222 protein-coding genes and 2 pseudogenes are annotated in these 227,515 nt (G+C 60.1%); 121 read left to right on the plus strand and 103 right to left on the minus strand.

The genetic code is table 11. From position 1 onward, the window contains the following. The first annotated feature begins 165 nt into the window (after positions 1-165). From HCZ23_RS13725 to HCZ23_RS13740, 4 genes are all read left to right on the plus strand, one after another. A complete protein-coding gene (locus HCZ23_RS13725; RefSeq protein ID WP_167602312.1) occupies positions 166-375 on the plus strand; it encodes a hypothetical protein in 210 nt (69 codons plus the stop codon). Beyond that, on the plus strand, positions 329-1,042 hold the full coding sequence (locus HCZ23_RS13730; RefSeq protein ID WP_167602313.1) for a LuxR family transcriptional regulator: 714 nt from the start codon (positions 329-331) through the stop codon (positions 1,040-1,042). Before HCZ23_RS13725 ends, HCZ23_RS13730 begins: the two co-directional genes overlap by 47 nt. Before the next feature lie 170 nt (positions 1,043-1,212). Next, positions 1,213-1,851, plus strand: a complete 639-nt coding sequence (locus HCZ23_RS13735) for an acyl-homoserine-lactone synthase (protein ID WP_167602314.1) — start codon at positions 1,213-1,215, stop codon at positions 1,849-1,851. 57 nt (positions 1,852-1,908) lie between these two features. After that, the gene (locus HCZ23_RS13740; RefSeq protein WP_167602315.1) at positions 1,909-3,465 is read left to right on the plus strand and encodes an ATP-dependent RecD-like DNA helicase; all 1,557 of its coding nucleotides are present in this window, start codon (positions 1,909-1,911) and stop codon (positions 3,463-3,465) included. 1 nt (position 3,466) lies between these two features. Here HCZ23_RS13740 and HCZ23_RS13745 read toward each other — a convergent pair whose 3' ends face one another. The 10 genes from HCZ23_RS13745 to HCZ23_RS13790 all read right to left on the minus strand — a co-directional run bounded on the left by HCZ23_RS13745 (position 3,467) and on the right by HCZ23_RS13790 (position 12,130). After that, positions 3,467-4,213 (minus strand): TIGR02186 family protein, encoded by a 747-nt coding sequence (locus tag HCZ23_RS13745; protein ID WP_167602316.1) that lies wholly within the window; start codon positions 4,211-4,213, stop codon positions 3,467-3,469. Continuing rightward, positions 4,213-5,121, minus strand: coding sequence for a sulfite exporter TauE/SafE family protein (locus HCZ23_RS13750; protein ID WP_167602317.1), 909 nt, complete (start codon positions 5,119-5,121; stop codon positions 4,213-4,215). The genes HCZ23_RS13745 and HCZ23_RS13750 overlap by 1 nt, the downstream gene beginning before the upstream one ends. Before the next feature lie 128 nt (positions 5,122-5,249). Next, positions 5,250-6,212 (minus strand): ABC transporter permease, encoded by a 963-nt coding sequence (locus tag HCZ23_RS13755; protein WP_167602318.1) that lies wholly within the window; start codon positions 6,210-6,212, stop codon positions 5,250-5,252. A gap of 3 nt (positions 6,213-6,215) precedes the next feature. Then, complete coding sequence (locus HCZ23_RS13760; RefSeq protein ID WP_167602319.1) at positions 6,216-7,319, minus strand: ABC transporter permease; 1,104 nt, start codon at positions 7,317-7,319, stop codon at positions 6,216-6,218. Further along, on the minus strand, positions 7,316-8,902 hold the full coding sequence (locus tag HCZ23_RS13765; protein ID WP_167602320.1) for an ABC transporter ATP-binding protein: 1,587 nt from the start codon (positions 8,900-8,902) through the stop codon (positions 7,316-7,318). The genes HCZ23_RS13760 and HCZ23_RS13765 overlap by 4 nt, the downstream gene beginning before the upstream one ends. 12 nt (positions 8,903-8,914) lie before the next feature. After that, entirely contained in the window at positions 8,915-9,904 is a 990-nt protein-coding gene (locus HCZ23_RS13770; RefSeq protein WP_167602321.1) for a BMP family protein, read from the minus strand. Between the two features lie 224 nt (positions 9,905-10,128). Then, a complete protein-coding gene (locus HCZ23_RS13775; RefSeq protein WP_167602322.1) occupies positions 10,129-10,539 on the minus strand; it encodes a GNAT family N-acetyltransferase in 411 nt (136 codons plus the stop codon). 21 nt (positions 10,540-10,560) lie between these two features. Further along, a complete protein-coding gene (locus HCZ23_RS13780) occupies positions 10,561-11,127 on the minus strand; it encodes a NifU family protein (protein WP_167602323.1) in 567 nt (188 codons plus the stop codon). Between the two features lie 83 nt (positions 11,128-11,210). Beyond that, on the minus strand, positions 11,211-11,675 hold the full coding sequence (locus HCZ23_RS13785) for a DUF2267 domain-containing protein (protein ID WP_167602324.1): 465 nt from the start codon (positions 11,673-11,675) through the stop codon (positions 11,211-11,213). After that, positions 11,675-12,130, minus strand: coding sequence for a universal stress protein (locus tag HCZ23_RS13790; protein ID WP_167602325.1), 456 nt, complete (start codon positions 12,128-12,130; stop codon positions 11,675-11,677). The genes HCZ23_RS13785 and HCZ23_RS13790 overlap by 1 nt, the downstream gene beginning before the upstream one ends. 407 nt (positions 12,131-12,537) lie before the next feature. On the opposite strand from HCZ23_RS13790, the gene HCZ23_RS13795 reads away from it, so the two are divergent. Beyond that, positions 12,538-13,122, plus strand: a complete 585-nt coding sequence (locus HCZ23_RS13795; RefSeq protein WP_167602555.1) for a L,D-transpeptidase — start codon at positions 12,538-12,540, stop codon at positions 13,120-13,122. 73 nt (positions 13,123-13,195) lie between these two features. Here the strand turns inward: HCZ23_RS13795 and trpS are convergent, their stop codons facing one another. After that, a complete protein-coding gene (gene trpS / locus HCZ23_RS13800; protein WP_167602326.1) occupies positions 13,196-14,212 on the minus strand; it encodes a tryptophan--tRNA ligase in 1,017 nt (338 codons plus the stop codon). Between the two features lie 78 nt (positions 14,213-14,290). Here trpS and HCZ23_RS13805 point away from each other — a divergent pair, with 78 nt between their 5' ends. Then, positions 14,291-14,989 (plus strand): rhomboid family intramembrane serine protease, encoded by a 699-nt coding sequence (locus HCZ23_RS13805; RefSeq protein WP_167602327.1) that lies wholly within the window; start codon positions 14,291-14,293, stop codon positions 14,987-14,989. 146 nt (positions 14,990-15,135) lie between these two features. On the opposite strand, the gene murJ is transcribed toward HCZ23_RS13805, so the two are convergent. From murJ to HCZ23_RS13820, 3 genes are read right to left on the minus strand one after another with little or no spacing between them, the layout of a single operon-like run. Beyond that, positions 15,136-16,677 carry a murein biosynthesis integral membrane protein MurJ gene (murJ, locus tag HCZ23_RS13810; protein WP_167602328.1) on the minus strand — a complete coding sequence of 514 codons (1,542 nt, stop codon included), beginning with the start codon at positions 16,675-16,677 and terminating at the stop codon, positions 15,136-15,138. Next, the gene (locus HCZ23_RS13815) at positions 16,674-19,496 is read right to left on the minus strand and encodes a [protein-PII] uridylyltransferase (RefSeq protein WP_167602329.1); all 2,823 of its coding nucleotides are present in this window, start codon (positions 19,494-19,496) and stop codon (positions 16,674-16,676) included. Before HCZ23_RS13815 ends, murJ begins: the two co-directional genes overlap by 4 nt. Continuing rightward, the gene (locus tag HCZ23_RS13820) at positions 19,456-20,634 is read right to left on the minus strand and encodes a penicillin-binding protein activator (protein WP_167602330.1); all 1,179 of its coding nucleotides are present in this window, start codon (positions 20,632-20,634) and stop codon (positions 19,456-19,458) included. The genes HCZ23_RS13815 and HCZ23_RS13820 overlap by 41 nt, the downstream gene beginning before the upstream one ends. Before the next feature lie 116 nt (positions 20,635-20,750). Here HCZ23_RS13820 and rsmI point away from each other — a divergent pair, with 116 nt between their 5' ends. The 4 genes from rsmI to HCZ23_RS13840 all read left to right on the plus strand — a co-directional run bounded on the left by rsmI (position 20,751) and on the right by HCZ23_RS13840 (position 24,198). Beyond that, positions 20,751-21,608, plus strand: a complete 858-nt coding sequence (gene rsmI / locus HCZ23_RS13825; protein ID WP_167602331.1) for a 16S rRNA (cytidine(1402)-2'-O)-methyltransferase — start codon at positions 20,751-20,753, stop codon at positions 21,606-21,608. 19 nt (positions 21,609-21,627) lie between these two features. Then, positions 21,628-22,002, plus strand: coding sequence for a YraN family protein (locus HCZ23_RS13830; protein WP_167602332.1), 375 nt, complete (start codon positions 21,628-21,630; stop codon positions 22,000-22,002). Between the two features lie 373 nt (positions 22,003-22,375). Then, a complete protein-coding gene (gene gshB / locus HCZ23_RS13835; RefSeq protein WP_167602556.1) occupies positions 22,376-23,311 on the plus strand; it encodes a glutathione synthase in 936 nt (311 codons plus the stop codon). Then, the gene (locus tag HCZ23_RS13840) at positions 23,308-24,198 is read left to right on the plus strand and encodes an alpha/beta hydrolase (protein WP_167602333.1); all 891 of its coding nucleotides are present in this window, start codon (positions 23,308-23,310) and stop codon (positions 24,196-24,198) included. Before gshB ends, HCZ23_RS13840 begins: the two co-directional genes overlap by 4 nt. On the opposite strand, the gene HCZ23_RS13845 is transcribed toward HCZ23_RS13840, so the two are convergent. The 4 genes from HCZ23_RS13845 to cobU form a co-directional block, all read right to left on the minus strand. After that, the gene (locus HCZ23_RS13845) at positions 24,191-25,702 is read right to left on the minus strand and encodes a YifB family Mg chelatase-like AAA ATPase (protein WP_167602334.1); all 1,512 of its coding nucleotides are present in this window, start codon (positions 25,700-25,702) and stop codon (positions 24,191-24,193) included. The two genes, HCZ23_RS13840 and HCZ23_RS13845, sit on opposite strands and share 8 nt — an antisense overlap. Before the next feature lie 203 nt (positions 25,703-25,905). Further along, positions 25,906-26,592, minus strand: a complete 687-nt coding sequence (locus HCZ23_RS13850) for a glutathione S-transferase (protein WP_167602335.1) — start codon at positions 26,590-26,592, stop codon at positions 25,906-25,908. 76 nt (positions 26,593-26,668) lie between these two features. Beyond that, positions 26,669-27,238, minus strand: a complete 570-nt coding sequence (locus tag HCZ23_RS13855) for a histidine phosphatase family protein (RefSeq protein ID WP_167602336.1) — start codon at positions 27,236-27,238, stop codon at positions 26,669-26,671. Beyond that, positions 27,235-27,768 (minus strand): bifunctional adenosylcobinamide kinase/adenosylcobinamide-phosphate guanylyltransferase, encoded by a 534-nt coding sequence (gene cobU, locus HCZ23_RS13860; protein ID WP_167602337.1) that lies wholly within the window; start codon positions 27,766-27,768, stop codon positions 27,235-27,237. The genes HCZ23_RS13855 and cobU overlap by 4 nt, the downstream gene beginning before the upstream one ends. Before the next feature lie 152 nt (positions 27,769-27,920). Here cobU and HCZ23_RS13865 point away from each other — a divergent pair, with 152 nt between their 5' ends. The 6 genes from HCZ23_RS13865 (at position 27,921) to HCZ23_RS13890 (ending at position 34,494) form a co-directional block, all read left to right on the plus strand. Further along, positions 27,921-28,802 (plus strand): RNA polymerase factor sigma-32, encoded by an 882-nt coding sequence (locus HCZ23_RS13865; RefSeq protein WP_167602338.1) that lies wholly within the window; start codon positions 27,921-27,923, stop codon positions 28,800-28,802. Beyond that, complete coding sequence (locus HCZ23_RS13870; protein ID WP_167602339.1) at positions 28,799-29,602, plus strand: ChaN family lipoprotein; 804 nt, start codon at positions 28,799-28,801, stop codon at positions 29,600-29,602. The genes HCZ23_RS13865 and HCZ23_RS13870 overlap by 4 nt, the downstream gene beginning before the upstream one ends. Before the next feature lie 91 nt (positions 29,603-29,693). Continuing rightward, complete coding sequence (gene coaBC / locus HCZ23_RS13875) at positions 29,694-30,893, plus strand: bifunctional phosphopantothenoylcysteine decarboxylase/phosphopantothenate--cysteine ligase CoaBC (RefSeq protein ID WP_167602340.1); 1,200 nt, start codon at positions 29,694-29,696, stop codon at positions 30,891-30,893. 22 nt (positions 30,894-30,915) lie between these two features. After that, positions 30,916-31,383, plus strand: a complete 468-nt coding sequence (gene dut / locus HCZ23_RS13880; protein ID WP_167602341.1) for a dUTP diphosphatase — start codon at positions 30,916-30,918, stop codon at positions 31,381-31,383. Next, a complete protein-coding gene (locus HCZ23_RS13885) occupies positions 31,380-32,417 on the plus strand; it encodes a HesA/MoeB/ThiF family protein (RefSeq protein ID WP_167602342.1) in 1,038 nt (345 codons plus the stop codon). Before dut ends, HCZ23_RS13885 begins: the two co-directional genes overlap by 4 nt. 52 nt (positions 32,418-32,469) lie before the next feature. Beyond that, the gene (locus tag HCZ23_RS13890) at positions 32,470-34,494 is read left to right on the plus strand and encodes a M3 family metallopeptidase (protein WP_167602343.1); all 2,025 of its coding nucleotides are present in this window, start codon (positions 32,470-32,472) and stop codon (positions 34,492-34,494) included. Positions 34,495-34,536: 42 nt separating this feature from the next. Here the strand turns inward: HCZ23_RS13890 and HCZ23_RS13895 are convergent, their stop codons facing one another. The 3 genes from HCZ23_RS13895 to HCZ23_RS13905 form a co-directional block, all read right to left on the minus strand. Further along, positions 34,537-35,415, minus strand: coding sequence for a cation diffusion facilitator family transporter (locus tag HCZ23_RS13895; RefSeq protein WP_167602344.1), 879 nt, complete (start codon positions 35,413-35,415; stop codon positions 34,537-34,539). Positions 35,416-35,497: 82 nt separating this feature from the next. After that, positions 35,498-36,484 carry a hypothetical protein gene (locus HCZ23_RS13900; protein ID WP_167602345.1) on the minus strand — a complete coding sequence of 329 codons (987 nt, stop codon included), beginning with the start codon at positions 36,482-36,484 and terminating at the stop codon, positions 35,498-35,500. A gap of 6 nt (positions 36,485-36,490) precedes the next feature. Further along, complete coding sequence (locus HCZ23_RS13905; RefSeq protein ID WP_167602346.1) at positions 36,491-37,036, minus strand: SH3 domain-containing protein; 546 nt, start codon at positions 37,034-37,036, stop codon at positions 36,491-36,493. Positions 37,037-37,238: 202 nt separating this feature from the next. Here HCZ23_RS13905 and HCZ23_RS13910 point away from each other — a divergent pair, with 202 nt between their 5' ends. Further along, positions 37,239-38,225 carry a D-glycerate dehydrogenase gene (locus HCZ23_RS13910; protein ID WP_167602347.1) on the plus strand — a complete coding sequence of 329 codons (987 nt, stop codon included), beginning with the start codon at positions 37,239-37,241 and terminating at the stop codon, positions 38,223-38,225. A 15-nt stretch (positions 38,226-38,240) separates the two neighbouring features. Here the strand turns inward: HCZ23_RS13910 and HCZ23_RS13915 are convergent, their stop codons facing one another. Beyond that, positions 38,241-38,729, minus strand: coding sequence for a hypothetical protein (locus tag HCZ23_RS13915; RefSeq protein ID WP_217703211.1), 489 nt, complete (start codon positions 38,727-38,729; stop codon positions 38,241-38,243). Between the two features lie 412 nt (positions 38,730-39,141). Here HCZ23_RS13915 and HCZ23_RS13920 point away from each other — a divergent pair, with 412 nt between their 5' ends. Then, the gene (locus tag HCZ23_RS13920) at positions 39,142-39,339 is read left to right on the plus strand and encodes a CsbD family protein (RefSeq protein WP_167602349.1); all 198 of its coding nucleotides are present in this window, start codon (positions 39,142-39,144) and stop codon (positions 39,337-39,339) included. Positions 39,340-39,342: 3 nt separating this feature from the next. Continuing rightward, positions 39,343-39,855, plus strand: coding sequence for a pyridoxamine 5'-phosphate oxidase family protein (locus HCZ23_RS13925; RefSeq protein ID WP_167602350.1), 513 nt, complete (start codon positions 39,343-39,345; stop codon positions 39,853-39,855). Positions 39,856-39,907: 52 nt separating this feature from the next. On the opposite strand, the gene HCZ23_RS13930 is transcribed toward HCZ23_RS13925, so the two are convergent. From HCZ23_RS13930 to panC, 3 genes are all read right to left on the minus strand, one after another. Then, a complete protein-coding gene (locus HCZ23_RS13930; RefSeq protein ID WP_167602351.1) occupies positions 39,908-40,825 on the minus strand; it encodes a pirin family protein in 918 nt (305 codons plus the stop codon). A gap of 334 nt (positions 40,826-41,159) precedes the next feature. After that, complete coding sequence (gene panB, locus HCZ23_RS13935) at positions 41,160-41,981, minus strand: 3-methyl-2-oxobutanoate hydroxymethyltransferase (protein WP_167602352.1); 822 nt, start codon at positions 41,979-41,981, stop codon at positions 41,160-41,162. Positions 41,982-41,993: 12 nt separating this feature from the next. After that, positions 41,994-42,842, minus strand: a complete 849-nt coding sequence (panC, locus tag HCZ23_RS13940) for a pantoate--beta-alanine ligase (protein ID WP_167602353.1) — start codon at positions 42,840-42,842, stop codon at positions 41,994-41,996. Positions 42,843-43,056: 214 nt separating this feature from the next. On the opposite strand from panC, the gene HCZ23_RS13945 reads away from it, so the two are divergent. Further along, positions 43,057-43,515, plus strand: a complete 459-nt coding sequence (locus HCZ23_RS13945; RefSeq protein ID WP_167602354.1) for a hypothetical protein — start codon at positions 43,057-43,059, stop codon at positions 43,513-43,515. Positions 43,516-43,625: 110 nt separating this feature from the next. Here HCZ23_RS13945 and HCZ23_RS13950 read toward each other — a convergent pair whose 3' ends face one another. The 9 genes from HCZ23_RS13950 to xdhA form a co-directional block, all read right to left on the minus strand. Continuing rightward, positions 43,626-43,976, minus strand: coding sequence for a carboxymuconolactone decarboxylase family protein (locus tag HCZ23_RS13950; RefSeq protein WP_167602355.1), 351 nt, complete (start codon positions 43,974-43,976; stop codon positions 43,626-43,628). Between the two features lie 169 nt (positions 43,977-44,145). Beyond that, positions 44,146-45,228 carry a BMP family ABC transporter substrate-binding protein gene (locus HCZ23_RS13955; protein ID WP_167602356.1) on the minus strand — a complete coding sequence of 361 codons (1,083 nt, stop codon included), beginning with the start codon at positions 45,226-45,228 and terminating at the stop codon, positions 44,146-44,148. A gap of 39 nt (positions 45,229-45,267) precedes the next feature. Continuing rightward, positions 45,268-46,194 (minus strand): ABC transporter permease, encoded by a 927-nt coding sequence (locus HCZ23_RS13960; protein WP_167602357.1) that lies wholly within the window; start codon positions 46,192-46,194, stop codon positions 45,268-45,270. Then, positions 46,194-46,508, minus strand: coding sequence for a DUF2834 domain-containing protein (locus tag HCZ23_RS13965; protein ID WP_167602358.1), 315 nt, complete (start codon positions 46,506-46,508; stop codon positions 46,194-46,196). The genes HCZ23_RS13960 and HCZ23_RS13965 overlap by 1 nt, the downstream gene beginning before the upstream one ends. Then, a complete protein-coding gene (locus HCZ23_RS13970) occupies positions 46,508-47,593 on the minus strand; it encodes an ABC transporter permease (protein ID WP_167602359.1) in 1,086 nt (361 codons plus the stop codon). The genes HCZ23_RS13965 and HCZ23_RS13970 overlap by 1 nt, the downstream gene beginning before the upstream one ends. Continuing rightward, on the minus strand, positions 47,590-49,104 hold the full coding sequence (locus HCZ23_RS13975) for an ABC transporter ATP-binding protein (RefSeq protein ID WP_167602360.1): 1,515 nt from the start codon (positions 49,102-49,104) through the stop codon (positions 47,590-47,592). Before HCZ23_RS13975 ends, HCZ23_RS13970 begins: the two co-directional genes overlap by 4 nt. Next, a complete protein-coding gene (xdhC, locus tag HCZ23_RS13980; RefSeq protein ID WP_167602361.1) occupies positions 49,101-50,036 on the minus strand; it encodes a xanthine dehydrogenase accessory protein XdhC in 936 nt (311 codons plus the stop codon). Before xdhC ends, HCZ23_RS13975 begins: the two co-directional genes overlap by 4 nt. Beyond that, positions 50,033-52,435: a xanthine dehydrogenase molybdopterin binding subunit gene (xdhB, locus tag HCZ23_RS13985; protein ID WP_167602362.1), complete on the minus strand. Its 2,403-nt coding sequence runs from the start codon at positions 52,433-52,435 to the stop codon at positions 50,033-50,035. The genes xdhC and xdhB overlap by 4 nt, the downstream gene beginning before the upstream one ends. Beyond that, a complete protein-coding gene (xdhA, locus tag HCZ23_RS13990; protein WP_167602363.1) occupies positions 52,435-53,796 on the minus strand; it encodes a xanthine dehydrogenase small subunit in 1,362 nt (453 codons plus the stop codon). The genes xdhB and xdhA overlap by 1 nt, the downstream gene beginning before the upstream one ends. A 247-nt stretch (positions 53,797-54,043) precedes the next feature. Between xdhA and dnaE the strand changes: the two genes are divergently transcribed. After that, the gene (gene dnaE, locus HCZ23_RS13995; RefSeq protein ID WP_167602364.1) at positions 54,044-57,562 is read left to right on the plus strand and encodes a DNA polymerase III subunit alpha; all 3,519 of its coding nucleotides are present in this window, start codon (positions 54,044-54,046) and stop codon (positions 57,560-57,562) included. Next, entirely contained in the window at positions 57,562-58,542 is a 981-nt protein-coding gene (locus HCZ23_RS14000) for a hypothetical protein (protein ID WP_167602365.1), read from the plus strand. The genes dnaE and HCZ23_RS14000 overlap by 1 nt, the downstream gene beginning before the upstream one ends. A 17-nt stretch (positions 58,543-58,559) precedes the next feature. Here HCZ23_RS14000 and HCZ23_RS14005 read toward each other — a convergent pair whose 3' ends face one another. Next, complete coding sequence (locus tag HCZ23_RS14005; RefSeq protein WP_167602366.1) at positions 58,560-58,772, minus strand: SlyX family protein; 213 nt, start codon at positions 58,770-58,772, stop codon at positions 58,560-58,562. Positions 58,773-58,907: 135 nt separating this feature from the next. Between HCZ23_RS14005 and hisS the strand changes: the two genes are divergently transcribed. The 4 genes from hisS (at position 58,908) to HCZ23_RS14025 (ending at position 62,768) form a co-directional block, all read left to right on the plus strand. After that, complete coding sequence (hisS, locus tag HCZ23_RS14010) at positions 58,908-60,524, plus strand: histidine--tRNA ligase (protein WP_167602367.1); 1,617 nt, start codon at positions 58,908-58,910, stop codon at positions 60,522-60,524. Beyond that, positions 60,524-61,621, plus strand: coding sequence for an ATP phosphoribosyltransferase regulatory subunit (locus HCZ23_RS14015; RefSeq protein ID WP_167602368.1), 1,098 nt, complete (start codon positions 60,524-60,526; stop codon positions 61,619-61,621). Before hisS ends, HCZ23_RS14015 begins: the two co-directional genes overlap by 1 nt. Beyond that, positions 61,621-62,319 (plus strand): ATP phosphoribosyltransferase, encoded by a 699-nt coding sequence (hisG, locus tag HCZ23_RS14020; RefSeq protein ID WP_167602369.1) that lies wholly within the window; start codon positions 61,621-61,623, stop codon positions 62,317-62,319. Before HCZ23_RS14015 ends, hisG begins: the two co-directional genes overlap by 1 nt. A 68-nt stretch (positions 62,320-62,387) precedes the next feature. After that, positions 62,388-62,768 carry an NUDIX domain-containing protein gene (locus tag HCZ23_RS14025; RefSeq protein WP_254870321.1) on the plus strand — a complete coding sequence of 127 codons (381 nt, stop codon included), beginning with the start codon at positions 62,388-62,390 and terminating at the stop codon, positions 62,766-62,768. A 29-nt stretch (positions 62,769-62,797) separates the two neighbouring features. On the opposite strand, the gene HCZ23_RS14030 is transcribed toward HCZ23_RS14025, so the two are convergent. Beyond that, positions 62,798-63,217, minus strand: coding sequence for a DUF1489 family protein (locus tag HCZ23_RS14030; protein ID WP_167602371.1), 420 nt, complete (start codon positions 63,215-63,217; stop codon positions 62,798-62,800). Between the two features lie 140 nt (positions 63,218-63,357). Between HCZ23_RS14030 and HCZ23_RS14035 the strand changes: the two genes are divergently transcribed. Beyond that, positions 63,358-65,622 carry an adenosylcobalamin-dependent ribonucleoside-diphosphate reductase gene (locus tag HCZ23_RS14035; protein ID WP_167602372.1) on the plus strand — a complete coding sequence of 755 codons (2,265 nt, stop codon included), beginning with the start codon at positions 63,358-63,360 and terminating at the stop codon, positions 65,620-65,622. A gap of 168 nt (positions 65,623-65,790) precedes the next feature. Here HCZ23_RS14035 and HCZ23_RS14040 read toward each other — a convergent pair whose 3' ends face one another. Beyond that, the gene (locus HCZ23_RS14040) at positions 65,791-67,674 is read right to left on the minus strand and encodes a TniQ family protein (RefSeq protein ID WP_368487355.1); all 1,884 of its coding nucleotides are present in this window, start codon (positions 67,672-67,674) and stop codon (positions 65,791-65,793) included. A 68-nt stretch (positions 67,675-67,742) separates the two neighbouring features. On the opposite strand from HCZ23_RS14040, the gene HCZ23_RS14045 reads away from it, so the two are divergent. Next, positions 67,743-67,949, plus strand: a complete 207-nt coding sequence (locus HCZ23_RS14045) for a hypothetical protein (protein ID WP_167602374.1) — start codon at positions 67,743-67,745, stop codon at positions 67,947-67,949. Between the two features lie 672 nt (positions 67,950-68,621). Here HCZ23_RS14045 and HCZ23_RS14050 read toward each other — a convergent pair. The 7 genes and pseudogenes from HCZ23_RS14050 to HCZ23_RS14080 all read right to left on the minus strand — a co-directional run. After that, positions 68,622-69,584: pseudogene (locus HCZ23_RS14050) on the minus strand (IS256 family transposase); the annotation flags it as partial. Then, positions 69,514-70,137 (minus strand): ImuA family protein, encoded by a 624-nt coding sequence (locus HCZ23_RS14055; protein ID WP_254870322.1) that lies wholly within the window; start codon positions 70,135-70,137, stop codon positions 69,514-69,516. The gene HCZ23_RS14055 and the pseudogene HCZ23_RS14050, both read right to left, overlap by 71 nt. Before the next feature lie 484 nt (positions 70,138-70,621). Continuing rightward, complete coding sequence (locus HCZ23_RS14060) at positions 70,622-71,617, minus strand: ABC transporter ATP-binding protein (RefSeq protein WP_167602375.1); 996 nt, start codon at positions 71,615-71,617, stop codon at positions 70,622-70,624. After that, positions 71,614-72,585 (minus strand): oligopeptide/dipeptide ABC transporter ATP-binding protein, encoded by a 972-nt coding sequence (locus tag HCZ23_RS14065; RefSeq protein ID WP_167602376.1) that lies wholly within the window; start codon positions 72,583-72,585, stop codon positions 71,614-71,616. The genes HCZ23_RS14060 and HCZ23_RS14065 overlap by 4 nt, the downstream gene beginning before the upstream one ends. A 1-nt stretch (position 72,586) precedes the next feature. Then, on the minus strand, positions 72,587-73,492 hold the full coding sequence (locus HCZ23_RS14070) for an ABC transporter permease (protein ID WP_254870329.1): 906 nt from the start codon (positions 73,490-73,492) through the stop codon (positions 72,587-72,589). 25 nt (positions 73,493-73,517) lie between these two features. Then, positions 73,518-74,441, minus strand: a complete 924-nt coding sequence (oppB, locus tag HCZ23_RS14075) for an oligopeptide ABC transporter permease OppB (RefSeq protein WP_167602378.1) — start codon at positions 74,439-74,441, stop codon at positions 73,518-73,520. Between the two features lie 69 nt (positions 74,442-74,510). Beyond that, positions 74,511-76,121: a peptide ABC transporter substrate-binding protein gene (locus tag HCZ23_RS14080; protein ID WP_167602379.1), complete on the minus strand. Its 1,611-nt coding sequence runs from the start codon at positions 76,119-76,121 to the stop codon at positions 74,511-74,513. Between the two features lie 395 nt (positions 76,122-76,516). Between HCZ23_RS14080 and HCZ23_RS14085 the strand changes: the two genes are divergently transcribed. Beyond that, positions 76,517-77,962, plus strand: a complete 1,446-nt coding sequence (locus tag HCZ23_RS14085; protein ID WP_167602380.1) for an aldehyde dehydrogenase — start codon at positions 76,517-76,519, stop codon at positions 77,960-77,962. Positions 77,963-77,998: 36 nt separating this feature from the next. Here the strand turns inward: HCZ23_RS14085 and HCZ23_RS14090 are convergent, their stop codons facing one another. Further along, positions 77,999-78,517, minus strand: coding sequence for a redoxin domain-containing protein (locus HCZ23_RS14090; protein WP_167602381.1), 519 nt, complete (start codon positions 78,515-78,517; stop codon positions 77,999-78,001). 398 nt (positions 78,518-78,915) lie between these two features. Between HCZ23_RS14090 and HCZ23_RS14095 the strand changes: the two genes are divergently transcribed. The 10 genes from HCZ23_RS14095 to HCZ23_RS14140 are packed head-to-tail and all read left to right on the plus strand — an operon-like array spanning position 78,916 to position 86,508. Beyond that, entirely contained in the window at positions 78,916-79,263 is a 348-nt protein-coding gene (locus HCZ23_RS14095) for a 2Fe-2S iron-sulfur cluster-binding protein (RefSeq protein ID WP_167602382.1), read from the plus strand. A 52-nt stretch (positions 79,264-79,315) separates the two neighbouring features. Beyond that, complete coding sequence (locus HCZ23_RS14100; RefSeq protein WP_167602383.1) at positions 79,316-80,236, plus strand: catechol 2,3-dioxygenase; 921 nt, start codon at positions 79,316-79,318, stop codon at positions 80,234-80,236. Position 80,237: 1 nt separating this feature from the next. Then, entirely contained in the window at positions 80,238-80,675 is a 438-nt protein-coding gene (locus tag HCZ23_RS14105) for a heme-binding protein (RefSeq protein WP_167602384.1), read from the plus strand. Positions 80,676-80,697: 22 nt separating this feature from the next. Beyond that, on the plus strand, positions 80,698-82,167 hold the full coding sequence (locus HCZ23_RS14110) for a 2-hydroxymuconic semialdehyde dehydrogenase (RefSeq protein WP_167602385.1): 1,470 nt from the start codon (positions 80,698-80,700) through the stop codon (positions 82,165-82,167). Between the two features lie 26 nt (positions 82,168-82,193). Next, positions 82,194-82,988, plus strand: coding sequence for a 2-keto-4-pentenoate hydratase (locus tag HCZ23_RS14115; RefSeq protein WP_167602386.1), 795 nt, complete (start codon positions 82,194-82,196; stop codon positions 82,986-82,988). A 4-nt stretch (positions 82,989-82,992) separates the two neighbouring features. Then, positions 82,993-83,937 carry an acetaldehyde dehydrogenase (acetylating) gene (locus tag HCZ23_RS14120; RefSeq protein ID WP_167602387.1) on the plus strand — a complete coding sequence of 315 codons (945 nt, stop codon included), beginning with the start codon at positions 82,993-82,995 and terminating at the stop codon, positions 83,935-83,937. A 1-nt stretch (position 83,938) separates the two neighbouring features. Beyond that, a complete protein-coding gene (dmpG, locus tag HCZ23_RS14125; RefSeq protein ID WP_167602388.1) occupies positions 83,939-84,958 on the plus strand; it encodes a 4-hydroxy-2-oxovalerate aldolase in 1,020 nt (339 codons plus the stop codon). After that, positions 84,955-85,722, plus strand: coding sequence for a 2-keto-4-pentenoate hydratase (locus HCZ23_RS14130; RefSeq protein WP_167602389.1), 768 nt, complete (start codon positions 84,955-84,957; stop codon positions 85,720-85,722). The genes dmpG and HCZ23_RS14130 overlap by 4 nt, the downstream gene beginning before the upstream one ends. A gap of 3 nt (positions 85,723-85,725) precedes the next feature. Further along, positions 85,726-85,917, plus strand: a complete 192-nt coding sequence (locus HCZ23_RS14135) for a 2-hydroxymuconate tautomerase (protein WP_167602390.1) — start codon at positions 85,726-85,728, stop codon at positions 85,915-85,917. 9 nt (positions 85,918-85,926) lie between these two features. Beyond that, entirely contained in the window at positions 85,927-86,508 is a 582-nt protein-coding gene (locus HCZ23_RS14140; RefSeq protein ID WP_167602391.1) for an antibiotic biosynthesis monooxygenase, read from the plus strand. A gap of 3 nt (positions 86,509-86,511) precedes the next feature. On the opposite strand, the gene HCZ23_RS14145 is transcribed toward HCZ23_RS14140, so the two are convergent. After that, on the minus strand, positions 86,512-87,225 hold the full coding sequence (locus HCZ23_RS14145; protein WP_167602392.1) for a GntR family transcriptional regulator: 714 nt from the start codon (positions 87,223-87,225) through the stop codon (positions 86,512-86,514). 207 nt (positions 87,226-87,432) lie between these two features. Between HCZ23_RS14145 and HCZ23_RS14150 the strand changes: the two genes are divergently transcribed. Genes HCZ23_RS14150 through HCZ23_RS14160 form a run of 3 tightly spaced genes read left to right on the plus strand, consistent with a single transcriptional unit; the run spans position 87,433 to position 90,320 of the window. Beyond that, positions 87,433-88,461 (plus strand): TRAP transporter substrate-binding protein, encoded by a 1,029-nt coding sequence (locus tag HCZ23_RS14150; RefSeq protein WP_167602393.1) that lies wholly within the window; start codon positions 87,433-87,435, stop codon positions 88,459-88,461. Further along, a complete protein-coding gene (locus HCZ23_RS14155; RefSeq protein ID WP_167602394.1) occupies positions 88,445-89,002 on the plus strand; it encodes a TRAP transporter small permease in 558 nt (185 codons plus the stop codon). Before HCZ23_RS14150 ends, HCZ23_RS14155 begins: the two co-directional genes overlap by 17 nt. 19 nt (positions 89,003-89,021) lie before the next feature. Continuing rightward, on the plus strand, positions 89,022-90,320 hold the full coding sequence (locus tag HCZ23_RS14160) for a TRAP transporter large permease (RefSeq protein WP_167602395.1): 1,299 nt from the start codon (positions 89,022-89,024) through the stop codon (positions 90,318-90,320). A 9-nt stretch (positions 90,321-90,329) separates the two neighbouring features. Here HCZ23_RS14160 and HCZ23_RS14165 read toward each other — a convergent pair whose 3' ends face one another. The 4 genes from HCZ23_RS14165 to HCZ23_RS14180 are packed head-to-tail and all read right to left on the minus strand — an operon-like array spanning position 90,330 to position 94,119. Beyond that, the gene (locus HCZ23_RS14165; protein ID WP_167602396.1) at positions 90,330-91,130 is read right to left on the minus strand and encodes a heme ABC transporter ATP-binding protein; all 801 of its coding nucleotides are present in this window, start codon (positions 91,128-91,130) and stop codon (positions 90,330-90,332) included. 1 nt (position 91,131) lies between these two features. After that, positions 91,132-92,211, minus strand: coding sequence for an iron ABC transporter permease (locus HCZ23_RS14170; RefSeq protein WP_167602397.1), 1,080 nt, complete (start codon positions 92,209-92,211; stop codon positions 91,132-91,134). Between the two features lie 3 nt (positions 92,212-92,214). Further along, positions 92,215-93,075: a hemin ABC transporter substrate-binding protein gene (locus tag HCZ23_RS14175; protein WP_167602398.1), complete on the minus strand. Its 861-nt coding sequence runs from the start codon at positions 93,073-93,075 to the stop codon at positions 92,215-92,217. Continuing rightward, complete coding sequence (locus HCZ23_RS14180) at positions 93,076-94,119, minus strand: hemin-degrading factor (RefSeq protein ID WP_167602399.1); 1,044 nt, start codon at positions 94,117-94,119, stop codon at positions 93,076-93,078. It abuts the gene before it with no gap. Positions 94,120-94,487: 368 nt separating this feature from the next. Here HCZ23_RS14180 and HCZ23_RS14185 point away from each other — a divergent pair, with 368 nt between their 5' ends. From HCZ23_RS14185 to HCZ23_RS14215, 7 genes are all read left to right on the plus strand, one after another. After that, on the plus strand, positions 94,488-94,967 hold the full coding sequence (locus HCZ23_RS14185; RefSeq protein ID WP_167602400.1) for an aminoacyl-tRNA deacylase: 480 nt from the start codon (positions 94,488-94,490) through the stop codon (positions 94,965-94,967). 142 nt (positions 94,968-95,109) lie between these two features. Continuing rightward, positions 95,110-96,171 carry a Hint domain-containing protein gene (locus tag HCZ23_RS14190; protein WP_167602401.1) on the plus strand — a complete coding sequence of 354 codons (1,062 nt, stop codon included), beginning with the start codon at positions 95,110-95,112 and terminating at the stop codon, positions 96,169-96,171. A gap of 194 nt (positions 96,172-96,365) precedes the next feature. Beyond that, complete coding sequence (gene rpsD, locus HCZ23_RS14195; protein WP_167602402.1) at positions 96,366-96,986, plus strand: 30S ribosomal protein S4; 621 nt, start codon at positions 96,366-96,368, stop codon at positions 96,984-96,986. A gap of 140 nt (positions 96,987-97,126) precedes the next feature. Further along, positions 97,127-98,158 (plus strand): endonuclease/exonuclease/phosphatase family protein, encoded by a 1,032-nt coding sequence (locus HCZ23_RS14200; RefSeq protein ID WP_167602403.1) that lies wholly within the window; start codon positions 97,127-97,129, stop codon positions 98,156-98,158. A 145-nt stretch (positions 98,159-98,303) separates the two neighbouring features. After that, positions 98,304-99,398 (plus strand): histidinol-phosphate transaminase, encoded by a 1,095-nt coding sequence (gene hisC / locus HCZ23_RS14205; protein ID WP_167602404.1) that lies wholly within the window; start codon positions 98,304-98,306, stop codon positions 99,396-99,398. A gap of 13 nt (positions 99,399-99,411) precedes the next feature. Next, positions 99,412-100,326, plus strand: coding sequence for a prephenate/arogenate dehydrogenase family protein (locus HCZ23_RS14210; protein WP_167602405.1), 915 nt, complete (start codon positions 99,412-99,414; stop codon positions 100,324-100,326). 125 nt (positions 100,327-100,451) lie between these two features. Beyond that, positions 100,452-101,075, plus strand: coding sequence for an extensin family protein (locus HCZ23_RS14215; protein ID WP_368487356.1), 624 nt, complete (start codon positions 100,452-100,454; stop codon positions 101,073-101,075). A gap of 152 nt (positions 101,076-101,227) precedes the next feature. Here the strand turns inward: HCZ23_RS14215 and HCZ23_RS14220 are convergent, their stop codons facing one another. Continuing rightward, complete coding sequence (locus HCZ23_RS14220) at positions 101,228-102,229, minus strand: DUF2125 domain-containing protein (RefSeq protein WP_167602407.1); 1,002 nt, start codon at positions 102,227-102,229, stop codon at positions 101,228-101,230. Positions 102,230-102,320: 91 nt separating this feature from the next. On the opposite strand from HCZ23_RS14220, the gene HCZ23_RS14225 reads away from it, so the two are divergent. From HCZ23_RS14225 to HCZ23_RS14235, 3 genes are all read left to right on the plus strand, one after another. Continuing rightward, a complete protein-coding gene (locus HCZ23_RS14225; RefSeq protein ID WP_167602408.1) occupies positions 102,321-102,881 on the plus strand; it encodes a gamma-glutamylcyclotransferase in 561 nt (186 codons plus the stop codon). A 189-nt stretch (positions 102,882-103,070) separates the two neighbouring features. Continuing rightward, the gene (locus HCZ23_RS14230) at positions 103,071-104,270 is read left to right on the plus strand and encodes a biopolymer transporter ExbB (RefSeq protein ID WP_167602409.1); all 1,200 of its coding nucleotides are present in this window, start codon (positions 103,071-103,073) and stop codon (positions 104,268-104,270) included. Between the two features lies 1 nt (position 104,271). After that, the gene (locus HCZ23_RS14235) at positions 104,272-105,894 is read left to right on the plus strand and encodes a peptidoglycan -binding protein (RefSeq protein WP_167602410.1); all 1,623 of its coding nucleotides are present in this window, start codon (positions 104,272-104,274) and stop codon (positions 105,892-105,894) included. 3 nt (positions 105,895-105,897) lie between these two features. On the opposite strand, the gene HCZ23_RS14240 is transcribed toward HCZ23_RS14235, so the two are convergent. The 3 genes from HCZ23_RS14240 to gloB all read right to left on the minus strand — a co-directional run bounded on the left by HCZ23_RS14240 (position 105,898) and on the right by gloB (position 110,302). Next, on the minus strand, positions 105,898-106,878 hold the full coding sequence (locus HCZ23_RS14240) for a M23 family metallopeptidase (protein ID WP_167602411.1): 981 nt from the start codon (positions 106,876-106,878) through the stop codon (positions 105,898-105,900). Between the two features lie 72 nt (positions 106,879-106,950). Continuing rightward, a complete protein-coding gene (gene clpA / locus HCZ23_RS14245) occupies positions 106,951-109,284 on the minus strand; it encodes an ATP-dependent Clp protease ATP-binding subunit ClpA (protein ID WP_167602412.1) in 2,334 nt (777 codons plus the stop codon). Between the two features lie 253 nt (positions 109,285-109,537). Beyond that, positions 109,538-110,302, minus strand: a complete 765-nt coding sequence (gene gloB, locus HCZ23_RS14250) for a hydroxyacylglutathione hydrolase (RefSeq protein WP_167602413.1) — start codon at positions 110,300-110,302, stop codon at positions 109,538-109,540. A gap of 63 nt (positions 110,303-110,365) precedes the next feature. On the opposite strand from gloB, the gene HCZ23_RS14255 reads away from it, so the two are divergent. Next, complete coding sequence (locus HCZ23_RS14255; protein WP_167602414.1) at positions 110,366-111,115, plus strand: class I SAM-dependent methyltransferase; 750 nt, start codon at positions 110,366-110,368, stop codon at positions 111,113-111,115. Positions 111,116-111,153: 38 nt separating this feature from the next. On the opposite strand, the gene HCZ23_RS14260 is transcribed toward HCZ23_RS14255, so the two are convergent. Then, entirely contained in the window at positions 111,154-112,374 is a 1,221-nt protein-coding gene (locus HCZ23_RS14260; protein ID WP_167602415.1) for a hypothetical protein, read from the minus strand. Positions 112,375-113,029: 655 nt separating this feature from the next. On the opposite strand from HCZ23_RS14260, the gene HCZ23_RS14265 reads away from it, so the two are divergent. The 9 genes from HCZ23_RS14265 (at position 113,030) to HCZ23_RS14305 (ending at position 119,816) form a co-directional block, all read left to right on the plus strand. Continuing rightward, positions 113,030-113,590 carry a F0F1 ATP synthase subunit delta gene (locus HCZ23_RS14265; RefSeq protein ID WP_167602416.1) on the plus strand — a complete coding sequence of 187 codons (561 nt, stop codon included), beginning with the start codon at positions 113,030-113,032 and terminating at the stop codon, positions 113,588-113,590. Continuing rightward, a complete protein-coding gene (gene atpA, locus HCZ23_RS14270) occupies positions 113,590-115,128 on the plus strand; it encodes a F0F1 ATP synthase subunit alpha (protein WP_167602417.1) in 1,539 nt (512 codons plus the stop codon). The genes HCZ23_RS14265 and atpA overlap by 1 nt, the downstream gene beginning before the upstream one ends. 18 nt (positions 115,129-115,146) lie before the next feature. Beyond that, on the plus strand, positions 115,147-116,019 hold the full coding sequence (locus tag HCZ23_RS14275; RefSeq protein ID WP_167602418.1) for a F0F1 ATP synthase subunit gamma: 873 nt from the start codon (positions 115,147-115,149) through the stop codon (positions 116,017-116,019). Between the two features lie 18 nt (positions 116,020-116,037). Then, positions 116,038-117,462: a F0F1 ATP synthase subunit beta gene (gene atpD / locus HCZ23_RS14280; RefSeq protein ID WP_167602419.1), complete on the plus strand. Its 1,425-nt coding sequence runs from the start codon at positions 116,038-116,040 to the stop codon at positions 117,460-117,462. Positions 117,463-117,486: 24 nt separating this feature from the next. Next, on the plus strand, positions 117,487-117,894 hold the full coding sequence (gene atpC / locus HCZ23_RS14285) for an ATP synthase F1 subunit epsilon (RefSeq protein WP_226554093.1): 408 nt from the start codon (positions 117,487-117,489) through the stop codon (positions 117,892-117,894). A 71-nt stretch (positions 117,895-117,965) separates the two neighbouring features. Beyond that, positions 117,966-118,322, plus strand: a complete 357-nt coding sequence (locus tag HCZ23_RS14290; protein WP_217703213.1) for a hypothetical protein — start codon at positions 117,966-117,968, stop codon at positions 118,320-118,322. A gap of 78 nt (positions 118,323-118,400) precedes the next feature. Next, positions 118,401-118,862 (plus strand): hypothetical protein, encoded by a 462-nt coding sequence (locus HCZ23_RS14295; RefSeq protein WP_167602421.1) that lies wholly within the window; start codon positions 118,401-118,403, stop codon positions 118,860-118,862. An 84-nt stretch (positions 118,863-118,946) separates the two neighbouring features. Further along, complete coding sequence (locus HCZ23_RS14300; protein WP_167602422.1) at positions 118,947-119,294, plus strand: H-type lectin domain-containing protein; 348 nt, start codon at positions 118,947-118,949, stop codon at positions 119,292-119,294. 30 nt (positions 119,295-119,324) lie between these two features. Next, positions 119,325-119,816, plus strand: coding sequence for a hypothetical protein (locus tag HCZ23_RS14305; protein ID WP_167602423.1), 492 nt, complete (start codon positions 119,325-119,327; stop codon positions 119,814-119,816). A gap of 84 nt (positions 119,817-119,900) precedes the next feature. Here the strand turns inward: HCZ23_RS14305 and HCZ23_RS14310 are convergent, their stop codons facing one another. Further along, positions 119,901-120,917, minus strand: coding sequence for a ribose-phosphate pyrophosphokinase (locus HCZ23_RS14310; RefSeq protein WP_167602424.1), 1,017 nt, complete (start codon positions 120,915-120,917; stop codon positions 119,901-119,903). 125 nt (positions 120,918-121,042) lie between these two features. Here HCZ23_RS14310 and HCZ23_RS14315 point away from each other — a divergent pair, with 125 nt between their 5' ends. Further along, on the plus strand, positions 121,043-121,642 hold the full coding sequence (locus HCZ23_RS14315; RefSeq protein ID WP_167602425.1) for a 2-hydroxychromene-2-carboxylate isomerase: 600 nt from the start codon (positions 121,043-121,045) through the stop codon (positions 121,640-121,642). A gap of 135 nt (positions 121,643-121,777) precedes the next feature. On the opposite strand, the gene HCZ23_RS14320 is transcribed toward HCZ23_RS14315, so the two are convergent. The 5 genes from HCZ23_RS14320 to HCZ23_RS14340 form a co-directional block, all read right to left on the minus strand. After that, positions 121,778-122,812, minus strand: coding sequence for a low specificity L-threonine aldolase (locus tag HCZ23_RS14320; protein WP_167602426.1), 1,035 nt, complete (start codon positions 122,810-122,812; stop codon positions 121,778-121,780). After that, positions 122,812-123,261 carry a YcgN family cysteine cluster protein gene (locus HCZ23_RS14325; RefSeq protein ID WP_167602427.1) on the minus strand — a complete coding sequence of 150 codons (450 nt, stop codon included), beginning with the start codon at positions 123,259-123,261 and terminating at the stop codon, positions 122,812-122,814. The genes HCZ23_RS14320 and HCZ23_RS14325 overlap by 1 nt, the downstream gene beginning before the upstream one ends. Then, entirely contained in the window at positions 123,258-124,184 is a 927-nt protein-coding gene (locus tag HCZ23_RS14330) for a bifunctional riboflavin kinase/FAD synthetase (protein ID WP_167602428.1), read from the minus strand. The genes HCZ23_RS14325 and HCZ23_RS14330 overlap by 4 nt, the downstream gene beginning before the upstream one ends. A 32-nt stretch (positions 124,185-124,216) precedes the next feature. Further along, positions 124,217-124,660, minus strand: coding sequence for a MaoC family dehydratase (locus tag HCZ23_RS14335; RefSeq protein WP_167602429.1), 444 nt, complete (start codon positions 124,658-124,660; stop codon positions 124,217-124,219). A gap of 192 nt (positions 124,661-124,852) precedes the next feature. Beyond that, complete coding sequence (locus HCZ23_RS14340; protein ID WP_167602430.1) at positions 124,853-125,728, minus strand: TIGR01459 family HAD-type hydrolase; 876 nt, start codon at positions 125,726-125,728, stop codon at positions 124,853-124,855. A 127-nt stretch (positions 125,729-125,855) separates the two neighbouring features. Here HCZ23_RS14340 and HCZ23_RS14345 point away from each other — a divergent pair, with 127 nt between their 5' ends. Next, positions 125,856-126,287: a rhodanese-like domain-containing protein gene (locus tag HCZ23_RS14345; protein ID WP_167602431.1), complete on the plus strand. Its 432-nt coding sequence runs from the start codon at positions 125,856-125,858 to the stop codon at positions 126,285-126,287. On the opposite strand, the gene HCZ23_RS14350 is transcribed toward HCZ23_RS14345, so the two are convergent. Then, a complete protein-coding gene (locus tag HCZ23_RS14350) occupies positions 126,288-127,352 on the minus strand; it encodes a YeeE/YedE family protein (protein ID WP_167602432.1) in 1,065 nt (354 codons plus the stop codon). Positions 127,353-127,558: 206 nt separating this feature from the next. Here HCZ23_RS14350 and HCZ23_RS14355 point away from each other — a divergent pair, with 206 nt between their 5' ends. The 9 genes from HCZ23_RS14355 to HCZ23_RS14395 all read left to right on the plus strand — a co-directional run bounded on the left by HCZ23_RS14355 (position 127,559) and on the right by HCZ23_RS14395 (position 134,829). Beyond that, complete coding sequence (locus HCZ23_RS14355) at positions 127,559-128,812, plus strand: MFS transporter (protein WP_167602433.1); 1,254 nt, start codon at positions 127,559-127,561, stop codon at positions 128,810-128,812. A 71-nt stretch (positions 128,813-128,883) separates the two neighbouring features. Beyond that, positions 128,884-129,585 carry a peptide-methionine (S)-S-oxide reductase MsrA gene (gene msrA / locus HCZ23_RS14360; RefSeq protein WP_167602558.1) on the plus strand — a complete coding sequence of 234 codons (702 nt, stop codon included), beginning with the start codon at positions 128,884-128,886 and terminating at the stop codon, positions 129,583-129,585. Positions 129,586-129,672: 87 nt separating this feature from the next. After that, on the plus strand, positions 129,673-130,545 hold the full coding sequence (locus HCZ23_RS14365; RefSeq protein ID WP_167602434.1) for a 50S ribosomal protein L11 methyltransferase: 873 nt from the start codon (positions 129,673-129,675) through the stop codon (positions 130,543-130,545). 104 nt (positions 130,546-130,649) lie between these two features. Then, the gene (locus tag HCZ23_RS14370; protein ID WP_167602435.1) at positions 130,650-130,997 is read left to right on the plus strand and encodes a hypothetical protein; all 348 of its coding nucleotides are present in this window, start codon (positions 130,650-130,652) and stop codon (positions 130,995-130,997) included. Positions 130,998-131,394: 397 nt separating this feature from the next. Then, positions 131,395-131,904 (plus strand): crossover junction endodeoxyribonuclease RuvC, encoded by a 510-nt coding sequence (ruvC, locus tag HCZ23_RS14375; RefSeq protein ID WP_066705966.1) that lies wholly within the window; start codon positions 131,395-131,397, stop codon positions 131,902-131,904. Then, on the plus strand, positions 131,901-132,581 hold the full coding sequence (gene ruvA / locus HCZ23_RS14380) for a Holliday junction branch migration protein RuvA (RefSeq protein ID WP_167602436.1): 681 nt from the start codon (positions 131,901-131,903) through the stop codon (positions 132,579-132,581). The genes ruvC and ruvA overlap by 4 nt, the downstream gene beginning before the upstream one ends. A 3-nt stretch (positions 132,582-132,584) precedes the next feature. Next, positions 132,585-133,613 (plus strand): Holliday junction branch migration DNA helicase RuvB, encoded by a 1,029-nt coding sequence (gene ruvB, locus HCZ23_RS14385; protein WP_167602437.1) that lies wholly within the window; start codon positions 132,585-132,587, stop codon positions 133,611-133,613. Between the two features lie 4 nt (positions 133,614-133,617). Continuing rightward, positions 133,618-133,938 (plus strand): MazG nucleotide pyrophosphohydrolase domain-containing protein, encoded by a 321-nt coding sequence (locus HCZ23_RS14390; protein WP_167602438.1) that lies wholly within the window; start codon positions 133,618-133,620, stop codon positions 133,936-133,938. A 96-nt stretch (positions 133,939-134,034) separates the two neighbouring features. Next, positions 134,035-134,829 (plus strand): hypothetical protein, encoded by a 795-nt coding sequence (locus HCZ23_RS14395; protein WP_167602439.1) that lies wholly within the window; start codon positions 134,035-134,037, stop codon positions 134,827-134,829. A gap of 29 nt (positions 134,830-134,858) precedes the next feature. Here HCZ23_RS14395 and aroQ read toward each other — a convergent pair whose 3' ends face one another. Then, complete coding sequence (gene aroQ, locus HCZ23_RS14400; RefSeq protein ID WP_167602440.1) at positions 134,859-135,296, minus strand: type II 3-dehydroquinate dehydratase; 438 nt, start codon at positions 135,294-135,296, stop codon at positions 134,859-134,861. A gap of 107 nt (positions 135,297-135,403) precedes the next feature. Between aroQ and HCZ23_RS14405 the strand changes: the two genes are divergently transcribed. The 13 genes from HCZ23_RS14405 (at position 135,404) to HCZ23_RS14465 (ending at position 146,523) form a co-directional block, all read left to right on the plus strand. Then, on the plus strand, positions 135,404-136,033 hold the full coding sequence (locus HCZ23_RS14405; protein ID WP_167602441.1) for a hypothetical protein: 630 nt from the start codon (positions 135,404-135,406) through the stop codon (positions 136,031-136,033). Continuing rightward, positions 136,030-136,572, plus strand: coding sequence for an RNA 2',3'-cyclic phosphodiesterase (thpR, locus tag HCZ23_RS14410; protein ID WP_167602442.1), 543 nt, complete (start codon positions 136,030-136,032; stop codon positions 136,570-136,572). The genes HCZ23_RS14405 and thpR overlap by 4 nt, the downstream gene beginning before the upstream one ends. Positions 136,573-136,599: 27 nt before the next feature. Then, positions 136,600-136,989 carry a tol-pal system-associated acyl-CoA thioesterase gene (gene ybgC, locus HCZ23_RS14415; RefSeq protein WP_167602443.1) on the plus strand — a complete coding sequence of 130 codons (390 nt, stop codon included), beginning with the start codon at positions 136,600-136,602 and terminating at the stop codon, positions 136,987-136,989. A gap of 146 nt (positions 136,990-137,135) precedes the next feature. Further along, on the plus strand, positions 137,136-137,831 hold the full coding sequence (tolQ, locus tag HCZ23_RS14420) for a protein TolQ (RefSeq protein WP_167602444.1): 696 nt from the start codon (positions 137,136-137,138) through the stop codon (positions 137,829-137,831). Position 137,832: 1 nt separating this feature from the next. Further along, complete coding sequence (gene tolR, locus HCZ23_RS14425) at positions 137,833-138,303, plus strand: protein TolR (RefSeq protein WP_167602445.1); 471 nt, start codon at positions 137,833-137,835, stop codon at positions 138,301-138,303. A gap of 36 nt (positions 138,304-138,339) precedes the next feature. Continuing rightward, positions 138,340-139,500, plus strand: a complete 1,161-nt coding sequence (locus HCZ23_RS14430) for an energy transducer TonB (protein WP_167602446.1) — start codon at positions 138,340-138,342, stop codon at positions 139,498-139,500. Continuing rightward, positions 139,497-140,831, plus strand: a complete 1,335-nt coding sequence (tolB, locus tag HCZ23_RS14435; RefSeq protein WP_167602447.1) for a Tol-Pal system beta propeller repeat protein TolB — start codon at positions 139,497-139,499, stop codon at positions 140,829-140,831. Before HCZ23_RS14430 ends, tolB begins: the two co-directional genes overlap by 4 nt. A 97-nt stretch (positions 140,832-140,928) precedes the next feature. Next, positions 140,929-141,459, plus strand: coding sequence for a peptidoglycan-associated lipoprotein Pal (pal, locus tag HCZ23_RS14440; RefSeq protein WP_167602448.1), 531 nt, complete (start codon positions 140,929-140,931; stop codon positions 141,457-141,459). Positions 141,460-141,471: 12 nt separating this feature from the next. Continuing rightward, positions 141,472-142,308: a tol-pal system protein YbgF gene (gene ybgF / locus HCZ23_RS14445; RefSeq protein WP_167602449.1), complete on the plus strand. Its 837-nt coding sequence runs from the start codon at positions 141,472-141,474 to the stop codon at positions 142,306-142,308. 10 nt (positions 142,309-142,318) lie between these two features. Beyond that, positions 142,319-143,578, plus strand: a complete 1,260-nt coding sequence (gene tilS, locus HCZ23_RS14450) for a tRNA lysidine(34) synthetase TilS (RefSeq protein ID WP_167602450.1) — start codon at positions 142,319-142,321, stop codon at positions 143,576-143,578. 92 nt (positions 143,579-143,670) lie between these two features. Continuing rightward, positions 143,671-145,590 (plus strand): ATP-dependent zinc metalloprotease FtsH, encoded by a 1,920-nt coding sequence (gene ftsH, locus HCZ23_RS14455; protein WP_167602559.1) that lies wholly within the window; start codon positions 143,671-143,673, stop codon positions 145,588-145,590. A 65-nt stretch (positions 145,591-145,655) separates the two neighbouring features. Then, positions 145,656-146,195 carry a hypothetical protein gene (locus HCZ23_RS14460; protein ID WP_167602451.1) on the plus strand — a complete coding sequence of 180 codons (540 nt, stop codon included), beginning with the start codon at positions 145,656-145,658 and terminating at the stop codon, positions 146,193-146,195. Between the two features lie 25 nt (positions 146,196-146,220). Beyond that, on the plus strand, positions 146,221-146,523 hold the full coding sequence (locus tag HCZ23_RS14465; protein ID WP_167602452.1) for a chorismate mutase: 303 nt from the start codon (positions 146,221-146,223) through the stop codon (positions 146,521-146,523). Positions 146,524-146,600: 77 nt separating this feature from the next. On the opposite strand, the gene HCZ23_RS14470 is transcribed toward HCZ23_RS14465, so the two are convergent. Beyond that, a complete protein-coding gene (locus tag HCZ23_RS14470; RefSeq protein WP_167602453.1) occupies positions 146,601-147,914 on the minus strand; it encodes an ATPase in 1,314 nt (437 codons plus the stop codon). A 270-nt stretch (positions 147,915-148,184) separates the two neighbouring features. Here HCZ23_RS14470 and HCZ23_RS14475 point away from each other — a divergent pair, with 270 nt between their 5' ends. Further along, the gene (locus HCZ23_RS14475) at positions 148,185-149,819 is read left to right on the plus strand and encodes a hypothetical protein (RefSeq protein WP_167602454.1); all 1,635 of its coding nucleotides are present in this window, start codon (positions 148,185-148,187) and stop codon (positions 149,817-149,819) included. 59 nt (positions 149,820-149,878) lie between these two features. Here the strand turns inward: HCZ23_RS14475 and HCZ23_RS14480 are convergent, their stop codons facing one another. The 12 genes from HCZ23_RS14480 to HCZ23_RS14535 form a co-directional block, all read right to left on the minus strand. Further along, a complete protein-coding gene (locus HCZ23_RS14480) occupies positions 149,879-150,379 on the minus strand; it encodes an A24 family peptidase (RefSeq protein WP_167602455.1) in 501 nt (166 codons plus the stop codon). An 8-nt stretch (positions 150,380-150,387) separates the two neighbouring features. Beyond that, a complete protein-coding gene (locus HCZ23_RS14485; RefSeq protein ID WP_167602456.1) occupies positions 150,388-151,263 on the minus strand; it encodes a lipopolysaccharide assembly protein LapB in 876 nt (291 codons plus the stop codon). 147 nt (positions 151,264-151,410) lie between these two features. Next, entirely contained in the window at positions 151,411-152,001 is a 591-nt protein-coding gene (locus HCZ23_RS14490; protein WP_254870323.1) for a tetratricopeptide repeat protein, read from the minus strand. A 45-nt stretch (positions 152,002-152,046) separates the two neighbouring features. Further along, positions 152,047-153,033, minus strand: a complete 987-nt coding sequence (locus HCZ23_RS14495) for a type II secretion system F family protein (protein ID WP_167602457.1) — start codon at positions 153,031-153,033, stop codon at positions 152,047-152,049. A 19-nt stretch (positions 153,034-153,052) separates the two neighbouring features. Then, positions 153,053-154,024: a type II secretion system F family protein gene (locus tag HCZ23_RS14500; protein ID WP_175580910.1), complete on the minus strand. Its 972-nt coding sequence runs from the start codon at positions 154,022-154,024 to the stop codon at positions 153,053-153,055. A 15-nt stretch (positions 154,025-154,039) separates the two neighbouring features. After that, positions 154,040-155,494, minus strand: a complete 1,455-nt coding sequence (locus HCZ23_RS14505) for a CpaF family protein (protein WP_167602458.1) — start codon at positions 155,492-155,494, stop codon at positions 154,040-154,042. 37 nt (positions 155,495-155,531) lie between these two features. Then, on the minus strand, positions 155,532-156,785 hold the full coding sequence (locus HCZ23_RS14510; RefSeq protein WP_167602459.1) for an AAA family ATPase: 1,254 nt from the start codon (positions 156,783-156,785) through the stop codon (positions 155,532-155,534). Positions 156,786-157,060: 275 nt separating this feature from the next. Beyond that, entirely contained in the window at positions 157,061-157,726 is a 666-nt protein-coding gene (locus HCZ23_RS14515) for an OmpA family protein (RefSeq protein ID WP_167602460.1), read from the minus strand. Between the two features lie 4 nt (positions 157,727-157,730). After that, positions 157,731-159,119 carry a type II and III secretion system protein family protein gene (locus HCZ23_RS14520; protein WP_167602461.1) on the minus strand — a complete coding sequence of 463 codons (1,389 nt, stop codon included), beginning with the start codon at positions 159,117-159,119 and terminating at the stop codon, positions 157,731-157,733. A 281-nt stretch (positions 159,120-159,400) separates the two neighbouring features. Beyond that, positions 159,401-160,243: a Flp pilus assembly protein CpaB gene (gene cpaB, locus HCZ23_RS14525; protein ID WP_167602462.1), complete on the minus strand. Its 843-nt coding sequence runs from the start codon at positions 160,241-160,243 to the stop codon at positions 159,401-159,403. A 304-nt stretch (positions 160,244-160,547) separates the two neighbouring features. Then, positions 160,548-160,739, minus strand: coding sequence for a Flp family type IVb pilin (locus tag HCZ23_RS14530; protein ID WP_167602463.1), 192 nt, complete (start codon positions 160,737-160,739; stop codon positions 160,548-160,550). A gap of 31 nt (positions 160,740-160,770) precedes the next feature. Continuing rightward, complete coding sequence (locus tag HCZ23_RS14535; RefSeq protein WP_167602463.1) at positions 160,771-160,962, minus strand: Flp family type IVb pilin; 192 nt, start codon at positions 160,960-160,962, stop codon at positions 160,771-160,773. Between the two features lie 437 nt (positions 160,963-161,399). On the opposite strand from HCZ23_RS14535, the gene HCZ23_RS14540 reads away from it, so the two are divergent. Beyond that, entirely contained in the window at positions 161,400-162,239 is an 840-nt protein-coding gene (locus tag HCZ23_RS14540; RefSeq protein WP_368487357.1) for a lytic transglycosylase domain-containing protein, read from the plus strand. A gap of 48 nt (positions 162,240-162,287) precedes the next feature. Here the strand turns inward: HCZ23_RS14540 and HCZ23_RS14545 are convergent, their stop codons facing one another. From HCZ23_RS14545 to HCZ23_RS14570, 6 genes are all read right to left on the minus strand, one after another. After that, complete coding sequence (locus HCZ23_RS14545) at positions 162,288-163,034, minus strand: SDR family oxidoreductase (RefSeq protein WP_167602465.1); 747 nt, start codon at positions 163,032-163,034, stop codon at positions 162,288-162,290. A 1-nt stretch (position 163,035) separates the two neighbouring features. After that, positions 163,036-164,355, minus strand: a complete 1,320-nt coding sequence (locus HCZ23_RS14550) for an FAD-binding oxidoreductase (protein WP_167602466.1) — start codon at positions 164,353-164,355, stop codon at positions 163,036-163,038. Between the two features lie 195 nt (positions 164,356-164,550). Then, complete coding sequence (locus HCZ23_RS14555; RefSeq protein ID WP_167602467.1) at positions 164,551-165,195, minus strand: CoA transferase subunit B; 645 nt, start codon at positions 165,193-165,195, stop codon at positions 164,551-164,553. Positions 165,196-165,230: 35 nt separating this feature from the next. Next, positions 165,231-166,055 (minus strand): hypothetical protein, encoded by an 825-nt coding sequence (locus HCZ23_RS14560; RefSeq protein WP_167602468.1) that lies wholly within the window; start codon positions 166,053-166,055, stop codon positions 165,231-165,233. Further along, positions 166,052-167,104: a GSCFA domain-containing protein gene (locus HCZ23_RS14565; protein WP_167602469.1), complete on the minus strand. Its 1,053-nt coding sequence runs from the start codon at positions 167,102-167,104 to the stop codon at positions 166,052-166,054. Before HCZ23_RS14565 ends, HCZ23_RS14560 begins: the two co-directional genes overlap by 4 nt. 13 nt (positions 167,105-167,117) lie before the next feature. Then, entirely contained in the window at positions 167,118-167,822 is a 705-nt protein-coding gene (locus HCZ23_RS14570) for a CoA transferase subunit A (RefSeq protein WP_167602470.1), read from the minus strand. A gap of 217 nt (positions 167,823-168,039) precedes the next feature. On the opposite strand from HCZ23_RS14570, the gene HCZ23_RS14575 reads away from it, so the two are divergent. Next, positions 168,040-168,939, plus strand: a complete 900-nt coding sequence (locus HCZ23_RS14575) for an MBL fold metallo-hydrolase (protein ID WP_167602471.1) — start codon at positions 168,040-168,042, stop codon at positions 168,937-168,939. A 45-nt stretch (positions 168,940-168,984) separates the two neighbouring features. On the opposite strand, the gene topA is transcribed toward HCZ23_RS14575, so the two are convergent. Beyond that, positions 168,985-171,624, minus strand: coding sequence for a type I DNA topoisomerase (gene topA, locus HCZ23_RS14580; protein ID WP_167602472.1), 2,640 nt, complete (start codon positions 171,622-171,624; stop codon positions 168,985-168,987). A gap of 139 nt (positions 171,625-171,763) precedes the next feature. Between topA and HCZ23_RS14585 the strand changes: the two genes are divergently transcribed. Further along, positions 171,764-172,243 (plus strand): hypothetical protein, encoded by a 480-nt coding sequence (locus HCZ23_RS14585; RefSeq protein WP_167602473.1) that lies wholly within the window; start codon positions 171,764-171,766, stop codon positions 172,241-172,243. Between the two features lie 9 nt (positions 172,244-172,252). On the opposite strand, the gene dprA is transcribed toward HCZ23_RS14585, so the two are convergent. Beyond that, entirely contained in the window at positions 172,253-173,437 is a 1,185-nt protein-coding gene (dprA, locus tag HCZ23_RS14590; RefSeq protein WP_167602474.1) for a DNA-processing protein DprA, read from the minus strand. A gap of 226 nt (positions 173,438-173,663) precedes the next feature. After that, positions 173,664-175,085: a metalloprotease TldD gene (gene tldD / locus HCZ23_RS14595; RefSeq protein WP_167602475.1), complete on the minus strand. Its 1,422-nt coding sequence runs from the start codon at positions 175,083-175,085 to the stop codon at positions 173,664-173,666. Between the two features lie 227 nt (positions 175,086-175,312). On the opposite strand from tldD, the gene coxB reads away from it, so the two are divergent. The 11 genes from coxB (at position 175,313) to HCZ23_RS14650 (ending at position 185,231) form a co-directional block, all read left to right on the plus strand. Further along, positions 175,313-176,206 carry a cytochrome c oxidase subunit II gene (gene coxB, locus HCZ23_RS14600; RefSeq protein ID WP_254870324.1) on the plus strand — a complete coding sequence of 298 codons (894 nt, stop codon included), beginning with the start codon at positions 175,313-175,315 and terminating at the stop codon, positions 176,204-176,206. A 119-nt stretch (positions 176,207-176,325) separates the two neighbouring features. Further along, the gene (gene cyoE, locus HCZ23_RS14605; protein WP_167602477.1) at positions 176,326-177,264 is read left to right on the plus strand and encodes a heme o synthase; all 939 of its coding nucleotides are present in this window, start codon (positions 176,326-176,328) and stop codon (positions 177,262-177,264) included. A gap of 25 nt (positions 177,265-177,289) precedes the next feature. Beyond that, positions 177,290-177,427, plus strand: a complete 138-nt coding sequence (locus tag HCZ23_RS14610) for a hypothetical protein (protein WP_167602259.1) — start codon at positions 177,290-177,292, stop codon at positions 177,425-177,427. Beyond that, positions 177,427-178,008, plus strand: coding sequence for a cytochrome c oxidase assembly protein (locus HCZ23_RS14615; protein WP_167602478.1), 582 nt, complete (start codon positions 177,427-177,429; stop codon positions 178,006-178,008). The genes HCZ23_RS14610 and HCZ23_RS14615 overlap by 1 nt, the downstream gene beginning before the upstream one ends. A gap of 36 nt (positions 178,009-178,044) precedes the next feature. After that, the gene (locus HCZ23_RS14620; RefSeq protein ID WP_167602479.1) at positions 178,045-178,848 is read left to right on the plus strand and encodes a cytochrome c oxidase subunit 3; all 804 of its coding nucleotides are present in this window, start codon (positions 178,045-178,047) and stop codon (positions 178,846-178,848) included. A gap of 68 nt (positions 178,849-178,916) precedes the next feature. Next, positions 178,917-179,585, plus strand: a complete 669-nt coding sequence (locus tag HCZ23_RS14625; protein ID WP_167602480.1) for an SURF1 family protein — start codon at positions 178,917-178,919, stop codon at positions 179,583-179,585. Positions 179,586-179,597: 12 nt separating this feature from the next. Then, positions 179,598-180,980, plus strand: a complete 1,383-nt coding sequence (thrC, locus tag HCZ23_RS14630; protein WP_167602481.1) for a threonine synthase — start codon at positions 179,598-179,600, stop codon at positions 180,978-180,980. Further along, positions 180,977-182,236 carry a pitrilysin family protein gene (locus tag HCZ23_RS14635; protein ID WP_167602482.1) on the plus strand — a complete coding sequence of 420 codons (1,260 nt, stop codon included), beginning with the start codon at positions 180,977-180,979 and terminating at the stop codon, positions 182,234-182,236. The genes thrC and HCZ23_RS14635 overlap by 4 nt, the downstream gene beginning before the upstream one ends. Next, positions 182,236-182,826, plus strand: a complete 591-nt coding sequence (locus HCZ23_RS14640) for a GNAT family N-acetyltransferase (protein WP_167602483.1) — start codon at positions 182,236-182,238, stop codon at positions 182,824-182,826. The genes HCZ23_RS14635 and HCZ23_RS14640 overlap by 1 nt, the downstream gene beginning before the upstream one ends. 150 nt (positions 182,827-182,976) lie before the next feature. Beyond that, positions 182,977-183,765, plus strand: a complete 789-nt coding sequence (locus HCZ23_RS14645; RefSeq protein ID WP_167602484.1) for an MBL fold metallo-hydrolase — start codon at positions 182,977-182,979, stop codon at positions 183,763-183,765. Between the two features lie 44 nt (positions 183,766-183,809). Then, complete coding sequence (locus HCZ23_RS14650; RefSeq protein WP_167602485.1) at positions 183,810-185,231, plus strand: FAD-binding oxidoreductase; 1,422 nt, start codon at positions 183,810-183,812, stop codon at positions 185,229-185,231. A gap of 290 nt (positions 185,232-185,521) precedes the next feature. Here HCZ23_RS14650 and HCZ23_RS14655 read toward each other — a convergent pair whose 3' ends face one another. From HCZ23_RS14655 to HCZ23_RS14665, 3 genes are read right to left on the minus strand one after another with little or no spacing between them, the layout of a single operon-like run. Next, positions 185,522-186,052, minus strand: a complete 531-nt coding sequence (locus tag HCZ23_RS14655; RefSeq protein ID WP_167602486.1) for an adenine phosphoribosyltransferase — start codon at positions 186,050-186,052, stop codon at positions 185,522-185,524. 28 nt (positions 186,053-186,080) lie between these two features. Further along, a complete protein-coding gene (locus HCZ23_RS14660; RefSeq protein WP_167602487.1) occupies positions 186,081-186,707 on the minus strand; it encodes a LysE family translocator in 627 nt (208 codons plus the stop codon). Between the two features lie 3 nt (positions 186,708-186,710). Then, positions 186,711-187,595, minus strand: coding sequence for an S-methyl-5'-thioadenosine phosphorylase (locus HCZ23_RS14665; protein WP_167602488.1), 885 nt, complete (start codon positions 187,593-187,595; stop codon positions 186,711-186,713). A gap of 121 nt (positions 187,596-187,716) precedes the next feature. Between HCZ23_RS14665 and HCZ23_RS14670 the strand changes: the two genes are divergently transcribed. The 3 genes from HCZ23_RS14670 (at position 187,717) to HCZ23_RS14680 (ending at position 191,254) form a co-directional block, all read left to right on the plus strand. Beyond that, positions 187,717-188,898, plus strand: a complete 1,182-nt coding sequence (locus HCZ23_RS14670; protein WP_368487358.1) for an aminodeoxychorismate synthase component I — start codon at positions 187,717-187,719, stop codon at positions 188,896-188,898. Then, positions 188,895-189,524 (plus strand): aminotransferase class IV family protein, encoded by a 630-nt coding sequence (locus HCZ23_RS14675; protein ID WP_167602489.1) that lies wholly within the window; start codon positions 188,895-188,897, stop codon positions 189,522-189,524. The genes HCZ23_RS14670 and HCZ23_RS14675 overlap by 4 nt, the downstream gene beginning before the upstream one ends. A gap of 119 nt (positions 189,525-189,643) precedes the next feature. Further along, positions 189,644-191,254 carry a SulP family inorganic anion transporter gene (locus HCZ23_RS14680; protein WP_167602490.1) on the plus strand — a complete coding sequence of 537 codons (1,611 nt, stop codon included), beginning with the start codon at positions 189,644-189,646 and terminating at the stop codon, positions 191,252-191,254. A gap of 104 nt (positions 191,255-191,358) precedes the next feature. On the opposite strand, the gene HCZ23_RS14685 is transcribed toward HCZ23_RS14680, so the two are convergent. Then, positions 191,359-192,135 carry a transglutaminase family protein gene (locus HCZ23_RS14685; protein WP_167602491.1) on the minus strand — a complete coding sequence of 259 codons (777 nt, stop codon included), beginning with the start codon at positions 192,133-192,135 and terminating at the stop codon, positions 191,359-191,361. Positions 192,136-192,320: 185 nt separating this feature from the next. After that, complete coding sequence (locus tag HCZ23_RS14690; protein ID WP_167602492.1) at positions 192,321-192,905, minus strand: flavin reductase family protein; 585 nt, start codon at positions 192,903-192,905, stop codon at positions 192,321-192,323. Positions 192,906-193,009: 104 nt separating this feature from the next. On the opposite strand from HCZ23_RS14690, the gene HCZ23_RS14695 reads away from it, so the two are divergent. Together HCZ23_RS14695 and HCZ23_RS14700 are read left to right on the plus strand one after the other, a co-directional pair. Continuing rightward, complete coding sequence (locus tag HCZ23_RS14695; protein ID WP_167602493.1) at positions 193,010-193,501, plus strand: GNAT family N-acetyltransferase; 492 nt, start codon at positions 193,010-193,012, stop codon at positions 193,499-193,501. Between the two features lie 15 nt (positions 193,502-193,516). After that, positions 193,517-194,284, plus strand: a complete 768-nt coding sequence (locus HCZ23_RS14700) for an EcsC family protein (protein WP_167602494.1) — start codon at positions 193,517-193,519, stop codon at positions 194,282-194,284. Positions 194,285-194,378: 94 nt separating this feature from the next. Here HCZ23_RS14700 and ptsP read toward each other — a convergent pair whose 3' ends face one another. The 7 genes and pseudogenes from ptsP to HCZ23_RS14735 all read right to left on the minus strand — a co-directional run bounded on the left by ptsP (position 194,379) and on the right by HCZ23_RS14735 (position 201,898). After that, the gene (gene ptsP / locus HCZ23_RS14705; RefSeq protein WP_167602495.1) at positions 194,379-196,631 is read right to left on the minus strand and encodes a phosphoenolpyruvate--protein phosphotransferase; all 2,253 of its coding nucleotides are present in this window, start codon (positions 196,629-196,631) and stop codon (positions 194,379-194,381) included. Between the two features lie 180 nt (positions 196,632-196,811). Next, positions 196,812-197,083, minus strand: a pseudogene (locus HCZ23_RS18150) (DUF4260 family protein). A gap of 163 nt (positions 197,084-197,246) precedes the next feature. After that, positions 197,247-198,482 carry an aspartate kinase gene (locus HCZ23_RS14715; protein WP_167602496.1) on the minus strand — a complete coding sequence of 412 codons (1,236 nt, stop codon included), beginning with the start codon at positions 198,480-198,482 and terminating at the stop codon, positions 197,247-197,249. Positions 198,483-198,718: 236 nt separating this feature from the next. Further along, positions 198,719-199,366 carry an SDR family NAD(P)-dependent oxidoreductase gene (locus tag HCZ23_RS14720; RefSeq protein WP_167602497.1) on the minus strand — a complete coding sequence of 216 codons (648 nt, stop codon included), beginning with the start codon at positions 199,364-199,366 and terminating at the stop codon, positions 198,719-198,721. A gap of 24 nt (positions 199,367-199,390) precedes the next feature. After that, positions 199,391-199,876 (minus strand): DUF1178 family protein, encoded by a 486-nt coding sequence (locus HCZ23_RS14725; protein WP_167602498.1) that lies wholly within the window; start codon positions 199,874-199,876, stop codon positions 199,391-199,393. A 70-nt stretch (positions 199,877-199,946) separates the two neighbouring features. Then, positions 199,947-200,426 carry an NUDIX hydrolase gene (locus HCZ23_RS14730; RefSeq protein ID WP_167602499.1) on the minus strand — a complete coding sequence of 160 codons (480 nt, stop codon included), beginning with the start codon at positions 200,424-200,426 and terminating at the stop codon, positions 199,947-199,949. Positions 200,427-200,599: 173 nt separating this feature from the next. Next, positions 200,600-201,898, minus strand: a complete 1,299-nt coding sequence (locus HCZ23_RS14735; protein ID WP_167602500.1) for a 3-deoxy-D-manno-octulosonic acid transferase — start codon at positions 201,896-201,898, stop codon at positions 200,600-200,602. A 193-nt stretch (positions 201,899-202,091) separates the two neighbouring features. Between HCZ23_RS14735 and HCZ23_RS14740 the strand changes: the two genes are divergently transcribed. Beyond that, the gene (locus tag HCZ23_RS14740; protein WP_167602501.1) at positions 202,092-203,144 is read left to right on the plus strand and encodes a cytochrome-c peroxidase; all 1,053 of its coding nucleotides are present in this window, start codon (positions 202,092-202,094) and stop codon (positions 203,142-203,144) included. Between the two features lie 72 nt (positions 203,145-203,216). Here the strand turns inward: HCZ23_RS14740 and HCZ23_RS14745 are convergent, their stop codons facing one another. Together HCZ23_RS14745 and HCZ23_RS14750 are read right to left on the minus strand one after the other, a co-directional pair. After that, positions 203,217-203,441: a hypothetical protein gene (locus HCZ23_RS14745; protein ID WP_167602502.1), complete on the minus strand. Its 225-nt coding sequence runs from the start codon at positions 203,439-203,441 to the stop codon at positions 203,217-203,219. A 152-nt stretch (positions 203,442-203,593) separates the two neighbouring features. Further along, positions 203,594-204,175: a hypothetical protein gene (locus tag HCZ23_RS14750; RefSeq protein ID WP_167602503.1), complete on the minus strand. Its 582-nt coding sequence runs from the start codon at positions 204,173-204,175 to the stop codon at positions 203,594-203,596. Positions 204,176-204,448: 273 nt separating this feature from the next. Here HCZ23_RS14750 and HCZ23_RS14755 point away from each other — a divergent pair, with 273 nt between their 5' ends. From HCZ23_RS14755 to HCZ23_RS14785, 7 genes are all read left to right on the plus strand, one after another. Next, positions 204,449-206,305, plus strand: coding sequence for a tetratricopeptide repeat protein (locus tag HCZ23_RS14755; protein ID WP_167602504.1), 1,857 nt, complete (start codon positions 204,449-204,451; stop codon positions 206,303-206,305). A gap of 187 nt (positions 206,306-206,492) precedes the next feature. Next, the gene (gene katG / locus HCZ23_RS14760) at positions 206,493-208,667 is read left to right on the plus strand and encodes a catalase/peroxidase HPI (protein ID WP_167602505.1); all 2,175 of its coding nucleotides are present in this window, start codon (positions 206,493-206,495) and stop codon (positions 208,665-208,667) included. A gap of 386 nt (positions 208,668-209,053) precedes the next feature. Next, on the plus strand, positions 209,054-209,923 hold the full coding sequence (locus tag HCZ23_RS14765; RefSeq protein WP_167602506.1) for a hypothetical protein: 870 nt from the start codon (positions 209,054-209,056) through the stop codon (positions 209,921-209,923). A gap of 152 nt (positions 209,924-210,075) precedes the next feature. Next, positions 210,076-210,405: a plasmid mobilization relaxosome protein MobC gene (gene mobC, locus HCZ23_RS18245; protein WP_167602507.1), complete on the plus strand. Its 330-nt coding sequence runs from the start codon at positions 210,076-210,078 to the stop codon at positions 210,403-210,405. Continuing rightward, on the plus strand, positions 210,399-211,943 hold the full coding sequence (locus HCZ23_RS14775; RefSeq protein WP_167602508.1) for a relaxase/mobilization nuclease domain-containing protein: 1,545 nt from the start codon (positions 210,399-210,401) through the stop codon (positions 211,941-211,943). The genes mobC and HCZ23_RS14775 overlap by 7 nt, the downstream gene beginning before the upstream one ends. A gap of 241 nt (positions 211,944-212,184) precedes the next feature. Beyond that, positions 212,185-212,589: a hypothetical protein gene (locus tag HCZ23_RS14780; protein WP_167602509.1), complete on the plus strand. Its 405-nt coding sequence runs from the start codon at positions 212,185-212,187 to the stop codon at positions 212,587-212,589. Beyond that, the gene (locus HCZ23_RS14785; protein ID WP_167602510.1) at positions 212,589-213,641 is read left to right on the plus strand and encodes a type IV secretion system protein; all 1,053 of its coding nucleotides are present in this window, start codon (positions 212,589-212,591) and stop codon (positions 213,639-213,641) included. The genes HCZ23_RS14780 and HCZ23_RS14785 overlap by 1 nt, the downstream gene beginning before the upstream one ends. 92 nt (positions 213,642-213,733) lie before the next feature. Here the strand turns inward: HCZ23_RS14785 and HCZ23_RS14790 are convergent, their stop codons facing one another. Next, entirely contained in the window at positions 213,734-214,333 is a 600-nt protein-coding gene (locus tag HCZ23_RS14790) for a hypothetical protein (protein ID WP_167602511.1), read from the minus strand. 1,402 nt (positions 214,334-215,735) lie between these two features. Here HCZ23_RS14790 and HCZ23_RS14795 point away from each other — a divergent pair. Genes HCZ23_RS14795 through HCZ23_RS14810 form a run of 4 tightly spaced genes read left to right on the plus strand, consistent with a single transcriptional unit; the run spans position 215,736 to position 218,126 of the window. Further along, the gene (locus tag HCZ23_RS14795) at positions 215,736-215,903 is read left to right on the plus strand and encodes a hypothetical protein (protein WP_167602512.1); all 168 of its coding nucleotides are present in this window, start codon (positions 215,736-215,738) and stop codon (positions 215,901-215,903) included. A gap of 45 nt (positions 215,904-215,948) precedes the next feature. Further along, complete coding sequence (locus HCZ23_RS14800) at positions 215,949-216,254, plus strand: helix-turn-helix transcriptional regulator (RefSeq protein WP_037240913.1); 306 nt, start codon at positions 215,949-215,951, stop codon at positions 216,252-216,254. Next, entirely contained in the window at positions 216,251-217,141 is an 891-nt protein-coding gene (locus HCZ23_RS14805) for a reverse transcriptase family protein (protein ID WP_167602513.1), read from the plus strand. Before HCZ23_RS14800 ends, HCZ23_RS14805 begins: the two co-directional genes overlap by 4 nt. A 19-nt stretch (positions 217,142-217,160) precedes the next feature. Beyond that, positions 217,161-218,126, plus strand: a complete 966-nt coding sequence (locus HCZ23_RS14810; protein ID WP_167602514.1) for a toll/interleukin-1 receptor domain-containing protein — start codon at positions 217,161-217,163, stop codon at positions 218,124-218,126. 52 nt (positions 218,127-218,178) lie between these two features. On the opposite strand, the gene HCZ23_RS14815 is transcribed toward HCZ23_RS14810, so the two are convergent. Both HCZ23_RS14815 and HCZ23_RS14820 read right to left on the minus strand, forming a co-directional pair. Next, complete coding sequence (locus HCZ23_RS14815; RefSeq protein ID WP_167602515.1) at positions 218,179-218,652, minus strand: hypothetical protein; 474 nt, start codon at positions 218,650-218,652, stop codon at positions 218,179-218,181. Positions 218,653-219,119: 467 nt separating this feature from the next. Continuing rightward, complete coding sequence (locus HCZ23_RS14820; protein ID WP_167602516.1) at positions 219,120-219,578, minus strand: NUDIX hydrolase; 459 nt, start codon at positions 219,576-219,578, stop codon at positions 219,120-219,122. A 390-nt stretch (positions 219,579-219,968) separates the two neighbouring features. Between HCZ23_RS14820 and HCZ23_RS14825 the strand changes: the two genes are divergently transcribed. The 3 genes from HCZ23_RS14825 (at position 219,969) to HCZ23_RS14835 (ending at position 222,840) form a co-directional block, all read left to right on the plus strand. Continuing rightward, the gene (locus HCZ23_RS14825; protein WP_167602517.1) at positions 219,969-221,018 is read left to right on the plus strand and encodes a hypothetical protein; all 1,050 of its coding nucleotides are present in this window, start codon (positions 219,969-219,971) and stop codon (positions 221,016-221,018) included. Between the two features lie 43 nt (positions 221,019-221,061). Then, positions 221,062-222,081 carry a hypothetical protein gene (locus HCZ23_RS14830; RefSeq protein ID WP_167602518.1) on the plus strand — a complete coding sequence of 340 codons (1,020 nt, stop codon included), beginning with the start codon at positions 221,062-221,064 and terminating at the stop codon, positions 222,079-222,081. Between the two features lie 219 nt (positions 222,082-222,300). Continuing rightward, complete coding sequence (locus HCZ23_RS14835; RefSeq protein WP_167602519.1) at positions 222,301-222,840, plus strand: HEPN domain-containing protein; 540 nt, start codon at positions 222,301-222,303, stop codon at positions 222,838-222,840. Positions 222,841-223,386: 546 nt separating this feature from the next. Here HCZ23_RS14835 and HCZ23_RS14840 read toward each other — a convergent pair. Then, positions 223,387-226,530 (minus strand): RNA-directed DNA polymerase, encoded by a 3,144-nt coding sequence (locus HCZ23_RS14840; protein ID WP_167602520.1) that lies wholly within the window; start codon positions 226,528-226,530, stop codon positions 223,387-223,389. Positions 226,531-227,515: the final 985 nt, after the last annotated feature.

Raw genomic sequence — 227,515 nt, forward strand, 5'->3', positions numbered from 1 at the left:
ATGGGATGCCGCAAGCCTGTGAAAATTAACGGAATATTTTATTTCAGCATATTACGTAAACCTACCTCGCTATTTTTGGGGAGGGTAAAACCGCGAATTTCAGAGTGCGAAAGAGATGTCTAAAGTTGAAATTGCACCCAAGCGACAACCGGAAAGAGGGTTTACATGCGCAACGATTGGATTCTTGATGTACTGACGGATTTGCGGACATTCGCGGATCAGAACGGATTGAAGGCAAGCGCCGAACATTTGGCCGACACCTGTCTGGTGGTTGCGGCCGAGTTGTCGAACAGGCCTTCTGAGGCGTTGTCGGAACAGGCGGGGGTGCATGACGACAGGGTTGCAAGACTTTCTGGAGGATATTCAGCGAGTTGAGAATTTCGAAGAGTTTCAGGACGCAACTGTCAAGCTGCGTGATCTCTTAGGCATTGCACATGTTGTTTACCATTGGGTGAACAGCGTCGGAGAACGATTTGGCGCAGGGACCTATTCATCGGAATGGGTCGATCGCTATCTTGAAAAAGATTACCTGCGCATGGATCCCGTCATCTTTGGCTGTTTCCAAAGGTTTACCCCTGTGTCGTGGAAACAGTTGGACTGGTCGTCCAAGGCGGCCAAAGCCTTTTTCCTCGATGCGCTGGACTATGGTGTCGGAAATCAGGGCTACACGATCCCGATCCGTGGGCCGAACGGGCAGTTCGCCCTGTTTACCCTCAATCACAACACGACAGACGATGCCTGGGACCAGCTGATCGCAAGGAATGAACGCGATCTTGTGGTCGTGGCGCATGAGTTCAACAAGAAAGCCTTGTCCTTCGACACGCAGATCGAAACACAAGTGGCGCCATCGCTGTCGCCCAGGGAGGCCAGCGCCATCACGCATCTCGCCAAAGGCCTGAACCGTGGTCAGGCTGCGGCGGAAATGGGAATTTCCGAACATACGCTGAGGGTTTATATCGAATCCGCGCGTCACAAGCTTGGAGCCATGAACACGACTCACGCTGTGGCGCGGGCGCTGTCGATGGGGCTCATCATCGTCTGAAAGCGACGACTGTTTGCCTGTTCACGCCACGTCCAGTTGCGAAATCTGCCTAAATAATGTGCGCAGAACGGATAGTGAACATTCGCACAGCGCAACGGGCGCAGCTAATAGATGATGGTTAACGTTTCGCCGATAGCGTTCTTCTCAGATGACGGAGACAGGAGCTCAACATGCTGCGCTATATTTACGGAAACGACCTTTGCCACTTCCCCCGCCTGCGCGACACGATGTTTCGTGATCGTGCGGATCAGTTCAAACGCCGCCTCGGATGGGACGTGCATGTGAACGAAGCGGGCGAAGAACGCGACGAATACGATGCGATCAACCCGCTTTATGTGATTTGGGAGAAATCGGACGGCACCCACGGGGGCTCAATGCGGTTTTTGCCCACAACAGGCGACACGATGGTGAACGATCACTTTTCCCACCTCACGGACGGGGTGCGGATCGAAAGCCCGTTCATTTGGGAATGCACCCGCTTTTGTCTGGCCCCCGGTGCGGATCGCCGCGTGACGGCGGCGCTGACGCTGGCGGCGGGGGAGATCATGGAGGAATTTCACCTGAAGCATTTCGTCGGTGTCTTTGACCCACGGATGGAGCGGATCTATTCGCTGATGGGGCTGGTGCCGGATGTGCTTGGTCGTGTCGGCGAGGGGCGTGAGGCCATCGGTGTCGGCCTTTGGGAGATGCATGAGGATGTGTTTGCGCCCACTCTGGAGCGTGCTGGCGTGGATCGCGAGACGTCTAAGCGCTGGTTCCATGACGCGTTCAATCAAAGCTATGTGGAAGAGTTGCAGGCTATCGCCTGACGCTCGACTTGTGCGATGACTCTGGCACATGGTGCGGCGTCCCTGTAGGGTCGCCGCATGACCCAGACCGCGCTTACATTTTCCGAAGATCAGGCCGAAGCCTTCGACGCGATCAGCGCGATGTTGGCGCATGTCGGTGTTGATCTCGAGGACGGCATCATCACGCCGCAAGCCAGCGCAACCAATCAGCTTTGTGCGGTGATCGGCAAGGCAGGATCCGGGAAAACCCTTTTGCTGGCGCAGCTTTACAAGGCGCTGGATGAGGCGGGCGTCGAGATCGTTTCCGGCGATTACGAGAACAAGCGACGCAAAGAGCGGCGCACGCTGGCCATTCTGGCCCCGACGAACAAAGCGGCGTCTGTGCTGCGCAATCGCGGTGTACCCGCGACCACGATCCACCGCATTCTCTACACACCGGTCTATGACCCGGAATACGAGAAAATCGCCGATTGGCTGGCGGGCAATGGCGACCGACCCGATCTCGAAGGGCTTAAGATCGAAGGGCTGACCGAAGACGCGCTCGACAAGGCTTACGCCTTCTACCAAAACAACAAATCCATACCCGGCGCGCTGGCGGCGGCGGGGCTGCGAGGCTCTGATTTCATCACCGGCTGGAAACGGCGCGAAGACCCGCTTGACATCGGATTTGTCGACGAAAGCTCGATGCTCGACAAACGCCAGTTTGAGGATTTGCAGGAGATTTTTCCCACACTCGTGTTGTTCGGCGATCCGGCTCAGTTAGCGCCCGTGAACCAATCCGGCGAGATGGTCTTTGAGACGCTGCCGGAAAAGAAACAGCATATCCTCCATCGCATTCACCGACAGGAAGCGGACAGCCCGATTCTCGATCTCGCCCATGCGCTGGCCGATCCGCAACTGAGTTTCGAGCAGTTCGAGCGGATGATCGAAGAGGCCGCCGCGCGCGACGAACGCGTGGTCTATGCGCAGCGCGTCGAAAGCGATCTGATGGCACGCTCCCCGGTTTTGGTCTGGCGCAACGCGACCCGCATTCGCCTGATCCAGGCGTTTCGGCAGGTGTTTGATGCCCCCACCGATGCGCTCTTGCCCGGCGAGCCATTGATTTGCGACGGCATCGAATTGCCGATGAAACACCGCAAAAAACGCCTCGATCTGGAGGCCCGCGGGCTAATCAAAGGCGCGCAGGTGGTCTACCTCGGGCCGGGGCGCAAACCGGGGTTTTCGCGCCTGCATGTGATGGGGGCGGAGGACCCGAACATCTCGGCGGCCTCGATCGTCAAAATCGAATTTCCTGATGAAGAAGAACCCTTTATCCCCTACGCTGCGCGGATGGGGGCGGCGTTCCTGCATGGCGCGGCTGTGACGATTCACAAGGCGCAGGGCTCGCAATGGGATGATGTTCAGGTCTTTGCCCCCGATCTTTACGCCGCCGCGCGCGCAGGCCGGATGGAGGCGGGGATTCCCCTGTGGAAACGGCTGGCTTATGTGGCAATCACCCGGGCGCAGACGCGGCTCTTGTGGGTGACGCGCGCGCGTTTGGCGAAACCCAGCGGGCCTTTGTCCGTCGCCGATCTGACCGCGAAAGTGGCGGCACCTTTGACGCTGGAAGCCGAGCAGATCGAGAGCGGACTTTAAGTCATCGGCGGATCAGGCGGAACACCTGCGAAGCGCCCCAACCGAAAATCCCGGCAATCGCCAGCGCCATCACCCCGTAGATCAGCGCATTTTGATAAGCCAGATTGTAGAGCCAGCGCTCGATCCCGACCTTTTGCACATTGATCGACGTGCCGTAGCTGTCGATCACTTCACCGTCGCGGATCAGGAAAATCCGCGTCGTATAGGTGCCTTCGACGATGTTTGACGGCAGAGCGATGGAGGTGTCGAACAGCGTGTCCTCGATGAGGGACACCTCGCCCTCACGGGTGCGGTAGAGATCGTCGTTCTCACGCAACCGGATCAGAGCTTCGCGTGCAGGAAGACCGCGCATGCCGGGCAGGATGCGTTTGTCGGCGGTGATCTTCCAAAGGCTGTCGGTCAGCGGCGGCAGGATGTCGTGCAGCGCGCGGGTTGAGGCGACCGTGTAAAACGTCGGCGTGTGACCGATGACTTGTGCCTCGACGTTGATCCAGATGCCGAAACGACGGTCCTTGCGGCGGATGGTTTCGACATGTTCAGGGCCGGAGACCGTGATGATCACATCAAGCGGACTGTTTTCGGGAATCGCGGCCTCGCGCTTGATCGCGCCGAACACGAGGATTTCGGAGCCATCGAAATTGGCATTCACGGAAACCCGCGTCTGGCTCAAAGCGGCGACGACCTGTTCGGCCTGGGCATTCAGAGGCAGGAAGAAAAACGCGAGGAGGGCGATCAGGCGACGCATCATCAAACCCCCAGCGAGTAGAGTTCCTTGGGTGTGATCAAGAGATCGACCCCAAGTTTGAGACAGACCAAGAGGACCAGAAGGGCCAGCATGATGCGGAGTTGCTCGGCCTTGAGGCGCAACCCGATCTGGGTGCCGACCTGGGCGCCGATCACGCCGCCGAAGAGCAACAGGAAAGCCAAAAGCACATCCACCGTGTGGTTCGTGTAGGCGTGCAACATCGTGGTGAACCCGGCGGTGAAAATGATCTGGAACAGCGAGGTGCCGATCACCACCTTGGTGGGCATGCCGAGGATGTAGATCATCGCGGGCACCATGATGAACCCGCCGCCCACGCCCATCACCGCGCCCAACATCCCGACAAACACGCCGACGGCAATGGGCGGAATGGCGGAGATATAAAGACCGGACGCGCGGAATTTCATCTTGAAGGGCAGGGTGTGGACCCAGAGGTGTTTCTTGCGCTCAGGCCGCCCGGCGGGGCGACCGCGGGCGCGTTTGATGGCGCGCAAAGACTCGATCAGCATGAGAAAGCCGATGATGCCGAGGAAGACGACGTAGCAGAGGGTGACGAGGAGATCGACCTGACCCATCGCCTTGAGAATGTTGAAAATCTGGATGCCGATGGCAGAGCCGACAAGGCCGCCGGCCAAAAGCACCATCCCCATTTTCAGATCGACAGTCTTGCGTTTGAGATGCGCGAGCACGCCTGACACAGAGGAGGCGACGATCTGATTGGCGGAGGTGGCGACGGCCACGGCAGGCGGGATGCCGACGAAAAACAGCAAGGGCGTGATCAGGAACCCGCCGCCCACGCCAAACATGCCGGACAGCACACCGACCATGCCGCCAATCCCCAGAAGCGTGAAGGCGTTCACGGAGACTTCTGCAATGGGGAGGAAGATTTGCATGGGCTGTAGCTTTCGCGTGCGTTTCTTTCAGGAATGCAATGATTTGCCAGTGCCGTCAAACATTCTGCCGAAGGCGGCATGAAAAAAGCGGGCGCTGAGGCCCGCTTTCAACATCATTTCAAATCGCCTTAGCGCTCCTTGACGTAGGATTGCCCGCTGGCACGCGGTGGGATCGCCTTGCCAACGAAACCGGCAAGGATGATCACGGTCAAGATGTAGGGCAGGGCCTGCATGAACTGCACCGGGATCACGAAATCACCCAGGGCGATGGATTGGTAGCGGTTGCCGATGGCCTCCAGAAGACCGAACAACAGCGTCGCCCAAAGCGCATACCAAGGCCGCCATTTCGCAAAGATCAGCGCGGCCAGCGCGATATAGCCCCGGCCTGCGGACATATCCTTGACGAAACCCGCAGCCAGAGAGGCCAGATAGGTGCCCGCAAGCCCACAGAGCACGCCAGCGATCACGAGGGCCGCGTAGCGCAGCTTGACCACCGAAATTCCGGCGGTGTCCACGGCGCTGGGGTTTTCGCCCACGGCGCGCAGACGCAGCCCGAAGCGGGACCGGTAGAGCACCCACCAGGACAGCGGCACAGCCAAAAGCGCCAGATAGGTCAGCGCGGTATGGCCGGAAATCAGCTCGTCATAGGCCGGGCCGACCACCGGGATTTTTGCCATGGCGTCGGAGAACGGCAGGTTCCAAGATTCGAAACGCCCGTCGCCCGACAGAGACGGCGTGCGGCCACCCAGTTTGAACCAGCTTTGGCCGATCACCACGGTGAGACCGGCGGCCAGAAAGTTTAGCGCCACACCGGAAATCAGCTGATCGCCTTTGAAGGTGATCGAGGCCAGACCGTGCAACATGGAAAACGCCAGAGACCCGGCGACACCGGCCAAAAGCCCGATCCAGATCGAGCCGGTGACGGCCGCTGCAGCCCCCGCAAGAAAGGCCGCGGCCAGAAGTTTGCCCTCAAGCCCGATATCGACCACGCCCGCGCGTTCGGAAAACAGCCCGGCGAGGCAGGTCAGCAAAAGAGGGGTGGCAAGACGCAGGGCGCTGTCGAGGATCTGGATGATCGTGAGATAGTCCATGTCTTACGCCTCCTTCTTTTTGTTTTTGCCGAGCGCGACAAAGAGTTTTTCGAGCGGCATGCGCACCATGTTGTCGAGCGCGCCGGTGAACATGATCACGAGCGCCTGAATGACGACGACCAGCTCGCGCGGGATCGATTCCCAGAACGACAGTTCGGCACCGCCTTGGTAGAGAAAGCCGAACAACAGCGCGGCCAGAAGGATGCCGATGGGGTGGTTGCGCCCCATGAGCGCCACCGCGATGCCGATGAAACCGGCGCCTTCAACCGCGTTGTCGATCAGGCGCTCGGCCTCGCCCATGACGTTGTTGATCGCCATGAGACCGGCCAGACCGCCAGAGATCAGCATCGCGATGATGACGATGCGCGAGGGGTTGATACCGGCGTATTTTGCCGCCGTTTCCGATTGGCCATAGGCGCGAATTTCATAGCCCAGGCGCGTTTTCCAGATCAGAATCCAGAACAGGAACGTGCAGAGAAGCGCCACGAAGAACGCCATGTTGGCGGGCGCGTTTGGCGAGAAGTTGATGCCGAAAGGGGCCAGAATTTCCGAGAAATTCGGCAGATGTGCCCCCTCAGGGAAGCGAGCACTTTCCGTGAGCATCGAACCGGGCACCTTGAGCACTTTGGTCAAGAGATAGCCCAGCAAGGCCGCACCAATGTAGTTGAACATGATCGTGGTGATCACGATGTGGCTGCCGCGTTTGGCCTGAAGCCATGCGGGGATAAAGGCCCAGGCCGCGCCAAACAAAGCACCGCCGATCATCGCCGCAGGCAGCGCGAGCATCCAATGCGGCCACGGCACAGCGAGACAGACAAGCGTCACGCCCAGCCCGCCCAGCATCGCCTGACCTTCGCCACCAATGTTGAACAAACGCGCGTGATAGGCGACGGCCACGGCGAGGCCCGTGAAGATGAAATTCGTGGCGTAATAGAGCGTATAGCTGATCCCGGAGGTCGAGCCGAAGGCGCCCTGCACCATGGTCTTGATTGCCACCACCGGGTCTTTGCCGATGGCCCAGATCACCAGACCGGAAAAGAAAAACGCCAGAAGGATGGAAATCAAAGGAATGAGGACGGCGTCCGCCCATTTCGGCATCTTGTTCATTGTGCCTTCTCCTCATCTGTAATCCCGGCCATCAACAGGCCAAGCTCGCCCTCGTTGGTCTCAGAAGGCAAACGCTCGCCCATGATCTGACCGTCGAACATGACGACGATCCGGTCCGAGAGCGACATAATCTCGTCAAGCTCCACGGAGACCAAAAGGATCGCCTTGCCCTCATCGCGCAGCGCAACGATCTGTTGGTGGATGAACTCGATCGCGCCAATGTCCACACCGCGCGTCGGCTGGCCGATCAGCAAAAGATCAGGGTTGCGTTCGATCTCACGCGCCAGCACGATTTTCTGCTGGTTGCCGCCGGAGAAGGACTTGGCCTCCAGTTTCGGGTTCGGCGGGCGGACATCGAATTTGTCCATGCTCACCTGCGTCATCGCCTTGATCCCGGCATTGTCCATCAAAAGCGCATTCTTTTGATATTTCGGGTCGTGGTGATAGCCGAACACCATGTTTTCCCAGGCCTGAAACTCAAGGATCAGCCCCTCATCGTGGCGGTCTTCGGGCACATGGGCAATGCCGCGCGCGCGTCGGGTCTGGCCGTTGGAATGCTTGCCGGAGAGATCAATCTCCTGACCGTTCATCAGGATTTTGCCTGTGCCGTTCTGATAGCCGCCCAGCACCTCAAGCAATTCGGTTTGACCGTTGCCCGCGACGCCACAGATGCCAAGGATTTCCCCTTGATGCACCGTCAAATCGATGCCTTTGACACGCCGAACGCCTTGTTCGTCGACGACCTCGAGGTTCTCGATCTTGATCACCGGCGCACCGGGCGTGGCGGGTTTCTTGTCGACGCGCAGCAAGACCTTGCGCCCGACCATCAGCTCGGCGAGCTCTTCGGGGGAGGTCTCCGCGGTCTTCACGGTGGCGGTCATTTCGCCACGGCGCATGACGGAGACGGTGTCGGTGATCTCCATGATTTCACGCAGTTTATGCGTGATCATGATGATGGTTTTGCCCTCTTTCTTCAGCCCTTCCAGAATGCGGAAGAGGTGATCGGCCTCGGCAGGTGTCAAAACGCCGGTGGGCTCGTCGAGGATCAGGATGTCGGCCTGTCGATAGAGCGCCTTGAGAATCTCGACCCGCTGCTGGTGGCCCACGGAGAGGTCTTCGATCAAAGCGTCCGGATCGACGGACAATTCATATTCGTCAGAGAGCTGTTTCAACAGCTTGCGGGCCTTGGCGAGCGAGGGTTTCAAAAGCCCACCGTCTTCAGCGCCCAGAATGACATTTTCCAGAACGGTGAAGTTTTCCACCAGTTTGAAATGCTGGAACACCATGCCGATGCCGGCGGCGATGGCCTCTTGGCTGTCGGTGATGTTCACCTCTTGGCCGTTGATGAGGATCTGGCCCGCGTCCGCCTTGTAGAACCCGTAAAGGATCGACATCAGCGTCGATTTGCCCGCGCCGTTCTCGCCGATGATGCCATGGATCGAGCCCTTGGCGACCGAGATGGAGATGTCTTTATTGGCCTGAACCGGGCCGAAAGCCTTTGAAATCCCGCGCAATTCGATGGCGGGGGCGGAAGCGGTGGGGGCGACAGTCTCCTGCCGCCCCGCCTCGTTCTGAACGCTCATGCGACGCCCGCCTTAGTAAGCCGGGCAGGTTTCGTCGGACATGTAGTCGTGGACCACAACCTCGCCGGAGACGATTTTCGCGGTGGCGTCGTCCATGGCGGCTTTCATCTCGGGCGTGATCAGCGCTTCGTTGTATTCGTCGATGGCGGCGCCCACGCCGTCATTCGCCAGACCCATCACGAAGATGCCGGTTTCCAGATCTTCGCCCTGCATGAAGGCGTCGTAAACGGCGTTGTCGACGCGTTTGACCATGGAGGTCAGGACGTGGCCCGGTTGCAGGTAGTTCTGGTTGCTGTCCACACCGATGGCGAGCATATCCTCATCCGCTGCGGTTTGCAGAACGCCGAGGCCCGTGCCGCCAGCGGCCGCAAACACGACTTCGGAGCCAGCCGCTTTTTGAGCGCGGGTCAATTCGCCGCCCTTCACCGGGTCGTTCCAGGCCGCAGGCGTGGTGCCGGTCATGTTGACGATGACATTGCCCTCGGGCTTCACGGATTTAAAGCCCTGCGCGTAGCCGCAAGCGAATTTCGAGATCAGCGGGATGTCCATGCCGCCGACGAAGGAGACGGTGTCGCCCTCTGCGGCGTAGGCGGCGGCGATGCCGACGAGGTAGGAGCCCTCATGTTCGTTGAACACCACGGAGCGCACGTTCGGCGCGTCGACAACCATGTCGATAATGGCGAATTTGGTGTCCGGGAAATCGGCTGCCACGGTTTCAAGCGCGGTGGCAAAGGAGAAACCGGCCATGATGATCGGGTTGAAACCGTTCTCGGCAAAGCGACGCAGCGCCTGTTCCCGCTGGGCGTCGGATTGCAGTTCGACGTCACGATAGGACCCGCCGGTTTCGGCTTTCCAACGCTCGGCACCGTTGTATGAGCTTTCGTTGAAGGATTTGTCGAACTTGCCACCGAGGTCGAAAATGATCGCCGGATCGGCCAGAGCGGCACCGGAGGTCAGTGCAAGCGCTGCGGCGGCGCCGAGGAACGTGGTTTTCAGGGTCATGAATGGTCTCCCGTTATATACTGGTCTTGGGATCGCCTCTAAGGACGTCACGACGCCTCAGTCGAAACCGTCACATGATGCGACCCATGTAAGCGAGCACAGTCTCGCCTTGGCAGGGATTAGGGCGCGTCCCTGCCGGAGGGTCAATACACATTTTTCCAAATTTGACCAAATGGTCGCCGATACCGGGGAGTTTCCCACAGACGCGACCCTATGACGTTGGGTTACGTATGTTTTATACGCTTTTCCATGACCAGAGCGTCGATCTTGGTTTTGTCCGGGGCGATGTAATAATTCTTGCGCCGACCGGATTCGCTATATCCCTCCGAGAGATAGAGGGAAATCGCCGCCTCGTTGTCGGCGGCCACCTCGAGAAAGGATTTGAGCGCGATCTGGCGATCCGCCTCTTTCTCATAGGCTTTCAATATCTTGCGGCCAAGCCCCTGACCGCGCGCCTCGGGCGCCACGGCGAGGGTCAACAACTCGGCCTCATGCGGGACATAGCGCCCAAGCGCAAAGGACGGGCCATCGCCGGCGACCAGAAACACGCCCTTCATAGACAAAAGCCCCGCAAACTCGGTCGCGGACCAAGGGCGGGGCGTCTCAAAGCTCGCCGCGTGAATCTCGGCGAGCATTTCTGGAACGGTTTTGACCACTTATGCTGCGACCGGGCGCACTTCGAGCACCTCGGGGATGTAGTGACGCAGCAGGTTCTCGATGCCCATTTTCAGGGTCAGCGTGGAGGACGGACAACCGGCACAGGCGCCTTGCATGTGCAGGTAGACGATGCCGCGATCGAACCCGTGGAAGGTGATGTCGCCACCGTCTTGCGCCACAGCGGGACGCACGCGGGTGTCGAGCAACTCTTTGATCTGGGTGACAATCTCGCTGTCGGGGCCGTCATGATCGGCGTGGCCGCCAGAGGTGTCCGCGCCTTGACCGGCCATCACCGGCTCGCCGGATTGGAAATGCTCCATGATCGCGCCCAGAATCGCGGGTTTCACATGATCCCAATCGGTGTCCTCGTCTTTCGTCACGGTGACGAAATCGGAGCCGAAGAACACGCCCGTGACATGGCCGACCTTGAAGATGCGGCTGGCGAGCGGCGAGGCGCTTGCGGCCTCTTGGGTGGTGAAATCGGCGGTGCCCGCGTCCAGAACGGTCTGGCCCGGCAGGAATTTCAAAGTGGCGGGGTTCGGCGTGGATTCGGTCTGGATGAACATGGCGCGTATTCCTTAGTAGACAGGTCGGATATGCGCCTTATGGCGCCGAAAGTCAATATTTAGAACGGTTCTAAAGAATAACGTCAGATGATCTGTTGTTCAAGCTTTGTCTCGGGAATGCCGCGCACTGCCCAAAACGCCACCGCCTCCGGACCGATCGCATCCAGAACACGTTTAAGGTCGCGGTGATTGCAATGCCGCCAAAGCGCATAGGCCGTGGCGTCGATCACATTGAGCGGCGTGATGTTATGGTCCTTGCGCAGGGATTGCGCCTCGCGGATCAATTCGGAGCGCGTGCCAAAGGGCAGTGGGACCGCATCGACACGCCAGTTGTAAACCAGCATGGCGCGCAGCGTCGAGGGCAACACATCGCCAAAGGCAATCACCTGCGGCGGGGTCAGGCGGCGGCGAAAACACTGCAACACGCCATCGACCGCCGTGTAGGTCATGTTGTCGCTCTCCATGATGTGGCCCATACGGCCCTTGGCGTCTTTTAGGAAGGATTTGAACTCCTTCTCCGAATGGCGATAGCTCCATGGCATCGGCATCAGGTCACCGCTTCGAGGCGTTCTTTCGACATTTCGCCCGGTACGAGTGTCATGGGGATCGGCAGGAAACCCGCCTGTTTGGTCATCGCGGAGACAAGCGGGCCGGGGCCGGATTTCTCCGTGCCTGCGCCCAGCACGAGGACACCGATTTCCGGGTCTTCCTTGATCTGGGTGAGAATTTCATGCACGGCCTCGCCTTCACGGATCACCAACTCGGGGTCGATGCCCTGACGGTCGCGCATCCATTTGGCGAAGACCTCGTAATGCGCCACGATCCGGTCGCGGGTCTCTTCGCGCATCAGATCGGCAACCCCGATCCAGTGGTTGAACTCTTCGGGCGGGATGATCGACAGGATGGTGACACCGCCGCCGGAGTTCGAGGCGCGCATGGCGGCAAAGCGCATGGCGTTGAGACATTCGCGGCTGTCATCGAGGATCACGAGAAACTTGCGCATGGGGGCCTCTTTGGTCGTGCTCTTAATAAGCTTAGGGGCAATTTCACGGCGATGATGACCGAGCCGGGCGCCAGACGCAACAGTTGGTAGATGTGATAGCCCCAGAGACAAGATGGAGAAAACCCCCGGCTTCGGGAAGCCGAGGGTTCAATGAGGGTCTGATCCGTCGGGGAAAATGATCAGAGCGTGCGCCTGACACAGGCGCGTGCGAGACGGGATCAGGCGGGGACAGGTCTGATTCTGAATCGCTTGCGTCCCTTGATAGGGTGGATTTGAAACCCTTATGTGACATCCCTGCTGCGGTTTCTCGCCTGTCGCGCGCGTCACCGCTTCGTGATTTGAAGGTGAGCGTGGATTTGGCGTCTCTTGGCGCAAAATCGCAGATGAAAACGCATGAGAGATATCCGATGTCCGAGATGAAACGCCGCCGCTTTCTGGCGCTAAGCCTTGCCACTCCTTTTCTGGCCCGCGCCGCCGCCGCCCAAGAGGCCGGGCTGACCTTGCCGGAGGAGCTGAAATCCACGGGGCCTGCGCGGCAGAATATTTCGAGCTTTCGCCGCATCGACTGGAAGGAGCATTTCGATGAGCTGGGGCAAGGCCGCATTGTCGCCGACACGGTGAGCCGGGCTTTGCATTTCTGGGGCCCGGATGGCACCTACAAACTCTACCCGACCTCCGTGCCGATCTCCGACGAGCTGACCCGGCGCGGCTATACGGAGGTGATCCAGAAGGTGAAGAACCCGACCTGGACGCCGACGCCGTCGATGCGCGAACGTGATCCGAGCCTGCCGGTGACGGTGCCTGCGGGACCGCAGAACCCGCTCGGTGTGCGGGCGCTCTATCTGAGCTGGCAATATTACCGCATCCACGGCACCCACGACACGCGCAAGATCGGGCGGCGGTCGTCGGATGGCTGTATCGGGCTTTATAACGAGCAGATCGTGGACCTTTACGATCGCGTGAGCGTGGGGACGCAGGTTAAGCTGATCTGAGTATTTGGACTGCAATGAAGATGAAAAAGGGCGCCGCGATGGGCGCCCTTTCGTGTTTGTTTGTGGGCCGCGTTCAGCGCACAAAGCCCATGATCTTGAAAGTTTCATCCAAGATCGGCTGAGCGATCTCATTGGCTTTATCGGCGCCTTTCGCCATGATCCGGTCGATCTCCGCCGGGTCGTCCATCAGGCGTTTCATTTCGGTCGAGATCGGCGCCAGCTGCTCGACGGCAAGCTCGGCCAAAGCCGGTTTGAACTTGCCCCAGCCCTGACCGCCATATTCGGCCAGAACCGCTTCGCCGGTCATATTGGCGAGACCGGCGTAGATGTTGACGAGGTTGCGGGCCTCAGGACGGTCGGCAAGGCCTTCCATTTCTTCGGGAAGGACTTCCGGGTCGGTTTTCGACTTTTTGAACTTCTTGGCGATGGTGTCCGCGTCATCGGTCATGTTGACGCGCTCCATGTCGCTTTCACCCGATTTGGACATTTTTTTGGTGCCGTCGCGCAGGTTCATCACCCGCATCGCCGGGCCTTCGATCACAGGGACAGTTTCCGGGAAGAAATCGACCTTGTAATCGTGGTTGAATTTGTTGGCGATGTCGCGGGTCAGTTCGACGTGTTGTTTCTGATCCTCGCCCACGGGCACATGGGTCGCGTGGTACAAAAGAATGTCGGCCGCCATCAGGGACGGGTAGGCGTAGAGGCCAAGCGAGACGTTTTCGGCGTTCTTGCCCGCCTTGTCCTTAAACTGCGTCATGCGGTTCATCCAGCCGACACGGGCGACACAGTTGAACAGCCAGCCAAGCTCGGCATGGGCCGAAACGCGGGATTGGTTGAACAGGATCGATGTGTCGGGATCAATGCCCGCGGCGAGGTAGCCGGCGGCGACTTCACGGGTCGCATGGCGCAGGTCCTCGGGGCTTTGCCAGACGGTGATCGCGTGCATATCCACCACGCAATAGATGGTTTCGAACTCACCGCCCTGCATCCCCACGAAGCGTTTGATCGCCCCGAGGTAGTTGCCGAGAGTGAGCCCGCCCGAAGGCTTGATCCCCGAAAAGACGCGGGGGGTAAAGGCAGGCTTGTCCATCTGGAACTCCGTCACTGGAATAATAGGTGCACATCGCTTACCTAGGCGGGACGAGAGCGTCAAGGAAAGGCCCCAGTAATGTCCGATGATCCCGAGTATTCCCGCCCGGAAGCGCCCTTTAATGCGCTGCCGCCGATGGTGATTGCCATTGCTTTGGTGCTGGGGGGCATTGAATTGGTGTTCCAGATCGGCACGCTTGGGCTGATCGGTGGGCCGGATGCCGTCGGCTGGCGGATCGGTGCGATGGAGACCTACGGCTTTTTCGACTCGATCTTCGAGGCGATGCGGGCGCAGGGCTCCTGGCCTTTCGAACATCTCCGCCGGTTCTTCACCTACGCTTTCGTGCATTATTCGATCACGCACGCGCTGATGGTCATCGTCTTCATCCTGGCGCTGGGCAAGATGGTGGGCGAGACCTTTGGCAATCTGGCGGTTCTGGTGATTTTCATCGTCTCGACTTTGGCCGGGTCTCTGGCGTTCGGATTGATCCTGAATGCCGCAACGCCCCTTTTAGGGGCCTATCCCGCCGCTTACGGGTATATCGGCGCCTATACGTTCATCCTTTGGCTGGGGCTCGGGCAGATGCAGGAAAACCGCATGCGGGCCTTTACCCTCATCGGGTTTTTGATGGGCTTGCAGCTGGTTTACGGGCTGCTGTTCGGCGGCTCTGCCGAATGGGTCGCCGATCTGGCGGGTTTTGTGGCCGGGTTTGTCACCGCAGCTTTGCTGGTGCCCGGCGCCTTCGGTCGGATTTTGATGCGGCTGCGTCAGCGGTAGCTGGCGTTCCTTTTCTTGGCAGCAGATCTCCTTCTGCCCATGCCAAATCTTAACAGGCATTAAGGTTAATCTGATTAACCTTAATGCTGGGTAAAAATGCCGGTTAAAATGAGATCACGGGGGACCTTGTCGGGCAGCGGCAAAACTTATCCGCCCCGACGTACCGAGCCTCTCAATTCGGCCAAACGCACCGCACCGACCAAATGTGCGAAGGTGAAATAGCCGACAATTCCAAGCGCCACCAGCAAAAGCGTCCCCAACCCGCGTGACAGCGCGAACACCGGCGACAAAGCCATTTCACCACCCCAAAGCAGCGCCCCCATCAGGATCGAGGCGATCAGAATACGGGGCACGCGGCGGATCAGGCGCGCATCGGCATGGACGTCTTCGCCCATGCCTTTCTTGCCAAACCACAAGAGCGCCACCATGCCCCAAGCGGCCAGCGTCGTGGCGCAGGCGGCGGCGAGATAGCCGATGACAAAGGACAGGCCGACGGCCACCACGGCGTTGATCACCATGGCGTAGACCGCGAAGCGGAAGGGCGTTTTGGTGTCTTCACGGGCGAAATACAGCGGCTGCAGCACCTTTTGCATCACAAAGGCAGGCAGGCCCAACCCGTAGACCATCACCGCCAGTGCGGTCTTTTGCGTGTCCTCCGCCGTGAACGCGCCGCGCTGGAACAGGAAGGAAATCAACACATCCGGGATCACGATGAGTGCCACGGCGGCGGGTACCGTCAGCAAAAGCGCGAACTCAAAAGCCCGGTTGTAGGCGTTGCGGGCGCCTTGTCCGTCACCGGCCTGAAGGCGCCGCGACAGATCGGGCAAAAGCACGATGCCGATGGCAATCGCGACCACACCGAGAGGCAGCTGGTAAAGACGATCCGCGAGGTTCAGGTATTGGATCGCACCCTCTTGGGAAAAAGACGCGACCTGACGTCCGACCAAAAGGTTGATCTGCACCACACCACCCGCCAGCGCCGCAGGGCCCGCCAGAACCAGCAAAGCTTTGATCTCCGGCGTGAGGCGCGGCAGGCGCGGGCGCAGGTTGAACCCGGCCTTGGCGGCGGCGACCCAGACCACGGCGAGCTGCGCGGCGCCCGCGACAGGCACAGCCCAGATCAGAGCACGTTCGACGGAAAAGCCAAGCTTCGAGGCTGCGATCATGGCGACCGAGAGCACGACATTGAGCATGACAGGGGCGGCAGCGGCGGCGGCAAAACGGCCGGTGGCGTTCAGGATGCCGGAAAACAGCGCGCCCACGGAGATGAACAACACATAGGGAAAAGCGATGCGGCCAAAATCGACGGCCAAATCGAACCGCTGGTCGCCAATGAGACCCGCCGCCATCAGCGTGACCAAAGCGGGCATGAAGAGCGTCGCGATCAACGTCAATGCGATCAGAGCGGTTGCCAGAACGGCAAGCGTTTCCTCGGCAAAGCGTTTGGCGTGATCCTCGGCTTCGACTTTTTTGGAAAACATCGGCACAAAGGCGACGTTGAGCGTGCCCTCGGCAAAGAAGCGGCGGAACATGTTGGGCAGCGAAAAGGCGACGGCGAAGGCCTCCGCCACGGGGCCCGCGCCAAAGAAAGCCGCGATCAGCGCGTCCCGGACAAAGCCCAGGATGCGGCTCATCAGGGTCCAACCGCCCACCGTGACAAAGCCCCGGACAAGGCGGATCGGCTTCATTGCGCCTGCGCCCGTTTCGCGCCGGTCACGATGGCCTCGCGCAGTTTCTTCTCAAGCGATTTGCGTTTGGATTCGGTATGGAGTTTCATCCCGAACATGTCCTTCACATAGAACACATCGACCACCTGCGCGCCGTAGGTGGCGATCTGGGCGGTGACGATGGAGATGTTGTTTTCGGCCAGAACCCTGGTCAGGTCGTACAAAAGACCGGGGCGGTCGCGGGTGTCGACCTCGATGATGGTGAAAATCTCCGAGCCTTCGTTGTCGAAGATGATCGAGGTCGGGACGTTGAACCGGCTTTCGCGTTTCTTGATCTTGTCGCGGGTGTCGAGTGCTTCGCGGGCCATGACCTGACCGCGTAGGATCTTGTCGATCATCTGACGCAGACGGGGCAGGCGGGCGCTCTCGAACGGGTTGCCGTCATTGTCCTGAATCCAGAACACTGCAGTCGCGTAGCCGTCCTTCGAGGTGAAGGTCCGCGCGTCCACCACGTTGGCGCCGACCAGCGCAAGAGCGCCGGAGAGCCGTGCGAAAATGCCGTGGTGATCGGCCAAAGCGAAACAGGCGCGGGTGGCGTCGCGGTCCTCGTCCTGATGCAGGTCGATGCGAATTTCGTCGGCTTTGATGTCTTTGAGAAGATGCGCAAAAATCTCATGCGCGGCGAAGGGCAGGCCTTGCCAATAGGTGCTGTAATGGCGCTGCAATTCGGTGCGTTTCTCGGCCGCATCCCAATCTTTGAGACGCGCACGCAGTTCTTTTTTCGCCTCACCTTCGCGGGCGTCGCGGTTGATCTCTTCGAGCCCATGTTCGAGCGCATAGGCGGTCTGAGAATGCAGGTTGCGGATCAGCGTCGCTTTCCAGTTGTTCCACACATCCGGGCCGACGCCGCGAATGTCGCAAACGGTCAGCACGGTCAAAAGATCAAGCCGCTCGCGGGTTTTCACCGCCTTGGCGAAATCGCGCACCGTGCGCGGGTCGGCGATGTCGCGTTTCTGGGCGATGTCCGACATCAAGAGGTGATAGCGCACCAGCCATTCGACGGTTTCGCATTCGGCGGGTTTGAGGCCCAGCCGAGGCGCCACTTTGCGCGCGATCTGGGCGCCAATCACGGAATGATCCTCGACGCGGCCCTTGCCGATGTCATGCAAAAGCATGGCGACATAAAGCACCTTGCGGTTCACCCCGGTTTTCAGGATGCGGGTGGAGACGGGCAGGGCGTCTTCCAACTCACCGCGCTCGATTTCAGCGAGATTGGAGATCACCTGGATCGTGTGCTCGTCCACCGTGTAGCTGTGGTACATGTTGAACTGCATCATCGCGACGATGTGTTGAAATTCCGGGATAAACGCCCCCAGAACGCCCAGCTCGTTCATCCGTCGGAGCGCACGTTCCGGGTTGCCGTGTTTCAGCAGGAGATCAAGGAAAATGCGCTGCGCCTCAGGGTCATTGCGCATCTCATTGTCGATCTTGTCGAGATTGGCGGAGATCAGGCGCATCACGTCCGGATGCAACAGATAGCCGGTTCGGAGCCCCTCTTCGAAGACCCGCAACAGGTTGAGCTTGTCCGCCAAAAACGCCTTGCGATCGCGCAGGTTCAGCCGGTTGTGCACCATCTCATATTGATCGCCCACCTTGCGGCGACGTTTGAGCAGGCGTTGCAGCGCGGGTTCCTGTTTGACGTGCTGGGCCTCCAGAGAGGTCAGGAAAATCCGGGTCAGCTCGCCGACGCGGGTGGCGTGCAGAAAATAGTTCTGCATGAAATGCTCGACCGCGCGGCGGCCCGAATGGTCGATGTAGCCCAGGCGTTCCGCCACCTCGACCTGCATGTCGAAGGTGAGCTGATCCATCGGACGCCCGGCAATCAGATGAAGCGCATTGCGCGTGGCGTGAAGGAAGGTTTCCGCCTCTTCGAACTGACGATATTCGTCCTGAGTGAACACGCCCGCCTTGACCAGATCGGCGGTGTTGCGCACGCCGTGCACATATTTCGCGATCCAGAACAGCGTGTGGAGATCGCGCAAGCCGCCTTTGCCCTCTTTGATATTCGGCTCCACCACATAGCGCTGGCCGCCCTGTTTGCGGTGACGCTCGGCGCGTTCCGCAAGCTTGGCCTCGATAAACTCGCGCGCGGTGTTGCGGAACAATTCGTCGCGGAGTTTGACGTGCAACTCGGTCGCCAGAGCGCGATTGCCGGAGAGAAAGCGCAGCTCCAACAGCGCCGTGCGAATGGTGAAATCCTCTTTGCCAAGCCGGATACAATCGCGGATCGTGCGGGTCGAATGGCCGACTTTGAGGTGCAGGTCCCAGAACATGTAGAGCATGCTCTCGACCAGGCTTTCGATCCAGCCGGTGATCTTATGCGGGGCGAGGAACAGAAGATCGACGTCGGAATCCGGCGACATTTCCCCGCGCCCATACCCGCCCACGGCCAGAACGGCGATGCGTTCGCCTTCGGTCGGATTGGGGTTCGGGTGCAGCTTCCTCATCGCGGTGAACAGCACCGTGGTGACCAGACAATCGGTCAGCCAGGCATAGGCCCGAAGCGCCGGGCGCGCGTTGCGGGGCGCATCCAGCATGGCGGTGGCAATGGCGGCACGGCCCCGTTTTTGGGCCGCGTTCAGGACCGTCACCGTGGCCTTGCGGATCTCAGCATCTGTTTTGGCCTCCGCCCACCCGGCTTCGAGCGCTTTCGCCACGGCGGAGCTGTCGAAGATGGCGTCTTGTGCGCAGATGAACGTGCCCGAAGGCGTTGGCAAAAAGGCGGTGAGGGCCGAACGGTCAGTATCCGGCGCCACGGAAGGCTCTTGGGGCAGGGTCAATCTCGATTACCTGATTGTTCTGAATGGTCGCGATGGAAAGGCCGCGTTGGTTGGTGCCGTCGGACATAAGTCTGAAAATCCCGTTCACGCCGACAAAACCGGAGCCGCGGGTCAGGCCCTGTGCCGTCAGCGCGTTTTGGTTGCCGTCTTTGACCAGCGCGCCGATGGCGGCGATGCCGTCATAGGCGAGACCGGCCAAGGCATGCGGCGCCTGACCGTATTTGGCGGAATAATGCGCGGAGAAGTTGCTGGTCAACTGTTGGTCGGGAATGGCGAACCAGCTGTCTTGCAGGCCCGGCAGGCTCAGCGCGGACGCAGGCACGTTCCAGCGTTGCAACCCGATGTATTGCGGGTTCGGCGACTTGATACCGTTTTCCGGCAGCATCTGGGCCAAAAGCGGCATGGCGCCGTCATTGCCGGAGGTGAAGAAGATCGCATCGGCGTTGGAATTGCGCGCGGCCGTGGCGATCGGGCGGATGGCCTGCACCACGCCTTGCTGGCTCAATTCAAAGCTCTGGGTGCCGGCGAGCGTCGCGCCCTGACGGCTGATCGCGGATTTGATCGCATCGGCGCCCGCGTTTTCTGCCGGGCTGTTGCCGTTGACGACCATGATCCGACCCTTGCCGTTGGAGCGCGCGTAGGACACCAGGCGGTTGGCGGTGTTCTCAAAGGTCGGCCCGAGGATGAAGACGTTGCCGCCCGCGACATCGGGGTTGTTGGAGAACGAGAGCACGTTGATGCCCGCATTGGCTGCCGGGATGCCCGCGAGTTTGGCAGAACCGCCGTAAACTGGACCGAGGATGATTTTGGCGCCGTCCTTCACCGCCTGAGAGGCAGCGGCAGAGGCGCGCTCGGCCTGACCTCCGGTCGGGTAAACGCGCAGATCGATGGTGGCTCCGTCGAGGTCGGCCATCGCGAGACGGGCTGCGTTTTCGATGGAGCGCGCCATGGCCACGTCGCCGCCCTGTTGTGATTCGTAGGGCACGAGAAGTGCGACAGGCACCGGGTTCGACGTGTTGATCGTCGGCCCGCCGGTGACGGGGAAAGCGCCCGGATCACAGGCGGCAAGAGCAATAACAGACAGGCCAAGCGCAACTTTGGTGAGCGACTTGCGGGCGGCGCGAAGAACAGCGAACATAGGGGAAACCTCACTCCTGACGGCAAAGGCGCAACACGGGGGGCGGTCACGCAAATTTGCGGGCAGACTAAGCGACAGTCCACAAAGAGTAAACGCTGCAAAGGGCAGAGATCACATTGATATATCAAACCAAGCCGCTTTCTGCCGGTCTCCATTTTCTCGCCACACCGATTGGCAACGCGCGGGACATCACGCTGCGCGCCCTCGATATTCTCGCATCCGCCGATGTTCTGGCCGCGGAGGACACGCGGTCCCTGCGCAAATTGATGGAAATTCATGGCGTTCCCTTGGAGGGGCGGCACATCTATCCCTATCACGATCACAACGGTGCCCAGATGCGCCCGCGTCTGATCGCACTGATGGAAGAGGGCAAATCCGTGGCCTATGCGTCTGAGGCGGGCACGCCTCTGGTGGCCGATCCGGGGTTTGTTCTGTGTCGCGAGGCGCTTGAGCGCCATATCCCGGTGACCTCCGCGCCGGGGCCATCGGCGATGATCGCGGCTTTGACCATTTCGGGATTGCCGTCTGATCGTTTTCTCTTCGCGGGCTTTCCACCGTCCTCTTTGGGGGCACGTTTGAAATTCTTCACGTCTTTTGCCGCCGTGCCCGCCACGCTCGGGTTCTATGAAAGCCCGAAACGCGTTCACCGAACCTTAGGCGAATTGTGCGACACCTTGGGGGAAACCCGCCCGGCGGCGCTGTGTCGGGAGTTGACGAAACGGTTTGAAGAGGTGCGCAAAGGCACGCTCAGGGAATTGGAAGAAAGCCTGCGCGATGCGCCGGTGAAGGGCGAGATCGTGTTGCTCGTCGGGCGCGCGGATCATGTCGAGGTTTCCGAGGCGGATTTGGAGGCCGATCTTGAGGCAGCGCTTGGACAGATGTCGGTCAAGGATGCCGCTGCAGAGGTGGCGGTGAAACACGGGCTGAAGAAGCGCGACGTCTATCAAATGGCGTTGGAGATGACGGGCAAATAAGAACGGGAAGTGAGGCCGGATGTCGGCGGAGGATTCGAGGCGCACCCGCGGCGCGCAGGCCTATCATTTCGGTCTTTCCGCCGAAGACATCGTTGCGCGCCACTATACGGAACGCGGCTATGAGGTCTTGGAGCGTCGCTGGCGCGGGGCGGGCGGGGAGATCGACCTGATCTTTCGCAATGGAGACGAGATTGTCTTTGTCGAGGTGAAGGCCTCGAAAACCCATGCCCGCGCCAGTGTGTCGCTCGGCGCCCGTCAACAGGCGCGGCTCTGCGCCAGTGCCGAGGATTACATCGGGCGACTGCCCTCTGGGCTTTTGACGCCGATGCGGATCGACGTGGCGCTGGTGAACGGGGCGGGGGAGGTCGCGTGCCTTGAGAATGCGTTGATGTAAAACCTGCATGTGATCTTGCGCACAGGACATTGCCATTGAATGCGTCCCCCGGCTGGTCCATCTAGGGTCAGGATCTATTGATTTGCGATGCGCAGTTTGACAGATTTTGCTCTAGCCAAGGCATGTGGCCGCAAGAACAGTGTTTCTATTTCAAGGTCGTATAACGCAGGCTAGAGCAAAACCCGTCAAACCCGTAGGGCAAGGAGAAATGCACGCTCTCAGTCGCTCGGCATCCTTGCCAAGGTAACCAGCCTTGGCGGTGAAATCCAAACGCCTGATAACGCACATTTTTCCTTGCTGCGTATCGCAACTCAATGGGTCCTGACCCTAAGAGACAACCAGAGGAGATACGCCCTTGTCCAAGACCCCTGCGCTGAAAGTCGCGATCCAGATGGACCCGATCGGTCCGGTCAACATCCATGCCGACAGCACGTTCCGCATCATGGAAGAGGCGCAAAAGCGCGGCCATGAGCTGTTCTACTACACGCCGGATCATCTGGCCTTTCAGGAGGGGCGTGTCACGGCGCGCGGTTGGCCGGTCGAGGTGCGCCGCGTCGAGGGCGATCACTACACGTTGGGCGAGATGACCGAGGTCGATCTGTCCGACTACGATGTCGTCTGGCTGCGTCAGGATCCGCCCTTCGACATGGGTTACATCACCACGACGCACCTGTTGGAGCTGATCACGCCGGGCACGTTGGTGGTCAACGATCCGTTCTGGGTGCGCAATTATCCCGAGAAATTGCTGGTTCTGACCTTCCCGGACCTGACGCCGCCCACCGCCATCGCGCGTGACCTCGAGACCATCAAGGCGTTCAAGGAAAAGCATGGCGACATCATCCTGAAACCGCTCTACGGCAACGGCGGCGCGGGCGTGTTCCGCCTTGATCCGAATGATCGCAACCTCTCGTCCTTGCATGAGCTGTTCACCGGCATCTCGCGCGAGCCGATGATTGTGCAGAAATTCCTGCCGGATGTGTCGAATGGCGACAAACGTGTGATCCTCGTCGATGGCGAACCGGTTGGCGCGATCAACCGCGTGCCGCAGGCCGGGGAAACGCGGTCGAACATGCACGTTGGCGGGCGCGCCGAAAAAGTCGGACTGACCGCGCGTGATCTGGAAATCTGTGCCCGGATCGGGCCGCTTTTGAAAGAAAAAGGCCAGGTCTTTGTTGGCATCGACGTGATCGGCGATTACCTGACCGAGATCAACGTGACCTCGCCCACCGGCATTCAGGAGCTTGAGCGCTTTGACGGCACCAACACGGCGGAGCTGATCTGGAAAGCGATCGAGGCCAAACGCGCATGAGCCTTCGGATGCGGCTTGTGTCCGGGGCCTTGAGCCCCGTCGTGCGGGCCGCCTTTACCCATGCGCAAAACCCTGTGCCTTTGCGGGACGGGGTCGATTTGGCGGCCAAACTCAGCTTGCCGGTGCAATTGTCCGCCGAGGTGACCCATGACGCCTTGGGTCTTCCGGGCATGTGGATCAGGCCGCCGGAGTGCGATGACGAGCGCGTCATCCTGTTTTTCCACGGCGGCGGCTACATCGCAGGCAGTCCCGAGACCCACAAACGCCTTGCCTCACGGCTGGCGCAACTGGCCAATCGGCCCGTGTTTTTGCCCGCCTATCGGCTGGCCCCCGAACACCCGCTGCCCGCAGCGTTTGAGGACGCTTTGGTCGTTTGGGACGCTCTGGTGGCCTCGGGCTATAGCCCTCAGGAGATCACCATCGGTGGCGACAGTGCCGGCGGGGGGCTGGCCCTGACGCTTTTGGCGGAGCTGTGCCAGCGTGGTGCGCCGCCCGCCGGGGCTTTCGGCTGGTCGCCCTTCACCGATCTGACGCTGTCCAGCCCATCTTTCGAAACCAATGCCGAGCGCGACCACTTTTTCCCGCCGGAGCGCGCCCGCGATCTGACCGCGATGATCCTTGGCGACTCTGCGGCCGAGGACCCGCAAGTTTCGCCCATCTTTGCGCGTTTTCCAAACTGTCCGCCGGTGCTGTTGCAAGCCTCAGAGTGCGAAATACTGCGCGATGATTCCGTGCGCATGGCGGCGCATCTGCGTGAAGAGGGGGCCGAAGTCGTGCTCAGACTCACCGAAGGCGCACCGCATGTCTGGCAAATGTTCGATGGGTTTTTCCCCGAGGCGCGTCAGGCGATTGCGGAGACAGCGGAGTTCCTGAAAGCTCTCAATTGAGCACGCCAGAGACCACCCGATAACTCAAAGCTTCGGCCAGATGCGGGCGGCGCACATTCTCCTCGCCCGCCAGATCGGCAATGGTGCGCGCGACCCGCAGGACGCGGTGATAGCCCCGCGCCGAGAGCCCAAGCTTCTCCGCAGCCTTGGTCAAAATCTCGCGCCCCTCGGCATCGGGGCTGGCGACATCATCCAGCATTTGCCCCTCGATCTGCGCATTGGTGCGAAATGCTGTGCCGTCATAGCGCTCGGTCTGGATCGCGCGGGCTTGGGCGACGCGCGCCGCAACTGTGGCGGAACTGTCGCCGGAGGGCGGCAGGTCCAAATCCTGAAACTGCACGGGCGGCATCTCGAGGCGCAAATCGAAACGATCCATCAAGGGCCCGGAAATGCGGCCAAGATACTCCTCGCCACAGAGAGGCACTTTGGCGCAGGCCCGCGCCGGGTCAGGCAGATACCCGCATTTGCAGGGGTTCGCGGCCGCAACCAACATGAATCGCGCGGGGTAGCGCATATGGGCGTTGGCCCGCGCCACCATAACTTCGCCGGTTTCGATGGGCTGACGCAGTGTTTCCAACACAGGGCGTGGGAATTCCGGGAATTCATCGAGGAACAACACGCCATTATGCGCCAGCGAAATTTCTCCCGGCTGCGCGCCGCGCCCACCGCCGACGATGGCAGCCATGGAGGCCGTGTGATGCGGCTCACGAAAGGGCCGCGCGCGGGAAATGCCGCCTTCGTCCAACAGACCTGCGAGGGAATGAATGATCGACGTTTCCAAGGCCTCCTGTGCCGAAAGCGGCGGCAGGATCGTCGGCAGGCGCGCCGCCAACATGGATTTGCCGGAGCCGGGCGTGCCGACCATGAACATGTGATGCCCGCCTGCGGCGGCGATCTCCATGGCGCGTTTGGCCTTTTCCTGTCCCTTCACATCGCGCAGATCTCGGTGATGGGAGGGCAGGGTGATCTCACCCGGATGGGCCTCATGCAAAGGTCGGTCGCCGGTGAAATGCCGGAGCAATTGCGCGAGGTTTTTCGCGCCATAGACGGGCGTTGCACCGACCCAAGCAGCCTCCGATCCGCAGGCCTCTGGGCAGGCGAGGACACAGTCCAACTCGGCGGCTTTCAACGCGGCAGGCAGCGCGCCGTTGACTGCGACGAGCGACCCGTCCAGCGCCAATTCGCCCAAGGACAGCGTCTCTTCGGCCTTCTCGGCAGGGATCAACCCGGTGGCGGCGAGGATGGCCAATGCGATGGGCAGGTCGAAATGCGAGCCGATTTTCGGCAGATCGGCAGGCGAGAGGTTGATGACGAGTTTCTTCGATGGCAGTGCGATTTGCATCACCGCGAGGGCCGCGCGCACCCTCTCGCGGGCCTCGGTGACGGCTTTGTCCGGCAGGCCGACGATGGTGAAACTGGGCAATCCGGGGGCGATGGCGCATTGCACCTCGACGGGGCGGGCCTCGATGCCTTCGAAAGCGACGGAGAATGTCCGTGCGACCATGATGTGCTCCCGGAATGCGTTAAAGCGTTTCTCAAAAAACTTGAGGCACTCAATTTTTGAGAAACGCAGCAATATCAATTCAGTGCGGCAACGTTTTTCCCTCAATCTGACACAGATTAAACGAAAAACGCTTTAACCAATCTTAACCCGTCTAGCGCAGACGTGGTTAGCAAATGGTTAACGCGCTCCGCAGCTTGTCGAATTTAGACCGGTTCGGGCCAATCCGTCACGGGCAGGTCCATCGCGTAGGGCACGGGATCATAGCTGATCTCAAGCCCGGCTTTGCGCCATTTTTTGAACGCCGGATCGGAGAGATGCGCGTGAACATAGGCCTTGAGGCGATCAGAAACAGGCAGGTCATAGCCCGCGATCCGCGCCGCGACCGGCGCGTAAAACGCATCCGCCGCAGAGTAGGCGCCGAAGAGCCAGGGGCCGCCACCCGCGAAGTTTTCGAAGGCATGAGAGAGAACCGTTTCCAAACGCGAAAGGTCGGCTTTGACGGCATCGGCGACGGCAAATCCCTGATATTGATGCAAAAGCTGCATCGGGCAGGCGCCGCGCAGGGCCGTAAATCCAGCGTGCATTTCCGCCACAAGCCAGCGCGCGTAGATGCGCGCCTCGGCGTCTTTGGGCCAAAGTCCGGCCTCCGGGTGGCGTTCGGCCAGCGTCTCGGCCAAGGCGATGCTTTCGCCGATCACCCAACCTTCGGGCGTGCGGGCGGTGGGCACAAAGCGGGCGGGTGACAAGGGGGCGAGGTCCTCTTTCATGGTGCCGGAATAGAGCCCGACCATGATTTCATTGACCGGGATGTCGAATTTCTCGAACAAAAGCCAACCGCGCAGCGACCAGCTTGAAAAGCTTTTGTCGCCGATGAAAAGATCGTAAGACATAGAGAACCTCCAACTGTTTGCGATAGTCTATGAGGAAATCTACCATCATAAAAATTCATATTTGATTGATATTATATCAATATTTGTGATTTATGAGGTTGCACGCCCATGGTCCGGAGAGGCCTTCGGGACAGTCGATGATGGTGCAGGACAGTGGATCAATCTGGTGCCCGAGGGCTTCAAAAGCCGAGCAAGACAGTGCCTTTTGCAGCAACGCCATGATTACCCCCATATGTGCCACGATGACGGTTTCGCCGGAAAGTGCCGCGACACCTTCATGCACGCGGGCGGAAAACCGGTTCCAGCTTTCGCCGCCTGGCGGGGAACTTTCCCCTGGTGTTTCAAAGACTTCGCGGGCAAGGGCGCCATCTCTGGCTTCAATTTCTGACCAGCTCAGCATCTCCCAATTGCCGAAATGAGTTTCCCGAAAGCGTGCGTCATGCGGCAGGCGGGGACGGGCCCCCTGCACGGCGCTGGCAGTTTCGACGGCGCGCGTGAGGTCCGACGAGATCACCGGCACGTCGGGCAGCGCAGCCTCCAGCCGGGCAATGGCCGCGTGATCCGACAGATCGGCGGGCAGGTCTGTCCAGCCGACGAAGGTCTTCGCATGAGTCGGGCCATGCCGGATCAACCAAAGGCGGCTCATGCGAGCCCCTCCGGAAGCTGGCCTTTGAGTGCAAAGGGCAGCCCGGCCATGACGCCGATCACGGTGCCAGCCTCGGCGGCCAAGCGTTGATTAAGCTCGCCTTGCGCGATGCGAAACCGGCGCGCGAGGGCGTTTTCCGGCACGATCCCGAGGCCCACTTCGTTGGAGACGATGACGATCTCTGCGGGGCAGGCGCGGATCGCAGACAAAAGGGTTTCGGTCTCCGCCGCCAGATCATGTTCGGCAAACATATGGTTGCTCAGCCACATCGTGGCGCAATCGAACAGGAGAATCTGACCCGCTCTCAGCTCGGAAATCACCCGATCCGCGGCCAAAGGTTCCTCTATTGTGCACCAATCATCACCCCGACTTGTGCGATGTTGCGCAGCTTTTGTGCGCATTTCCTCGTCGAAGCATTCTGCGCTGGCTAAGTAAAGTCTATCTAATTTACTGATATTACATATTTTTTCAGCAATATTGGACTTGCCGGAAGAAGCGCCGCCGAGCACGAGTGTCATATTTGTGCACATGATCGTGAAACCTATTCTTGGTCCAATGCGTTAGGCTTTTCGTAACAGGAGTAGCCACAGCTCGCAAATGACCGTCACGAAGACCCGATAGGGTTGCTCAGAAGGTAGAACGTGAGATCAAGCCAGAGCGCAAACTCTCAGGAGGTTCAAATATGGCACTCGATATGACTGCATCCGACAACGCCCTGCCGCGCCGGGCGATGAAAGCGGAAATGCTGGACGTTGAGACGGAACAGGCGTTGGCCCGCGCGTGGCGCGATCATCGTGACGAGGCGGCGCTGCACCGGCTCGTGACAGCCTATATGCGTCTGGCGATTTCCATGGCGGCGAAATTCAAACGCTACGGTGCTCCGATGAGCGATCTCATCCAAGAGGCCGGTCTTGGCCTGATGAAGGCGGCGGAGAAATTCGACCCCGATCGCGGCGTGCGGTTTTCGACCTATGCCGTGTGGTGGATCAAGGCCTCGATCCAGGACTACGTGATGCGCAACTGGTCGCTGGTGCGGACCGGATCGACCTCTGCTCAAAAATCGCTGTTCTTCAACATGCGCCGGGTTCAGGCGCGTCTCGAACGCGAGGCCTCTGCGCAGGGCGAAGCGCTCGATCACGACCAGCTGTTGCAGATGATCGCGATGGATTTGAACGTGCCGCTGCGGGATGTGGAGATCATGGACGGGCGCCTGTCTGGCTCTGATTTCTCGCTCAATGCGCAGCAATCGGGCGATGAAGAAGGTCGCGAATGGATCGACACTCTTGCGGATGAGGGCGAAACTACGGCGGAAATGGTCGGCGAAGCGCATGATCAGGCACAGCTCAAAAGCTGGCTTGGCGAGGCGATGGACCACCTGAGCGAACGGGAGCGATTTATCCTGAAGGCGCGCAAACTTACGGAAGACCCGCGCACGCTCGAAAGCCTCGGCGAGGAACTGTCCCTGTCGAAGGAACGCGTGCGTCAACTCGAAGCGGGCGCGCTTCAGAAAATGCGTGTCAGCCTTGAGACCAACCATCAGGACGTGCGACATTTCTTTTCATGAGATTTCCCTTTGCCGTCGCGCTCACTCTGATCGCGGGCCCCGTTTTTTCAGACCAGATCACGCCTGAGGCTCTGTCGAATTTGCCTCGGTCGGATGTCGTTTTGCTGGGCGAAGTGCATGACAATCCTGTGCATCATCTTCATCAGGCGCAAGCTGTTGCGGCGCTCTCGCCCACGGCGATTGTGTTTGAAATGTTGACGCCCGAGCAGGCGGCGCGTGTGACGCCGGAGCTGCGTCGCGATGAGGAGGGATTGGCCGAGGTCCTGGACTGGGACACATCCGGCTGGCCCGAGTTCTCCATGTATTATCCGATCTTTGCGTCAAGCGATGCGCCTGTCTTTGGTGCCGCTTTGCCGCGCGAAGATGTGCGTCGGGCTTTCTCTGACGGAGCCGCCGCTGTCTTTGGTGCGGAGGCCGAGCGCTATGGTCTTACCGATGATTTGCCCGAAGAGATACAAACCGAACGCCAGAAGATGCAGTTCGATGCCCATTGCGAAGCCATGCCGCTAGAGATGATGTCGGGGATGGTGGAGGCGCAAAGGCTACGCGATGCTGCGTTTTCGCGAGCTGTGATTGAGGCCTATGAGGCGACGGGCGGGCCGGTTGCGGTGATCACTGGCAATGGCCATGCGCGCATGGATTGGGGCATGCCTTCGGTGCTGGCCAAGGCTGCGCCTTACTTTGAAACGCTTTCCATCGGTCAATTGGAAGACACTCCTGCGGAGGCACCGCCTTACGATCTCTGGTTGGTGACGGCGCCGACCCTGCGGGACGATCCCTGTGCCGGGCTCTTGCAATAGCCGGGCAATGCCTCTGAGCATTGTCTCACGCGCGGCCTTGGCTTACACCGTTCCCTGAGACTGCGTGCAGGGCCGTGCCGGGAGAGCGAAAATGCTGAACGAAAAGACCATTTTGCTGATCATCGGCGGCGGGATCGCGGCGTTCAAATCGCTCGACCTGATCCGTCGCCTGCGTGATGAAGGCGCGCGCGTCGTGCCGGTTTTGACCAAGGCCGCCGAAGAATTCGTGACGCCCTTGTCCGTCTCCGGGCTGGCGGCCGAAAAAGTTTACCGTGACCTCTTTGATCTCACGGATGAGGCGGAGATGGGGCATATCGAACTGTCCCGTGCCGCCGATCTTGTGGTGATCTCCCCCGCCACCGCCGATCTCCTGGGCAAGATGGCCGGGGGGCTGGCGAATGATCTGGCCTCGACGCTGTTGATGGCGACAGACAAACCCGTTTTGGTCGCGCCCGCGATGAATGTGCGGATGTGGGAACACCCCGCGTGTCAGCGCAATGTGGCGCAGTTGAAACAAGACGGCGTGCTTTTCGTTGGTCCCGAAGAAGGCACCATGGCTTGCGGTGAATTCGGTCCCGGCCGTCTCTCCGAGACGCCTGACATCATTGCCGCCATTCGGGCCGCTCTGACCGAAGGCCCGCTGAAGGGCAAGCACATCCTCGTGACCTCCGGCCCAACCCATGAGCCGATTGACCCGGTGCGCTATATCGCCAATCGCTCGTCGGGGGCGCAGGGCACGGCGATTGCCAAGGCACTGCGCGATCTCGGCGCCGATGTGAGCTTTGTTACCGGCCCCGCCGATGTGGCCCCTCCGCGCGGGGTGCGGGTGATCCGGGTGGAAACCGCACGCGAGATGAAAGAGGCGGTCGAGGCCGCTTTGCCCGCCGAGGCCGCTGTGTTCGCCGCCGCCGTGGCGGATTGGCGCGTGGCCTCAGAGAGCGGGTCAAAAATCAAGAAAACACAGGGAAAGCTGCCCGTTCTGGAATTTTCCGAAAATCCGGACATTTTGGCGGGTGTGAGCCAGATGCTCGAAGGGCGCCCGCGTCTCGTTGTGGGCTTTGCAGCCGAGACCGACGATGTGATTGCGCATGCCACGGCGAAACGCAAACGCAAGGGCTGTGATTGGATTGTGGCCAATGACGTCTCGCCCGCCACCGGGATCATGGGCGGCGTCGAGAATGCCGTGACCTTGATCACCGAGCGCGGCGCCGATGACTGGCCGCGGATGAGCAAGGACGAGGTGGCGCGTCAGCTGGCCTATCGCATTGCCGATCATCTGTCGGGACATTGAGTATTTAAACCACGGAAAAAACATGAGCGTAGAGATCAAAATCCAATGGCTCGACGGGGCCGATACCGACATCAAATTGCCGTCTTATGAGACCGCGCATGCGGCAGGCGGCGACGTGCGCGCGAATTTCCCGCCGGAGCAGCGCGACGTTGGCGTCGTTCTCGAGCCGGGCGCGCGGGCGTTGATCCCGACAGGGTTCGCGATGGAAATTGAGCCGGGCTATGAGGTGCAGGTGCGGCCGCGTTCGGGTCTTGCGCTCAAGCATGGGATCTCCATGGTGAACACGCCAGGCACGATCGACGCGGATTATCGCGGGCCAGTTGGAATTTTGCTGATCAACCACGGGCAAGAGCCGTTTCACATCACCCACGGTGAGCGCATCGGCCAGATGATCGTCGCCCCTGTGGTGCAGGCCGCCTACCGTGTGGTCGACAGCCTGAGTGACACCGCGCGTGGCGCGGGTGGGTTTGGGTCGACCGGGCGCACATGACGTTTTTCCTGATCATCGCCGCCGTGCTTTGGGGCATCGGCTGGCTGACCGGCGCGCCGACGCGGGCGCGCTGGGCGATGATCGGGGTGTTGTATCTCGCTGTTTTGATAGCGCTTTTTGTGCTGCCCGAAGGTCATGCTTTGCGTGTGAGCCTTGGCGGTTCCTTGGGCGAATGGCTCTTGATCGGTGTCGGGGCGGCGATCATTATCGCTTACCGTGCGGGCTTGGCAGCGCTGCGCAAGAAGGCGCAGCCGAAACCTCAGACGCCAGAACCGCAAAGCGAGGGCACGTTCCGCCCCGCCGAACTGGACCGCTACATGCGCCATATCCTGCTGCGCGAAATCGGCGGGCCTGGGCAGAAAAAGCTGAAAGAGGCGAAGGTTTTGGTGATCGGCGCCGGTGGTCTTGGCGCGCCGGTTCTGGAATATCTCGCGGCCTCTGGTGTGGGTGTGATCGGGGTGGTCGACCCGGATGTGGTCGAGGCCTCGAACCTACAACGACAGGTGATTCACACGGATGCGCAATTGGGCGTGCCGAAGGTGTTCTCCGCCGCCGAGGCCATGCGGGCGCAGAACCCATTCATCGAGGTGCGGCCCTATCATCGGGCGTTTGACGAAGGCTCCATGGAACTGGTCGCCGACTACGATCTGGTGCTTGACGGGACGGATAATTTCGACACGCGCTACCTGGTGAACCGCGCTTGTGTGACACATAGCATCCCTCTCATCGCAGCAGCGATCACGCAGTGGGAAGGTCAAATCAGCACGTATAAATCGCATGAAAATGGCCCCTGTTATCAATGTGTGTTCCCTGAGCGTCCTGCCGACGGCATGGTCCCAAGCTGTGCCGAGGCTGGCGTTGCGGCCCCTTTACCGGGGATTTTGGGGACGATGATGGCGATGGAAGCGGTCAAGGAAATCACCGGCGCGGGGCAGGGGTTGATGGGGCGGTTGGTCATTCACGATGCGCTTTATGCCGAGACGCAGACCATTACCGTGAAAAAGCGAGCCGACTGTCCGATTTGCGGTGGCTGACCCTTTTCCTTGCCGCTTTCGAGGCATAGCTTGAAGGCCAAAGGAGACACGCATGACCAACGCTTACCTGTCCGAGTGGAATACGCCTTTCAACCTGCCGCCGTTTGCCGATTTGCGCGACGCGGATGTCAAACCTGCGGTCGATGCCGCGCTTGCAGAGGGGCGCGCGTCGATCAAAGCCATCGCGGAAAACCCCGAGGCGCCGACTTTTGCCAATACCATTGAAGCGCTGGAAAAGGCGGATGCCACGCTGTCGAAAGTGCTGGGGGCTTTTTTTGGCATGGCGGGGGCCGACACCAACGATGTGCGCGACGGATTGATGCGCGATCTGTCACCCGTGCTCTCTGCGTACAGTTCCGAAATCACCGCCAATGAGGCACTGTTCAATCGGATCGAGACCCTGTGGCAAACCCGCGAAACCCTTGATTTGACAGAGGAACAGCAGCGCGTCTTGATGCTCACGCGTCGGTCGTTTGTGCGCTCGGGCGCGAAACTCGAAGGGGCTGAAAAAGATCGCATGGCGGCGATCAAATCACGGCTTGCCACGCTGGGCACTCAGTTCACGCAGAACCTTTTGGCCGACGAGCGTGAGTGGTTCATGGCGCTGGCGGAAGAAGACCTTGAGGGCCTGCCGCAATTCGTCGTCGACGCCGCGCGGTCTGCTGGCGAAGAGAAGGGCGTCAAAGGCCCTGTTGTGACCCTGTCGCGCTCGCTCATCGTACCGTTTTTGCAATTTTCGCCGCGACGTGACCTGCGCGAAAAGGCGTTCCGCGCCTGGGCGGCACGCGGTGAGAATGGCAATGCCAACGACAACCGCGATATTGCCAAAGAGATTTTGGAACTGCGCGAGGAGCGCGCCAAATTGTTGGGGTACGAGAGCTTTGCGTCCTATAAACTTGAGACCGAAATGGCGAAGACGCCGGAGCATGTGCGCGATCTGTTGATGCGGGTTTGGGAGCCCGCGAAAGAGGCCGCCGAACGCGATGCTGCGATCCTGTCAGACATGATGGCCGAGGACGGGGTGAATGGCGATCTGGAGCCTTGGGACTGGCGCTATTACTCCTCGATCCGGCGCAAGGCGGAGCATGATCTCGATGAGGCGGAGTTGAAGCCCTATCTTCAGCTTGAGCGGATGATCGAAGCGGCCTTTACTTGTGCTAATCGTCTCTTCGGTTTGGCGTTCGAGCCGCTCGATATGCAGGTTTATCACCCGGATGCACGCGCTTGGAATGTGACGCGGAACGGCGAACATATCGCGGTTTTCATCGGTGATTATTTCGCGCGGGGGTCGAAACGCTCTGGTGCTTGGTGCACCGCGATGCGCAGCCAACAGAAACTCATGGGGGACATTCGTCCCATCGTCCTCAATGTGTGCAATTTTGCCAAGCCGTCGAACGGAGAGGCGGCTTTGCTGTCCTATGATGATGCGCGCACGCTGTTTCATGAGTTCGGCCATGCTCTGCATCAGATGCTCTCGGACGTAACCTATGAGTCGATCTCCGGCACATCCGTGGCGCGCGATTTCGTGGAATTGCCGAGCCAGCTTTATGAGCATTGGCTCGAAGTGCCCGAGGTGCTCGAAGAGTTCGCGACGCATGCGACAACCGGCGAACCGATGCCGCGAGATATGTTGGAGCGCTTGCTTGCGGCGCAGACCTATGATCAGGGTTTTGCCACGGTCGAATATGTCGCCTCCGCCCTGGTGGACCTCGATTTCCACGACGGCCCGGCACCGAAAGACCCGATGGCGGCACAGGCCAAGACACTGGCGAAGATCGGCATGCCGAAAGCCATCACCATGCGCCACGCGACACCGCATTTCGCGCATGTGTTCTCCGGTGACGGCTACAGCTCTGGCTACTACAGCTACATGTGGTCCGAGGTGATGGATGCCGACGCGTTCGAGGCATTCGAGGAAACCTCTCCCTTCGATCCGGCGATGGCGAAACGGCTTGAGGAGAACATCCTTTCGAAAGGCGGCTCAGCAGATGCGGAGGCGCTCTACACCGCTTTCCGGGGCCGGATGCCGGGTGTCGAGGCGCTGCTCAAAGGACGGGGGCTTTTGGCGGCGGAGTGATCCGCGTTTCCTTTGTGCCGGAAATACTCAATAGCGAGGCGGTCAATCCGCCTCGCCCGCCACGTCTTTGTGCACGATCACATCGGCATTCGGATAGGCGTCCAAAATCTGCCGTTTGAGACCCGCGGAGATCGCATGGGCCTCGCGCAGGGTCTGGTCGCCATTCACTTCGATATGAATGTTCACGAAAGGCTTTGAGCCTGCCATACGGGTTTTAAGGTCGTGATAGGCGTAGATGCCGGGCATCTCTTTGGCCATGTTTTCAATGGCTGCGATCATCTCCGGCGGGGCAGCACGGTCCATGAGCGCGTCCCAGGCGGATTTGCCGATGTTGAGCGCGCCGACAAGCAGAATGCCTGCAGCGCCCAAGGCGACCACGCTATCGAGTTGGTGAAACCCGAACATGGAGGAGGCCAGAAGCGCGAGGATGGCGCCGATGTTGGGGATCAGATCGCCCACGTAATGCAGGCTGTCGGCGGAGACGACCTTGGACCCGGTTTTGCGGGCGACGTGGCGTTGCCACAGCACGAGCGCGATGGTCAGCACGATGGAGAGGATCATCACCGCGATGCCGGCGCCCTCGGCCATCATCTCCTTCGGGGCGGGCGACAAGAGGCGGCGCACGGAGGTCACGCCGATGACACCGGCGGAAATCAGAATGAAGACGGATTGCGCAAGGGCCGCGAGGTCTTCGGCGGAGGTGTGGCCAAAGGTGTGATCGTCGTCGGGCGGGCGCGAGGCGTAATAGATCGCCAGGAGCCCACCGGCGGCAATCAGGAAATCCATGGCGCTGTCCGCCAAAGAGGCGGCAATCGACAGAGAGCCAGTGAGGCTCAGCGCCCAAAGCTTGGCCAGCACAAGGATGGTCGCGACGGAGACGGAGGCGAGTCCGGCTGACAGGTTCAGACGGGTGTCAGGCATGTCGATTTCCCGATTGTGGTGCTTGGGGGGGCTTATAAAGGATTCCCTCCCACGGGTAAGGCCAAAGACGCGAAACCCGCGCTTAAAGCATCAATTTGTCCTTGATCCGCGCCCAGGCGCGCGGCACGAAATTGTCCTTCGCGGGCTCTAGGCATTGCCGCTCGAGGAACCAGTGGAAATAGCCCTCGTAATCGAACTCCGCCATGGTCTCCGGGCCGAACTCGATCGCGGCCTTGAGGTCGGCGACCGTGCGCGGGGTCAATGTGGCGTGCCAGTAATCGGTCTTGCCACAGGTGATCACCGGCTTTTTCTGCATCAAGGCCTCGAACCCCGCCGAGGAGTTTTGTGTGATCACCACGCGGGCCGCTTCGATCAGGTCGTGGATCGAGGCGTCGCTCAGTTTCACATTGGGGTGGTTCTCGCAAATCTCGAGGATCTGCCGACGCCCCTGTTTGCTTTGATGCGGATGAGGTTTGACATAGACCAGCGCGTCACGGTCGTAATTGGCCGCCGTGGCGATCATCTGTTCGGTGCTCAGATACCGCGCGCTGGGTGTCTCGGTCTCGGCAGGCTGACACAGGATCGTCGCGGTCGAGGGGCGCAAAGGCGCATCCATCCGCGGTTCCTGTGCATGTTTCGAGATGTTCTCACGCAGCATATATCCGGTGACGCCGTTGAAGAAATATTCGGCGGCTTCGCGGGTCTCCGGCTCGGAACAATAACGGGAAAAGCGCAGCGAGCTGTTGTGGCCGAACCCAAGCTCATCGAAATACCAAAAGCCCCAGAGATAAGACGGATAGGCATGCAGGATCGTCGGGCCATACATGGCAGGACCGCCGACGATGATGTGGAGATGATCCTCGGCCAGCAACGCCCGCCCGCTGCGCGAGCCGCCTTCGACGAGATAGGTCGCAAAGCCTTTCTCTTTCAGTTTGGGCACCAGACGGGTGAAAAAGTCGTGACGGCCCTGCGCGATGGCCTCATGCCAGCTGCCGTAGCCATGGATCACACAGGATTTCAATCCGGTCGGAATATTGCGGGCTGCCAAGGGAGATTTGATTTGATCCATAACCACTTACTCTAGAATTTCGTCTGCACGCACACCCCAAATTCCGGATTTCAACACCCATCCTTTTTGGCCGCCAGCGGTGACTTTGCACCAGGACACGTTGCATTCCTGTAGACGCAGGATGACGTTTTTCTCCGCCTGCGCATTGAGCCGCGAGGCTGGGTCCGGGCGGGCATAGAGGTCCACATTCTCATCGGTGACAAGCGCCGTGCGCACCCCGGAAATCAGAGAATAATGCAACCAGCCGGTGGCGCCCTCAAGGTCGCGCACACGGCGCCAGTGGCCGTATTCCGCGATGACTTCCAGAGGGTAACCCCGGCGCACGAAAACCCAGTCAATGCGATGCGACAAAGACGGTCCGCGCCGCACATTGGCCTTGTCGCTTTTGAGCGACACGAACCGCGGGAGGGGCAGGTTGGTGACAGCGCCGCGCGTGGGGCCATCGGCGGCCCAACCGAGCGTCGGCGTGAGCGCCAAAAGACTGAGCGCCAAGAGGCAACAAAGAAGCGCCCGACTGCGCGCACCCTTGCCGAAAAGTCGACCCGTTTTCATCGTTACTTTGCCTGATCTGCTCATCATTCGCCCGAAACTGTCGGCCATCTGCCAGCACGTCATCGGGGGCATGACCTCCCCCGGATTTTTTATACAGTTCTTTTAAACCGTTTTTCTTCCCCGGTTCTTATCCTTACGGCTTGCCGGGATGCAATCGAGTTTGCCAGTATGGGGGGGAAAAAGAAAGAGGGAGGTTGCGGTCATGGCCAAGGAACGTCTGAAGGTCGTGGTGACACGGGCATTGCCGGAACAGGTCGAAACCCGGATGAAAGAGCTCTTCGATGTCGAGCTCAATCACACGGACGAAAAGATGGACAAAGCGGCGCTGGTCAAGGCGATGCAGCGCGCCGATGTTCTGGTGCCTTGTGTGACGGATCGGATCGACGCGGGGATGTTGGGGCAGGCGGGGGAGCGTCTGAAACTGATCGCCAATTACGGGGCAGGTGTGGATCATATTGATGTGATCACGGCGCAAAACCGCGGCATCCTCGTGTCGAACACGCCTGATGTGGTGACCGAGGACACGGCGGATATGGCGATGGCTTTGATGCTCGCCGTGACGCGGCGCATCCCCGAAGGCCAGGCGGCGATGCAATCGGGCATCTGGGAGGGCTGGGCGCCGACCGCCTTTTTGGGCCAGAGGCTGACGGGCAAGCGGCTTGGCATTCTGGGCATGGGACGCGTTGGCCGGGCGTTGGCGCGCCGCGCTCGGGCCTTTGGTCTGTCGGTGCATTACCACAACCGCACGCGACTGCGGCCAGAGACCGAAGCGGTGTTTGAAGCGACCTGGTGGGACAGTCTCGATCAGATGCTCTCGCGTGTCGATATCCTGTCGATCAACTGCCCGCACACGCCCGCGACCTATCACCAGATCAACGCGCGTCGGCTCAAACTCATGAAACCGACGGCGGTGATCGTCAACACATCGCGTGGCGAGGTGATCGACGAAAACGCCCTGACGCGTGGATTGCGCGCAGGCGAGATCGGTGGCGCGGGCCTCGATGTCTTCGAGCACGGGCATCAGATCAACCCGCGTTTGCGCGAGTTGCCCAATGTCGTGCTCCTGCCCCATATGGGGTCCGCGACGCTCGAAGGGCGGATCGAGATGGGCGAAAAGGTGATGCTCAACATTCGCACCTTCGCCGACGGTCACCGCCCGCCGGATATGGTCGTGCCAGCCATGCTGTGAGCGGCCTCATGCCCTTTAGGCGTCACAGTCTTTGACGCCGAGCTGGATCAGATCAGCGCCACTGACCTTGTAAAAGCCATAGATGGTGGTGCGCCCGATCTCGAGATACCAGTCCCGCACGGGATTAGGGTAAAATTGTGCGATGAAAAGGCTCCATTCCTCAAAGCGATCCTGGGAGAGGGGGCCGAAAAATGAACGCGGACCGTGAAAGCCGAAACGTGCCTTTGAGGTCACACAAGTATTTTTCAGGCCGATGTACATCGTACAGGAGGAGAAACAAAAGCCGTCGCGGATTTCGACTCTCGTGTCATTTGCGATCAGCGTGCTGATCTCCTCGTAGCGCTGCCGCACACTGCCGCCCAAGTCGGTATGAATGATCAGGGTGTTGTCGTCCGATGAATTCATACTCGTTTCGGCCAAGGCGGGAGCTGTGCTAAAACTCATGAACAATGCTGCTATGGGCACGCAAGCATGAGCTAACCGTCGTGTGACGCGTTTCGTCATTTTTGCACCTCGAAAGGATTCAGTGAATTGCTATTTCAGTGAATTGCTATTTCAGTGAATTATGCGGCGCCTCAGGAGGTCATCCGCGCAGGTCTTTCAAAGGAATTTCCAGCCGTTTAGTTATTTCGGCCTCGGTGAAATCTTACTCTGTTCTGCAAAAATTCGGTAACACGACGTTAATAAGTGTTAACTTTTCTGCGGTGCGAAGGGGGTTTGTGCTGCATTGCCGCCAAATTCTTTCGCTTTGCAAAAAAAAATAATCAATACGAGCGTGACTCCAGGATTGTGGCTGAGCCGAAAACAGGCCTTGGGGGGACTCGCGCGACGAAAGAGTTCGGTCAGATTGCGCGAGCCTCGGAACTCTTGACAGGGGACAGACGTTCTACCTTCAGACAGAGAAAGGAGGCCTCAAATGAATTGGGACCAAATCGAAGGCAAATGGACTGAAATGCAAGGCCGCGTGCGTGAAGAATGGGGTCAGCTGACCGACGACGATCTGGCGGAGGCCAAAGGCAACCGCGAACAGCTCGAAGGCAAGCTTCAGCAGCGCTACGGCAAGACCAAGGAAGAGGCGCGTCAGGCCGTCGACGATTTCCTGGCGAAGGTGTAAGCCATGTCACGTCTGGACGAGTTTCGCGAAGACCCCGCTCATATGCTCTGGCAGGAGCTTGGTGAGCTGCGCGCCGGGATGCTCGGCATCTCGGGTGCGCATGACGCGATGCAGCCGATGAGCCATTTCCAGGATGCGGCGGCTGGCAAGCTCTGGTTCATCACTTCGGATGAAACCGATCTGGTGCGCCACGTGGGCACCGGCGATCAGGCGCAGTTCTGCGTCACCTCGCAGGACCAATCGTTTTTCGCCTGTTTGACCGGGGCGATCCGTCAAAGCACGGACAGGGCCAAGCTCGATGAGCTGTGGTCCCCGGCGGCGGCGGCCTGGTTCGAGGGCGGACGCGACAACCCGCATGTCTGCCTGTTGGAAATGACGCTGTCGGAGGCCGCTCTTTGGGCGTCGACCGGAAATCCGTTGGCGGTGGGTTATGAGATGCTCAAGGCCAATATGGCGTCGGATACGACGCCGGATGTTGGCGAACATGTCGTGATCGCCTTTCCGCACGCGGCTTAAAGCGATAAGATTGAAAGCAAGCGCGCCATCCTCTGGCGCGCTTGCTTTTTCGTCAGTGATCTCGCTGATCGCGAATGAAGGTGCCGTTGTTCAACTCATTGAACGCCTGCATCAACTCCTCACGCGTGTTCATCACGATCGGCCCATGCCACGCCACCGGCTCTTTGATCGGCTGACCCGAAATCAACAGGAAACGCACGCCTTCGGGCCCGCTGTTCACCACGATCTCATTGCCGGTGGCGAAATTCACCAGCGTCCGGTTGCCGGACATATCGCGGATGTTGATCTCTTCACCATTCACCTCTTTCTCGACCCGCACGCCGTAAGGCTGAGAGGCATCGCGGAAAGACGCACGGCCCGCAAAGATATAGGCAAACGTGTTGGCATAGGTGTCGACCGGCAGCACCTTGCGTGTGTTCGGCGGCACGGAAATGTCGAGATAAAGCGGATCGGCGGCGATCCCATCCACCGGCCCACGCTTGCCCCAGAACGATCCCGTGACGATTTTCACCTTGGTGCCATCGTCATCGATGATCTCGGGGATGTCGCTGCCCTGAATGTCCTGATAGCGCGGCGCGGTCATCTTGAGCGAGGAAGGCAGGTTGGCCCAAAGCTGAAACCCGTGCATCTGCCCCGCCGCATTTCCGCGCGGCATTTCCTGATGCATGATGCCGGAGCCTGCCGTCATCCATTGCACGGAGCCTTTGCCTAAAACGCCTGTGTTGCCAAGACTGTCGCCATGCTCCACCTCGCCATCCAAGACATAGGTGATCGTCTCGATGCCGCGATGCGGATGCCAGGGAAAGCCCTTTTCGAACTGCTTCGGATCGTCATTGCGGAAATCATCGAACAGCAAGAACGGATCGAATTCGCGCGGTTTGTGAAAGCCGAAAGCGCGATAGAGATGCACGCCTGCGCCTTCGAGTGTGAACTGACCTTCAGAGGTCGCTTTGACGGGACGGAATGTCATGGTGAGACTCCTTTGTGTTTGTCTCATCATGTGGGCATTTGGGGGTGTGCGTAAACGGCTTTGCGCGAACGGTTTCTGTGCGGTGGCGCGCAGATGGGCGTTGAGTGAGTATTTCACCTGCAATGAAGAGGTGCGCCCCGACCGCCGGTTCATAGCGCAGTGGCGTCACCGAAAGGGTTTCGGCCCACGGGCCGGGGCGTCTTCATCGCAGACGGTCATCGGCTCTCCAGCCTGTACCGTAAACACGTTGTGACGCATTAACCTTAATGCGCGGCTAACAGGTCTTCATTGCAGTCCAAATACTCGAAAAAAGCGCCCCGAAGGGCGCTCACTCTTATTTTTTCGATCCGTAGACATTGTCCTGCGTCGGGAAGGCGCGGGATTTGACGTCTTCGGCGTAAGACGCGATGGCGTCCTCGATGGCTTCACCGACCGCGCCGAATTTCTTGACGAATTTCGGCACCCAGTCGTTCAGACCGAGCATGTCTTCCATGACCAGAATCTGGCCGTCGCAGGTTTTGGACGCGCCAATGCCGATGGTCGGCACGTCGATGGCTTTGGTGATCTTGTCGGCGAGCGGTTCGACCACGCCTTCGACCACGACGGCAAAGGCGCCAGCGTCGGCGACGGCAATCGCGTCGTCGATGTGGAATTGCCATTCGTTTTCATCACGGCCTTGGGTTTTAAACCCGCCCATGATGTTGGTCGATTGCGGGGTGAGGCCGATATGGGCCATCACCGGGATGCCGCGCTCGGAGAGGAATTTGATCGTCTCTGCCATGCGCGCGCCGCCTTCGAGTTTGACGGCCTGACACTGGGTTTCCTTCATGATTTTCGCGGCATTGCGGAAAGCTTGCGCCGGGCTTTCCTCATAGGAGCCAAAGGGCATGTCCACCACCACAAGCGCGCGTTTGGTGCCACGCACCACCGCTTTGCCGTGCATGATCATCAGCTCGAGCGACACGCCCACAGTGCTTTCCATGCCATGCATCACCATGCCGAGGCTGTCGCCCACCAGCAGGAAATCACAGTATTTTTCGGCAATCGCAGCAGTGTGCGCATGATAGGCCGTCAGCGACACGATGGGATCGCTCCCTTTGCGCGCCCGGATTTGCGGTACGGTGACCCGGCGGATGGTTTCAGTTTGGGATGACATGGTGTTTCCTCCTCACGCAGGGTTCGCGACCCTTTGGTCGATCAGTAGCACATCGCCAAAGCGCGCGGCCAGAAGGATCACCACGGGCCGCGTGATCGCGCCCGGCACCTCGGCCAGCGTTTCGGCGTCGCGCACATCGACGCTTTCCAATTTGGCACGCGGTTCGCGGGCGATGAAATCGCGGATTTCCTGTTCCAGATCGGGGCCGGAGCGCCCGTCGGAGACCTCGTAATCGGCATAGGCCAGCGCTTTGTTGAGGATCAACGCGGCTTGGCGGTCCTCTGGCGTCAGGCGCACATTGCGTGACGACATCGCCAGCCCGTCCACCTCGCGCACGGTCGGCACGCCGTTGATCTCGATCGGCATATCCAGATCGCGGACCATGGTCTTGATGACCTGCAGTTGCTGGTAATCTTTCTCGCCGAAAAACGCCTTATCCGCGCCGGTGATGTTGAAAAGCTTGGTCACCACGGTGCAGACGCCTTTGAAATGGCCGGGTCGCAGAGCGCCCATCAGCACCTTGTCCAAATCCTCGGTGAGCACGGTGGTCTGTTTCAGAGGGTGATACATTTCTTCGACAGAGGGACAGAAGACGGCATCGACGCCCTCGGCCTCGAGCATGGCAAAATCGCGAGGTTCGTCACGCGGGTAGGCGTCCAGATCGGCGGCCTCGCCGAATTGCGTCGGATTGACAAAGATCGAGGCGATGACCCGGTCGGCATGGGTCTTGGCCGTGCGCACCAAGGTCATGTGGCCCTCATGCAAATAGCCCATGGTGGGCACCAAGGCGACGGTTTCCCCCGCGGCCTGAAAGCCTTTGACAGCCTCGCGGATGTCCTGTTTCGTGCGACAGATTTTCAACGTCAGCCCTCCCGAAGCCTCTAGTCGGGCGGAGACTACAAACTGCGGAGCGGGGCGGCAAGCGCTCGACATGTGACGTTCCGTAGATCTGGCCCGTATAGCTGATCTGCGGCTTTAACCTTTTTCCACGGAATGTTCGTCTCATTTCCCCATTCTTGACACGATCTGTTGAGAATTTGGCGACGGTAAACGTTAAATTGGGGGATTTATTCCTATGGGCACCTTAGGAAAGACGCTCAGCATTGTCGGGGCCGTGGTGGGGATGGTGATCTCCGTTCTGGTCTATGCAGAAATTTCAAGAACTCAAAAAGGGGTTCAGATCGCTTTGACGGAGAGTTTTCAGGGCTCTTCCTATTTCAGGGATTCGTCTGAGGATGACCTGCCCAAGCTGACGACCGAACGGATTGCCGCGCCGAAAAACGGCTCGGAAGCGCGCAGTTTCGAGATCGAGCATGTCGATGAGAGTGCAGACTTGCAGGATGGTGTCGCGGCCGAAGCTGCTGTCGAGCCTGAGGCACCTGGTCTTCCAGATGACGCCACGATGGGAGAAAAGCTGTCGTATTATGTCGACCGCCTGATCGCCTGGTTCGTCGGCGAGAAAGAAGAGACGCTGCACATGGACTGCAAGACCAAGAAGGACGGCGGCAAGGTCTGTTCCGTCGTGCGCAAGTGAGTGCGAAAATGAATGCGCAACGACTTTCGAGGTAAGGATGTACATCGCTTACTCCGGAAAAGTCGGTCCCTTGCGGGGCCGCCTTTTTCGCAAGCTCAGTTTCTTCGGGGTTAGTCGCCCTCTTTCAAAGCGGCCAATTCATCCCAGCATTCCAAAGCTTTGGCGGCATACATCAGCACCGGGCCACCGCCCATCTGGATGTTCATCGCCAGCATTTCGAGCAACTCTTCACGCGTGCCGCCGTATTTCATCAACGCCTCGACGTGAAAGCCGACGCAAGGATCGCAGCGCACGGAAATGGCCATGGCCAGCGCCAGCAATTCCTTGGTTTTATGGTCCAACACATCGCCCGCAAGCGCGGCTTTCGACATGGCGCCGAAGCCCTCGGGGATGTTCGGATTGGCTTTGTTCAGCGCACGCAGCGCCGTGCGCATGCTTTCGTTCTTTTCGACCCAAGACATGGGAGACTCCTTGTTCGCGGTTCTTCGTGGGTGTGTTTCGCACAGGCAGCATGGCGCAGCTTTGATCCGGGTCAAAACATATTCCGATGTGAAAATATCTTTTATTCCCAAATGCATATGAAAAAGGCCCGCTGGGCGGGCCTTTCCACATTCAAATGTCGCGCAGGGGTTACTGCGGAATCTCGCCGGTCAGACCTTCGATGTAGAAGTTCATGCCCGCGAGCGTGCCGTCATCGGCAACCTCACCCTCGGCCAGCCAGACGGAACCGTCCTGCTTGTTGATCGGGCCGGTGAACGGGTGGTACTCGCCTGCGGAGATCGCGTCGCGCAGCGCTTCGGCGCCCGCTTTCACATCGTCTGGAACGGCGGAGGAAATCTCGCCGATGCCAACCATGCCCGCACCGATACCGTCCCAGGTCATGTCCGATTCCCAGGTGCCATCCATGACGGCCTGCACGCGTTCGATGTAATAGGGCGCCCATTCGTCGATGATCGACGAGATGCGCGGCATCGGGCCGAATTCGGCCATATCGGCGGCCTGACCGAAGGTGTAGACGTTGCCGGCCTTTTGCGCGGTGATCTGCGGGGCGGTGGAATCGGTGTGCTGAAGCACCACGTCAATGCCCTGATCGATCATCGCCTGCGCCGCGTCGGCCTCTTTCGCCGGGTCGAACCAGGTGTTCAGCCAGACGACGGACATTTCCACATCCGGGTTCTCTTTCTTGGCGTGCAGGAAGGACGAGTTGATGCCGCGGATCACTTCCGGGATCGGGAAGGAGCCGATGTAGCCGATTTTGTTCGATTTGGTCATGTGACCGGCGAGGTAGCCCTCGATCGCGCGGCCTTCGTAGAAACGCGCGGAATAGACGCCCACGTTCGGCGCGGTTTTATAGCCGGTGGCGTGTTCGAATTTCACGTCCGGGAATTTGCCCGCGACGTTGATCGTCTGATCCATGTAGCCAAACGAGGTGGTGAAGATGATGTCAGCACCCGACAGGGCCATCTGGGTCATCACGCGCTCGGCGTCGGGGCCTTCGGGCACGCTTTCCTGTTCCACCAGCTCGACGGCATCACCGAAATGCTCGGCCATCACCATGGCGGCCTCGTGGTGGTGTTGCGACCAACCGCCGTCGTTTTTCGGACCGACATAGATAAAGCCGACCTTGACCGGATCCTGAGCAAAGCCCGGAACAGCGACGCTCAGAGCAAGAGCGGAGGCCGCGGCGGCGGTCAGCAAAGTTCTACGTTTCATGGAATATATCTCCCCTGTTGGAATATGCCCTCGTGGGCTTCACGAGGTGTGGAAAATCCGACCCAGCATGGCGGGTGCGTTGGAGGCACCATGCCTGCGGGCGGAAATGACGACAAGGACCAGAATGGTCGCAAGGAACGGCGACATGGACAAAAGCTCCACCGGCACTTTCGCGCCCGCCGCCTGAAGGTTGAGTTGAAGCACGGTGATGCCGCCAAAGAGGTAGGCGCCAATGAGCACACGGCCCGCGCGCCAGCTTGCAAAGACGACGATGGCCAAAGCGATCCAGCCGATGCCGGCGGTGATCCCATCGGTCCACTGCGGCACACGCACGAGGCTGATGTAGGCCCCTCCGAGCCCGGCCATGGCGCCACCAAAGCCGATGGCGGCAAAGCGCACGGCCTTGACTTTGTAGCCAAGCGCATGGGCCGCGGCGTGGTTTTCCCCCACCGCGCGCAGGATGAGACCAGCACGGGTGAATTTCAAAAACGCCCAGACCACGACGACCATGATCAGCGACAGGTAGACGATGGCGTCATGCTGGAAAATCACCGGGCCGATCACCGGGATGTCTTCCAGCAAAGGGATGTTCATATCGGGCAGGCGGGGCGGCGACATGCCTTGGTAATTCTGACCCAAAAGCGACGCGAGGCCCGTGCCCAGAAGGGTGAGCGCCAGACCGGCGGGCACCTGCGTCGTCAGGAAAATCTGGGTCAGCAGACCAAAGAGCATCGACAAAGCCGCGCCCCCTATGGCGGCGGCGACAAAGCCGATGGCCGGAGATTGCGTCTCGATCGCGGCGATGAAGCCGCAGACCGCGCCAAAGATCATCATGCCCTCGACACCAAGGTTCAACACACCGGATTTCTCCGTCACCATTTCGCCCAGAGCGGCCAAAAGGATCGGGGTCGAGGCGACCATGAGAGAGGCCAGAAGGATGACGGGGTTGATGCCACCAAAGTCCATTACGCGCTCTCCTTTTCACGCAGGCCGAGATAAAGCGGAAGGGCAAGGGACAGGCCCACGCTGAAGCCTGCGGGCAGGACCAACCACCACCGGGCCACCCCTTCGCGACGCGCGTCGAAAAAGGACCAGAGCCAGAACACCGCGATGGAAATCAGCACGTCGGCGGAAAAGCCTCCGGCGGCTCCATTCGCGAAGAGATCGGTCACGAAAGCCAGGGGCGAAAGGCCGTTTTGCGCGAACCAGCCGCCGAAAAACGCCCATGGGATAACGGTGCCGAACACGGCCAAGGCAAACCAAACACGAGAGGAGGGCATCAGGAGGCCTCCTTTTTCAAGATCATCACGCGGTAGTTCACGAGGATGTCCATGGCCAGAAGGATCATCAACAACATGCCTTGGAACACCTGAATTGCCGCCGAGGGCAGGCCCAGCATGAATTGCGCCAACTCGCCGCCAATGAAGGTGAGCGCGAGGAGCAACCCGGCCAGCAGGATGCCGATGGGGTTCAAACGGCCCAGAAAGGCGACGATGATGGCGGTAAAGCCGTAGCCTGCACCAAAGTCGATGGAGATTTGACCGGCGGGACCTGTGACTTCGAACAGCCCGGCCAATCCTGCGAGTGCACCCGCCGCGCCGAGACAGAACACAACCAAAAGCTTGTCTTTGACACCCGCAAACCGCGCCGCGCGGGGGCTTTCGCCAGTCAGCCGGATTTGAAAGCCCAGCATATGTTTGTTGATCAACACATAGGCTGCCACGACAGAGGCAAAGGCCGCGACCACGCCCCAATGCGCGCCTGTGCCGGTGATCAGCTCCGGGTTAGACATGGCCGGGATCTGGCTCAGGTTGCGCGAGCCGGGAAAGCCGTTGCCCTCCGGGTTGCGCAGAAATCCGAGCGCGGCGGAGGCCAGAATTTGTTCCGCCACATAGACCAGCATCAGGGAGACGAGGATTTCGTTGGTGTTGAATTTGGTCTTCAACAGCGCCGGGATCATCGCCCAGAGAAAGCCGCCCAAGGCGCCCGCGATCACCATCAGAGGGAAAATCCACCAGGCGTCCAACGGGTAAAGCGCCAGACCGACAGAGGCCCCGGTGATGGCGCCGATGATATATTGGCCTTCAGCGCCGATGTTCCAAATCCCGGCTTTGAACCCCAGCGAGAGCCCGATGGCGATCAGGATCAGCGGCCCGGCTTTGACCAGCAATTGCGGGCGCGAATAGGCGGCGAATTGTTCGTTAAAGAGCGGGTCCCAAAAGATCGTGCGAATGGCCGCGACCGGGTCCTTGCCCATGGCGGCAAACAGCAATCCGCCAAGGATCATGGTCAGAATCACCGCGAGGATCGGCGTGGCGATGGTCCAGGCTTTCGAGGGTTCGGGGCGTTTGACGAATGTGATCACAGCTCCGCCACCTCCATATCATGCGCGCCGCCCATCATCAGGCCGATCTCATCGACGGTGAGGCCTTTGGCGGGGCGGGGCGCGGTCAATGTGCCCTCGTTCAGGGCGGCGAAATGGTCGGAGATTTCCATCAATTCGTCCAAGTCCTGCGAGATCACCACAAGGCCCGCACCGCGTGCGGCCAGATCGAGCAAAGCCTGCCGAATATCCGCCGCGGCCGAGGCATCGACGCCCCAGGTCGGCTGGTTCACCACCAAAATTTTCGGCTCTTGCAGGACCTCTCGGCCAATGACGAATTTCTGCAAATTGCCGCCGGACAAAGACCGTGCCGCAGATCCGGGGCCGGGCGTGCGCACATCGAAGGTCTTGATCACCTCGCGGGCAAAATCTTCGGTTTTTTTCCAGTTCAGGAAGTTGTTTTTGCTGAGCTTTTTGCGGATCGTCGCGGTCAGGGCCGCGTTCTCCGTCAGGCTCATATTGGGCGCTGCGGCATGTCCGAGGCGTTCCTCGGGCGCGGCCAGAATGCCGATCTTGCGCCGCGCGTTCGGGCCCAGATGGCTCACATCCTGACCGTCGAACATGACGGCGCCCTTGCCGGTCCGGGCCTCCCCCGAAAGCACCGACAGCAATTCATCCTGACCGTTGCCCGCCACCCCGCCGATGCCCAGAACCTCGCCCGCGCGCAGCGTGAGAGAGACGTTCTTGAGCTTTGTGCCAAAGGGATTTGCGGGCGCGAAGTCGAGGCCTTTGACCTCAAGCAACACCTCGCCCGTCTCACCGCCTTCGCGCGACGGCACGTGCAGCGTCTGCCCCACCATCATCTCCGCCATGGCGCGCGCCGTGGTGACTTTGGGGTCGCAGTCGCCCACCACTTTGCCGAGGCGCAGGATCGTCGCCCCGTCGCAGAGCGCGCGGATTTCTTCGAGCTTGTGCGAGATGTAGAGGATCGAAGTGCCCTCGGATTGCAATTTGCGCAGGGTTTTAAACAGGATTTCAACCTCTTGCGGGGTGAGCACCGAGGTCGGTTCATCCATGATCAAAAGCTTTGGGTCCTGCAACAGACAGCGGATGATCTCGACGCGTTGCCGTTCCCCTGCCGACAGATCGCCAACAATCCGGTCCGGGTCCAAAGGCAGCCCGTAGTTTTCCGAGACCTCGCGGATAGAGGCGGCCAGCTCGCGCATCTTCGGTGGGTTTTCCATGCCGAGTGCGACGTTTTCCGCCACATTCAGCGCCTCGAACAGGGAAAAATGCTGAAACACCATGGCGACGCCTGCGGCGCGGGCGGCCTGCGGGTTTTGCGGCGCATAGGAGCCGCCGCGCAGTTTCATGAACCCCGCGTCGGGCTTTTCCAGCCCGTAAATCATTTTCACGAGTGTCGATTTCCCCGCGCCGTTTTCGCCCAAAAGCGCATGGACCTCGCCGGTGCCGATGGAAAAACTGACATCGTCATTGGCGCGCACGCCGGGATATTCGCGGGTCAGCCCCACGACTTTCAAAAGCTCCGTCACCCTGTCCGTTCCCCGTAAGATTCTCTGATCTCTCGCACCGAGATTACTTGGGCGGCGACCCCCACCGCAATGGCTTGGGGGTGTTTCCCTAGGTCAGGTTGCCCAATTGGACAGCAAATGCGTGCGATTTGGGCGTCCGTATGGCCGAGATCGCGCAGACGGCTGCGAAAACGGGCCCATTTTGTGTGTGATCCGATCAGCCCGGCGAAGGCAAACCCATGAGTGAGCGCACGGTGGCACAGCTCCAGATCGAGCGCGTGGGAATAGGTCAGGATCAGGTGCTCGGCCTCGGGTGGCGCATAGGTCATCAGGGCTTCGGGGTGCGTGGCGATCAGTTGAGTGACGCCTTCGGGGATCGCCTCGGGGAAGCGATTGGCATCGGTGTCGATCCAGGTGATTGCCAGATCGGGCAGGGGGGCCAGCGTTGCGACAATGGCGCGCCCGACGTGGCCTGCGCCCCAAATCCAGATCGGCCGCGTGGCACGAGTGATGGGTTCGACCATCCAGTCGCCATGGAGCTTCGGTGTGACATGGCCTTGCGCGCGAGCCTCGGCGAGCGCTTTCTTGACGGCAAAGGGCATGGCGCCAGGGCCACGGGCAAAGACGTCTTCGGGGATGTTCGCGGGGATGCCCGATGCGCTCTCGAAGACTTCGGTCAAAAGCGTCACCGCGCCGCCGCAGCATTGCCCCATCGCGGGGCCAAGTGGCAGGCGGTGCAAGCGTGGCGCGGAAAACGCGTGTTTTGCCGCCTCGAATTCCAAGGTGCCACCGCCAATGGTGCCAGATTGAGCAAAGCCATCTGCCGTTTGCCAGACCAACATCGAGGCGCCCACTTCGCGCGGGGTTGACCCCTGCACCTCGGCCACGACCACGCGGGCGACGCGGGCGTTTTTGGCAAGTACCGCGCTCAGGGCATCGCGATCAAAGCTCACGCTTTCGCCCTCTCAATTGCGGCGAGGCATTCCTCGGGCGTGGCGGGGGCATTGAGCGCCGGGTAGTTGGGACCGCAAGCGGCGCAGGCATCCGAGAGCGCCAGAAAGGCGGAAATCCCCAACATGAAGGGCGGCTCACCCACCGCTTTGGAGCGATAGATCGTCTCTTCGCGGTTGCGACCGTCCCAGAGATCGACGTTGAACACATCGGGCGCGTCGGAACAGGCGGGGATTTTATAGGTCGAGGGCGCGTGGGTCTTGAGCACGCCTTTGTCGTCCCACACAAGCTCCTCGGTGGTGAGCCAACCGGCGCCCTGCACATAGCCGCCTTCGATCTGGCCCTTGTCAATCGCCGGGTTCAAAGAGGCGCCTGCGTCATGCAGAATATCCGCCCGCAGAATGCGGTTTTCGCCGGTTAATGTGTCGAGCGCGACCTCCGTGATCGCGATGCCGTGGGCGAAGTAGAAGAACGGACGACCTTGGCCTTTGATCCGGTCCCATTCGATCTTCGGCGTTTTGTAAAACCCGGTCGCCGAGAGCGACACGCGGTTCATATAGGCGAGGCTGATCAGCTCGTCGAACGCCATCTCATGGACGCCGAAATGCACCTTGCCCTTGGCCCAGGTCACATCGCTTTCCCCGAACCGGTCGAGGATAAAGACCTCAAGCCGGGTGCGAATGCGGTCGCAGGCGTTCTTCACCGCCATGCCGTTCAGGTCCGTGCCCGACGAGGCGGCTGTGGCAGAGGTGTTGGGGACTTTGGCGGTGTCGGTCGCGGTGATCTTCACCTTGTTCAGGGACACGCCGAATTCCGTGGCGGCGACTTGCGCGACCTTTTGGAACAGCCCTTGCCCCATTTCCGTGCCGCCATGGTTCAGATGGATCGAGCCGTCGTTGTAAATATGGACCAGCGCGCCCGCCTGATTGAGGTGGGTCAGGGTGAAGGAGATGCCGAACTTGACTGGCGAGACACCCAATCCTTTTTTGATGATCGGGTTATCTTTGTTCCATTTTTCAATGCTATTTTTGCGTGCGGCATAGTCGGAGGTCTTCAAAAGCTCCTCGGTCATGCCGTGCAGGATGAAATCCTCGACCTCTTGCCCATAGGGCGTCAACTTGCCGCGCGGTGTGAGTTGCCCACCTGCGTGTTGCGGATGGGCGTCCACATGTTCGACGCTGCCTTCGGAGGTCGGTTCGCCGTCGAGCGACAGCACATGATCCTCCGGCACGCCATCGCCCGCCGTCGGCGTGACCATCTCGTCGTAATAGTTGAGCTTGCGCACCTCCACGGGGTCTTTGCCAAGCTTATGCGCGATGTGATCGACCACGCGCTCGATGCCCAAGACGCCCTGCGGTCCGCCAAAGCCACGGTAAGCGGTGTTGGATTGGGTGTTCATCTTGAGCCTATGGCTCTCGATTCGGGCGTTCGGCAGGAAATAGGCATTGTCGGCGTGCAGCATCGCGCGGTCAGCGACCGGCAGCGTCAGGTCCATCGACCAACCGGCGCGGGTGAGTTGCAGGAAATCAATGCCGAGGATGCGCCCCTCGTCATCAAATCCGCAGGTGTAGGAGATGCGGAAATCGTGGCGCTTGCCGGTGATCACCATATCGTCGTCGCGGTCGTAACGCATTTTACACGGCTTGCCGGTGTCGCGTGCGGCGATGGCGCAGGCGATGGCGAGCCAGTTGCCCTGAGACTCCTTGCCGCCAAAGCCGCCCCCCATGCGCCGGGTTTCGACGCGCACGGCATGCATCGGCACATGAAGCGCATGCGCCACCTTGTGCTGAATTTCCGACGGGTGCTGGGTCGAGGCATGCACCAACATATCGCCGCCCTCTTGCGGCACGGCGGCTGCGGCTTGGCCTTCGAGGTAGAAATGTTCTTGCCCGCCGATCTCGATGGAGCCCTCGATTTTATGCGGCGCCTCGGCGATGGCTGTCGCGGCGTCGCCGCAGCCATAGATGCGCGGGCCGTCCTCAAACCGGCTGTTGGCCTCCATGGCGCTGTCATAGTCGAGGAGCGCAGGGAGCTCCTTATAGTCGATCTTGCCCAGCTTCGCGGCCTTGCGCGCGGCCTGATGCGAGGTGGCGACGACAAGGAAAATCGGCTGGCCAATGAATTGCACCTCACCGGAGGTGAGCAAAGGCTCATCGCCCAATGAGGGCGAACAATCCGGCACGTGATCGCCGAAATCCTCTGCGGTGTAGACCCGCACCACGCCGGGGGCGGCGCGCACGGCGGAGAGGTCCATCGCGGTGATTTCGCCATGCGCCACGGTCGAAAGGCCAAAGGCCAGATGCAGTGCACCGGCTGGGAGCGGGATGTCGTCGATATAGCGCGCCTGACCCGTCACATGGAGTTTCGCGGCGTCATGCGGAAGAGGGGAGCCAACAGACATTATGCGCTCTCCTTCACATCAAGAACCGAGGTGGTGAGACCTTGGCTTTCGGCAAAATAGCGTTTGAGCATGTTTTGCGCGGCGGTGAGGCGATAGGCGGAGGAGGCGCGCATGTCGCTCATCGGCGTGTAATCCGTGGCAAAAGTGGGCAGGGCGCTCTCAATCGTGTCCAGGTTCCACGGCTGGCCGATCAGCGCGGCCTCCACCGTTTTCCCGCGTGCGGGCGTCCCGGCCATGCCGCCAAAGGCGATGCGTGCGGCGGCGATTTTGCCGTCCACGACCGTGATGTTGAAGGCGCCGCAGACGGCGGAAATGTCCTGATCGAAACGTTTCGAGAGCTTGTAGACCTTGAGGTTCGTGAGCCCACTTTTGGGCACCGTGACGCTTTCGACGAACTCGGATGTGCCTCTGTCCTGTTTGCCATAAGCGATGAAGAAATCCTCAAGCGGAATGGTCCGCCGCTCCTCGCCCTTGCGCAGCGTCAGGGTGGCGTCTGCGGCAATCAGCGGCGGCGGGCTGTCGCCAATCGGGGAGCCGTTGGCAATATTGCCGCCAAGCGTGGCTGCGGCGCGCACCTGGGTGGAGGCAAAGCGACGATACATCTCGGACAGAGACGGCGAATAGGGTTTGAACAGCGCGATCAGATCGGCAATCGGGGTCATCGCGCGGATTTCAAATGCCTCATCTGTCTCGGTGATGCCTCTGAGGTCCTCAACCCCGTTCAGGAAAATCACCTCATCCAGATCGCGCATCTGTTTGGTGACCCAAAGCCCCACATCCGTGGCCCCCGCGATCAGCGTCGCGTCAGGGCGCAGCGCGTAGATCGCCGCCAATTCGTCGGCTGTCTCAGGGCGTTCGACAATGGCGGGCGCGGGGAAGGGGATGTGCTCCAACTCTTCGGGAATGGGGGCGGTTTCGGCCTTTTTCGCGGCGCGCAGAATGGGCGCGTAGCCGGTGCAGCGGCAAAGATTGCCAGCCAGAATATCCTCGTGATCGGTCTCGCCGCGCGCATGTGCGGTCGCCAGCGACATGACGATGCCGGGGGTGCAAAAGCCGCATTGGCTGCCGTGCTCTTCGATCATTGCGCTTTGCACCGGATGCAGCGTGTCGCCTTTCGATAGCCCTTCGACCGTGGTGACCGATTTGCCATGAAGCTGCGGCAGGAACAGGATGCAGGCATTCAAGGGCTTTTTGCCGCTCTCATCCTCCACCATCACGGTGCAGGCGCCACAATCGCCCTCGTTGCACCCTTCTTTCGTGCCGGTGAGGCCACGGGTGTCGCGCAGATAATCGAGCAGGGTTCGGGTCGGTGCGTCGCTTGCCGTCACAAGGTCGCCGTTTAGCCGAAAAGTGATCTCCATACGTCAGACCAGCCGCTTTCTTGTTCAAAACACGCGCCCGATGCGGCGGAAAGCGCGGGTGATTTCCAAAAGAAAACCGTCCTTGGCGGCATTTTGCAAGGGATTCTAAGCGGGTTTCGCCCAAGCTTTGTACTTTTGATCAAAATTCATGCGGGGAGGGCGAAGGCGCGCGCGTCAAAACGAGCTGTGGAAAAGACACGTTTTGCTCTTGGCGAGGCTCGTCGCCATGCGTTAGCTTGGGCCGGAAATGAGCAGTCCGACCTTCATCCACCTCCGCGTCCACACCGAATATTCGCTCCTAGAGGGCGCGATGCGGCTCAAGAAATTGAGCGGCATGGTGACGGATATGGAGATGCCCGCCGTCGCCGTCACGGACACCAATAACCTGTTCTGTGCGTTGGAATTTTCTGAATATGCCAAGGGCGCCGGCGTGCAGCCGATCATCGGCTGTCAGGTCGATGTCGCCTATCACGAGGCCGCCCCCGGTGAGCGTCCGAAATTGCCCGCACCGGTGGTGCTCTTGGCACAAAACGAGACGGGCTATGAGCATCTGATGAAGCTCAATTCCTGCCTCTACGTGGACAAACACGAAGGCATTCCGCAGGTCACCATCGAGGAGTTGGAACGCTATTCCGGTGGGCTGATCTGTCTGACGGGCGGCTCTGACGGGCCGGTGGGGCGGATGATCCGCGCGAACCACGAGGATCAGGCCCGCGCGCTTTTGGAGCGTCTGAAGGCGATCTATCCGAACCGACTTTATGTCGAATTACAACGTCATCCGGGCGAAGATGGCGGATCGACTGGGGCCGAGCGCCTGACCGAACGGCCTTTCGTCGAATGGGCCTATGATCTGGGTCTGCCTTTGGTGGCGACGAATGACGTCTATTTCCCGAAAAGCGATATGTATGAGGCGCATGACGCGCTGATCTGTATCGCCGAGGGGGCCTATGTCGATCAGGTCGAGCCGCGTAGGCGTTTGACCCCGCAGCATTATTTCAAATCTCCCGCCGAGATGGCGACGCTTTTTGCCGATTTGCCGGAGGCGCTTGAGAACACGGTCGAGATCGCGAAGCGCTGCGCTTTCAAAGCCTATAAACGCGACCCGATCCTGCCGAAATTCGCCGATGACGAGGTCGAGGAGCTGCGCAAACAGGCCTGGGAAGGTCTGGACAAGCGCCTCGCCGTGATCGAAGCGGCGGTGCCGCGCGAAGAGTATGAAGAGCGGCTCAAATTCGAGCTGGGGATCATCGAACAGATGGGGTTCCCGGGCTACTTCCTGATCGTGGCCGACTTCATCAAATGGTCCAAGGACAACAACATCCCGGTTGGGCCGGGGCGGGGCTCGGGCGCTGGCTCTCTCGTCGCTTATGTGCTGACCATCACCGATCTTGACCCGCTGCGCTATTCGCTTCTGTTCGAACGGTTCCTGAACCCGGAACGTGTGTCGATGCCCGACTTCGACATCGACTTTTGCATGGACCGGCGCGAGGAAACCATCCGCTACGTGCAGGAGAAATACGGTCGCGACAAGGTGGGGCAGATCATCACCTTCGGTGCGCTTTTGTCCAAGGCCGCCGTGCGCGACATCGGGCGGGTGCTCCAGATGCCTTACGGGCAGGTGGATCGGCTGTCGAAATTGATCCCTGTCGAAGGCGTCAAGCCGGTGTCGATCAAACAGGCGCTGGAAGACGAGCCGAAACTGCGCGAAGAGGCCCGCAACGAAGAGGTCGTCGACCGGCTGTTGACCTATGGCCAACAGGTCGAGGGGCTGCTCAGAAACGCCTCCACCCACGCCGCAGGTGTGGTGATCGCGGATCGTCCGACTGATGAGTTGGTGCCGCTCTATCAAGACCCGCGCTCCGACATGCCCGCCACCCAGTTCAACATGAAATGGGTCGAGCAGGCCGGTCTGGTGAAATTCGACTTTCTGGGCCTCAAGACCCTGACGGTCATCCAATCCGCGATGGATCTGATCTTTAAATCCGGTCGGCCCCTGCATGTCGCCGCCGACGGGACGCAATTGTACGAGCCGCCAGAGGGCGGGGAGAACCAGATCAACCTCATCCCGCTGGATGATGCGGCGACCTATAAACTCTACTCGGACGCGAAAACGGTCGCTGTGTTCCAGGTCGAGAGCTCGGGCATGATGCAGGCGCTCAGACAGATGAAGCCGACTTGTATCGAGGACATCGTGGCCCTTGTGGCGCTCTACCGTCCGGGGCCGATGGAAAACATCCCGACCTATTGCGACGTGAAACACGGGCGCAAGGAATTGGAATCGGTCCATCCCACGATTGACCACATCCTCGCCGAGACGCAGGGCATCATCGTTTATCAGGAACAGGTGATGCAGATCGCGCAGGTCATGGCGGGCTATTCGCTTGGCGGCGCTGACCTTTTGCGGCGCGCGATGGGGAAAAAGATCAAGGAGGCGATGGACGCCGAACGCCCGAAATTCGAGGAGGGCGCGGCCAAGAACGGTGTCCCGAAAAAGAAGGCCTCCGAGGTGTTCGACCTTCTCGAGAAATTCGCCAACTACGGGTTCAACAAATCCCACGCGGCGGCCTATGCGGTGGTGTCCTATCAGACCGGCTGGCTCAAGGCGAACCACCCGGTGGAGTTCATGGCCGGGGTCATGAACTGCGATATTCACCTCACCGATAAGTTGGCGATCTATGCCGAAGAGGTCAAACGCGGGCTTGAGATCGAGATCGTGCCGCCCTGTGTGAACCGCTCGCTGGCGTCGTTCGATGTGGTGGATCAGAAACTGGTCTACGCGCTGGGCGCGCTGAAAAACGTCGGTTCCGAGGCGATGCAACTGATCGTCCGGGCGCGTGAGGAAGGCGGCAAGCCCTTTGTCACGCTCTTTGATTTTGCCCGGCGGGTGGATTTGAAAAAGGTCGGCAAGCGGCCTCTGGAAATGCTCGCCCGCGCGGGCGCCTTCGATCAGCTCGACAGCAACCGCCGCCGGGTCTTCGACAGTCTTGAGCAATTGGTGCAATATTCCGCCGCGATCCATGAACAAAAGGCCTCCAGCCAGGTGTCGCTCTTTGGCGACGCGGGCGAGGACCTGCCCGAACCGCGGCTCTCGCCGGTGGGCGATTGGGTGGCGTCCGAGCGCTTGATGGAAGAGCATAAAGCCATCGGGTTTTACCTCTCCGGTCACCCGCTCGATGACTATGCAAGTGCTTTGAAACGCAAGAAAATCGGCACGATTGCCGAGGTTCAGGCCAAGGCCGAAGCCGAAGGCGGCGCGATCATGAAAGTGGGCGTGCTGGTGTCGGGTTTCCGTCCGATGAAATCCGGCAAGGGCACGCGGTATTTCCGCATGAATATTTCCGACAGCACCGGCCAATTGGCGGGCATCGCGATGTTCCCGAAAAAGGGCGAATACGAACCGTCCTACGAGATATTCGAAAAACACGACAAGCTGGTGATGACGCTCGAAGGCCGGTTCAACGACGGCCAGTTCGACCCGATGATCCGCTCTGTCGCGCCGATGGACACGATTGTCGCGGATGCCGGTGGTGCGGGGCTCAAGATCTACTGCGAAGACACCAGCGCGGTCATTCAGGTCGGCGAATTGCTGACCCGCGTGACGCAGGAGGCGAAACAGCCCCCGAAAGGCGCGATCTCGTTCTGCATCATGGCGCCGGATTATCCCAATGAGGTCGACATCGACGTGCCGCAGCCCTTTGTCATCACGCCGGAGGTGAAAGGCGCGATCAAATCCTTTGACGGCGTGATCATGGTCGAGGACATGTGATGCGCGCGCTTTTGTTGGTTTCTTGTGCATTTGGGCTGTCCGCCTGTCAGGTTGAAACGCCCGCGTTTTTGGCGCCGCCCGTTGAGGCGGGGACGACAGTCGATGAGACGCCTGATGCCCCCGAGGTTCTTGCTTCGACAGAGGAGATCGCGGCTGCGCCAGAGGCGTTGGAAGGCGGCGAACGTGCGGATGTGGCGCTTGGTGAAGAAACCTTGGACCCACACACCGCGGAGGTGGTTGCGGGGGCCGACCAAATCCTCGCCGAAACCACGGAGGTCCGCCGCGCGGGGCTTGGCGGCATGTTTGCTTTCCTGAAACCCAAACGCGATGAGGCACAAGTCGAAGAAGTGGCCATGCCGGTCGAGGAGGGCTTTGAAGCGCGTCCCGAAACCCATGGCGTCGCGCCAGAGTTGCCAGAACAGGCCACGCCGACGGAGCCCAAATCGCGCAAGCCTCTGTTCGGATTTTTGCAATCACAACCGAAGGATGCTCCGGTCTCCACCGTCAAACCCGGCGAGCTTCTGGCCTTTGGAGAGGTTGGCATCAACTGCGAGATCAGGCCCCGCGCCATGGGCGAAAAGGTCGATCAATTCCCGCGTGAGGGCCGCCCCGTCTGGCAGCTTTACGACAGCGATCCCTCAAGCATTGAGCCGCGTAGCCAGTACATCACCGGCTTTTCCGACGGCTGCGCCCGTCAGGTGACGGCGGCTTTGACGATGTTCGGCGCGGCGGGTCTGCATGAGGTTTTGCGCTATTCGGATCATTCAGAGCGCGACTGGTCGCAGGCCGACAAAACCTATGAGAAGATCAAACGCCAAGCCTGCGGTGTGGGGCGTGGCGAATACTGCCCGGCGGCAAGTCTCGATGCGCTGGAACGTCAGGTCGCTTTCGTTTCCGTCTATCCCTATTTCGGGGCGGAGGAGGATTGGCTGGAGCTGTTGCTCCATGACGGTCAGGTGATGAGCGAGGAGATGCGCTAATTCAGTCGTGCTTTGGCTCACCAGTGCGGCGGGCGTTGATCGGCCAGAGGCACAGTGCCATCGCTCTCCGACTGGCGCAGGGCTTCGGCCTCCATCAGCATCCCCAGACGCCGCTCGGCTTTCTCCAGAATACCTTCCTGCTGCGCCACAATGTCGGACAGTTCTTCGACGGTCTTGGTGAGATAGGCGACCTGTTCTTCCAAAGCGGTGATGCGGGTCTCGTCTGACATCTCGGGTCCTCTCGCGATACGTGCGTCTCTCTATGCCTATGTCATAAGGATTTCATGCCGTCCACCGGCCTGCCACCTTGCCCCTGAGCCGCCCGTGCGATATGCCGCCCGCGACAGTGAGCAAAAGGACCGGCCATGGCCAAGCCCAAGAAAACCCCGCGCCCCAAGGCAGTGACGCCCAAGGGCTTTCGTGATTACTTCGGCACAGAGGTGAGCGAGCGCAAACATATGCTCGATCAAATCGCCGAGGTCTATCACCATTACGGGTTCGAGGCGCTTGAGACCTCTGCGGTGGAAACCGTCGAGGCGCTGGGCAAATTCCTGCCGGATGTGGACCGCCCGAACGAGGGGGTTTTCGCCTGGCAAGAGGATGATTCCGACTGGGTTGCGCTCCGCTATGATATGACCGCGCCTCTCGCGCGCGTGGCTGCGCAATATCGCCAAGACCTGCCGTCGCCCTACCGCCGCTTCGCGATGGGGCCGGTATGGCGCAACGAAAAACCGGGACCGGGCCGTTTCCGCCAATTCTACCAATGCGACGCCGACACCGTGGGGGCGCCCTCCGTGGCCGCCGATGCGGAGATCTGCGCGATGCTGTCGGATTGTCTCGAAAAAGTCGGCATTCCGCGCGGCGATTACATTGTGCGGGTGAACAACCGCAAAGTGCTGGACGGTGTGCTGGAAAGTGCTGGCCTGCCGGACACCGAAGAGTTTGCTACCACGCGCGGGATTGTCCTTCGGACCATCGACAAGCATGACAAATTCGGTGACGCGGGCGTCATGGCTTTGCTGACCGAAGGGCGCAAAGACGAGAGCGGTGACTTTACTAAGGGTGCGGGGCTCTCGAAAGAGCAGGCAGAAGCTGTGCTTGGCTTTGTTGGTGCCAACGCAGTTGTTCGAGCGAAGCTACTCTCGGAGATTGGCTCTTCTCCTCGCGAAGCAGACTACCTACGACGTGGCGCGGTAAACCAAAGATTTCTGGGTGATGCGGTGGCTGAAGTTTTGAGAGAAGATTTTGGTTCGGTGTGGAATATTTATGTGTTGAACCATCTCAAAGCTATGGTGGCTAATAGCTCTGTAGGTTTAGAGGGTGTTTCAGAATTAGAACAGATAGCTGAGCTACTCGACGGGCAAGGCTACGGTCCCGACCGCATCGTTATCGACCCGTCGGTCGTCCGGGGCCTCGGCTATTACACCGGGCCGGTCTATGAGGCCGAGCTGACCTTTGAGGTTACCGACGAGAAAGGCCGCGTGCGCGAGTTTGGCTCTGTCGCGGGTGGTGGGCGCTATGACGATCTGGTGAAACGCTTCACCGGTCAGGCCGTGCCCGCAACCGGCATGTCGATCGGTGTCGACCGCCTTCTGGCCGCCTTGCGCGCCACGGGCCGGATTGGGTCCAAGGCGCAAGGCCCTGTCGTGGTGACCGTGATGGATCGCGACCGGATGGGCGACTATATGGCGATGGTGTCTGACTTGCGTCAGGCGGGCATCCGCGCCGAGGTCTATCTCGGCAACCCGAAGAACTTCGGCAACCAACTCAAATACGCCGACAAACGCGAAAGCCCGGTGGCGATCATCCAAGGTGGCGACGAGGCGGAGCGTGGCGTGGTGCAGATCAAGGACCTGATCCTCGGCACGAAACTCGCGGAAAACGCCTCCGTCGAAGAGTGGAAAGATCGTCCGAACCAATATGAAGTGCCCCGCGATCAGATGGTCGCGAAGGTGCGCGAGATCATCGAAAGCTATTCCTGATGGCCCGCATTGAGATCACCAAAGCCGCCATCAAGGCCGAGGCCGCGCGCCTCAAAGCCTTCTTCGAGGCGCAGGGCGCATTGCCCGTCGAGATGGACATTCTCCTGCCTGCCGAGGTTCTTCTGGACCTCTACGGCGAGGACATCCGCGCCCGCGCTTACATGACCCAGGACCCCGAGCGCGGCGAAATGATGCTGCGCCCGGACTTCACCGTGCCTGTGGTGCAAGAGCATATGTCGAACGGCGCCGAACCCGCGCGCTACACCTACGCGGGCGAAGTGTTCCGCAAGCAAGAAGACATGCCCACGCGCGCCAATGAATATGTTCAGGTCGGCTATGAGGTCTTTGACGGCTCCGACCCGGCGGCGGCCGATGCCGAGGTTTTCGCGCATTTTGCCAATGTGCTGTCCGACAGTGGCCTGCACGCCGCGACCGGCGATATCGGCATATTGAAAGCCGCCGTTGCGGGGTTGAAAACAACAGAACGCCGCCGCGAGGCACTTCTGCGCCACATCTGGCGGCCGCGCCGGTTCCGCGCGCTGATGACCCGGTTTTCCGAGGCGGGCACCACGCTGCGCCTGCAAAACCTCGAGCGCGTGCGTGCCAATCTCGCCCAACCGGAGGCGCCCTTTATCGGTCTGCGCACCCAGACGGAGATCGACACACGGATCAAAGCGCTCGAAGAAGACGCCGCCGAACCGCCGATCTCCGCCAGTGAGATCGAGCTTTTGGACGACATCCTGTCGCTCAAGGAAACCCTGCCGCATGTGCTGTCGCAGCTGCGCGACATCACCGTGGATCTGCCGGCGATTTCCGAGGCCGTGAGCCTTCTGAGCCGCCGGAGCGAGGCTTTGGCGAAACGGGGCGTCGATGTGGAAAACCTCGATTTCGAGGCTTCCTACGGGCGCACCTCGATGGAATATTACGACGGCTTTGTCTTTGGCTTCTACGCCGAGGGCCGCCCGGACCTGCCCCCCGTGGCGACCGGCGGGCGCTATGATGCGCTCACGTCGGTCCTGGGGCAGGGGCGCTCGATCCCGGCCGTGGGCGGCGTGATCCGTCCGAATGTGCTTCTGAGCCTGAAAGGAGGCGCATGATGGTGGTCAAACTGGGCGTGCCCTCCAAGGGCCGGTTAATGGAAAAGACCTTTGAGTGGTTTTCCGAGCGCGGCGTGACCCTGTCGCGGGCCGGGAGCGAGCGGGAATATTCCGGTGCGGTCGAGGGCATTGAGGGCGTCGAGCTTGTGCTGCTGTCGGCCTCTGAAATCCCGCGCGAATTGGCCGCCGGACGCATCCATATGGGCGTCACCGGCTCCGATCTGGTGCGCGACAAACTCGCGAGCTGGGACAGCAAAGTGATTGAGCTGGCGCCGATGGGTTTTGGCCATGCGGATCTGATCATCGCCGTGCCGAAGGCCTGGGTCGATGTCGATACGCTTGACGATCTCGATGCCGCTGCCGCCGCTTTCCGCGCGCGCCACGGCTTCCGCCTGCGCATCGCGACGAAATATCACCACCTGATCCGCGAGTTCCTGAAACAGAACGGCGTGGCGGATTATCAGCTCGTCGACAGCCAGGGCGCGACCGAAGGCACGGTGAAAAACCTCACCGCCGAGGCCGTGGCCGACATTACGACCACGGGCGAGACGCTGCGTGCCAACCATCTCAAAATTCTGAATTGCGATCCGGTGCACCGCTCGCAGGCGACCCTGTTCAAATCCCGCATGGCGCATTGGACGGACGACACCCGCGCGACGCTGGTGACGCTTAAGGATATGTTGGGGCTGGGGGATTGACCGTTTGGCGGCCTGCTCAAGCCATCAGAGTTAAGGCGCTTGGCCTCGCATGGCGCGAGGGGCGGCTATTGGCCGCCGAAGTGTATGACGATGCCGGTCGCCTCAAAGGCGTGCGGCCTTTGGGTGGCTCGGTGGAATTCGGTGAGGCCGCTGAGGCGGCGATTGCGCGCGAGTTTCTCGAAGAACTGGGCGTAGAGATCACGGTAAACGCAGCACCGCAGGTGATGGAAAATCTCTACACCCACGAGGGCATGATCGGCCACGAGGTGCTGTTTCTCTATGACGTCAGCCTTCCGAGTGGCGCCTATGAGGGTCAGAACGAAATTCACTTTGCCGAGGACAATGGCGCCGAATGTGTCGCGCGATGGTATGCGCTCGATCATCTCGAGACAGAGACAGGCCCGGCACTTTTCCCGACAGGTCTAAAAGCGCGCTTGACCGGGGCGTGAGTGCCTGTTTCCTTTGCTGCCCAAAATACTCAAACAATCCCGATCTCGGCCAGGGTCTGCGCCAGTTCCGCAGGCAGCTCAGGCTCGCTTTTGCGGCCCTGCGGCAGATCGGCAGGGGCGTCTTCGGGCTTGAGATAGCGCCAGCCCTGAAACGGGCGGCGTTGGGCGTTTTGGGTGCGGATCAGCGGTTTGGCCAGCTCGATCCGACAGCGGCGCACGCCGTCATGGCCGATCACCTCATGCAGTCCGACAATGGTCTGTCGCGCCTGAATCACGCCCTTGATCACCCAATAGAGCGAGCCGCCGTTCAGCAGTTTCTCTTCCTGCTTCGGCCACATGCGTGTCACATGCCCGCGGCTCGCGCCCGGGGTGGCTTCGATATAGGCGTTGAGCTCTTCGACTGTGTCGATGCCCACGCAGAGTTTGACGAGATTTATGTGGTCAGCCATCAGAACGCTCTAAGTGTGGTATAGATCATAGGTCGGAGGATTGATTCGACAAGCCATGCTCTCGGCGTGGTTGCGCCTCTGCCCTCATGGGATTAAACCCTGCGCCTCTCTATGACTCATCAAGACCGGAAAAGACTGCCATGACCCGCTTTGCCGCCCCCATCGCCGAACAGATCTGGGATATGAAATACCGCCTGAAAGAGGCTGACGGCACGGCGCTGGACCTCTCTGTCGAGGACAGCTGGAGACGCGTGGCGCGGTCTTTGGCCTCGGTGGAAAAAGACAGCGCGGCCTGGGAAGAGAAATTCTACCACGCTTTGGAGGATTTTAAATTCCTGCCGGCAGGGCGGATTCTGGCGGGGGCTGGCACGGGTCGTGCGGTGACGCTCTTCAACTGTTTCGTGATGGGTACGATCCCGGACAGCATGGCGGGTATTTTCGACATGCTCAAAGAGGCCGCACTCACCATGCAGCAAGGCGGCGGGATCGGGTATGACTTCTCCACCATTCGCCCGAAAGGTGCGGATGTCATGGGCGTGGCGGCGGATGCCTCCGGGCCTTTGTCCTTCATGGATGTTTGGGACGCGATGTGCCGGACGATCATGTCGGCGGGCTCGCGCCGTGGTGCGATGATGGCGACCATGCGCTGCGATCACCCTGATATCGAGGCCTTTATCGAAGCGAAACAAGACGCCGCACGTCTGCGGATGTTCAACCTTTCCGTGCTGGTGACCGACGATTTCATGGAGGCGGTGAAGGCCGACGGTCCTTGGGAATTGAAATTCGGCGGCAAGGTCTATCACACCGTGGAGGCGCGTGATCTTTGGAACAGGATCATGAAGGGCACCTACGACTACGCCGAGCCGGGGGTGATTTTCATCGACCGGATCAACAAGATGAACAATCTCTCCTATGTCGAGACCATCGCGGCAACCAACCCCTGTGGGGAGCAGCCCCTGCCGCCTTACGGGGCTTGTCTCTTGGGCTCGATCAACCTTGCGCGGCTGGTGAAAGCCCCGTTCGAAGCGGGTGCCGAGATGGACGAAGCCGCGCTGTCCGATCTGGTCGCGACCGCCGTGCGGATGATGGACAATGTGGTGGACGCTTCGCGCTTCCCGCTGGAGCAGCAAGCGCAGGAAGCCCAGGCGAAACGCCGCATTGGGCTTGGCGTCACCGGTTTGGCCGACGCGTTGTTGATGATCGGTCAGCGATATGGCTCTGAAGAAGCCGCCGCGACCTGTGAAAAATGGCTCAAGATGATCGCGCGCGCCTCCTATCTGGCATCAAGCCAGTTGGCGAAGGAAAAGGGGGCTTTCCCGCTGTTCGAGGCCGACAAGTATCTGGCCTCCGGATCGCTTGAGCATATGGATCAAGACGTCAAAGACGCCATTCGTCAAAATGGCATTCGAAATGCGCTTTTGACCTCCATCGCGCCGACCGGCACGATTTCGCTTTACGCGGGCAATGTCTCCTCCGGGATCGAGCCGGTGTTCGCCTATGCCTACACCCGCAAGGTGCTGCAAAAAGACGGCTCGCGCACCGAGGAAGAGGTCGTCGATTACGCGGTCAAACTCTTCCGCGACAAATGCGGGGACGCCGAGCTGCCCGACTATTTCGTCAACGCGCAGACGCTTGCGCCGCTGGATCACGTCCGCATGCAGGCGGCGGCGCAGAAATGGGTCGACAGTTCGATCTCCAAGACGATCAACTGCCCGGAAGACATCGCCTTCGAGGACTTCAAAGAGGTCTACATGGAGGCCTGGGACAGCGGCTGCAAAGGCTGCACGACCTATCGCCCGAACGATGTGACGGGGTCTGTTCTCTCCGTTTCCGAGACCTCCGAGAAAGCGCCGGAACAGGATGAGGGGGCCGAGGTGGTCTATCTCTCCGAGCCGCTCGATCGTCCGCAACAGCTTGAGGGCAATACCTATAAGGTCAAATGGCCGGACAGCGAGCATGCGCTCTATATCACGATCAACGACATTGTCGTCGGCGGGCATCGTCGTCCCTTCGAGATTTTCATCAACTCGAAGAACATGGAACATTTCGCCTGGACCGTGGCGCTGACCCGGATGATCTCGGCGGTGTTCCGGCGCGGCGGCGATGTGTCTTTCGTGGTCGAGGAACTCAAAGCCGTGTTCGACCCGCGTGGCGGCGCGTGGATGAAGGGCAAATATATCCCTTCCATTCTGGCGGCCATCGGCGGCGTGATCGAAACCCATCTGATCGAAACCGGCTTCATCGAAGGCGAGGGCATGGGCCTCAAAACCGATCCGCAAGCCGAGGTCGTGGCCGTCGGCGAACGCCCGCGCGGCAAGGCCTGTCCGTCCTGCGGTCAATACGACATGCGTATGGTCGAAGGCTGCATGACCTGCGCGTCCTGCGGTCATTCGAAATGCGGGTGATCTGAGGGGATATGACCTGTTTGTGACTTCCGACATCTAAATTGCGCTTTTGCGACAAAAAGCGCATTTTTGGAATGGTAGTAGGACTAGCCTGAAACCCTGATCTTCAATGAACAAAGGGCGCAGCAAATGCACCGCCCTTCTTGTTTCAGGGATGTCTGGGGGCGGTCATGTCCCGAGATCGATTACGTCTTCCTTAAGGTAGACGTAGCCGTAATCCATCCCATCAGGTGAGAACGGAGTGATTTCGGCCTGTCGAAGCCGGGCTGACAACATTTGCCATGTGGTGCCTCTTGCCTTCGCCAAGGTCCGCACGGTCACAAGCTTAGCGTGAAACGCCCTTGCATCCTCGTCGGTGATGTAGCGCTGGAGCGCCTTTGTTTTCGGGTTTTGGATTTGCGTTGCCGGCGTGTGACCATTCTTGACAAGGCGGTTCAGGAAAACAGGCTGGCCTAGACCGATTGTCTTGGCGAAGAGCTGCAGGGACATCGCCGTTGGTTCTCCTGCACCAAGAGCTTGTGCGACCTCTTCGTGATAGATGTGAACAGATCGGTATCCTTCAAACTGAACATTTCGCCCGACACGCCGGACGCGGCCATCGGCGATGGCACGAATAATGTCACCGGGTCCACACTTTAGCCGCGCGGCACACTTTGCGATGTGTTCCCAACCGTGCTGCGCTTGCTGAAGTGTCTCGGCGCCGTCCAAGATGTTGTCCAGGAATTTTTGCCCTTCACGCGGATCCCAGACGTGTTTCGTGTTGGTGTCCGATAAGCTTGGCGCCAGGATTTCGGCCTTCACGAGTAGATCGAATTGAGAGCGCGACATGTCAAACGCTGTAGCGAAATCCTTTGCGGTCATGAACTGCACGAGGGGCGCGAGAATCTGTTCTGCTTGTTGGGCATCAAAGACAGCCCATGCATCTGGCATGGTGGAATCTATCACGTCTTGGGCTTCGAGCATTTTGCGTAGTCTACGACTGTCGATCCCAGTTGCCACTGATGCTGTCGTCACGGAATGTAAGCGGCGCTCCGTGACCGGCTCTCCCAGAAGTTCGTCGCCAGGACCCAAAGGCCATGTCTGCTGCAAATGTGTGGCCAGGAGGGACCGGAATATAGCGTAATCTGGGTCCCTACCATGATCGTGGGTCAACCTGTCGTATAGGATCGGGAAGACTGCCCTGGGGCCAAGCCGTGGTTCTGCCGTTCGGTTCAGTTTTTGAAAGGCGTCGAAAATTTCCTGTTCACCGAGAGAGGCAACTTCAAACCCCATCTGATAACAAGCCCACTCGGATTCATCTGCTACTTGCTGCGGAGAGATCCCCTCGAGGCGCAGTAACGCATACCCCAAATAGCAGCAGAAATTGCTGGCTGCATGGAGAGGGGCTTGATCGATCCAAAGGCCATCAGACTTTGTACCGCAGAGCCTACCGTCGAACCAGAGATCAAAATCGGTTGGGGTCCGCTGTTCACCTTCCGGTCGCGTCTTTTGAACTTCGTCAGCAATATCCCGAAAGCGTACAGCTGTGTCGTAGCGAAGGGTCGGTTTTGACTCGACCCAAAGAGTGACAAGCGCCTGATTGTGTTTGAGGCAAAGGGTGACATGCGGGATCAGCCAATCAGCCCGGTAGGTCATCGATCGGTGAGCAGGCAGCTGAGACTGTTCGATATCTTCCTTCAGACAGGCAATGCATCCACGTACATGAGAAGTCAGAAGGGGCCGACTTGGAAAAATATACCCTGCTAAGTTCCTTCTTGGCGTCGATGCCGAAGCCCTCCGAGGCTGCCACGCTTCAAGTTGGTTTCTTGTTGTGCCAGTTACCTTTACAAGCACGCCTAGGGCCTCGGGTGCGCCTTCCAAAATTTTTGGAAAAGGCGCTCCTATATCCTGTCCAAAATCGACAGCAGAGGATCCGCCGACAGCAGACACCCTAGATAGGAAAGCGAAAGCAGGTTCTCTCGGAGCAGGTTGGAGGTGAAGAGGCGAGCTAGATTGGTGGGGCTTCATTGCGTCAGAATTTGTCTTTGTCCAAGGGCGGGGCACGCTGCCCATTTAATCAACTCGAAATATGTGTCTGCTTCCTCTACACCAAAAATTTTCATAGGTGTTCTGTCAATAGCATGTCTTTCAGGGTGGGGCAGAACCGTCGGAATGTTGAGCCCATCATGGTTCCAATGACGGTGTCGTATGTGGAGAGCATCCGGTCAATCGAGGAGAGTTTTGCAGATCGACAGGCGATATTTGATGAGATCGATGAGATGAAGATGAAACTGAAAGAGGTGCGCAGCCGCGGATGGCCGCATGGCCTCCTGCGAACTGACGGCTGAACAAGAGGCGCAGTATCCACAGCTATTCAGCAGAAAACCATTTCAATCTATTGGGGTACCTTCCCCTGTGCGGACAACCTGCAGCAGGACACCCCCTGCGCAAGGCTGACAGCATTTACCTAGTCGCCAGAATCAAGACCATTGCCGTAATGGTAATGACGGCCAGGCTTGCAAAGGGGAGGTGACAGACAGTTCATGAGTGACCGACCCACCTTTGATGACATCCGGCGCGAGCAGGAGAGCCTCATCGGCCCTCCTGAGACCCCAATGGGGCACAAGATGCCGCGGAAGCCGACCGAGGCTGATGAAGCCTATGCAGATACATTGGCCACTTTGTCGGCAATCCGCTCCGCGCTTGAAGCTGGACGGCCAGTCGATCCAAGGCAACTCCCTGTAAGGCTTGTCAAAATCATTGAGGCGAATTGCGTGTGCTCGAAAATGCCTATGGTGGATGGTCGGCCGCATTACAGGGTCGACGATGTCGTCAAGGCACTGGCCTTTCGTAGAGGCGAGACGACCGCTGAATAGCACGATGTGCTTGGGAAAGCAGAAAGCCGGCTGATGCTTCTGCGGTTATCGACTGGGCACACCCTACACGAAGAGCGGACAACCGACCTTCGGGGAGTGTCATGAACTTTGTGTATCTGGCCCGGCCCATGCGGTTTCAGATACTCAAGCGTCGAAGCGCTCGCCGAACATTACGGCGAACTGGTTGCGGGCTGCAAACCATTCCCTGACATTTCTGCCATCCTTCTCGAATTTGCGGATGGCGAGGTAGATCAGCTTGGTTGCGGCTTCGTCGGTCGGGAAGGAGCCGCGCGTCTTGATCGATTTCCGGATCACGCGGTTCAGGCTCTAGATGGCGTTCGTGGTGTATATGATCTTGCGGATCGCCGGATCGAAGGCGAAGAACGGGATCACCTCCTGCCATGCCCGCCGCCAGGCCGGTGCGATGGACGCGTATTTTCCAGCCCATTTTTCCTCGAAGGCATCGAGCTCGGCCTCGGCCATCTCGGCGGTCGGGGCGCTGTAAATCCGGCGCAGGTCGGCGGCCACGGCCTTGCGGTCCTTCCTGGAGCAGAAGTTCAGGCTGTGGCGCACCAGGTGAAAGATGCAGGTTTGAACCATCGTTTCCGGGAACGCGGCGGTGATGGCCTCGGGGAAGCCCTTCAGCCCGTCCACAACGGCGATCAGGATGTCCTGGACGCCCCGGTTCTTCATCTCGTTCATCACCGAGAGCCAGAATTTAGCACCCTCGTTCTCGGCGATCCACAGTCCCAGAACCTCGCGCTGGCCATCGCGGGTGACGCCGAGGGCGACATAGACGGCCTTGTTCTTTACCGTCCGGCTGTCCGCGTCGCGGATATTCACCCGTAGCGCGTCGAAAAGCACGATGGGATACATCCGGTCCAGCGCCCGGGTCTGCTATTCCCGGACCTCGCCCAGCACCGCATCGGTGACCCGGCTGATCAGGTCGGGCGAGACCTTCAGGCCATAGAGGTCGAGCAGATGGGCCTGGATGTTCCGCACCGTCAGACCGGCGGCATAAAGGCCGACGATCTTGTCATCCATGCCGTCGATCCGGGTCTGGCCTTTCTTCACCAGCTCTGGCTCGAAGCTGCTGTCGCGGTCCCGGTCGCTCGCCAACCGGGGAAACCACATGCACACGACGCGTTTTTTGATCCCATCGAACATTCCAGGCCCCAATTGTTCCTGATTTGTTCTTTTTGATTTCCCATCGCATCAGAGTCGAGTCTTCGCTGTGTGTGTCAAAGATCGGCGCAGCATGCCAACGGGTCTCGGCGGCGTTTGACCCCATGCCTTCGGGGATGAGGCAAAGCCCCGTGGTGCCACCTGCCTTGGCCGCGAGTTGCAACCGCCGCCCCTCGCGCAGGTTCAGCGGGCGGGTGATTTCGATGACGACAAAGGGCAGCGCGCCGTCTTTCAGCGCCTCTTCGGCGACGGCGAGCGCATCGGTCTGATCCTTGGGGCGGGCCAGCAACAGGCCCGCCGGGTCGACGATCGGCAAAAGCCCCTGAGGCATGAGTGTGTCCGTGCGCCAACTTTCGCGGATCCACAGGCACGCGCCTGCCGCGGCCATGGCGGCGAAGCTTAGTGCTCCCGGCCCATAAGCCTCATGCACCCGCGCACGGCGCAGGGGAAAGACGGTGTGAAAATCGACTCGCATGGGCAAGAACGTAAAGGGAACAACGATCCCGGGCAACGTTCATCTTCAAATGCTGGGTTGTGGTGATAGGTCAATCCCGCATCAGACGCGCGTATTGCCGTGTCGAGACGTCGTTCGTGGAAACGCCCGGGCCACAGGTATTCAGAACCGGTCAACAACGGCTCACTTATCCACCGCAGAAGCGATTTTCACGCACACGGAAAAGCATTTTGTGTCAGAGGCGTCTGCCTATCACCTTCTCAAGGCCTACGATCTGATCACCAGCTGCGCCTGCTCTTTTCGCTGGGGCTTATGATCGAACTGCTGATTTACGCTCTGGTGGAGGCGAGGCGGAGCAAGGACGTTGGGCTGGATACCTGTCATTTCTGTCGTGCGTTTCCCGACCGAAGGTCCTTGTCGCCGGAAACCCCTTTTTTCACAGACGCAGCGGCGGCAGGAAACGCTTCCGTTTGTGAGACGAGAAGCGTTTCCTGCCGCCTGCGGATCATGCGGGTACGACAGTTTTCCCGGCGAAATGACAGCTTGTCTGATGTGTGCCGCACAGGTCCTCGGGCGGCGCGGTCTCGCAGATCGCCTGTGCATGGGGACAGCGGGTGCGAAAGACACAGCCCGACGGCGGCGCCATGGGGGAGGGCAGGTCGCCGTCGAGCGCGATGACCTTTTTGCCTTTTTCGACCTGCGGGTCGGGGATTGGCACCGCCGACAGGAGCGCCTGTGTGTAGGGGTGCCGTGGATCGGCGAAAAGCGCGTCCGAGCTGGCCTTTTCCATCATCCGTCCGAGATAGAGCACCATGACCTCGTCCGAGAGGTGTTTCACCACGGAAAGATCATGCGCGATGAAAATGATCGTCAGACCCAGATCGCGGCGCAGCTCTTCCAGAAGGCCGATCACCTGCGCCTGAATCGACACGTCGAGGGCCGAGACCGGTTCGTCGCAGATCAACAGTTTCGGCTCCACCACCAGCGCGCGGGCGATGCCGATGCGTTGGCATTGGCCGCCGGAGAACTCATGCGGATAGCGGTTGATCTGGTTGGGCAACAACCCCACGCGCTCCATCACCGCGCGGACTTTCTCTTTGCGCTCTTTGGAACTCATGTCGGGGCGATGAGTGCGGAGCGGTTCAGAGATGATGTCCCCCACGGTCATCCGCGGGTTCAGGGAGGCCAGAGGGTCCTGAAAAATCATCTGAATCTGTGAGCGGTATTTCAGCATCTGACGCGGCGAGAGCGTCAAAAGATCGGTGCCGTCTTCCCAGATCACTTGACCGCTCGCGGGCAGCATGCGGATCAGCGCGCGCGCCAAAGTGGATTTGCCACAGCCGGACTCGCCGACGATGCCAAGCGTCTGTCCCGGCTCCAGCGAGAAACTCACGCCGTTGACGGCATGCAGCTTTGCAGGCGGGGTCCAGGGCAAGTCGGAGGGGCGGTGAATGTCGAAACTGACCCGCACATCGCGGGCCTCGATCAGGGGATAGCTCATGCGGCGACCTCCTCAATGGGGCGGAAACAGGCGCGGGCGCGGCCTTCGGCGAACTCCATGAGTGCAGGTGTTTCCACCCGGCATCGGTCGTCGGCCAGAGCGCAGCGCGGTGCGAACGGGCAACCTTTCGGCGCGCCGGTCATGTTCGGCGGATTGCCCGGAATGGCGTGAAGCGACTCCTGATCCTCATCGACCCGCGGGATCGCGTCCAGAAGCCCGCGCGTATAAGGATGGGTTGGGGCCTCGAACAGCGGATCGACCGGCGCCTTCTCCATGATCCGCCCGCCATACATCACGATGGCGCGCTCGCAGAAGCCGGCCACGACGCCCAGATCATGGGTGATCAGGATCGTCGCCATGCCGAATTCGCGCTGCAACTCGGCCAGAAGCTCCATGATCTGCGCCTGCACCGTCACATCGAGCGCGGTGGTCGGCTCATCCGCGATCAACACTTCCGGGTGGCACAAAAGCGACATGGCGATCATCACGCGCTGGCGCATGCCCCCGGAGAACTCATGCGGATACAGCCGCACGCGGGTCTTGGCGTCGGGGATTTTGACGGCGTCGAGCATGGCGACACTCTCGGCAATCGCCGCGCGTTTCGACAGGCCTTTGTGCAGCATGAGCACCTCCGCCATCTGGTCGGAAATGCGCATGTAGGGGTTCAAAGAGGTCATCGGGTCCTGAAACACCATCGCGATGCGATTGGCGCGGATTTGGTTCAACTTGCGCTCGGAGATCGACAGCAAATCCTGGCCATCGAACAGGGCCTGCCCGGTGGTGTGGCCGTTTTTCGCCAAAAGCCCCAAAAGCGCAAAGTTGAGCTGGCTTTTGCCGGAGCCGGATTCGCCCACGATGCCAAGGGTTTCGCCCTTCTCAAGGCTGAAACTCACGCCGTTGACCGCGTGAATGTCGCCCTCGGGCGTGTCGAAGCGAACGGAAAGGTCTTTCACATCCAGAAGTGCCATATCAGCGATCCTTCGGGTCCAGAGCGTCCCGGAGCCCGTCGCCGACAAAGAAAAAGCCGAAGAGGGTGAGGACGAAGAAAAGAAGCGGGAAGGCCAGTTGCCAGAGCGTCCCGTAAGAGATGGTGCCGGAGCCCTCCGAGATCAGCGCGCCCAGAGAGGTCATCGGTTCCTGAACGCCCAGGCCCAGGAAAGAGATGAAACTTTCGGTCAGGATCATGTTGGGCACCAGAAGGGTCGCGAAGACCGTGACGACACCGATGAGATTGGGTAGGATATGACGGCGGATGATCACGGGGGCAGGCACGCCGATGGCGCGCGCGGCCTCGATATATTCGCGCCCCTTGAGCGTAAGCGTCTGGCCGCGCACGATCCGGCTCATTTCCAGCCATGAGATCAGGCCGACGCCCACGAACAACATTGTGATCGACCGGCCGTACATCACCAAGAGCAGGATCAGCACGAACATGTAAGGGATCGCCAAAAGAATATCGACGGCGCGCATCATTAAATTGTCGAGACGTCCGCCGAAATAGCCGGCGGTGGCGCCATAGATCGTGCCGACGATGACGGCGATGGCCGATCCGATGATGCCGACCGCGAGCGAGATTTGCGTGCCCTGCACGGTGCGCGCGAAAAGATCGCGGCCCAGATCGTCGGTGCCGAAATAATGCCCGTTGGCAAGCGAAGGCCCGCCTTGCTCGGCGACCATGCCCATGACGGAAAAGTCGATTTCCTCATTCGACCATTGCGCGATGGAATTGCCGAACAAGGCAAAGAGCGTGACGAAGACCAAGAGCACAAGCCCGAACATCGCCGCCTTGTTGCGGAAAAACCGGCGCCGGGCATCGGCCCAGAGGGAGCGGCCCGCCACATCCTCGCGCGAGGTGGCTTCGGCCAGTGACTTCATTTTCTGACTGTCGATGACCATGGCTTCAGTACCGGATTTTCGGGTCGATCCATCCGTAGACGATATCGACGACAAGGTTGAACAGGATGGTGAGCGCGCCGACGAGGATCGTGACCCCCATCATCACCGCGTAATCGCGGTTCAGAGCACTGTCGACAAAGGCTTTGCCGATGCCGCCCGTGGAGAAATAGATGTCCACGATCACCGAGCCGGTGATCATCGAAACGAAAGCCGGGCCGAGATAAGAGATCACCGGCAAAAGCGCGGGTTTCAACGCATGGCGCAGGATCACCCGATGCGCCGGGAGGCCCTTGGCCCGCGCGGTGCGGATGTGGTTGGAGTTCAACACCTCCAGCATCGAGGACCGCATGATCCGGGCGATTGAGGCCATGTAGGAGGTGGAGAGCGCGATCACCGGCATGATCCAGTAACTTGGGTCCGAGAACCGCCAGCCGCCGCCCGGCAACCAGCCGAGGATCAGCGTGAAGACGATGACGAGGATCGGCGCCATGACGAAGTTCGGCAGCACCTGCGCGCCGATCGACACGCCGACCGCGAAATAGTCGATGATCGTGTTGTGTTTGACGGCGGCGACGGCCCCCAAAGTGACGCCCGCGACCACCGCCACGAGGAAAGAGACGAAGCCATAGGTCAGCGTGACGGGAAAGCCCTGCGCGATGATCTCGTTGACGGTGCGGTCCTTGTAGACAAAGGACGGGCCGAAATCGAAATGCGCGACAATGCCCCAGATGTAACTGACGATCTGTTTCCACAGAGGTTGGTCGAGACCGTATTTGGCGTTGAGATTGGCGAGCACCTGCGCGGGCAGCTCGCGTTCCTGCGTGAAGGGCCCACCGGGGGCCGCATGCATCAGCAGGAATGAGAATATAATCAGCAGGAGCAGCGTCGGAATGGCAATCGCCAGACGCTTGAGAATGTAAACAATCATATGGGGTGTCCCTATGGGTGGACGCGGGAATTTCATGGCCCCCGCGTCCGGCCTGTTTTTAAGCCGAGATCACTCAGCGACGCGGTAGAGGTCTTTGCCGTACCAGGTCTGCATCACGTTCTCTGTCGGCAGGCCCTTGATGTCGGATGCGATCATGTCGACCTTCGCATAGTGGTAGATCGGAACAAATGGCATCTCCGTCGCAAGAATTTGCTCGGCCTGGGTATAAAGCGGTTGCGGATCGGCCGCCGTCTTCGATTCTTTCATGATCGCATCGTAGTCGTCATTGAAGAATTCGCCGTTGTTGTGGCCCGAGTAGGAGGTGAAGAAATCGAGGTAGGTCGACGCTTCGTTGTAGTCACCGCACCAGGCATAGCGCGCCAGATCGAAGTCCTGGTTCTGCATGCGGTCGGTGTGCACCTTCCACTCCATGTTGTTGAGCGTCAGGTTGATGCCGAGCGGGCGATAGAACTGTTGTGCCGCGATGGCGATTTTCTTGTGGCTCTCATCCGTGTTGTAGTTGAGCGTCAGATCGAGCGGGTTGTCCGGCCCATAGCCCGCTTCGGCCAGAAGCTCTTTGGCCTTGGCCGTGCGCTCCTCTTGGGTCCAATGAGAATATTCGATGTCCGGCATGACAAAACCGGCCGTCGCCCAATGGGTCCAGTTGTAGGAGGCGCGTTGGCCGCCCTGAAGGATGTTGTCCACCACGATGTCGCGGTTCATCGCATAGGACAGCGCCTTGCGCACACGCACGTCCTTCAGCGCTTCCGGGCCCTTGTCCGACAGGTTCATGTTGTAGATGTAGGAACAGGAATAGGGCAGCGAGGTCGCCTCGTCCGGATATTCCGCTTTCAGGCGGGGATACTGGCCGGCGGGGATCTGCACCCGGTCCAGCTCACCGGCGAGGTAGCGGGTCAGCGCCTGATTGTTGTCATTGATGGTCAGCGCGGTCAGATGGGTCATCACCGTCTTGTCGGCATCCCAATAGGTGGCGGATTTATCCATCTCGACGCGTTCGCCAAGGATGTGCTCGGACAGCGTATAGGCGCCGTTCGACACCATGTTTTCGGGCTTCGTCCAGTCGGAACCGAATTCCTCGAGCACGTCCTGGCGTACCGGGAAGGTGGAGCCATGCACCAGCATCTGCGGGAAATAGGGCAGCGGCGTCTCGATCGTCACCTCAAGCGTGTGATCGTCGATGGCTTTCACGCCCAGATCGGAGGGTGGCAGCTCGCCCGCGGTGATTTTCGACGCGTTCACCACCTGCATGAGTTCCATGTACCAGGCATATTCCGACGCGGTCGCCGGATCGGCAAGGCGCTGCCAGGCGTAGACGAAATCTCCCGCCGTCACCGCTTTGCCGTCGGACCATTTCGCCTCCGGGCGCAGGTGGAAGGTGTAGGTCAGGCCGTCGTCGGACAGATCATGGCTCAGCGCCACGCCCGGAATGAGATCGCCCTTGGCGTCTTCGTTATAGAGGCCTTCAAACAGGTTGCGCACAATGTCGGAGCCTTCGACATCCGTGTTGATCTGCGGGTCCATGGATTTGATCGCGTCCAGAAGCCAGAACGTATAGGTCTGGTTTTCCGAGAGCACCGTGCCTTCGGGAATATCGGCGGCAAAGGCCGCTGGCGTGGCGGCAAGCAGCGCCAGCGCGGACAAAGCGGTGGTGAGTTTCATACGATAACCTCCTGTGGGTGTTTGTAAATTTCGGGCTCGGACGCAAATGCTCCGGAAAGCCATTGGCGACTCCCGAATGACATTCAGGGAAATGCATCTTTTCCCGGAACACAAGTGTGACCTGACGTGTAGAAGCGTGAAATGGCGGAAAGCCGCAAATAATTCTGAAATCCTGTTCTTTCCACCAGCTCAAAACAGGCTTTGGGCTCGTGTCGCTCAGATCGCAATTCCAGGTAAATTGGTCTTTCTGCGGCGTAAAACCGGAACCTTTGCCCGGGAAAGTTTCCGTTCCGTAGCCAAAGACCGTGGAGGACACAGGCATCGCATCCTCTTGAGATCGGTGCCGCGCGCTTCATATGATCTCTGTAGACAAAAGACCGCAGGAGGAGATGGCTATGAGCTTGGATTTGCTGATCGGAGGGGCGGATGTGCCCGCTGAAACGGGGCGGACCTATGATCGGATCGACCCTGTGACGGGGATGATCGCGACACAGGCCGCCGCCGCTTCTGTCGCGGATGCGCTCAAAGCCGTGGCCTCTGCACAGGCCGCTTTTGCGCAATGGTCGGCTATGGGGCCGGAGGCGCGGCGTAAGGTGCTTGTGGCGGCGGGCGACATCATGGAGGCGCGTGCGGGCGAGTTTGTCGAGGCCATGGTGACCGAGACCGGCGCGACCGAGGTCTGGGCCGGGTTCAACGTCCATCTCGCCTCCGGCATGCTGCGCGAAGCGGGCGCCATGACGACACAAGTGGGCGGCGAGGTGATCCCCTCGAACAAGCCGGGCAACCTGGCGATGGCGGTGGCAAAGCCGCGGGGCGTGTGCCTCGGGATTGCGCCGTGGAACGCACCGGTGATTTTGGGCACGCGGGCGGTTGCGACGGCGCTGGCCTGTGGCAATACGGTGGTGCTGAAATCCTCGGAAATCTGCCCGAAAGTCCATCGTCTGATCGGCGAATGCCTGACCGAGGCGGGCTTGCCTGCCGGCGCGATCAACGTGATTTCCAATGCGCCCGAAGACGCTGCCGAGGTTGTGAAAGCCCTCATTGGGGCGCCCGAAGTGCGCCATGTCAATTTCACCGGCTCGACCGCCGTGGGCAAAATCATCGGGCGTCTGGCGGGCGAAAACCTCAAGCCCGCGCTTTTGGAACTGGGTGGCAAGGCGCCTTTCGTGGTGCTCGAAGATGCCGATCTCGACGGTGCCGTGAACGCCGCCATCTTTGGCTCATTCATGAACCAAGGCCAGATTTGCATGTCCACCGAACGCATCATCGTCGTCGAAGCCGTGGCCGATGCCTTCATCGAAAAACTCGCCGCCAAGGCCGCGGGCCTGCCCTATGGCAACCCGCGCGACAAAGTGGTGTTGGGCTCACTGGTGACGGAAAAAGCCGCTGAGAAAATGGACGCGCTGATTGCGGATGCCACCGCCAAAGGCGCGAAACTTGTGGCCGGCGGGATGCGCGAGGGGGCGATCCACGCGGCCACCTTGCTCGACGGCGTGACGCCAGAGATGCGGATTTATGGCGAAGAAAGCTTTGGTCCTGTCAAATCCATCATCCGCGTGAAAGACGCAGACGAGGCCATCGCGGTGGCCAATGACACGGAATACGGCCTATCGGCGGCGGTGTTTTCGCAGGACATCACCAAGGCGATGGAGGCCGCGCACCGCATTCAAAGCGGCATTTGTCATATCAACGGCCCGACCGTGTCGGACGAGCCGCAGATGCCCTTCGGTGGCGTGAAGGACTCGGGCTTCGGGCGGTTCGGTGGCAAGCTGGGCATCCATGAATTCACGGTCACGCGCTGGATCACCATCGAAGACCCGAAGCAGCATTATCCCTTCTGAAATACCTTGGGCCCGCGTCGGCGGGCCTTTTCGATCTTATCCGCGCCCGCGCTCCGGGAATTTCATCGTCGTGTCGATGGCCTGGAGCAGATGGGTGGCGTCAGGCCAGAGGCTCGGCCCGGTTTGCACCGTTGAGAGCCCAATTTCTCCGCTCTGCAACACCCAGTATTGCGCGGGTTCTATGTGCATTTGCAGCGCGTCGGCCTCCCTGCTGTCGCGGGTCAGAAAGAGGCCCCACGCATGCGCCAGGGCCTCGGCATCAAGACCATAGCCCAAAGGCAGGCGGATCAATTGCATCCGCTCCTGAAGCGCTGCGGTCGCTTTTTGGGGTTCACAGGATACGGCGACGACACGCAGGCCGCGAATGGCGAAATCTCCGATGCGGTCGTCCAGCTCCTTGAGCAGGAGGCGGGTCCATTTGCAGTGGCCGCCGCGGTGAAACGCGACCAATGTGCCGCCCGCCGGGGCGTCGCGGGCGAGATCATAGGGACCATGGCCCAAAGTCTCGAAGCAAAGATCCGGTGCCATGACGCCCGGGGTCAGATGGTGTGTCATAGGGTCTCCTCCCAAAGTGCCCTGTCTAAAGTGTCCTGTCTGGTGTCGTCTTCCGTGTCGTCCTGAGATTCGCGCGCTGAGTGACAGATCGGCGCGGATGGCCCGATCTCAAAGCGGGGTGCGTCACTTTAGCCCAATGGGCCGTTTCGATGTCTGCGGTGTCCTGTCTCTGTCCTGCGCTTTTTAGGCTGTGGACGCTTATTTCAATGGGAAATCAGCACACTCCCCCTGTCTTGCGGCTTTGCGATCCCAGGTCGATCTCCTGTGATCGTCATTGGGATAAAAATCGTTTTAAAAGTCAATCTTCAATAAAATATCGTTTTTATTTGACAGCAACGATTAATCCTCGCCATGATTTGGTCAGCGTGTGGAGGACGCGCAACCAAAGGAGGAGATCAATGCCGGACGGAGCGATGTTTTCGGTCACGCACAGCATCCAGATCAAAGGGGCGGAGACCGACATCACCTGCGCCGAGGATCAGATGGTGCTGATGGCGATGGAACAGCAAATTCATGTGCCCAGCCCGCGTCCGGTGCGGGTCGGTTGCCGCAGAGGCGGCTGCGGGGCCTGCCGGGTCAAAGTCACAAAAGGCGACTACACGACCCAGAAATCCAGCCGTGTGCATGTCACCGAAGAGGAGGCCGCAGAGGGCTATGCGCTGGCCTGTCGCCTTTCGCCCTTGAGCGATCTTGAGCTGGAGCCGGCCTTTCTGGACCCGCGCCGACCGGCGGATCAGGACGGCTGATCGCCCGCTTTAGACAAAGGCATTTCGACAGGGAACCAGAGGAGGAGAACCTATGTCACAAGAAGGACTTTTACGCCCGGGGATCATCCAGCTTCGCGTGCTGGATATGGAGGAATCTCTCACCCATTACCGGGACCGGATCGGTCTCGATTACGTCTCGACCGGAGAGGACGGTCGCGTGTACCTCAAGGCTTTCGACGAATTCCATCGCCACTCCGTCGTGCTGCGCGAGGCCGACAGCGCGGGCATCGATTTCTTTGCCTTCAAGGCCGACGGGCAAGCGGCCGTCGACGGATTTCGCAAGCGGATCGAAGACTATGGCCTGGCCGTCGAGGACGTCGCCGAGGGCGAAATGCCGGGCACCGGAAAACGCATTGGCTTTACCATTCCCTCCGGCCATCGCATCGAGATTTATGCGGATATGGAGCTGTCAGAGACCGCGCCCGAAATCCGCAACCCCTACATCTACAAAGACGAGCCGCGCGGCATGCGCGCGCAGCGGCTGGACCATTGCCTGCTCTACGGACCGAACCTGCCGGAGGTGGAAAAGTTCTTCACCGAGGTGCTCGATTTCCACATCCCGGAACGCGTCGACCTGCCGGACGGGACGCTGGCGATCTGGATGACCGTGTCGAACAAGGCGCATGACATCGCCTTTGTGAACCACCCGGAGCCCGGAAAGCTGCACCATGTCGCCTTCTTCCTCGAGGATTGGAACGACATCGGCCACGCCGCCGATGTGATGACACGCTACGACATTTCCCGCGACATCGGCCCGACCCGCCACGGCATCACCCGCGGCCAGACGATCTATTTCTTCGATCCGTCGGGCAACCGCAACGAGGTCTTCTGTGGTGGCTACACCGCCTACAAGGATCATCCGACACGGGTCTGGGACGGCAATCACGTGGGCCGCGGGATTTTCTACTACGAGCGCCAGATGAACGACGCCTTCCTCTCGGTGGTGACCTGAGATGGAGGCGACCCGTCCCACCCGCAGATTGACCGCCATGGCGGCCTTCGTGGCCGTGCGCAGTGCCGTGATCCGGGCCGAAGAGCTGGGCGTCACGGTCAACGCCAGCGTCGTGGACGCAGGCGGGCGCGAGATCGCGTTTTTGCGGGGGGACGGGGCGTTTTTGCCCTCGGGCCAGATCGCGCGGGACAAGGCCTATACCGCCTTGGGCTTCGGCCTGCCAACGGGCGATTTCTACAAGGCGTTGTCCGGCGCGCCGGCGGTGCTCGCGGGGATCACCGGCCAACCCAATATTGCGGCCTTTCCGGGCGGGCTGCCGATCCGTGTGGGCAACGAGGTGATCGGCGGCATCGGCGTGTCCGGTGCTTCGGCGGAACAAGATGACATTTGTGCAAGGGCCGGGCTGACCGCCATCGGCCTTGGCCAGGGAGAAGGATGAGTAAGAGATGAGAGACGGGGTCATGACCTTCACACAAGAAGCGATGCATTTCATCAACGGGGGGTTCACGCCGGGGACGTCGGGGAAGACCTTCGACAATATTTCGCCGGTGACCGGCAAGAAGATCGGCATCGTGCACGAGGGGCTCAAACCCGAGGTGGATGCGGCTGTGGCGGCGGCGCGGGCCGCACTTCGGGGGGAGTGGGGTTATCTGCCCATGGCGGAGCGTGCCGAGATGCTTCATGCCGTGGCCGATGAGATCAACCGCCGGTTCGACGATTTTCTGGAGGCGGAGATTTTGGACACCGGCAAGCCCAAGGGGCTGGCCTCTCACGTCGACATCCCGCGCGGGGCGGCGAATTTCAAAATCTTTGCGGATCTTGTGAAAAACGTTCCGACCGAGAGCTTCATGCTCGACACGCCGGACGGGTTCGGCGCGGTGAATTACGGCGTGCGCAAACCCAAAGGCGTGATCGCGGTGATCTCGCCCTGGAACCTGCCGCTTTTGCTGATGACGTGGAAGGTTGGTCCGGCGCTCGCGTGCGGCAACACGGTGATCGTGAAACCGTCCGAGGAAACGCCGCTGACCACCACGCTTTTGGGCGAGGTGATGAACACCGTGGGCGTGCCGAAAGGCGTGTTCAACGTGGTGCATGGCTTTGGCCCGGACAGCGCGGGCGCTTATCTCACCGCGCACCCGGATGTGGATGCGATCACCTTCACCGGCGAGACCCGCACTGGCGAGGTGATCATGCAATCTGCGGCCAAGGGCCTGCGTCAGGTGTCGATGGAATGCGGCGGCAAGAACGCCGGGATCGTCTTTGCCGATTGCGACATGGATAAGGCGATCGAAGGCACCCTGCGCTCGGCTTTCGCCAACTGTGGTCAGGTCTGTTTGGGCACGGAACGGGTCTATGTCGAACGTCCGATTTTTGATGAATTTGTTTCGCGCCTCAAAGACGGTGTCGAAATGATGAAGCTCGGGCCGTCGGAGGACCCGGAAACCTCCATGGGGCCGCTGATTTCGCAAGAGCATAAGGACAAGGTGATGTCCTATTACAAGCTCGCCGTCGAGGAGGGTGCGACCGTTATCACTGGCGGCGGTGAACCCGAAATGCCGGACGATCTGAAAGGCGGCGCCTGGGTCGAGCCAACGATCTTCACGGGCCTCTCGGAAGATGCGCGCTGCATCAAGGAAGAGATTTTCGGCCCCGTCTGTCACATCGCACCGTTCGACACGGAAGACGAGGTGATCCGGCTCGCCAATGACACGACATACGGTCTCGCGACCGCGATCTGGACCGAGAACCTCACGAAGGCGCACCGTGTGGCGCGTCAGATCGACGTGGGTCTGGCCTGGGTCAATTCGTGGTTCCTGCGCGATCTGCGCACGGCCTTTGGCGGCGCGAAACAGTCTGGCATCGGGCGCGAAGGTGGGGTGCATGGGTTGGAGTTCTATTCCGAACTGACCAACGTCTGCGTGAAACTCTGAAGGGCAGGAAGCTGAAGGGTAGGGAAATGACAAGCGAAGCGAATATTCAAAAGGCAGCCGATCAGCTTTGGCAGGCCTGGCAAAGCGGCACGCCCGGCGGGCCAATCCGCGCGTTGCTGGACGAGGGCGACGTGGCGGCGGCCTATGCCGTGCAGGAGATCAACACCAAGCGCTGGCTGGGCGGCGAAGAACGCGTGCTCTCGGGCCGCAAGATCGGGCTGACGTCTGTGGCGGTACAAAAACAATTGGGCGTGGATCAGCCGGATTACGGCATGCTCTTTGCCGATATGGAATATATGGACGGCGAGGAAATCCCGGTCTCCGCCGTGCAACAGCCCAAGGTCGAGGCCGAGATCGCCTATGTGGTCGCGGCGCCCCTGACCGGCGGCCATATCACCATGGTCGATCTGATGGCCTCCATCGGCTACGTCGTGCCGGCGCTCGAAATCGTCGGCTCGCGGGTCAAGGCGTGGGACATCCGCATCACCGACACCATTGCCGACAACGCCTCGTCCGGCATCTACGTCTTGGGCCAGACCCCGAAACGCCCCGGCGATTTCGATCCGCGCCTGTGTGGCATGGTGATGACCAGGAACAACGAGCCGGTGTCAGTCGGCGCGGGCGCGGCCTGTATGGGCAGCCCGCTCAACGCGTCCTTGTGGCTGGCGCGCACCATGGCCAAGGCGGGCCGTCCGCTGGGCCCTGGCGATGTCATTCTCTCCGGGGCGCTGGGCCCCTTTGTCTCGGCTGAGCCCGGCGATGTGTTCGAAGCCCGCATCAACGGTCTGGGCTCCGTCCGTGCCGCTTTCGCAAAGGAATAAGACTATGGAAAAGATCAAATGTGCCATCATCGGCTCGGGCAATATCGGCACCGACCTGATGATCAAGATCATGCGCACCTCCAAGGTGTTGGACATGGCCGCGATGGTCGGGGTCGACCCGAACTCTGACGGTCTGGCGCGGGCCAAACGGCTCAAGGTGGCGACGACGCATGAGGGCATCGACGGCTTGGTGAAGCTGCCGGAATATCAAGACATCCGCATCGTCTTTGATGCGACGTCTGCGGGCGCGCATAAGCGCCACAACGAGGTGCTGCAGCGTGACGGCAAGCAGGTGATCGACCTGACTCCCGCCGCCATCGGTCCCTTCACCATTCCGCCGGTCAATCTGGATGCGAACCTCAATCAGATGAACGTCAATATGGTGACTTGCGGCGGCCAGGCGACCATTCCGATGGTGGCCGCCGTCAACCGCGTCTCGCCGGTGATCTACGGCGAAATCGTCGCCTCGGTGTCGTCGAAATCCGCAGGGCCCGGGACGCGCGCCAACATCGACGAATTCACCGAAACCACCGCGCATGCCATTGAGGCCGTCGGCGGCGCGAAACGCGGTAAGGCGATCATCATCCTGAACCCGGCCGAGCCACCGGTGATCATGCGCGACACGGTCTATTGCCTCTGCGAAGAGGCCGACCAGGAGGCGATCCGCCAATCCATCCTCGACATGGTCGCGGAGGTGCAAAACTACGTGCCGGGCTATCGCCTCAAGCAAGACATCCAGTTCGAGCATTTCGGCGACAACACCCCGCTGACCATCCCGGAAAGCGGGGGCACATTCACCGGCCTCAAGGTCTCGGTCTTCCTCGAAGTCGAAGGCGCCGCGCATTACCTGCCGGCCTATGCGGGCAACCTCGACATCATGACCTCTGCGGCGATGAAAACCGCGGAAGCGCTCGTTCACAAACGCAATTGGATCAAGGAGGCCGCGTGAGATGACCAAGGTTTACATTCAGGACGTGACGCTGCGCGACGGCATGCATGCGATGCGCCACCAATACGATCTGGGCCATGTGCGCGCGATTGCTGAGGCGCTGGACGAGGCCGGTGTGGATGCCATCGAAGTGACCCACGGCGATGGGGTGGCGGGGTCCACCTTTAACTACGGCTTCGGGCGCCAGACCGATGTGGCGTGGATTTCCGAGGCGGCGAAAGTGGTGAAAAACGCCAAGCTGACCTGTCTTTTGGTGCCGGGCATTGGCACTTTGGAAGACCTGAAAAAGGCGCATGACGCGGGGGTCGTCTCCGTGCGCGTGGCAACCCATTGCACCGAGGCGGACGTCGCCGCGCAGCATATCCGGGCGGCGAAAGAGATGGGCATGGATGTCTCGGGCTTTCTGATGATGGCGCATATGACTCCGCCCGAAAAACTCGCCGAACAGGCCAAGCTGATGGAAAGCTATGGCGCGGATTGCGTCTATTGCACAGACTCTGGCGGGCGTCTCACGATGAAAGACGTCATCGCGCGGATGGAGGCCTATAAGGCCGCGCTCAAACCCGAAACCCAGATCGGCGCGCATATGCACGAGAACCTGTCTTTGTCGGTGGCGAACTCGGTCGTGGCCGTTGAGCATGGCGCCTACCGGGTCGATGCTTCGCTGGCTGGCATGGGCGCAGGCGCGGGCAACACGCCGATCGAGGCCTTCGCCGCCGTCGCCGACCTCTATGGCTGGGAGCATGGCTGTGACGTGTTCAAATTGCAGGACGCCGCCGAAGACCTCGTGCGCCCGCTACAGGACCGTCCGGTGCGGGTGGATCGCGAAACCATGACGCTGGGCTACGCGGGCGTCTACTCAAGCTTCCTGCGCCACGCCGAACGGGCCGCCGAGATGTACGGCCTCGACACGCGCGATATTTTGGTCGAACTGGGCAAACGCCACATGGTCGGCGGGCAGGAAGACATGATCGTCGATGTCGCCCTCGACATGGTCAAAGCCAAGGAGGCCGCAGCATGAAAAGCCTCGCAGAGCTGGCAGACTACGTGGACGAAGCGGCGCGCACGGCCACAGAAATCCCGCAAATCTCCGACACCCGGCCGCTGAGCGTCGAGGACGCCTACGCGGTGCAGGCGCTCTCGATGCAGCGCCGTTACGCGCGCGGTGAAAAGCGCATCGGCATCAAGATGGGACTGACCTCGCGGGCCAAGATGATCCAGGTCGGCGTCTCTGACGTGACCTGGGGCCGACTGACCGACGCGATGCGCGAAGAAGAGGGCGGCGTGGTCTCCATGTCGCGCTTCGTCCACCCGCGCGTCGAACCGGAGATCGCGTTTTTGATCAAGACACCGCTGTCGGGCAAGGTTTCCGCTTTGGAGGCCATGTCGGCGGTGGAGGCCGTGGCGCCCGCGCTCGAAATCATCGACAGCCGCTACAAGGCGTTCAAATTCGATGTCGGCGACGTGATCGCGGACAATTCGTCGTCGTCCGGTTTCGTGCTCGGCACATGGCACAGCCCGGAGACGGACATCTCGAATTTGGGCATGGTGCTGTCGATCAACGGTCGCCCGCAAGAAATCGGGTCAACGGCTGCGATCCTTGGCCATCCGGTGCGCTCGCTTGTCTCGGCGGCGCGGATGGTGGCCTCGGCGGGCGAAGTGCTGAACCCCGGAGACATCGTTCTGGCGGGCGGCGCGACGGCGGCGATCCCGATGGAAGCGGGGCAATCCGTGCTGCTCGAGGTCGAAAGCCTCGGTCAGATCGGGTTCAACATCGGAGATTAGGCCATGCCGTTCATCGAAGTGACATTGGTCGAAGGCCGCACGCCCGAGATGAAATCCAAGCTGATCGAAAAGGTGACGGAAGCCACTGTCGAGGCGATTGGCGCTCCAATCGAGGCCATTCGCGTCTGTATCCGCGAGGTGCCGCCGGAAAACTGGGGTGTCGCGGGGGAGCAAAAATTCGTCACCAAGGGGTAAGGGGACAGCATGTCCGAGCCGCTCATGTCCGAACCACTTGTGGAGCCGGGTCAGGAAGGCCCGGTCACCATCTCGATCTCGCGCCGCGTCAAACCCGGTTGCGAGGCGCACTACGAAGACTGGCTGCATGGCATCATCCATGCGGCCGGCGGTTTTCCCGGTCATATGGGGGTGAATGTTCTCAAACCTTCGGGCGCGACCGGCGGGCGCTATGTGCTGATTTACAGGTTCGCCACATGGGCGCAATGTCAGGCCTGGGAGGACAGCGAAACGCGCGCCGATTGGGTCGCGAAACTTGGCGATCTGGTCGAAGGCGAGGGCGAACGCAAACGCGTCACCGGGCTTGAGGCCTGGTTCGAATTGCCGGAGGTGCCCGCCGCCAAACATGCGCCGCGCTGGAAAATGTCTCTCTTGTTGATCGTCGTGGTCTTTGCGCTGGTCTACCCGCTGCAACTCATCGTGCTGCCGCTGATCCCCGCCTGGCCGCATGGGCTCAAGACGCTGGTGATTGCCATCATTCAGGTGCTGTTGATGACCTATCTTGTCATGCCGCGGGTGACCAAAGCGCTGAAAGCCTGGCTCTTTGTCTGAGCTTTAGTCCGACAGGTCGTGTTGCTGCGTCAGGTCGGTGTAGGATTTTTCGATATGCGCCTCAATGGCCGCGACGCAGGCCGCGATGTCGCCCGCAATCGCCGTGTCGAAAATCGCTTTATGCTCCACCCGAACATCGCGCGGCAGGGAACGGTCGTCGATCAGGCGGCGGTGATAGCGATAGGAATGTTGGTGCAACGTCCGGCGAAAGCGTTTCAGCCAGGCATTGTCGCAATTCTGCACGAGGCAATCGTGGAAATTTGAATTCCACTCGTCCCAGTCCGGCGCGAACTCCGGTTTGCCCTCGCCGATCAGCCGCTCCTCGATGCGCGACAGGCGGTGGTAGGCGGCGACCAGATCGGCCTCCCAGTCTTCGGTGCGATTGGCCAGAGAGACACGCAGCGCCTCGGCCTCGATCATCTTGCGCGCGTCGGTGATGTCGCGAAAATCCTTGAGCGTCAGAGGGGCGACGCGAAAGCCGCGCTGTTGTTCCGAGGTCACCAGATCGTCGATCAACAGCCGCGAGATCGCCTCGCGCATGGTCGAGGTCGAGACGCCGAATTCGAGGCGTAATTTGTCGACATGCAGCCGCTCGCCGGGCCCGAGCGCGCCGGAAATCACCCGTTCGCGGATCTGTTCCTGAACCGTTTCGATGGCGGTCTTTTTGCTTGTGCCCTGGGTTTTATCGCCTGTGGCGAGGGGGTGTGGCTTGTTCATATCGCTTTGGCTTCAAGATGTGCGGGGTTTGTCTAGAAATGGCACCCCCTCGTCGAAATGTCGAGGATTTGCTGTCTGGGCAGGCATGGAAAAAATAATCGTTTTTTATTTGACCCAACGATTTTACTCGTTAATCTCTTTTACAGAGGAGGAGTCGCGGGCGCTGGGGAGGCCGGTGTTGGCGGCCAATTTTGGAGGAGGAACATCATGAAACAGAGGCTGACCGGCGCAGTTTGCGCCGCGATCATGGCTGGCGGCTTTGCGGGGACCGCTCTGGCGGAGGATAAGGTGGTGGAGATGAGTTTCTCGCACGATCTGCCGACGCAACACCCGCTGCATTCCCAGGGCTTTCAGGTCTGGGCCGACAGCATCCGCGCGGCCTCGAATGGCACGCTGGACATCAGTTTCTTTCCCGCCGGTCAGCTCGGCAAGGCCGAGGACGAATATGACATCGCCAAATTCGGCATCGCCGATTTCGTCTGGGCCAACCCGGGTCACACGCCGGGCCGCTTCCCGATCATGGCTTTGGGCGAGCTGCCTTTTTTCATCAAATCCGGCCTTGGTGGCACAGAGGCGATGAACGAATGGTATGCAGCGTATAAAGATCAGGAAATGAGCGACGTGAAATTCTGCGTCGTGCACCTGCATGATCCGGGCACCTTGCATTCCACCTCGGAAATCCGCACGCCTGCGGAGATGAAGGGCAAGACGATCCGTCCGGCGAATGGCACCATCGGGCGTCTGGTACAGAGCATGGGCGGCTCCTCCGTGCAGGTCGGCCCGTCAGAGGCGCGCGAAGTTCTGGAACGCGGGGCGGCGGATGGCATCACCTTCCCGTGGCGCTCGATCTCGATTTTCGGCATGGATGACGTGGTGCATTATCACCCCGACATGCCGCTCTACGTGACCAATTTCATCATCGCGATGAACAAGGACCGCTACGACAGCCTGTCGGAAAGCCAGCAAGGTGTGATCGACGATCATTGCTCGCCTGAATGGGGGGCCAAGATCGCCGCCGGTTGGGTGGCCTTCGACAATGAAGGCAAGCGCCTGTTTCAGGAGAGCCCTGAGCACCATGTGCTTGAGCTGAGCGACGAGGAGCTTCAGCAGTGGAAAGACGCCTCTGCCTTCCTGTTGGACGATTGGAAAGCCAATGTGAGCGCCAAGGGTCTCGATGCGGATGCGATCTATGATGCCTTTGTGGAGCGGCTCGAAGCCCATGACGCAAAATTCTGACACATCCGCTGGCGGGGCCTTCGGGCTCCGCCGTTTCGCCACATGGGTCGAATTCGCGGCCGCCTTTCTGATGGGGCTGGTGACGCTTTTGGCCTTTGGCTCCGCTGTGATGCGCTATGCCTTCTCCGCGCCGATCCCGGACAGCCACGACATCGGGCGGCTGGCGCTTGGTGTGGCGATTTTCTGGGGTGTGGCGACGGTGAATTATACCGGCACGCATATCTCCGTCGATCTGCTCTATGAGATGCTGGGCAAAACCTGGCGCCGGGCGATGGATTTCATTTCCACCTTGCTCGTCCTGCTGTCCTTCGCGGTGCTGACCGTGATGATGTCCAAAAATGCGCAGGATGTGTTCGCGACCGGCGAGCATTCCTATGATCTCAGGTTTCAGATCTGGCCGGCCTATTGGCTGATGGTCATCGGGGCGGGGCTTGCGACGCTGACGACGGCTTTGCGGCTTTGGCTCATTGTCAAAGATGAGACGCCGCATGCGCATGAGGACCATCATGAGGGCGAGCCGGCCCTCGCGGTTGAAGAATAAGATAGAATAAGAGGGTAACATGGACCGGGAAACGGTGATGATCGTGGGCTTTGTCGCCCTGTTCTTCATGATGGCCATTCGCGTGCCGATTGCCATCGCGATGAGCCTTGTTGGCATCGGGGGCTTTGCCGCCGTGGTCGGCCCGACGCAGGCGCTGCGCCTCGTGTCTCTGTCGCCTTTGTCGACGGCGACCACCTATCACTTGGGGATGATCCCCATGTTCATCCTGATGGGTGCCTTTGCGACCCGATCGGGCATGAGCCACGAATTGTTCCGAGCCGCAGGCGCCTGGCTCGGGCACCGGCGCGGCGGGCTTGCGCTCTCGACGATTGCGTCTTGCGCGGGGTTTGCCGCCATCTCAGGCTCCTCCATCGCCACGGCGGCGACGCTCACCAAAGTGGCTTTGCCGGAAATGCGCCGGGCGGGATATGCCGATTCTGTCTCCTCCGGCGTGATCGCTGCGGGCGGCACGGTGGGCATCCTGATCCCGCCCTCCATCGTGCTCGCGGTCTATGGCATCATCACGGAACAGGACATTGGCAAGCTCTTCATTGCCGGTCTCGTGCCGGGGCTTCTGGCGGTCGCGCTTTACATGCTGACCGTGTCGATCATCGCCTATCTGCGGCCGGATGACATGCCTGTGGGGCCGCGTCAGGGTTGGGGCGAGCGTTTCAAATCCCTGCGTGATGTCTGGGCCATCGCCTTGCTGTTTTTGCTTGTGGTCGGCGGCATCTACGCCGGTGTCGTGACCCCGACCGAGGCCGCCTCTCTGGGGGCCGTGGGGGCTTTGGCCATCGGGGTGGCACGTCGACGCCTGTCTTGGACGGACATCAAATTCTGCCTCGTCGACAGCCTGCGCATCTCGATCTCGATCTTTTTCGTCTTTATCGGCGCGCTGCTGTTCTCTTATTTCCTCGCCATCACCCGCGCACCACAACAGGTGGCGGAATATCTCACCGCCCTGCCTTTGGGTCCGATGGGCATCATGGTTCTGATCCTGATCCTCTATCTGGTGCTGGGCTGTGTGCTGGACTCGATGGCGATGGTGGTGCTGACCGTGCCGATCCTGTTCCCGGTCGTGACCAGCCTCGGCTTCGATCCGATCTGGTTCGGTGTCATGGTGGTCATGGCGATTGAGCTGGGCCTGATCACGCCGCCCATCGGGATGAATGTCTTCGTCATCAACTCGGTCGAACGCAACATCGGTCTGACGACGATTTACAAGGGCCTCTTGCCCTTCATCGCCATCGACGTGGTGCGGATCGGGGTGCTGCTGTTCTTCCCCTCCATCGCGCTGTTCCTGCCAAGCTTGATGTAGGTCGTGCCCTCAGGCGGGCAGGGCGGCGCTGGCTTGGGGGAGAATCCACGGACCGCCGCAAGGCGGCGGCGTGTTGGTCCGTAGCGCACAGCCGTAGCAGGCCGAGAGCGCATGGTCGGTCAGCACCTCGCGTGGGGTGCCCTCCGCGCGGAGTTTCCCTTCACTCAAAAGCGTCACCCGATCCGCGAACATCGAGGTCAGGTTCAGGTCATGCATCACGGCGATCACCCCGCCGCCACGCCGGGCGTAGTCGCGGGCGATCTCCATGACGGTGAGCTGGTGCCCGATGTCGAGCGCAGAGACCGGTTCGTCGAGAATGAGCCAGCGCGGATGGCCATCCAGCACCGGCTCCCAGATCTGCACCAAGACACGGGCGAGCTGCGCCCGCTGGCGTTCGCCACCCGACAGTTCCTGCACCATGCGGCCCTCGAAGCCATCAAGCCCGACGCGGGCAAGAGCCTCATGGGGCAGATGATCAAGGCCTTGTGCCCGTCCGGTCGACAGCCCTGCGGTCAGGCCCAGACGCACGAGTTCCAGAACGGTGAAAGGAAAGGCGATGTTCCCGGATTGCGGCAGAACGGCCCGGCGCTGCGCCAGATCGAGCGCAGAAAGCTGTGACAAAGACGTGCCATCGAGGCTGACCTCGCCGGTGAACGCCTGTTCCCCGGTCATGGCGCGCAGAAGCGTGGTTTTGCCGGACCCGTTGGGGCCGACAATGGCGGTCACCTCGCCCGCGCGGGCGGAAAAATCGACCGTATCGAGCACTTTGCGCGCCCCGAACTGCACGGTGATGTCTGAGGCCACAATCATCTCAACTCTCCAAAAGTGCGCGGTTTTTCAAGAGGATCCAGAGGAAGAACGGTCCACCGAGACAGGCGGTGACAATGCCTATGGGAAGCTCGGCGGGGGAAACAGCCAAACGGCTGACCATATCCGCAAGCAAAAGCATGATAGCGCCCAGAAGTGCGGCGTTGGGCAAGAGGTTGCGATGCTCCGGCCCTTGGACCAGCCGCAAAAGATGCGGCACGACGATGCCGATAAAGCCGATCCCGCCGGTGATCGCGACCGACGCCCCGACGGAGCCCGCCACAGACAGGATCGCGATGCGTTTCATCCGCTGCGTATCGATGCCCATGTGCGAAGCGACCGCTTCGCCCAGCGCCAGAGCGTCCAAAGCGCGGGCCAGAAACGGCGCGGTGATCAGCGCCAGCGCGATGATCGGCCCTGCTGTCAGAAGCTTCGCCCAAGTGGCCCCCGCCACCGATCCCATGCCCCAGAACGTCAAATCGCGGAGCTGATCGTCGGTGGCTTTGTAGACGATGAACCCGGTGAGCGCGCCGGTCAGCGCACCCAAAGCAATGCCCGCGAGCAACATGGTGGCGACCGAGGTCCGCCCGCCGCGCGTGGCGATTTTATAGAGCACCAAAGTGGAGACCCAACCGCCGAAGAACGCCGCAACAGGCACCAGATAGGCGCCAACGAGATTTTGCAGCGCCAAGGGCAAAAGCCCGCCCAAAACAATCGCCGCCACCGCGCCAAAACCCGCGCCCGCCGAGACGCCTACAAGGCCCGGATCGGCCAGAGGGTTGCGAAACAGCCCCTGCATCACCGCGCCTGCGACGGCCAGTGCCGCGCCGACCAAAGCGCCAGTCAACACACGCGGCATGCGGATGTCCCAGACCACGGTCATATCGACCAGACGCGCCTCGCCGATGCCGAATTTGGCCAAAAGGGCCGCGATCACATCCGTGTCGCCCGCCGCGCCCCAGCCCAGCCCCATGAGCATGGTGAGCACCAAAAGCGCGATGAGCCCGAGGCGCAAAAGACGCGCTTTGGCGCGACGGTCCCCGGCGAGAGGCGGGATCACGGGGCGGGTTTCGGCGATGGCCATGGCTTACTCTGTCCCTTTCGCGGCCCAAAGCGCGTCATGCAGTTCCTGGGCAAAGAGCGCCGTGCGCGGGCCAAAGCCCAAAGCGGCGGGGGAAATTTCCACGAAAGCGCCGTTTTGACCGGCAGGCGTGTGGGCGAGCGCGGGCAGGTCGAGAATGTCGGCGCGGTTGCCGTCATGTTCGGCCTCGCCTGTCGGCTCCATCATCAACACCACATCGGGGGCGGCGGCGATGATCGCCTCGTCGCTCATGATTTTGTAGCCCTGATATGCGGAGGCCATGACGTTTTCGGCGCCCGCGAGCGTGATGATGCCATCTGCGCCGGTGCCTGCGCCTGCCACGTTCAGCCGCCCGCCCTGGTTGGACAGAATGAACAACACGCGGGGCGGGGTGCCTGCGCTTTCGATGGACTGATGCAGGCTGTCGAATTGCTCTTGGACTTCAGTCGCGAAAACGTCGGAGCGTTCGGGCACACCCAAGGCCGTGCCCACGGCGTGGATGGCGTCGATCACCGAGCTTTCGGAAAACCCGTCCTTCACCGCCACCATCGGTACGGCGGCCTTGCGCAACTGGTCCAGCACCTCGGGCGGCCCGGCAGTGTCGCGGGTGACGATTAGGTCGGGGCCAACGGAGAGCACGCCCTCCGCCGACAATTGCCGCATGTACCCGACGTCGGGCAGGGCGGAGACCTCTCCGGGGTAAAGCGAGGTGGTGTCGCGGGCGACGATGCGCGCGCCCTGGCCCAGAGCGTAGATGATCTCGGTCACTGGCCCGCCGATGGAGACAATGGCGCTGGCCTCCGGATAGGCTTCAGCATGGGCCGAGAAGGGAGAGAGAAGCGCAGCACTCAGCAGAAGATGTCTCATTCACGCCCCCGGCAGATCAGCGAGGATCTGATGCCATTGCGCGAGATCGTCACTGTCCCCGTCGCGCTGGCCGAAGCATTGGAAAATCAGCCCGCCTTCGGCGTCAAAAGCCTCCAGCGACATCGCAGGGCCGCGTTTGGTCGGTTTCTCGACCACATAAACCTCGGCGAGATGATCGCCACGCAGGTGCAGGTTGAAACGCGGGTCGAGCACATTGAGCCACGGCCCCATCGGTTTGACAGTGTCGAGCGTGCCCCAGTGAATTTGGATATTGCCGCGATTGCCGACGAAGAGGATCACCTTTTGATGCGCCTCGGAGGTGGCATTCAGGAAGCTCTCGACAGACGAAGGCGCGACCCTGCGCACGAAAGGTTCTCCCGCGAGGCGATAGGCGCCGAGGCGGTTCATGCCGAGTTTCGCGGCCAGCCGGTTGAACTGATGCGTGTCGGTCATGCGCGCCCATTCTTCGACCAGGATGTCGCGCTTGTCGGCGTTGATCTTGGCGCTCTCGGTGGGCTGGCGCGGGTCGACCTCGATTTCGGGGGTTTGATCCTCAAGGCGCAGCCCCTCGATCAGAGGCTGCCAGGCGTCATGGTTGGAGCTGTCGCGCAGAAAGACTTTCTGAAGCGCATCGCCCGCGTGATCGAAAAACTGCAAGGTGCGGCGCAGGCCTTTTTCGGTTTCATTCTCGATGGCAAAGCCGAAAGCCCAATGCTTCGGGAAAATCCGCGTGTCGATCTCCTTGCCCAGAACCATCGAGGCATGCGGCCCGGATTTATACTCTTCAAAGGTGCCGACGCGCTCATGGACGCAAGACAGATTGCGGGTCAGCGACATCACCTCGCCCAAGGCGGTCAGCCGCGGCATGACATCGTCAGGGTTGGCCGAAATGCGGGTGACACTCATGGTATCGGAGGCCCCAACGTGGGCGGCCACCAATTCGGCCTCGGAAATGCCGAGGCTGTCGGCCAGATCGCGGTCGCGCTTTTGGGTGTTTTCGGATTTCGCGGCGCGGATGTCGGCCGACGTGAGAGGTTTGTTCATGGCATGGCCTCATGAAAAGGAATGAAAGGGGCGCGCGGGACACGAAGGAAAACCCCGCGCGCGGGCTTGGGTCAGAGGACCTTGGCAATCGAAGGGAGACGGGATGTGCGGGGCGCGCGACCGAAGGCGCAGCGGAAAGGCAAATATATGGGCTGTCGTGGCAAGGCCGGGCTCCCAAAGTCAGGTGTTTCAGACGATGAGCTGGCTGCCGAAGCGCTTGCGGTTTGGCGTTGGGTATAATGCCTTAGTTATTTTGTCAAGATTGACTCTGTGCGTTTCGCGCGCCGCCCTTGCGTCAGCTTCGCTCTTTCTCTGCACGGAGGTGGCGGTATAAAGATGAGCGATGACAAAGCGCTAAGAGAGCCGTTATGAGCACTGCCACGCCCGCGACCGGATTTTTGGACCGCCAGACCCTAAGCTATGAGGTCTTCGAATATGACTATGGCGGCGGCGATGGGCCGATCGGGTTGCAGGCGGCAGAGGCGATCGGCTGGGCGCCGGAGCGGGTGTTCAAGACCTTGATGGTTGAGCTGGACGGCAAGCCCGCCTGTGCGGTGATCCCCTCGGATCGGTCGCTGTCGATGAAGAAATTCGCCAAGGCGTTGAAAGGCAAATCTGCGGAGATGATGGCACCGGTGAAGGCCGAACGTCTGACCGGGTTTCACACCGGCGGGATCAGTCCTTTTGGTCAGAAAAAAGCGGTGCCGACGGTGTTCGACGACACGATCCTGGCGGTGGAGTCCCCCGTGGTGATCAATGGCGGCAAACGTGGGTTGATGGTCTGTCTCGACCCGGCTCCGGCGATTGAAGCTCTGCGGGCGCGCGTGGCGTCGATTTCGGTCGAATAGGGTGCTGGCGGTTTGGTGAGTGGGCGATGCGTCCCTCTGCCGCTTCGCATTCTGCGAAAAAGCGTCAAAAAAACATTAACACGGCGAATCGCCTGTGTTAGCCTGCCCCCAATAAAAAAGAACTATGGCAGGCATACAGGCAATGAGAACGGGCTTTTCCGGCACGTTTGTCATCGCGTGGACGCAGGGGGAGCTCGACGGGCTTCGATCTGCACCGCTTTCGGCATTGACGGTCGGCGCTGCGTGGCGCTGGACCGGCGAGGCCGTCTGCGTCGATGGGGCACGCGATGTCTACGTCTTAGAGAACGCAATCGGGCAGGCTGAGTTGCATCAGCGGGCGGCGCACTCGGTGCGTCGGCTGATCGGGGCGGCTTTGGCGGGCGCGCCCGCGTATCACGACCTCGAGACCCGCGCGCGACTGTTCGATGGCGGGTTTGACGTCACCGATGGCCTCAAGCGCTATGAAATCACGCTGATCGATATGCCCGAACTGGGCACGCCTTTGTTGATGTTCCTGGGCGAGGTGCCGCCTGCGGATACGGATCTTTGGGTGGTCTCCACCCATGTCGCCGCGGCGCGTGAAGCGAAAGAGGCCACGCCCGGTGGTGTGATCTGTTTCACGCCCGGCACGAAAATCCTGACGCCCAATGGGGCACGGCCCGTCGAAGACCTGTGCGAAGGCGATGCGGTTCAGACCAAGGACGACGGCGTGCAAAAGCTGCGCTGGATCGGGCGGCGTCACATCACGGGCGCGCGGCTTTACGCGATGCCTGAGCTCCGCCCGGTGCGGTTCCGGGCCGATGCTTTGGGGATGGGTGAGCCGGACGAGGACCTGATCGTCTCGCCGCAACACCGGATGGTGCTTCGGGGGCAGGCGGCGCGCGACCTCTATAATGCCGATGAGGTGCTGGTCTGCGCCAAGGATTTGGTGAATGACCGCTCGATCACGACGGAGCGGCATCTCAAGGGGCTCGATTACATCCACCTCTTGTTCGATGCGCATCAGGTGATCTTTGCCAACGGCTTGGAGACCGAAAGCTTTCATCCCGGCTTTGCCGATCTGGGCGAGGTGGCGGAAGACCAGCGGACCAGCCTCTTGGAGCGCTTCCCGCATCTTCTGGATCAGACCGAAGGCTACGGCCCCGCGGCGCGCCGGACCTTGTCGGCGGCGGAAACGGCGATCCTTTTGCATAAGGTCGCTTGAGGCCCCCAAGAAAACACAACCCGCGCTTGACTCCCCCGGTTTCGGCTGTATAAGCCCGCCATCCGGTGTGCAGCGATGCGCGCCGGTTGACTATTTGGTGTTGGTGGCCCCCGCAAGGGGATGACCTGTCGCCCGAGGGGATAAGCCCGACGGAAAGGACAGCACCTTTCATACAAACTGAAAGGATCCAGATCGTGACCAAACGCACGTCTGCCAAGTACAAACTCGACCGCCGCATGGGCGAAAACATCTGGGGCCGTCCGAAGTCCCCGGTCAACCGTCGTGAATATGGCCCGGGCCAGCACGGTCAGCGCCGCAAGGGCAAACTGTCCGACTTCGGTCTGCAGCTCCGCGCCAAGCAGAAGCTGAAAGGCTACTACGGCGACCTGACCGAGAAACAATTCCGTCGCATCTTTGCCGACGCCGAGCGGATCAAAGGCGACACCGGTGAAAACCTCATCGGCCTGCTGGAATCCCGTCTCGACGCCGTCGTCTACCGCGCGAAATTCGTGCCGACCGTCTTTGCGGCCCGTCAGTTCGTGAACCACGGCCACGTCCTCGTGAACGGCAAGCGCGTCAACATCCCCTCCTACCGTGTGAAAGAGGGTGACGTTATCGAAGTGCGTGACAAATCCAAACAGCTCGCCATCGTGCTCGAAGCTGTGGGTCTCGCCGAGCGTGACGTGCCGGATTACATCGACGCCGATCACTCCAAAATGACCGCGACCTACGTGCGCAAGCCGGGCCTCTCCGATGTGCCCTACGCTGTGCAGATGGAACCGAACCTCGTCATCGAATTCTACGCTCAGAACTAAGTCACGCGCTTTTCTGAGCCGATCTTCGAAGATTTGCGAAAGGCCGTCCCTTGGGGCGGCCTTTTTCTTTGCCAATACTTCACCTGAACCGAATCCCGTTTTGCGCTAAGCTGGGCCTGTGTTTCAGGAGGGCCTCGGGTATGGCAGCACGTGATATTTCTTTTGCATCTTTCAATCTCTACAATCTGCAATCCCCCGGTGCTGCGATGTATTCCGGTTCGACATGGTCGGAAGAGCAATATGACGCAAAGATTTTCTACACCGCCGCCGTACTCAAACGCATCGCGGCGGATGTGGTCGGGTTTCAGGAGCTTTGGGCCGAGGAGGCCCTGCAAGAGGCGATACAGATGGCCGGGCTCGATACCACGCATCAGGCACTTGTCCCGCCCGGTCATCCCGGCAACCGCATCGTCTGTGCGGGGCTGGTGCGTCAGGATATTCTGGTTGACGACCCCGAGTGGATCACCGCATTCCCTGAGGAGATGATGCTGGCCTCAGGCGGGGACGATCCGCAACAGGATCGCATCGCGGTGGCGCTGACCAGCTTTTCGCGCCCGGTCCTGCATCTCACCGTTCAGCCGCACCCGGACACGCCGGTCATTCATGTCTTTGTCTGCCATTTCAAATCCCGCCGCCCGACCGAGCTTTGGCGCGAGGAGTGGTACGAGCGTGACACCCACAAGGATCACCTGACGGCGCTGGGCTATGCCGTCTCGACCATCCGCCGCACGGCGGAGGCAACGGCTTTGCGCATAATCATCACCAATCTGACCAAGGGCACGAACACCCCCGTGGTGGTGATCGGCGATATGAACGACAGCAAATTGTCCAATACGCTCAACATCTTGTCTGAGCAGCCGCAATATCTGACGGGGCTGTCCGAGGGCGGCGGCGACAATGCGCTCTACACCGCGCAGACGCTTCAGGAATACCGCTCGACGCGGGATGTGTACTACACGCATGTCTATAAAAAGGAGCGCGAGAGCCTCGATCACATCCTGTTTTCGCAGGAGTTCTACGATCACTCCAAACGCCGCCTCTGGGCCTTTGACGAGATGACGGTGGACAACGATCACCTCAACATCATTGATCACAAGGCGACGGGCACCAACGATCACGGCATCATTCGCGCCGGGTTCAAATGGAAACCGGCGGCGGGGGCCGTGGGGTGAGCCGCCATTTGCGCGGGTCCAATGCGTGGCGATGGGGGCACACACCGACGCCACAACGCAACATCTGCACAGAGGTTGCTCATCTGTCTGGCAATGTTCCGCGCGCGGCGCTAAGAGAGGCGGACAATTCTAAGCGAGTGGATTCATGACCCGTTTGATCGAACCGCAACCCGGCATTCTTGACATCACCCTCTATCAGGGCGGCGCCAGCCATGTGCAAGGCGTTGACAACGTGATCAAGCTGTCGTCGAACGAAAACCCGTTCGGCGCGCCCGAAAGCGCCAAGACAGCTTTTGCCAAGGCGGTTCACACCCTTCATCGCTACCCGAACACCGATCACACCGGCCTGCGCAAAGCCATCGCCGAGGTGCACGGATTGGATGCCGGGCGCATCATCTGCGGTGTCGGCTCAGACGAGATCATCACCTTCCTCTGTCAGGCCTATGCAGGCGTCGGCGATGAGGTGATCTACACGGAACACGGCTTTTCCATGTATAAAATCTCCGCCCGTGCCGCGGGCGCGCAGCCGGTTTGTGTGCCGGAGCGCGAGCGTGTGGTCGATGTGGATGCGATCCTCGCGGCCTGTAACGAGAAGACCAAGCTGATCTTCATCGCCAACCCGGCGAACCCGACCGGCACCATGATCGGCCAACGCGACATCGCGCGTCTGGCCTCGGAGATTCCGTCGCAGGCGATCCTCGTGCTCGATGGTGCCTATGCCGAATTCGTCGAAGGCTTCGATGGCGGTGCGGCTCTGGTCGAGGCGCGGGACAATGTGGTGATGACACGGACGTTTTCGAAGATTTACGGTCTGGGCGGCGTGCGCGTCGGCTGGGGCTATGGTCCGCAGGAAATCATCGACGTGCTGAACCGGGTGCGCGGTCCGTTCAACCTGTCGGAGGCGCAACTGGCCGCCGCCGAAGCCGCCGTGAAAGACCGCGACTGGGTCGAGAAATGCCGCGAAGACAACACCCGTCTGCGCGCCTGGTTGGCCGAGGCACTGATGGAGCTGGGGGTGCCTTCTGACACGTCCTGCGCCAACTTCATTCTCGCCCGGTTTCAGGACGAAGATGAGGCCGCGGCCTGCGATGAGTTCCTCAAGCAAAACGGCATCATCGTGCGCCGCGTGGCGGGCTATGGCTTGCCGAATTGCCTGCGGATCACCGTGGGCGACGAGGCCTCTTGCCGTCGCGTGGCGCATGTGATCGGCCAGTTCCGCGGGGAACAGGCCGGTGTCTGAGACGGGGTCTAAAGTGATCTACAATCGCGTCGCGCTGATCGGTCTTGGCCTGATCGCCGGCTCGATGTCTTTGGCCATGCGTCGGGCGGGCGTTGCGGGCGAGATCACGGGCTATGCCCGGTCTCAGGCGACGCGGGACACGGCGCGCGAGATCGGCCTTGTGGATCGGGTCTGTGACACAGCCTCTGAGGCCGTGGCTGACGCCGACCTCATCGTTCTGGCCGTGCCCGTCGGTGCGATGGGGCCGGTGATGGAAGAGATCCAGAGCACGCTGAAACCGGGCGCGGTGGTCACCGATGTGGGCTCGGTCAAGAAATCCGTGCTCGAGGCGGTGATGCCGCATATCCCCGAGGGTGTGCAGTTCATCGGCACCCACCCGATGGCAGGGACCGAACATTCCGGTCCGCGTTCGGGTTTTGCCGAGCTGTTCGACAACCGCTGGTGCCTGATCGTGCCGCCCGAGGGCGCGGACGAAGGCGAGGTCAAGAAGCTCGAAGATTTCTGGGCCGAACTTGGCGCCACCACCGAACGGATGGATCCGGAGCATCACGACACGGTCTGCGCCGTGGTGTCCCACGTGCCGCACCTGATCGCCTACACCATGGTGGGTGTTGCCGACGACCTGCGTCGGGTGACCGATCAAGAAGTCATCAAATTCTCCGCCGCAGGGTTCCGTGACTTCACCCGGATCGCGGCCTCCGATCCGACGATGTGGCGCGATGTGTTTTTGACCAACAAAGACGCCGCATTGGAAATTCTCGGGCGTTTCACCGAAGAGCTGTTCGCCCTGCAGCGCGCGATCCGCACCGGCGATGGTGACACGTTGCACGATTATTTCACCCGCACCCGCGCCATTCGTCGCGGCATCATCGAGGCGGGTCAGGACACGGATGCGCCGGATTTCGGGCGTGTGAAGAAGGGCGGATGAGGCGCCGGGCGGTCATATGCGCCCTTGCTCTTTGTGCCCTCAGCCTGTCCGCCGGGCCCGGTTTCGCGCTTGACAGCTCCCCGATCCCTTTGCCGCGTCCGGGCACGGTTGCGCCGGTTTCCGTGGTGACCTCTGAAACCTCGACGGTTGCCACCGCTTTGGCCTCGCCTGTCCCAAAACCGCGTCCCAAAGCCCCCGTTGTGACGCAGGTGCGCTACCCGCGCAAAGGCTCTGTCTGTGGTGTCAATGCGATCCGGGGGCAAAGATTGAAAGCCATTTCCGGACGCATTTCCGGCTGCGGCCTCAAGGAACCGGTGCAAATCACAGAGGTTGCGGGTGTGACGCTGTCGACGCCTGCGGTGGTCGATTGCACGACGGCCAAGGCCCTGCACTCTTGGATCGAAAAGGGCGCCAAGCCGACATTCGGGCGCTTGGGCGGCGGGATTGCGCAGTTGGATGTGGCGGCGAGCTATGCCTGCCGCACGCGCAACAATCGGCCAGGGGCAAAAATTTCGGAACACGGGCGCGGGCATGCGATAGATATTTCGGCGGTGCGTCTGGAAAACGGCACGCGTATGACCGTTCTCAAAGGCTGGAACGATCCGGTGCAGGGGCGACTTTTGCGCAAATTGCATCGTGCAGCCTGTGGACCGTTCGGGACAGTTTTGGGACCGGATAGCGATGTCTATCATCGCGATCACTTCCATTTCGACACGGCACGCTATCGTTCCGGCAGCTATTGCCGCTGAGGTTTTCCGTAGAGCCTCTCTCTTTCTCACACGTTAAGGTTAATCAGATTAAGGTTAACGCGTGGGGGAAAGCCATGAGATAGCTGATGTCCGTCAGGTAAATGGAGCGTTAAAGCTGACGAAAGTCAGACAACTAGCATGCTCTGCCATATTCAACGGATCACAATGCGCGGTGCCGGTCCCAAGGGAATAAACCCCAGAGAAATCATCCCATCTTTCAGCGTCAACTCCGCGTCAATCGTATCCTTGCGCCCCGACAGTCCCGCCAGCATTTCGCCTGCGCGCAGCGACAGTTTGCTCATATTCTCCGGGATCGCTCCCATGGAAATCGCGAGCTCGATCATCTCGCGCCAGTTCTCGGCCTTCACCGCCAGTTTGCCCACCGGATAGCCGCGTGCGTCTATATCGAAGCTGCCGGCAAGTTTCAGATCAAGTTCGCCCCAATGCGCCGCAAGGGTGGTCAATTCGATTTTCGTGGGCTGCGGGCGCGGGCCTTCGAGGGCGTGGATGTTCCACGGCTCATCGAACGTCGCGCTCATATCGAGATTGAGCGTCTCGAATTCATCCGACAAAAGTCCTTTGGGATCAATCTCTTCGATCAATCCACCTGTGGGGGCAAAGCCTGCCACATGCATCTTGATGTCATGGGTGAGCGGATCGTCCTCCTGACGCTGCGTCGTGATCTCGCCCGTGTCCAGAGACAGGCCCCAAGTGGCGGTCGAGACAATGCGCAGGTCTTTGAGCGTCAAAGCCGCATGATCGAGTGTCAAATTCGGCCCTGCATCGACGAACAGCTGGGCTTCGGCCAGCTCCTGCGTGATGTCGAGGCGTTGATAGGGCGATGCGAGGGTGACCTCAGGCGCCATGCGCAGGGTAAATCGCGTGGGGCGGTGGCTTTGGCTCAAAATCTCGATTTTGGGCGTGGACAGCGCCACACCGCTGCGCGGGTCGGCCAGATGAGGATCACGGATTTCTGTGTCGAAGCGGGTCGGAAAACCGCGCGTCTTGATGCTGGACACCTCGGCTTGCCACCCCTCAGCCCCCCGTGCGTTCACCCAGGCGGCAATGGCGCTTTCCGTGCCCTTCGCACCGATCATCCAATAGCCCGCGTAAATCACGACGGCGGCCAGAACGAGCCAGAACAGTTTGCGCATCATCACCTCTTGTGAAAAGGATCGGGTCAGTTTGTCCCCCGTGTTTACCTGTGGGGCGGACGAGTGAAAAGACGGCAATGAGGAAAAGGCGATGACAGGCGATCACGCGTTGGTGCGAGATGGATTTTGGGTCTTTGGCTATGGGTCTTTGATGTGGAATCCGGGCTTTGCCTTTGTCGAACGCCGTCCTGCGACGCTGTCGGGCTATGCACGCACGTTTTGCATGTGGTCGATCCACCATCGGGGCACGCCGGAGAAGCCCGGTCTGGTTCTGGCGCTCGATGAGGATGAGGGCGCACAATGTCGCGGGTTGGCATTTCGCGTTGCCCCGGAGGCGGCGGCGGAGACGCTGGCCTATCTGCGTGAGCGCGAACTGGTATCGTCGGCCTATCTCGAACGCGAGGTGATCTTGCGGTTGGAGGACGGGCGCGAAGAGACGGCGCTGGCCTATGTCGTCGATGCCGAACACGCGCAATACACCGGTGCGCTGAGCCTTGAGCGCCAAGCCGAGGTCATCGCGGCGGCGGTTGGCGGGCGGGGCCCCAACAGCGAGTATCTTTTTTCGACCGCACTGCATCTGGCCGAGCTTGGCATGGAAGATATGGAACTGACTGAGCTGTCAGAGATGGTCCGTCATCGCCTAAATCCGTAAACCTTCTGGAACTCACCTGAGGCAGGCATCTGACGCGAAAGGCCCGCAGAAAATCGGCGTTGCTCGGTGTTTCGCGATCAACACGGGCCCATGTTTTTCGTAAAACGCTTTGAGCACACGAAATCGCGTGTTGGCAGAGGGGGGCGCTGCCCCTATCGTGGCCGTAACAGGACAAAAAGGTCAGGGTCCATGCATCACCCAGCGCCCCAACACGTGCCCCAACCCGCGCGTGAGGCCGAGCTTAAATTCTTTTCCCAACCCGTACGCCAGATCACCTTGATGGTGATCGTGCTTGGGCTGGTCGTGGCCGGTCTGGTCATGGCCCTGCCACGGGTCGGGCCGGTGTTCTTGGCCAACCCCTATCTCAACGGATTCATCGCCGTCGTCTTTATCATCGGCATCCTCGCCTGTTTCTTGCAGGTGGTCCAACTCGTCGCCTCCGTGAACTGGATCGAACGCTTCACCGGCCAGCGACCGAAAGTTCCCGGTAAAACCGCGCCGCGTCTTCTGGCGCCTTTGGCCGCTTTGCTGCGGGATCGCAATTCGCGGACACAGATTTCTTCGACCTCGGCGCGCTCCATTTTGGATTCTGTTGCCACGCGGATCGATGAAGCGCGCGACATCACGCGATATATCGCCAACCTCCTGATTTTCCTTGGCCTTTTGGGGACATTCTACGGTCTCGCCACCACGGTGCCTGCGCTTGTGGACACCATCCGTTCGCTCTCTCCGTCCGAGGGCGAAGGCGCAGGCGACGTGTTGACCCAGCTCATGAGCGGCCTTGAGAGCCAGTTGGGCGGCATGGGCACGGCCTTTGCTTCCTCGCTTTTGGGTCTGGCGGGCTCGCTGGTCGTGGGCATGCTCGAACTCTTCGCCTCGCATGGTCAAAACCGGTTTTTCCGCGAGCTTGAAGAATGGCTCTCGACCATCACGCGTCTCGGTGTCGCGGGGGATGGCGACGGCGGGGATGACCTGTCGGGGGCGGTTGCGGTGCTCGATCACATGGGCCGTCAGATGGATGAGTTGCAGACTCTGTTTGCGCGTGCGGAAGCGGGGCGGATGGAGACCGACGGGCGTCTTGCGCGGCTCACCGAGTCCCTTGATCAGATGAACCTGCGGCAAAGCCGGGAAGACGACACCGTCGATGTTCTGGCACGTGTGGCCGACGGGCAGGAGCGGCTGGTGGAGGTTCTGAGCAAACGCGATCCGGATCAGGACGGGCTCGACGCCGAATCCCGGATGCGGTTGCGCTCCATCGACGTGCAATTGTTGCGTATTCTCGAGGAACTTTCCGCCGGGCGTCAGGAAAGCCTCGCCGAGCTTCGTGCTGAGATCGCGGGTCTGACGCGGACGCTCCGCGAGCTGGGCCAAGACGACCGGGGCGCCTGACATGGCCGTGTTGCGCCGATCCTCTCATCGCATGTCCGGCTCGATCTGGCCGGGGTTTGTCGATGCGATGACGGCGCTTTTGCTGGTTCTGATGTTCGTCCTGACGATTTTCATGGTCGTGCAATCCATGCTGCGTGATCAGATTTCCGGGCAGGAACACGAGCTCGACGCTTTGAGCGCGGAGCTGAATGCGCTGGCCGATGCGCTTGGCATGGAGCAACAGAAAAATCTTGGCCTTGAGACCCAGATCGGCACGTTGAGCGCCACTTTGTCCGACCTGCGTGGTCGAGCGGAGGCACAGGCGGAGACCATCGCGGGGCTTCAGGCCGAGAATACGACGCTGACCGGCCGGATCGCGTCCTTCGAGGACCAAGTCGCAAGTCTGATCGCGGAACGCGACGCGGCGCTGACCGAAGGCGCGCAACTGGCCGCGCAAATCGACGATCTCGAGGCCGCGAAAGCGCAGTTGATCACGGATCAAGAGGCGGCGCAGTTGGCGCTTGCGAAAGCGCGCGATGAGATCGACGCAGCCACCGAGGAGGCCCGACTGGCGGCGGCGCGTCGTGAGGCGCTGGACGCTTTGGTCGCAGATTTGCGTGCAGAGGCGGCGGATCGTCAGGCCGCTTTGGACGCCGCGCAAACCGAGGTGTCGCAGGCGGAGCAAGACCGCTTGGCCGATGCCGCGGCGATGCAGGCGCTCAAAGAGCGGTTTTCGGGCGCGGATGAGGAGCTGACGGCGATGAGCCTCGCGCTGGAAGAGGCGCGCAAGGACGCCGAGGAGACCCTGACGCTTTTGGCAGCAAGCCGCACCGCGCGCGACGAGATGCAGGCACAGCTTGATCAGGAGATGTCCGAGCGCGAAAAACAGGCCGCATTGTTGGCAACGGCGCAGGCAGCGCTCTCTGAGGAAGAGGCCAAATCGGCAGAAGCCGAGCGCAAGCTGGCGCTGTTGAATGCGCAGGTGGCGCAGATGCGTGAGCAATTGGCCGCGCTGCAATCGACGCTCGATGTGCGTGCGGCGTCGGATACTGAAAATCAGGTTCAAATCGACAGCCTGACCCAACGGCTGAACGCCGCTCTGGCGCAGGTCGCCGCCGAAGAGCGCGCCCGTGCGGCCTTGGAAGAGGCCGAGCGCAAGCGCTTGGAGGAAGAGGCCCGGTCGCTGCAAAATTACCGTTCCGAATTCTTCGGTCGGATGCGCGAAATCCTGGGCGACCGCGAAGGCGTGCGCATCGTGGGCGACCGTTTTGTGTTCTCTTCCGAGGTGCTGTTCGAGCCGGCCTCTGCGGAACTCGGGCCTTTGGGCAAGACACAAATCGCACGTGTGGCGCGGATTCTGTCGGAGGTGGCGGCGGAGATTCCGCCTGAAATTGATTGGGTCATTCGCGTCGATGGACATACCGACAAGACGGCCTTGTCCGGCACCGGCGAGTACCGCGACAATTGGGAGCTGTCGCAGGCGCGCGCACTGTCCGTGGTGCGCTATATGTCCGAAGATTTGGGTTTTGATCCCTCGCGTCTGGTGGCAGCGGGCTTTGGCGAATATCAACCGGTGGCTGAGGGCGACAGCCCGGAGGCTCTGGCGCAGAACCGGCGTATCGAGTTGAAATTGACGGAGAAATAAGCCCTAAGGCGCGATCTGAAACCGGGTTTCACGCTGGTCGATCATGGTGCCGTCGCGGAGCATCTGCACCGTCGCGCTATAGCCGCCGACGGGCCATGAACCGGGATTGCGTTTGCCGATGGCGCGGAACAGTTGGGCCTGAGATTTGTCAAGTTCGGCGTCTTGGCTGATCACTTCGCCCTCGGGACCAAAGATCGACAGGCGCAGTACATCGCCCGCGCGGCCGCCGTAGGCAAAGCCATAAACGACAAGCGCGGGGCTTTGGGCGGTGAGCGCGGTGGCGCCCGCCGTGCCCGCCTTGATCGCCTCATATTCGGGGACTTTCGTGTCGATGCCCACGTCCAGAAGGCCGCCCGCCTGATAGATCATGTCGCGGTCCCAAAGCGTGCCGCTCATGATCGCATCCGGCCCGCAGGCGACGGTGCCTGTGGGATTGAACGGGTCGACGATTTTGCCGTTGTGGCGCACGGAGAGGTGGACATGCGGGAATTGCGTCATGCCCGACAGGCCGACTTGGCCGAGGACTGTGGCGGAGGAGACCCGGTCGCCTTCCTTGACCGAGATGCTGTCTTTCATCATGTGGCAGTATTGCGTGACCCAGCCGTCGCCATGATCGACCACAACGCCGTTGCCGCATTCCTTGCCGGTGATGTCGGGCGCGCCTTCGAGGCCTTGCGGGAAATCCTCCATGCCGTCGCGGGTGCCGATGACTGTACCGGGGGCGGAGGCGAGAACGTTCACGCCATTCCAGAGATCCACCACAGCGGGCAGGGCGAAATCCGTGCCTTTGTGACCATCGTAAGACAGCATTCCGCAGGTGAAATCCGCAGCGCCCGGGCCCGGGTCCGTGTCGACATAGCTTTGGATGTAGCAGGTGTCGCCCAGCGTGCAGTCAATGGGCGGCGACAGCACTGGATCGCGCGCCAGCGCGGGCGCGGCGAACAGGGGCGCTATAAGGCCTAGAAAGAAAAGCGGTTTCGTCATGAGGGCCAAGCTGACGGCAATAAAAAGCCCCGTCAAGACATCTCAAGACGGGGCTTTTGTTTTGTTTTCAAATCACTCTGCGGTCAGAAGTGGCGGCTTTTTCGAACGTCCGATGCGCGGAGCTCCGGGTTCTTCGATGCGCAGGTCAATGTCGCCATCTTTGACGCCGACCTTGACCACGCCGCCTTTCGACAGCTTGCCGAACAAAAGCTCTTCGGCGAGCGGTTTCTTGATATGCTCCTGGATGACGCGGCCCAGCGGACGCGCGCCCATCTTGTCGTCGTAGCCCTTGTCGGCGAGCCATTCGGCGGCCGGGCGGGTCAATTCGATGTGCACGTTGCGGTCCATGAGCTGGGCCTCAAGCTGCAGCACGAATTTCTCGACGACCTGCAGGATGACCTCTTTCGGCAGCGGGCCAAAGGACACCACCGCATCCAGACGGTTGCGGAATTCCGGCGTAAAGGTCCGCTCGATCGCAGCGGTGTCTTCGCCCTCGCGACGGTCGCGGCCAAAGCCGATGGCCTCTTTTGCCTGCTCGGACGCACCTGCGTTGGAGGTCATGATCAGGATCACGTTGCGGAAATCGACGGTGCGGCCGTTGTGATCGGTCAGCTTGCCGTTGTCCATCACCTGCAGAAGGATGTTGTAGACATCCGGGTGCGCTTTTTCGATCTCGTCGAGCAAAAGCACGCAGTGCGGATGCTGGTCCACGCCATCGGTCAAAAGACCGCCCTGATCGAAGCCGACATAGCCCGGAGGCGCGCCGATCAGACGGGAGACCGCGTGTTTCTCCATGTATTCCGACATGTCGAAGCGCAGCAGTTCCACGCCAAGGCTATCTGCGAGCTGTTTCGCGACCTCGGTTTTCCCCACACCGGTCGGACCGGCGAAGAGGTAGTTGCCGATGGGTTTCTCCGGCTCGCGCAGGCCCGCACGGGACAGTTTGATCGCGGAGCTGAGCGTCTCGATGGCCTTGTCCTGACCGAAGACGACGCGTTTGAGCGTGCCTTCGAGATCCTTGAGCACCTCGGCATCGTCTTTGGAGACGTTTTTCGGTGGGATGCGGGCGATCTTGGCCACGACAGCTTCGATCTCTTTCGGAGAGATCGTTTTGCGGCGCTTGCTTTCGGCCACGAGGTGTTGTGCTGCACCGGCTTCGTCGATCACGTCGATCGCCTTGTCGGGCAGTTTGCGGTCGTGGATGTAGCGCGCGGAGAGCTCCACAGCGGTCTTGATCGCATCTGCCGTGTAGCGGATGTCGTGGTGCTCTTCGAAATAGGGTTTAAGGCCCTGAAGGATTTTCACCGCATCATCGACCGACGGCTCGTTGACGTCGATTTTCTGGAACCGACGCGACAGCGCGCGGTCTTTTTCGAAATGCTGGCGGAATTCCTTATAGGTCGTGGAGCCCATACAGCGCAGCTTGCCGCCCTGAAGCGCAGGCTTCAGCAGGTTGGAGGCATCCATTGCGCCGCCAGAGGTCGCGCCAGCGCCGATCACGGTGTGGATCTCGTCGATGAACAGCACGGCGTCCGGGTGATCTTCGAGCTCTTTGACGACCGCTTTCAGGCGTTCTTCGAAATCGCCACGATAGCGCGTGCCCGCCAAAAGCGCGCCCATATCGAGCGAGAATATGGTGGATTTGGACAGAACCTCCGGCGTTTCGCCGTCGACGATTTTCTTGGCGAGACCTTCGGCGATGGCGGTTTTGCCCACGCCCGGATCGCCCACCAGAAGTGGGTTGTTCTTGCGGCGGCGGCAGAGCACCTGAATGCAGCGCTCGACCTCATGGGCACGACCGATCAGCGGATCGACATCGCCCTCGGCCGCCTTTTTGTTGAGATCGACACAGTATTTCGCCAGCGCCGACTCTTTGTCCTCGCCAGAGGATTGAGGCTGCGCGCTTTGGCTCTCTTCCTGATGCTCGTCCGAGCCGGTGATCGGGCGCTGTTCGCCAAAGGCCGGGTCTTTCGCCACACCGTGCGCGATGAAATTCACCGCATCATAGCGCGTCATATCCTGTTCCTGCAGGAAATAAGCCGCGTTGGATTCGCGTTCGGCAAAGATCGCGACCAACACGTTGGCGCCGGTCACCTCGGTGCGGCCCGAGGATTGGACATGGATTGCGGCGCGCTGGATCACGCGCTGGAACGAGGCGGTGGGCACGGCCTCAGAGCCTTCGACATCGGTGACGAGCGTCGAAAGATCGTCCTCGATATAATCCAGAAGGGTTTTTCGCAGCTCCTCAAGCTCGACATTGCAGGCCTGCATCACGCGGGCCGCGTCGGGCTCGTCGATCAGGGCCAGCAACAGGTGTTCCAGGGTTGCAAGTTCGTGGCGGCGGGCATTGGCCAGCGCCAGGGCTGCATGGATGGCTTGCTCAAGGGTGTTCGAAAATGACGGCACGTTGGGGGTGCTCCTTCGCATTCGGGGTCTCTAAGGGGGCATGTTTTGCGGCCCGCTCCCTAAGTTTTGGCCTGATACTCTTAAAGTTCGATTGAAACGCGCGCGCTTCAAGCAAAAAAATGGTTAACGGGGGTAAATTTTTGTGAGGCGTCAAGTTTTGGGCGCTTTATTTGGGGAGATCCCCTGTTTTCCTTGAAACCATGTAAGTTTACTTGACAGGAAAACAAGGGGGCCAAAAAGACCTGAGAGCGGCTTAAAACGAGTCCTTTCGGGCGCGGATTTCGGCGAAAACTTCGGCGTCTGTGGCGTCCTCCATGCCCAGAACCCGCTTAACGGGCGACAGGCCTGCGCGCAGGAATGGATTGGTTGCAAGCTCCAGAGACAGCAGTGAGGGCACGGTGGCCTCGCCCTTTTCGCGGGCCGCTTCGATGGCTTTGGCACGGTTTTGGAGCGCCGTGTTGTCGGGCTCAATGGTGAGCGCAAAGCGCGCATTCGAGGCGGTATATTCGTGGCCGGAGTAGACCATGGTGTCTTCGGGCAGAGCCGCAAAGCGCGAGAGCGTGTCCCACATTTGCGCGGGCGTGCCTTCGAACAGGCGTCCGCAACCGAGAGCCATGAGACTGTCGGCAGAGAACAGCGCTTTGGCCGAAGGAATATGATAGGCGATGTGGCCCAATGTGTGACCATCGGCGGCGAGAACTTGCACCTCGTGGCCGGCGAAGTCAAAGCTCTGCCCCGGTTCCACGACGCGGGTGAGCGGCGGCAGGCGGTATTGATCGGCTTTGGCGCCGGTCACTGTGGCGCCGGTCGCCTCGACCAGCCCCGCCGTGCCGTCGACATGATCCCAATGGTGATGGGTGAGCCAGATTTCATCGAGCGTCCAGCCACGCGCGGAGAGCGCATCGAGCACCGGCGCCGGATCGGCGGCATCGACCAGAGCGGTGCGCCCGCTGGCCCGATCGTGGACAAGAAAATCGTAATTGTCCGACAGGGCGGCAAGGGTGACGATCTCTAGCATGGCGTTCTCCGGTATCTTGCGTCTATGGTGTCTCTAACATTTGGGGAAGGCCCGCGGATTGCAATGCATCTCGACGTCGTTGAGCTGAGAAATTTCTACTACCGGACCGGATTGGGCCGTGCAGCACAGCGCGCGATCCGTGATCAGGTCGTGGCCTTCTGGCCCGATGCCGAACGTCAGACCGTGGCGGGCTTTGGCTTTGCCGTGCCGTTGCTCAGACCTTATCTCACGGATGCGCGTCGGGTGATCGGATTGATGCCCGAGCAGCAGGGCGTGATGCATTGGCCGGCGGGGATGCCGAATGTCTCGGCGCTTTGCCCGGAGACGCGTTGGCCGCTTCAGACCGGATTCGTCGATAAGCTGGTGGTGATGCATGGGCTTGAGACCTCGGACGCGCCGGATGCCCTTTTGGAGGAATGCTGGCGGGTGCTGGGGCCGGGGGGGAAAGCGCTTTTCGTGGTGCCGAACCGGGGCGGATTGTGGTCGCGTTCCGATAGTACGCCGTTTGGCTACGGGCGGCCCTACAGTCTCAGCCAGCTTGAGCTGCAACTGCGGCGCGCGCGGTTTCTGCCGGAACGCCACGCCGCCGTGCTCTTTCAACCGCCGTCCCATAAGCGGTTCTGGAAGCGCTGGGGGCCAGTCTGGGAGCGCATCGGGCGGCAAATGCCGACGGCGCTTGCGGGCGGTGTTCTGGTGGTTGAGGTGTCGAAGCAGGTCTATGCCCAGACCGGCTCCGGCACGCCCGAAGCGGTGCGGCGCAAGGGGGGCGTGCTTGAAGGGCTGCGCCCCGTGCCCGAGGCGAAGCCTGTTTAGAGAGGTGTTGCGAAGCCGCTCTAAACCTTGCGAGTGGCTCAGGTAACCGTCACTGTGCCGTAGTTGTCATTAAAGTCGTAGTCGTCAGCGTTGGTGTCGTAGATTTCACTATGCGTGCCGACCACGACGAGGGGGGTGATGCTCTCATCGGTGATCTCGAGGTGAATCAGGGAATCATTGGTCATGAGATAGAGGACATCGTCGGCGCTCAGGTCGGTTTGATCGGTCAGCACGTAGAGGGTGAACTCCGCATAATTGTACCCTTCTGTGCCAATAGAGAAGTCGAGGGCGATGATATTGCCGTCCAGATCGTCCGGGAAGTCCAAGGTGACATTTTCACCATTCGTGAGGGAATAGATCTCGACGGTCGTTCGGTCTTCGGTCAGCGTGTCGATGTCATCTTGAGTGAAGGTAACGACTTCGCCGTCGGACAGTGTCGAGGTCTCAAAATCCCAAGTGCTGAAAAGATTTTGCCCCGTGGCCAGATCATCGGGCGAGGTCCAGTGGTAGCCCTCCGGATTGTTGAGCACGTCTTCGAGGTCTTCAGCGTTGTGCAGATAATCCGTCCAGGGGTCGTCGAGCGTTTCCCTGTCCAGAATGAGATATTGATCAGCTCCCATTTCGATGCCATCGGGCAAGGTCGGCTGCGCTTCAAAGCTCTCGAAGTCGGACGGGTCGAGGATCACCTGATCGAAATCGACGTCCACTTCGTAGAGGTCTTCCCACGATCCGTTCTCTTGTGTCGAAAGCCTGATCGTGGTCGCCTCGAAGAGGAAGTGAGGATCGTCTCCCTCCTCGGCATCATCCGGCGTGTAGTAGATATTGGAGGACAGAGTGGCTGTTTCGATTCCCCATCCTTCGCCCCCCTCCGACGTGCTGCTTGACTCCGTCGCGTTCGAAAGTGCGCCCTCAAGGTCATCGGCAAAATTGATCGTGAGCTGGGCATCCCCGACAATCTCGAAAACAGGGCCGGGGTCCGGGTTGTCCGGCGTATCCGGCAGGCTGTCGAGAGAGGCGCGATACTCCGCGATGGCATCAATGTCGGCTTGCGACAGGGTGATCGTGGTGTCTTCGGTGATCACATGGGTTTCGGACCAATCCCAGATCGGCTCCTCGCCCTCGCCCTCGTCTATGTCGTCCTCGTCGCCGTCATCGTCCCCACCCACATCATCAGGGGGCGGCGTGTCGTCGCCGGAGTCGTGATCATCCTCATGATCGTCATCATCGTCGGGAAAAGCTTCGTACAGTCCCCAGGCCATAGCAGGTCCGGCCAAACCCATTAAAAGCATCCAAATCATTTCAAAAAACTTCCTAACGGGCCCTGTAAACGGTCACGATCATGGTTGAAAATCGGGACGACTTTATGACGATACCGTGAAGTTTCAAGGGTTTTCAATGGGGCGGGATGCCACGGTTCGGGACGGTTTCGAGATTGGTTTGTCCTGCGCGTCAATGCTTGTGGCGGCCCTGAGATTGTTGCCAACTCCGGGCGTAATTCCGAAGGGCGCGGGGCTGATCGGCGGCTTTGGCCCAAAGCGCCACTCACGTTACCGCCACGTCAGTTGCGTGAGCATGCGGTTGAGCCGCCTCTCAGGGCCTTCGAAAGGAATCACACGGTTTCGTGAGGCGAATCCGCAACCCGACAGCAACTTTTTTGCGCCCCGCCACAGAGGTGGAAAGCGGAAATCCCATAACGCCCTGAAAACTCTGGCCGGAGATTGGCCCGAGAGTTTCAATCTGTTGGCGCTAAACTGGCGCAACAAGGTTGCGACAAGGATGAGGCTCTGCTACATCCACGCTGATTTTGTTGCCTGCGCGGTTCGCGTGCGGGTCAATCAAGCTGCTCTACCTCCATGAATGACCTCGAAAACGGGGCGCACGGGGGGAGGGCCCTAAGACATCGGAAGGGTGGACGTGTCCGAACCAGCTTCGATCTCCAGCGGCATCGCCGCACGCTACGCAAAGGCCGTTTTCGAACTGGCCAAAGAAAGCAATGCCATCGCGGCACTTGAGGGGGACGTGGCGACGCTGTCGACAGCGCTCTCCGAGAGTGACGATCTCAAGGCTCTCATCACTTCGCCCGTGTATTCGCGTGAAGAGATGGAAGCCGCGATCACCGCAATTGCCAAAAAGGCCGGTCTGACGGACTTCGTGTCCAGCACGCTGGCCCTCATGGCGCAAAACCGCCGTCTCTTTGCCTTGCCGCAGCTCGTCGCGGCACTGAGCGCCCTTCTTGCCGAAGAGCGTGGCGAAGTGACCGCCGAGGTCGTGTCCGCAAAAGCGCTGACCAAGACCCAGACCACCAAACTTGCCAAGACCCTCTCCGAGACATTTGGCAAGGACGTGAACATCAATGCGACCGTGGATGAAGCTCTCATCGGCGGTCTTGTCGTTAAGGTGGGCTCGAAGATGATCGACACCTCGATCGCCTCCAAGCTCAACTCCCTCCAGAATGTAATGAAAGAGGTCGGATAATGGGAATCCAGGCAGCTGAAATTTCTGCGATCCTTAAGGAGCAGATTAAAAACTTTGGCCAAGAGGCCGAAGTTGCTGAAGTGGGCCGCGTGCTCTCCGTCGGTGACGGTATTGCGCGTGTGTATGGCCTCGATAACGTTCAGGCCGGTGAGATGGTCGAATTCCCCGGTGGTATCCGCGGGATGGCCCTCAACCTCGAATCCGACAACGTCGGCGTCGTGATCTTCGGCTCCGACCGTGACATTAAAGAAGGCGACACCGTCAAGCGCACCAAGTCCATCGTGGACGTGCCCGCTGGCGACGCGCTTCTCGGCCGCGTGGTCGACGGTCTGGGCAACCCGATCGACGGCAAAGGCGCCATCGCCGCCACCGAGCGCCGCATCGCCGACAGCAAAGCGCCGGGCATCATCCCGCGTAAATCCGTGCACGAGCCGATGGCCACCGGTCTCAAGTCCGTCGACGCGATGATCCCGATCGGCCGTGGCCAGCGTGAGCTGATCATCGGCGACCGTCAAACGGGTAAAACCGCCGTCGCTCTCGACGCCATCCTCAACCAGAAGTCCTACAACGACGCGGCTGGTGGCGATGAGAACAAGAAGCTCTACTGTATCTACGTCGCGATCGGTCAAAAACGCTCCACCGTGGCTCAGCTCGTCAAAAAGCTCGAGGAAACCGGTGCGATCGAATACACCACCGTCGTCGCCGCAACCGCGTCCGACCCGGCGCCGATGCAGTATCTGGCTCCGTACACCGCAACCGCGATGGCCGAGTTCTACCGCGACAACGGCAAACACGCCCTGATCATCTACGATGACCTCTCCAAACAAGCTGTGTCTTATCGTCAGATGTCCCTGCTTCTGCGTCGTCCGCCGGGCCGCGAAGCTTACCCGGGTGACGTGTTCTACCTCCACTCGCGCCTGCTGGAACGTTCCGCGAAGCTGAACGAAGACTTCGGCGGCGGCTCCTTGACGGCTCTGCCGATCATCGAAACCCAGGGCGGTGACGTGTCTGCGTTTATTCCGACCAACGTGATCTCCATCACCGACGGTCAGATCTTCCTCGAAACGGAACTGTTCTACCAGGGTATCCGTCCGGCTGTGAACACCGGTCTGTCCGTGTCCCGCGTGGGCTCCTCGGCTCAGACCAAAGCCATGTCCTCCGTGGCTGGCCCGGTGAAACTGTCGCTCGCTCAGTACCGTGAGATGGCAGCATTCGCTCAGTTCGGGTCTGACCTCGACGCCGCAACTCAGAAACTTCTGAACCGTGGTGCGCGTCTGACCGAGCTGATGAAACAGCCGCAATACGCGCCGCTGACCAACGCCGAGATCGTCTGCGTCATCTTCGCCGGCACCAACGGCTACCTGGACAGCATCCCGGTGTCCGAAGTGGGCGCCTATGAGGCGAAACTGCTCGACTTCCTGCGCAACCAGAAAGCTGACGTTCTTCAGTGGATCACCGATGAAGATCCGAAGATCAAAGGCGAGCCTGCTGACAAGCTCAAAGCGGTTCTGGACGAATTCGCCAAAACCTACGCTTAATCCTGAAGGACAGCTTTAATGCCCAACCTCAAGGATCTCAAAAACCGGATCGCGAGCGTGAAATCCACGCGCAAGATCACCAAGGCCATGCAGATGGTGGCCGCCGCGAAACTGCGGCGGGCACAGGATGCGGCTGAGGCCTCGCGTCCCTATGCAGAGCGTTTCAACGCTGTGCTCGGGTCGCTGTCGGCTTCGGTTGGTGGCTCCGATACCGCGCCCCGGCTTCTCGCCGGGACCGGAAAAGACGATGTGCATCTGCTCGTTGTCATGACCTCTGAAAAGGGTCTGTGTGGTGGCTTTAACACCAACATCGTGAAACTGGCGAAAACCCGGATCACTGAGCTGAAAGGCCAAGGCAAGACGGTGAAAATCATCACCGTCGGCAAGAAAGGCCGTGAACAGCTCAAGCGTGATTATGCGGATCTCTTCGTCGCTCACGTGGACCTGACCGAGGTGAAGAAAATCGGTTACGCCAATGCGCAGGACATCGCGAAGGACCTTTTGGCCCGTTTCGATGCCGGTGAATTTGACGTGGCGACGATCTTCTATGCCAAATTCCAAAACGTCGTGACCCAGGTCCCGACGGCGCAACAGATCATCCCGGCGGCCTATGAGACCGACGAGGATGCCGGTGGCTCGCTCTATGACTATGAGCCCTCCGAGGAAGGCATTCTGGCCGACCTTCTGCCGCGCGGTGTGGCGACGCAGATCTTCTCGGCGTTGCTGGAAAATGGTGCCTCCGAACAGGGCGCGCGGATGTCCGCTATGGACAACGCCACCCGCAACGCAGGCGACATGATCGACAAGCTGACGATCGAATACAACCGTTCGCGTCAGGCCGTCATCACCAACGAGCTTATCGAAATCATCTCGGGCGCTGAAGCGCTCTAAGACCCGGAGTAAAGAAACATGGCACAGTCCAAAGGCAAGATCACGCAGGTGATTGGCGCCGTTGTCGACGTACAGTTCGACGGCGAGCTCCCCGCCATTCTCAACGCGCTTGAAACCGACAACAACGGCAACCGTCTGGTGCTCGAAGTTGCTCAGCACCTCGGCGAAAACTCGGTCCGCACCATCGCTATGGATGCGACCGAAGGTCTCGTGCGCGGTCAGGAAGTGACCGACACCAATGGCCCGATCACCATCCCGGTGGGCAACGCGACGCTTGGTCGTATTCTCAACGTGATCGGCGAGCCGGTCGACGAAAAAGGCCCGGTCGAAGCCACCGAGCATCGTCCGATCCACGCGGAAGCCCCGGAGTTCTCCGAACAGGCGACCGAAACCTCCATCCTCGTCACCGGCATCAAGGTGATCGACCTGCTCGCACCTTACTCCAAAGGTGGTAAGATCGGTCTCTTCGGCGGTGCAGGCGTGGGTAAAACCGTTCTCATCATGGAACTCATCAACAACATCGCAAAAGTGCACTCGGGCTTCTCCGTGTTTGCCGGTGTTGGCGAGCGGACCCGTGAAGGCAACGACCTTTACCACGAGATGATCGAATCTAACGTCATCAAGCCGGACAATCTGTCCGAGTCGCAGGTGGCTCTGGTTTACGGTCAGATGAACGAGCCTCCGGGCGCCCGTGCCCGTGTTGCTCTGACCGGTCTGACGCTGGCCGAGCAGTTCCGTGACCAATCCGGGACTGACGTTCTGTTCTTCGTGGACAACATCTTCCGCTTCACGCAGGCCGGTTCCGAGGTGTCCGCACTTCTCGGCCGTATCCCCTCCGCTGTGGGCTACCAGCCGACGCTGGCCACCGACATGGGCGCGATGCAGGAACGTATTACTTCCACCAAGAACGGCTCGATCACCTCGATCCAGGCTGTGTACGTGCCTGCCGATGACCTTACCGACCCGGCACCGGCCACGACCTTTGCCCACTTGGACGCGACCACCGTTCTCAACCGTGCGATCTCCGAGCTCGGCATCTACCCGGCTGTGGACCCGCTCGACTCGTCTTCGCGTATCCTCGATCCGCAGATCGTTGGCGAAGAGCACTACAACGTCGCACGTCAGGTTCAGAACATCCTTCAGCGCTACAAATCGCTGCAGGACATCATCGCCATCCTCGGCATGGACGAACTGTCGGAAGAAGATAAGCTGACCGTGGCCCGCGCCCGTAAAATTCAGCGTTTCCTCTCCCAGCCGTTCGACGTGGCGAAAGTGTTCACCGGCTCCGACGGTGTGCAGGTTCCGCTCGAAGACACGATCAAGTCCTTCAAGGCGGTTGTGGCCGGCGAATACGACCACCTGCCGGAAGCAGCCTTCTACATGGTTGGCGGCATCGACGAAGTGCTGGCACGCGCCGAAAAACTCGCTGCGGAAGCTGCCTAATATTAACCCGGAAGGAGGCCTCTGATGGCTACAGTCCAATTTGATCTCGTCTCTCCCGAGCGCAAACTTGCGTCTCTCCAAGTGGAGCAGGTCCAGATCCCGGGTTCCGAAGGCCGTTTGACAGCGATGGCGGGCCACGAGCCCACCATCCTCACCCTGCGTCCCGGTCGTTTGATCGTGAACGGGCCGGAAGGTGAGATGGAATTCATCGTGACGGGCGGGTTTGCCGAACTGGCGCCGGAGAACATCTCCGTGCTGGCTGAGGTGGCTTTGCCGCGTGGGGAAATGTCGCAAGAGATCGTCACCGATCTCATCGCGAAAGCCCGCGCCGAACATGACAAGGCGTCGCAAGAAGATCAGGCAGAGACCCACACGTTCCTGTCCGATCTCTTCCACATCGCCGAAGACCTCGGGTTCCACACCAATCTCTGATTGGTTGTGACATGTGAATTGGAAAGGCCCCGCCGAAACGCGGGGCTTTTTTATTGGCTTCAAGGAGAGTGATGATGGATGACGCGTTCCAACCCCGTGTGCACGACTGGGTCGTGACCTGTTTCGGCGAAGAGATCGCGATGGACGCGGCGGAACGCAACCGGCGGTTTTTGGAGGAAGCTCTGGAGTTGGTGCAATCTCTGGGCATGACACAGGCCTCGGTGCATGAGCTGGTCGATTACGTCTTCTCCCGTCCCAGAGGCGACGCGGCGCAGGAAGCCGGCGGCGTCATGGTCACGCTGGCCTCGCTCTGCGCCACCCATGGCATGGATATGGCGGGGGAGGCGGACAAGGAACTGACCCGCATCGAAGTCCCCGACGTGATCGCCAAAATCCGCACCAAACATGCGGGCAAGCCGAAGGTCTGAGGCGACCCATCACGTCATCTTTATGCCCAAATCTCTCAGTAGTTTCCGAGGGATAGACATAAAGGATTGCAAATAAAGATGCTTTGGCGACGTGAGTTCAGTGATATTTCCGCCTGGTTGACCGGGCTTGTGAGTCTCTTGGTGGCCTCTGTGTTGCTGGGTATAAGCGGCGGTCATCTTTTATCTGGAAATTTGTCCAAGGCTCTTTTCGGCGGCGGTATTGCAACCGTTCTCGCTGTTTTCGCCTTTTCGCTCTTGCTGCGGAAAGGGCTCTATTGGTTCGAGCGCCTTTTTCAATTTTGGCTGATGCGTATCGCTTTGGCTCCTTGTCTTTGGCTCTGGGGGCTTATCGTCCTATTGTGTTTTCGCTCCTACATCTTTCGCTCTCTCTTTGGCGAGATGCCTTCCAACGTGCAGATCATGGTACCGGTCTGTGTTGGTGTTTTCTTCTTTATCAGCCATGTCTTCCCGGGGCTTGCATATGAAAATGCTTCAGATGCTCAACAAGAAACGGTCAGCCGGGTGCCGGAGGTTCGATAAGGGACTAAGCCGTTAACTCTTTCCCTCTTCCCTTCTCTGCGCATTTCGGGGCAATCTGGCTCTCGGGGGACAAGAAAAAGACCCATGCTTAGAATAGACAGTCATCAGATCGGGATCACGCAAGGGTCCTTTGTACTTTTTTCAGATTTCCAGGACGGCGGCGCGATGTGGACCGGCAAAGGCCCGCGCGAGCTGCGCCGTGTGGTCGAATTCGACGAGCCGTTTCTGCGCCCGCCTCTGGTGCAGGTGAGCCTCTCGATGCTCGACATCGACCAAAGCACCAACCACCGCGTCGATATTTCCGCGGAGATGGTGACGGAGGAGGGCTTTGTCATCGTCTTCCGGACCTGGGGGGACACCAAAATCGCGCGTGTGCGCTCTGATTGGACCGCCTTCGGGCCGGTGCGACATGAGGACGACTGGGAGGTCTGATGGGGCATTGGTCCCGGGGAAAGCGACGTCATGTATACCTATGACAAGGAAACCAAAACCGCGCGCAATACAGAGACCGGGTCGTCGATCACCTATCTGCGCACGGAGGGGATGCGCGCGGATGCGATTGACGACTACCGATATCGCAGTGCCACACAGGATTTCGAGTTTGGTATCCGTGTTGATCCAGGAGACCGTCAGGCAGCGGCAAAGTTCCCGATGCCGGATTGGAGCAAATCAACAAGCCAAGAGCGGAATGAAATACGCCGTCGGCAGTGGGATTGGCAGCGAGAGCAGAAGATTCACCACTCTGAAATTAGAGAGGTGTCTCGCAAGATGCCGCTCAAGGTGGATGTGGCCGAGGACTTGATGCGATTGGTTTGGGTTCGCGTGCAGGTGGTATACCCTTGGAAGAAATCCAATGTGGGGTTTCTGAATGCGGTGCCCCCTTACAAGGAATTGCCCTATTTGAAATTGGATGAAGACCAGAATTTTAGTGTGAATATGAGTGGGACCTGGTGAACCGGGTGTGACCCGTCAAAAAGAAAGGCGCAGGTTCTGCCCTGCGCCTTTGTCATGTTCAATGTGTCCCGAAGCTGTCGCGGATCACGGGTGATACACACCCTCATAGAGCGGCACGAGCGTCTTGTCTTCGAACAGGGATGACACGGAGGTGCCGTTCCAGGTGTTGATGATCGCCTGCGCAAAGAGCGGCGCGGTCGGCACGATGCGGATGTTCTTGCAGGCGGCGACGGCCTCATTGGCCTCGATCGAATCGGTGATCACCAGAGACGACAGCTTGGAATTGGTCACACGCTCCACGGCCGGGCCGGACAGCACGCCGTGGGAGATATAGGCGTGCACTTCGGCGGCGCCGTGATCCATCAACAGGTCCGCCGCTTTGCAGAGCGTGCCCGCAGTGTCCACAAGGTCATCGACGATGATACATTTCTTGCCTTCGACGGAGCCGATGACGGTCATTTCGGCCACTTCACCCGGCTTCTCGCGGCGTTTGTCGACAATGGACAGCGGCGCGTCGATGCGTTTTGCCAGCTCGCGGGCACGGGCCACGCCGCCGACGTCCGGGGAGACGACCATGATGTCCTCAAGCCCGTCCTTGAAGTGATGTTTGATGTCGAGCGCGAAGACCGGCGAGGCGTAGAGGTTATCGACCGGAATGTCGAAGAACCCCTGAATCTGCGTCGCATGCAGATCGAGGGTCAGAACGCGCTCGATACCCGCTTCGACCATCATATTGGCAACGAGTTTCGCGGTGATCGGCGTGCGGGCCTTGGTGCGGCGGTCCTGACGGGCGTAGCCGAAATAGGGGATCACGGCGGTGATGCGACCGGCCGACGAGCGGCGCAGCGCATCTGTGATGATCAACAATTCCATGAGGTTGTCGTTGGCCGGGTTGGACGTCGGCTGAACCACGAACATGTCTTCGCCCCGCACGTTCTCATAGACCTCGACGAAAATCTCGCCGTCGTTGAACCGCTCCACGCGCGCGTCGCACAGGTCGATCGACATGCCGCGGTGCATCGACAGGCGACGGGCAATGGAATTCGCCAGCGTGCGGTTGGCATTGCCGGAGATGAGTTTCGGTTCATGAGATGTGGGCATGGCAGCTTTTCCCAGAGTGTTTGGCGAATGTGGCGCGGGGATCGTCACGGAATCGTAACGTTGACACCGCTTACCACCCGGCTAGGTTTTTGGAAACATCCCGCACGTCCCGAGGAGGGGGCAAAATGGCACATATCGATTATTATTTCTCGCTTCTGTCCTCATTCACCTATCTGGCGGGAGATCGCTTTGCGGAGATCGCGGAAAAACATGGGGCGAGCGTGCGTTACAAACCCTTTGATATTCTCACCATGTTCGACCGCCTGGGCGCGCCACGCCCGGCTGAGCGTCCGCAAGGTCGGCAAGAGTACCGCATGCAGGAACTGAAACGGTTTGCCGCCAAGGCCGGTAAGCCGATGACCTTCCAACCCGCCCATTGGCCGACCAACGCCGCACCCGCGTCCTATGCGGTGATCGCGGCGCAAGAGGCCGGTGGCGGCGATCTCGACGGGCTGGTGCAGCGGCTTTTGAAAGCGGTCTGGGAAGAGGATCGTGACATCGCCGATGACGCGGTGATCACCGAGGCGCTCGCAGAGTCGGGGTTCGATCCGATGCTGTCGATGACCGGCATGCTTAAGGGCGCCGAAATCTATGCGCAGAACCTCGAAGAGGGTCTGAAAGCCGGGATTTTCGGTGCGCCGTTCTACATCGTGACGGACACAGATGAGCGGTTTTGGGGTCAGGATCGTCTGGACATGCTGGACGACTATCTCGGGACATTGTGAAGGCGAGAGAGTGAGCGTTTCAGGCCTTGGAACAGGGGCGGCTCTCTGCCCCTTTCTCTCGCGTTAACCTTAATCTGATTAACCTTAATGCGAGGTGAAAGAGGGCGAAGAGGGGCGCCTTGGGTCTGGTGCGATTCAGTCCGTAAATGCCGCCAATAGCGCGTCCACATCGGCCACGGTTGTCGACCAGCTCGCCACGAAACGTGCCAAGAGCGGCTCCTCGGGATCACCCGACAGAGCCGTGTTCGGCCCCCAGAGGTGATAGACCGCCCCTTTCGCTTTGGCTTTGACATGGAGCTTGCGGGGCAGGCGGGCGAAGACCAGATTGCCCTCGACGGTATAGGCCAGCTCGCCCCCGATCTCGGCCAGACCTTGCGCCAGACGCGCGCCCATCGCATTGGCCTGTGTCGCGAGCTCCAGCCAGAGATCTCCCTCCAGCCAAGCCAAAATCTGCGCCGAAATATAACGCGCTTTCGAGAGGTTATGCCCGCCGCGCATGCGTTGGCTCTCGAACGCCTCTTGATAAGCGGGATCGAAGAGCACCGCGGCCTCGGCGCCCATCGCACCGGTTTTCGTGGCCCCCAGCGAAAGCGCCGACAGCTCACGCGTCATTTCCCAGGGCGTCGCGCCACTGGCGGCCATGGCGTTGGCAAATCGTGCCCCGTCGAGATGCAGTGGCAGGCGCGCGGCCTCGGCCAATGCGGCAATGTCGGTCGGGCGATAAAGTTCACCAAACTCGGTGAGGTTGGTCAGCGAGACGGCGGCGGGCGGACTGGCGTGGATGTCTTCGCCGCTGTCTCTGATCACGGCCTCGCGCAGCTCAGCCGGTTCCAGTCGACTGCCAACACCTGTGAGCAATTTAAGCTTCGCCCCGCCCGAATAAAACGGCACGGAATTGCGCTCATCCACCTCGATATGCGCGGTCTTTTGGCAATAGATAATACCCCAAGGCGGCGTCATCGCGGCCAAAAGCGCGGCGTTCGTTCCGGTGCCAGACACCATCGGATAGACCAGCGCATCGGGCGCCTGAAACAGATCACGCAAACGTTCCGTCAACTCCGCCGTCCAACGATCCCCGGCATAGGGCGCGGCGTATCCGTCGTTGGCCCTGACCAAGGCCTCCATGATTTTCGGATGCACGCCGGAGGTGTTGTCAGATCCGAAAAACATCAGGTGGGTTCCTCGATGATATGATCTTCCCAATCGTCCTCATCGACCTCGAATTCCGGCACGGTCCTGCCCCGCACGGAGACGCCTGCGGTGTGCACGCTCTCTGGGTCGCCGGTCAAAAGCGGGTGCCAATCGGGCAGGGGGCGGCCTTTCCACAACAGCCGGTAAGCGCAGGTGGTGGGCATCCAATATGCGTGGCTGTCGATATTCTCCGGCGTCAGGCGGATGCATTCGGGGACGAGGTTTTTGCGAATCTCATATTGCCCGCATTGGCAGGACTGATCATCGAGCAACCGGCAGGCGACACGAGTCAGATAGACTTCGCCTGTGTCTGCATCCTCGATCTTATTGAGGCAACATTTGCCACAACCGTCACAGAGCGCTTCCCATTCCTCCTCCGACATTTTCGCCAGAGGCACGGTTTCCCAAAAGCGCTCCCGTTTGCTCATTCCAAGGCCTCAAGGATCGCGCGGGCCTGGGCGCAATCGAGATCCATTTGATCAATGAGCGGTTGAAGCCCGGTGAACACAAGTTCAGGACGCAGATATTCGACGAAAGCGACCGAGAGGTGTTCGTCGTAAAGCGAGCCGGAAAAGTCGAAGATAAAGGTCTCGAGACAGGGCATATTGGCGCCGAAGGTCGGTTTGACGCCCAAAGAGGCCGCGCCCTGATAGGTGCCTGTGTGCGGCCCTGTCAGCACATCGACCAACACCGCATAGACACCGAATTTCGGCGCATGCAGCCCTTCGATCGACATGTTCGCGGTCGGATATCCCAACTCGCGGCCACGTTTGTCGCCATGGCCGACTTTGCCCTCGATCCGGTGCCAATGCCCCAGCATCTCGGCGGCTTTTTCCGGCGCTCCTTCGGTCAGCGCGACACGGATCGCCGAGGACGAAGAAATCCCGCTGTCGGTTTCCAAAAGCTCGGCGACGGTGACGCCAAAGCCCATCTCTTCGCCAAAACGTTGAAGATCGGCCACTTTGCCGGCGCGCTTGGCGCCAAAACAGAAATCGGCGCCAACGACCACATGTTTGAGACCCAGCCCCTCGACAATGATCTCACGGGCAAAGGCTTCGGGAGTCATGGCGGCCAAGTCTGCATTGAACGGAAGTTGGAACAATTGCTCGACGCCGAGTTTCGCCAGACGGCTGGCTTTTGAGTCAGCATTCATCAGCCGAAAGGGCGGGGCGCCCGGCGCAAAAAACTCGCGGGGATGCGGCTCGAATGTGACGATGCCCAACGGGCCATGCGCACGGGCCAGATCAATCACATGGCGATGGCCACGGTGAACGCCGTCAAAATTGCCAATCGCGGCGGCACAGCCTTTGGCCTCTTCGGGAATGTCGGTCCAGTGCGTGTAAATCTGCATGGGGCTCCTCGCGAGAGGCGCCCCTCGCGTCGTCAGTCGAATTTACGGCTCGGCGCAAGCACCATGGCCTCGCCTTTCAGGACTACGGTATCGCCCACGGTGCAGCGACATTCAAGGGCAACACGGCGTTTTGCGTGGATGATGTCGGTCACTGTGACCTCGGCCAGAACCGTATCGCCGGGACGCACGGGCGCCAGAAACTTGAGCGTTTGGCCCATGTAAATCGTGCCATGCCCCGGAAGCTGCTCGCCGATGACGGCGGAAATCAGACCGGCGGTCAGCATGCCATGGGCAATGCGGCCTTCGAAAATCGTGTCATTGGCGTAGGCATCGTCGAAATGCACAGGGTTGCGGTCGGTGGACACCTCACCGAACAACTCAATGTCATGATCGGTGAGGGTCTTGCGCAAAGAGCGCGTCATGCCGATCTCGATGTCTTCGATGCAGATGGTTCCGCGGGGCTGATTGTCCAACATGCGCTCCGATTCCTTCTTGATATTGCAGTGCAGCATAGCTGAAGATTGAACGGGAAACAATATTGCGCGCAAGAAAATTTTTATGTTGGCGCAAATATTGGAAATAAGTTTCGTGATGATGTCGTGCGGGTGTAAAAAAGGCGCCAGATCCCTCCCGCGCCTTTGTTTTCATTGCAGCAAAATACTCACGTCTCAGCGCAAGAAAGAAATCGCCGCCGTCGGCGACAGGTTCTGTTCCGCCAGCCACATCTTGAGCCGCGCCGGGTCCGGGTTCACCGGATCGGGGCCGAATTCCTTCGCCGCCAACCCACCGGTGATGAACAAAACATCCAGCCCCTCGCCAATACCGCCCATCACGTCGGTGCCAATGCCATCGCCGATGCAGAGGATGCGGTTGTCGTCGATGGGTGCCAGTTGGGCCAGACGGCGGCGGGCCAGATCGTAGATCGGCGGATGCGGCTTGCCGAAATAGAGGCTCACGCCGCCCATCTCGGTATAAAGCGCGGCTAAGGCCCCCGCGCACCATTCCCGCACTTCGCCCCGATCCACCACGATGTCGGGGTTGGCGCACAAAAGTTTCAGGCCCTTTTGTTTCGCGTAGAGGAACTGCGGGCGGTAAATCTCCGGGTCGGCCAGCGGGTCTTCGGGGCCGGAACACACAATGCCCTCGGCGTCTTCAAGCGGCACTTCGGTGATCTCGACGGCCTCATCCATGACGATATCCATCGGCTGCATGAAGTCGTCTTTGAACATATCGCCGATGTGATGCACCTTCTCGCCGACAACGCCCAGATACATCGCCATGCGTGCGGAATCGCCGGAGGTGGCGATGGCGTCATAGGCGTCATCGGGCACGCCGAACTCCTTGATCTGCTGCGCGACCGAGCGCCACGGGCGCGGCGAATTGGTCACGAGGACGACTTTGCCGCCGCCTGCACGGTAGGTCTGAAGCGCGGCACAGGCCTCGGGAAACGCCGTGACGCCATTGTGGACACAGCCCCAAAGGTCGACGAAAAGCGCATCGTAATCGGTCGAAATCTCGGACAGGGTTTGGATCAGGCGGGTCATATCGGCTCCTCATGCATCGCTGCCCTTTAGCTATCCTGTGAGGGTCTGAAAGGAAAGCGTCAGAATGCCCCCTTGCGGCTGGACTGCGGGCTGATATGACCGAAAGGAGCCATCGAAGGAGTGAAGCATGAACCCGACCAAACGCCGTTTTCTCGTCTACGGAGGCGCTGCCGTTGTGGCGCTGGGGTTCGGTCTGTTGCGTGCCTCGCAAACCCGCGCTGTGGGCGGCGAGGGGATCGAGCACAAGATCATGACGGTCGCCGAGATGCAGGCCGAGGGCGGTCTGATCGTCGACATTCGCACGCCCGAGGAATGGGCCGACACCGGGGTGATCGAGGGGGCGGAGCTTGTGACCTTTGAAGGGGCCGACAGTTTCCTGGCCGAAGTTGGCCCGAAGCTCTCCGAGGGGCAGGATCTCATCCTGATCTGTCGCTCGGGTAACCGCACGGCGCGCGCGGCGCAGGCCTTGGCGGGGAAGCTGCCGAACCGGATCGTCTCCATCGACGGCGGCATGAAGGCACAGATCGCCAGCGGCTATCGCCCGGTCGCGGTCAACTGATCAACAGGCTAGCGCCGGATCGGCCTCGCGGTCCACGACGAGCGTCGTGACAATCGCGCCGATCCACATGCAAAACAGCGCAAGCCAGGCGGTCGCGGCAAAGACCGAGCTGCCGGTGACACCATTGCCGATGGCGCAGCCGCCCGCCAACATGGCGCCAAAGCCCATGAGCACCGCCCCGATCATGGATTTGCGCATGACGGGCACGGAATCAAAGCTCTGCCAACGGAACTCACCGGAGAGAAGCGAGGCGGCAAAGGCGCCCACGACCACGCCGGGGACGAGGCCCACGTCGAATTCCAACACCGCGTTGCGGTCGAGAAAGAACATGAGCGTGTTGGCCGAAGGGCCGGAGAAGGTGACGGAGGTCACCGGCACCGGATCAAAAGCCACCTGCGCCAAGGACCATGTGAGCCCCCAGCCGACCGCGACGGCAAAGCCGACACCCGAGGCGAAAATCCAGGTTTTCGGGCCGATCTGGTTCTTGACCGCGAGGACCAAGGCCAGAGCTGCAAAGCCAAGACCCAATGCGAGGCCGGTGCCCTCCGGGAGATGCAGAGCATTCAGAAGATTGACGTTTTCACCGCCGGGCGTGATCGACAGGGACGCAAGTTTATCGCGGTAAGGCGCCAAGACGCCATGGAGACTCATCTGCGCGGTGACGGCAAAGATCAGGCCTGAGACGACGGAGCGCAGATTGCCGGTCGAAGCCAGAACCAAAAGCCGTCCGGAGCAGCCGCGCGACAGCACCATGCCTGCGCCAAACATCAACCCGCCGATCACCGCGCCCGACCATGATCCCGGCACCGCCATGACGCGCGCGTCGGCACCGCGAAACAGCCCGAGCATCTGCGCGCCCTGCACCCAGACGATGGCCGTGGAAAGCGTCAGGAACCAGACGGCAACTTTCGGACCGAGGCGCCCACGGGCAAACTCGACCGTCGCCGCGCGCAGACAGAATTGCGAGCGCTGGGCGGAGACGCCGAAAATCACCCCGGTGATCAGGCCGAAAATCGCCGCAGAGGGGCTTTCGCCGATCCCCTCGACGAGGGTCAAAATATCCATGATCTGCTCCTCCCACAGGCAAATCTCGCGCAAATCCCAGCGCAAATTCCGGCTATTTTAGAGGAGGAGTATAACCGCGCCTTGATATGAGTCACATGGTTTTGCATGTGTGAATGTTTTGGGCATATCTCTGCTCGGCTGTGTTGGAAGGGGGTGTGCGGGAATTTTGGCTATTCAAAATCGTTTTCTCGCCCTAAAGCAGATTTATGAAAAACGCCCCGATCCCCCTGTCCGAAACCTCGACCCTGCCGCTCTGGCGCAGGCCTGAGGGCCTGTTGTTCCTGATGGCTTTCGCGATGCCGGTGGCCTTTGCCACGTGGAACGCGCTGTTGAACAATTTCGTCATCGAGGTGGCGGGGTTCACAGGCGTCGAGATCGGTTGGCTGCATACGATCCGCGAAATTCCGGGGTTTCTCGCCATCGGGGTGATCGCGCTGATCATGATCATTCGTGAGCAGGTGCTGGGCGTAGTGTCGCTTTTGCTCTTGGGTGTGGCGACTGCTGTGACGGCCTATTTTCCTTCGCTGGGCGGCATTTTGACGGTGACCATGCTGTCCTCCATCGGGTTTCACTACTTTGAAACGGTGAACCAGTCGCTGCAATTGCAATGGCTCTCGAAAGACCGTGCGCCGATCGTCATCGGGCGGTTGATGGCGGCGGGGTCGGCGGCCTCTTTGGTGGCCTATGGTGTTCTGGTTCTGACCTGGAAGACCTTCGATCTGTCCTATGCGCTGGTCTATATGGTCTCGGGTGGCTTCACGGCAGCGGTCGCGATTTTCGCGCTCACCGCCTATCCGCAGTTCGAGGCGCCCAATCCGCAGGCCAAAAAGATCATCCTCAAGCGCCGCTACGGGCTCTATTACGCGCTGCAATTCATGGCGGGTGCACGGCGGCAGATTTTCGTCGTCTTTGCCGCCTTCATGATGGTCGAGAAATTCGGCTTCGAGGTGCATGAGATCACCGCGCTGTTCCTGATCAACTACGTCGCCAATATGGTGATCGCGCCTTTCATGGGCAAAGTGGTGCACCGCAATGGCGAGCGCTTTGTTCTGATGCTCGAATATATCGGCCTGACGCTGGTGTTCCTGGCCTATGGCGGGATTTACTGGCTGGGCTGGGGCGTTGTCATCGCCGCGGGCCTTTACGTGATCGACCATATGCTCTTTGGCCTCGCCTTCGCGCTCAAGACCTATTTTCAGAAAATCTCCGATCCCGAAGACATCGCACCCACCGCCGCCGTGGCCTTTACCATCAACCATATCGCGGCGGTCTTCCTGCCGGCTCTGTTGGGCTATCTCTGGGTCGCCTCTCCGGGCGGGGTGTTTGCGCTGGCCGCCGGGATGGCGATGGCCTCTCTGGGTTTGGCTGCGCTGATCCCGCGTCACCCGGAAAAGGGCAATGAATGGCGCTTTCTGCCGCTGGTGCGCGAAAGCGCTGCGATGACCAAGCCCGCCGAATAACGAGAGAGCGGATTTGGTGCTTCGGGGTTCGCACTCTATATTGAGAGCGAACCGCTATGATGGAGCCCGCCATGTTCTCTGCCCTGACCAAGAAACTCACCATGCCCACGCCCGACGCCGCCCTGCCGGGGCGTCCCGATCCGATCCCCACGGCGGCGGAGCATTTCGTGTTGCACGTGCCGCTTGAGGGGGATGTGCCGGAGGGCTGCGAGGAAGCGATTTTTGGCATGGGCTGTTTTTGGGGTGTCGAGCGCAAGTTCTGGCAGGTGCCGGGCGTGGTCAACACCGCCGTCGGCTATGCGGCGGGTTACACGCCGAACCCGACCTATGAAGAGGTCTGCACCGGAAAGACCGGCCACAATGAAGTGGTGCGCGTGATTTTCGATCCGTCGAAAGTCAGCTACGCCGAGCTGCTCAAGGTCTTTTGGGAGGGCCACAACCCGACCCAGGGCATGCAGCAGGGCAATGATCGCGGCACGCAATATCGTTCCGGCATCTACTATACGTCGGAGGCCCAACGTGCAGCGGCGGAGGCCTCCTTGGCGGGCTATAACGTGTTGTTGCAGGACAAAGGGTTCGGTGCGATCACGACCGAAGTGCTGCCTGCTGGCGAATTCTACTATGCCGAAGACTACCACCAGCAATATCTGGCGAAGAACCCGAACGGCTATTGTGGCATTGGCGGCACGGGCGTGAATTGTCCCGTGGGCCTGTCGATGGAGCGCTCGATTGAATGGACCGATCCGGTCGAGCCGCAGGGCCATAGCGAATAAGTCGTATCGGGCAAAATCCAGAGCCGCGCTTGAGTAAAGCGCGGCTTCGCTTTATGGCGAAGGCAAAGCCCATTTCGGAGTGCAGCCATGACCACTTTCACCGCCTTCACCAAGACCCGCGGCAAAGCCCCCGCCGAAGCCATTGGCGAGGCGCTGGAATTTCTCGACCCGGAACCCACCGGCGTGGGCGTCTTCGAGATCGAGGACGGCTCGGGCCTCTGGGAAGTCGGCGCCTATTTCACCGAGGCGCCCGACGAGATCGCGCTCGCACTTTTGGCGGCGGCCAACGATGCGCCGGATTTCGTCATCTCCGAGCTGCCGGAAACCGATTGGGTCGCCAAGGTCCGCCGCGATCTGGCCCCCGTCGAGGCCGGTCGTTTCTTTGTCTACGGCTCGCATGACGCCGACAAACTGCCCGCCGACAAGATCGGGCTTTTGATTGAGGCCGCCATGGCCTTTGGCACCGGACATCACGGCACGACTTTGGGCTGTCTCAAGGCGCTCGACCGTCTGATGGGCGAGGGCAAGAGCTTTGACAATGTGGCCGACATCGGCTGCGGCACCGCCGTTCTGGCGATGGCGGCGGCGAAAATTTCGGACCAGATCGTCTATGCCTCCGACATCGACGAGGTCGCCGTTGAGGTGGCGCAGTCCAATGTCGATGCCAACGATCTCTCGGGCCGCGTCATCTGTCTCGAGGCCGCGGGGTTCAACCATCCTGATCTGGCCGAAAAAGCGCCCTTCGATCTCGTCTTCGCCAACATCCTCAAAGGTCCTCTGGTGGCGCTCGCCCCCGACATGGCGCGCAACGTCAAAGAGGGTGGCCATGTGATTCTCTCCGGGATTCTCAATCCGCAGGCCGATGAGGTCGTCGAGGTTTATACACGCTCCGGGTTCAATCTTGTGGATCGTCAGGAGATTGTTGACTGGACGACGTTGACCATGGCGCGAACTGCCTAAAATCAAAGGCAAAAACCGCCTTCTTGCCGTGTTTGCCCCAATTTTGCCACATTTCGCCACAATCATGTCATGGTCGGTGGGGGCCGATGTATGAGGAGGCTGCTATGGCTTACGCCGGTTCGCAGCAATTGAATAAACGGTTGACCCGGATCGAAGCGCGGCGTCGTGCTTTGAGTAAGGGTGTCATTTATTCCGTTAACCAGGATGGGCTGATCATCGCCCGCCCGCGTCGCCGCGGTTTGCGGCGTCCGATCCACCTGTTGTTCGTGGCCATCGCAGGGGTCATGCTGTTCAAGGCGGTGCTCTATGCGACGCTTGGCGCCTCGACCTATGTCGCGCGAGTCGCCGAACTGGCCGAGGGCACGGCAATCGAACGCGCTGGCGCTTGGGTCATGCATGCCGACGATCTCACGATCTGGCTGGCGCTTCAGGGCAAGATGCTCCTGAACTGAAGATATATTCCGGGAGTGAACGGCTGTTTCCCACTTTGCCGCTTTTCATCCCGTCCACGTCAAAACCCGCACCCCCTCCGGTGCGGGTTTTCACTTTTTTATCTGCTCACGGCGTGGCCTCCGCAGGGGGCGGCCTAAAGCGTTTTTCTTTTTATCTGAGCCAGGGAAAAAGAAAAACGCAGTGCAACATATAAACGTTGTGAGCGCTTCACACCAAATCTGTGATTCAGATTTGATGCGAAACGCTTTGACCGGCCGGTCCCGCAGTCGTGTGACTCGCTGCCCTCGGCAGCGTAGCAGCGTTTCGGTGAAAACGAGGGGCGCAGAAACCAGCCTTGGCAAATGTTCTCGTTTCGTGCTAACTCTTTGCTAACGAATAAAACGAGCAGGTGAGACCATGCGTGTGATGGGCATCGACCCCGGGCTGCGCAATATGGGCTGGGGCATCATTGATGTCGCGGGGCCCCGTATCAGCCATGTCGCCAACGGCATCTGCCGCTCGGCCTCTTCCGACGATCTCGCCACGCGGCTTTTGTCGCTCTTCGATCAGCTCACCGCCATTGTCGAGACCTATCGCCCCGACAGCGCCGCCGTTGAGCAGACCTTTGTCAACAAGGACGCCGTCGCGACGCTCAAACTCGGGCAGGCGCGCTCGGTTGCGCTTTTGGTCCCGGCGCGCGCGGGCATTCCCATCGGCGAATACGCCCCCAACGCGGTGAAAAAGACCGTCGTCGGCGTGGGACACGCCGCCAAGCAACAGGTCGAACATATGATCAAGCTGCAACTGCCCGGCGCCAAACTCGAAGGCCCGGATGCGGTCGACGCCTTGGCTATCGCGATCACGCACTCCTATCACGCGCAATCCTCGTCTCGACTGCAAGACGCGCTGAGAAAGGCCGCCTCATGATCGGCAAACTGACGGGTGTCATCGACTATATCGGCACGGATCACGTTCTGATCGACGTGCGCGGTGTCGGCTATATCGTCTATATTTCCGAGCGCACGCGGATGTCCTTGCCGGGGCGCGGCGCGCCGGTCGCGCTCTATACCGATATGCTGGTGCAAGAGACCAACCTGCAACTCTTCGGCTTTACCTCCTTGTTGGAAAAGGAATGGTATCGCCTGCTGATCTCCGTGCAGGGCATCGGGTCGAAAGCCGCCATGGCGATCCTCGGCACTTTGGGGCCGGAGGCGACAGGGCGGGCGATTGCGCTGGGCGATTGGACGGCGGTCAAGGCAGCTCCGGGCGTCGGCCCGAAGATCGCGCAGCGGGTGGTCAATGAGTTGAAAGATAAGGCGCCGACGGTGATGTCGATGGGCGGCAAATTGTCGGAGGCTTTGGAAGCGCCGGAGACGGTCGAGGTGATCGAAAACAACGCACCCGCCGCCAAACCGGCGCCGAAGAAAGCGCCCGCGAAGGCCAATGCATCAGCAGAGGCCGAAGCCCTGTCCGCCCTGCAAAACCTCGGCTATTCTCCGTCTGATGCGGCACAGGCTGTGGCGCAATCCGCGCAGGACGCGCCGGAGGCGGACACCTCCACCCTGATCAAAGCCGCGCTGCGCCTGCTTGCGCCGAAAGGGTAAGAGATGGAAAGCCCTGACCCCACTTTGCGCCCGGAGCGCCAACCGCAGGATGCCGATCGCGCCCTGCGCCCGCAGGCGCTTGAGGAATTCATCGGTCAACAAGAGGCCCGCGCCAATCTGCGCGTGTTCATCGAGAGCGCCAAGATGCGCGAAGAGGCGATGGACCATGTGCTGTTCCACGGTCCGCCGGGTCTCGGCAAAACCACGCTGGCACAAATTATGGCGCGTGAGTTGGGTGTGAATTTCAAGATGACCTCCGGGCCGGTCTTGGCGAAGGCGGGCGATCTGGCCGCGATTCTGACCAATCTCGAAGCGCGGGATGTGTTGTTCATCGACGAGATTCACCGGATGAACCCGGTGGTCGAAGAGGTGCTTTACCCGGCAATGGAGGATTTCGAGCTCGATCTGGTGATCGGCGAAGGCCCCGCCGCGCGCACCGTGCGGATCGAGTTGCAGCCCTTTACGCTCGTGGGCGCGACCACGCGGCTTGGGCTTTTGACCACACCTCTCAGGGACCGTTTCGGCATCCCGACGCGATTGCAGTTCTACACCACCGAAGAGCTGCACGAGATCGTCACCCGTGGCGCGCGCCTCTTGGGCGTGCCCGCCGAGCCGGACGGCGCGCATGAGATCGCCAAACGTGCGCGCGGCACGCCCCGGATCGCCGGGCGGCTCCTGCGACGTGTGGTGGATTTCGCCGTGGTCGAGGGCGACGGGCGGATTACGAAATCTCTGGCCGATGGGGCGCTGACGCGTCTGGGGGTGGACCTTTTGGGCCTCGATGGGGCCGACCGGCGGTATCTCGGGATGATTGCGGAGAATTATGGCGGGGGGCCTGTCGGTGTTGAGACCCTGGCGGCGGCGCTGTCCGAGTCCCGCGATGCCATTGAAGATGTGATCGAACCGTATTTGTTGCAGCAGGGCCTCATTCAGCGCACCCCGCGTGGGCGGATGTTGGCCCAGAAAGCGTGGAAACATCTGGGGCTCGAGGCCCCGAAAACGCCGGATCAGTCCGATTTGTTTGGGAAGTGAGTATTTGAGCCACAAAGGAGACATCAGCCTTGCGGAATTGCAGCGTCAAGCGAAGGCTGTGAACGACATTTATGTCGAGACCTTTGGTCTGACGCGTGACGGGTTGATGTTGATCGGCAAGATGACCGAAGAGATGGGCGAAGTGGCGTCGGCTTATCTCAAACTCCACGGACGCGCACGGGGCGCGGATGGCGACCCGGAGGCTTTGCGGCGTGATTTTGAGGATGAGCTGGCGGACCTATTGGGGTTTCTGGCGGTTTTGGCGGAGACTGAAGGCGTTGACCTTTCAGAGGCTTTCGCCCGCAAATGGGGCAAGTATCTATGAGGGCAGGCAAGAGGCCTTCGCGCATTGCTTTATTTGGTATTCAGCGGCACCATGCGAGCCATATATTTTAGCATGGAGAGACTTGAGATGCGCGGGATGTCAGGAATTTTTCTGAGCGTACTGCTGGCTTTTGCAGGCGGGTCCGAGGCCAGCGCAGAGACGCAGGTGCAGACGCGGGCGGGTCTGGCGCAAGTGACAGGGGCTTATACGGAAAAATCCGTGACCATCGGCGGCGTGTCTTTGCCATTGCCCGAGGGGTTGGCCTATATCGACATCGAGGAACAGCTTGGGGATCTCTTGCTTTTGTCCCTGTCCTATGGCGGCAATGCCTGTCCGGCGGAATATGTCTGGGTCCATGCCGTGCCGGGGGCGATCCGCCTGTCTGACACATTCGGCACCTGTTCCGATCTTTATGAACTGAGCTATGACAGCGAAACGGTGTCCGTCTCCATGCCGTCGATGCGCTCTGGCGACAATCACAATGTGACCTTTGTCTACGACGGCAAGACCATTCGCGAAGAGGCGGGCAGCCGTAAAGAACAAGGGGTGGCGACGGTTGCCGGATGGCAGGGGCAACACATCTCCATGGTTATCGGAGATGCTGGATGGGAGGGATATTTCCTGTCTTTCATGCCGCCTGAGGCGCTGGCCGATGCGCGGCGTATTCTCAATGTCGGACACAACATGGAGTGGCAGGGGCCGTGGCTAACGGCTTGGGCCTGTCAGCCGCATGCCTGCAATTCAACGCGTGGTGCGATTGCGATGACGGCGGATGGCACGGGGGTGATTGTGGCCCTTTGGGAGGGCGCGACCGGCGTCAGGCTTTGGGGCAACCCGAAGGGATTGCCCTTGCCGGGGACGGTTCTCGACGTGGTGGCCCAGCAAAACTGAACGAGGAACTGAACAAGGGGCGTGGGGGATTAGCCCAGCAAATGCCCCATCTGCGCCACAGCCAGTTTGTAGCCGTTGACGCCAAACCCCGCCATGACCGCATCGGCGCGCATGGAGACATAGGAGTGGTGGCGGAAAGCTTCGCGTTTGTGGACCTGTGAGATATGCACCTCGATCACCGGACCTTCGAAGGTGTTCAATGCATCGAGAATGGCGACCGACGTATGCGTATAGGCCGCCGGGTTGATGACGATGCCAGCGGCTTTGTCGCGGGCTTCGTGGATCAGCTCGATAATTTCGCCCTCGTGATTGCTTTGCGCGAAGACGATGTCGAGATCATGGCTGGCGGCCTCAGTGGCACAAAGTGCTTCGACATCTTCGAGCGTGTCGGCGCCGTAAATCTCCGGCTGGCGTTTGCCCAGAAGGTTCAGGTTGGGACCGTTCAGGATGTAGATTGTCTTGCTCATGATGCGCCTCGTCTCGTTTTCGCGGCCAAGCTACGCGGGGCAGGGGTTGCTGCGCAAGCCACCCTGTTGCAAAAGAGCGGCGAAACCTTGTGACGCGAGAGAGCCAGATGACGGACATCACACCAGAACGGATCGAAGAGTTTTTCACCCGCTCGAATGGCGATTACGTCTTTGCGCGCTGGGGGCGGCCGATTGCGCCCGTGGTGTTTGGCGTCGCGGACGAAACACTGGTGACGGTGAAATCCGCGATCGAGGCCTGTGTCGCCATCGCCGGTCATCGCATCGAAGAGATGGACCCGGAGCTGGGCACGAACCTCATGGTGTTCTTCCTGTCGGATTGGGCGGAGCTGTTGGACGTGCCGCATATGGGCGATCTGATCCCCGACCTGGAGGCGCGGGTGGCGACACTCCAGGAGCGCAATGCGCATCAATACCGGGCCTTCCGGTTTGACGACCAAGGCGCGATCAAGGCGTGTTTCACCTTTGTGCGCATGGGCGGCGCGATGGATGAGGTGCCCGCCGAGGTGATCGCGCTGTCTCAGGCGGTGCAGGCGATGCTTTTGTGGTCGGATGTGGAGTTCACCCAAGACAGCCCGCTGGCTGAGACCTCCGAGGGCACGGTGGTGCGCCCGAATGTGGCCAATGTGCTGCGCGCGGCCTACGATCAGATGTTGCCCGATGCGGCGCGGGATGCCTCGCATGCTTTGCGACTCTACGCGCGGGTGATCGCGGGTTGAGAGCCTTTGTCGGTCTTCCTCTGCCGGGCGATCTGACGGATCGGCTGGAAATTTTGGCCATGGGGCTGCGCTTTGGGCGCGCCGTGCCAGCGGAGAACATGCATATTACCCTGGCCTTTCTGGACGATCAGTCGGAAGATGTTTTGGCGGAGCTACATGACGAGCTTTCCGGTCTGCACCTGCGTGCGCCGGAGATCGAGATCAAAGGCCTCGATGTCTTTGGCGGCGACAAACCGCGTCTGCTCTTTGCCAATGTCGAACCGAACGAAGCGCTGACCGCCTTGCACAAAAAGATACGGCAAGCGGCGCGGTCGGTCGGGATCGAGCGGTCTCATGAGCGGTTTCGCCCTCATGTCACGCTGCGTCGGTTCAACCGCCTGCATCCGGGCGAACATCAGGAGTTGGAACATCTGATCGCCTTGCAGGGGGCTTTTGCATGGCCGAAATTCCACGCGCAGAGGTTTGAGATGGTGCAGTCTGTCCTAAGCCATGAGGCGGCGCAGTATGAGACCCTTGCGAGCTATCCGCTCGCGCCCTAGGGTCGCAGAAAACGAAAGGCCTAACAGATGATCCACACGCTCCCCGTCCATGTCTATTACGAGGACACCGATCTCGCGGGCATCGTCTATTACGCCAATTACCTCAAATTCATCGAACGCGGTCGCACCGAATGGGTGCGCGACTTGGGCGTCGATCAGGTCAAGCTCAAGGAAGAAGAGGGCATCGTCTTTGCCGTCCGGCGCGTCGAGGCGGATTACCTGTCTCCGGCCAGATTCGATGACGATCTGGTGGTCGAAACAGCGCTTGAGGCTATGACGGGTGCCCGGATCGTGGTCAGTCAAAAGGTCAAGCGCGGCGAAGAAGAGCTTTTCGTGGCCCAGGTCACCCTCGTGGCGCTCACAGCAACGGGTCATCCGGCGCGTCTTCCGGCGGTTCTCCGCCGAAATCTGCACTAAGCCCGCTGCAAAATCGCCGAAAATCGGAAAATCTTGCCCAACTCTCACAGGTTCGTGTTGGCGAAGCCCCTGTGGATAGGATAGAATCTGAGTTAATGATGAGAGCCGTGTAAATGCGGCCAACAGGCGATTAAAAGAGCAGGTTCATGGACCAGACACCCCTTGCGATGGCGCAGGAGATCGATTTCTCCTTGCTGGCGCTTTTCATGCGCGCAACCTTCATTGTGAAAATCGTGATGATCCTTTTGATCGTGGCCTCGTTTTGGTCATGGTCGATCATCATCCAGAAATTCATCGCCTATAAAAAGGCCCGCGCGGAAGCCGCCGCCTTTGATCAGGCCTTTTGGTCGGGCGAGCCCTTGGACGAGCTTTACGACCAAATCTCTGGCAGTGCGATGTCTGCGCCCGAACGCGTCTTTGCCGCCGGCATGACCGAGTGGCGTCGTTCTCACAAAGCCGATGGCGGACTGATCGCGGGGGCGCAATCGCGCATCGACCGCTCGATGGATGTGGCGATTGCCAAAGAGAGCGAAGAGATGACCTCGGGCCTCTCCTTCCTCGCCACGGTCGGCTCCACCGGGCCTTTCATCGGTCTTTTCGGCACCGTTTGGGGCATCAAGACCGCTTTCGAAGACATCGCCATGGCGCAATCGACCAACCTCGCTGTCGTGGCACCGGGCATTGCGGAGGCGCTTTTGGCCACGGCGCTTGGCCTCTTGGCTGCTATTCCGGCGGTGATTTTCTACAACAAACTCAACGCCGACAGCGACCGCATCCTGGGCGGATACGAAGCCTTTGCCGACGAATTCGCGACCATCCTGTCGCGGGAATTGGACAGCTGAGATGGGCGCGGGTGTGGTACAAAAACAGGGCGGAGGCGGGCGTCGTGGACGTCGCCGTCGCCCCGCCGCGATGAGTGAGATCAACGTCACGCCTTTCGTCGACGTGATGCTCGTTTTGCTGATCATTTTCATGGTGGCCGCCCCGATGATGACCGTCGGCGTGCCGGTGGAACTGCCGGAAACGGCGGCGACCGCCTTGCCGCAAGAGGAACAGGAACCGCTCACGATCACGCTCACCGCTGAGGGCCAAGTGCTCTTGATGGAGAACGAGACGCCTGAGAATGATCTGGTGAACAAGCTTCAGGCCATCTCCGCCGAGCGCAACGATGACAAAATCTTCCTGCGCGCCGATGGATCTGTGCCCTACGAACGTGTGGCTCAGGTCATGGGAGCGCTCAATGCGGGCGGGTTCCGCTCCATCGGTCTGGTGACCGAACAGGGCGGACCGCGCCTTGACGGCTCAGGAAACTAACCTGGAAACTAAACTGGAAACTAGGGAACAGTCGGCGTGAACGCGGGCCAATATATCTCTGGGGCGGGCCATCTGGGCCTCATCGCCTATATGCTTTTCGGGGGGCTGTTCTTGCGCCCCGAGAGACCGGAGGACGTGTCCGTGCAAGAGGTCGCGCTGATCTCTGAGTCCGAATTCGCCGCCCTGGTCGAGCGCAGCACGGCGCCTGAAAACTTCGACAATGCGCCGCAGTTGCAGGCCCCCCAAACCGAGGCTGCGCCCGATCTGACGCCCACAGAAGAGGCCTCCCCCGAAAGCACGCCCCCTGTGACGCCGCCGCCCGATACGCCCGACGCGCCGCCCGAGCCGCAAACCAGCGTGACGCCGCCCGTCGAGGTGACGCCGACACCGCCCACGCCGCAGTCCGAACCGGAGATTTCTCTCGAAGACCCCGGCGCGAATATGCCCGACATCCCGGATCAGCGCCCGATGCCGCGCCCGGTGCCGCGCATTTCCGATCAGGTCGTCACCGCGCCCGAGCCGCAGCCGGAGATTTCTGAAGCCCCGGTCGAAGCCGCCAATGAGGACAGCGAAAGCCCCGAGGTGGTCGAGGAACCTGTCGAAGAGGCAGCACCCCAGGAAACCACGACGGAAATCGTGACGGAGGCCGAAAGACCTTCGGGCATGACCTCGTCGCCGCGTCCGAAATCGCGTCCGGCCAATCTGGCCGCACAGGCAGAGGCCGCGCGTGCGCCGGAACCGGAACCGCAGCCGCAAGAGCAACCGCAACAGGCGCAAGATAACACAGATGCCGTGGCCGAAGCCGCCGCTGCGGCCGCCGCCGCTCTGGCTGCCGAAAGCGCCACGCCTGCCGCGCCCGAGCGGCCGGCCGGCCCACCGCTCACCTCTGGCGAGCGCGAAGGCATGCGGGTGGCGGTGTCGCAATGTTGGAACGTCGGCGCCATGTCGACGGAGGCGATGCGGACCACGATCACGGTCGGTGTCCAGATGAACGAAGATGGCACGCCGCAGAACGGCTCCATCAAACTTTTGTCCCATTCGGGCGGCTCTGAGGCGGGTGCGCAAGCCGCGTTCGAAGTGGCCCGACGGGCGATTATCCGCTGTGGTTCAAGCGGTTTTCCGTTGCCGGTGGAAAAATACGCGCATTGGCGCAATATCGAAATGACGTTCGATCCCGAACAGATGAGGTACAAATGAAACGCCTGACGACACTTGCCTGTGCTCTTGCCTGCGCGCTCTCCTTTGGCGCTGCGCCGATGCAGGCACAGGACCCGGGTCCCCTGAAGCTCGACATCACCCGTGGTGTGATCGAGCCGCTGCCGCTCGCGCTGCCGGATTTCATCGCCGAGACGCCGCAAGCCGCAGAATACGCACAACAAATCTCCGAAGTGATCGCCGCCGATCTGGTCGGCACCGGATTGTTCCGGGAAATCCCGGCCTCGGCGCATATCTCGCAGGTCACCAATTTCAGCGCGCCCGTGTCCTACGCGGATTGGAAAGCGATCAATGCGCAGGGCCTCGTGACGGGCGCTGTTGGCATGGATGCCTCGGGCAACCTGTCGGTGAAATTCCGCGTCTTCGACATCTACGCCGAAGCCCCTTTGGGATCGGGGCTGCAACTGGGCGGCTCGACGACAAGCTGGCGCCGGATCGCGCATAAGGTGGCCGATGTGGTCTATAGCCGGATCACCGGCGAAGGTGGCTATTTCGACAGCCGTGTGGTGTTCGTCTCCGAGACCGGGCCGAAAAACGACCGTCTGAAACGTCTGGGCGTGATGGATTACGACGGGGCAGGGCTTCAGTACCTGACCGACGACAATTTCATCGTTTTCGCGCCGCGGTTCTCGCCCACAGGCGACCGGGTGCTCTATACTTCCTATGAAAACGGCACGCCGCAGATCATGATGCTCGATGTCGGCACGGTGACGCGCACGCGCTTGCCGGTGCCCGCCGAGGCCGTGACCTTTGCACCGCGGTTCTCGCCGGATGGTCAGTCCATCGTCTATTCCATGTCGACCGGCACCAACACCGATCTTTACCGCATGGACATTGCGACCGGGCAGAACGTGCGTCTGACCAACACGCCCGCGATCGAGACCGCGCCGTCCTTCTCGCCCGATGGGTCCCAGATCGTGTTCGAATCCGACCGCTCCGGCACGCAGCAGCTTTACATCATGCCCGCGAATGGCGGCGAAGCGCGGCGCATCTCGGCGGGCAAGGGACGCTATGGCACACCGGTCTGGTCGCCACGGGGCGATCTCATCGCCTTCACGAAACAAAACCAGGGCCGCTTCCACATCGGTGTGATGCGCACGGATGGCTCCGAGGAGCGTCTTTTGACGGCCTCCTTCCTCGATGAAGGTCCGAGCTGGGCGCCCAACGGCCGCGTCATCATGTTCACCCGCGAAAGTCAGGGGGCCTCGGGCGCCAGCGCGCTTTACACGGTGGATATTTCGGGCCGCAATCTCAAGCGCGTGCCGACCAACGCGGGGGCGTCCGACGCCGCTTGGTCGCCGCTTTTGAAATGAGCCTGTTGAAATAATCGTGTCACCCTCCCCAAGTCGCGGGGAGGGTGTTATAGTCCATCCGAAGAGCAGTTTCGAGTTTCCGCAAAGGAAGATCCTCATGACCAAATTCCTCACCTCCCGCACCTCGCGTGCCGTCCTTTTGATCGCAGCTCTGGGCCTTTCGGCCTGTACCAACCCCGGCCGGTTCGGCGCGGGTGGTGGCGCCAATGGCGCGGGCGCGGGTGCCAATGGCGCGCTGGCGGGCACGGCGTCTGACCCGACCTCGGTCGCCTATTTCAACCAGACCATCGGCGACCGCGTGCTGTTCGCCGTGGACCAGTCCACGCTGTCCGATGAGGCGCGCACCGTTCTGGCCGGTCAGGCCAACTGGCTCGCGCAAAACGCGGGCTACACCGCGATCATCGAAGGCCACGCGGACGAACAGGGCACGCGCGATTACAACTTTGCGCTGTCTGCCCGTCGTGCGGCCTCCGTGCAGGAATATCTGATCAATCAGGGCGTGAACCCCGCGCGTCTCAAGACCATTCCGTACGGCAAGGAACGTCCGCTCGCGATCTGTTCCGACGAGTCCTGCTATAGCCAGAACCGCCGTGCTGTGACCGTGCTGGCCGCTGGCGCGGGCATGTAAGGGCCGATCACGATGAAAGCGCTTTTCCTCTCCGCCGCGCTGAGTGCTTTGACGCTCGGCACCCCGATCTTCGCGCAGGATGCGCAGACGCTCGCCGATATTCGCCAAGAAGCCGCCGTGCTTTCCGTCGAGATCAACACGCTGAAGCGCGAGCTCTCCACCACCGGTGCGCCCAACACGCAGTTTGCGGGGGCGGGGACGCTGGAGCGTGTCGATTTGATGGAGGCGGCGCTGGCCAATCTGACGGCCAAGATCGAAGCGCTGGAATTCCGCATCGACCGGGTGGTGAGCGATGGCACGAACCAGTTGGACGACCTGAACTTCCGGCTCTGCGAGCTGGAAGCGGGCTGTGACATCGGGAACCTGCCGCCGCTGAAACCGATCGGGGGCGAAGCGGGGGCCACGGATGTGGTCGTGCCGACACCGGGAGCGGAGCCGCCGATGGACGGGGGGGGCGATCTGGCACTCTCTGAACAAAGCGATTTCGATGCGGCGATGGCGCTCTATACCAACGGCAAATACCCGGAGGCTGCGACGGCTTTCGGCAATTTCGCCCAGACCTACACCGGCGGCTACCTGACCGGCGAGGCGCATTTCATGCGCGGCGAAGCCCTGTCGGCTTCGGGTCAAACGGCGGATGCGGCGCGGGCCTATCTCGACAGTTTCTCCGGCAGCCCCGAAGGCGACCGCGCGCCGGATGCCTTGCTGCGCCTGGCGGGGGCTTTGAGCGATCTGGGGCAGACCGACAAGGGCTGTGTCATGTTCGGCGAAGTCATCGCGCGCTTCCCCGGTTCCGAGGCGGCAACTCAGGCCCAAACCGACGCATCCCTGCGCGGGTGCTCACTGTAAGGGTCTGATCATGGAGGAAAAAGCGGCGAACCGTGCGATGCTGCGGCATTTCGTGGCCACCGCGTTTTCTTTCGACAAACCGGATCATCTGGCCGTCGCCGTCTCTGGCGGTGGCGACAGTCTGGCGCTATTGCATCTGATGGCGGAATGGGCGGCGGAAGAGCGGGTCAAGCTTGAGGCTGTCACCGTCAACCACGGGCTGCGCCCCGAGGCCGCGCATGAGGCACAATTCGTCGCCGAAGTGTCCGAGCGCCTTAAAGTCAAACACACCACGCTCAACTGGTCGGGTTACAAAGGCTCGGGCAATCTTCAGGACGCCGCGCGGCGGGCGCGCTATCGTCTGATGGCTGATTGGGCCAAGACGCGCGGCATTTCCACCATCGCGCTGGCGCACACCGCCGACGATCAGGCGGAGACGTTTTTCATGCGGCTGGCGCGGGCCTCCGGCATCGACGGGTTGACCGGGATGCAGCGGCGACGGGTCTCTGACGGCATCACCTGGGTGCGGCCCCTGTTGATGCAGGAGCGCTTTGAGTTGCGGCAATATCTACGCGAATTGCGTGAGCCGTGGATCGACGATCCGTCGAATGACGATGAGGCCTTTGAGCGGGTGAAGGCGCGGCGTGCGATGGAAGAACTCACCAAACTGGGCATCGATGTGCATGTGGTGGGCCGGGTGATGGATCATCTGGGTCAGGTGCGTTCGGCCCTGGATTTCGCGACCCATGATCATGCGCTCGATTGCGTGCGAGAAGAGCACGGCGATCTGATCATTGATCGCCGCCGGTTCGCCGAAGGCTCCCCCGAAGTGAATCGCCGTCTGGTGGCCGCCGCGCTGCGGTGGATTGCCTCGGCGGAGTATGGCCCACGGGGGATGAAGCTTCAGGAATTTCTCTCTGCCATGATGCGCGGGCGCGATGCGACGCTGCATGGCGTGCGTCTCTTGGGCGGTAAAGAGAATTTTCGCCTCACTCGTGAACATGCCGCCGTTGCGGGCACTGTGGCGTTGCCGGGGGCCGTTTGGGATGGGCGTTGGGTGATAGAAGGTTTTGAAAACAAGGACTTCATCATCCGCGCTCTGGGCGAAGACGGGTTGTTGCAACTGGGCGAACGCCCCGCAGATGCGCCGCCGCGCGAAACTTTGGCGGCCTCTCCGGCGGTGTTTGACGGCAATACGCTGATCTCGGCGCCGCTCGCAAACCATGGTGCGGCCCAAGCACGGTTGATCCATCCGAAAGGTGGTTTCCACACATCGCTTTTATCGCATTGAACTTGGGGCTGGGATGCCTATTTTAAGGGGTAAGCTTCGCGTCTCTGGTTTGCATCATGGACGCGACCCCAGATTATTTCGAGGAGATCCCCTTGGGCAACGCACGCAATCTCGCCTTCTGGCTCGTGCTTTTGATGCTCGTCCTGGCCCTGTTTCAGGTGCTGGGCGGCAATCAGAACACCATGTCGTCAGAAGTCGTTCCCTATTCCGAATTCATGTCGAAAGTGGATGACGGCACTGTCACCTCCGTCGATATCGATGGTGAGCGGGTGTATTTCACCGGTGCTGACAACCGGCGCAAATACACGATCAACCCGGGCGACGACAGCCTCGTGTCCCAGCTTTTGGAAGAGGGCGTGCAGGTCAAAGGCGAGCCGCAGGAAGAAAGCGGCATCATGCCTTTCGTTCTGTCCTTCCTGCCGATCTTCCTGATCATCGGTGTGTGGATTTATTTCATGAACCGGATGCAGGGCGGCGGCAAAGGCGGCGCGATGGGCTTTGGCAAATCGCGAGCGAAACTTTTGACCGAGAAACAAGGCCGCGTGACCTTTGACGATGTCGCGGGCATCGATGAGGCCAAGGAAGAGCTCGAAGAGATCGTCGAATTCCTGCGCAACCCGCAGAAGTTTTCGGCTCTGGGTGGCAAAATCCCGAAAGGCGCTTTGCTGGTCGGTCCTCCGGGCACCGGTAAGACGCTTTTGGCGCGGGCCATTGCGGGCGAGGCGGGCGTGCCCTTCTTCACCATTTCCGGCTCTGACTTTGTCGAGATGTTCGTGGGTGTCGGAGCGTCGCGTGTCCGCGACATGTTCGAACAGGCGAAAAAGAACGCGCCCTGTATCCTCTTTATCGACGAGATCGACGCCGTGGGGCGTGCCCGTGGCGCCGGTTACGGCGGTGGCAACGACGAGCGCGAACAGACGCTCAACCAGTTGCTGGTCGAGATGGACGGGTTCGAGGCCAACGAAGGCATCATCATCGTGGCGGCGACCAACCGTCGTGACGTGTTGGACCCCGCGCTTCTGCGTCCGGGCCGTTTCGACCGTCAGGTCACCGTGCCGAACCCGGACATCAAAGGCCGCGAGAAAATCCTCAACGTCCACGCGCGCAAAGTGCCGCTGGGTCCGAACGTCGATCTGCGTGTGATCGCGCGCGGCACGCCTGGGTTCTCCGGTGCCGATCTCGCGAACCTCGTGAACGAAGCCGCCTTGATGGCCGCACGGATCGGGCGTCGTCAGGTGACGATGGACGATTTCGAACAGGCCAAGGACAAGGTGATGATGGGCGCCGAGCGCCGCTCCATGGTTTTGACCGACGAGCAAAAGGAAAAGACTGCCTATCACGAGGCGGGCCACGCCATCGTCGGTATGAAACTGCCGAAATGCGATCCGGTCTATAAGGCCACGATCATTCCTCGCGGTGGCGCTCTGGGCATGGTGATGAGCCTGCCTGAGATGGACAAGCTCCAGATGTTCAAAGACGAGGCGCGTCAGCGCATCGCGATGACCATGGCCGGGAAAGCCGCCGAGATTTTCAAATACGGCGAAGACGAGGTCTCCTCCGGTCCGGTCGGCGACATCCAGCAAGCCTCGCAATTGGCGCGCGCCATGGTGATGCGCTACGGCATGTCCGACAAGGTCGGCAACATCGATTACGCGGAGGCCGCCGAAGGGTACTCCGGTAACACCGCGGGTTTCTCCGTCTCGGCCCACACCAAGGAACTGATCGAGGAAGAGGTGAAACGCTTCATCGACGAAGGCTATGCCGAGGCTTACCGGATCATTTCCGAGAATGCCGAGGAGTTCGAACGTCTGGCTCTGGGGCTTCTGGAATATGAAACCCTCACCGGCGACGAGATCAAACGCGTGATCGCAGGCAACCCGCCGCAACCGGGCGAAGACGGGGACGGGGGCGCCTCTGGCAAAGACGAAGAGACGCCGTCGGTCACCGCAATTCCCAAGACCAAGAAAAAGCCGAAAAGCGATGGTGGTCTTGAACCGGAACCCACCGCCTGATCCGAGACTTACAAACCGCGCCGCAGTCCGGCGCGGTTTTTCTTTGAAGGAGGCTCGGGCATGGATTGGGACCCGACACGGCCTTGCTCTTTGCCAATGCCTCTTTCAACTGGGTGCCGGATCACACGGCCTTGTTGCCACGCTTGATGCGGGCGCTGATCCCCGGAGGATGGCTGGCCGTTCAAATGCCCTATCAACACGGCGCCCCCTCCCATGCTTTGGTCCACGAGATCGCGCATCGGCTTGACCCCGATGCCTTTCCCGACACCTTGGCGCGTCCCCGTGTTCTGACGCCCTGCGCCTATGCCGATCTTTTGGAGCCTTTGGGGGAGGTACGGATCTGGAAGACCGAATATCTACAGCGGCTTGGCTCGGAGGAGGAGGGGCACCCGGTGCGTCGGTTCACGCAATCGGCCGACTTGCGCCCTTATCTCGATCATTTTACGGCGCGGGGGCAGGGGGCCGAGTTTCTTGCCGCCTATGATGCGGCGCTTCAAGAGGCTTATCCGTTCGATGAGAAAGGCCGGGTCTGGTTTCCGTTCAAACGGCTTTTTCCTGACGCTCTGCAAAGCCTGACGCTTTTCCGCCCGGCACAGGCATGTTAATGCGCAGGAAAAGAGGACGACGCCAATGCTCAAACCGCCCAAAGAGATTTCCACCATGGCCGATTTGCGGGTGCAGATCGACCAGCTCGACCGCGACCTTCTGGCGCTTTTGGCGCTGCGTCAGGCGCATGTGGATCGTGCGGCGGAGTTGAAACCCGGGGAGGGTATGCCTGCGCGCATCGAAGCGCGTGTTCAGGATGTGTTGGACAAGGTCGAAGCCGAGGCCGAAAGCGCCGGGTTTGAACCCGCCTTGGCGCGTCAGATGTGGGCCTTGATGGTCGATGCCATGATCGCCCGCGAGGAACGCGTGCTGGGGCCGAGCGCGTAATCTCGTCTTTTCCGTGGCTTAAATACTCAAAAAACGCCTCACGACTGTGAGGCGTTTCTGATTTTTAGCGCCTCACATCAATGCGCGAATTCGCTTTCCTCGACGAACATGTTGGCCCAGGCGCGGTCCACCAGATCGGGCGTCATCTGGTAGGGAATGCCCTCGAATTCGCAGATCGAGATCATTTGGTCGATCAGAAAGACCGGCTGATAGTTGGCGTAGACATTGTCGATGGTCGGGTATTTCTCTTTCAACAGATAGACCAAAGCCGCCTCATCCAGCGGCATCTTTTTCTTGCGCGCGACCATGGCAAAGATTTTCAGGAACCCCGCCTGATCCGGTCCGTCGATTTTGATCTTGTAGAAAATCCGGCGCAAAGCGGCGGTGTCGAAGATCTTGTTCGGGTGGAAGTTGGTGGAGAAAATCACCAGCGTGTCGAAAGGCACTTCGAATTTTTCACCGGACTGGAGCGCCAGAATATCCTTGCTCTCTTCGAGCGGCACAATCCAGCGGTTCACGAGTTTCTGCGGCGGCTCTTCCTGGCGACCAAGGTCGTCGACGATGAAGATCCCGCCGGTGGATTTGAGCTGCAACGGCGCCTGATAAGTCCGCGCGGTCGGGTTATACACCAGATCGAGCATGTCGAGCGACAGCTCACCCCCGGTCACCACCGAAGGGCGCTCACAGCGCACATAGCGCCGGTCGAACCGGTTCGCGGTCTTGCGCAGCGCGTTCGCATCGTCATCCGCATCCTCGCGTTTCACATGCATGAGCGGGTCGTAAACCGTGATCACCGAGCCGTTGTATTCAATCGCGCGCGGCACGTAGATCAGATCGCCCAAAGCATCGCGAATGCCGTTGGAGATCGAGGATTTCCCGTTCCCCGGCGGCCCGTACATCAGGATCGAACGCCCGGCGCCCACGGCTGGCCCAAGCTGATCCAGCAGATCGGGTGGCAAGATCAGATGCCCCATTGCGCCCAGCAACGCATCGCGCGTCACCTTCATGTTGCGCACGGATTGGCGTTTGACCTGTTCGGCGTATTTCTCAAGCGGGATCGGCATGGCGCCGTAATATTCTGACTGGCTGAGCGCATCCAAGGCCCGCGCCTTGCCGGTATCCGAGAGGCGAAAACCCATCTCTGACCCCGCGCCAGCGTGCATCGTCCCCGTGGCCTCGATCATGCCCTGTTCGCGGGCCCTGTCGACCAGATCCTGCGTCACCGAGACTGGCAATGCCAGAGCCTGCGACAGGCGCGAGACCTGTTCGAGGTTGGTGCGGAACATCGTTTTCAACACGATGTCGCGCATCATCACGGGCGACAGGCCCGTCTCCTCCGCGCGCCGCGGCTGGACCGGCGCGATCACATTGGGGGTGACTTCCATGTTCATGCTCTGCTCTCTCTTTGCCCTGCGCGTTGGCGTGGCGCGGTGTCTCTTTGCGCGCAAGTGTACGAATCCTTGGCGCCAAAGCCAAGATTTTCGACACGGGTTTTCCGCATGCCCTATGCAAAGCCCAGTGTTTGGCCATAATCTTTCGCAAAAATGAACGAAAGCGCTCCGCCGGGGCGATGAGCAGATTTTCGGCGGAATTCGGGTGTGATTTCAGCGCTGAAACGCCTTATACCCGAAACCGAGCGCGTGGTGCATGAGGCAGGCAGTATGACAAGAATTTCGGCCGGAAAATACGCGGCATTTCTCGCGGTTTTGATCTGTGTGTTCGGAGGCGTTGCGCTCGCGAAATCCGGGCTTTACCTCGACCGGCACGAAGGCGATGCGGCGCATATGATCGAGATTCTGTTGCGCATGCTCGACGGGCAGGTGCCGCATCTCGATTTCTCCACGCCGATCGGAATTTTGGCCTTTTTGCCGATCCTGGCCTTCGCCCAGGCGGGGCTCGGCATGGGGATGGCCTTTATTTCGGCGCAGATTTTGATTGCCGTGCTTATGGCGCCGATGGTGCTGCGCGTGGCGGTCTCGCGTCTCCGGGGGCTCTCGGCCTGGGCATTTGGTGCGGTGGTCATGGCGCTGGTTCTGGCGGTGGTGCATGGCGAGAATGTCACCGCGATTTCGGTGTCGATGTATTACAACCGCTGGGCCTGGGCGGCATCCTTCATCGTCATCCTGCTCGCCGTTCTGCCACCGCTCGAGGATCGAAAGGCGCCGCGGCTCGAAGGCGTCATCGCCGGGCTGTTGCTGGCGGTTCTGGCCCTGATCAAGCCGACGTATTTCGTAGCCTTCGTGTTGCCCGTGGCGCTCGGGTTCCTGTTGCGTGGCGCGATGCGCAGCCTCGTGGCGGGGATCGCGACCGGGCTGTTGGTGGCCGTCGTCATGGTTGCGTTTTACGGCGTCGATTTCTTTCCGGCCTATATCAACGATCTCTTGACCGTCACACGCTCGGGCACGCGCGCCGCACCGGGGATGTCCTTGGTCGAGGTGATGAACGCGCCGCGGTTCCTGATCGGCAGCCTGACGCTGATCCTCTCGGTGATCGTCCTGCGCCAATCTGGGCAGGCCTTGGCGGGGCTCTTGCTTTTGCTCCTCGCGCCGGGGTTCATATACGTGACCTATCAGAACTTCGGCAATGATCCGACATGGCTCATCCTGTTGTGCCTGTTGCTGATGGCGCAGCGCCCGATGCGGGGCCAGCGCGTGCTGTTCAACGCCGATGCGCGCAATGCGGTCTCTGCTCTGGCGCTGGTGGCCTTTGCCCTGATCGCGCCCTCGTTGCAGAACATCGTGACAAGCCCCTTCCGGCTTTTGGCGGTGGAGACCGAAGACTATGTGCCGCAATTTGCGTCGCGCTCCGAGATTCCGGATATTTTCGTCAAAGCCGACCGCACGAGCATGGTCTTGGGGCGTGAGGCCTTGGTGGACCGTTACCCGGAGCTTGAACCCTATATCATCGAGAGCGACCGTTTTGAGGCGGTGACGTTTCTGGGCGAGACTTTGCCGCGCTGTACGCTTCAGGCGGGCGAAGTGGCGCTTCACAGCTATATGGCGGACCGGTTGAAACAACCGCCTTTCAACTTCCCGCCCGAGAGCGAGTTTTTCGTGGCCGATATTGCTTCGGGCATCTGGATTCTGGGCGGCTTTGCGCCGCTCGAAGGCGGTGCGCCGTGGTATTATTCCGGCGTGCCGGGGATCGAACATGCCGATGCCATCATCGTCCCGACCTGTCCGATCGATGTTTCGACCCAACGCCATGCTTTGGAGGCGATTGAGCAGGCCGGGCTAACCCTGCGCCCACCGCTGCGCGATCCGATGATGTTGGTCTATCCGATTGTGAAGGAGTGAGGGGCTGGTTCCCTTTGGCCTCACCTGACCCCTCTGGTTCTGATCTTTTGGCGCTTTACTCAGAGCGCCCTGATCACCACCGCCAGCACCAGATAGGTCACCATGGTCCCGGTCAGCGCCAGGCCCATCGGAAATTTCTTGTGCTCCCAGGACACCCAGTCCGGCGTCGCGCGACGAATGGCGGGGATGGCGCGGGCGATGCGATGCGCCAAGAAGGCCCCCAGAAGGAAGGCCGCAAACAGCGTCAGAACGGCCCCCAGATCAGAGAAGGGGATGAACATCGACATGGCGACTGCGAATTTGCCGTCGCCTGCGCCCACGCCCAGATAGGCATAGGCGAAAAGCGCCACGACATACATCACCGCCGCATGGGCAAAGCCCCAGAGGTACTGATCGAATGGCAACAGAAACGGCCCCATCACCACATAGATCGCGCCCAAGGCGATCACGACGGCATTGGGCAGCTTCATGCGTTTCAGGTCATTGAAGGCCGCGATGAAGGACACCACGGCGACCGGCATGAGAAACCAGAGCGCGGCCTCAGGAGACAGGGAAATCATGGTGTTTCTCAGCCGTTGGTGACATTGGCCTCAAGCGCACGGAGCGAGCGCACGGCGGCTTCGAAATGCTGGGGATGGGTGTCGATGGCGTCCTTGATCAGGCCTTTGCCGATGGCGACATCGCCCGCTTTCACCGCTGCAAGACCCAGCGTGTACAAAAGCTGCGCGCGCTCGGTCTGGGACATGTCCATCACCGGCAGATCGTATTTGCCCTGCGCTCCACGCGCCAGAACGAGGTTATTCTTGGCGGTGAAGAGCGAGGGATCATAGGTGATCGCCTGAGCGAAGAGCTTTTCAGCCTCTCTATATTCGCCGCGTGTCAGTTTCGAATATCCCCAGTTGTTGAGCACACCAGAGGGGCGCGTGGTGAGGCCCGCGGCGGTCTGGTAGAAACTGTCGGCGTTTTTCCATTCCTGATTGCTGTCGGCGATCATCGCCTCCAAACGGTAGCGTTTGTAGGTCTCATGCGTCGGCGGCACGCTGTCGAGTTCCGCTTCGGCCTGTTTCCACTCGCCGGTGCGGATCAGCGCGTCGGCATAGTCCACACGGTCGTCGTTGGTCGCCTCTTTGTGGCCGACCACGGCTTTCCAGGCGGCGACGGCGGCATCGTTCTCGCCCGCGCGGATCAAGGATTGTGCGAGACCGCGACGCAGGTCGATACGGTCCGGGTTTTCGCTTACGGAGCGCGAGAAATAAGACACGGCTTCGGCCGGATCGGCGGCGTTCAGCATGATGTCCGAGAGCCCGGTGCCGTCGATGGCGTTCACAGAGGTGTCGGCCCGGCGCACATCGCCGCCAAAGGGTTTCTGACATGCCGAAAGGGCGACGGTGCCCAGAAGCGCGAGCGTGATCACGGTCCGCTTGCGCGCAAAAATAGGGGTCATGATGTTCGTCATGGTGCCTGCCACCTCTTCTCTGCTCGGGCGTCTGAGGATTGATCCTCGTGGCTTTGCGCCTTTTGACCCGGTTTGCCTCAGTCTTTGTTGTCGCCTTGTTCCGACCGCCGGTCCGTTTTCGGATCTCTGACCGTCTCAGCGCGCAAGGATAAGATACTCTCCGGTCCCGCGTCGCACCAAGGTGAAATTGCTCTCGTAGGTCTCACTATACTCAGGATTTTCGAGATTTGCGAGCGCCAAGCGCAGATTCTCGCGAATATCGGCAGATTGGCCACTGTCGAGGGCAAAGGCGGTGCGGAACACCCGTTCGGCTTCGCCAAACTCGTTTTGCTCCATCAGGGTGACGCCAAGGTTGTTCCAGGCGGGCACAAAGGTGTCGTCAAGCTTGATGGCGCGGCGCAGGTCCGCTTCGGCCTGGCCCAATCGCCCGAGCCGGAGCTTGGCGGACCCAATCGCCGAAAGCGTGTCCACCGTCATGCCCTGATGCGCCGCGGCGCGGTAATAGGCCTTGAGCGCCAGTTCATATTCGCCTGCGGCCATCAGCCGGTGCCCGACGATGAGCCCGTCCACCGATTGCTCGGAGGCATCGACGCCTACCGGCGCATAATCGCCCGCATCCTTGAGAGGTTTCAGCCCGCCGTCCTGGCAGGCGGCCAAAAGAGAGAGGCCCATGAGAAAGACGTAAGGCGCGGGCCCGAAGGCCACGCGCAGAGATCGTGGAGACATGATGTCCCTTGCTGTTGTCGCCCGGAGAGGCCGATGTTCCGAGGATCAGAACTGGTTCTCACCAAGCATGATGTAGATGTCATACACCGACGGGCCGATCAGGATGATCAGAAGCGGCGGCACGGTCAGCATCATTGTGGCAAGGGTCATCTTGGTAGGCAACTTGTTTGCGGTCTCTTCGGCCCGCATCACGCGTTTATCCCGCATTTCACCGGCATAAATCCGAAGCGCGTCGGCGATCGAAGTGCCGAATTGTTGAGATTGGATCAGCACGGTGACGAAAGAGGCGACATCGGGCACGCCGCAACGTTCGGCCATGTCCTTGAGCACGACGGATTTGTCCTTACCGGCTTTGATCTCATAGGAGACGATTTCGAATTCATCGGCCAGCGCCGGAAAGCCGGAGCGGATTTCTTTCGAGACGCGGATAATAGCCTGGTCCAGAGATTGCCCCGCCTCGACGCAGACGAGCATCAAATCGAGCGCGTCGGGAAAGCCGTTGATGATCTCTTCCTTGCGGGTCTCCACCCGGCGCGTGACCCAGTATTTCGGCAGCATATAGCCGATACAGGCGGGCAAAAGCACGGTCAGGAACAGGGATTTCGGCGTCATTTCCTGCTCGGAAGACTTCATCAACGCGTAGAGCAGACCCAGCGCCAGCGCGCCAAGACCCATCGCGAATTGCGCGAAGTGGAACATGCGCACAGCGTTTTTCGTGCGATACCCGGCCTGGATCATCTTGAGCTGGGCGGCGGAATATTCCTCTTCGTTCTGGGGCTCCAGAAAAGCGGAATATTTTTCGAGCTTGGCGCCTTTTTGGTTGTCGTAGCGCAACTTGGCCGGGGATTTGCCCTTTGCGGCATCCTTGGCAGCCTGGGTTTGTTCGCGCAGGCGATCCATCGGATCGCGTTTCTTTTTCAACAAGACCGGCAGGGTGAAGAGGATCAGCACCGCGCCCAATGTGCCCATCAGGATCAGCGGGCCGAAGGGGCCCAGTTGATCGCCCAAGAGGGAAGAAAACAGCTCTTGCATGATCGGTGACCTTTCCGTCTCAGACTTTGATGTTCACGAGGCTCTTCATCACGAAAATATTCGCAACGAGAAAGCCGGCGACGATCAGACAGGCCGGGATGAAGGCGGGCGTGTCTTTGACCGTGTCGTAGTAATCGGGTTTCATCAGCGAGATCGCCAAAAGCGCCAAAAGCGGGAAGCCCGAAAGGAAGTTGCCGGACCATTTCGCCTCGGCGGTGATGGCCTTGACCCGGCGGAAAAGCTTGAAGCGCGAGCGGATCACTTTCGACAGGCCTTCGAGGACCTCGGCGAGGTTACCCCCCGATTGCTGTTGGATCGCAACGGCCACCGCGAGGAAGCGCAAATCCTGCATGTCGAGCCGTTCGGCCATGTCTTTGAGAGCTTCGCCCACATCGCGGCCATAGGCGCTTTCGTCCGCGATCACGCCCATTTCGGTGCCGAGAGGGTCGGGGACCTCCTTGGCGACGATGTTGAGCGCGTTGGAAAACGGGTGACCGACGCGCAGGCTGCGCACCATCAGTTCGACCGCATCGGGGAGCTGTTCTTCAATGAGCGCGAGACGTTTCTTGGCCTTGGCCTGAATCCAGACGTAGACCGCGCCCACGCCCATGGCGACAGAGACCACAACGCGGATCGGCAGCGAGGCGGCGGTGCCAATCGAGAGACCGACAAAGGCGATCATCCCCAACAGCCCCATCACCAGCAGAAGTTGCAAAGGAGAGAAGGCGATATTGGCCTTTTGCGCCTTTTCGGCCAGCACGGAATAGAGCGGGATCTTGCGCGATTTGAGGTGCTGGCTCATCTCCTTGCGGAGTTGGTTGAGCACCTCTTCGCGGTCGCCTGTCCCCTTTTCCAAAAGCTCGTAGCGGCGGTTGACCCGCGAATTCAGCGAGATCGACTTGCCAAACACCACCAGATAAAGGCCTTCGACCAAGGCCAGCACCGCGACGAAAATCACGATGTAAATGACGGGTTCCATAGAAATGACCATGATCGTCGTCCTCTCTTAACGCGGGTTCGTCGGCTCGAAGAGCGACGGCGGCAAATCGTAGCCCCACATGCGGAAGCGTTCGGAATAATGGCTCCGCACGCCGGTCGCGGTGAAGTGGCCGATGATTTTATTGTCAGGCGTGAGGCCGGTGCGCTGAAAGCGGAAGACCTCCTGCATCGAAATCACGTCGCCTTCCATGCCGGTCACCTCGGTGATCGACACCATGCGGCGCGAACCGTCCTGCAAACGGGACGCCTGCACGATCAGGTTCACAGCAGAGGAAATCTGAGAGCGCACGGCCTTCAAAGGCATCTCGATCCCGGCCATCGCGATCATGTTTTCCAGACGCGACACACCATCGCGTGCGGAGTTGGCGTGGATCGTGGTCATCGAGCCGTCGTGGCCGGTGTTCATGGCCTGCAGCATGTCGATCACCTCTTCGCCGCGGGTCTCCCCCACGATGATCCGGTCCGGACGCATCCGAAGCGCGTTGCGCAAACAGTCGCGCTGGGTCACCGCGCCCTTGCCCTCGACGTTGGCCGGGCGGCTTTCCATCCGACCGACGTGGGTCTGTTGCAGCTGAAGTTCCGCCGTATCCTCGATCGTGAGGATGCGTTCTGAGTTGTCGATGAAGCTGGAGAGCGCGTTCAGCGTCGTGGTTTTCCCGGAGCCCGTACCGCCCGACACGATCACATTGAGACGGGTCGAGACGGCGGCCTGAAGATAGGCGGCCATTTCCTCGGTGAAGGCGCCAAAGCGCACCAGATCGTCGATCGCGAGCTTTTCTTTTTTGAACTTACGAATGGAGACGAGCGAACCGTCTACCGCGACGGGGGGCACCATGGCGTTGAAACGCGAGCCGTCCTTGAGGCGGGCGTCAACGTAGGGGTTCGATTCATCGACGCGGCGGCCCACGGCGGAAACGATCTTGTCGATGATCCGCAAGAGGTGCTTTTCGTCCTTGAAGGTGATGTCCGACAGTTCGAGTTTACCGTTGCGTTCGACGAAAATCTGTTGCGGGCCGTTGACCAGAATATCGTTGACGCTTTCGTCTTTCAAAAGCGGCTCAAGGGGTCCGAGACCACGCACCTCGTCATAGAGGTCCTGGTTCAGGGTGATGCGTTCATCGCGGTTGAGCACCAGCCCCTGATCGGCCAGAAACTCGGCGGTGATGTCGGAAATCTCGGATCTGAGGTCCTTCTCCGCGGCGGTTTCAAGGGCTGAGAGGTTGAGGTCTTCGAGGAGACGCTTGTGCATCTCCACCTTGATTTCGCTGAGACGCTCCTTGCGGCGGCGTTCCTTGTCCACCGGCGCGGCCTGCGCGGCGCGGCTGGCCGGTTTTTGTACGGGTGCCGCAGTTTTGACGGGTTTTGTCGCCTTGGACTCAGGGGTCGCCTGAGCGCCTTGCGCGGCTGCCGCCGCGACGGGCGCCGCCTTTTGGGTCTCTGATTTCTTATATCGCGAAAACATCTGTCTCTTACCTCATTTGGCCCACCGAGGCGGGACCTTATTGTGCGGCCTCAAGCTGTTCGGTCTGGCGGGCGTGCAAGGAGGCGGCCAGTTTCTGGATCTCCTTGCGCAGCGGGTTTTTCGTGGCCTCAAGCCCCAAGGGCATGCCCTGATCGCAGGCTTCGCGCACCGGGCGTCCGCCGTCGGGGAATTGCACCTCGATGGCAATCTCGAGGTTTTCCGCCATGCGTTTGATCCGTGCTTTGGCCGAGAGGTCCATCCCTTTGGGCGCACGGTTCAACAGGAAGCGCATCTTTTCGAACGGCAGTTCCTCGGCCCGCAGCGCATTGCGCAGGCGCAGGATGTTCTGGGCCGAGCGCAGATCGAGCTCGATGGGCGCGAAATAGAATTCTGCCGCGTTCAGAACGGTCTCGGTCCAGGCCACCAGCGTTGTCGGCATATCGACGATCACATAGTCGAAATGCGCGCGCGCCTTGTCGAGCAGGCGCTCAACATCGACGGGTTCGATGAAATCGAGCGGCAAGACCTCGGTCGGTGCGGTCAGCACCGAAAGCTTGTCGTTGAAATTCATCAAGGCGCCTTTGAACACATCGTCATCCATGCTCTCGGTCGAGGACAGCAATTCATAGACGGCCTCGCGACGCGGGAGATCGAGATAGGTCGAGACGGAGCCGAATTGCAGATTGAGATCGATCAGAAGCACGCGCGGTTGCGGGCCTTTCTTTTCGATCGTGGCCAATTCCCAGGCGAGATTTACGGCAATCGTCGTGGCCCCGGTGCCGCCCGCGATGGAGTGGACAGGAAGGACGATCCCGTTCGCGCCACCGTGTTTCGAGGGAGCCGGGCTCGCGGTGTCGATAAAATCGACCGCCGGCACTTTGCGCGGGGCGTTCAGCCGCTCGATGGCCTCATGCAGCGCCTGTTCCGGGAGCGGGTAGGGGATGAAATCCTCAGCGCCCAATTGCAAAAGCTGGTGCAATGCCATCGGCGAGACCTCATCGGCGATCAGGATCACCTTGATGCCCTGCACCTTGGCCGATTTGATCAGGTCGGCGATCATCGCCAAAAGGCTTTCGTCTTCCTGATCGAGGGCAATGGCCACGAATTTCAGCCCGCCGCTTTCCGGTTGCCGGAAAAATTGCCGCGCATCTTCAAAGGAAAGATCGCCCCAGGCTTCGCCCAGTTCGGTCTCCATATCCTCGATCAAAAGATCGAAATTCTGCACGTCCCGGCTGATCGTACAGGCAACCAGCGGGGCCGGGTCGTTTTGCAATAGAGCTTCACTCGTCATTGCTCAAAGCGTCCTTTTACTCGAACGCCAGGATCAATTGTCTGCCAAGCCTTTGAAAGATAAAGACCCAACCCCATTTCCCCTGGCGCGTCTGCCCGACTCGGACGTCAGACATACTGCTCCCATTGGGGATAAGGTGCCGGGCAACTGGGGCAACAATAGGGCCGAAATCGCGTAATAATTCGCTATTGGGGGACGATATGAACGCGAATGGGGCCAAACCCGTGCAGGTTTGGCCCCATCGTTCATGTCATATGGTGTTTCGAGAAACCGTCTTAATCGCCGGGGTTGATCTCGCGGCTGCCGAAATCGACCAGATCGGACGGCGCCGTGGCGCTTTCGATATATTCGCGGTGAATGATCTCGGCGTAACGGCTGTCCATCACAAGTTGCGAGTTCTCGACGAAGCCAGAGACCTCGGTGACCGTGCGGCGGTTCTTGCGTTCCGGGTCCTGGGTCACGATGAGCGGCTGGGTTTCGCCGTAAGAGACCAGAGCCTCGAGACGCGAACGCGAAATGCCGTTGCGGGCCAGTTCGGAAACGACGGCTTTCGCGCGGCGCAGGCCGAGCGATTTGTTATAGGCGTTGGAGCCGACCAGATCGGTGTGACCGTAGACGCGGAACCGGACCTCTGGGAATTGCGCCATGAAATGCGCCTGTTTGCGGATCGCATCGCGGGCGACGCCATCGAGCACCGCAGAGTTGAATTCGAAATTCACCGTGGCCGGGACCTGCGCGGCAAAGCGTTCGTTCAGGTCGATCACGTAGTTCAGCTGACCGGTTTGAACCAGCGTGTTGTTCATGGTCGCATTGCCGAAGGTGCCGTTGTCGAGATAGCCGCCCGCCTCTTGGAACCAAGAAGAGCCTGCCGGTTGATCGGAGCAAGCGCCAAGTGCGAGAAGGGCCGAGGCGGCGAGGGTCAGTTTCAAAGTTGCCCGCATGTCCTTACTCCATCACATAGCCATAGGACCCGGAGAAGTCCTGTTTCGCAACTTCGGCGGCGCTACCGGATTGCGGCGCGGAGGTGCCGCCGAAGGTTTTGCCAAAGAGGAACAAATCGCTCTCGGTCGGGATTTTGATGCGATCCGTCGGCAGGGCCAGAGCCAAACCGTTGGTCGGCGTCACCAGATGCGGGGTGACGATGATCACCAGCTCGGATTGACGGCGCGAATAATCGGTGGAGCGGAAGAGTGCCCCCAGAACCGGGATGTCACCGAGCCACGGTACCTGACCGATCAGATCCTCGAAATCGTCCTGCAAGAGGCCCGCGATGGCAAAGCTCTGGCCATCGCGCAGTTCCACGGTGGTGGAGGTCTCGCGGCGTTTGAAGGAGTTCAGGGTAAAGCCGCTCACAGAATAGTTTACAGTCGAGTCGACCCCGGAGACGGCAGCGCGCATTTCAAGGTTGATCTGATCGCCATTGATCACGCGCGGCACGAATTCAAGCTCCACACCGAAGGGTTTGTAGTCGATGTAGATGCCGTCATCGTCGGAGACCGGGATCGGATATTCACCACCGGCGAGGAATTTCGCCTGTTGGCCGGAAAGCGCGGTGAGGTTCGGTTCCGCCAGCGTGCGCACCACGCCTTTTTCTTCCATGGCCTCGATCAGAATTTCCAGCTCGGTCCCGCCAAGCGTCAAAGCGCCCAGCGTGCCAGAGCGCACCATGAGCGAGCCTCCACGTTCTGCAATGGCGTCGGCTGAGTTGTCGGCGCTCAGGTAGGTTCCTGTGGTGGCGCGATTGGAGGAGAGGTTCGCGGCAAGGTTTTTCGACACAGAGCGCGACATCTCGGCAAAGCGCACTTTCAGCATCACCTGCTGGGTGCCGCCGATATTCAAAAGGTTGGACACGCGACCCGGAGCATAGCGTTCCGCCAATTCAACCGCGCGTTCCATCATGGTGACGGAGGAAATCACCCCCGACAGCACGATGCCGTCATTGGCGGTGCGCACTTCGATCGGCTCGTTGGGCATGATCTGACGCAGGCGTTCCTTGAACTCGGTCACGTCGGGCGTCACCTGGACCTGCACGTTGGTGATCAGCGAGCCGTCCGGCGCCAAAAGCGTGATCGTCGTCAGACCGGGCGTGCGGCCCAGGACGTAGATCGTGCGATCCGACAGGGTGGAAATATCCGCAATCTCTGCGTTCGCCACCGAGATTTCCGCGAAGGGTTCGTCGCTTTCGACCACCACGGCGCGGTTCATCGGAACGTTGAGAACGCCCGAAGGAGATCCGGTCATAACACGAAGTTTATCTGCAAACGCCCCTTGGGGTGCTGCACCGATAAGGGCACACCCGACGAGGGCCGCCTTGAACATATTCAACATTTTCATGTGATCCTGCCTCTGATCGACCACGCCTCAAGAACGGACTCTGACGGTCCACTTGTTTTCGACCATGCGTTAAATTAACTTTTTTTGCAATAATCAATCTCTTGGGCGCGTTTGGTGATGTGGATAAGTCACAAGACCTAAAGCCCGCGCTTTGGCCAAAATGCCGAAGAATGCCGGCCAAGTCTTTGAAGCGTCCACATAAAAACGACTGCGCCAAACCCGAGGCAGGTTTGGCGCAAACTGTATGACATCAACGTCTGACGGCGATCTCGTCGCTGTTTTTACTCTGTGCAGGGGATCTGGGTCACGATCATCTCGCCGCCCTTGCGGGTGCGGATGGTGCACACTTCCTCGCGCGGGGCCTCGACATATTCCTGTTCGACAATGCCCAAAAGCGTGTTCTTGTCGATCTCGACACCGGCCACGACCGTGTCGTCATCGCGCCCGACCAATGCCAGCGACAGGCGCCCGGTGCTTTGCGCGGTGGCCAGAGCGGCCACCTCGGTCGGCGTCGCCTCGACGGTCACGGTGCGGGCAATCACGTTTGTCTGGCGCTCTTCGTCGGCGGATTGGTCGACGGCGACGAGCGGCATGGAGGACTGGATCAGCTTTGTGGTTTCACTGGCGGCGTTCGGCAGACGGCCGGTCCAGTAGACATCCACACGGTCGCCAGGTCGCAACAGGCCCGACACGCCGGTGGTGACGTCAACACGAATGGCAAAGGCACGCATGCCCTTGGACAGACGGGCCGCGACGCCGGCTTTTTCACCCGGACGTGTCACTTTCGCGCCCATAAGCGGTTCCATTGGCTCAATGGTGCGCAGGGCGGCGCGCAGAACGTCGGTGCCCTCCGGGAAAAGCTGGTCTTCGGTCATGAAGGGCTGGGCGGGGATCGCGTCCACCGGCCAATGCACCTTTTTCACCTTTTCGGGCAGGATCGGATCGCCATAGGTCAGCTGTTCGAGGGCGACGTAAATCTCTTCGGTCTGGACGGAAGAGGAGCGCATGGCTTTCTCACGGTCAAGCTCGGCCTGATATGTCGACAGGTAGCCCCGCGTCATATGAACGGCAAATCCCGCCAATGCGACCCCGATGACGAGGACCAATCCGAAAATGATACGCATAACATTCGTCCCTTAGCTTGCGGCGGACATAGGTCCCCCTCTCGCGATATGCTCTTAACTTTTCAGCCAAATGCGGCATTTCGGTGGTGCCAAAGCGGCGCTCGCGTGAATTTTTGCATTTTCAGCGACAAAACCCTCGAATTGCGCGGGCTGTTCTCGGTCGCTCGATGGGGGCTGATGTGCCCTGCCGCGATTGCAAAAACTGCGCTTGCATGCGCCACGTCCACCAAAGGAAAACCGCGCCTCCCAGTGAAGACGCGGTTTTTGTCTCTTGCGCGCTCGGCCCATGAGGGCCGTGCAGAGATTAGTACTCGATCACGGTACGGGATTTCAGATCGTTGGAGATCGTGTCACCCAGAGCGAGCGTACCTTTTTGAACGGTGGCCAGAACGGCGATGGCGAGGCCGACGACGGCAGAGGTCAGCACAACCCAGTCAACGGTCACGGCGCCGTCTTCGTCACGTTTGAAGCGATTTGCGAGTTTGAAGAATTTCATGAGTTTACTCCGTATTTAGAATTCAGGCGGATCAGTATTCGATCACGGTGCGGGATTTCAGGTCGTTCGAAATGGTGTCGCCGAGTGCGAGCGTACCTTTTTGAACGGTGGCCAGAACGGCGATGGCGAGGCCGACGACGGCAGAGGTCAGCACAACCCAGTCAACGGTCACGGCGCCGTCTTCGTCACGTTTGAAGCGATTTGCGAGTTTGAAGAATTTCATCAGTTTACCCTCCGAGGATATGTTTCAGCTCAGTTTTTCCACGTCTTAGCGTTTGGAGCGTTTGCCGTTTCCCTTGGCTGTGTCGCTCCGTTGCGCTTTCGATGACCCTATATGGCCCCCGAACTGGGGCGAGAGTTGGGCAGCATTGGTACGTTTTTGGAAACGCGAAGAAATGTGAGAGGTTTTTGATTAAGTCTTTGATTTCATGAAATAAAAAATTTTAACTATTTTTTGAGAAAATGCTTTTTTGATGAAAAAACAGTTAATGCAGGCCTTTGATTTATTCAGAATCTCTCCAAATCACTCGCAAAACGCGGTGATTTTTGCGAAACTGGATGCAATACCAGTGAAAAGGCCGATCAACAGGCCCGACATGAGAGCAGTGTCATATGATTCAAAAGTTTCGATCCGGAGCGCTGTCTCCGATTGTTTTCTCTGTGAGTGTCATCGCTCTGGCCGCCGCCGCGCCTTTGCGGGCGCAGGATCAGGGTCAGCAGGTCGCGCCACCCGCAACCGCCGAAGCCGAGGCTCCGCCTCCATGGCCCGAGGTGCGCACCAAACGGATTGGCGTGCCGACAAAAGGCGCGGGCAATCTGATCACTGTGCAAATCCGTCCTGGCCCGAAAACGCTCAAAGCCCCACCGGCCACCAAACCTGCGGCAGATCCCGCGCCACAGGATCTCATGGACTGGTATTGGACCGCAGTGCCGCATGATCTGGCGGGCGCCGAGGCGTCGCGGTTCGGCGCGGCCTTGGCGGCGCTCGATCTCGATACGAAAAAGACGATTCCCTCGCCCTCGTTTCAACATGTGACCGATATGGCCAATCGTTACGGCCCATCGCTCCTGCTCAATTCCATCGGAACACAAGTCAGCCCGGCCTTGGCGCTGGCGGTGATGGCGGTCGAATCCTCGGGCGATGAGGCGGCGCTGAGCGGGGCAGGGGCGCAAGGCCTCATGCAGCTCATCCCGGCAACCGCCGAGCGCTTTGGCGTCGACGCCACGGACCCGGATCAGAACATCAAGGGCGGCATCGCCTATCTCGATTGGCTGTTGAAAGAGTTCAACGGCGATCTGGCGCTGGCGCTTGCGGGCTATAATGCGGGGGAAAACGCGGTGAAATCCGCCGGCGGTCCGCCGCCCTATGCCGAGACGCGTGCCTATGTGCCCAAGGTGTTGGCGGCCTGGCAGGTGACAAAGCGCCTCTGTGTGACCCAGCCGGAGCTTTATTCAGACGGCTGCGTCTTTGCCACCAACGCGGTGCGGGCGTCCAATTGAAAAGGGGCCCAAAGGGGCTCCTGTGGGGCCCCTGATCTCAACAGACGTTCAGATCGACATTTTCTTGAAAATGAATTCCGGGATGTGCCGGATGATCAACATGATGTAGCGCCAGAAAAACGGCGTGTAGATCACGTTCTTTTTCTTCTCGACCGCTCTCAGGATGTCTTTCGCCACCGCATCGGGCGAGGCGACGAGGAACATCCCTTCGATGCCCCAGGTCATCGCCGTATCGACAAAGCCGGGTTTCACGGTCACTACATGGCCGCCCGCGCGCGTCAGACGATTGCGCAGCCCCGACAGGTAGGTCGCAAACCCCGCCTTGGCCGAACCGTAGACATAATTTCCGATCCGGCCACGATCCCCGGCGACCGATCCGACGCCCACAACGGTGCCCTGGCCGCGCGCTTCCATATGGGGCGCGAGCATCGACAGGAAGGTCGCCGGACCGATATGGCTGTCCTGCACCACGCCGTCGATCAGAGAGGGCTCGGCATTGATCGCGGATTGCTCCGGCATGGAGCCGACAAAGACGGCGCAGTTGAGTGCGCCCTCGTTCAGGATCGCGCGCTCGACGATGGGACCGAACGTGGCGTTGTCACGCGCATCGAAGCGCATCGCAAGAGCTTCGCTTGCGCCGCGCGCTTTGCAATCTTCGGCGGAGGCCGCGAGGTCCTCCATATCACGCCCGCAAAGGATCAGCATCGCGCCCTCTTTCGCCAGCCGACGCGCCATGGCACGCGCCATCGAAGAGGTTGCGCCGAGGATGATCCAGGTCTGTGCTGTCTGTGTCATCTCAACTCTCCTTTGCGCTTTCACGCAGGTTCAGACGCCGCACCAGATCGGTCATCATGGCGCCCTCCGGATCGGCTTTTTCCACTGCGCGTTGCCATTTGTCCTGTTCGGGATACATGCCCGCCACCTGGGTCGCTTCGGCCACGCCATCCTTGGCAAAGTAAATCCGCCCGCCCGCGTCCTGCGCCATATCGGTCAGCTCTTTGATCAGCTCTTCTGCGCCATCCTTGTTCGGGAAATCGACGGCCAGCGTGTAACCCTCCATCGGAAAGGACATGTACCCGCCACGGCCCGCGCCCATCTTTTTGAGCACCGCCAGAGGCGAGGCGAGATGTGACGCGCCGATTTTCTCCAGCATCCCCCGCAACACATCAACGCGCTCCGGTGGCACCACGCATTGAAACTGGTTGAACCCGCGTTTGCCGTAGAGCCGGTTCCAGTCGTGGATCGCATCGAGCGGAAAGAACGGCTCGGTGATCGGTTTGACAGAGGTGCGGCCTTTGGCGGGCACGCGGCGGAAATACAGCTCGTTGAACACCCGCACCACCGGCGCCGACAGGGCCCAGCCGGGGGCGTTGAACGGCACCGCCTTGGCGCCCTCCTTGCTGGTGTTGATGCCGGAGGTGATTTCACCTTCCTCCAGAATCCCTCGGCCCAGATGCGCGCCGGTCGCCGTCGCATCGATCCAGCCGACGGTGTAATCCGTCTTGCTCTCGTCAAAGGCCACGAGGAATTCATCCAGATTGTCGATCCGCCGCTCGGTCAGCACCATCATGTCGCCTTTGCAGGGCATGAGTTGCAGCTTTGCCTTGGCGATCACTCCGGTCTGGCCGAGGCCGCCGACGGTGGCTTTCCAGATCGCGCCGCTCTTGGGCGTGATGGTTTTCACCTCGGCCCCCTGCACCAAAGTGATCGCGGTCACATGCTGGCCAAAGGAGCCTTTCACATGGTGGTTCTTGCCATGCACGTCATTGGCGATACAGCCGCCGACCGTGGCAAAGCCCGTGCCGGGCATCACCGGCGGAATCCATCCCTTGGCGGCAAAGGCGCGGCCCAAATCCCCGATCGGTATCCCGGCCTCGACCTCGACAATACCGGTCTCAGGATCGAAAGACACCACGCGGTCCAGCCGGGTCATGTCATAGGCGCGACCGCCGTCATTCAATGCGACATCGCCATAAGAGCGCCGCATCCCAAAGGCAGGCGCGGCGAAATTGGCAAGGTCGCGCAACAAAGAAGATTGGCGTTCCGGGCGGGCGACCTGGCCCGTGGCGCTGCGCGCCCGACCCCAACCGGCGTAAGTAACTGTGTTCCAGGTCATCGGAAATCCTGTGGATGACGGTGTCTGCTCTGACCTTTTCTAAGAGACAGGCCTTGTGATTGCTCGGAGGTTTAAAAAACAATTGGGGCGACAATATGATGCTGTTTCTGTTTTTTAAACAATCGACATGAAAAACGCGGCCCATCTCTGAGCCGCGTTCTGTCTTCATTGCAGTGAAAATACTCAGGCAGGCGGTCAGCCCACAATCGTCGCCTCGGTCGCGGCGCGAAGCTCCTCTTCCGTGACGCCATCGGCCAGTTCGACGATCTTGAGACCGCCCTCGACCACATCCAGAACACCCAGATTGGTGATCACCCGATCCACCACGCCCTGACCCGTCAAGGGCAGGGTGCAGGCCTTCAAAAGCTTCGACTCGCCATGTTTGTTGGTGTGATCCATCACCACCACCACACGCCCCACGCCCGCGACCAGATCCATCGCGCCGCCCATGCCTTTCACCAGCTTGCCGGGGATCATCCAGTTCGCCAGATCGCCCTTCTCGTCGACCTCCATCGCGCCGAGGATCGCCATCGCGATCTTGCCGCCACGGATCATGCCAAAGCTGAACGCGCTGTCGAAATAGGCGGTGTTGGGCAGCTCCGTGATGGTCTGTTTGCCTGCGTTGATCAGGTCCGGGTCCTCCTCGCCCTCATAGGGAAACGGGCCCATGCCGAGCATGCCGTTCTCCGACTGAAGCGTCACGGAAACGCCCTCCGGGATAAAGTTCGGCACGAGCGTCGGGATGCCGATCCCGAGGTTCACATAGGTGCCGTCTTCCAGCTCCTGCGCCGCGCGTGCGGCCATTTGATTGCGGTCCCAGCCTGTGCTTTTCTCGGCCATTGTTATGTCTCCTCCTTTGCCGAACGTCTGTTCGGTCATCCTGTCATTTGCTGTTGGGTCGAGAGGGCATCGCCCTCCGGTGTCAGTCCAAGACGGTGCTCTGCGATGGCGCAGAACACCTGCCATCCGTAGTCTGAATTCATATGCCGATGATCCACCTGACCTTCGGGCGCGGTGAGGTCGGTGCCGGGGCGCGCGTAACGGTCTTGCGTCATGAATTGCCCGGCGCGCGTCTCGTGCGGTTGCAGGAACACATCGAGGCCCGCCGCTTGCATCCGCTCCGAGATGATCTCTTCATAGCGCGCCATCCAGCGGTCCGCGAAGCTGCGCAGCGACAGGGCGGTCAGGCCGTATTCGTGCTTCGGCCCCGGCGCCGTCGAACGCGCCAGAGGGTAGGGCGCGGGCAGGATGCAATAGCGGTCATCCGCACCGAAGCGGCCTCGGATATGATCCACGCGCGATTGCACCATGCCTGTCAAAAAGGCCGTGAGCGCGGCGCTGGACATCGGTGCGCGCCCGCTGCGCTCGTCCTCCTCAAGCACATCGTGAAAGGCCATGAGCCGCATCACATGGTTCAACGTGAAGCGTTCGCCCACTTGAATGATCAGGGAAAAAGGAGCGAAATCAATTTCTTGCCGGTCCATCCAGGGCAGCTGCCGCGCGCTGATGTCCGCCATGCGCAGGATGCCATCCTCGAACAGGGCCGCGCTGAACACTCGTCCCGGCATGCCGAAATAGCTGACCTCAAGACCGGGGTAGCCCGTCTTGATCCTCTCGCGCGCCATGTAAAACGCGCCTGTGTGGGAGGTGCCGACGATCAGAACCTTTTGTGTGAGACCCTTGTCCGACATGCCCGTCATGACCGCGCCGCCTCGATCAGGGCCTCTTCGCAGACCAGATCATCGTCTTCGTCCTCCTCCTCCGGCAAAGGCGTGTTGGCGGCACGATAGGCCTCGCCCTGCGGGTCATGGGCCTGAAAGAACATGCGCATGGCGGCGGCGACGCCCTCGTCGGTGACGGAGCGCAGGTTCTCCTTGTAGAACCGCCCGCGTGCCGCCGGGTTGGTGATCAGCTCATAGGAGGGAAAATAATCGACATCGCCATAGCTGTCCGCCATCTCTCCGGCGGCTGCGCGCAAGACGGCCTTGGAGGAGGCGGTGGAGACCAGGACATGTTTGCCCGACGCGGTGGCGGTCAGGGGGACCGGCGAAACCGTCAAAACCATCCTGATCCCGGGGCGAAGCAGCACCAGAAGTGTCCGCAGCTGTTCAAGGTCCTCGCGCACCTCGGGCAGGGTAAAGTTGTGAAACTCATAGATGCCGGGATCATAGGACCCCGCCAAGGTGCCGGGAGCGGTCGGGTACACCGTGCCGCTGTCGCGATGGCGCCAGACCTCGGTCAGGCCCAGGGTGAACACAAAGACCTCCGCGCCTTTGATGGCCCTGAGCATCCGCCGCAGATGCACCCGGCGGGCCTGTCGCACATGCTCCGGGCGCTCTAGCCCCTCGGGTTCGACATTGGGGCGCTGGGCGTCGACATAGCGCGCACCAAGCGACCAGACGGGCTCCGCCGGGGTGACGTCACCCAGAGCCTCGCGCAGAAGCTGAAGCATCTGGCGCGGGGTGTAGATATTGCCATAGCGCGCGGAGTACATCCCGTAGCCGAAGCGGGTGAGCACTTCGCGCGGGATCGGTCCTTTCGGCGTTTCCATGTCGATGACGGCCCAGTCGCGGGCCACCAGAGCGCGGTGGACGTGCTGGGCGAAACAACTGCCCGCGGTCATGATTTTCGTCTCGCGGGTGATCGGAAATTTCGGCAGGTACAGCCCCTCGACCGCCGAAGGCTCTGCTTCGGCGACACCGCTCCGCCAAAAGGCGGAGGCTGGGAGGGTATCATAGGGGCTGACCAAGATCGTTTCGCGTTTATGCTGCGGGACGGGGCCGCGTGGTGCGCTGTTCGATGCGCTTTTCATGCTCGCCCTGAATCAGGCGATGCACGTAGACCCCCGGCATGTGGATGTGGTCCGGGTCGAGCGCGCCGGTGGGCACAATCTCTTCGACTTCCATAATGCAGATCTTGCCGCACATCGCCGCCGGCGGATTGAAGTTGCGCGCGGTCTTGCGGAAGATCGCATTGCCGGTTTCGTCGGCTTTCCAGGCTTTCACGATGGAAATATCGGCGAAAATACCTTCTTCCATGATGTAAGTCTCACCGCCAAACTCTTTGTGGTCCTTGCCCTCGGCGATGACCGTTCCGACGCCCGTTTTGGTGTAGAACCCCGGAATGCCCGCGCCGCCTGCGCGCATGCGTTCGGCCAGCGTGCCCTGCGGGTTGAATTCCAACTCCAGCTCGCCGGCGAGATACTGGCGCATGAATTCCGCGTTTTCGCCCACATAGGACGACATCATTTTCTTGATCTGGCGGGTTTCCAACAGCTTGCCGAGGCCAAAGCCATCGACGCCTGCGTTGTTGGAAGCCACGGTCAGATCCTTGACCCCGCTTTCGACAATCGCGTCGATCAAAAGCTCGGGGATGCCACAAAGGCCAAACCCGCCCGCGGCGATCAGCATGCCGTCCTGCAAAATTCCGTCGAGCGCCTCTTTGGCCGACCCGTACACCTTACTCATCTTCGTCCTCCCGTGAATGGCGTTTGCCTGATTAACCGGGTTCTGGCGGAGGGAGTCAATTCTTTGCTGCACTGCAACAGTTGGGTTTCCATTTTGAGAACGTATAAGGTCAGATGCGGTGAGGCATAATAATTTATTATTTTTGTCGGGCTTGATTGTCCGGCGGCGCACATCATATTCACCATTAAGAATATGAATGCTGCACAAAGGACACCCCATGCAATTTTTCCCCGCTTCAAGCCGCCCAGGAAGCCCGGATGTCGCCGCCTTTTACGAAGAGGCCAGCGGTTCCTGGCAATATGTCGTCATCGACCCGGCCACGAAATCGGCGGCGATCATCGACCCGGTGCTGGATTTCGACCCGGCCTCCGGTGCCACATGGACCAAAAGCGCCGACGAGATCGCCAGCTATGTGACCGAGCAAGGGCTGAATGTCGTCTGGGTGCTCGACACGCATCCCCATGCCGACCATTTCTCCGCTGCGCCCTATCTTGCGGAACGATTTAAGGCGCCGCAGGCCATCGGCAAAAAGGTTCTCGAGGTGCAAAACATCTGGGCCGATCTTTACGCCGATGACAGCCTCAAAAACCGCCCCGATTATTGGCAGCGCTTGTTCGAACCGGGCGACACATTCGGCATTGGCGCTCTGACGGCACAGGTCCTCCTCTCGACCGGCCACACGTTGGCTTCGGTGTCTTATGTGATCGGGGACGCCGTGTTCGCCCATGACACCTTCATGGTGCCCGACAGCGGCACCTCGCGCGCCGACTTCCCGGGCGGTTCGTCCGCCGAACTGTGGGACAGTTTGCAGACCATTCTCGCCATGCCGGAAGACACCCGCATCTTTGTCGGGCATGACTACAAGAAAGGCGGGCGGGAAGAGGCCTCTATGGCCACGGTGGCCGAACACAAGGCCTCGAACATTCATGTGAAGGACGGGGTTTCGAAAGCGGAATTCATCGAAACCCGCGATGCGCGTGACGCGACCCTGCCTTTGCCGGGGAGGATGCTTTACGCGCTTCAGGTCAACATCCGGGGCGGGCGTCTGCCGGAGCCGGATGACAAGGGCCGCGCGGTGTTTTCCATTCCGGTCAACCGGTTCGAGCCAAAGCTCTGAAATGAAAAGGGCGCCTCGCGGGGCGCCCTTTTGTCATTCTCTCGCTTATTCGGCGGCTTTCTTTTTCGCCGGAGCTTTCTTTGCGGCCGGTTTCTTGGCCGCCGCTTTCTTCGGTGCCGCCTTTTTCTTGGCGGGGGCCTTTTTGCCACTCTTCGCCGCCTTCTCCGCGATCAGCTCGACCGCCTGATCCATGGTCAGGTCTTCGGGCTTGACGTCTTTCGGCAGCGTCGCGTTGACCTTTTCCCATTTCACATAGGGGCCATAGCGGCCTTCCATCACCTGCACCGGCCCGCCATCGGGGTGATCGCCCAGCTCTTTGAGCGGTTTCGCCGCCGCAGAGCGCCCGCGTCCCGGGTTGTTGCGCTTTTCGGTGATCAGCTCGACCGCGCGGTTCATGCCGCATTCGAACACGTCGTTCGGGTCCTTGAGATTGGCGTAGACCGGCTTTGCCTCATCCGGCAGCTGGTGCATGAGGTATGGCCCGAAACGGCCAAAGTTGGCCTTGATCGTGCCGCCCTCCGGATGTTCGCCGATCTCGCGGGGCAGGGACAACAGCGTGAGCGCTTTGGCGAGGTCCATGTCATCCTTCGACCAGCCTTTCGGCAGGGACGCCCGCGGCGGTTTCTTGTTCTCCGGCGTCGGTTCCCCGCGCTGGACATAGGGGCCAAAGCGCCCGGCCTTGAGCCAGATCTCATCGCCCGCATCCTCGCCCAAAAGCCGCTCGTCGCCCTCGGCGCCTTCGCCCGCGATCGGTCGCGTGTAGGTGCACTCGGGGTAGTTCGAACAGCCGACAAAACCGCCGGTGCGCGAGGTTTTCAGGTGCAATTGACCTTGTCCGCATTTCGGACAGACGCGCGGATCAGACCCGTCTTCGCGCGGCGGATAAAGCTGCGGTGCCAAGGCATCGTCAAGAATATCAAGCACTTCGGAGATGCGCAGATCGGAGGTTTCGGCAATCGCCGCGTGGAAATCGCGCCAGAATTTCGCCAGCACCTCTTTGTAATCGAGATCGCCCGCCGAGATTTCGTCGAGTTCTTCCTCCAGGTTGGCGGTGAACTCATAACCCACATATTTGCGGAAGAAATTCATCAGGAAAATCGTGACGATCCGGCCCTTGTCTTCCGGGATCAGGCGGTTCTGTTCCTTGCGGACATATTCGCGGTCCACGATGGTCGAAAGCACAGACGCATAGGTGGACGGACGCCCGATGCCGAGCTCTTCCATTCGCTTCACCAAAGTCGCTTCGGTGTAGCGCGGCGGCGGGTTGGTGTGGTGTTGAAGGCCCAGAACGGCGTCTTCTGCCCCCAACACGGCCTCTTTCTCCGCCGCTTCGGCTTTCAATGCGCCCGCGACTTTTTTCAGGGCCTCGCCCTGCATGATCTGCGGCAGGCGGCCTTCGTCATCCTCGTCCACATCGTCGCGGCCTTCGGTGTAGACGGCCATGAAGCCGTCGAACACCACGACTTGCCCCGTGGCGCGCAGCACGACTTCGTGGTCGTCAGAGGTGATGTCCACCGTGGTGCGTTCGAGTTTCGCGCCTTCCATCTGGCACGCAATCGTGCGTTTCCAGATCAGGTCGTAGAGCTTGCGCTGGTCGCTATCCGTCAGGTTCACCTTGTCGGGGGCGGCGAACATATCCGTCGGGCGGATACATTCGTGGGCTTCCTGGGCGTTCTTGGCTTTGTTCTTGTAGATGCGCGGCGAGGAGGGCACATATTTGTCGCCATAGCGCTCCTTGATCGCGTCGCGCGCCTGGGTCACGGCTTCGGGGGCCATGTCGATGCCGTCGGTCCGCATATAGGTGATCAGACCCGCCTCATAGAGCCGCTGCGCCGCGTTCATCGTCTGGCGCGCGCCCATGCCGAATTTGCGGCTGGCCTCTTGCTGAAGGGTCGAGGTCATGAAGGGTGCCGACGGGTTGCGGGAGCCGGGTTTGGCCTCCACAGAGGCAACTTTGAGCGCCCGCGAGGACACGGCCTGCACGGCCATTTCGGCGCTCATGCGGTCTTTCAGGTCGAATTTGTCGAGCTTTTTGCCGGACAATTGCGTGAGGCGGGCTTCGAAATTCTGCCCGCGCGGGGTCTCGAGCATCGCTTTGACGGACCAATATTCCTGCGGATTGAAGGCCTCGATCTCCTGTTCGCGCTCCACGATCAGACGCAGGCAGACCGATTGCACGCGGCCCGCCGAACGCGCGCCCGGCAGTTTGCGCCAGAGCACCGGCGACAGGTTGAATCCCACGAGATAGTCCAACGCACGACGTGCCAGATAGGCATCGACCAGCGGCACATCGACCTGACGCGGGTGTTTCATCGCCTCCAAAATGGCGGGTTTCGTGATCGCATTGAAGGTCACCCGCGACACGGCGGTCGATTTCTTGATCGCCCGGCGTTTGGTCAGCGCCTCCTGCAAATGCCATGAAATCGCCTCGCCTTCGCGATCGGGGTCGGTCGCGAGGATCAATTCGTCATCGTCCTTGAGCGCATCCGCGATGGCCTTGACGTGTTTGCGACTGTCCGCACCGATCTCCCAGGTCATGTCGAAATCATTGTCCGGATCGACCGAGCCATCTTTCGGCGGAAGGTCGCGGACGTGCCCGTAGGACGCCAGCACCGTGTAATCCTTGCCAAGGTATTTGTTGATCGTTTTGGCCTTGGCGGGGGATTCGACAACAACAACTGGCATGGCGGTCCTTAAGATTCTCGGATGACTGGGGCTTATGGCGGCGGAAAATGGGGGCAGGCTATGAGAAATGTCAATGCACTGTACTGATTATTGTTCCCATGAGCCGGGGTTTTCGAAAGAGTTGCGATGAATTGTCCTGATGTCCCATGGTTCGGAGTTTCACATGCGTGCCCTCTTTCTCTTTGTCGTTTTGTCCTTTGTTTTGCCTGCCTCGGTGTTGGCCCAAAGCTGGCATGAACCGAAACGCGGCAGTCTTGAGCGTGGCCAGATCATGAATGCGCTGCGCCCCGTGATCGAATGGCGGCTGGGCGCGCCGGTGGAGTTTGTGGTCTATGAGCTACGCTCCACGGGAGCACAGGCCTTTGCCAGCGTCGCACCGCAGCGCCCGGGCGGCACGCAGATCGACATCCGCGAGGCGCCCATCGTGCGCTATTGGGGCGATGATGCCTCTTATTACGAAGACGTCGGCGGCATTGACGTGATCGCCTTTCTGGTCCGCGAGGGTGATCAGTGGGCCGTGGTGGATCACAGTATTGGCGCGACGGATGTCTGGTTCGCGAGCGAACCCTACTGCACCGTGTTTTCGGAGCTTTTGTTCGATTATTGTCCGCTGGACTGAGTGCATCCCTTATCCGAGTGCCAGCATCCCGCCGGGTTTGCGGGCGATGCGGCCATCCAGTTCCAGGTTGAGGATTTCCGCGCTGGCGCGATCCGCCGTGACGCCGAGATCGCGGATCAGGTCGTCTTCGGGCAAGGGTGCCCCGGCAAGACGGGCGAGAATCTCGGTGTGAAGAGCTGCGTGATCGGCGAGGCTGCGCACCTCGGCGGGGGCCTCAGGCACGGGGATGGCGTCCTTTGGCGTTTCCATTGCGGTCTGCGCCAGGGGCGATGCGGCGGCCAGCGTGTCCATGACATCGCGCGCGCCGCGAATGAGCGTGGCCCCGTCGCGCAGCAGGATATTGCAGCCCGCAGAGCGCGCATCAAAGGGATGTCCCGGCACCGCCATCACCTCGCGCCCCTGATCGAGTGCATTGCCTGCGGTCAACAAAGAGCCGGAGCGCGCGGCGGCCTCGATCACGATGGTGGCGCGCGACAGGCCAGAGACGATGCGGTTGCGCATGGGGAAATGCCGGGCGAAGGGCTTCATCCCAAAGGGTTGTTCGGAGATCAACAGACCGCTCTCGGCAATGCTGTGATAAAGTTCGGTGTTCTCTGCCGGGTAAATCTCATCGAGACCACCTGCGAGCACGGCGAGGGTGCCGGTCTCCAAAGCGGCCTCGTGCGCAGTGGCGTCGATGCCGCGGGCGAGGCCAGAGGCGATGGCAAAGCCTTCTTCGCCCAATTCACGCGCCAGAGTGCGGGTGAAGCGATGCCCCAGAGACGACGCATTGCGCGCGCCGACCACGGCCAATGTGGGACGTTCGAACAGCGACAGATCGCCCTTGACCCAGATCGCGGGCGGAGCGTCGTCGATGAGCGCCAAAAGGGGCGGATAGTCGGGATCGGAGCGCAGGATCAGCCGTGCGCCATGCTTGCGGCCTGCGCGCAACTCGGCGTCGATCACGCCCTGAGGGCAAATCTGATACTCGGAAACACCGGCCTGACGGGCGATCTCGGGCAGGGCCTCAAGAGCCGTCTGCGCATCGCCATGTTCACTCAATAGCCGGTAAAAGGTGCTGACGCCAACGCGTCTGGAGCGCAAGAGCCGGAGCCAATTGGCCCTATCTTCCACGGTGTGGGGTGGGGTGAGGGGGTGGTGGGAAGGGATGAACTCCAATGAACCAACTCTCTCCGTCTCTTGCCCCTTCAACATCGCGCAAAATGGTTAACGAGGCGTTACCACATGTCGGAAAGATTGGATTTTAGCCAAGTGAGAGGTGATTTTTTGCCGAAATATTTACCAGCCATGCGTCCTTTTCGGCAAAAGCGGCCCGAAGATGTACATCTCGGGCCGCTTTGTTCATAAAGGTTAACGCGCTTTTTGGGGTGAGAGGGTCTCAGGCGGAATCGCAAATTGCAGCCCTCAGGCCACAGAGTCCTCAGGCCGCAGAACCGCCAACCGTCAGTCCACCGATCAGCAAGGTCGGCTGTCCCACACCCACCGGAACCCATTGCCCCTGTTTGCCGCAATTGCCGACACCCGGATCGAGCGCCATATCGTTGCCGACCGCGCGGATCTGTTTCATCGCGGTGGCCCCATCGCCAATCAGCGTGGCGCCTTTCACCGGCGCGCCGACGCGGCCATTCTCGACGCGGTAGGCTTCGGTGCAGTTGAAGACGAATTTGCCGTTGGTGATGTCGACCTGCCCGCCGGAAAAGCCCACGGCATAAATCCCGTCCTTCATATCGGCGATGATCTCGTCCGGGGCCGCATCGCCACCCAACATATAAGTGTTGGTCATGCGCGGCATTGGCGCGTGGGCGTAGCTTTCGCGCCGCCCGTTGCCGGTGGGCGTGACGCCCATCAGCCGCGCGTTTTGGCGGTCCTGCATGTAGCCGACGAGAATGCCGTCTTCGATCAATGTGGTTTTCTCCGAAGGTGTGCCCTCGTCATCCACGGAAATCGACCCGCGCCGATCCGGGATCGTACCGTCGTCCAACACGGTGACGCCTTTGGCGGCGACCTGCTGGCCCATGAGGCCGGCGAAGGCGGAGGTTTTCTTGCGGTTGAAATCGCCCTCAAGCCCGTGGCCCACGGCTTCGTGCAGCAACACGCCCGGCCAGCCCGGCCCAAGCGCGACATCCATGACGCCCGCAGGCGCAGGCACGGCCTCAAGGTTCACGGCGGCGATGCGCAGCGCTTCGCGCGCCACGCCCTGCCAATGATCGGGGGTAATCAGGCCGGTGAGGCCAAACCGACCGCCGCCTCCCGCGGAGCCGCTTTCGCGGCGGCCGTTCTGTTCGACGATGACCGCAATCGACAGCCGCGCCATGGGGCGGATGTCGGAGGTCAGCCCGCCTTCGGGGCGCAGGATATAGACTTCTTGGTGAGAGGCGGCCAGCGAGGCGGTGACCTGAACCACACGGGAATCGAGGCCGCGCAGGTAGTCGTCGATCTCTTTCAGCGTGTCGATCTTGACGTCGAAGGCCGCGCCTTCGAGCGGGTTCTCGTCGGTATAGAGATGCACATTGGTGGCGCGTGGCGCGTCCGCGAGCGTACCGCCGCCATCGCCGACGGCCAGACGCGCGGTCTCGGCGGCGCGGCGGATGGCCTGTTCGGAAATCTCGGTCGAATGGGCGTAACCCGCCGTCTCGCCACGTACGGCGCGCAGGCCGAATCCTTCGGAGGCGTCATAAGAGGCGGTGCGAATCCGCCCGTCATCGAGCACGAGGCCCTCGGAGGTGCGGCGTTCCAGGAAAAGTTCGCCGTCATCGGCGCCGGCCACGGCCTCGCGCAGAATCGCAAGGGAACTTTCCAATTCGATCGCATTTGTAAACGGGTCAAAACGTCTCGAATTCACGGATTTTCTCCCTTTGGACTTGATCTAGATCAAAAAAGTGGCTCAAACAGATGGGGAATTCTTGTCCCATCACGCCTAATATGGTTTTTGGTAGGGCAGACTCAAATGAAAATGCACCCGGAAGACCGGGGCAGCCGTCGGGGAGCCAACCCTGATTGCAACCTAGGGAAGAGACAATGCGCACAAAATCTGTCTGGACCGCTCGGGCGGCCACTCTTTTTGCAACTATGTCCGGGGCTTTGAGCGCCGCGACGGGCGCCTGGGCGCAGGACGGCGAGCTTTTGGGCGCGCCCGAGCCCGGCAAGATGGGCTTTCAGGCGCCAGCAACCGAGCTTGCCCGCGACCTTCAGGGGCTCGATCACATGCTTTTGGTGATCATCACGGTGATCGTGGCCTTCGTGGCGGCGCTCATCCTCTGGGTGATCGTGCGCTACAACCGTCGTGTCAACAAGACGCCGGCGACGTTTACGCATAACACGCCCATCGAAGTGGCCTGGACCATCGTTCCGATCCTGATCCTCGTGGTCATCGGGGCGTTCTCGCTTCCGGTGCTGTTCAAGCAACAGGAAATCCCGGATGGCGATATCTACATCAAGGTCACGGGCTACCAGTGGTTCTGGGGCTATGAATATGTCGATGAGGGCATCGCCTTTGACAGCTATCTGATCGGCCACCCGGCGACGATGACCGATGAAGATTACGACGCGGGCGGGCGCAACTACGTGCTGAACGACGCGATGCGCGCCAAATTGGTCAAGGCGGGCTATTCCGAGGATCAGTTCCTTCTGGCCACCGACACCAAGGTCGTCGTGCCCGTCGGTAAGACGATTGTGATGGGGGTGACCGGCGCGGACGTGATCCACAGCTGGACAATCCCGGCCTTTGGCGTGAAACAGGATGCCGTTCCGGGCCGTGTGGCCGAGCTTTGGTTCAAGGCGGAGAAAACCGGCACCTTCTTTGGTCAATGTTCGGAACTTTGTGGCAAGGACCACGCCTATATGCCGATCACCGTGCAGGTGGTGGAGCAGGACGTCTATGATGCCTGGCTTCTGGAAGCGAAAGAGCTTTATGCCGCCAACGAGACGGCACCGAGCACGATCCGACTGGCCTCTGCCGACTAATTTCGGGTGAGGGCGGATCAACCGCCCCGCCTTTCTTTGCCCACGCACACAACAAACGGCCCCCCATCAAGAGACAAAATGTCCGTTTGGGGGGCATATGCATAACTGGAAGTGACGCGATGACTGACGCGACGATTATTTTGGATGACAACCATGAAGCGGGCTTTGGCGATTATTTCGCCCTGTTGAAGCCGCGCGTCATGTCTCTCGTCGTCTTCACCGCTTTTGCGGGTCTGATCGTGGCGCCGGGTGGCATTCATCCCTTCCTTGGCTTCTTCGCCATTCTTTGTATCGCCATCGGCGGCGGCGCCTCGGGCGCGCTGAACATGTGGTATGACAGCGACATCGATATGGTGATGAAACGCACCAAGTCGCGCCCGATCCCGGCGGGGAAAGTCACCCGTGGCGAGGCGCTCGGGCTTGGTCTGACGCTGTCGGCCTTTTCCGTCGTGATGCTCTATCTGGCGACCAATTGGGTCGCGGCGGCTCTTCTGGCCTTCACGATCTTCTTCTATGCGGTGGTCTACACCATGTGGCTGAAACGCGCGACGCCGCAGAACATCGTCATCGGCGGGGCCTCTGGCGCGCTGCCTCCGATGATCGGTTGGGCGGCCGTGACCGGCGACATCACCCTGTCTTCGGTGTTGATGTTCATGCTGATCTTCATGTGGACGCCGCCGCATTTCTGGTCGCTGGCGCTGTTCATGAACGCCGATTACGACAAAGCGAAGGTGCCGATGCTGACCGTGACCCACGGCAAGCGGTCGACCCGCAACCACATCCTCGTCTATACGATCCTTTTGGCCGGTTTCGCCGCCGCGATGTTCGCAACACCTCTGGCGGGCTGGTGCTATCTGGTCGTCGCCGTGGTGATGAATGCCGCCTTCCTGCGCGGCGCCGTGGTGCTTTGGAAGCGCAATGAGGACGAGGCAGAGGCCGACAATTACAAGGCCGAGCGCGCGTTTTTTAAACTGTCGCTGGCCTATACCTTCCTGCATTTCATGGCGCTGATGGCGGACAAGGCGCTCTTTGCCTATGGCATTGGAGGCCCGTTCTAAGATGGCGATCACAAAACTTCATGACATGCACACGCGCCGCCGCTCCCGCAATGTGGGGCTTGGGCTGGCGTTGGGCGCCTTTGTGGTGCTTTTGCTTGGCCTGACCGTGGTCAAGGTGACCGTTCTCGACCCGTCGATCGCGGCGCAGGAGGCGGGATACTGATGGCCGGACGCAGCCCGAAAAAGACCGTGTTGCAACTCGTGGGGGTCGTGGTCCTCATGGGCGGTCTGGCTTGGGCGTCGGTGCCGTTTTACAGCTGGTTCTGCGCGGTGACGGGCTTTGGCGGCACCACGAACGTGGCTGTGGGTGCCTCGGACACCATTCTGGACGAGACCATCAAGATCCGTTTTGACGCCAACACCGATCAGTCGATGCCATGGGAGTTCAAACCCGTGGAAAACACGATGGAGGTTCGGATCGGCGAGACGGGGCTTGCGTTCTACGAGGCCTATAACCCGACGGATCGCACCATCGCAGGCACGGCGTCCTACAATGTCGCGCCCTTCGAGGCCGGCGGCTTTTTCACCAAGATCGACTGTTTCTGTTTCACCGAACAGGTGCTGAAACCGGGGGAGCGCGTGTTGATGCCCGTGACTTTCTATGTCGATCCCGAGATCACCACCGACAGGGATGCGAAATATATCCATCGCATCACCCTGTCGTATACATTCCATGAAACAGACCTGCCCGAAGATTATGCCGCTTTGGAGGCGGGCACATCTTCGGACACGAGTTTGAACTAAGCCCGAACGGGCAACCAAGGGAGAGGGACGCACACTATGGCGCATGAAAAGAACCACGATTACCACATCCTTCCGCCATCGCCCTGGCCGCTGATGGCCGCGGTCGGCGCCTTTATCATGCTGTTCGGCGCCGTGATGTGGATGGCCAACGACAATCCGTTCATCTTCCTGATCGGTTTCGTCGGTGTGCTTTACGTGATGTGGAGCTGGTGGTCGGACACGATCAAGGAGAACAAGGCGGGCGATCACACGCCGGTGGTGCGGATCGGCCTGCGCTATGGCTTCATCATGTTCATCATGTCCGAGGTGATGTTCTTTGCCGCCTGGTTCTGGGCGTTCTTCAAGAACACGCTTTACCCGATGTACACCTATGCGGGCACGGAATATGTGAAGCCCGAGATCATTCCGGTCGACGCGTTCCACCTGCCGCTGATCAACACGCTGATCCTTCTGTGCTCCGGCGCCGCTGTGACTTGGGCACACCATGCACTGGTCCACGGCAATATCCGCAAGGACCTGATCGCCGGTCTCGCCATTGGTGTCGGCTTTGGCGCGGTGTTCACGCTGTTTCAGGCCTATGAGTATTACGAGCTGGTCGTGCATGAAGGCTGGACCTTCGGTGGCGATTTCTTCTACGGCTCCTTCTTTATGGCGACGGGGTTCCATGGCTTCCATGTTATCATCGGCACGATCTTCCTGACCATTTGTCTCGTGCGCTCGATCAAGGGCGACTTTACCCCGGACGATCACATCGGGTTTGAGGCGGCGGCCTGGTACTGGCACTTCGTGGATGTCGTCTGGCTCTTCCTGTTTGTGGTGGTTTATATCTGGGGGCAATGAGCTCTGAGTATTTTCACTGCAATGAAGACAAGAGGGGGCGCTTTGGCGCCCTTTCGTTTGGAGGCTCCATGCTCAAACGAATGATTTTTCCCATCGTGATCGGGGTCCTGGGCTGCGGGGTGCTGATCTGGCTGGGCACATGGCAGCTCCAGCGCCTTGCGTGGAAAGAGGGTGTTCTGGCTGAGATCCGCGCGGAGATCGGCGCCGATCCGGTGCCTCTGCCCGCGGCGATTGATCCGTCGATGAAATACATGCCGGTGACCGCGACGGGGGAGATTGGGGGCGAAGAGCTTCATGTGCTTGTCTCGCGCAAACAGATCGGCGCGGGCTATCTGATCATCGCGCCTTTGACGTTGACGGACGGGCGGCGGGTGTTGCTCGATCGTGGGTTTGTGCGGGACATGGAAAAGGATGAGGAGCGTGCGGGAGGTCAGGTCACGGTGGTCGGCAATTTGCATTGGCCGGATGATATGAACAGCTCCACGCCTGCGCCCGATGTGGGGCGCAACATCTGGTTCGGGCGCGACATTCCGGCGATGGCCGAGGCTCTCGACACAGAGCCCGTGCTGATCGTGGCCCGCGACAGCACAGGCGTTGGCATAGAGCCGATGCCGGTGGGCATCGAGGGCATCCCGAACGACCATCTGGAGTACGCAATCACATGGTTTTCGCTTTGTCTTGTCTGGTTTGGGATGACTCTTTTTCTTCTGTGGCGTATCAGGGCGCGAACGGACTAAAGAGCAGATGCCATGCGTTATATCTCGACCCGCGGCCAAGCGCCGACCCTGACCTTTGAAGACGCCATGCTGACGGGGCTTGCCTCGGATGGCGGGCTTTACGTGCCGGAGAGCATCCCGACGCTGAGCGCGGCGGAGATCGCCGGGCTTGCGGGGATGAGCTACGAAGAGGCGGCCTTTGTGGTGATGAAGCCGTTCATCGGCGACACCTTTACGGATGCCGAGTTCAAGGAAATCATCAAGAAGGCCTATCAGGGCTTCAAACACGACGCCCGCGCGCCTTTGGTGCAGCTCGGTCCGAACCACTTCCTGCTTGAGCTGTTCCACGGGCCGACCTTGGCGTTCAAGGATTTCGCGATGCAGCTCATTGGCCAGCTGTTCCAGGCTGCGCTTGCGCGCCGGGGCGAACATGTGACCATCGTGGGCGCGACCTCTGGAGACACCGGCTCTGCCGCGATTGAGGCCTTCAAAGGGCTGTCGAATGTCGATGTCTTCATCCTCTTCCCGCATGGCCGGGTGTCGGATGTGCAACGTCGCCAGATGACCACGCCCTCTGAGGCCAACGTCCACGCGCTGGCCGTCGAGGGTGATTTCGACGATTGCCAGGCTGCGCTCAAGGATATGTTTGCCGACATCGAATTTCGCGATCACGTCAAACTGGCGGCTGTGAACTCGATCAACTGGGCACGGGTGCTGGCCCAAGTCGTATATTACTTCACCTCCGCCGTGTCGCTCGGCGCGCCGCATCGCAAGGTGTCCTTCACCGTGCCGACGGGCAACTTCGGCGACATTTTCGCGGGCTATATCGCGAAACGCATGGGCCTGCCGATCGACAAGCTGGTGATCGCGACGAACCAGAACGACATTCTGCACCGCACGATGGAAACCGGCGCCTGCACCAAAGAGGGCGTGGTGCCGTCGATTTCGCCGTCGATGGACATTCAGGTGAGTTCCAACTTTGAACGCGCGCTGTTTGACGTCTATGACCGCGAGGGTGCTGCGATTGCGCAACTGATGGACGAGTTCAAATCGGGTGAGTTCAAAATCTCCCAAGGCGCGATGGATCGTCTGCGCGAGACCTTTGCCTCGGGCCGTGCGTCTGAGGAAGAAACCTCCGCCACCATCACCGACATGCACAAGCGCACCGGCGAAGTGCTCTGTCCGCATACGGCGGTGGCGGTAAAGGTCGCCGAAGAGCACCTGTCCGAAGTGCCGATGATCTCGCTCTCGACGGCGCATCCGGCAAAATTCCCGGCGGCTGTCGAGGCCGCTTGCGGCATCCACCCGGCGCTGCCCGAACATATGGCCGATCTGTTCGACCGCGACGAGCGGTTTACGGTGGTGCCGAACGACCTAGATGGTCTCAAAACCCTGATCAAGGAGCGTCTTGCTTGAGCCCACGTATCCACACTCTGTCCAACGGTTTTCGGATCGTCACCGAACTTCAACCCTCGATGCAAAGCGCGTCGATTGGGGTTTGGGTGCTGGCGGGCGGACGCCATGAGCGGATCGAACAGAACGGCATCGCGCATTTCCTCGAACATATGGCGTTCAAGGGCACGAAACGCCGCACGCCTCTGGAGATTGCCGAAGTTCTTGAAAACGTTGGCGGGTATCTCAACGCCTATACGACGCGGGAAACCACGGCCTATTACGCACGCGTGTTGAAAGACGACGTCTCTCTGGCACTCGATGTGATTGGCGACATCGTGTTGAACCCGATCTTCGATCCGCATGAGCTGGAGGTCGAGCGCGGCGTGATCCTGTCGGAAATCGGTCAGGCTTTGGACACGCCCGACGACGTGATTTTCGACTGGCTGCAAGAGGCGACCTACCCGAAACAGGCCCTTGGCCGGACGATTTTGGGCCCCGCCGAACGGGTGCGGAATTTCAGCCGCGACGATCTCGCGGGCTTTGTCGACGAGCACTATAGCCCCGAACGCATGGTGCTTTCGGCGGCGGGCAATATCGACCACGACCGTATCGTCGCCGAGGCCGAAGAGATATTTGGCGGTCTCAAACCGCATGGTCGCGATTACGCGGATCCGGCGCGGTTTGAGGGCGGTGAATATCGCAAGGTCAAGAAGCTCGAACAGGCGCATTTCACGCTGGCTTTCGAAGGCCCTGCCTATCGCGACGAAGACATCTACATCGCCCAGACCGCGACCACCGCCTTGGGCGGGGGCATGTCCTCGCGGCTCTTTCAGGAACTGCGCGAACGGCGCGGGCTTTGCTATACGATCTACGCCCAATCCGGCGCCTATTCCGACACCGGGCTGACCACGATCTATGCGGGGACTTCGGGCGATCAGGTCGCGGAACTGGCCGAGGTCACGATTGACGAGATGAAGCGTGCGGCGTCTGAAATGACCATGGTCGAGGTCGACCGGGCGCGGGCGCAAATCAAGGCGGGGCTGTTGATGGGGCTGGAAAGCCCGTCGTCGCGCTCCGAACGCAACGCGCGGATGCTGGGCATCTGGGGGCGCATTCCGGCGCTCGAGGAAACCGTGGAACGGATCGACGCGGTGACGCTTGAGAATGTGCGCGAGTTTCTGGTGAAAACCGGCATGGGCAAGGCGTCGATGGCGCTGTACGGCCCGGTCAAAGCCGCGCCGGAGCTGGATAAATTGCGCGAAAGGTTCGCCGCCTGATGCTGTCGCGACGACCGAAGGTGCGGATCGAGACGGAGCGCATGACGCTCCGTCTGCCTCAGCATTCGGACTATCGCGCCTGGGCCTCCCTGCGTCAGGAAAGCATGGAATTCTTGCAGCCCTGGGAACCGACCTGGTCGTCGGACCACCTGACGCGCAAGGCATTCACCAACCGTGTGATCTGGGCGGAGCGCAGCTATCGCAGCGACAGCGGCCTGCCAGTCTTTTTGGTTCGCCGTGACGACGATGTGCTCTTGGGCGCCTTGACGCTCGACAATATCCGCCGCGGCCCTGCGCAGGCGGGCACCATCGGCTATTGGATCGGCGCGCGCCACGCGCGTCAGGGCTATATGAAAGAGGCCATCGCCGCCGTCACCCATCACGCCTTTGCCCGCATGCGCCTGAGCCGGATTGAGGCCGCGTGCCTGCCGGAAAACGCGGCGTCGCGTGGGGCGCTGGAAAAGGCCGGGTTCAAATACGAAGGCGTGGCGCAGGCCTATCTTCAGATCAACGGCCGTTGGCGCAACCATGTGCTTTATTCCGCGCTGCACCCGGATCGGCGTGGGCCGACCACGATAGGGCAGGCTTGACCCCATCGCGGCGTACACGGTTCTGTGATGAGGACCACGGGGGATTCGGGCCTACCCTCATCCCGATGTGATCGGGAGACTTGCATGCAGAAAATATCTGGGTGGCCTCTTTTTCTCAGCCTCGCTGTTTCTATCGCGTCCACGGCTGCCATGGCCCAGGAGGCCGAGCGTATCCCGAGCCATTGTCGCTCACTTGCGGGGGACACGGCACCCGAGAGGCTGTGGCAAGCCTCTGTCGGCGCACCCGTCCCCGACGATGCCGTACGTATTCATTTCATCGACCATGCGATGTTTGCCATCGAGGCGGGCGACGTGTCTGTGGTCACCGATTACAACGGCTATATCGGCGACACGCTCTGGGCGCCCGATGTTGTGACGATGAATCAGGCCCATTCCAGCCATTACACCAACAACGTCCACGGCGATGTCGCGCATATTCTCGAGGGCTGGGGGGCCTATGGCGAAGGCGCAGAGCATGATCTCGATCTGGGTGCCATGCGCGTCCGCAATGTGCCGACCGATATTCGCCTTGGAAATGGTAATGGCACGCGTGAGGGCGGTGCGCGTGAACCCAATGGCAATTCGATCTTCATCTTCGAGGCGGGGGGCCTGTGCATCGGCCATCTGGGCCATTTGCATCATGAGCCGACCGAGGAACAATATGCCGCCATCGGGCGTCTCGACGTGGTCATGGCGCCGGTTGACGGTGGCTATACCGTGCCACGAGAGGTGATGATGCGCATCGTCGAACGGTTTCGCTCCTCCATCGTCATTCCGATGCATTATTTTTCGCGCTATGGTTTGAACGATTTCCTGTCGGGGATGGGCGACGACTTTGCTGTGGTAGAACCCCACGGCTCCGAGTTGTTGGTCTCGCTCGACCGTTTGCCGGGGCAACCGACGATCATGGTGTTGGAGCCTCAGTTTCTTTCCGATTGAGACCTGGGGGGGCAGGGGCTACATCTGGGGCAAAGGAGCCTCACATGACCCAGCCTGCGACGCCCGATTTTCTTGAAGCGCTTGAAAAGGCCTTGCCGCCCGGCACCCTGCGCGCGCGCCGTGACGGCGAGTTGGAAGACCCGCGGGGGCGTTACCATGGTCAGGCGGCAGTGATCGTTTGTCCGGCGACGGTCGAAGAGGTCTCGACCATCGTGCAGGCCTGTTACGAGGCCTCGGTCGGCATCGTGCCCTTGGGCGGCGGCACCGGATTGGTGCTGGGTCAGATCGCCTATGACGGCCCCGCGCCGGTCATCCTCTCATTGGAAAAAATGACCAAAATCCGCGCGGTCTATCCGCAGGAAAACGTCATCGTTGCGGAAGCCGGTGCGATCCTCGCCGACATCCAATCCGCAGCCTCTGAGGCCGGGCGCCTGTTTCCTCTCTCTCTGGGGGCCGAAGGCACCTGTCGCATCGGCGGCAACCTGTCGACCAATGCGGGCGGGCTCAATGTGCTGCGCTACGGCAATGCGCGTGAGCTATGTCTGGGCATCGAAGCGGTCCTGCCCGACGGGCAGATTTTCCACGGCCTCAAACGCCTGCGCAAGGACAACACTGGCTATGACATTCGCAACCTGTTGATCGGGGCGGAAGGCACGCTGGGCGTGATCACGGCGGCCAGCCTGCGCCTCTTCCCGCAGCCGGAACACGAGGCCGCCGCGATCCTCATCGTGCCGTCCCCCGCCGCCGCCCTCGAGCTTTTGAACATGGCGCAGGGCATCGCGGGGGAGGGTATTTCGGCCTTTGAACTGATCTCCGGCATGGGGCTGGATTTCCTTGCCGAGACGGTTCCCGATATTCGCCAGCCTTTCGCGGCCCACCCCGAGTGGTGCGTGCTGATTGATCTCGGCGTGTCGGGCACCTCCGACCCGGAAGCCATGCTCGCCACTCTGTTTGAGCGCGGCTTTGAAGCGGGACTGGTCAGCGATGGGGTCATCGCGCAAAGCGAGGCGCAGCGGCAAGACTTCTGGACCCTGCGCGAGACGATCCCCGAAGGCAACAAACGCATCGGTTCGATCTCGTCGCATGACATTTCCATCCCGCTGTCGCGGATCGCCGACTTCATCCCCGAGGGCATCGCGCGGCTGTCGCAACTGGGCGATGTGCGGGTGAATGCCTTTGGCCATCTGGGCGACGGCAACCTGCATTACAACGTCTTCCCGGCGAAGGGGCGTGATCGCTCCGAGTATGAAAACATCCGCTTTGAGGTAAAGCGCGTGGTGCATGATCTTGTCGCGGAGTATGACGGATCGTTCAGCGCGGAACACGGCGTCGGACGGCTCAAGGCCGAAGACCTGGAGCACTATGGCGATCCGGGGAAACTCTCCGCGATGCGGGCGATCAAGGCGGCGCTCGACCCCAAGGGCATCATGAATCCGGGCGCGGTTTTGCGGCTGCCGCCGGCCTGAAGCGATCCGGTTTGTGACAGCCGGAAGTCAACCGATATGCCGGTTGGGTTAAGGTTAATCTCATTAAGGTTCACGCGTTGGAAGGCAACGCGGCTTTTCCTCTGTCGAAAGACTCTCGTGACGCGGCAGGGAAGTGAAAAGCGCCCTGATCGGGGGGGCGATCAGGGCGCGAAATGTGATTGCTCACATGTGGTGCAAACAGCGTCTCGGCTCCGCGAGACATGCACAGATTTACGAGCGAGTCGTTACCAAAGCGTTCACGATGCACAGGGGGTTTGCAAAAATTTGCATCATAGCCCCTCAAATTCACAAAGCGTATGAATTCCATAGCCCAGATCAGCCAGCCGCTTGTGCCCACCCAGCTCCGGCAGGTCGATGATAAACGCACAGCCCACGATCTCGCCACCCAGCCGCTCGACCAGCTTGATCCCGGCTTCCGCCGTGCCGCCGGTGGCCAAAAGATCGTCGACCACTAGGATTTTCTCGCCGGGCTGGATCGCATCGTCATGTACCTCGACCACGGCCTCACCATATTCGAGTTTGTACTCTTCGGAGATCACAGCGCCGGGCAGTTTTCCCTTTTTGCGAATCGGAACGAAGCCGATCGAGAGCTGATGCGCGATGGCGCCGCCGATGATAAACCCGCGTGCCTCAAGTCCCACCACCTTGTCGATTTGCATACCCACATAGGGATCGAGCAACTGGTCAATCGCAAGCCGCATGCCACGCGGGTCGGCAAACAAGGTGGTGACATCGCGAAACAGGATGCCTTCATGTGGGAAATCGACGATGGTGCGGATGTAATCCTTGACGGTTTTCATGGTGTGTCCTTTGGCTGAGGCGGTGAGATCAGGCACGGCGAAGCGTGGCGGTCAGGGCGCCCATGCCCAAAAGCGCCACACCGCCCGCGCGGGTCATGTTGCGCATCACACGCGGGCGCTGGATGCGTTTGCGCATGAGATTGGCAAGAAGCGCATAGGCCAGCGCATTGACCGTGGCGAGGCCCACGAAGGTGGCAATGAGCAGGGTGAATTGCGGTGCAAGCGGCGCGCCGGGCGTGAGGAACTGCGGCACGAAGGCGATGAAAAAGCCGATGGATTTCGGGTTCAGCGCGGTGACAGCGCTCGCGTGAAGAAACACCTGCCTTGAGCTGACATGCCCCATCTGTTCGACCGTCCCCAGAGACGCCTGCGGTGCGGATTTCAACATTTTGAAGCCAAGATAGAACAGATAAACGGCCCCCGCCCATTTGATCACGGTAAAGGCCGTGGCCGACGCCATCACCAAAGCGCCAAGGCCCAGAAGCGAGGCACTCATGGCAATGAAATCCCCAAGTGCGACACCCAAAGCCGTGGCCACGGCGACACGTTTGCCTTGGGTGAGCGCATAGGAGAGCACCAAGAGGATCGTCGGTCCGGGGATCATCAAAAGCGCGGTGGAGGCGGCGACGAAGGCCAGCCAAAGCTCAAAGGGCATATGTTATCCTCCCAACACCCGCCCCGCGACGGTCGCAAGTTTTTCGACCACCTCGGGATCGCGTTTGTCCGGCGCGGTCATGATTGCATACTCCAGCGCCCGGTCGCAGCCATGCTCACAGGGGGCATAGACGCCCCCCAAAAGCCCCGGAAGCGCCGCGACGAGGGATTTCGCATGTGTGGTGTTGGCCTTGAGCGTCTTGATGATGTCGGTGATCTGCACCGCGCCATGATCCGGGTGCCAGCTGTCGTAATCGGTAACCATGGCGATGGAGGCGTAGCAAATTTCCGCCTCGCGGGCGAGTTTCGCCTCCGGCATATTGGTCATGCCGATCACATCGCAGCCCCAGCTCTCGCGATACATTTTGCTCTCAGAGATCGAAGAAAACTGCGGGCCCTCCATGGCCAGATAGGTGCCGCCCTTATGAACCGTCACCCCCGTCGCACGCGCCGCCTCATAGGCAATCCCCGAAAGCCGTTCACACACCGGATGCGCCACCGAGACATGCGCAACACAGCCGGTGCCGAAGAAGGATTTTTCCCGCGCAAAGGTGCGGTCGATGAACTGATCGACGATGACGAAATCGCCCGGCGCCATCTCTTCGCGGAAAGACCCCACGGCGGAGACGGAAAACAGGTCCGTGACCCCCATCTGTTTCATCGCGTCGATGTTGGCGCGGTAATTGACGGTCGAGGGCGAATGCACATGCCCGCGCCCGTGACGGGGCAGGAAAACCATTTTGACACCGCCCAACGTGCCGGTCAGAAGCGCGTCAGAGGGATCGCCCCACGGCGTTTCAACCGTTTGCCACGCGGCATCCTCCAGCCCGTCGATCTCATAGACACCGGAGCCGCCCATCACGCCGATCACACGCTGTTTCTCTGTCATATCCGCCTCTTGCATCGTCTGTTCGGCCCAACCTTGCGGCGCTGCAATGCGGCGCGCAAGGGGCAATTGGGAAAAGTTGCGGAAGACAAGGCTCAGGAGATGTGCGACAGGAGGCGCGGGTGTGCTTGCCAAAGTGGGGGTGTCCGCCGTAGAACGCTGCGCGTCCGAACACGCCGGGGGTGAGATGCGGATCGAATTCGACACGGGGCCGTTGCAAGGCGGAAGCCTGTTCCAAAAGCCGAAAGAGACGGTCTTCGCCCATACCCCGGGCGAGGTCGCGGGGGCGTTCGCGCGGCTTGAGGCAGCTTTGGCGGAAGGCTTCTGGATCGCGGGCGCGTTTTCCTATGAGCTGGGCTATTGTTTCGAGCCGCGGCTTTTGCCCTTGTTGCCCGAGACGCGCGATGTGCCTTTGCTGGAAGTTGGGATTTACGAGGCGCCTGAGCCTCTCCCCGTCCGCGAGAGTTTGAATAAAGGCTCCACGGACAAGCAGCCCCTCTGGGACACAACGCGCTATGCGGAGGCCTTTGACGCCGTGGCGCGTTACATTCGGGCGGGGGACATCTATCAAGCGAACCTGACCTTTCCGCTGGCGCTCACCTCCGATCTCACACCGCGCGCGCTTTATGACCGGCTCAAGGCCCGCCAGCCGGTGGGTTCCGGCGCCCTGATCGAAAGGCCGGACGGATCGGCGGTCCTGTCGCGCTCACCCGAGCTGTTCTACGAGACCGACGGGGCGGGCGGTATCACCGTGCGCCCGATGAAAGGCACCGTGCCGCGTGGTGCAACGCCTGAGGAAGATGCCGCATCGAAAGACTGGTTGGCCGCGTCTGAGAAAAATCAGGCCGAGAACCTTATGATCGTCGATCTCCTGCGCAATGATCTGTCGCGGGTTTCCGAGGTGGGATCGGTCAAAGTGCCCAAACTGTTCGAGATTGAAAGCTACGCCACCGTGCATCAGATGACCTCGACCGTGACCGCGCGGTTGTTGCCCGAGATTGGCCTCTATGATCGTTTTCGCGCATTGTTTCCTTGTGGCTCTGTCACCGGCGCGCCGAAGATTCGCGCGATGCAGATCATTCACGAATTGGAGGCCGGGCCACGCGGGCATTATTGCGGCTCCATCGGCTGGGCCGCGCCGGACGGGCGGTCGTCTTTCAACGTCGCGATCCGAACCTTGGAAATGGCGGAAGGCCGCGCACGGCTGCATGTGGGTGGTGGTGTGGTCTATGACAGCGAGGCGCAGTCGGAATATGACGAGGCGCTGTTGAAATCCCGTTTTGCCGATTTGGAGCCTCTGCTATGAGCGACGTCGTGAGCGATCCGTTCCGCATCATCGAGACCTTTGGCTATGTGCCGGGGCAGGGCATGACGCGGGGGGCACGGCACCTCGCGCGGATGGCGCGCACGGCGACGAAGTTGGACGTGCCGTTCGATCCGTTGGAGGCTGAGCGCCTCACAGCCGCGTTTCACGCCGAGACCCCGCGCCGGATGCGCATGACGCTGGAGCTTGAGGGTGCGTTGGAGCTGCAAGACGCGCCGCTTGTCCCCTCAAAACCTGTCTTCCGCGTGCAGTTGCATGAGACCCGCCTTGACCCTGCGGACCCGTGGCTCGCGGTCAAAACGACGGAGCGCAGCCTCTACGATGAAGCCCGCGCCGCCTTGCCCGAGGGCATCGACGAGGCGGTGTTTCTCAACACGAGCGGAGAGCTGTGCGAAGGTACGATCACCAATGTGTTTTTGGAGCGGGACGGCGAGATGCTGACCCCCGCCTTGTCCTCTGGCCTCCTGCCCGGAGTGCTGCGCGAAGCAATGCTGGACGAGGGGCGCGCCCGCGAGGCCGTGTTGACCGAAGCGGACCTGCGCGCGGCGGCGCGTCTCTGGGTCGGCAACTCGCTCCGGGGCCTCATTCCTGCGCAATTGGTCGATTGAAGCGCCAAATCTGTTGCGATCAAGTCACGAGGGCCAGAGGCGCGGGGTCTGCCTTTGCGCTCATGCGACAATCGCGCTAAGAGGGGCCAAACGCATTTCCTGACATCTGGGAGCCTCCCGTGATCCAATCCGCACTCGCGTCCTTCGCGAAGAACCTGTCTATTTCCGGAACCACATCGACCAAGCTGACGCCTGCGCAGGCGAAAACCGATGTGCTTTCGGGCCTCACCGTCGCGCTGGCGCTGGTGCCCGAAGCCGTGGCTTTTGCATTCGTTGCCCATGTGCACCCGCTCGTGGGGCTTTACGCTGCTTTCATTATGGGGCTGGTGACCGCCGTCTTTGGCGGGCGTCCCGGGATGATTTCTGGCGCGACCGGGGCCATCGCCGTGGTCTTCGTGGCGCTGGTGGTCGATCATGGTGTCGAATATCTTTTCGCCACTGTGGTCCTTATGGGCATCTTGCAAATCCTTGCGGGGATTTTTCGCCTCGGCAAGTTCATCCGCCTCGTGCCGCATCCGGTGATGTTGGGTTTTGTGAACGGGCTGGCGATCGTCATTTTCCTTGCCCAGCTCACCCAGTTCAAAGTGCCCGGCACTGACAGCTATATGACCGGCATGCCGCTCATCATCATGCTCGGGCTTGTCGGCCTGACCATGGCCGTGGTGCATTTCCTGCCGAAGGTGACCAATATCATCCCGGCGCCACTGGCGGGCATTCTGATCACTGCCGTGGTGGTGATCGCCTTTGGCATCGACGTGCCGCGTGTGGGCGATATGGCGCAGATCAAGGGCGGTTTGCCGGCCTTCCACATCCCGTCCGTGCCGATGTTCGAGAGCATGGAGAGCTTCCTTGCCACGATGAAAATCATCCTGCCCTATGCGCTGATCGGCGCGGCCGTGGGCCTGATTGAGAGCCTTCTGACGCTCAACCTCGTGGGGGAAATCAAAGGCGAACGCGGTGGTGTCTCGCAAGAATGTCTGGCGCAGGGCGCGGGCAATGTGCTCTCCGGTTTCTTCGGCTCGATGGGCGGCTGCGCCATGATCGGGCAGTCGATGATCAACGTGAAATCCGGCGGGCGCACGCGCCTTGCGGGCATCACGGCAGCGCTGTTCCTTTTGCTCTTCATCGTGGTGGCCTCGCCGCTCATTGAACAAATCCCGCTGGCCGCTCTGGTGGGCGTGATGTTTATGGTGGTGATCGGCACGTTTGCCTGGAACTCCTTCAACGTGATGCGCAAAGTGCCCCGTGTGGATGCCTTCGTCATCGTGCTCGTCACCGTCGTGACCGTGCTCGAAGACCTCGCGGTCGCCGTGGTCGTGGGTGTCATCGTCTCCGCACTGGCCTATGCCTGGCAGAACGCATCCCGCATCCATGCCAAGACCTACGAGAGCCCCGAGGGCGCCAAGGTCTATCAAATTCAGGGCCCGCTGTTCTTTGGCTCCGCCGAGGGCTTTTCGGAGCTCTTTGACCCGGCCAACGATCCCTCCATGGTGATCGTCGATTTCGCCGACAGCCGCGTTGCCGACCAATCTGCGCTCAACGCGATCGAAAGCCTCGCTGCGAAATACGAAGCGCTGGGCAAGGAAATCCAACTGCGCCACCTGAGCCGCGATTGTCACCGGCTTTTGTCCAACGCCGGTCACCTGATGGTCGATAGCGATGACGACCCGGATTACCAGATCGCCACGGACTATGTCGTGCGCACGGGTGTGTTGGGCGGCGGGCACTGAGCCCTCGCCAAGGTTGAGATCGAAAAGGCCTCCCTGTCGCAGGGAGGCCTTTTTATATATCCCATGCGATTTCGAGGCGCATTGGCATGCCTTTGGGCCGTGGCCTACGTGAGCTGTACAAAGACGGATTGCTGTAGCATCTGCGCTGGCGCCTGAGAGTCCATGAAGGCGATGTCATAGGCATCTCGCCCCACCGCAATCACCGCCATATCATCGGGGGTGCACATGCCCGTCGCGTCAACGAGGGTCCATTGACCGCCCAGCCAAACTTCCGCCACGGCGTGAAAATCCTGTGGGACGACATTGGGGCTATAGACCGCCACCATCCGCGCCGGGATTTGCGCGGCGCGAACCATGGAACACATCAAATGCGCGTAGTCTCGACAGACACCTTGCCGTCCGGCAAAGGTTTCCAGGACATTGGTGTCGGCGTCGGAACTGCCGGGGACATAGGAGAGATTGTTCTCGATCCAGTCCCGGATGGCGGCCACTTTCGCCCCGCCTTGCACGCCACCAAAACGTTTCCCTACAAAGCTGACAAATTTATCGGACTGACAATATCGCGAGGGGCGCAGATAGGGCACAACCTCCCCCGGGATCATATGTAAAGGCGCCGCATCGAGGTCCTCGATTCCATTGTGCGGACGGGTGATGTTCACCAACGCGCTGTAATTCAAAATCATTTCGGTTCCGGGCACTTGCGCAAACACCCGTTCGCCGACGCCCGAGTCCCCCGTGATCCGGCTCACGGTGGCATCTCCGACCAAAAGGCTTTCGTATTCGATCGTCTGGCCGTCAACTTTGGCCGCTTCAAGCGCCAAAAACACGGTGTTCGGGTTCGGAAACCGGTAGGTCATTGCGACGTCGATCTGAATGCGCATGGGCTCTCCATAGGGGATGACGGGGTGGGGCCCTTTATGGGCAATCATGGCTTTCGCCGGGGCGTGAGATGAGGGGCGTGTTTGTCAGGCACAGTTTTGTCAGGCACGGTTTTGTTGGGCGCAGTGTCTTATAAATCATTAAACGGTCCTGCTGCGAAAGAGTTCCCTCTCGCCCTCAATCCCCGTCAATCGTTCGGACGCGTCAGCTCGAACACCTCTGTGACCTCAGCGTAATCGCGATAGCCCAAGCGCGACAGCATGCGCGCCTTCACCACATCGAACCGCCCGTCGACGATCAGGTCGGGGCGGATGTGGATGCCGATGACTTCGCCGAAGACCACGTGATTGTCTTTGCCCGCGAGTTGGACGATCTGGGTCATCTTGCATTCCAAGGAGGCTGGCGCATCTTCGACCCGCGAACAGGCAATCTCGCGACAGGGGGCGCGCAGAGCGCCGGATTGGGTGAACTCGTCTTCCTCGAACTCAAACGCCGCGGAGGAGGCATTCATCACCGCGATCTGGTCGGCGCCCACGAGATTGACGCAAAACTCGCCGGTCTCACGCAGGTTGCGCAGCGTGTCTTTCGAGCCGATCGAGGCAAACATCACCTGCGGCGGCACATAGGCGACCGCGTTGAAAAAGGAGTAGGGCGCAAGGTTTTCATGTCCTGAGCTTGACCGCGTCGAGATCCAACCAATGGGTCGCGGCGACACGATGGCGTTGAACGGGTTGTGGGGCAGGCTGTGACCATCGCTGGGGCGGTAATACATCTTGGTGTGTCCTTTTCTTCGCGTTGCTCACCATTTAGGGCTGTGATAGCAGAAATCCGAGCCAAATCCGCGCGCAAAATCTGTGCGCTGAGAAAGGGATACGCGTGTATCGGATCGAGACAGAAACGCCGGACGATCTTTGGGAGGTCGAAGCCCTCTACGACACCTGTTTTGCGCCGGGGCGCGAGCTTTTGTCGTCCTATCGTCTGCGCGATGGAGTCGAAAAGGTCACGGATCTCTGTCTTCTGGCGCGTGACGAACATGGCGTTCTGGCCGCCGCGATCCGCTATTGGCCCATTCGCATCGGCGCGGGCGAGCATCGCGCCTTGCTTTTGGGCCCCATCGCCGTGCACCACACCCGTCAGGGCGAGGGCTTGGGGGGCTTGTTGATGAATGAGTCGATGGCAGAGGCCGTGCGGCTTGGTTGGGAGCGGGTGATGTTGGTGGGCGATGCCCCCTATTATTCCCGTTTCGGATTTGAAAAACTCGACCCCGTCGAAATGCCGCCGCCGACCAACCCAGATCGGGTTTTGGGCGTGGCTCTGCGTCCCGGCGCCTGGGACGGGGTCGAGGGGCTTGTCCACAAGGACGACTGACCCCATCTCTAGGGCATGGAAAAATTACCGACCCTCACCGATGGCGCACATGCCGTGTTGCAAGCCCCCACACCGGAGGCGATCCGTGCGCTGGCGCGGCGTCTGAAACGTGCGAACCATCCCGGCATGCAGCTTTTGAACATCGTGGGCGGCACGGCGGACGGGCTGTTCGGCAAGTTGCCCGACAAGATCAGAGGTCAGCTTGAGGGCGCGACGCTTTCCGCGCTTGAACTGGCGTTTGACGGTGCGGCACGCGGACGGCGTTCGGTCAAAGGCAGCACTTGGATGTCGCGGGCGGTGACCTCGGGGCTGGGCGCCGTGGGCGGTGTTGGCGGGCTGCCGACCGCTTTGGCGGAATTGCCGGTCACCACGACCGTACTGCTCCACGCGATCCAGGGCGTCGCCGAAGATCACGGCTTTGATCCCTCCCGCGACGATGTGCGCAAGGCCTGTATTCAGGTTTTCGCCGCCGCCGGACCTCTGGAGGATGACGATGGCGCCGATCTTGGGTTTCTTGCGGCCCGCACCACGCTGACGGGGGCCACGCTGAACGGGATTATCGCCAAGGTCGCGCCGCGTCTCTCGGTGGTTTTGGGGCAAAAACTGGCGGCGCAGACCGTTCCGGTTCTGGGCGCCGTGGCAGGCGCGGCGACGAATTACGCCTATACCGCCTATTATCAGGACATGGCGCATGTGAGTTTCGGCATGCTCCGCATGGCCGAGGACAGCGATCTGTCGTTCGAAGAGTTGAAAGAGATGTTGCGTCTCGAAATGGCGCGCTGAGGCGGTTCTCCCCGAGGCGTTAACCTTAATCAGATTAACCTTAACGCGAGAGAAGACAGAGCCTGCTGATCGTGGTGCGCGGAGCGCCACAGGATCAGAGCATGAACCCCTGTTTGACCAGATAGGCCGTCAATTCTCCGCGCACGGATTGCGCCCCGGCGTCTGCCGCCTGATCAATCACACTGGCCACCTCATCGAGGTCCAGACGCCGCAACATCGCCTTCACCGGGCCGATCGAGGCCGGGCGCATCGACAGGGTGCGCACCCCCATCGCGGCCAGAGCCACCGCCTCCAAAGGCCGCCCGGCATCTTCGCCACAAAAGGACACCGGCGTGTCGAATTGGTCGCAGCGCGCGACGATCTGGCGGATGAAGCTCAGGAAGGAATAATTCAGCGTGTCATAGCGCCGACGCACCCGCTCGTTTTCCCGGTCAGCGGCGAAAAAGAACTGTTTGAGGTCGTTGCCACCGATGGAAATGAAATCGGTCTGTTGGAAAAACAGATCGGGGGCGAAGGCCAGAGAGGGCGTTTCCAACATCGCGCCCACTTCAACGGAAGACGGCGGCACGTAGCCCAGCTTTTGCTCGGACTCGAGCACATCGTCCAAAATGCCCCGTGCCTGACGGTATTCGTCGAACTGCGCCACGAAAGGGAACATGATCGTCAACGGACGACCCGAGGCGGCGCGGATGAGCGCCTGAAGCTGCATCCGCATCACGCCGCGTTTATCAAGCCCCACACGGATCGCGCGCCAGCCCATCGCAGGGTTCGGTTCGTCCTGCGGCTTCATATAGGGCAACACTTTGTCGGAGCCGATGTCGAGGGTGCGGAACACCACGCGTTTGCCGCGCGCCGCGTCCATGACGCGGGCGTAGAGCGTCGCCAACTCGCCCCGACGCGGCACCTTGTTGCGGATCAGGAACTGCAATTCGGTGCGGAACAGGCCCACGCCCTCGGCGCCCGAGGAGGCCAGAGAGGGCAGATCCGCCATCAGACCGGCGTTCATATGCATGTTGATATGTCGACCACAGAGCGTCTCGGCAGGCAGGCCCACCAGGCCGGCGTAGCGTTTCTGCGCTTCGGCCTGCATCGCGATCTTGTCGCGGAAGGCGGCGGCGACGGATTCTTCGGGCCGCAAATGCACCAGGCCCTGATCGCCATCGACCAGAATGGCGTTGCCGTTCAGCGCCTCGGTGGTGATGCCCTCGGCGTGGATCACCAGAGGGATCGCCCAGGCGCGGGCCACAACGGCGGCATGCGATCCGACAGAGCCTTGCTCCAACACGATGCCTTTCAAATCCTTGCCATAGTCCAGCAACTCGCCGGGGCCGATGTTGCGGGCGACGAGGATTGGATTTTCGGGCATCTCCGCGCCAGTTTCGTTGCCTTGGCCGGTGAGAATGCGCAGCAGTCGGTTCGACAGGTCATCGAGATCGTGCAGGCGCTCGCGCATGTAGGGGTCGGGGACTTGCGCCAGTCGCGTGCGCGCCGCGCCCTGTTCTTTCTCAACGGCGGCCTCTGCCGACAGACCCCGGTCGATGTCCTCTTCCATCCGGCGCATCCAGCCGCGGGAATTGGCGAACATCCGGTAGGCTTCGAGCACCTCGCGCTGGTCTTTCTCGCCGGGTTCGACGGCGGCCAACATGCTGTCGACCGAGATGCGCAGCTCATCGACGGCCTTGCGCAGCCGATCTTTTTCCGCCTCCGGGTCATCGGCCACCGGGTTGGTGACCACGACGCGTGGCTCATGCAGGTAGACATTGCCTTCGGCGACGCCCTCTTGCCCTGTCGCGCCCCGGAACATGACCGGATGCTGGTGCAGGGCGGCCATGCCACCTTCGTCGCCGATAAAGGCGCCCAGTTCGGTCATCTCGGCCAGAACCATGGCGACCACTTCGAGGGCGTAGACTTCGTCTTCGGTAAAGGCGCGGGCCTCTTTCGATTGCACGACCAGAACGCCGAGGATTTCACCGAGGCGTTGGATCGGAAGACCCAGGAAGCTCGAAAACAATTCCTCGCCGGTCTCGGGCATGTAGCGGAAGCCCCGCTCAGAGGGCGCATCGGCGGCGTTGACCATGATCCGGCTGCGCGCGACCCGGCCCACGAGGCCCTCGCCGATACGCATCCGGGTCTTGTGCACGGCTTCGGATTTGAGACCTTCGGTGGCGCAAAGCTCAAGCGTGTCGGCGTCGCGGAAGAGGTAGATCGAACAGACCTCGGTCTGCATGCTGTCGGCGATCAGATGGGTGATGCGGTCGAGACGTGCCTGACCGGCACTGTCCTCGGCCAGCGTGTCCCTGAGCCGGCCCAAAAGCTTCCGGCTTTCGCTTTCCAGATTATTCACCATGTCCCCGTCGGTCTTGTTCTGCGCCCGTTATGGCGTCAAATTCCTTAGAGCACAGATGTGGCTTTTGCCCAGAAAAATCAACCGCGCGACGGCGGCTCGGCCAAAATTTGCGTGTAAAAAGTGCAGAAAAATCCGCAACTTGTGGATGCAGGTGCAGAAAATGCGTGCTGCGACTGCGCATTATGCCTGGTTTTTGCCAATCCGCCCGGGATGTGTGATCACAAAATATTCTGGAGATTTGAGGCCATACCCAAGCGCGCGGTCAAAGCCGGCATGGGCGATCCACAAGAGACCCAGAGCCGTGGCGAGCGGGGCGTGGGTCAGCCATCCGAAAAGCGCGACAAGCGCGCCACTGGCGTAGAGATGCATAGGTTATAGGCCACGGCGCCGACACGCGGGCCCATCGCGTCGCCTGCGAAGGACAGGTCCGGCGCGAAGAACACAAGCACCATGGCCCATAGGGGCAGGGGGCGCGCATGGTTCAGAGCATGATGAGGCAGATCACGAAAATCAATGCGGCCTCAACGCGTTGCCAAAGGATCATTCGATATCCTTCTTTGCTCAAAAGAAAGCCCCCGCAGAATGCGGGGGCTATGTCTTGCGATGAGGCGAGGCTCAGGCGGCGTTCAACTCGAAGGCATCGTGCAGCGCCTGAACGGCAAGCTCGGTGTATTTGCGGTCGACCAGAACGGAGATCTTGATCTCTGAGGTGGCGATGACCTTGATGTTGATGCCTTCATCAGAGAGCACTTTGAACATCTTCGCGGCGACGCCGGATTGCGAGCGCATGCCGATGCCCACGAGCGAGATTTTCGCCACATCCGTGTCGGAGATCAGCTCGCCAAAGTTGAAATCCCCGCGCTCCTGTGCCGCGTCCAGGGCCGCTTTGGCGCGGTTCACCTGATCGACGGGGCAGGAGAAGGTCATATCGGTGCGACCCTCTTCGGAAATGTTCTGAATGATCATGTCGACATTGACGCCCGCTTCGGCCAACGGACCGAAAATGGCGGCGGCGATGCCGGGGCGGTCTGCGACCGACACGAGGGTCATTTTGGCTTCTTCGCGGGAGGCGGCAATGCCCGAGACAGGTTTGTTTTCCACGATATCCTCCTCGGCACAGATCAAGGTGCCGGCATTGGGGTCATATTCCTCGAAAGACGACAGGACGCGCAGGCGCACGCCATAGCGCATCGCCAGCTCGACCGACCGGGTCTGAAGCACTTTCGCACCGAGAGACGCCAGTTCCAACATCTCTTCGAAGGCGATTTTTTCGAGCTTCTTGGCTTTGCTCTCGATCCGCGGGTCGGTGGTGTAGACCCCGTCCACGTCGGTGTAGATGTCACAGCGCTCGGCCTCAAAGGCGGCGGCAAAGGCGACGGCGGTGGTGTCCGATCCGCCCCGGCCCAGCGTGGTGATGCGGCCCTCGGGCGAAATGCCCTGGAACCCCGCCACGACGGCGACCTTCATGCCTTCGCCGAATTTGGCGAGGATGTTGTCGGTCGGGATCTCTTCGATCCGGGCTGCACCATGCGCGGAGTTGGTCTTGAGCGGCACTTGCCAGCCCTGCCAGCTGCGCGCGGGCACCTCCATTTCCTGCAACGTCAGTGCCATGAGGCCTGCGGTCACGTTCTCGCCCGAGGAGACGACGGCGTCATATTCGCGCGCGTCATACATCGGAGAGGTCTCGTTCACGTAGCCCACGAGCTTGTTGGTCTCGCCAGACATGGCAGAGACCACGACGATCACGTCGTAGCCATTGGCAACCTCGCGGCCGACGCGTTTCGCGGCGCGTTTGATCTTGTCGAGCGTGGCGACGGATGTGCCGCCGAATTTCATCACGAGAATGGGCATCTCTGGCCTTATCCCCCGTCGTCAGAGTGGTCACGGTTCTCTAAGTGGCTTGGGAGCCAAGCGCAAGAGTGGCGCGTGCGCCCGGTGTATATTTTGCTGAGTATTTTTACAGCAAAGGAGACTTAAAGCGTCCGACCTTTAACTTGAGGCATCAGATAAGGGTCGGGCGCCTGCCACGTACAGATGTTGCACTGCGTTCGACCAAAAGCTGTGAGCGAGGTTTTGGGTCGAACGCTTTAATAGGCGTGCGGATGCCCGTCCCAGGTCAGGAAACAGCCAGTGGAGGTCGGCGACAGTTCGGCAAAACGATCCGCCAATCCTGTGGCCGCCATGGTCGCCGTGATCTCGGCAGAGGCGCCGCCCATATCGGTCTGGACCCAGCCGGGGTGATAGATGCCAACCGAAATACCGTCCGATTTGAGATCGGTGGCAAGGTTCCGGCCCAAGTTCAACGCGGCGGCTTTCGAGGCGCGGTAGATGTAGGAGCCGCCGGGCGCGCGGGTATGGGATGCCATCTGCGAGGAGATGATCGCGATCTTACCACGCGCCGCGCGCAAGGCCGGGAGAAAGGCCTGTACGGTCAGGAAGACGCCGGTCACATTGACGGCGAATTCTTCGACCCACATCTCGGCGGGGTAGTCGGTGTCAAGGGATTGCCCCTTGTCGAGGTAAAGCCCGGCGTTGCAGACCAACAGGTCCAGCGGGTGGTCTTTCAAGTCTTTGGCAAGCGCCGCGACGCTCTGCGGGTCTTTGACGTCGAGCGGCAAAAGGTCCTCTGTGCCGCGGGTCGAGGTGCCGGTGACCTCATAGCCGCGGGTGCCGAGTTCGGATTTCAGAGCCGCGCCAATGCCGCGCGAGGCGCCGGTGATGAGAGCCGTGTCCATGTCGTCAGCCTTTGTCGGGGAGGGTCAGTTCAGTTTGCGTTTCGGCGTGAAGGGCAGCGGCAAGACTGGCACGCCCTCTTCCAAAAGCGCCTTGGCGTCGTCCAGTTTCGCCTCGCCGTAGATCGCCCGCGCGGGGGCCTCGCCGTCATGAATTTTGCGCGCTTCCGTGGCGAATTCGAGGCCGACGTAATCGGAATTGGCCTCTACCTCGGCGCGCAGATTGGCGACGGCCTGTTCGACGTCTTGCGCTGTGGGGCGCGGCGGCTCCATCGGTGTGGTCAGCGTCGCTTTGGGCGCAGAGGCGGCGGGGACCTCGGGTTCGGGGGCAAGGCTTTCGGCCTTGCGCGCCGTGCTGACACGCGGGGCCATCATGGCTTTGAACACCTTAGAGGAACCGCAGGTCGGACAGCTCAACTGACCGTTTTCGCAAAGCGTCTCAAAGGCTTCGGCGGAGCGAAACCAGCTTTCGAATTGGTGCTCTTCGGAGCATTTGAGCATGTAGCGGATCATGACCGGCGCGTTTCCCAAGATCAGACCTTTAGAATAGGCCTTGTCCGGGGGCTTTGCAATGCGGCGGCTCTCAGAGGCGATAGAGGCGCGGGTTGAAATGGCGGATGATCTGGGCCAGCTCCGGTTCATCCACAAGGCTTGCGGCCTTTTTGGCAGAGACCCATTTGCGTTTGCGTTCGTTGGCTTCCGGGTAGCGGTCAAAGACCCAGCGCGCCTTGAGCGGAAAGACCGCAACGACGCAGGGCATCGGCAATTCGCCATCGCGCGGATATTTGAGATAGGAATAGAGCCCGATGCAGATGGGCGCTGGACGGCCCTTGATCCCGGCCTCTTCCCAAGCTTCTGTGGCGGCGGCTTGCACCGGCGTTTGCCCATCCATCGGCCAGCCTTTCGGGATGATCCAGCGTTTGCGGCGCCGCGATTTGATCAGAAGGATTTGCAACTTGTCCTTACGCCAGCGCCAGATCAGCGCGCCGAACTGGGTGCGTACGCCGTTCTTGCCGCCTGGCCCGAGTTTTACCGGATGTTGTCTTGGGCGTATCAATGACACCTGCTCTTCCCTCAATGTCCGATTGCGGCGGGTCCTCCTCCAGAGCGTGGAAAAAACACGCTGGCCCCCGGTTTGTCGCATCAGAGTAACAGAAGAACTATCAAAGCCCTGTGACGGCTGGAAAGAAAAATCGTTTCAGGCGCGGTTTCTCGGCGGAAATCGCGGGGGGCGCGTCATTTCAATGCTTGTAATTTGGGCAAATCGGCCAAGGCGCTCCAAAACGCCTCCTGCCGAAGCTGGCTTTCGCGCAGCGGGATGAGCGCGGCATGGGCCTGTTCGGTCATCGCTTTGGCGCGTTTCGGGTCCGACATCAGCGTGCTTGCGGCCTCCGCCAGAGTGACGGCATCGGAGAGGTCCATCGCACCGCCTGCGCGGTCAAGCGCATCATAGGCGGCGACATGGTTGGAGACATGCGGGCCATGTAGGATCGCGGTGTCGAATTGCACGGGCTCATAGGGCGTGTGCCCGCCGTGATCTGTCAGAGAGCCCCCAACGAAAGTGATCCCGGCAAGGCGATACCAAAGCGCCATTTCGCCCAGCGTGTCGGCAAGGTAGATCGGCGCGCTTTCGGGGGCGTCACCTTTGGAGCGACGCGCAAAGCTGAGGCCTGCGCGGGTCAGTTCCGTCGCGATGGTCTCGGCGCGCGACGGGTGGCGCGGCGCGAGGATCAGGCGCGCGTCGGGGTGGGTCTGTTGCAGGCGGTGAAACGCCTCAAAGATTGGACGCTCTTCGCCCGCATGGGTCGAGGCCGCGAGCATGGTTTTGTCACGACGAAAGGTCTTTTGCAGGGCTTTCAACTCCGCTCCGGGTGCGGCGGTCAGTTCGACCGTGCTTTTCAGATTCATCCGCGGCAGAAGCGCATTTACGGGCAGGCCCAGTTGCAGCAAGCGTTGTTCGGAGGCGGTGTCTTGCGCCGCGAGTTTGGTGATCGCGCCGATGGTCTGGCGGATGGTGCCTCCGAGCAGAACGCCCATCTGCCCCCAGCGTTGCGCCGTGCGCTCCGACATACGGGCGCCTGCGACGACGACGGGGATGTCGTGGCGCGCGAGCGTGACAAAGCGGTTGGGCCAAATCTCATTTTCCAGCGAAACCAAGGCGCAAGGGCGGGTGGCGGTCAGAAACCGTCTGAGCACCGGGCGCAAATCCATCGGTGCGAGCCGGGTTGTGACGCGGGGCAGGGCCCAATCCGAGACCATTTTGCGCGCGCTCACCGTGTTCACGGTGACCAGGATGTCGAGGCCGGGAGCGCGGCGCAGCGCCTCTTCGATCAGCCCGCGCGCGGCGGTCAGTTCGCCATTGGAGGCACCGTGAATCCACAGCAGCGGTGTTTTGGTGATGGGGGACGTTTTGAGACCCGCGCCGAAACGTTCCGCCAGATCGGACAGGGTTTCCCGACCGCGCAGCACTTGCCGCAGCAGCATAAGCGCAAAGAGCGGGCTCAGCAGGGTCAGGAGGACACGGTAGAGAAACAAGTCAGCTGTCCGATCAATCAAAATTGCACATTCGCTTACGCGGTGAGGCCCTGTCTTGGCAAGAGGGGAGGGCGGATCAAGTGGGGGGAGTAATTTAGAATTGATCTAAGTCATAGCTCGTTTTTAGAGGGATTCTAAGTTGGTTGGCGACGCGCGACACATTGATTGCATCCATGATGCGAGGGAGAGATTTATGACACTTCTACCGCGTTTCGCCCTGTTGACCAGCGCCGCCATTCTGGGCGCCGCAGGGGCTTCGGCCAACGAGCTTCGGGACTATGCGCTCGACTTCTTCAAGCCATTGCCATCGACCGTGCCTGCTGTGGCGGACAATCCGATCACGGCGGATAAAATCGATCTGGGCAAGGCGTTGTTCTTTGATCCGCGGCTGTCGGCCTCTGGTGTGTTTTCCTGCTATTCCTGCCACAATCTGACCACGGGCGGGGACGACAATATGGAGACCTCCGTCGGCCATGGCTGGCAAAAAGGCCCGCGCAATTCGCCGACCGTGCTGAACGCCGTCTTCAACGAGGCGCAGTTCTGGGACGGGCGTGCGGCGGATTTGAAGGCGCAGGCGAAGGGACCGATTCAGGCCGGGGTCGAAATGGCCAACACGCCGGAGAACGTCGTCGCGACCCTGTCGTCGATGGGGCAATATGTCGAATGGTTCGAAGCATCCTTCCCTGACGAGGCCGAGCCTGTCACATTCGACAATATGGCCAAGGCAATCGAGGCCTTCGAGGCGACGCTTTTGACGCCCGCGCCGTTTGATTCCTGGCTCAATGGCGATGACAATGCGCTGTCCGCCGAAGAACTGGCCGGGCTTGAGCTGTTCATGGACAAGGGCTGTGTCGCCTGCCACGCCGGTGTGAACGTCGGCGGCGAGGGCTATTATCCCTTTGGCCTGATCGAAAAACCCGGCTCGGACATTCTGCCCGAAGGCGACCGGGGACGCTTTGCGGTGACCGAGACGGTGGACGACGAATATGTCTTCCGCGCCGGGCCGCTGCGCAACATCGCGCTGACTGCGCCCTATTTCCATTCCGGCAAGGTCTGGGATCTGAAAGTGGCGGTGCAGATCATGGCGGAAAGCCAGTTGGGCGAAGAGTTGACCGAGGATGAAGCCAGCCAGATCGTGGCCTTCCTTGGGTCGCTCACGGGAACGGTGCCGGAGATCACAACGCCGGTCTTGCCCGCAGAGACCGCGACGACGCCGCGCCCGACGGCTGAGGTGGTGCCGAACTGAGGGCTGTGTGGCCCCGGCACTTGGAATGACGAAAGCCCTCGCGTTGGAGCGGGGGCTTTCACGTTTCTGAGCTCAGATGTCACTGGGTTCCGGGGTGTTGCGGGCCATGAAAGCCTGCATCAGGGTCATGCCGATCCGATCCACCAGCTCGGAAAGATGATGATCGCCAAGATGCTGATAATAGGTGCAAACAGAGAGCAGCCGCTCGATCACTTCGGCCTCATGTGCCGTCAGATGCGGATGACTGTGTTGTTGGGCGTTGTCCGGGGCATGTGCAGAGTTGCTGACCAAAGCCATGCGAACGTCCGCCGACAACGTCAGACAGGGCTGGCCCGGGGGCAGGGCGATCAACAGTCGCCGTCTCTGACGTAGGAAGGGGTCTGACATCGCATTAAACTCATGATCGACCGCGAGGCGCGGAGAGGGGGGGGGGACGTGGGAGGGAACGCTCAGGGCGTCAATACTTCGAGGATATGCGCGCGCAATTGATGAGGTTTGGCGGCCAGAAAGGCAAAGGCCGATGCGCTAGGCGTATATCGCAAGAGATCAAGTACACTGTCCGGGCCGGCTTTGAAAGCGATCAAGGACGAGCCGTCTTCTGGTGGGATGCGGCGATGGACGGAGATGGCACTTTGCACCAACTCGCTGGTCTCGGGGTCGCATTCGACGACGACAAGTTTGAAACGTTCGGTTTCGAAATGCGCGCTGAGTTCGTCGGAGGTGGTTGCAACTCTTGGGTTGAGATTGGCCGTGGCGGAGCGCGCCAGACTCTTTTCCTCTGAGACCACAGTGAACAGGAGAAGGTCGTGCTGAGAAAGTTGCATACGGCTGTCATCCTTCTGGGGGGATTCATGCGCAAGATCGCCTCTTTCGGCGTGGCGCTCGGCGCTGGGCATGGGGCTTCCGCCCATGTTTGCAGGAATGGTCTGTGCCTGCATGAGTTTGGATGCGGATCGACACGTCAGAGGACGTGGGAAAGGCACGTGCTTGTTTGGTGCGCCACATAGTTTGGGCAGGGAAGCCGTCAGCATGGTCTTTGGTCTCGCGACAATCTGTGTTCGGTCGCTCTTATGACGTAGATTTGACCGGTTGATCAGAGACAAAGCGTTTCAGGTGGTTGCATATCGTTGTTACGATTCAAAGCGCTTGCGTAACAAGGTGTAACCTGCATCGCGTTTGGTTTTGGGCGAAGTTACAGAAGTAAACGTTTTTTCCCATTTTTTTGGGGGACATTTCCCTTTTACCGTGCGTGAAACATGTTACCGTTTCGCGGTTTGAGGGGATTGAGGCCCGAGGAGGCCGACATGCTGCCTGACGTGCAAAAGCGCGAGATTTTACGTCAAGAGGTGACGAAAATCCTCGAAAGTAACACCTTTGCACGGTCAAAGGCCAATCGCGCCTTGCTGATGTATCTCGCTGAGGAGTTCTTTTCCGGACGCGGCGATGGCATTACGGAATATGGCATCGCACATGAGCTTTTGGGACGGGATTCGGATTTCGATCCCTCCACCGATCCGATCGTCCGCGTGCGCATGCGTCGGCTGCGTGAGGCGATCGTGGCCTATTATGACCAAAATCCCGACAGCTCTGATCGTCTGAACATACCGCGTGGAAGCTATGCGCTGTCTCTCTCGCTGGTCAATCCGCCGCCGCGTTCCGAAGTGCCTGCCAACGCGTCCGTGACAGATGTCTCAGCGGAAATGACCCCTCCGCAAGCGCCCCGCCAGGATACACCAAGTCCAGGAGACGCAGCGCCTGAAGCGCCCCCTCAGTCGACGTCGCGGCAGGCTTTACCGCAACGGCCGCGCCGCATGTTCTGGGGGGTGATGGGGGTCGTGATCCTGATCTTCGTGTTCGTTGCGGTGGTTCTGGGCTATGGCATATGGCGTAATTCTTCGCCTGTTGCCGAGATCCAGCCGCAGATCAAGACCGGCTACCCGGTCATCGCCATCGCGCCCTTCGTCAATCTCACCGGCGCGGCGGAAAACGATGTCTACGAAAAGGATGTTCAGCGTCAGTTGGCCGGTGATTTTCAACGGTTCGGACGTCTGCGTGTGCGTGTTTTGGGCGCCGATCTCACGCGCGAAATTGCGGGGTCAGATTACGTCTTGCGTGGTTCAGTTCTCAACCTTGTCGGGGAACTCGATCTGGCCGTCGAATTGGCCGAGGCAGAGACCGGCAAGGTGTTGTTTCAGTCGCGGATTTCCGGTCCGATCAAGGACGCGGATTTCTATGCGAGCCTGCGCGACGTGTCCCGTCGGATCAGTGCCTATCTTGCCGCGCAGGGCGGGGTGATCAGCGCGTTTGGCCAGCCAAGAGCGGAGGCCTCTGGCGCGATGGGAGACATGTTCTACTGTGTCTTGCTGACGGATGCGTTTTTGGAGTCCTATTCGCCGGATCAATTCCAGGCGGCCTATCGCTGTTTCGAACCTCTGCGTGCCCAGTTTGAGACGGATGCCGTGGGGGCTGCTGCTTTTGGGACTTTGATGCTGCATGCGGTTCCCGAATTTCATTTCATGGACCCGTCCAAAATCCCCGCGCGCATGTACAGCACCCCCCAGGAGGTCACCGAGTATGCGGACGCGCTCGTGGATCGTTTCCCCAGCACAGATGTGAGTTTCATCCTATTGGGGGCGATTTACAATGCGAAGGGCGACACCAGTCTGGCGATCCGGACCCTGCGTCAGGCGGTTGAGTTGAATCCCGCCAACCCCACGGCCTATAGCGTGTTGTCCTATGCCTATTTGTCGGCGGACCTGCTGGATGCTTCGGCGAGTATGGCGCAATCCGCCGTGCGCCTCAGCGCCAGCCCGTCGGCCTATATGTATTTGCCGATACTCGTGGTCGGCATCGTGCGCAAGAACGCCCGTATGGTCGATATCGCGCGCAAAGGATATGCCAAACAGGAAAGCCCATCCCGCGATATCTTGCTTTTGGCGGCCGCCGCGATGATCGGGGACAGGCCGGAGGTAGAGCGTCTGGCGCGTCTTGTCGGACATCCCGAGGACCCGATGGCGAATATTCGTATGTATGTTCAGGGAGATGTGGCCTTGGCTGCGATTGCCCGTCATCTCGAGGCTGCCGGTGTCGAGGTGCCTGCGCCGAGCTGTCTGTCGTCGGCCTCGGGAAATGTGTCGCGGGGGCTGAATTGTGACCCCTGAAAGGCCTTCGATCAGCGAATGGGAATAAGAAAATATTATCGCATTACATATTTTATACAATTATTATTTATTCTTCTGACTTGATACCTCTAACGTAACGGGATCGACGACGGCAAATGGACGGCAAAGGTCATATGAGCAGGTTGTTTGATCCTCACAGCACGACGTATTGCATCAGGAGGAACATATGGACGGCAACGATATGAACATGGCGGGCAAATGCCCGGTCATGCACGGCAGCAACACTGAGTCCGGCAAAAGCGTCATGGATTGGTGGCCCAATGCGCTCAATCTCGACATCCTGCATCAGCATGACACCAAGACCAATCCGATGGGGGAGGGGTTCGACTACGCCAAAGAGGTCAAGTCGCTCGATTTCGACGCGCTCAAAGCCGACATGCACGCGCTGATGACCGAAAGCCAGGAGTGGTGGCCGGCCGACTGGGGGCATTACGGCGGTCTCATGATCCGCATGTCCTGGCACGCCGCCGGGTCCTATCGTCTGGCCGATGGGCGTGGAGGTGGCGGCACCGGCAACCAGCGTTTCGCGCCGCTCAACTCTTGGCCCGACAACGTCAGCCTCGACAAGGCGCGGCGGCTGTTGTGGCCCATTAAAAAGAAATACGGCAACAAGGTGAGCTGGGCCGATCTGATCGTTCTGGCCGGGACCATCGCCTATGAAAACATGGGGTTGAAGACTTTTGGTTTCGGATTTGGCCGCGAAGACATCTGGCACCCGGAGAAAGACACCTATTGGGGGGCTGAGAAAGAATGGCTGGCGCCGTCGGACAGGCGGTATGAGGACGTGGATAAACCGGACACGATGGAAAACCCGCTGGCCGCCGTGCAGATGGGTCTGATTTACGTGAACCCCGAGGGCGTGAATGGCAAGCCGGACCCGATGAAAACCGCCGCCCAAGTGCGCGAAACCTTTGCCCGCATGGCGATGAACGACGAGGAAACCGCCGCTTTGACGGCGGGCGGTCACACGGTCGGCAAGACCCACGGCAATGGCGATGCCGAGGCTTTGGGCGCAGACCCGGAAGGCGCGGGGCCCGAGATGCAGGGCCTCGGTTGGTCCAATCCGAACCAGCATGGCAAGGCGGCGAATGCGGTGACCTCCGGGCTTGAAGGCGCGTGGACCTCGGAGCCGACGAAATTCGACATGGGCTTTTTCGAGATGCTCTTTGGCCACGAATGGGAGCTCAAGAAATCGCCCGCAGGCGCCTGGCAATGGGAGCCGGTGGACATCAAGGAAGAGGACAAACCTCTGGACGCCTCCGATCCGTCGAAGCGCCACAACCCGATGATGACCGACGCCGATATGGCGATGAAAGTCGACCCGATCTACAACGCGATCTGCCAGAAATTCATGGCCGATCCCGAGTATTTCAAAGACACGTTTGCCCGCGCCTGGTTCAAACTGACCCACCGCGATATGGGGCCGAAGGTACGTTACATCGGCCCGGATGTGCCCTCTGAAGACCTGATCTGGCAGGACCCGGTGCCCGCCGGTTCGACCTCCTACGATGTCGAGGCGGTGAAGGCCAAGATCGCGGCGACCGGTCTCACGATGTCCGAGATGGTCTCGACCGCTTGGGACAGCGCGCGGACCTTCCGTGGCTCCGACATGCGCGGTGGCGCCAATGGTGCGCGCATCCGTTTGGCGCCGCAAAAGGACTGGGAAGGCAATGAGCCGGAGCGTCTGGCGAAGGTGCTCTCCGTGCTGGAACCGATTGCTGCCGAGACCGGCGCTTCCGTGGCCGATGTGATCGTGCTGGCCGGTGGCGTCGGTGTCGAGCAGGCGGCAAAGGCCGCAGGCTTCGACATCACCGTCCCCTTCGCGCCGGGACGTGGCGATGCAAGTGACGAGATGACCGATGCGGCCTCTTTCGACGTGCTGGAACCGATTGCCGATGGCTATCGCAACTGGCTCAAGAAAGACTACGTCGTTGCCCCCGAAGAACTGATGCTTGACCGCAGCCAGCTCATGGGCCTCACCGCGCATGAAATGACGGTTCTTGTTGGCGGCATGCGGGCCATGGGCACCAATTATGGCGGCACGTCACATGGTGTCCTGACGGACCGCCCGGGCGCGCTCACGCCGGATTTCTTCGTGACCCTGACCGATATGGCCTACACATGGACCCCGGCGAAAGGCGGCATCTACGAGATCACGGATCGCAAAACGGGTGCTGTGAAATACACCGCCACGCGCATGGATCTGGTGTTTGGCTCCAACTCGATCTTGCGGTCTTACGCAGAGGTCTATGCGCAGGACGACAACGCAGAGAAATTCGTCACGGATTTTGTAAAAGCCTGGGTCAAGGTGATGAATGCGGACCGGTTCGACCTTGTCTGATCTTTGATGAAACAGAAACGCCTCCGCTTATGCGGGGGCGTTTTTGCATGGCACAGATGAGGTCTTGATCAAAAAGTGGCCAAGACATCTATCATTGCTAGGAGTTATTTAAATGGTGCCCGGGGGCGGAATCGAACCACCGACACGAGGATTTTCAATCCAGAACTAAATAAGATTTTTCAGGAGCTTAACCCAGATAAGTTTGTCAAACCGGCAACCAAGCATCAAAGACTTAGCCACCATTTGTCAAACCTATCCTCGGGGCTACCCGCAAAAAGAAAAACCGCTGAGGGGGCGGCCACCCACCTCAACGGCAATATCAAAGTCGTCATTCGATCATCCTACTTCAAATGCTCTTTCACCTCAAGTCTTCCGGAGGGATTGGCATGAGCTGGAAGGTCGCGAACCTTTGCGCCGAGAGGAAGTTCGGCAGCCCCGTGCGCAAGCAGATCATCATGTTCCTGGCCGACAAGGCCAGCGACGATGGTTCTGGTATTTGGTGTTCGAAGGGCACTGTCCAGCGCCACACCGAGTTGGGCGAGTCGACCGTCAAGCGGACGATCACCGAATTCTTGCGCGAAGGCCTTCTGGTCGAGACTGGGCGGCGCCCCTGCAAGAACGGCTACACGGTGATCTACCGGATCGTTTTGGGCGGGGTGAACAGCCTGGAGGCGATCTCCGAACCGGACGACGAACCCGAATTTTTGACGGGGTCCACAGCGGACGGGGTTCCGCATGACCCCGGAACGGGGTCCGCTGCGGACGGGGTACCGGGTCCAGAGCGGCCCCCAAACCATCCTAAAACCATCCAGAAATCACCTACGCGCGCGGACACGCGCGAGGCGGAGGATCAGGATTTCGAGAAAGCATGGGCCGCCTATCCAGCGGAAAGGCGTCGGAACAAGACCACCTGCCGACAGCAATTCGAGCGGGCCATCGAGGACGGCACGACCGCCGAGGAATTTATCTGCGCAGTCAATGCCTATGCGACCGAGACCGAAGGCTACACCCGCTCGAAGGTATGCTTCTCCGACAACTGGTTTCGGGACAGCCGTTGGCAACGATTTGTCGAGGAGGCCCGTGAAGCGCAGGTCGACGCCGCCGAACTCGAGGGAAAGCACTTTCGCCTGCTTGCCGGCTGGGTCCGCGAGCGCAATTGGATGTGCCAGCACATCTCGCGCAATCAGGCTGGTGAGCTGCTGTTGCGCGGTCTGGTTTCGGAACCGGAGCTTCGCCGTGCGGAGGTGGCATGGTGACTTCGAACATCAAGCAGTCTGAGCAAAGAGCAAGGCGACCCGGTTCTAGGTCTTCGACCGTTGAACCGGGGCCTTGCGAGGGGCGGCAAGCCTCCCCTTCGAACCCCAACCGGACCGCGCGGGGCGCGGTCCCCTCGGAGAAGCAGGAAGCCGTGTTCTTCTACTGCTCCTCCGAGGAAAAGGCGCTGATCCGGCAGGCGGCTGCGGATCGCGGGCTGTCCATGTCCGCCATGCTTCGGCAACTCGCCACCGGCGCGGCTCCGAAGCGGCGCAAGGTCGCGCCCCGTGTCGATCCCGCGCTCGTTCTGGCCGTGTCCCGCTATGGCGGGAACCTCAACCAGATTGCGCGGTGGCTGAACACGGCGACCCGCGCGGGCCGGGCCAGCGAGGTCGAGGCCCTGCGCGTGGCGGCGGCGCTGGTCGGCATCGAGCGGCGGTTGGCGGAGATCATCGCCCAGCACCGGAGGCCGCCCGGATGCTGATCAAGTTCTTCCCCAACGGCAAGGGCGGCGGTGCGGGACCGGTCGAATACCTGACCGCCCGCACCGTGTTTGCCTATGTCGACAACCGCGATCTGATCCGCGATGCGTCTGGCCAGCCCATGACCGTGACGCGCGAACCGCTGCCGGAGGTCGTCCGCGGCGATCCCCAGGGCATGACCGACCTGATCGACGCCTGCCCGCACAAGTGGACCTATCGTGCCGGTGTCATCAGCTTCGCCCGCGAGGACGCCCCCACCGAGGACCAGCAGCAGGAGGTGATCGACCGTTTCGAGGAGATCGCCTTCGCCGGGTTCGATGCCGACCGCTACGCCTGCCTTTGGGTGCGCCACACTCATGAGGATCGCGTCGAGCTGCATTTCTGCACGCCACGCATGGAGCTGCACAGCGGGCGTAGCCTCAACATCGCCCCGCCTGGTTATGAACGTGCCTTCGACAGCCTGCGCGACCTGATGAACAAGACCCACGGCTGGGCCGACCCCATGGACGTGGAGCGTGTGGCCGAGGTCAAGCCGGTCACGGAAGCCCCGGACCGCGCCGCCGGGCGCGACGGGCTCCATGCCTGGATCGCCGACCAGATTTCCATGGGGCTGATCGAGGATCGCACCGGCATGGTCGCCGCCCTGACCGATGCAGGCTTCGAGGTGCCCCGCGCAGGCAAGAATTACCTCACCGTCAAAGACCCCGAGACCGAAGAACGGTTTCGCCTGAAGGGAGAAATTTTCCATGAAGACTGGAGAGCCGAAGCAACGGCTGAGCGAGAAGTTGAACGCGGACATGGAGCGGATCAGGGCAGAGAATGCCGCCTCGATCGACACACAGTTGCAGAACTTCAGGACCGATTTGACGGTCATTGCCGAAAACGCGCTGGCTACAATCAAGACCGATACGGAAGGCTACCTGCTGCGCGTGAGGAAGCACCTCATGCGGCAGAGCGCGAACGCAGCTCGACCGGAATGGAAGGCTCTGATGTGGCCGATGCTGGTGGCCTGCTGCCTAATGATCTGCACCGGGATTTCGACCTGGTCAGTCATGACATGGCTGACGCCGAACCTGAACACGATGGGGCTCAGGGTGATCGAGCGGCCGGAGGCGGTCTATCTGATCCCGCGCAGCGGCCGCGCGGCGCTGACACGCTGTTCGCTGGCAGGGGAATCCGTGGACTGTCTGACGATCCCGAAGGAGTGAGTGATGGATGGTCTGACGCCACTCGAGCGCGAATTGCTGGGCTACGTCGAGCAGTTGACGGAAGCCTCGACGTTATCCGCGCAGGAATTGACCGCCTCCGGGCAGGACAGGCGGACGGAACTGGATGGGTTGCGCGGCTCCATGATCGCTTTGCTCAGGTCGCAACTCTCATTGGTCGAAGCCTTGAACAGCTGGATGCAGGATGGCCCCGACACTGCACCGGCACCGTCGAAGCTGAAGGACAGCCTGTCGCTCGCGCTGGAGGCGCAGAAGCGCCTCCAGACGCGGTGACAGACGAGATCGAGGAGGACGTGCATGGCCTACGCCATTGAGGGGCAAATCCAGCTCTCCCCCGGACACGCAACACTGAACAAGCAACACGCAACACTGAACAGGGGACAGGCAGCACCGGAAACGCGACACGCGACACGCGACACGCGACACGCGACACGCGACAGTGGCCACTCAACACCGGACAGTCAACACGCAACAGGCGACACCGGACAAGTGACAGGCAACACGCAACACCGAACAAGCAACGCTGAACACTGAACAAGCGACAGGAGTAACCGTATGGTTTATCGAGCTATCTTGTTTCTGGCTTTGACCGCTGCTCCGGCGGTGGCGGATCAGATTGAGTTGAGCAATTCCCTCCGGCCCGCAGAGACCGACCGCTACGGCTGCGCGATCCGCCCGCGACCGGAACACCTGACCCTTTCCTCCTTCCGCGATAGTTGGCGCTCCGTCGCAGCCGACAAGCTCTACAGCCTGCGCCGCTACCAGCTGGTGCTGGGCACCGGTAGCTGCGATTGCGCGGTGCTTCAGCCGGAATGGTCGATCATCGAGGACGAGTACCAAGGCCTCGGCTTCGCGGACGGACCGTCTTCCACCTACGACGATTGGGCGGATACGGCCTATTTCCCGATGATCTCGGGGCTTCGGAATGCGGTGCGCGATCTGTGTGAGGAGGCGGAATAATGGGTATCGTGACATTTCTCGTGGAAGCGGCGGACGAGGGCCTGGAAACCGTCGCGGAATCCCAATTCGCGGCGATCACCTCGGGGATGGGGGCCGCGGTGATGCTGGCGGCCACGCTGGCAATCATCCTCCTGTTCGTAAACATGGCCTATCAGTTCAAGCCCATGGATATGAACGATCTCATCCCGCTCTTGTTCAAGATCGGCCTGATCAATGCCTTTGCGTTCAACTGGGTGAATTTCAACTTGGTCAGCAATTTTATCACCGATGGCCTCGACAATCTCGCAGGTACGATCCTCGGCTCGATCACGGGAGAGACCGGCGCCGGAGCGGCCTATTTCGCTGAGCGGTTCGATCAAGTACTCGATGATCTGGCCGATCATGCCAATTCCATCGGGGATAGCTTGCCATGGATGGCAGGGGCGTTGCTGAGCGTCTTCTTCACAGCCCTTCTGGCGCTGGTCGGCGGTGCTGCGGGCGTAATCCTGGTGCTGGCCAAGGCAATGGTGGCCTTCCTAATCGGCCTCGCGCCGGTGATGATCGCCATGTCGATTTTCCGCGCGACACAGGACTATTTTCAGCGTTGGCTGGCGGCAATCATCAGCTGGTCGTTCTATCCCGTGGTGATCGCCGGAACGATGTCCGTCATCTTCGGGCTTTTCAGCGTGCTCCAGAGCCGGGTCGGCAGCGCCGATAACCTCGGTAGTATCGGCGCTGCCTTGCCCTTCCTCGCGGTCGTCCTGGTGTCGCTTGGCATGGTCCTTGCCATTCCCGTGATCGTGCGGACTTTGACAGGCGATATCAATTCGGGATGGGCGGCCTCGGCCGTGGGGGCAGGCATCCGCAAGATGACGCAGCCGCAGAGGCCACAGCAAAGGAACCAGTCCCCCACGAACACGACCAGCGCCATGAGTGGAGGGTTGAATGCGGGGTCGGACGCAGCCCGTTCACCTAGATCCGCAACAGATCCCCGCCCTTCGACCGGCACGGGGGCCAAGATGCAACGCATGATGGACCGCGCGGAGCGCCTCAGTGCGGACAAGAATAAATGATGATGGTTCGACGTCTGACAATCGGGTTGCGGCAAAGGTTTGTGTCCTTTGCCGCCGCAGGGCTGTGAGCATTTCAGCGGCGTTCAATCCCGCTAGCCGCCTGCCTTAAAGTCCTTAGCGAGCGCTGTGAATTCTTCAGCACGCTTGCACAGGTAGTCGGCCTCGCTCTGATCCAGCCGTGTTGCAGTTATCAGTGTGCCCGGCTGGATGTTCAGAATGCCGACTCCTGCCGAATCCGGTTTAGCCAACCTTAGTATAGTTAGCAGCCCTCGCTCCTTCTTCCGTGGCAGCTGTTCTTTTCCAAAATGTAGGAAAATGATGCGTCTCTGATTGTTTGCTTCTGTACGTAAGTACCAGGCCGTTGCGATGTGCAGGCCAGCAATTTTCGCTTCGATAGGGCTGCGGCCCTGCCAAATGAGCGCGTGATCCTCTTTTAAATCCAGATAGTTTTGGCACAAAACCTTGTATCCGGCAGACTTATTTGCGGAAACGTTGGAATGCAGTGATAGAAAATCAGTAGCTGAAATTTTTTGATCTTCGAAAGATATCAAAGCTTCCCGAAACTGCTTGTAGCGATCCTTAGCCGGATCATATGGCAAGTCGAGCTCGTCAATTATGCTTCTGACTTTCGCCTTGTCTTTGCGCTTGTCGCCATACACGAAATCGACGAACTGGCTAACCCTAATCTTCATCGTGCGTTCCTGTTTGGCCCTGTCCGAAACTCTAAGGCTTGGGTGGGAACAAATAAAGAACTATTTGATGAAAGGTGCTTTTAGGAAAGGGCAGCGTCGTCTTGAAGTTTTACGATTCACTCTATCGCAGCGAATGCGTGTGGCGCGTCTTGTGCTCTCGACGCGCTTCAGCCGGGGTCATGGTTTCATCTTTCTCCAAGTATCCTCGGGGGAGTGCCGCTAGGCACGGGGGGCAGACAGCCCCCAGGATAGGCGTCAACCTCCGGACGTGCCGGGCGTCAGAAGTCGCGGGTCGTAATCCGCTGAAACCAAAACGAACTTCAGCTCTTCCGAATCCTTGAGATAAAACGGCCTCTCTATCTGCAATCGCCAAAACATCGTTTTTATGCCGCCTCAGAAAGCCGGTAAAGATCGGACTCTCCTCCGAAGACGGGTTGCAGCCGATCGGCAAGATGAAGGTCTGGCGGGCCAGCGTTTCAGCGGAAACACCATTCTCCCATGCGAGTTCACAAAGCCGCCCATAGAGGTCGTATGACAGGTCAAGGAGCAAATCTGGCATCTTGCCATCCATTTGGCTTCAATAGGCTATTACATTGTGGCCAGCAGATACCGCTCGTGGAAGCGGAAAGCCTGTGCATCCGAACTGAAAGTCAGAAGAGGCGCGGCCGACCGCGCCATACCCGTCCGTGAAGGGGGAAGGAGTTTCGGCTTCCTTCCACCTGAAGCGAAATAGACAGGGCCGTGTCCTCGGCTTCGCCTGCGGGCCGCACCGCCCCTGCCGATTTCGCTTCACCCCCATCCTCTCACGCTCGCCGCTCGGCAGGGGTAAGCGGGCGCTTACCCTCCCTTCGATGATGACGAAGGCGCGGGAGCGGAGCGCTCCGTGGATCAATGAAAACGGTGAGAAAACCATGTCGAGACAGGAAAGACTGGAAGCGACACGCATCTTGGCGCGAACATCTTCCGGCTGCCAATTTCGGCCCATAGCAGTCATCGATGAAGGATGCAGCGAAGGTCCGCAAGCGACCCTCTTAAACTTTCGGAACCTCAACGACGGCGTCTTCATTCGCAACGATCAGCCTTTGAGGGGATGCGAAAAAAATCGCCCTTAGCGATCTTGTATCGCACAAGGAAGATCCTATCTATGTCTTATCGGTATGCCGGGCTTCGGTTCGGTTCGGAATAAAATCGCTGTACTTAGGGTCGGTTCACCGATCCGTGGAGGGGCTAGTTCCCTCTGACGCCTACCCCCCAAGCGGCCCCTGTGGCGGCGGCGGGGCGGCGGCCCCCCGGGCGACCCCGGGGGGCCAGCATAAGGGATAAGGACGGTCTCTCCGTTCCTCGCGCTGGTGGCGACACCCTTCCGCAATCCTGCGGCAGGGCCAGCAGAGGAGGCCATGACATGGCTTACGACACCGACGAGATCAGCCAGCGTGGGACACGCGGGACAAAACGGAAGCGCAAGCCGACGTGGAAGTCTCGCCTGTTAAAGGGCGCATTCTGGGTAGCCTGGGGGATGGGGAAACTCTTTGACCTCATCGAATGGCTGTCCCGGTTGTCCGGCGACTAACCGCGCGACCCTTAATGTTCGCATTTGGCGAAAGGAGGACCGAGAATGCTAGGTGAAGCACTGAGATTGATCCGGGTCTTCCATGATCTGAAACAGAACGAGTTGGCGGAACGTCTCGATATTTCCCAATCGCACCTTTCTGATATTGAAAGATGCCGGAAAGTGCCAAGTCAGGAAATCGTTGCACGATACGCCGAAGAGTTTGATCTGCCAGTCAGCTCGATCTGGTTTTTTGACGAGAAGCTGACAGAAGGCACGACGCCGGGCGCTATCGAGAAAGCGCGTGGGGTTGTCGCTGACAAGATACTTGATTTTCTGAGGATGATCGAGCGGAAGCGAGCGTCATCATGACCAAGCGCCGCGACAAGTCCTATGCCCTCGATCAATGTGCCCTCTATCGGTGCAGCACACGCAAAAAGTTGTTCAAACTATTACAGACCAGTTCCGAGAAGTTTGCTGAGTTGAAGGCCGCACCCGATCTCTACAAGCCCCTGCGCAAGAAGAAAAAAGACGGAACATTCCGTCCTGTCCTTGCACCACGGGGCGATCTGAAGCGTATTCAACGGCGGATCGGAGAGTTGCTGCTGCGGGTGAGAACTCCGGACTACCTGATGTCGCCAGTGCGCGGTCGCTCGAACATCGACAATGCCGCATGGCATCGCGGTGCAGCAGCGTTCCATCTTCTCGACATCGAAGATTTCTATCCGAGCTGCACAGCCAGCAAGGTAGCATGGTTCTTAGGCAAATATCTCGGGTGCCCTCCCGACGTAGTGAAGGTCCTTCTTGATCTCACAACGCTGAACGGGGTTCTGCCAGCCGGAAGCCCTGCCAGCCCATCGCTGGCCTTCTGGGCCTACGCTGACATGTGGGACGAGATTAATCAGCTGACCCGTGATGCCGGATGCCAGGTTAGCGTGTATGTCGATGACATAACAGTTTCTGGGCACAGCGTTCCCGGGGTGCTGATCCATGCGATCAAGGAGCGGCTTGCCCACCATGGTCACAGCTTCAAAGCGTCAAAGGAAATCGGACAGATTAATGCGCCGGTCGTCGTGACGGGCGTCGTGGTGCGAGATCGAACGCTTCTCATGCCAAACGTCCAGCATCTGGAGCGTCATAAACTGAGGGCAGAGGTCGCGAAGCTGCCCGAAGGATACGAGAAGGCTCAGAAGATGGCCTCCCTAATAGGGCGTGAAGGTACCGAGCGACAAATCTTGGCGCGCAATAATGTTCACTGATTTTCAATGATGGGTATACATGACGACTGTTTTCTTTTCCTACTGCCACGCTGACGAAGCACTACGAGACCAGCTAGAACGCCAGCTCAGAATCCTTCAGCGTCAAGGCCTGATAGAGACCTGGCATGACCGCCGTATTGAGGCTGGGCAGGACTTCGCCGGTGAGATCAACGCGCACATTGAAGCCGATGAGATCATCCTACTGCTGGTAAGCCCAGATTTTCTAAACTCTGACTATTGTTATGAGATCGAGATGATCCGTGCGCTGGAACGGCACAAGGCGGGAGAGGCCATCGTGATCCCGGTCATTTTGCGCGATTGCCTCTGGCATGGCGCACCCTTCGGCAAGTTGATGGCCACGCCAACGGACGGCCGCCCGGTCACGCAATGGCCGGATATCGACCATGCGTTCCGTCTCGTCGCCGAAGCCGTTCAGGCAGCAGCAAAGCGCATAGGTAATTCACAAGCGGTCACCAGGCCGTCTGTGGCACCCAGCAACATGCAGAATACGCAGTCAGTCAACAGATCGACACCGGATCAAGTGATCCGGTCAAGTAATCTGCGGGTGGCCAAAACGTTCACGGATCGTGATCGTGATGCATTCCAGACTGAGGCGTTTGATTTCATGGCAAAATATTTCGAGAACTCGCTTTCTGAATTGTCTGTTCGCAATCCCGAGATTGACGGGTCGTTCCGCAGGCTTGACGCAAATCGCTTCAGCGCTGTTGCCTACCATAACGGTCAGGCTGCGAGCCGCTGTACCGTATTCATGGGGGGGCGGCATATGGGGGGCATTGCTTATACTGCGACCGAAAATGCAGACACCAACGGGTTCAATGAGAACCTAACCGTCGAGGCCGATGCGCAAACCCTGTATCTGCGTAGTATGGGGATGGCACACTTCGGCCAAAACAGAGACCAGAAGCTGACGTTTGAGGGTGCCGCAGAAACTTACTGGCAGATGTTTGTGCAGCCACTTCAGTGACAACCGCGGCACCTTCAAAGGTTTCTGTTCTCCTTGTTTTCTGATGTTTTCATCAAGGTTGCGAAACCTGCTTGGCGGTATGACGGAAGATCACGGGCGCGAGGCCAGTCTCGGGATCATTCTCGTTGAGGACAATTTTCCATGACCTAAATACTGCTTCGATGGGTGACCTGTCAGGCTTGGTGCCTGTCAGCGGACAGTTGACTTTGCTCTGCATGGGCCCCCGGGACTGAAATGCGCATAAGCCATAGGCACCGTTCCACATGATGATGTCGCCAATTTCAGGTGAGGCATAGCCTCCCATTTGGATATCCCCAGTGGGGTCGAGCACCAGCTTCCAGTTCTGGCCATACGAGAGGCAGAGGTCAGGTCTGTGCTCCACATAGTGAATACTGAATAGGTCATCTCCTTGGTCATGCATTGTGACGAAACCAAGGTCCTCATCGAGTTTGATAACAAGCATGGCCAGTTCAACCCCTCTGCCAAAGTTGCAGAGACCAATTTCTCCCACTTCGAAGTCGGCCATGGGCTTGAGAGTTGTTGAAAATAGAACTTCCATAACTTCACCTAACTTTCTGCTTTATCGCGTCATTTTGAATCGGTTTTTGAAACCATATCAACCTGCTGACAGAGCGCATTTCTAATAAACTGACATAGTGAGAGTGGTAGCAGACCAACTGAAAATGCGCAGCATATGGCCTCCCCTTGTTTGCCCCTACATCTCACGCCAATACCTCGGCGGCCAGGGCTGGCTCCACATATCCAAATCCCCGAACGGGCACTGAGTGAGAGGAGGTTGCCAACTGATGTGCAAAGCAGACTTTCCCGCAGATTGCGGCGAATGACCGCTTCCCGCCCCTTGCGGCGGCCGACGAGAACGGCCCACGCCGGTCGTTGGCCAGGAGCGTCATTGCCGCAGCGCGGCTTCCCCAGACCGGACCTTCATGGCACCGCGCAGCATAGTCCGAGGCCCCAAGGTCCGCTGTGCGGGACTTAGCTGCCCTTGCGAAGCAGATGATTTTTCAGACCGCTCGGATACAGTTCTGGTCCGCCGTCCAGGTCCAAGTCGCCGAGATCAAACCATCTTGCGATACAAGCACTGCCATGCGCCTCTCTGAACTCGATGCTGTCACGCCCCTCGAACGCGCCCTCTGAAAGGGACACATCGAATACGGCTATGATCTCGTGACCTCGAGCCCCCTCATGGAGATAGTGGTTCTCGAAAAAGAACGGGGAGCCGCTTGGTGTGACGTGAATTCCCAGCTCCTCATCAAACTCCCGGATCACGGCAGTTTCCAAGGTCTCGCCGAACTCAACGCTGCCGCCAAGCGGGCGCACGCCCTTAACCCGGCCCTCGTCATCGAGGACTTCTGCTGCCAGCAACCGCCCGTCACGCCAGTGCAATCCGATTGCCTTGAGGCGAATTTCTTGAGGTGGACGCCATGCAGTCATGGAGTGCTGCCTATCTTGACAAGGAACGGCCAACAAGGGCTCCAAGCTGAACTGCGGCGGTGCGGCGAACACCTCGCCCTGGCATGCGGGCGCTGACGGCCCATTGCGGACCTTGCCAGGATCACCGTTGCCGCACCGCAGCTTCCCCATACCGGACCTTCATGGCGCTGCGCATCATAGTCCGGGCCCCAAGGGCAGCAGCGCGGAAAAAACTGCCGTTTGCGACAATGCTACTGACGGCTATTGTCAGTACAGCGGGACCATGTCGTATTAGAGTGACGAAAAATATGATATATCCGTGTTACCAGCCGCAAGGATCGATCCTCTTTCACCAAGGTGGCTCAGAGAGCAGGGGCGTGACCAACACAAAAAAATCTATGGTGCTGTATAATGGACACTGACCATGGCCTTGAGCAAAGCCGAGAATTGGCGGAAAACATGCATCACTGGCTCGATTTGTTTGATCGCGATCTTGGCGAACAGGAGGTTCCCCTTCCTCAGCGGCCACTCCAAGCTCTCATGATGCTGTTTCGGGGGGGGGCGATTGAGGTCAATGCGGGTGAAGAGCGTATTGACGATCCCCAAAATATTGGTGAGAGCGTAGAGAAGCTCTGGTTTCGCGTGCTGTTTGACGCTGTCGAGTATTGGTACTTCGAGCATTACGGCGCTCCAGCGATGAACGCCCACGGGAGTGCGGCGCTCAAGGGGGCGCAGATGATACGCGCGGCGCCCTTTGCGATCGACGTCCCCGCGAACAGGATAGTCTTGGAAGAGAAAGGTGAGCTCTCCTGGATGTACTTCGAAGATGGTCTTGGCGAGGGTGAGGACGCGAAGGCCTGGATAGACAATGGCCCCGACCTTTCGAAACTGGACAGCGAAGCAAGAAAAGCGGTAGATGCCGAAGCAAATCGCACCGCTGAAATTCTCCGATCCGTTGAATTCCGACGTGTTACATTTCGATCTGACGGCGATCACGAAGTTCAAAAGTTGATTCAATCGACTTTGACATATCTCTGTAAGGCCGCAGAACGGCTGGTGTCAGGCCAAAGACCAGAGATCGGGCCCGCCTGGTTTGACCTGCAAATGGCGAATGAGACAGCGCTCAAGGCAGTAATTCGTAGTGCCACTGGCAAGCAGCCCCACGTTCACTCACTCAATGATTTGCTCAACAGCGGCCAGCTGCACGGGGTAGTATTTGAAAGCTCTCGAATTTCAGACTGGCCAAAGTTCTCCGACATGAGCGATTGGCGGTATGGTCAAGGAAGTCCGCCGGGTATCGCGAAGCTGTACTCAGCATATCAGATGTCTTTAGAGCTTGTGAGCGCATGTATGTCGCAGATCAAGCCAGGCATGGGAAGTGGATTTGGTGTCCTGATCAAATATTCACCATGGAGCACGAAGAACGCTCTCGGGGAATATCGAGATCTGAAAAATAACTGATACCCCAAAACCATGCACAAGCCTATCATCCGAGGGGACTGAGGTGGTCAAATTTATCGCGGGCGTTCTGGAGCAACTGGACGTCGCTCTAGAGCACATCTCAAAGGGAGACGTTCACAACGCTCGCTTCAGCCTGATGATGACGGACAATGCGCTTGAGCTGACCCTTCATCGCTTCGCTGGCGACAAACTTGGTGAGCTGAAGGCTTGGGATCGAAAGTGGGACGCCTATCCGCACAAGGATGAGCTGCTGGCAGCGCAGGGCCAACACTTCGATCGGAAGGTCAAGTTCGCCCACACTGAGGGGATGATCTCGACTGAAGACAAGGCGACGGTCCTTAGTCTCCACGGGTTCCGAAACCAGCTTCACCACGCCGGCCTGCATCACGAACAGGTTCTGCCTAGCCTGTCTGCATTCTACCTAGATGTGGTGTGTCGGATCCTCGCTGATTATCGCGTCAGCCACTGGTCTTACGGATCAAAAACAAGTGTCCCGGACAGGGCTCGAAAATACATCTCGACCTCGTCGAAGACCGGCAGACTCATGCCGAACGGCCAGGATTTCAATCGGGGTTGTAGCGAGATCCGAAATCGGCTGGATTTTGACCATGTTGCCATGATCGTCTCGATTGCCGACTATCTCGATGAGATCATCGAGATGTTTGACTACTGTGTGCAAACGGCTGCCGATGGACCATACAACGATTCAAAGGTGAGTCGCGACCAGTCGATCATCAGCGCCCAGGCTTGGAGGGCCATCTTCTCGGATGAAGGCCGAGCGTTCATCAAAAAAAACTTTGTCAGGTCGACGAGCGTGAATAATATGGCAGACTTGGAAACATGGATGGAAGATCACTTCCCCATGAAGGTCCGCTCAGATCCTGTTGCATCGTGGGAGTCCAGAGCAAAGAAGATCCGCTCCGGTCGAAACCCCCATTCAGCTCTGTCTAGCTATCTGAACTTCATGAAGGAAACGGAACCACTTCGCGACATCATGCAGGAGACGGCGGGCCAAGTTGAAGCTGAGATTGATCGGATGATAGACGAACGGCGCGGGCGCTGATCGTCGGATCCTCACGCTCCACGCGCTACGGGTGCTGCTGACGTTGAGACGATTTGATGCTGATGGGGATACGCGTGACACGATGATAGCAAAAAAGATCGACGCTTAGGGTTGTTCAAGGATCAGATTGAGTAAGGTTCGCTGGACTAATCAAAGGGGCTTGCGTCGAAGCGGCATTGTACGCTTCTATCTTGATATTATTGCAACGAGGAAGCGGATTTGCCCTTAGAACTTGGACTTGTCGATGAACTTATTGCTGCAAGAAGAAACCTTCACGGCGGCGGGAGGGGAGCCCCAAGGAGGCTCGAAGACGGAAATCACGAGGGGCGTGCATTGAACCGAGCTTGCGTCGTGATGTTGACCTCCACTTTGCAGGCCTACGTCGGCGATGTGTTCCTTGCATGTTCCGAGAAGGCGTTCGGCCGTCAGATGACCGAAGATGAGCGGACGAACTACGCCAAGACATGGTCGAGATGGGGAAACCCAAGCGACGAAAATATAATCGCTTTATTCAGGCGTCTCGGTATAGACGACGTGTTCAAGGGCCTGTCTTGGCAGGGGCAGTCAACCACAAGCTTGAAGAAGAAACTGAGGACTATCAATCAAGTCAGAAATAAAATTGCTCACGGTCAGGATATCTTGGTTGATGGGCAACCTTATGCGCTCACCCTCAATTCGATACAGGGATGGAAGCGAGTGATGCAGACGTTCGGAGATCGGTTCGAGGTGCATGCTCTATCGAAGATCATCAGGGACTAACTGCTGCCGCCTTGGGACTTAGGCGCTCTAGTCAAGCGCAGACGGGGATTTCGGGCACCCGGGAACCCTGAAGACCATAATGTCTCTGGCGAGCGCGCCGCCTTCAGAAGCATATACATTGTGCCATCGACATTCTTCGATGTTTGGCACCGGCCCGGGCCGGCCAACAAGTTCGAGCGTACCGAGAAATCCGATCCGGACTCGGCCACCTGATAACTGATTGTCTGCGCACGATGATCGGGTATTTTCCAGCTCACTGTAGTTGTAGCTGCCGTGCCGCACAGCCATCAGGCCGCTTGCCGCCCCCTGTACAGGTCGTACCGTACCGAGGGGCGCGATCCTGGCTGAATGTTCGCTTCCACGACTTGGCGAGGTTGTGTTCGCACGTGCAGAGAATGTCGGCTGTCCGCCCCTCGTGTCGAACGACGTGAACGGCCCAGAGCCGACCTTGACTGGTCCGCGGACTGATGTTCGCTTCGCGCCTCCGATGTTTAAAGCAGTTCCATCTTGGTGCGAGGCAACAAGAAGCATCCTGTATGTAAAAGTCTAGGGTAAAGACCCCGCGGGTGGATACTTCCATCCATCTGACTTAGTCATGCCCAACTGGTGCCGGTGCTTTATGTCTGCGATATCGTCAATTTCGAAAAAAGATATTGTAGCTTGAGGCTGACCATGGGTGTGGAAAACTTGACGCTGATAAGCCTCTCCCTTTGGCATGTGCGCATTGCTGCCGCCGTATGCTCCATTGTTCGCGATCAGAACTAGCTGATACATGTGATAGTGCAACGCTTGGGCCATCTGATCGAAGGTGCCGACATCAAGGTTGAGCGCGGGAATTGCAAATACATCTGAGCGCTCTCGAAGATCGCTCGCCAACTTCAAATCCGTTGCATCGTAGCAAATGGAAGCGGTGAGCCACAGCGGATGCTCGGTGGGATTGCTTGACCATTCATAACCTATCAGCCATTGGCACGGCCGGAAGCCTTCAATCAATTTAACAGGCTTGACATATTTTTGCTCCATGGGAGAAAGGTGTTTTTTTCCCTGCCTCCTGATCGCGATCTCCAACCCCATGCCCGGCACCATTCTTGGGATGATCCACAGGGCGGAATTGACCAAAGGCTGCCCGGGAGCCACTTGCTCGTAGGCCATACCTGCCAAAATCGCTGTCTTGTATGCCCGTGCGAATGGCACAAGATGGGTAGCAACATCGTCTGGATGTACTGACAGTTCCGGCAGAATGAGCCAATCGAGACGTTTGTTTGCCGGCTTATGCGTCTCGCGGAGATCTAGCATCTTCTCAACTGCAGCCAAGGCGGTCGATAGATGCCTGCGGTGTTTTCGTCGCAGATTTGAGGAACGCATCTCGAGATCGGTAGCTGAGAAATCTCTGGCCTCAGGCATGATCGATTGGACTACGCAGGCCCGGAGCGGTCGCCCTGTCAACGCGGAGCCAGGAATTGGAGCTTCGACCGGCAACATCAGGGTTCCTGTTGCCGAGCCAATAGCTAGATGGGCTTCGTTTAAGGCAGCACGTACCCGGACAGCCATCTCCTCCAACGAAAACTGGTCGACCTCCTTGTCGCCTTTTCGGCAGCCAGGCCAGATGAGGAGATCAAAGAGTAGATCCTGAGTGAACTGTGAGATTGGCAGCCAATCGTCACCGAAGGCCTCGTGCCCGTTGTAGAACCCGTACTGCCGCTGAAACCAGTGAGCTCTAGTTGGGCGGTAGATGTGCTCAGCTTCCTTCCATGAAGTCGACTTGACGGGAAGGCTAAAGTCGATTCTGGCCGTCAGTATGAACCGTAGGAGAAAACCAAGCTGAAAGCGCCAGGATTGATTTTCCGGAACCCAAGAAGGTGGGGCGTAGATCGAGCGGTACGAAGATGAGACCTGCGCCGATCGAAAAACCACATTCTCAACATGAGCGTAATCGCCAACTGGCCGTACACTTATCTGAGTAGTCGACGGCGTAATGACCTCCGGCACACTCCCCTGTTCGAGGTGTTCGATGAATTTGGCGGCAAAGCTGAGGACGCCTATTTCGTTCCGAAGTGGATTTAGTGGTCCCTTGTCCTGAACAAAGGATTGCAGAGAGTGCATCTCTCCGTTGAAAGTCCATTCTACGACTCCCAAGTCCTCGGCGATGCCCGCCGGAATGTGAGGCTGTAAATCGACGGAGCGCAAGAGATCGCGGGAAAATTCGATGTCGCGTGCCGCAACCTCGGCAAATCTCGCCGTCGTGAGCTTCGGGCCGACTAGTTCTACCGCTCGGTTCCTCGACAGGAAAGACCTTCGGCTCACTACTGCGGATATAGCAAAATCCCTGTTCGATATGTGGTTCAGGTGAGCTCCCTGTAGGAAGGATAACATTTTCCAGTAGGAGCGATTGGTCCGAGGAGCTTCTGGCGACTGAATGGCTTGGGGATCGTGCGCCGCGATGAAGAGGAGTGCTTGCTGCTCTAGATACCAAGGGGCGCGTTCGGCCTTGCCTTGGACCACTCGGATCGCCAACTGGAGGAGCAGCGACCGATATTCAGCGAGGTCGACCAACGCTGGAAGACTCTCGGTATCGCTGACGAAGCCAGTCTCAGTCGCACCTGCTCGAAGTATCTCTGCAAGGCAATAGTAGGCCACCTGTCGATCCCGGACCACTTTGATCTGGCCTGATAGATACGGCTCGAAGAGTTTCAGTACTTCTTCTAACAACTGGCGAGACGGCCAGAGATCTAGCGCGACGCGGAGTGGTCGCACATTTGAAGGGTCGAGTATCCATCGTTCGATGAGGACCAGTGCGAAGGCATGCGCATCATCGTCCAACTCAGATTGAGAGAGTCGGGAGCGCCGGTAGGTTTCTTCACCGAAATCAGTTGGCTCGACTAACGGTCGATCATCAAGGAGTGGTCTTAGTGAGCGGTAGGTCTTTCGAAACCGACCCGCAGCAAAGCGACCGATTGTTTCATCCTTTACATCTGGCACCGCTTTCATGCCCGGTGGAGTTACCGTTTCTCCGGCACCGTTGATGGTCAGCTGTGAACGGACGAGCGCTTCAATCGCCTGGATAACCTCCTCTCCACCACGTGCATCGAACCCGCCAGAGATCGCGGTTTGGATTCGCTCCATTTTTCGGGATTGGCGAATGAGAGGAACCTGCTCGCCACCGACCGATGCTGCTGAAGTCTTTTCTGGGGAGAATTCCAAGCCAGGACAGGCCTCGGCCAGCGTCTCTGAAAGCCAGCCCATTGCCCGCATTTGAGCTTCAACATGATCAATCCCCGGCGCGATTGTGATCGTCAGCCGAATGTCGTCAACGTAGCGACATGCGTCCCGTAGCCACACACCGTTGGCCACCTCATGACCAATTTGTCCAAGGACAGCCCGATCAAAATCAAGCAGCACGACATTTGAAAAGAACCCAGACGATACAAGCCCTTGCGGAAGGGATACTCCCTCAAAATTGGGGATCTCCGCGCCGCGCTTGTATTCGTCGAACTGACGTTCGTCACGTTCTGTCCAAGACCAGTTGAAGACATTAGCTGCTAGGTCAAAGAACGCATCATCATCATCAGGGGTTCGCAGAGCCTGCACCTTCGTATTGAGCAGCTCTGGGGTTACACGATCGTAGAACTGCTTGAGGTCGCTCTGGATGATCAGTGCCTTATCATCACTGCCAAGCGATGCTGCAACCATTTCCGGCCGTTGAAGAAATGCGCGGTAATCTTGGAAGTAGGCTCGGTATAGCTTGGATGAGCCCCAGCGGTGGATGAGGCCACTTCGATCGTCATCTCGGTCACAAAATAGACGGTTACCATATGACATGACCGAAGAGCGCACTGTGGAGGAACTGATATTGGCCGTGGGGTCTCCTTGCGCCGTCTCGACCCTGTCGCCTAGGCAAAGAAGTAAAGCCGTCGCAGTGACCTGATCTGAGAGAGAGACGTGGGCTAGTGGGCGGATTTTCGTCGATCCCCGCTTGACGGGCTTCCAATGCCCTCTGGCGTCAAGATGCCATTGCTGGTTCTTCGGAGCGGGAACAAGCCTTATCTCATCTGTCTCGTATCTGCCGCTGCGTAGTCGCTCGGAGAGGTCGGATATGAACCTTGGAAGGTCCGCAGCAGCTCGATCAAGCTCCAAAGTATCAGAGAACCAATTGTGATATCGAATGTAAGACGAAGCCTTCTTCCAAGCTTGAACCAAAACATACTCTTGAGATGCCAACTCAAGACTCGGAAATAGTCGCTGCACGTTTTCACCTTTTCAGAACTCGTCGCGTTCGACCAAAGCGGGCTGAATGTTCGAACAAGAAATTCTATTCTTAACCCGGCGACACCTTCAAAGATGAACTTTAGCCTCAGACGTCGACGGGAGCATGTTTCTACCAAATTTGACCTTCAGTTTTACCGGGTTAGCTGGAGAAAGCCAGCGTCTGGAGGTCAATGCTGGGATGCTTGTGGTGATCTTGACTGATCGCAAATATCAGCGGTCGCACTGCAGCGACGGAAGCGGACATTCGCCAAATCCGCAGCGAATGTCCACTTTCCGCCCTTCGTGTCGATGCCAGGCTCGCATGGTGGCTCAGAGGGGCTGGGGCCATTCATACGGCGTTTGATGCTCGAATTGACTGTACCTGACCGAAGCTTTGTTGAGCCTCACACAATAATCGCTCCCAATGTAG

Origin of the sequence: Celeribacter sp. HF31, from assembly GCF_011806455.1 — a bacterium.
GTDB lineage: Bacteria > Pseudomonadota > Alphaproteobacteria > Rhodobacterales > Rhodobacteraceae > Celeribacter.

Coding starts and splice junctions, on each gene's coding strand:
- HCZ23_RS13725 (WP_167602312.1), top strand. CDS start 166: ATGCGCAACGATTGGATTCTTGATGTACTGACGGATTTGCGGACATTC.
- HCZ23_RS13730 (WP_167602313.1), top strand. CDS start 329: ATGACGACAGGGTTGCAAGACTTTCTGGAGGATATTCAGCGAGTTGAG.
- HCZ23_RS13735 (WP_167602314.1), top strand. CDS start 1,213: ATGCTGCGCTATATTTACGGAAACGACCTTTGCCACTTCCCCCGCCTG.
- HCZ23_RS13740 (WP_167602315.1), top strand. CDS start 1,909: ATGACCCAGACCGCGCTTACATTTTCCGAAGATCAGGCCGAAGCCTTC.
- HCZ23_RS13745 (WP_167602316.1), bottom strand. CDS start 4,213: ATGATGCGTCGCCTGATCGCCCTCCTCGCGTTTTTCTTCCTGCCTCTG.
- HCZ23_RS13750 (WP_167602317.1), bottom strand. CDS start 5,121: ATGCAAATCTTCCTCCCCATTGCAGAAGTCTCCGTGAACGCCTTCACG.
- HCZ23_RS13755 (WP_167602318.1), bottom strand. CDS start 6,212: ATGGACTATCTCACGATCATCCAGATCCTCGACAGCGCCCTGCGTCTT.
- HCZ23_RS13760 (WP_167602319.1), bottom strand. CDS start 7,319: ATGAACAAGATGCCGAAATGGGCGGACGCCGTCCTCATTCCTTTGATT.
- HCZ23_RS13765 (WP_167602320.1), bottom strand. CDS start 8,902: ATGAGCGTTCAGAACGAGGCGGGGCGGCAGGAGACTGTCGCCCCCACC.
- HCZ23_RS13770 (WP_167602321.1), bottom strand. CDS start 9,904: ATGACCCTGAAAACCACGTTCCTCGGCGCCGCCGCAGCGCTTGCACTG.
- HCZ23_RS13775 (WP_167602322.1), bottom strand. CDS start 10,539: ATGCTCGCCGAGATTCACGCGGCGAGCTTTGAGACGCCCCGCCCTTGG.
- HCZ23_RS13780 (WP_167602323.1), bottom strand. CDS start 11,127: ATGTTCATCCAGACCGAATCCACGCCGAACCCCGCCACTTTGAAATTC.
- HCZ23_RS13785 (WP_167602324.1), bottom strand. CDS start 11,675: ATGCCGATGCCATGGAGCTATCGCCATTCGGAGAAGGAGTTCAAATCC.
- HCZ23_RS13790 (WP_167602325.1), bottom strand. CDS start 12,130: ATGCGCAAGTTTCTCGTGATCCTCGATGACAGCCGCGAATGTCTCAAC.
- HCZ23_RS13795 (WP_167602555.1), top strand. CDS start 12,538: ATGTCCGAGATGAAACGCCGCCGCTTTCTGGCGCTAAGCCTTGCCACT.
- trpS (WP_167602326.1), bottom strand. CDS start 14,212: ATGGACAAGCCTGCCTTTACCCCCCGCGTCTTTTCGGGGATCAAGCCT.
- HCZ23_RS13805 (WP_167602327.1), top strand. CDS start 14,291: ATGTCCGATGATCCCGAGTATTCCCGCCCGGAAGCGCCCTTTAATGCG.
- murJ (WP_167602328.1), bottom strand. CDS start 16,677: ATGAAGCCGATCCGCCTTGTCCGGGGCTTTGTCACGGTGGGCGGTTGG.
- HCZ23_RS13820 (WP_167602330.1), bottom strand. CDS start 20,634: ATGTTCGCTGTTCTTCGCGCCGCCCGCAAGTCGCTCACCAAAGTTGCG.
- HCZ23_RS13830 (WP_167602332.1), top strand. CDS start 21,628: ATGTCGGCGGAGGATTCGAGGCGCACCCGCGGCGCGCAGGCCTATCAT.
- HCZ23_RS13840 (WP_167602333.1), top strand. CDS start 23,308: ATGAGCCTTCGGATGCGGCTTGTGTCCGGGGCCTTGAGCCCCGTCGTG.
- HCZ23_RS13845 (WP_167602334.1), bottom strand. CDS start 25,702: ATGGTCGCACGGACATTCTCCGTCGCTTTCGAAGGCATCGAGGCCCGC.
- HCZ23_RS13850 (WP_167602335.1), bottom strand. CDS start 26,592: ATGTCTTACGATCTTTTCATCGGCGACAAAAGCTTTTCAAGCTGGTCG.
- HCZ23_RS13855 (WP_167602336.1), bottom strand. CDS start 27,238: ATGAGCCGCCTTTGGTTGATCCGGCATGGCCCGACTCATGCGAAGACC.
- cobU (WP_167602337.1), bottom strand. CDS start 27,768: ATGTGCACAAATATGACACTCGTGCTCGGCGGCGCTTCTTCCGGCAAG.
- HCZ23_RS13865 (WP_167602338.1), top strand. CDS start 27,921: ATGGCACTCGATATGACTGCATCCGACAACGCCCTGCCGCGCCGGGCG.
- HCZ23_RS13870 (WP_167602339.1), top strand. CDS start 28,799: ATGAGATTTCCCTTTGCCGTCGCGCTCACTCTGATCGCGGGCCCCGTT.
- coaBC (WP_167602340.1), top strand. CDS start 29,694: ATGCTGAACGAAAAGACCATTTTGCTGATCATCGGCGGCGGGATCGCG.
- dut (WP_167602341.1), top strand. CDS start 30,916: ATGAGCGTAGAGATCAAAATCCAATGGCTCGACGGGGCCGATACCGAC.
- HCZ23_RS13885 (WP_167602342.1), top strand. CDS start 31,380: ATGACGTTTTTCCTGATCATCGCCGCCGTGCTTTGGGGCATCGGCTGG.
- HCZ23_RS13890 (WP_167602343.1), top strand. CDS start 32,470: ATGACCAACGCTTACCTGTCCGAGTGGAATACGCCTTTCAACCTGCCG.
- HCZ23_RS13895 (WP_167602344.1), bottom strand. CDS start 35,415: ATGCCTGACACCCGTCTGAACCTGTCAGCCGGACTCGCCTCCGTCTCC.
- HCZ23_RS13900 (WP_167602345.1), bottom strand. CDS start 36,484: ATGGATCAAATCAAATCTCCCTTGGCAGCCCGCAATATTCCGACCGGA.
- HCZ23_RS13905 (WP_167602346.1), bottom strand. CDS start 37,036: ATGAAAACGGGTCGACTTTTCGGCAAGGGTGCGCGCAGTCGGGCGCTT.
- HCZ23_RS13910 (WP_167602347.1), top strand. CDS start 37,239: ATGGCCAAGGAACGTCTGAAGGTCGTGGTGACACGGGCATTGCCGGAA.
- HCZ23_RS13915 (WP_217703211.1), bottom strand. CDS start 38,729: ATGACGAAACGCGTCACACGACGGTTAGCTCATGCTTGCGTGCCCATA.
- HCZ23_RS13920 (WP_167602349.1), top strand. CDS start 39,142: ATGAATTGGGACCAAATCGAAGGCAAATGGACTGAAATGCAAGGCCGC.
- HCZ23_RS13925 (WP_167602350.1), top strand. CDS start 39,343: ATGTCACGTCTGGACGAGTTTCGCGAAGACCCCGCTCATATGCTCTGG.
- HCZ23_RS13930 (WP_167602351.1), bottom strand. CDS start 40,825: ATGACATTCCGTCCCGTCAAAGCGACCTCTGAAGGTCAGTTCACACTC.
- panB (WP_167602352.1), bottom strand. CDS start 41,981: ATGTCATCCCAAACTGAAACCATCCGCCGGGTCACCGTACCGCAAATC.
- HCZ23_RS13945 (WP_167602354.1), top strand. CDS start 43,057: ATGGGCACCTTAGGAAAGACGCTCAGCATTGTCGGGGCCGTGGTGGGG.
- HCZ23_RS13950 (WP_167602355.1), bottom strand. CDS start 43,976: ATGTCTTGGGTCGAAAAGAACGAAAGCATGCGCACGGCGCTGCGTGCG.
- HCZ23_RS13955 (WP_167602356.1), bottom strand. CDS start 45,228: ATGAAACGTAGAACTTTGCTGACCGCCGCCGCGGCCTCCGCTCTTGCT.
- HCZ23_RS13960 (WP_167602357.1), bottom strand. CDS start 46,194: ATGGACTTTGGTGGCATCAACCCCGTCATCCTTCTGGCCTCTCTCATG.
- HCZ23_RS13965 (WP_167602358.1), bottom strand. CDS start 46,508: ATGCCCTCCTCTCGTGTTTGGTTTGCCTTGGCCGTGTTCGGCACCGTT.
- xdhB (WP_167602362.1), bottom strand. CDS start 52,435: ATGTCTGTTGGCTCCCCTCTTCCGCATGACGCCGCGAAACTCCATGTG.
- xdhA (WP_167602363.1), bottom strand. CDS start 53,796: ATGGAGATCACTTTTCGGCTAAACGGCGACCTTGTGACGGCAAGCGAC.
- dnaE (WP_167602364.1), top strand. CDS start 54,044: ATGAGCAGTCCGACCTTCATCCACCTCCGCGTCCACACCGAATATTCG.
- HCZ23_RS14000 (WP_167602365.1), top strand. CDS start 57,562: ATGCGCGCGCTTTTGTTGGTTTCTTGTGCATTTGGGCTGTCCGCCTGT.
- HCZ23_RS14005 (WP_167602366.1), bottom strand. CDS start 58,772: ATGTCAGACGAGACCCGCATCACCGCTTTGGAAGAACAGGTCGCCTAT.
- hisS (WP_167602367.1), top strand. CDS start 58,908: ATGGCCAAGCCCAAGAAAACCCCGCGCCCCAAGGCAGTGACGCCCAAG.
- HCZ23_RS14015 (WP_167602368.1), top strand. CDS start 60,524: ATGGCCCGCATTGAGATCACCAAAGCCGCCATCAAGGCCGAGGCCGCG.
- hisG (WP_167602369.1), top strand. CDS start 61,621: ATGGTGGTCAAACTGGGCGTGCCCTCCAAGGGCCGGTTAATGGAAAAG.
- HCZ23_RS14030 (WP_167602371.1), bottom strand. CDS start 63,217: ATGGCTGACCACATAAATCTCGTCAAACTCTGCGTGGGCATCGACACA.
- HCZ23_RS14035 (WP_167602372.1), top strand. CDS start 63,358: ATGACCCGCTTTGCCGCCCCCATCGCCGAACAGATCTGGGATATGAAA.
- HCZ23_RS14040 (WP_368487355.1), bottom strand. CDS start 67,674: ATGGGCAGCGTGCCCCGCCCTTGGACAAAGACAAATTCTGACGCAATG.
- HCZ23_RS14045 (WP_167602374.1), top strand. CDS start 67,743: ATGTCTTTCAGGGTGGGGCAGAACCGTCGGAATGTTGAGCCCATCATG.
- HCZ23_RS14055 (WP_254870322.1), bottom strand. CDS start 70,137: ATGCGAGTCGATTTTCACACCGTCTTTCCCCTGCGCCGTGCGCGGGTG.
- HCZ23_RS14060 (WP_167602375.1), bottom strand. CDS start 71,617: ATGAGCTATCCCCTGATCGAGGCCCGCGATGTGCGGGTCAGTTTCGAC.
- HCZ23_RS14065 (WP_167602376.1), bottom strand. CDS start 72,585: ATGGCACTTCTGGATGTGAAAGACCTTTCCGTTCGCTTCGACACGCCC.
- HCZ23_RS14070 (WP_254870329.1), bottom strand. CDS start 73,492: ATGAAGTCACTGGCCGAAGCCACCTCGCGCGAGGATGTGGCGGGCCGC.
- oppB (WP_167602378.1), bottom strand. CDS start 74,441: ATGATTGTTTACATTCTCAAGCGTCTGGCGATTGCCATTCCGACGCTG.
- HCZ23_RS14080 (WP_167602379.1), bottom strand. CDS start 76,121: ATGAAACTCACCACCGCTTTGTCCGCGCTGGCGCTGCTTGCCGCCACG.
- HCZ23_RS14085 (WP_167602380.1), top strand. CDS start 76,517: ATGAGCTTGGATTTGCTGATCGGAGGGGCGGATGTGCCCGCTGAAACG.
- HCZ23_RS14090 (WP_167602381.1), bottom strand. CDS start 78,517: ATGACACACCATCTGACCCCGGGCGTCATGGCACCGGATCTTTGCTTC.
- HCZ23_RS14095 (WP_167602382.1), top strand. CDS start 78,916: ATGCCGGACGGAGCGATGTTTTCGGTCACGCACAGCATCCAGATCAAA.
- HCZ23_RS14100 (WP_167602383.1), top strand. CDS start 79,316: ATGTCACAAGAAGGACTTTTACGCCCGGGGATCATCCAGCTTCGCGTG.
- HCZ23_RS14105 (WP_167602384.1), top strand. CDS start 80,238: ATGGAGGCGACCCGTCCCACCCGCAGATTGACCGCCATGGCGGCCTTC.
- HCZ23_RS14110 (WP_167602385.1), top strand. CDS start 80,698: ATGACCTTCACACAAGAAGCGATGCATTTCATCAACGGGGGGTTCACG.
- HCZ23_RS14115 (WP_167602386.1), top strand. CDS start 82,194: ATGACAAGCGAAGCGAATATTCAAAAGGCAGCCGATCAGCTTTGGCAG.
- HCZ23_RS14120 (WP_167602387.1), top strand. CDS start 82,993: ATGGAAAAGATCAAATGTGCCATCATCGGCTCGGGCAATATCGGCACC.
- dmpG (WP_167602388.1), top strand. CDS start 83,939: ATGACCAAGGTTTACATTCAGGACGTGACGCTGCGCGACGGCATGCAT.
- HCZ23_RS14130 (WP_167602389.1), top strand. CDS start 84,955: ATGAAAAGCCTCGCAGAGCTGGCAGACTACGTGGACGAAGCGGCGCGC.
- HCZ23_RS14135 (WP_167602390.1), top strand. CDS start 85,726: ATGCCGTTCATCGAAGTGACATTGGTCGAAGGCCGCACGCCCGAGATG.
- HCZ23_RS14140 (WP_167602391.1), top strand. CDS start 85,927: ATGTCCGAGCCGCTCATGTCCGAACCACTTGTGGAGCCGGGTCAGGAA.
- HCZ23_RS14145 (WP_167602392.1), bottom strand. CDS start 87,225: ATGAACAAGCCACACCCCCTCGCCACAGGCGATAAAACCCAGGGCACA.
- HCZ23_RS14150 (WP_167602393.1), top strand. CDS start 87,433: ATGAAACAGAGGCTGACCGGCGCAGTTTGCGCCGCGATCATGGCTGGC.
- HCZ23_RS14155 (WP_167602394.1), top strand. CDS start 88,445: ATGACGCAAAATTCTGACACATCCGCTGGCGGGGCCTTCGGGCTCCGC.
- HCZ23_RS14160 (WP_167602395.1), top strand. CDS start 89,022: ATGGACCGGGAAACGGTGATGATCGTGGGCTTTGTCGCCCTGTTCTTC.
- HCZ23_RS14165 (WP_167602396.1), bottom strand. CDS start 91,130: ATGATTGTGGCCTCAGACATCACCGTGCAGTTCGGGGCGCGCAAAGTG.
- HCZ23_RS14170 (WP_167602397.1), bottom strand. CDS start 92,211: ATGGCCATCGCCGAAACCCGCCCCGTGATCCCGCCTCTCGCCGGGGAC.
- HCZ23_RS14175 (WP_167602398.1), bottom strand. CDS start 93,075: ATGAGACATCTTCTGCTGAGTGCTGCGCTTCTCTCTCCCTTCTCGGCC.
- HCZ23_RS14180 (WP_167602399.1), bottom strand. CDS start 94,119: ATGAACAAACCTCTCACGTCGGCCGACATCCGCGCCGCGAAATCCGAA.
- HCZ23_RS14185 (WP_167602400.1), top strand. CDS start 94,488: ATGAGCACTGCCACGCCCGCGACCGGATTTTTGGACCGCCAGACCCTA.
- HCZ23_RS14190 (WP_167602401.1), top strand. CDS start 95,110: ATGAGAACGGGCTTTTCCGGCACGTTTGTCATCGCGTGGACGCAGGGG.
- HCZ23_RS14200 (WP_167602403.1), top strand. CDS start 97,127: ATGGCAGCACGTGATATTTCTTTTGCATCTTTCAATCTCTACAATCTG.
- hisC (WP_167602404.1), top strand. CDS start 98,304: ATGACCCGTTTGATCGAACCGCAACCCGGCATTCTTGACATCACCCTC.
- HCZ23_RS14220 (WP_167602407.1), bottom strand. CDS start 102,229: ATGCGCAAACTGTTCTGGCTCGTTCTGGCCGCCGTCGTGATTTACGCG.
- HCZ23_RS14225 (WP_167602408.1), top strand. CDS start 102,321: ATGACAGGCGATCACGCGTTGGTGCGAGATGGATTTTGGGTCTTTGGC.
- HCZ23_RS14230 (WP_167602409.1), top strand. CDS start 103,071: ATGCATCACCCAGCGCCCCAACACGTGCCCCAACCCGCGCGTGAGGCC.
- HCZ23_RS14235 (WP_167602410.1), top strand. CDS start 104,272: ATGGCCGTGTTGCGCCGATCCTCTCATCGCATGTCCGGCTCGATCTGG.
- HCZ23_RS14240 (WP_167602411.1), bottom strand. CDS start 106,878: ATGACGAAACCGCTTTTCTTTCTAGGCCTTATAGCGCCCCTGTTCGCC.
- gloB (WP_167602413.1), bottom strand. CDS start 110,302: ATGCTAGAGATCGTCACCCTTGCCGCCCTGTCGGACAATTACGATTTT.
- HCZ23_RS14255 (WP_167602414.1), top strand. CDS start 110,366: ATGCATCTCGACGTCGTTGAGCTGAGAAATTTCTACTACCGGACCGGA.
- HCZ23_RS14260 (WP_167602415.1), bottom strand. CDS start 112,374: ATGGCCTGGGGACTGTACGAAGCTTTTCCCGACGATGATGACGATCAT.
- atpA (WP_167602417.1), top strand. CDS start 113,590: ATGGGAATCCAGGCAGCTGAAATTTCTGCGATCCTTAAGGAGCAGATT.
- HCZ23_RS14275 (WP_167602418.1), top strand. CDS start 115,147: ATGCCCAACCTCAAGGATCTCAAAAACCGGATCGCGAGCGTGAAATCC.
- atpD (WP_167602419.1), top strand. CDS start 116,038: ATGGCACAGTCCAAAGGCAAGATCACGCAGGTGATTGGCGCCGTTGTC.
- atpC (WP_226554093.1), top strand. CDS start 117,487: ATGGCTACAGTCCAATTTGATCTCGTCTCTCCCGAGCGCAAACTTGCG.
- HCZ23_RS14290 (WP_217703213.1), top strand. CDS start 117,966: ATGATGGATGACGCGTTCCAACCCCGTGTGCACGACTGGGTCGTGACC.
- HCZ23_RS14295 (WP_167602421.1), top strand. CDS start 118,401: ATGCTTTGGCGACGTGAGTTCAGTGATATTTCCGCCTGGTTGACCGGG.
- HCZ23_RS14300 (WP_167602422.1), top strand. CDS start 118,947: ATGCTTAGAATAGACAGTCATCAGATCGGGATCACGCAAGGGTCCTTT.
- HCZ23_RS14305 (WP_167602423.1), top strand. CDS start 119,325: ATGTATACCTATGACAAGGAAACCAAAACCGCGCGCAATACAGAGACC.
- HCZ23_RS14310 (WP_167602424.1), bottom strand. CDS start 120,917: ATGCCCACATCTCATGAACCGAAACTCATCTCCGGCAATGCCAACCGC.
- HCZ23_RS14315 (WP_167602425.1), top strand. CDS start 121,043: ATGGCACATATCGATTATTATTTCTCGCTTCTGTCCTCATTCACCTAT.
- HCZ23_RS14320 (WP_167602426.1), bottom strand. CDS start 122,812: ATGTTTTTCGGATCTGACAACACCTCCGGCGTGCATCCGAAAATCATG.
- HCZ23_RS14325 (WP_167602427.1), bottom strand. CDS start 123,261: ATGAGCAAACGGGAGCGCTTTTGGGAAACCGTGCCTCTGGCGAAAATG.
- HCZ23_RS14330 (WP_167602428.1), bottom strand. CDS start 124,184: ATGCAGATTTACACGCACTGGACCGACATTCCCGAAGAGGCCAAAGGC.
- HCZ23_RS14335 (WP_167602429.1), bottom strand. CDS start 124,660: ATGTTGGACAATCAGCCCCGCGGAACCATCTGCATCGAAGACATCGAG.
- HCZ23_RS14340 (WP_167602430.1), bottom strand. CDS start 125,728: ATGACCCGCCTGATCCAAACCCTGTCCGAGATTTCGACCGATTACGAT.
- HCZ23_RS14345 (WP_167602431.1), top strand. CDS start 125,856: ATGAACCCGACCAAACGCCGTTTTCTCGTCTACGGAGGCGCTGCCGTT.
- HCZ23_RS14350 (WP_167602432.1), bottom strand. CDS start 127,352: ATGGATATTTTGACCCTCGTCGAGGGGATCGGCGAAAGCCCCTCTGCG.
- HCZ23_RS14355 (WP_167602433.1), top strand. CDS start 127,559: ATGAAAAACGCCCCGATCCCCCTGTCCGAAACCTCGACCCTGCCGCTC.
- msrA (WP_167602558.1), top strand. CDS start 128,884: ATGTTCTCTGCCCTGACCAAGAAACTCACCATGCCCACGCCCGACGCC.
- HCZ23_RS14365 (WP_167602434.1), top strand. CDS start 129,673: ATGACCACTTTCACCGCCTTCACCAAGACCCGCGGCAAAGCCCCCGCC.
- HCZ23_RS14370 (WP_167602435.1), top strand. CDS start 130,650: ATGGCTTACGCCGGTTCGCAGCAATTGAATAAACGGTTGACCCGGATC.
- ruvC (WP_066705966.1), top strand. CDS start 131,395: ATGCGTGTGATGGGCATCGACCCCGGGCTGCGCAATATGGGCTGGGGC.
- ruvA (WP_167602436.1), top strand. CDS start 131,901: ATGATCGGCAAACTGACGGGTGTCATCGACTATATCGGCACGGATCAC.
- ruvB (WP_167602437.1), top strand. CDS start 132,585: ATGGAAAGCCCTGACCCCACTTTGCGCCCGGAGCGCCAACCGCAGGAT.
- HCZ23_RS14395 (WP_167602439.1), top strand. CDS start 134,035: ATGTCAGGAATTTTTCTGAGCGTACTGCTGGCTTTTGCAGGCGGGTCC.
- aroQ (WP_167602440.1), bottom strand. CDS start 135,296: ATGAGCAAGACAATCTACATCCTGAACGGTCCCAACCTGAACCTTCTG.
- HCZ23_RS14405 (WP_167602441.1), top strand. CDS start 135,404: ATGACGGACATCACACCAGAACGGATCGAAGAGTTTTTCACCCGCTCG.
- ybgC (WP_167602443.1), top strand. CDS start 136,600: ATGATCCACACGCTCCCCGTCCATGTCTATTACGAGGACACCGATCTC.
- tolQ (WP_167602444.1), top strand. CDS start 137,136: ATGGACCAGACACCCCTTGCGATGGCGCAGGAGATCGATTTCTCCTTG.
- tolR (WP_167602445.1), top strand. CDS start 137,833: ATGGGCGCGGGTGTGGTACAAAAACAGGGCGGAGGCGGGCGTCGTGGA.
- tolB (WP_167602447.1), top strand. CDS start 139,497: ATGAAACGCCTGACGACACTTGCCTGTGCTCTTGCCTGCGCGCTCTCC.
- pal (WP_167602448.1), top strand. CDS start 140,929: ATGACCAAATTCCTCACCTCCCGCACCTCGCGTGCCGTCCTTTTGATC.
- ybgF (WP_167602449.1), top strand. CDS start 141,472: ATGAAAGCGCTTTTCCTCTCCGCCGCGCTGAGTGCTTTGACGCTCGGC.
- tilS (WP_167602450.1), top strand. CDS start 142,319: ATGGAGGAAAAAGCGGCGAACCGTGCGATGCTGCGGCATTTCGTGGCC.
- HCZ23_RS14465 (WP_167602452.1), top strand. CDS start 146,221: ATGCTCAAACCGCCCAAAGAGATTTCCACCATGGCCGATTTGCGGGTG.
- HCZ23_RS14470 (WP_167602453.1), bottom strand. CDS start 147,914: ATGAACATGGAAGTCACCCCCAATGTGATCGCGCCGGTCCAGCCGCGG.
- HCZ23_RS14475 (WP_167602454.1), top strand. CDS start 148,185: ATGACAAGAATTTCGGCCGGAAAATACGCGGCATTTCTCGCGGTTTTG.
- HCZ23_RS14480 (WP_167602455.1), bottom strand. CDS start 150,379: ATGATTTCCCTGTCTCCTGAGGCCGCGCTCTGGTTTCTCATGCCGGTC.
- HCZ23_RS14485 (WP_167602456.1), bottom strand. CDS start 151,263: ATGACCCCTATTTTTGCGCGCAAGCGGACCGTGATCACGCTCGCGCTT.
- HCZ23_RS14490 (WP_254870323.1), bottom strand. CDS start 152,001: ATGTCTCCACGATCTCTGCGCGTGGCCTTCGGGCCCGCGCCTTACGTC.
- HCZ23_RS14495 (WP_167602457.1), bottom strand. CDS start 153,033: ATGCAAGAGCTGTTTTCTTCCCTCTTGGGCGATCAACTGGGCCCCTTC.
- HCZ23_RS14500 (WP_175580910.1), bottom strand. CDS start 154,024: ATGGTCATTTCTATGGAACCCGTCATTTACATCGTGATTTTCGTCGCG.
- HCZ23_RS14505 (WP_167602458.1), bottom strand. CDS start 155,494: ATGTTTTCGCGATATAAGAAATCAGAGACCCAAAAGGCGGCGCCCGTC.
- HCZ23_RS14510 (WP_167602459.1), bottom strand. CDS start 156,785: ATGACGAGTGAAGCTCTATTGCAAAACGACCCGGCCCCGCTGGTTGCC.
- HCZ23_RS14515 (WP_167602460.1), bottom strand. CDS start 157,726: ATGCGGGCAACTTTGAAACTGACCCTCGCCGCCTCGGCCCTTCTCGCA.
- HCZ23_RS14520 (WP_167602461.1), bottom strand. CDS start 159,119: ATGAAAATGTTGAATATGTTCAAGGCGGCCCTCGTCGGGTGTGCCCTT.
- cpaB (WP_167602462.1), bottom strand. CDS start 160,243: ATGCGTATCATTTTCGGATTGGTCCTCGTCATCGGGGTCGCATTGGCG.
- HCZ23_RS14530 (WP_167602463.1), bottom strand. CDS start 160,739: ATGAAATTCTTCAAACTCGCAAATCGCTTCAAACGTGACGAAGACGGC.
- HCZ23_RS14535 (WP_167602463.1), bottom strand. CDS start 160,962: ATGAAATTCTTCAAACTCGCAAATCGCTTCAAACGTGACGAAGACGGC.
- HCZ23_RS14545 (WP_167602465.1), bottom strand. CDS start 163,034: ATGACACAGACAGCACAGACCTGGATCATCCTCGGCGCAACCTCTTCG.
- HCZ23_RS14550 (WP_167602466.1), bottom strand. CDS start 164,355: ATGACCTGGAACACAGTTACTTACGCCGGTTGGGGTCGGGCGCGCAGC.
- HCZ23_RS14555 (WP_167602467.1), bottom strand. CDS start 165,195: ATGGCCGAGAAAAGCACAGGCTGGGACCGCAATCAAATGGCCGCACGC.
- HCZ23_RS14560 (WP_167602468.1), bottom strand. CDS start 166,055: ATGACGGGCATGTCGGACAAGGGTCTCACACAAAAGGTTCTGATCGTC.
- HCZ23_RS14570 (WP_167602470.1), bottom strand. CDS start 167,822: ATGAGTAAGGTGTACGGGTCGGCCAAAGAGGCGCTCGACGGAATTTTG.
- HCZ23_RS14575 (WP_167602471.1), top strand. CDS start 168,040: ATGCAATTTTTCCCCGCTTCAAGCCGCCCAGGAAGCCCGGATGTCGCC.
- topA (WP_167602472.1), bottom strand. CDS start 171,624: ATGCCAGTTGTTGTTGTCGAATCCCCCGCCAAGGCCAAAACGATCAAC.
- HCZ23_RS14585 (WP_167602473.1), top strand. CDS start 171,764: ATGTCCCATGGTTCGGAGTTTCACATGCGTGCCCTCTTTCTCTTTGTC.
- dprA (WP_167602474.1), bottom strand. CDS start 173,437: ATGTTGAAGGGGCAAGAGACGGAGAGAGTTGGTTCATTGGAGTTCATC.
- coxB (WP_254870324.1), top strand. CDS start 175,313: ATGTCCGGGGCTTTGAGCGCCGCGACGGGCGCCTGGGCGCAGGACGGC.
- cyoE (WP_167602477.1), top strand. CDS start 176,326: ATGACTGACGCGACGATTATTTTGGATGACAACCATGAAGCGGGCTTT.
- HCZ23_RS14610 (WP_167602259.1), top strand. CDS start 177,290: ATGCACACGCGCCGCCGCTCCCGCAATGTGGGGCTTGGGCTGGCGTTG.
- HCZ23_RS14615 (WP_167602478.1), top strand. CDS start 177,427: ATGGCCGGACGCAGCCCGAAAAAGACCGTGTTGCAACTCGTGGGGGTC.
- HCZ23_RS14620 (WP_167602479.1), top strand. CDS start 178,045: ATGGCGCATGAAAAGAACCACGATTACCACATCCTTCCGCCATCGCCC.
- HCZ23_RS14625 (WP_167602480.1), top strand. CDS start 178,917: ATGCTCAAACGAATGATTTTTCCCATCGTGATCGGGGTCCTGGGCTGC.
- thrC (WP_167602481.1), top strand. CDS start 179,598: ATGCGTTATATCTCGACCCGCGGCCAAGCGCCGACCCTGACCTTTGAA.
- HCZ23_RS14640 (WP_167602483.1), top strand. CDS start 182,236: ATGCTGTCGCGACGACCGAAGGTGCGGATCGAGACGGAGCGCATGACG.
- HCZ23_RS14645 (WP_167602484.1), top strand. CDS start 182,977: ATGGCCCAGGAGGCCGAGCGTATCCCGAGCCATTGTCGCTCACTTGCG.
- HCZ23_RS14650 (WP_167602485.1), top strand. CDS start 183,810: ATGACCCAGCCTGCGACGCCCGATTTTCTTGAAGCGCTTGAAAAGGCC.
- HCZ23_RS14655 (WP_167602486.1), bottom strand. CDS start 186,052: ATGAAAACCGTCAAGGATTACATCCGCACCATCGTCGATTTCCCACAT.
- HCZ23_RS14660 (WP_167602487.1), bottom strand. CDS start 186,707: ATGCCCTTTGAGCTTTGGCTGGCCTTCGTCGCCGCCTCCACCGCGCTT.
- HCZ23_RS14665 (WP_167602488.1), bottom strand. CDS start 187,595: ATGACAGAGAAACAGCGTGTGATCGGCGTGATGGGCGGCTCCGGTGTC.
- HCZ23_RS14675 (WP_167602489.1), top strand. CDS start 188,895: ATGAGCGACGTCGTGAGCGATCCGTTCCGCATCATCGAGACCTTTGGC.
- HCZ23_RS14685 (WP_167602491.1), bottom strand. CDS start 192,135: ATGCGCATTCAGATCGACGTCGCAATGACCTACCGGTTTCCGAACCCG.
- HCZ23_RS14690 (WP_167602492.1), bottom strand. CDS start 192,905: ATGTATTACCGCCCCAGCGATGGTCACAGCCTGCCCCACAACCCGTTC.
- HCZ23_RS14700 (WP_167602494.1), top strand. CDS start 193,517: ATGGAAAAATTACCGACCCTCACCGATGGCGCACATGCCGTGTTGCAA.
- ptsP (WP_167602495.1), bottom strand. CDS start 196,631: ATGGTGAATAATCTGGAAAGCGAAAGCCGGAAGCTTTTGGGCCGGCTC.
- HCZ23_RS14715 (WP_167602496.1), bottom strand. CDS start 198,482: ATGCCCATTCTCGTGATGAAATTCGGCGGCACATCCGTCGCCACGCTC.
- HCZ23_RS14720 (WP_167602497.1), bottom strand. CDS start 199,366: ATGGACACGGCTCTCATCACCGGCGCCTCGCGCGGCATTGGCGCGGCT.
- HCZ23_RS14725 (WP_167602498.1), bottom strand. CDS start 199,876: ATGATCCGCTACATGCTCAAATGCTCCGAAGAGCACCAATTCGAAAGC.
- HCZ23_RS14740 (WP_167602501.1), top strand. CDS start 202,092: ATGACACTTCTACCGCGTTTCGCCCTGTTGACCAGCGCCGCCATTCTG.
- HCZ23_RS14745 (WP_167602502.1), bottom strand. CDS start 203,441: ATGGCTTTGGTCAGCAACTCTGCACATGCCCCGGACAACGCCCAACAA.
- HCZ23_RS14750 (WP_167602503.1), bottom strand. CDS start 204,175: ATGCTGACGGCTTCCCTGCCCAAACTATGTGGCGCACCAAACAAGCAC.
- HCZ23_RS14755 (WP_167602504.1), top strand. CDS start 204,449: ATGCTGCCTGACGTGCAAAAGCGCGAGATTTTACGTCAAGAGGTGACG.
- katG (WP_167602505.1), top strand. CDS start 206,493: ATGGACGGCAACGATATGAACATGGCGGGCAAATGCCCGGTCATGCAC.
- HCZ23_RS14765 (WP_167602506.1), top strand. CDS start 209,054: ATGAGCTGGAAGGTCGCGAACCTTTGCGCCGAGAGGAAGTTCGGCAGC.
- HCZ23_RS14775 (WP_167602508.1), top strand. CDS start 210,399: ATGCTGATCAAGTTCTTCCCCAACGGCAAGGGCGGCGGTGCGGGACCG.
- HCZ23_RS14780 (WP_167602509.1), top strand. CDS start 212,185: ATGGTTTATCGAGCTATCTTGTTTCTGGCTTTGACCGCTGCTCCGGCG.
- HCZ23_RS14785 (WP_167602510.1), top strand. CDS start 212,589: ATGGGTATCGTGACATTTCTCGTGGAAGCGGCGGACGAGGGCCTGGAA.
- HCZ23_RS14790 (WP_167602511.1), bottom strand. CDS start 214,333: ATGAAGATTAGGGTTAGCCAGTTCGTCGATTTCGTGTATGGCGACAAG.
- HCZ23_RS14795 (WP_167602512.1), top strand. CDS start 215,736: ATGGCTTACGACACCGACGAGATCAGCCAGCGTGGGACACGCGGGACA.
- HCZ23_RS14800 (WP_037240913.1), top strand. CDS start 215,949: ATGCTAGGTGAAGCACTGAGATTGATCCGGGTCTTCCATGATCTGAAA.
- HCZ23_RS14805 (WP_167602513.1), top strand. CDS start 216,251: ATGACCAAGCGCCGCGACAAGTCCTATGCCCTCGATCAATGTGCCCTC.
- HCZ23_RS14810 (WP_167602514.1), top strand. CDS start 217,161: ATGACGACTGTTTTCTTTTCCTACTGCCACGCTGACGAAGCACTACGA.
- HCZ23_RS14815 (WP_167602515.1), bottom strand. CDS start 218,652: ATGGCCGACTTCGAAGTGGGAGAAATTGGTCTCTGCAACTTTGGCAGA.
- HCZ23_RS14820 (WP_167602516.1), bottom strand. CDS start 219,578: ATGACTGCATGGCGTCCACCTCAAGAAATTCGCCTCAAGGCAATCGGA.
- HCZ23_RS14825 (WP_167602517.1), top strand. CDS start 219,969: ATGGACACTGACCATGGCCTTGAGCAAAGCCGAGAATTGGCGGAAAAC.
- HCZ23_RS14840 (WP_167602520.1), bottom strand. CDS start 226,530: ATGGTTGCAGCATCGCTTGGCAGTGATGATAAGGCACTGATCATCCAG.